The 228910-nt window shown below is 71.6% G+C and carries 207 protein-coding genes, 5 tRNA genes, 6 pseudogenes and 2 riboswitches (2 of these 220 only partly in view); of the genes and pseudogenes, 149 read left to right on the top strand and 69 right to left on the bottom strand.

The features are described from left to right. From IE248_RS01315 to IE248_RS01285, 7 genes are all read left to right on the top strand, one after another. Window positions 1-849 carry the final stretch of a choice-of-anchor A family protein gene (locus IE248_RS01315; RefSeq protein WP_190029801.1) on the top strand. The gene continues 1725 nt to the left of window position 1, outside the view, so the window shows 849 of its 2574 coding nt (coding positions 1726-2574); the start codon falls outside the window, past its left edge; the stop codon is at window positions 847-849. A 210-nt stretch (window positions 850-1059) separates the two neighbouring features. Further along, window positions 1060-2292 carry a L,D-transpeptidase gene (locus tag IE248_RS01310; protein WP_047960699.1) on the top strand — a complete coding sequence of 411 codons (1233 nt, stop codon included), beginning with the start codon at window positions 1060-1062 and terminating at the stop codon, window positions 2290-2292. 86 nt (window positions 2293-2378) lie between these two features. Next, window positions 2379-3146, top strand: coding sequence for an enoyl-CoA hydratase/isomerase family protein (locus IE248_RS01305; RefSeq protein WP_008743356.1), 768 nt, complete (start codon window positions 2379-2381; stop codon window positions 3144-3146). Between the two features lie 266 nt (window positions 3147-3412). Next, window positions 3413-3916 carry an ATP-binding protein gene (locus IE248_RS01300; RefSeq protein ID WP_073773012.1) on the top strand — a complete coding sequence of 168 codons (504 nt, stop codon included), beginning with the start codon at window positions 3413-3415 and terminating at the stop codon, window positions 3914-3916. Window positions 3917-4294: 378 nt separating this feature from the next. Continuing rightward, window positions 4295-5083, top strand: coding sequence for a polysaccharide deacetylase family protein (locus tag IE248_RS01295; protein WP_073773011.1), 789 nt, complete (start codon window positions 4295-4297; stop codon window positions 5081-5083). Then, window positions 5080-6267, top strand: coding sequence for a YncE family protein (locus tag IE248_RS01290; RefSeq protein ID WP_073798332.1), 1188 nt, complete (start codon window positions 5080-5082; stop codon window positions 6265-6267). The genes IE248_RS01295 and IE248_RS01290 overlap by 4 nt, the downstream gene beginning before the upstream one ends. Window positions 6268-6420: 153 nt before the next feature. Then, on the top strand, window positions 6421-6633 hold the full coding sequence (locus tag IE248_RS01285; protein ID WP_037794959.1) for an EF-hand domain-containing protein: 213 nt from the start codon (window positions 6421-6423) through the stop codon (window positions 6631-6633). Between the two features lie 53 nt (window positions 6634-6686). Here the strand turns inward: IE248_RS01285 and IE248_RS01280 are convergent, their stop codons facing one another. Genes IE248_RS01280 through IE248_RS01260 form a run of 5 tightly spaced genes read right to left on the bottom strand, consistent with a single transcriptional unit; the run spans window position 6687 to window position 9956 of the window. After that, window positions 6687-7256: a PadR family transcriptional regulator gene (locus tag IE248_RS01280; RefSeq protein ID WP_008743361.1), complete on the bottom strand. Its 570-nt coding sequence runs from the start codon at window positions 7254-7256 to the stop codon at window positions 6687-6689. A gap of 50 nt (window positions 7257-7306) precedes the next feature. Next, window positions 7307-8140: an energy-coupling factor ABC transporter ATP-binding protein gene (locus tag IE248_RS01275; RefSeq protein ID WP_008743362.1), complete on the bottom strand. Its 834-nt coding sequence runs from the start codon at window positions 8138-8140 to the stop codon at window positions 7307-7309. Continuing rightward, window positions 8137-8886: a cobalt ECF transporter T component CbiQ gene (cbiQ, locus tag IE248_RS01270; protein WP_073798334.1), complete on the bottom strand. Its 750-nt coding sequence runs from the start codon at window positions 8884-8886 to the stop codon at window positions 8137-8139. Before cbiQ ends, IE248_RS01275 begins: the two co-directional genes overlap by 4 nt. Window positions 8887-8889: 3 nt before the next feature. Further along, window positions 8890-9243, bottom strand: a complete 354-nt coding sequence (locus IE248_RS01265; protein WP_008743364.1) for an energy-coupling factor ABC transporter substrate-binding protein — start codon at window positions 9241-9243, stop codon at window positions 8890-8892. Beyond that, complete coding sequence (locus tag IE248_RS01260; protein ID WP_008743365.1) at window positions 9243-9956, bottom strand: energy-coupling factor ABC transporter permease; 714 nt, start codon at window positions 9954-9956, stop codon at window positions 9243-9245. Before IE248_RS01260 ends, IE248_RS01265 begins: the two co-directional genes overlap by 1 nt. A gap of 29 nt (window positions 9957-9985) precedes the next feature. Beyond that, window positions 9986-10180: riboswitch (cobalamin riboswitch) on the bottom strand. 105 nt (window positions 10181-10285) lie between these two features. Between IE248_RS01260 and IE248_RS01255 the strand changes: the two genes are divergently transcribed. Beyond that, entirely contained in the window at window positions 10286-11026 is a 741-nt protein-coding gene (locus IE248_RS01255) for a flavodoxin family protein (RefSeq protein WP_008743366.1), read from the top strand. 64 nt (window positions 11027-11090) lie between these two features. Here the strand turns inward: IE248_RS01255 and IE248_RS01250 are convergent, their stop codons facing one another. From IE248_RS01250 to gcvT, 5 genes are all read right to left on the bottom strand, one after another. Then, window positions 11091-11606 carry an AMIN-like domain-containing (lipo)protein gene (locus IE248_RS01250; RefSeq protein ID WP_037794961.1) on the bottom strand — a complete coding sequence of 172 codons (516 nt, stop codon included), beginning with the start codon at window positions 11604-11606 and terminating at the stop codon, window positions 11091-11093. A gap of 178 nt (window positions 11607-11784) precedes the next feature. Continuing rightward, window positions 11785-13167: an L-serine ammonia-lyase gene (locus IE248_RS01245; RefSeq protein WP_008743368.1), complete on the bottom strand. Its 1383-nt coding sequence runs from the start codon at window positions 13165-13167 to the stop codon at window positions 11785-11787. A gap of 263 nt (window positions 13168-13430) precedes the next feature. Then, the gene (gene glyA, locus IE248_RS01240) at window positions 13431-14687 is read right to left on the bottom strand and encodes a serine hydroxymethyltransferase (protein WP_037794963.1); all 1257 of its coding nucleotides are present in this window, start codon (window positions 14685-14687) and stop codon (window positions 13431-13433) included. A gap of 15 nt (window positions 14688-14702) precedes the next feature. Beyond that, the gene (gene gcvH / locus IE248_RS01235; protein WP_008743370.1) at window positions 14703-15083 is read right to left on the bottom strand and encodes a glycine cleavage system protein GcvH; all 381 of its coding nucleotides are present in this window, start codon (window positions 15081-15083) and stop codon (window positions 14703-14705) included. A 103-nt stretch (window positions 15084-15186) separates the two neighbouring features. Continuing rightward, window positions 15187-16302 (bottom strand): glycine cleavage system aminomethyltransferase GcvT, encoded by a 1116-nt coding sequence (gcvT, locus tag IE248_RS01230; RefSeq protein ID WP_190029800.1) that lies wholly within the window; start codon window positions 16300-16302, stop codon window positions 15187-15189. A gap of 184 nt (window positions 16303-16486) precedes the next feature. Continuing rightward, window positions 16487-16590, bottom strand: a riboswitch (glycine riboswitch). A 203-nt stretch (window positions 16591-16793) separates the two neighbouring features. On the opposite strand from gcvT, the gene IE248_RS01225 reads away from it, so the two are divergent. The 11 genes from IE248_RS01225 to IE248_RS01175 all read left to right on the top strand — a co-directional run bounded on the left by IE248_RS01225 (window position 16794) and on the right by IE248_RS01175 (window position 29258). After that, entirely contained in the window at window positions 16794-17480 is a 687-nt protein-coding gene (locus IE248_RS01225; protein ID WP_037794966.1) for an AAA family ATPase, read from the top strand. Between the two features lie 85 nt (window positions 17481-17565). Then, window positions 17566-18300 carry an enhanced serine sensitivity protein SseB gene (locus tag IE248_RS01220; RefSeq protein ID WP_008743374.1) on the top strand — a complete coding sequence of 245 codons (735 nt, stop codon included), beginning with the start codon at window positions 17566-17568 and terminating at the stop codon, window positions 18298-18300. A 54-nt stretch (window positions 18301-18354) separates the two neighbouring features. Then, on the top strand, window positions 18355-19095 hold the full coding sequence (locus IE248_RS01215) for an enhanced serine sensitivity protein SseB C-terminal domain-containing protein (RefSeq protein ID WP_037794967.1): 741 nt from the start codon (window positions 18355-18357) through the stop codon (window positions 19093-19095). 463 nt (window positions 19096-19558) lie between these two features. After that, the gene (locus IE248_RS01210; protein WP_008743376.1) at window positions 19559-20554 is read left to right on the top strand and encodes an ABC transporter permease; all 996 of its coding nucleotides are present in this window, start codon (window positions 19559-19561) and stop codon (window positions 20552-20554) included. 102 nt (window positions 20555-20656) lie between these two features. After that, entirely contained in the window at window positions 20657-22435 is a 1779-nt protein-coding gene (locus tag IE248_RS01205; protein ID WP_190029799.1) for an ABC transporter substrate-binding protein, read from the top strand. Between the two features lie 148 nt (window positions 22436-22583). After that, on the top strand, window positions 22584-23582 hold the full coding sequence (locus IE248_RS01200; protein ID WP_008743378.1) for an ABC transporter permease: 999 nt from the start codon (window positions 22584-22586) through the stop codon (window positions 23580-23582). Continuing rightward, window positions 23579-24709, top strand: coding sequence for an ABC transporter ATP-binding protein (locus tag IE248_RS01195; protein WP_037794969.1), 1131 nt, complete (start codon window positions 23579-23581; stop codon window positions 24707-24709). The genes IE248_RS01200 and IE248_RS01195 overlap by 4 nt, the downstream gene beginning before the upstream one ends. 23 nt (window positions 24710-24732) lie before the next feature. Beyond that, the gene (locus tag IE248_RS01190; RefSeq protein WP_073798456.1) at window positions 24733-25845 is read left to right on the top strand and encodes an ABC transporter ATP-binding protein; all 1113 of its coding nucleotides are present in this window, start codon (window positions 24733-24735) and stop codon (window positions 25843-25845) included. A gap of 193 nt (window positions 25846-26038) precedes the next feature. Next, on the top strand, window positions 26039-26695 hold the full coding sequence (locus tag IE248_RS01185; protein ID WP_008743381.1) for a trimeric intracellular cation channel family protein: 657 nt from the start codon (window positions 26039-26041) through the stop codon (window positions 26693-26695). A 46-nt stretch (window positions 26696-26741) separates the two neighbouring features. After that, a complete protein-coding gene (locus IE248_RS01180; RefSeq protein ID WP_037794971.1) occupies window positions 26742-27620 on the top strand; it encodes a thioesterase family protein in 879 nt (292 codons plus the stop codon). A 474-nt stretch (window positions 27621-28094) separates the two neighbouring features. Continuing rightward, window positions 28095-29258: a cysteine desulfurase family protein gene (locus tag IE248_RS01175; RefSeq protein WP_073772997.1), complete on the top strand. Its 1164-nt coding sequence runs from the start codon at window positions 28095-28097 to the stop codon at window positions 29256-29258. Here the strand turns inward: IE248_RS01175 and IE248_RS01170 are convergent. Further along, window positions 29255-29893: an N-acetylmuramoyl-L-alanine amidase gene (locus IE248_RS01170; protein ID WP_100582734.1), complete on the bottom strand. Its 639-nt coding sequence runs from the start codon at window positions 29891-29893 to the stop codon at window positions 29255-29257. The two genes, IE248_RS01175 and IE248_RS01170, sit on opposite strands and share 4 nt — an antisense overlap. A 69-nt stretch (window positions 29894-29962) precedes the next feature. On the opposite strand from IE248_RS01170, the gene mnmA reads away from it, so the two are divergent. Then, window positions 29963-31102 (top strand): tRNA 2-thiouridine(34) synthase MnmA, encoded by a 1140-nt coding sequence (mnmA, locus tag IE248_RS01165; protein ID WP_073798337.1) that lies wholly within the window; start codon window positions 29963-29965, stop codon window positions 31100-31102. A gap of 56 nt (window positions 31103-31158) precedes the next feature. Here mnmA and IE248_RS01160 read toward each other — a convergent pair whose 3' ends face one another. Continuing rightward, on the bottom strand, window positions 31159-32082 hold the full coding sequence (locus IE248_RS01160) for an NADP-dependent oxidoreductase (RefSeq protein ID WP_037798181.1): 924 nt from the start codon (window positions 32080-32082) through the stop codon (window positions 31159-31161). 114 nt (window positions 32083-32196) lie between these two features. Here IE248_RS01160 and IE248_RS01155 point away from each other — a divergent pair, with 114 nt between their 5' ends. From IE248_RS01155 to gatB, 10 genes are all read left to right on the top strand, one after another. Next, window positions 32197-33177 carry a GlxA family transcriptional regulator gene (locus IE248_RS01155; protein ID WP_037798184.1) on the top strand — a complete coding sequence of 327 codons (981 nt, stop codon included), beginning with the start codon at window positions 32197-32199 and terminating at the stop codon, window positions 33175-33177. A gap of 61 nt (window positions 33178-33238) precedes the next feature. After that, complete coding sequence (locus tag IE248_RS01150; protein WP_229895079.1) at window positions 33239-36613, top strand: S8 family peptidase; 3375 nt, start codon at window positions 33239-33241, stop codon at window positions 36611-36613. 162 nt (window positions 36614-36775) lie between these two features. Then, window positions 36776-37465: an SDR family oxidoreductase gene (locus tag IE248_RS01145; RefSeq protein ID WP_008739758.1), complete on the top strand. Its 690-nt coding sequence runs from the start codon at window positions 36776-36778 to the stop codon at window positions 37463-37465. Then, the gene (locus tag IE248_RS01140) at window positions 37462-38445 is read left to right on the top strand and encodes a methionine synthase (RefSeq protein WP_008739759.1); all 984 of its coding nucleotides are present in this window, start codon (window positions 37462-37464) and stop codon (window positions 38443-38445) included. Before IE248_RS01145 ends, IE248_RS01140 begins: the two co-directional genes overlap by 4 nt. A 31-nt stretch (window positions 38446-38476) precedes the next feature. After that, window positions 38477-40687 (top strand): NAD-dependent DNA ligase LigA, encoded by a 2211-nt coding sequence (ligA, locus tag IE248_RS01135; RefSeq protein ID WP_073798339.1) that lies wholly within the window; start codon window positions 38477-38479, stop codon window positions 40685-40687. Between the two features lie 388 nt (window positions 40688-41075). Beyond that, window positions 41076-43265 carry a putative bifunctional diguanylate cyclase/phosphodiesterase gene (locus IE248_RS01130; RefSeq protein WP_280922490.1) on the top strand — a complete coding sequence of 730 codons (2190 nt, stop codon included), beginning with the start codon at window positions 41076-41078 and terminating at the stop codon, window positions 43263-43265. A 105-nt stretch (window positions 43266-43370) separates the two neighbouring features. Then, a complete protein-coding gene (gene gatC, locus IE248_RS01125; protein WP_008739762.1) occupies window positions 43371-43667 on the top strand; it encodes an Asp-tRNA(Asn)/Glu-tRNA(Gln) amidotransferase subunit GatC in 297 nt (98 codons plus the stop codon). 5 nt (window positions 43668-43672) lie between these two features. Continuing rightward, window positions 43673-45169 carry an Asp-tRNA(Asn)/Glu-tRNA(Gln) amidotransferase subunit GatA gene (gene gatA / locus IE248_RS01120; RefSeq protein WP_008739763.1) on the top strand — a complete coding sequence of 499 codons (1497 nt, stop codon included), beginning with the start codon at window positions 43673-43675 and terminating at the stop codon, window positions 45167-45169. After that, window positions 45166-45411 (top strand): hypothetical protein, encoded by a 246-nt coding sequence (locus IE248_RS01115; RefSeq protein WP_008739764.1) that lies wholly within the window; start codon window positions 45166-45168, stop codon window positions 45409-45411. The genes gatA and IE248_RS01115 overlap by 4 nt, the downstream gene beginning before the upstream one ends. A 16-nt stretch (window positions 45412-45427) precedes the next feature. Continuing rightward, window positions 45428-46939: an Asp-tRNA(Asn)/Glu-tRNA(Gln) amidotransferase subunit GatB gene (gene gatB, locus IE248_RS01110; protein WP_008739765.1), complete on the top strand. Its 1512-nt coding sequence runs from the start codon at window positions 45428-45430 to the stop codon at window positions 46937-46939. Between the two features lie 91 nt (window positions 46940-47030). On the opposite strand, the gene IE248_RS01105 is transcribed toward gatB, so the two are convergent. Both IE248_RS01105 and IE248_RS01100 read right to left on the bottom strand, forming a co-directional pair. After that, the gene (locus IE248_RS01105) at window positions 47031-47624 is read right to left on the bottom strand and encodes a GNAT family N-acetyltransferase (RefSeq protein ID WP_190029798.1); all 594 of its coding nucleotides are present in this window, start codon (window positions 47622-47624) and stop codon (window positions 47031-47033) included. Then, the gene (locus IE248_RS01100) at window positions 47621-49711 is read right to left on the bottom strand and encodes a penicillin acylase family protein (RefSeq protein WP_190029797.1); all 2091 of its coding nucleotides are present in this window, start codon (window positions 49709-49711) and stop codon (window positions 47621-47623) included. Before IE248_RS01100 ends, IE248_RS01105 begins: the two co-directional genes overlap by 4 nt. Window positions 49712-49778: 67 nt before the next feature. Here IE248_RS01100 and IE248_RS01095 point away from each other — a divergent pair, with 67 nt between their 5' ends. Further along, window positions 49779-50519 (top strand): siderophore-interacting protein, encoded by a 741-nt coding sequence (locus tag IE248_RS01095; RefSeq protein ID WP_073798343.1) that lies wholly within the window; start codon window positions 49779-49781, stop codon window positions 50517-50519. Between the two features lie 78 nt (window positions 50520-50597). Then, a pseudogene (locus tag IE248_RS01090) lies at window positions 50598-51092 on the top strand (DinB family protein); the annotation flags it as partial. Between the two features lie 18 nt (window positions 51093-51110). Here the strand turns inward: IE248_RS01090 and IE248_RS01085 are convergent. Further along, a complete protein-coding gene (locus IE248_RS01085) occupies window positions 51111-51920 on the bottom strand; it encodes a GNAT family N-acetyltransferase (RefSeq protein WP_373301443.1) in 810 nt (269 codons plus the stop codon). Window positions 51921-51974: 54 nt separating this feature from the next. On the opposite strand from IE248_RS01085, the gene IE248_RS01080 reads away from it, so the two are divergent. The 6 genes from IE248_RS01080 to IE248_RS01055 all read left to right on the top strand — a co-directional run bounded on the left by IE248_RS01080 (window position 51975) and on the right by IE248_RS01055 (window position 59675). Next, the gene (locus tag IE248_RS01080) at window positions 51975-52346 is read left to right on the top strand and encodes a cupin domain-containing protein (protein ID WP_008739771.1); all 372 of its coding nucleotides are present in this window, start codon (window positions 51975-51977) and stop codon (window positions 52344-52346) included. Window positions 52347-52583: 237 nt separating this feature from the next. Continuing rightward, the gene (locus tag IE248_RS01075) at window positions 52584-54833 is read left to right on the top strand and encodes an MMPL family transporter (protein ID WP_190029796.1); all 2250 of its coding nucleotides are present in this window, start codon (window positions 52584-52586) and stop codon (window positions 54831-54833) included. A gap of 39 nt (window positions 54834-54872) precedes the next feature. Then, window positions 54873-55427, top strand: a complete 555-nt coding sequence (locus tag IE248_RS01070) for a GNAT family N-acetyltransferase (RefSeq protein WP_190029795.1) — start codon at window positions 54873-54875, stop codon at window positions 55425-55427. Between the two features lie 115 nt (window positions 55428-55542). Then, window positions 55543-56205, top strand: coding sequence for a hypothetical protein (locus IE248_RS01065; RefSeq protein ID WP_073798347.1), 663 nt, complete (start codon window positions 55543-55545; stop codon window positions 56203-56205). A 198-nt stretch (window positions 56206-56403) separates the two neighbouring features. Next, window positions 56404-56568, top strand: coding sequence for a hypothetical protein (locus IE248_RS01060; RefSeq protein WP_158677331.1), 165 nt, complete (start codon window positions 56404-56406; stop codon window positions 56566-56568). Between the two features lie 80 nt (window positions 56569-56648). After that, window positions 56649-59675 (top strand): helix-turn-helix transcriptional regulator, encoded by a 3027-nt coding sequence (locus IE248_RS01055; RefSeq protein WP_190030047.1) that lies wholly within the window; start codon window positions 56649-56651, stop codon window positions 59673-59675. A gap of 27 nt (window positions 59676-59702) precedes the next feature. Here IE248_RS01055 and IE248_RS01050 read toward each other — a convergent pair whose 3' ends face one another. The 3 genes from IE248_RS01050 to IE248_RS01040 all read right to left on the bottom strand — a co-directional run bounded on the left by IE248_RS01050 (window position 59703) and on the right by IE248_RS01040 (window position 62323). Beyond that, a complete protein-coding gene (locus IE248_RS01050; RefSeq protein ID WP_241845874.1) occupies window positions 59703-59867 on the bottom strand; it encodes a DUF6191 domain-containing protein in 165 nt (54 codons plus the stop codon). 51 nt (window positions 59868-59918) lie between these two features. After that, a complete protein-coding gene (locus IE248_RS01045) occupies window positions 59919-61163 on the bottom strand; it encodes a PQQ-dependent sugar dehydrogenase (protein WP_229895078.1) in 1245 nt (414 codons plus the stop codon). A 140-nt stretch (window positions 61164-61303) separates the two neighbouring features. Next, complete coding sequence (locus IE248_RS01040) at window positions 61304-62323, bottom strand: aldo/keto reductase (RefSeq protein WP_073772979.1); 1020 nt, start codon at window positions 62321-62323, stop codon at window positions 61304-61306. Between the two features lie 89 nt (window positions 62324-62412). On the opposite strand from IE248_RS01040, the gene IE248_RS01035 reads away from it, so the two are divergent. From IE248_RS01035 to serA, 6 genes are all read left to right on the top strand, one after another. Continuing rightward, window positions 62413-63360, top strand: coding sequence for a 2-hydroxyacid dehydrogenase (locus IE248_RS01035; protein WP_073798350.1), 948 nt, complete (start codon window positions 62413-62415; stop codon window positions 63358-63360). 317 nt (window positions 63361-63677) lie between these two features. Beyond that, on the top strand, window positions 63678-66623 hold the full coding sequence (locus tag IE248_RS01030; protein WP_100582743.1) for a putative bifunctional diguanylate cyclase/phosphodiesterase: 2946 nt from the start codon (window positions 63678-63680) through the stop codon (window positions 66621-66623). A 224-nt stretch (window positions 66624-66847) separates the two neighbouring features. Beyond that, window positions 66848-68728 (top strand): acetolactate synthase large subunit, encoded by a 1881-nt coding sequence (locus IE248_RS01025; RefSeq protein ID WP_190029794.1) that lies wholly within the window; start codon window positions 66848-66850, stop codon window positions 68726-68728. 31 nt (window positions 68729-68759) lie between these two features. Beyond that, entirely contained in the window at window positions 68760-69284 is a 525-nt protein-coding gene (gene ilvN / locus IE248_RS01020) for an acetolactate synthase small subunit (RefSeq protein ID WP_008739784.1), read from the top strand. Window positions 69285-69403: 119 nt separating this feature from the next. Further along, entirely contained in the window at window positions 69404-70405 is a 1002-nt protein-coding gene (gene ilvC, locus IE248_RS01015) for a ketol-acid reductoisomerase (protein WP_073798353.1), read from the top strand. A 284-nt stretch (window positions 70406-70689) separates the two neighbouring features. Continuing rightward, window positions 70690-72279 carry a phosphoglycerate dehydrogenase gene (serA, locus tag IE248_RS01010; RefSeq protein ID WP_008739788.1) on the top strand — a complete coding sequence of 530 codons (1590 nt, stop codon included), beginning with the start codon at window positions 70690-70692 and terminating at the stop codon, window positions 72277-72279. Window positions 72280-72350: 71 nt separating this feature from the next. Here the strand turns inward: serA and IE248_RS01005 are convergent, their stop codons facing one another. Then, window positions 72351-73919, bottom strand: a complete 1569-nt coding sequence (locus IE248_RS01005; protein ID WP_190029793.1) for an MFS transporter — start codon at window positions 73917-73919, stop codon at window positions 72351-72353. Window positions 73920-74008: 89 nt separating this feature from the next. On the opposite strand from IE248_RS01005, the gene IE248_RS01000 reads away from it, so the two are divergent. After that, on the top strand, window positions 74009-74593 hold the full coding sequence (locus tag IE248_RS01000; RefSeq protein WP_008739792.1) for a TetR/AcrR family transcriptional regulator: 585 nt from the start codon (window positions 74009-74011) through the stop codon (window positions 74591-74593). A gap of 129 nt (window positions 74594-74722) precedes the next feature. Here the strand turns inward: IE248_RS01000 and IE248_RS00995 are convergent, their stop codons facing one another. Together IE248_RS00995 and IE248_RS00990 are read right to left on the bottom strand one after the other, a co-directional pair. Further along, entirely contained in the window at window positions 74723-75310 is a 588-nt protein-coding gene (locus tag IE248_RS00995) for a GPP34 family phosphoprotein (RefSeq protein ID WP_008739794.1), read from the bottom strand. Window positions 75311-75404: 94 nt separating this feature from the next. Then, window positions 75405-76580 (bottom strand): PucR family transcriptional regulator, encoded by a 1176-nt coding sequence (locus tag IE248_RS00990; RefSeq protein WP_190029792.1) that lies wholly within the window; start codon window positions 76578-76580, stop codon window positions 75405-75407. 202 nt (window positions 76581-76782) lie between these two features. Here IE248_RS00990 and IE248_RS00985 point away from each other — a divergent pair, with 202 nt between their 5' ends. Further along, window positions 76783-77709: a proline dehydrogenase family protein gene (locus IE248_RS00985; RefSeq protein ID WP_073772970.1), complete on the top strand. Its 927-nt coding sequence runs from the start codon at window positions 76783-76785 to the stop codon at window positions 77707-77709. Window positions 77710-77742: 33 nt separating this feature from the next. Further along, entirely contained in the window at window positions 77743-79374 is a 1632-nt protein-coding gene (pruA, locus tag IE248_RS00980) for an L-glutamate gamma-semialdehyde dehydrogenase (protein WP_008739801.1), read from the top strand. Between the two features lie 70 nt (window positions 79375-79444). On the opposite strand, the gene IE248_RS00975 is transcribed toward pruA, so the two are convergent. Beyond that, window positions 79445-80164 (bottom strand): nitroreductase family protein, encoded by a 720-nt coding sequence (locus IE248_RS00975; protein WP_190029791.1) that lies wholly within the window; start codon window positions 80162-80164, stop codon window positions 79445-79447. 88 nt (window positions 80165-80252) lie between these two features. Between IE248_RS00975 and IE248_RS00970 the strand changes: the two genes are divergently transcribed. Further along, complete coding sequence (locus IE248_RS00970; RefSeq protein WP_229895077.1) at window positions 80253-80960, top strand: tyrosine-protein phosphatase; 708 nt, start codon at window positions 80253-80255, stop codon at window positions 80958-80960. Beyond that, window positions 80957-81502: a GNAT family N-acetyltransferase gene (locus IE248_RS00965; protein ID WP_190029789.1), complete on the top strand. Its 546-nt coding sequence runs from the start codon at window positions 80957-80959 to the stop codon at window positions 81500-81502. Before IE248_RS00970 ends, IE248_RS00965 begins: the two co-directional genes overlap by 4 nt. Window positions 81503-81505: 3 nt before the next feature. On the opposite strand, the gene IE248_RS00960 is transcribed toward IE248_RS00965, so the two are convergent. Further along, window positions 81506-83533, bottom strand: coding sequence for a phosphocholine-specific phospholipase C (locus tag IE248_RS00960; protein WP_037792097.1), 2028 nt, complete (start codon window positions 83531-83533; stop codon window positions 81506-81508). 119 nt (window positions 83534-83652) lie between these two features. After that, complete coding sequence (locus tag IE248_RS00955) at window positions 83653-84666, bottom strand: NADP-dependent oxidoreductase (RefSeq protein ID WP_190029788.1); 1014 nt, start codon at window positions 84664-84666, stop codon at window positions 83653-83655. 101 nt (window positions 84667-84767) lie between these two features. Here IE248_RS00955 and IE248_RS00950 point away from each other — a divergent pair, with 101 nt between their 5' ends. The 5 genes from IE248_RS00950 (at window position 84768) to IE248_RS00935 (ending at window position 89144) form a co-directional block, all read left to right on the top strand. Next, entirely contained in the window at window positions 84768-85700 is a 933-nt protein-coding gene (locus tag IE248_RS00950; RefSeq protein WP_190029787.1) for a LysR family transcriptional regulator, read from the top strand. A 261-nt stretch (window positions 85701-85961) separates the two neighbouring features. Beyond that, complete coding sequence (locus IE248_RS38090) at window positions 85962-86090, top strand: hypothetical protein (protein WP_086025386.1); 129 nt, start codon at window positions 85962-85964, stop codon at window positions 86088-86090. Between the two features lie 91 nt (window positions 86091-86181). Further along, the gene (locus IE248_RS00945; RefSeq protein ID WP_073798461.1) at window positions 86182-87222 is read left to right on the top strand and encodes a 3-isopropylmalate dehydrogenase; all 1041 of its coding nucleotides are present in this window, start codon (window positions 86182-86184) and stop codon (window positions 87220-87222) included. A gap of 237 nt (window positions 87223-87459) precedes the next feature. Continuing rightward, window positions 87460-88545, top strand: a complete 1086-nt coding sequence (locus IE248_RS00940) for a branched-chain amino acid aminotransferase (RefSeq protein WP_073798360.1) — start codon at window positions 87460-87462, stop codon at window positions 88543-88545. 167 nt (window positions 88546-88712) lie between these two features. Then, window positions 88713-89144 carry a type IV pili methyl-accepting chemotaxis transducer N-terminal domain-containing protein gene (locus tag IE248_RS00935; RefSeq protein ID WP_229895076.1) on the top strand — a complete coding sequence of 144 codons (432 nt, stop codon included), beginning with the start codon at window positions 88713-88715 and terminating at the stop codon, window positions 89142-89144. Here IE248_RS00935 and IE248_RS00930 read toward each other — a convergent pair. After that, window positions 89110-90567, bottom strand: a complete 1458-nt coding sequence (locus IE248_RS00930) for a cytosine permease (RefSeq protein ID WP_073798362.1) — start codon at window positions 90565-90567, stop codon at window positions 89110-89112. The two genes, IE248_RS00935 and IE248_RS00930, sit on opposite strands and share 35 nt — an antisense overlap. Before the next feature lie 166 nt (window positions 90568-90733). Here IE248_RS00930 and ureA point away from each other — a divergent pair, with 166 nt between their 5' ends. From ureA to cimA, 5 genes are all read left to right on the top strand, one after another. Beyond that, window positions 90734-91495, top strand: coding sequence for an urease subunit gamma (ureA, locus tag IE248_RS00925; protein WP_073798363.1), 762 nt, complete (start codon window positions 90734-90736; stop codon window positions 91493-91495). Further along, window positions 91492-93225 (top strand): urease subunit alpha, encoded by a 1734-nt coding sequence (locus tag IE248_RS00920; RefSeq protein ID WP_100582748.1) that lies wholly within the window; start codon window positions 91492-91494, stop codon window positions 93223-93225. Before ureA ends, IE248_RS00920 begins: the two co-directional genes overlap by 4 nt. A gap of 26 nt (window positions 93226-93251) precedes the next feature. Next, window positions 93252-94286: an agmatine deiminase family protein gene (locus tag IE248_RS00915; protein ID WP_190029786.1), complete on the top strand. Its 1035-nt coding sequence runs from the start codon at window positions 93252-93254 to the stop codon at window positions 94284-94286. Window positions 94287-94314: 28 nt separating this feature from the next. After that, entirely contained in the window at window positions 94315-94920 is a 606-nt protein-coding gene (locus IE248_RS00910; RefSeq protein ID WP_008739828.1) for a TetR/AcrR family transcriptional regulator, read from the top strand. A 342-nt stretch (window positions 94921-95262) separates the two neighbouring features. Then, the gene (gene cimA / locus IE248_RS00905; protein WP_100582750.1) at window positions 95263-96888 is read left to right on the top strand and encodes a citramalate synthase; all 1626 of its coding nucleotides are present in this window, start codon (window positions 95263-95265) and stop codon (window positions 96886-96888) included. Window positions 96889-96898: 10 nt separating this feature from the next. Here the strand turns inward: cimA and IE248_RS00900 are convergent, their stop codons facing one another. Then, a complete protein-coding gene (locus IE248_RS00900) occupies window positions 96899-97381 on the bottom strand; it encodes a hypothetical protein (protein ID WP_190029785.1) in 483 nt (160 codons plus the stop codon). A 109-nt stretch (window positions 97382-97490) separates the two neighbouring features. On the opposite strand from IE248_RS00900, the gene IE248_RS00895 reads away from it, so the two are divergent. Further along, complete coding sequence (locus IE248_RS00895) at window positions 97491-98828, top strand: hypothetical protein (RefSeq protein ID WP_190029784.1); 1338 nt, start codon at window positions 97491-97493, stop codon at window positions 98826-98828. A gap of 22 nt (window positions 98829-98850) precedes the next feature. Here IE248_RS00895 and IE248_RS00890 read toward each other — a convergent pair whose 3' ends face one another. Further along, a complete protein-coding gene (locus IE248_RS00890) occupies window positions 98851-99468 on the bottom strand; it encodes a YceI family protein (protein ID WP_073798369.1) in 618 nt (205 codons plus the stop codon). A gap of 264 nt (window positions 99469-99732) precedes the next feature. Here IE248_RS00890 and IE248_RS00885 point away from each other — a divergent pair, with 264 nt between their 5' ends. Both IE248_RS00885 and IE248_RS00880 read left to right on the top strand, forming a co-directional pair. Beyond that, on the top strand, window positions 99733-101316 hold the full coding sequence (locus tag IE248_RS00885; protein WP_008739845.1) for an acyl-CoA carboxylase subunit beta: 1584 nt from the start codon (window positions 99733-99735) through the stop codon (window positions 101314-101316). Between the two features lie 23 nt (window positions 101317-101339). Beyond that, window positions 101340-101543 carry an acyl-CoA carboxylase subunit epsilon gene (locus tag IE248_RS00880; RefSeq protein WP_073776613.1) on the top strand — a complete coding sequence of 68 codons (204 nt, stop codon included), beginning with the start codon at window positions 101340-101342 and terminating at the stop codon, window positions 101541-101543. A gap of 139 nt (window positions 101544-101682) precedes the next feature. Here IE248_RS00880 and IE248_RS00875 read toward each other — a convergent pair whose 3' ends face one another. The 8 genes from IE248_RS00875 to IE248_RS00840 all read right to left on the bottom strand — a co-directional run bounded on the left by IE248_RS00875 (window position 101683) and on the right by IE248_RS00840 (window position 112213). Then, on the bottom strand, window positions 101683-102264 hold the full coding sequence (locus tag IE248_RS00875) for a GTP-binding protein (RefSeq protein ID WP_037792108.1): 582 nt from the start codon (window positions 102262-102264) through the stop codon (window positions 101683-101685). Next, window positions 102245-102793, bottom strand: coding sequence for a DUF742 domain-containing protein (locus IE248_RS00870; protein WP_073776611.1), 549 nt, complete (start codon window positions 102791-102793; stop codon window positions 102245-102247). The genes IE248_RS00875 and IE248_RS00870 overlap by 20 nt, the downstream gene beginning before the upstream one ends. Window positions 102794-102886: 93 nt before the next feature. Next, a complete protein-coding gene (locus tag IE248_RS00865; RefSeq protein WP_008739857.1) occupies window positions 102887-103300 on the bottom strand; it encodes a roadblock/LC7 domain-containing protein in 414 nt (137 codons plus the stop codon). A 10-nt stretch (window positions 103301-103310) separates the two neighbouring features. Further along, the gene (locus tag IE248_RS00860) at window positions 103311-106517 is read right to left on the bottom strand and encodes a sensor histidine kinase (RefSeq protein ID WP_008739859.1); all 3207 of its coding nucleotides are present in this window, start codon (window positions 106515-106517) and stop codon (window positions 103311-103313) included. Between the two features lie 348 nt (window positions 106518-106865). Next, window positions 106866-107450: a GTP-binding protein gene (locus IE248_RS00855; RefSeq protein ID WP_073776607.1), complete on the bottom strand. Its 585-nt coding sequence runs from the start codon at window positions 107448-107450 to the stop codon at window positions 106866-106868. After that, a complete protein-coding gene (locus tag IE248_RS00850; RefSeq protein ID WP_008739863.1) occupies window positions 107431-107823 on the bottom strand; it encodes a DUF742 domain-containing protein in 393 nt (130 codons plus the stop codon). The genes IE248_RS00855 and IE248_RS00850 overlap by 20 nt, the downstream gene beginning before the upstream one ends. A gap of 151 nt (window positions 107824-107974) precedes the next feature. Next, a complete protein-coding gene (locus tag IE248_RS00845; RefSeq protein ID WP_008739864.1) occupies window positions 107975-108388 on the bottom strand; it encodes a roadblock/LC7 domain-containing protein in 414 nt (137 codons plus the stop codon). Window positions 108389-108397: 9 nt separating this feature from the next. After that, entirely contained in the window at window positions 108398-112213 is a 3816-nt protein-coding gene (locus IE248_RS00840; protein WP_190029783.1) for a nitrate- and nitrite sensing domain-containing protein, read from the bottom strand. 567 nt (window positions 112214-112780) lie between these two features. On the opposite strand from IE248_RS00840, the gene IE248_RS00835 reads away from it, so the two are divergent. The 10 genes from IE248_RS00835 to IE248_RS00790 all read left to right on the top strand — a co-directional run bounded on the left by IE248_RS00835 (window position 112781) and on the right by IE248_RS00790 (window position 117467). Further along, window positions 112781-112966, top strand: coding sequence for a hypothetical protein (locus IE248_RS00835; protein ID WP_008739867.1), 186 nt, complete (start codon window positions 112781-112783; stop codon window positions 112964-112966). Between the two features lie 97 nt (window positions 112967-113063). After that, the gene (locus tag IE248_RS00830) at window positions 113064-113858 is read left to right on the top strand and encodes a fumarylacetoacetate hydrolase family protein (protein WP_008739869.1); all 795 of its coding nucleotides are present in this window, start codon (window positions 113064-113066) and stop codon (window positions 113856-113858) included. Further along, entirely contained in the window at window positions 113851-115326 is a 1476-nt protein-coding gene (gltX, locus tag IE248_RS00825) for a glutamate--tRNA ligase (RefSeq protein WP_008739870.1), read from the top strand. Before IE248_RS00830 ends, gltX begins: the two co-directional genes overlap by 8 nt. A gap of 144 nt (window positions 115327-115470) precedes the next feature. Continuing rightward, on the top strand, window positions 115471-116142 hold the full coding sequence (locus tag IE248_RS00820; RefSeq protein ID WP_190029782.1) for a DUF4241 domain-containing protein: 672 nt from the start codon (window positions 115471-115473) through the stop codon (window positions 116140-116142). A 9-nt stretch (window positions 116143-116151) separates the two neighbouring features. Next, window positions 116152-116880, top strand: coding sequence for an HAD family hydrolase (locus IE248_RS00815; protein WP_190029781.1), 729 nt, complete (start codon window positions 116152-116154; stop codon window positions 116878-116880). Between the two features lie 87 nt (window positions 116881-116967). Next, window positions 116968-117039: transfer RNA gene (locus IE248_RS00810), tRNA-Gln, on the top strand. A 27-nt stretch (window positions 117040-117066) separates the two neighbouring features. Further along, window positions 117067-117139, top strand: a tRNA-Glu gene (locus IE248_RS00805). Window positions 117140-117203: 64 nt separating this feature from the next. Further along, window positions 117204-117276, top strand: a tRNA-Glu gene (locus IE248_RS00800). Window positions 117277-117300: 24 nt separating this feature from the next. Continuing rightward, a tRNA-Gln gene (locus IE248_RS00795) sits at window positions 117301-117372 on the top strand. 22 nt (window positions 117373-117394) lie between these two features. Then, window positions 117395-117467, top strand: a tRNA-Glu gene (locus IE248_RS00790). A gap of 174 nt (window positions 117468-117641) precedes the next feature. Here the strand turns inward: IE248_RS00790 and ndgR are convergent. Beyond that, on the bottom strand, window positions 117642-118358 hold the full coding sequence (ndgR, locus tag IE248_RS00785; RefSeq protein WP_007266782.1) for an IclR family transcriptional regulator NdgR: 717 nt from the start codon (window positions 118356-118358) through the stop codon (window positions 117642-117644). 119 nt (window positions 118359-118477) lie between these two features. Between ndgR and leuC the strand changes: the two genes are divergently transcribed. The 4 genes from leuC to IE248_RS00765 all read left to right on the top strand — a co-directional run bounded on the left by leuC (window position 118478) and on the right by IE248_RS00765 (window position 121683). After that, window positions 118478-119902 (top strand): 3-isopropylmalate dehydratase large subunit, encoded by a 1425-nt coding sequence (gene leuC, locus IE248_RS00780; protein ID WP_008739873.1) that lies wholly within the window; start codon window positions 118478-118480, stop codon window positions 119900-119902. A 3-nt stretch (window positions 119903-119905) separates the two neighbouring features. Further along, on the top strand, window positions 119906-120499 hold the full coding sequence (gene leuD, locus IE248_RS00775; RefSeq protein ID WP_008739874.1) for a 3-isopropylmalate dehydratase small subunit: 594 nt from the start codon (window positions 119906-119908) through the stop codon (window positions 120497-120499). Window positions 120500-120636: 137 nt separating this feature from the next. Continuing rightward, the gene (locus IE248_RS00770) at window positions 120637-120864 is read left to right on the top strand and encodes an SCO5555 family protein (protein ID WP_008739877.1); all 228 of its coding nucleotides are present in this window, start codon (window positions 120637-120639) and stop codon (window positions 120862-120864) included. Window positions 120865-121008: 144 nt separating this feature from the next. Continuing rightward, window positions 121009-121683, top strand: coding sequence for an HU family DNA-binding protein (locus IE248_RS00765; RefSeq protein ID WP_008739879.1), 675 nt, complete (start codon window positions 121009-121011; stop codon window positions 121681-121683). Between the two features lie 305 nt (window positions 121684-121988). Here the strand turns inward: IE248_RS00765 and cofC are convergent. Then, a pseudogene (gene cofC / locus IE248_RS00760) lies at window positions 121989-122588 on the bottom strand (2-phospho-L-lactate guanylyltransferase); the annotation flags it as partial. A gap of 243 nt (window positions 122589-122831) precedes the next feature. Between cofC and IE248_RS00755 the strand changes: the two are divergent. From IE248_RS00755 to IE248_RS00745, 3 genes are read left to right on the top strand one after another with little or no spacing between them, the layout of a single operon-like run. Then, the gene (locus IE248_RS00755; protein WP_008739882.1) at window positions 122832-123584 is read left to right on the top strand and encodes a lysophospholipid acyltransferase family protein; all 753 of its coding nucleotides are present in this window, start codon (window positions 122832-122834) and stop codon (window positions 123582-123584) included. After that, window positions 123581-124591 carry an NAD(P)H-dependent glycerol-3-phosphate dehydrogenase gene (locus IE248_RS00750; RefSeq protein WP_008739884.1) on the top strand — a complete coding sequence of 337 codons (1011 nt, stop codon included), beginning with the start codon at window positions 123581-123583 and terminating at the stop codon, window positions 124589-124591. The genes IE248_RS00755 and IE248_RS00750 overlap by 4 nt, the downstream gene beginning before the upstream one ends. Before the next feature lie 39 nt (window positions 124592-124630). Further along, window positions 124631-125788, top strand: coding sequence for a D-alanine--D-alanine ligase family protein (locus IE248_RS00745; protein WP_073798375.1), 1158 nt, complete (start codon window positions 124631-124633; stop codon window positions 125786-125788). Window positions 125789-125883: 95 nt separating this feature from the next. On the opposite strand, the gene IE248_RS00740 is transcribed toward IE248_RS00745, so the two are convergent. Then, on the bottom strand, window positions 125884-126384 hold the full coding sequence (locus IE248_RS00740; RefSeq protein WP_190029780.1) for a DUF3515 domain-containing protein: 501 nt from the start codon (window positions 126382-126384) through the stop codon (window positions 125884-125886). A gap of 23 nt (window positions 126385-126407) precedes the next feature. After that, complete coding sequence (locus IE248_RS00735; RefSeq protein ID WP_008739890.1) at window positions 126408-126641, bottom strand: Lrp/AsnC family transcriptional regulator; 234 nt, start codon at window positions 126639-126641, stop codon at window positions 126408-126410. Between the two features lie 245 nt (window positions 126642-126886). Between IE248_RS00735 and IE248_RS00730 the strand changes: the two genes are divergently transcribed. Next, window positions 126887-127870, top strand: a complete 984-nt coding sequence (locus IE248_RS00730) for a thiamine-phosphate kinase (RefSeq protein WP_037792123.1) — start codon at window positions 126887-126889, stop codon at window positions 127868-127870. Beyond that, window positions 127867-128670 carry a bifunctional hydroxymethylpyrimidine kinase/phosphomethylpyrimidine kinase gene (gene thiD / locus IE248_RS00725; protein WP_008739893.1) on the top strand — a complete coding sequence of 268 codons (804 nt, stop codon included), beginning with the start codon at window positions 127867-127869 and terminating at the stop codon, window positions 128668-128670. Before IE248_RS00730 ends, thiD begins: the two co-directional genes overlap by 4 nt. 133 nt (window positions 128671-128803) lie before the next feature. Here the strand turns inward: thiD and rpmB are convergent, their stop codons facing one another. After that, window positions 128804-128989 carry a 50S ribosomal protein L28 gene (gene rpmB / locus IE248_RS00720; RefSeq protein ID WP_007266795.1) on the bottom strand — a complete coding sequence of 62 codons (186 nt, stop codon included), beginning with the start codon at window positions 128987-128989 and terminating at the stop codon, window positions 128804-128806. Window positions 128990-129238: 249 nt separating this feature from the next. Here rpmB and fakA point away from each other — a divergent pair, with 249 nt between their 5' ends. The 9 genes from fakA (at window position 129239) to mutM (ending at window position 138249) form a co-directional block, all read left to right on the top strand. Further along, entirely contained in the window at window positions 129239-130912 is a 1674-nt protein-coding gene (fakA, locus tag IE248_RS00715; RefSeq protein WP_190029779.1) for a DAK2 domain-containing protein, read from the top strand. 26 nt (window positions 130913-130938) lie between these two features. After that, window positions 130939-133134, top strand: a complete 2196-nt coding sequence (gene recG, locus IE248_RS00710) for an ATP-dependent DNA helicase RecG (protein WP_073798377.1) — start codon at window positions 130939-130941, stop codon at window positions 133132-133134. A gap of 61 nt (window positions 133135-133195) precedes the next feature. Continuing rightward, on the top strand, window positions 133196-133774 hold the full coding sequence (rsmD, locus tag IE248_RS00705) for a 16S rRNA (guanine(966)-N(2))-methyltransferase RsmD (RefSeq protein WP_100582762.1): 579 nt from the start codon (window positions 133196-133198) through the stop codon (window positions 133772-133774). A gap of 14 nt (window positions 133775-133788) precedes the next feature. Continuing rightward, window positions 133789-134268: a pantetheine-phosphate adenylyltransferase gene (gene coaD / locus IE248_RS00700; RefSeq protein WP_190030044.1), complete on the top strand. Its 480-nt coding sequence runs from the start codon at window positions 133789-133791 to the stop codon at window positions 134266-134268. Window positions 134269-134372: 104 nt separating this feature from the next. Continuing rightward, on the top strand, window positions 134373-135449 hold the full coding sequence (locus tag IE248_RS00695) for an ATP synthase F0 subunit B (protein ID WP_190029778.1): 1077 nt from the start codon (window positions 134373-134375) through the stop codon (window positions 135447-135449). Window positions 135450-135526: 77 nt separating this feature from the next. Beyond that, on the top strand, window positions 135527-136225 hold the full coding sequence (locus tag IE248_RS00690; protein ID WP_229895075.1) for a YceD family protein: 699 nt from the start codon (window positions 135527-135529) through the stop codon (window positions 136223-136225). A gap of 2 nt (window positions 136226-136227) precedes the next feature. Further along, window positions 136228-136401, top strand: coding sequence for a 50S ribosomal protein L32 (gene rpmF / locus IE248_RS00685; RefSeq protein ID WP_003965982.1), 174 nt, complete (start codon window positions 136228-136230; stop codon window positions 136399-136401). Between the two features lie 19 nt (window positions 136402-136420). Next, window positions 136421-137254: a ribonuclease III gene (gene rnc, locus IE248_RS00680; protein WP_073776569.1), complete on the top strand. Its 834-nt coding sequence runs from the start codon at window positions 136421-136423 to the stop codon at window positions 137252-137254. Between the two features lie 134 nt (window positions 137255-137388). Then, window positions 137389-138249, top strand: coding sequence for a bifunctional DNA-formamidopyrimidine glycosylase/DNA-(apurinic or apyrimidinic site) lyase (mutM, locus tag IE248_RS00675; protein ID WP_073798379.1), 861 nt, complete (start codon window positions 137389-137391; stop codon window positions 138247-138249). Here the strand turns inward: mutM and IE248_RS00670 are convergent. Both IE248_RS00670 and IE248_RS00665 read right to left on the bottom strand, forming a co-directional pair. Further along, window positions 138222-138623, bottom strand: a complete 402-nt coding sequence (locus IE248_RS00670; protein WP_073798380.1) for a winged helix-turn-helix transcriptional regulator — start codon at window positions 138621-138623, stop codon at window positions 138222-138224. The genes mutM and IE248_RS00670 overlap by 28 nt on opposite strands. Before the next feature lie 96 nt (window positions 138624-138719). Further along, window positions 138720-139727: a CAP domain-containing protein gene (locus IE248_RS00665; protein ID WP_190029777.1), complete on the bottom strand. Its 1008-nt coding sequence runs from the start codon at window positions 139725-139727 to the stop codon at window positions 138720-138722. Between the two features lie 131 nt (window positions 139728-139858). On the opposite strand from IE248_RS00665, the gene IE248_RS00660 reads away from it, so the two are divergent. The 4 genes from IE248_RS00660 to IE248_RS00645 all read left to right on the top strand — a co-directional run bounded on the left by IE248_RS00660 (window position 139859) and on the right by IE248_RS00645 (window position 146498). Further along, window positions 139859-140140: an acylphosphatase gene (locus IE248_RS00660; protein ID WP_008739932.1), complete on the top strand. Its 282-nt coding sequence runs from the start codon at window positions 139859-139861 to the stop codon at window positions 140138-140140. A 349-nt stretch (window positions 140141-140489) separates the two neighbouring features. Then, window positions 140490-140705 (top strand): hypothetical protein, encoded by a 216-nt coding sequence (locus IE248_RS00655; protein ID WP_008739933.1) that lies wholly within the window; start codon window positions 140490-140492, stop codon window positions 140703-140705. 140 nt (window positions 140706-140845) lie between these two features. Further along, entirely contained in the window at window positions 140846-144850 is a 4005-nt protein-coding gene (locus tag IE248_RS00650) for an AAA family ATPase (RefSeq protein ID WP_190029776.1), read from the top strand. 217 nt (window positions 144851-145067) lie between these two features. Continuing rightward, complete coding sequence (locus IE248_RS00645) at window positions 145068-146498, top strand: sugar porter family MFS transporter (RefSeq protein WP_073798382.1); 1431 nt, start codon at window positions 145068-145070, stop codon at window positions 146496-146498. A 49-nt stretch (window positions 146499-146547) separates the two neighbouring features. Here the strand turns inward: IE248_RS00645 and IE248_RS00640 are convergent, their stop codons facing one another. Further along, window positions 146548-147534 (bottom strand): LLM class flavin-dependent oxidoreductase, encoded by a 987-nt coding sequence (locus IE248_RS00640; RefSeq protein ID WP_190029775.1) that lies wholly within the window; start codon window positions 147532-147534, stop codon window positions 146548-146550. A 63-nt stretch (window positions 147535-147597) separates the two neighbouring features. Next, a complete protein-coding gene (locus IE248_RS00635; RefSeq protein ID WP_190029774.1) occupies window positions 147598-149058 on the bottom strand; it encodes a cytosine permease in 1461 nt (486 codons plus the stop codon). Window positions 149059-149213: 155 nt separating this feature from the next. Between IE248_RS00635 and ftsY the strand changes: the two genes are divergently transcribed. Continuing rightward, entirely contained in the window at window positions 149214-150431 is a 1218-nt protein-coding gene (ftsY, locus tag IE248_RS00630) for a signal recognition particle-docking protein FtsY (protein ID WP_037792132.1), read from the top strand. A gap of 87 nt (window positions 150432-150518) precedes the next feature. Here ftsY and IE248_RS00625 read toward each other — a convergent pair whose 3' ends face one another. Then, window positions 150519-151187 (bottom strand): bifunctional DNA primase/polymerase, encoded by a 669-nt coding sequence (locus tag IE248_RS00625; protein WP_073798463.1) that lies wholly within the window; start codon window positions 151185-151187, stop codon window positions 150519-150521. A gap of 395 nt (window positions 151188-151582) precedes the next feature. On the opposite strand from IE248_RS00625, the gene nsdA reads away from it, so the two are divergent. The 5 genes from nsdA to ffh all read left to right on the top strand — a co-directional run bounded on the left by nsdA (window position 151583) and on the right by ffh (window position 159304). Continuing rightward, window positions 151583-153109, top strand: a complete 1527-nt coding sequence (gene nsdA, locus IE248_RS00620) for a transcriptional repressor NsdA (RefSeq protein WP_373301440.1) — start codon at window positions 151583-151585, stop codon at window positions 153107-153109. A 324-nt stretch (window positions 153110-153433) separates the two neighbouring features. Continuing rightward, on the top strand, window positions 153434-154780 hold the full coding sequence (locus tag IE248_RS00615; RefSeq protein WP_073798385.1) for an ammonium transporter: 1347 nt from the start codon (window positions 153434-153436) through the stop codon (window positions 154778-154780). Then, a complete protein-coding gene (locus IE248_RS00610; RefSeq protein ID WP_008739954.1) occupies window positions 154777-155115 on the top strand; it encodes a P-II family nitrogen regulator in 339 nt (112 codons plus the stop codon). The genes IE248_RS00615 and IE248_RS00610 overlap by 4 nt, the downstream gene beginning before the upstream one ends. Before the next feature lie 17 nt (window positions 155116-155132). Beyond that, window positions 155133-157571 carry a [protein-PII] uridylyltransferase gene (locus tag IE248_RS00605; RefSeq protein WP_190029773.1) on the top strand — a complete coding sequence of 813 codons (2439 nt, stop codon included), beginning with the start codon at window positions 155133-155135 and terminating at the stop codon, window positions 157569-157571. 164 nt (window positions 157572-157735) lie between these two features. After that, complete coding sequence (gene ffh, locus IE248_RS00600) at window positions 157736-159304, top strand: signal recognition particle protein (RefSeq protein ID WP_190029772.1); 1569 nt, start codon at window positions 157736-157738, stop codon at window positions 159302-159304. Here the strand turns inward: ffh and IE248_RS00595 are convergent. From IE248_RS00595 to IE248_RS00570, 6 genes are read right to left on the bottom strand one after another with little or no spacing between them, the layout of a single operon-like run. Continuing rightward, window positions 159294-160517, bottom strand: coding sequence for an alanine racemase (locus tag IE248_RS00595; protein ID WP_190029771.1), 1224 nt, complete (start codon window positions 160515-160517; stop codon window positions 159294-159296). The two genes, ffh and IE248_RS00595, sit on opposite strands and share 11 nt — an antisense overlap. Then, on the bottom strand, window positions 160517-161656 hold the full coding sequence (locus tag IE248_RS00590; RefSeq protein ID WP_373301439.1) for an aminotransferase class V-fold PLP-dependent enzyme: 1140 nt from the start codon (window positions 161654-161656) through the stop codon (window positions 160517-160519). Before IE248_RS00590 ends, IE248_RS00595 begins: the two co-directional genes overlap by 1 nt. Then, on the bottom strand, window positions 161653-162630 hold the full coding sequence (locus IE248_RS00585; protein WP_190029770.1) for a phosphotriesterase family protein: 978 nt from the start codon (window positions 162628-162630) through the stop codon (window positions 161653-161655). Before IE248_RS00585 ends, IE248_RS00590 begins: the two co-directional genes overlap by 4 nt. Further along, a complete protein-coding gene (locus IE248_RS00580; protein WP_190029769.1) occupies window positions 162627-163997 on the bottom strand; it encodes a YhfT family protein in 1371 nt (456 codons plus the stop codon). Before IE248_RS00580 ends, IE248_RS00585 begins: the two co-directional genes overlap by 4 nt. Before the next feature lie 6 nt (window positions 163998-164003). Next, window positions 164004-164363: a DUF2620 family protein gene (locus IE248_RS00575; protein ID WP_073798390.1), complete on the bottom strand. Its 360-nt coding sequence runs from the start codon at window positions 164361-164363 to the stop codon at window positions 164004-164006. 41 nt (window positions 164364-164404) lie between these two features. Continuing rightward, the gene (locus IE248_RS00570) at window positions 164405-164791 is read right to left on the bottom strand and encodes a transcriptional antiterminator (RefSeq protein WP_190029768.1); all 387 of its coding nucleotides are present in this window, start codon (window positions 164789-164791) and stop codon (window positions 164405-164407) included. A 264-nt stretch (window positions 164792-165055) separates the two neighbouring features. Here IE248_RS00570 and ftsH point away from each other — a divergent pair, with 264 nt between their 5' ends. Beyond that, entirely contained in the window at window positions 165056-167014 is a 1959-nt protein-coding gene (gene ftsH / locus IE248_RS00565; RefSeq protein WP_190029767.1) for an ATP-dependent zinc metalloprotease FtsH, read from the top strand. Window positions 167015-167034: 20 nt separating this feature from the next. Here ftsH and IE248_RS00560 read toward each other — a convergent pair whose 3' ends face one another. Further along, the gene (locus IE248_RS00560; protein WP_037791019.1) at window positions 167035-167709 is read right to left on the bottom strand and encodes a class I SAM-dependent methyltransferase; all 675 of its coding nucleotides are present in this window, start codon (window positions 167707-167709) and stop codon (window positions 167035-167037) included. Window positions 167710-167840: 131 nt separating this feature from the next. Between IE248_RS00560 and proS the strand changes: the two genes are divergently transcribed. The 17 genes and pseudogenes from proS (at window position 167841) to IE248_RS00475 (ending at window position 181225) form a co-directional block, all read left to right on the top strand. Continuing rightward, window positions 167841-169253: a proline--tRNA ligase gene (gene proS / locus IE248_RS00555; protein ID WP_190029766.1), complete on the top strand. Its 1413-nt coding sequence runs from the start codon at window positions 167841-167843 to the stop codon at window positions 169251-169253. A gap of 234 nt (window positions 169254-169487) precedes the next feature. After that, window positions 169488-170087 carry a hypothetical protein gene (locus tag IE248_RS00550; RefSeq protein WP_190029765.1) on the top strand — a complete coding sequence of 200 codons (600 nt, stop codon included), beginning with the start codon at window positions 169488-169490 and terminating at the stop codon, window positions 170085-170087. A 277-nt stretch (window positions 170088-170364) separates the two neighbouring features. Then, entirely contained in the window at window positions 170365-170802 is a 438-nt protein-coding gene (rpsP, locus tag IE248_RS00545) for a 30S ribosomal protein S16 (RefSeq protein WP_008737511.1), read from the top strand. Window positions 170803-170804: 2 nt separating this feature from the next. After that, window positions 170805-171044, top strand: a complete 240-nt coding sequence (locus IE248_RS00540) for an RNA-binding protein (RefSeq protein WP_007266827.1) — start codon at window positions 170805-170807, stop codon at window positions 171042-171044. A gap of 81 nt (window positions 171045-171125) precedes the next feature. Continuing rightward, a complete protein-coding gene (gene rimM / locus IE248_RS00535; RefSeq protein ID WP_190029764.1) occupies window positions 171126-171722 on the top strand; it encodes a ribosome maturation factor RimM in 597 nt (198 codons plus the stop codon). Beyond that, the gene (gene trmD / locus IE248_RS00530) at window positions 171722-172543 is read left to right on the top strand and encodes a tRNA (guanosine(37)-N1)-methyltransferase TrmD (protein WP_073798394.1); all 822 of its coding nucleotides are present in this window, start codon (window positions 171722-171724) and stop codon (window positions 172541-172543) included. Before rimM ends, trmD begins: the two co-directional genes overlap by 1 nt. Window positions 172544-172676: 133 nt before the next feature. Then, entirely contained in the window at window positions 172677-173027 is a 351-nt protein-coding gene (gene rplS / locus IE248_RS00525) for a 50S ribosomal protein L19 (protein WP_008737520.1), read from the top strand. 44 nt (window positions 173028-173071) lie between these two features. Continuing rightward, window positions 173072-173857, top strand: a complete 786-nt coding sequence (gene lepB / locus IE248_RS00520; protein WP_190029763.1) for a signal peptidase I — start codon at window positions 173072-173074, stop codon at window positions 173855-173857. A gap of 379 nt (window positions 173858-174236) precedes the next feature. Beyond that, complete coding sequence (gene lepB, locus IE248_RS00515; RefSeq protein WP_373301438.1) at window positions 174237-175028, top strand: signal peptidase I; 792 nt, start codon at window positions 174237-174239, stop codon at window positions 175026-175028. 105 nt (window positions 175029-175133) lie between these two features. Further along, the gene (gene lepB / locus IE248_RS00510; protein ID WP_373301437.1) at window positions 175134-176048 is read left to right on the top strand and encodes a signal peptidase I; all 915 of its coding nucleotides are present in this window, start codon (window positions 175134-175136) and stop codon (window positions 176046-176048) included. A 41-nt stretch (window positions 176049-176089) separates the two neighbouring features. Beyond that, window positions 176090-176953, top strand: coding sequence for a signal peptidase I (gene lepB / locus IE248_RS00505; protein ID WP_190029760.1), 864 nt, complete (start codon window positions 176090-176092; stop codon window positions 176951-176953). Then, complete coding sequence (locus IE248_RS00500; protein ID WP_190029759.1) at window positions 176943-177455, top strand: NUDIX hydrolase; 513 nt, start codon at window positions 176943-176945, stop codon at window positions 177453-177455. The genes lepB (IE248_RS00505) and IE248_RS00500 overlap by 11 nt, the downstream gene beginning before the upstream one ends. Window positions 177456-177510: 55 nt before the next feature. Beyond that, entirely contained in the window at window positions 177511-177819 is a 309-nt protein-coding gene (locus IE248_RS00495; RefSeq protein WP_008737534.1) for a DUF2469 domain-containing protein, read from the top strand. 122 nt (window positions 177820-177941) lie between these two features. After that, entirely contained in the window at window positions 177942-178379 is a 438-nt protein-coding gene (locus IE248_RS00490) for a YraN family protein (RefSeq protein ID WP_008737535.1), read from the top strand. Further along, window positions 178379-180013 (top strand): YifB family Mg chelatase-like AAA ATPase, encoded by a 1635-nt coding sequence (locus IE248_RS00485; protein WP_100582777.1) that lies wholly within the window; start codon window positions 178379-178381, stop codon window positions 180011-180013. The genes IE248_RS00490 and IE248_RS00485 overlap by 1 nt, the downstream gene beginning before the upstream one ends. A gap of 50 nt (window positions 180014-180063) precedes the next feature. Next, window positions 180064-180882, top strand: a pseudogene (locus IE248_RS00480) (DNA-processing protein DprA); the annotation flags it as partial. A gap of 97 nt (window positions 180883-180979) precedes the next feature. After that, entirely contained in the window at window positions 180980-181225 is a 246-nt protein-coding gene (locus IE248_RS00475; RefSeq protein ID WP_190029758.1) for a hypothetical protein, read from the top strand. Window positions 181226-181343: 118 nt separating this feature from the next. Here IE248_RS00475 and IE248_RS00470 read toward each other — a convergent pair whose 3' ends face one another. The 4 genes and pseudogenes from IE248_RS00470 to IE248_RS00460 form a co-directional block, all read right to left on the bottom strand. After that, window positions 181344-181544 carry a hypothetical protein gene (locus IE248_RS00470; RefSeq protein WP_190029757.1) on the bottom strand — a complete coding sequence of 67 codons (201 nt, stop codon included), beginning with the start codon at window positions 181542-181544 and terminating at the stop codon, window positions 181344-181346. Window positions 181545-181931: 387 nt separating this feature from the next. Further along, a pseudogene (locus IE248_RS37110) lies at window positions 181932-182018 on the bottom strand (DUF397 domain-containing protein); the annotation flags it as partial. Window positions 182019-182020: 2 nt separating this feature from the next. Further along, window positions 182021-182767, bottom strand: coding sequence for a DUF5753 domain-containing protein (locus IE248_RS37105; RefSeq protein ID WP_229895073.1), 747 nt, complete (start codon window positions 182765-182767; stop codon window positions 182021-182023). 144 nt (window positions 182768-182911) lie between these two features. Further along, window positions 182912-183430, bottom strand: a complete 519-nt coding sequence (locus IE248_RS00460) for a hypothetical protein (protein ID WP_190029755.1) — start codon at window positions 183428-183430, stop codon at window positions 182912-182914. Between the two features lie 250 nt (window positions 183431-183680). Between IE248_RS00460 and IE248_RS00455 the strand changes: the two genes are divergently transcribed. From IE248_RS00455 to IE248_RS00400, 12 genes are all read left to right on the top strand, one after another. Continuing rightward, window positions 183681-183899 (top strand): helix-turn-helix domain-containing protein, encoded by a 219-nt coding sequence (locus IE248_RS00455; protein WP_190029754.1) that lies wholly within the window; start codon window positions 183681-183683, stop codon window positions 183897-183899. Between the two features lie 156 nt (window positions 183900-184055). Next, window positions 184056-186257: a phage/plasmid primase, P4 family gene (locus IE248_RS00450; protein WP_190029753.1), complete on the top strand. Its 2202-nt coding sequence runs from the start codon at window positions 184056-184058 to the stop codon at window positions 186255-186257. A gap of 726 nt (window positions 186258-186983) precedes the next feature. Continuing rightward, window positions 186984-187169, top strand: a complete 186-nt coding sequence (locus IE248_RS38525; protein WP_350878133.1) for a helix-turn-helix transcriptional regulator — start codon at window positions 186984-186986, stop codon at window positions 187167-187169. Further along, window positions 187166-187486 carry a hypothetical protein gene (locus tag IE248_RS00440; RefSeq protein WP_190029751.1) on the top strand — a complete coding sequence of 107 codons (321 nt, stop codon included), beginning with the start codon at window positions 187166-187168 and terminating at the stop codon, window positions 187484-187486. The genes IE248_RS38525 and IE248_RS00440 overlap by 4 nt, the downstream gene beginning before the upstream one ends. Further along, complete coding sequence (locus IE248_RS00435; RefSeq protein WP_190029750.1) at window positions 187476-188063, top strand: hypothetical protein; 588 nt, start codon at window positions 187476-187478, stop codon at window positions 188061-188063. The genes IE248_RS00440 and IE248_RS00435 overlap by 11 nt, the downstream gene beginning before the upstream one ends. After that, window positions 188050-188433 (top strand): hypothetical protein, encoded by a 384-nt coding sequence (locus tag IE248_RS00430; protein ID WP_190029749.1) that lies wholly within the window; start codon window positions 188050-188052, stop codon window positions 188431-188433. The genes IE248_RS00435 and IE248_RS00430 overlap by 14 nt, the downstream gene beginning before the upstream one ends. Before the next feature lie 256 nt (window positions 188434-188689). Continuing rightward, entirely contained in the window at window positions 188690-189610 is a 921-nt protein-coding gene (locus tag IE248_RS00425) for a protein transporter Sec31 (protein WP_190029748.1), read from the top strand. A gap of 114 nt (window positions 189611-189724) precedes the next feature. Further along, the gene (locus IE248_RS00420) at window positions 189725-190174 is read left to right on the top strand and encodes a hypothetical protein (RefSeq protein WP_190029747.1); all 450 of its coding nucleotides are present in this window, start codon (window positions 189725-189727) and stop codon (window positions 190172-190174) included. Between the two features lie 270 nt (window positions 190175-190444). Further along, window positions 190445-190966 carry a hypothetical protein gene (locus IE248_RS00415; protein ID WP_190029746.1) on the top strand — a complete coding sequence of 174 codons (522 nt, stop codon included), beginning with the start codon at window positions 190445-190447 and terminating at the stop codon, window positions 190964-190966. Between the two features lie 77 nt (window positions 190967-191043). After that, window positions 191044-193428, top strand: coding sequence for a recombinase family protein (locus tag IE248_RS00410; RefSeq protein WP_190029745.1), 2385 nt, complete (start codon window positions 191044-191046; stop codon window positions 193426-193428). A 209-nt stretch (window positions 193429-193637) separates the two neighbouring features. Further along, on the top strand, window positions 193638-194474 hold the full coding sequence (gene whiG / locus IE248_RS00405) for an RNA polymerase sigma factor WhiG (RefSeq protein WP_008737580.1): 837 nt from the start codon (window positions 193638-193640) through the stop codon (window positions 194472-194474). A 61-nt stretch (window positions 194475-194535) separates the two neighbouring features. Then, window positions 194536-195093, top strand: coding sequence for a TetR/AcrR family transcriptional regulator (locus tag IE248_RS00400; protein WP_008737581.1), 558 nt, complete (start codon window positions 194536-194538; stop codon window positions 195091-195093). Window positions 195094-195213: 120 nt separating this feature from the next. Here the strand turns inward: IE248_RS00400 and IE248_RS00395 are convergent. Further along, window positions 195214-195552 (bottom strand): annotated as a pseudogene (locus tag IE248_RS00395) (peptidoglycan DD-metalloendopeptidase family protein); the annotation flags it as partial. A gap of 251 nt (window positions 195553-195803) precedes the next feature. Here IE248_RS00395 and rpsB point away from each other — a divergent pair. The 9 genes from rpsB to IE248_RS00350 all read left to right on the top strand — a co-directional run bounded on the left by rpsB (window position 195804) and on the right by IE248_RS00350 (window position 205633). Beyond that, entirely contained in the window at window positions 195804-196712 is a 909-nt protein-coding gene (gene rpsB / locus IE248_RS00390; RefSeq protein ID WP_073798399.1) for a 30S ribosomal protein S2, read from the top strand. A gap of 135 nt (window positions 196713-196847) precedes the next feature. Next, window positions 196848-197684, top strand: coding sequence for a translation elongation factor Ts (tsf, locus tag IE248_RS00385; RefSeq protein ID WP_008737586.1), 837 nt, complete (start codon window positions 196848-196850; stop codon window positions 197682-197684). Window positions 197685-197846: 162 nt separating this feature from the next. Beyond that, window positions 197847-198626, top strand: a complete 780-nt coding sequence (pyrH, locus tag IE248_RS00380) for a UMP kinase (protein WP_073776623.1) — start codon at window positions 197847-197849, stop codon at window positions 198624-198626. Window positions 198627-198711: 85 nt separating this feature from the next. After that, window positions 198712-199269 (top strand): ribosome recycling factor, encoded by a 558-nt coding sequence (gene frr, locus IE248_RS00375; protein WP_008737589.1) that lies wholly within the window; start codon window positions 198712-198714, stop codon window positions 199267-199269. Then, complete coding sequence (locus tag IE248_RS00370; RefSeq protein WP_008737590.1) at window positions 199269-200342, top strand: phosphatidate cytidylyltransferase; 1074 nt, start codon at window positions 199269-199271, stop codon at window positions 200340-200342. Before frr ends, IE248_RS00370 begins: the two co-directional genes overlap by 1 nt. Window positions 200343-200474: 132 nt before the next feature. Continuing rightward, window positions 200475-201590: a dual-specificity RNA methyltransferase RlmN gene (rlmN, locus tag IE248_RS00365; RefSeq protein WP_008737592.1), complete on the top strand. Its 1116-nt coding sequence runs from the start codon at window positions 200475-200477 to the stop codon at window positions 201588-201590. Between the two features lie 250 nt (window positions 201591-201840). Continuing rightward, a complete protein-coding gene (locus tag IE248_RS00360) occupies window positions 201841-202941 on the top strand; it encodes a thiamine ABC transporter substrate-binding protein (RefSeq protein ID WP_190029744.1) in 1101 nt (366 codons plus the stop codon). 53 nt (window positions 202942-202994) lie between these two features. Beyond that, a complete protein-coding gene (locus tag IE248_RS00355; protein ID WP_100582780.1) occupies window positions 202995-204611 on the top strand; it encodes an ABC transporter permease in 1617 nt (538 codons plus the stop codon). Next, entirely contained in the window at window positions 204611-205633 is a 1023-nt protein-coding gene (locus tag IE248_RS00350; protein WP_190029743.1) for an ABC transporter ATP-binding protein, read from the top strand. The genes IE248_RS00355 and IE248_RS00350 overlap by 1 nt, the downstream gene beginning before the upstream one ends. A gap of 40 nt (window positions 205634-205673) precedes the next feature. On the opposite strand, the gene IE248_RS00345 is transcribed toward IE248_RS00350, so the two are convergent. The 6 genes and pseudogenes from IE248_RS00345 to IE248_RS00320 all read right to left on the bottom strand — a co-directional run bounded on the left by IE248_RS00345 (window position 205674) and on the right by IE248_RS00320 (window position 211724). After that, the gene (locus IE248_RS00345; RefSeq protein WP_008737601.1) at window positions 205674-206579 is read right to left on the bottom strand and encodes a DMT family protein; all 906 of its coding nucleotides are present in this window, start codon (window positions 206577-206579) and stop codon (window positions 205674-205676) included. A 100-nt stretch (window positions 206580-206679) separates the two neighbouring features. Next, a complete protein-coding gene (locus IE248_RS00340; RefSeq protein WP_073798402.1) occupies window positions 206680-207780 on the bottom strand; it encodes an LOG family protein in 1101 nt (366 codons plus the stop codon). A 25-nt stretch (window positions 207781-207805) separates the two neighbouring features. Beyond that, window positions 207806-208879: a hypothetical protein gene (locus IE248_RS00335; RefSeq protein WP_190029742.1), complete on the bottom strand. Its 1074-nt coding sequence runs from the start codon at window positions 208877-208879 to the stop codon at window positions 207806-207808. Next, window positions 208861-209565, bottom strand: a pseudogene (locus tag IE248_RS00330) (ABC transporter ATP-binding protein); the annotation flags it as partial. The pseudogene IE248_RS00330 and the gene IE248_RS00335, both read right to left, overlap by 19 nt. 291 nt (window positions 209566-209856) lie before the next feature. Next, entirely contained in the window at window positions 209857-211236 is a 1380-nt protein-coding gene (locus IE248_RS00325) for an aspartate aminotransferase family protein (RefSeq protein WP_008737612.1), read from the bottom strand. Further along, the gene (locus IE248_RS00320) at window positions 211221-211724 is read right to left on the bottom strand and encodes an Lrp/AsnC family transcriptional regulator (protein WP_037791052.1); all 504 of its coding nucleotides are present in this window, start codon (window positions 211722-211724) and stop codon (window positions 211221-211223) included. Before IE248_RS00320 ends, IE248_RS00325 begins: the two co-directional genes overlap by 16 nt. A 169-nt stretch (window positions 211725-211893) precedes the next feature. Between IE248_RS00320 and IE248_RS00315 the strand changes: the two genes are divergently transcribed. From IE248_RS00315 to IE248_RS00305, 3 genes are all read left to right on the top strand, one after another. After that, entirely contained in the window at window positions 211894-213333 is a 1440-nt protein-coding gene (locus tag IE248_RS00315; protein WP_190029740.1) for a gamma-aminobutyraldehyde dehydrogenase, read from the top strand. A 93-nt stretch (window positions 213334-213426) separates the two neighbouring features. Continuing rightward, complete coding sequence (locus tag IE248_RS00310) at window positions 213427-214605, top strand: ABC transporter substrate-binding protein (RefSeq protein WP_073798406.1); 1179 nt, start codon at window positions 213427-213429, stop codon at window positions 214603-214605. A gap of 100 nt (window positions 214606-214705) precedes the next feature. Beyond that, window positions 214706-215173, top strand: a complete 468-nt coding sequence (locus tag IE248_RS00305) for a hypothetical protein (protein WP_190029739.1) — start codon at window positions 214706-214708, stop codon at window positions 215171-215173. On the opposite strand, the gene IE248_RS00300 is transcribed toward IE248_RS00305, so the two are convergent. The 5 genes from IE248_RS00300 to IE248_RS00280 all read right to left on the bottom strand — a co-directional run bounded on the left by IE248_RS00300 (window position 215142) and on the right by IE248_RS00280 (window position 220141). Then, the gene (locus tag IE248_RS00300) at window positions 215142-216368 is read right to left on the bottom strand and encodes a serine hydrolase domain-containing protein (protein ID WP_190029738.1); all 1227 of its coding nucleotides are present in this window, start codon (window positions 216366-216368) and stop codon (window positions 215142-215144) included. The two genes, IE248_RS00305 and IE248_RS00300, sit on opposite strands and share 32 nt — an antisense overlap. Window positions 216369-216549: 181 nt before the next feature. Continuing rightward, window positions 216550-217218, bottom strand: a complete 669-nt coding sequence (locus tag IE248_RS00295) for a response regulator transcription factor (RefSeq protein ID WP_073798409.1) — start codon at window positions 217216-217218, stop codon at window positions 216550-216552. Beyond that, window positions 217215-218405 carry a sensor histidine kinase gene (locus IE248_RS00290; RefSeq protein ID WP_190030042.1) on the bottom strand — a complete coding sequence of 397 codons (1191 nt, stop codon included), beginning with the start codon at window positions 218403-218405 and terminating at the stop codon, window positions 217215-217217. The genes IE248_RS00295 and IE248_RS00290 overlap by 4 nt, the downstream gene beginning before the upstream one ends. Continuing rightward, window positions 218405-219103 (bottom strand): glycerophosphodiester phosphodiesterase, encoded by a 699-nt coding sequence (locus IE248_RS00285; RefSeq protein WP_190029737.1) that lies wholly within the window; start codon window positions 219101-219103, stop codon window positions 218405-218407. Before IE248_RS00285 ends, IE248_RS00290 begins: the two co-directional genes overlap by 1 nt. Window positions 219104-219115: 12 nt before the next feature. Then, a complete protein-coding gene (locus IE248_RS00280; RefSeq protein WP_008737628.1) occupies window positions 219116-220141 on the bottom strand; it encodes an adenosine deaminase in 1026 nt (341 codons plus the stop codon). 108 nt (window positions 220142-220249) lie between these two features. Here IE248_RS00280 and IE248_RS00275 point away from each other — a divergent pair, with 108 nt between their 5' ends. Beyond that, window positions 220250-220969: a DUF4190 domain-containing protein gene (locus tag IE248_RS00275; RefSeq protein WP_190029736.1), complete on the top strand. Its 720-nt coding sequence runs from the start codon at window positions 220250-220252 to the stop codon at window positions 220967-220969. 87 nt (window positions 220970-221056) lie between these two features. Here the strand turns inward: IE248_RS00275 and ybiA are convergent, their stop codons facing one another. After that, on the bottom strand, window positions 221057-221629 hold the full coding sequence (gene ybiA, locus IE248_RS00270) for a riboflavin biosynthesis intermediates N-glycosidase (RefSeq protein ID WP_100582788.1): 573 nt from the start codon (window positions 221627-221629) through the stop codon (window positions 221057-221059). Window positions 221630-221822: 193 nt separating this feature from the next. Between ybiA and IE248_RS00265 the strand changes: the two genes are divergently transcribed. From IE248_RS00265 to IE248_RS00240, 6 genes are all read left to right on the top strand, one after another. Beyond that, window positions 221823-223340 (top strand): gamma-aminobutyraldehyde dehydrogenase, encoded by a 1518-nt coding sequence (locus IE248_RS00265; RefSeq protein ID WP_073798414.1) that lies wholly within the window; start codon window positions 221823-221825, stop codon window positions 223338-223340. A 78-nt stretch (window positions 223341-223418) separates the two neighbouring features. Next, on the top strand, window positions 223419-224669 hold the full coding sequence (locus IE248_RS00260) for a polyamine ABC transporter substrate-binding protein (RefSeq protein WP_073798415.1): 1251 nt from the start codon (window positions 223419-223421) through the stop codon (window positions 224667-224669). Window positions 224670-224735: 66 nt separating this feature from the next. Further along, a complete protein-coding gene (locus IE248_RS00255) occupies window positions 224736-225887 on the top strand; it encodes an ABC transporter ATP-binding protein (protein WP_008737638.1) in 1152 nt (383 codons plus the stop codon). Further along, window positions 225884-226813, top strand: a complete 930-nt coding sequence (locus IE248_RS00250) for an ABC transporter permease (RefSeq protein ID WP_008737640.1) — start codon at window positions 225884-225886, stop codon at window positions 226811-226813. Before IE248_RS00255 ends, IE248_RS00250 begins: the two co-directional genes overlap by 4 nt. Continuing rightward, entirely contained in the window at window positions 226813-227607 is a 795-nt protein-coding gene (locus IE248_RS00245) for an ABC transporter permease (RefSeq protein WP_008737642.1), read from the top strand. Before IE248_RS00250 ends, IE248_RS00245 begins: the two co-directional genes overlap by 1 nt. 21 nt (window positions 227608-227628) lie before the next feature. Further along, window positions 227629-228910: the 5' portion of an NAD(P)/FAD-dependent oxidoreductase gene (locus IE248_RS00240; protein ID WP_190029735.1), read on the top strand. Its footprint extends 137 nt past the window's final position; 1282 of the gene's 1419 nt are visible here — the first part of the coding sequence; it begins with the start codon at window positions 227629-227631; its stop codon lies beyond the right edge, outside the window.

Raw genomic sequence — 228910 nt, 5'->3', positions numbered from 1 at the left:
GCGGCCGACATCGCCGCGCCCGTCCCGGTGCCCGGCGCCGTGTCGGTGCGCAAGGTCAGCCCCGAGGGCGCCCCGCTCGCCGGCGCGGTCTTCCAGCTGTGGCGGGAGACCAACGGCACCCCCGGCCTCCAGACCGGCGGGAACACGCCGGACACCCGGGTCGGTGACGACTGCGTCACCTCCCTCCCGTCGGCCACCTGTACGCGCACCGTCGACGTGGGCACGTACTACTGGCGCGAGACCACGGCGCCCCCCGGCCACGGGCTCCCGGCGAACCCGGTGTTCGGGCCGCTGGTGCTGACCGCCGACAACGCGGACCAGGGCGTCGCCGTGGACGCCGTCAACACCCCGTTCCGCGGCAGGATCATCGTGGTCAAGAAGGACCCGAAGACCAAGAGAGTGCTGCGCGGCGCGGTGTTCGAGCTCTGGAAGGAGACCAACGGCGTCCGGGGCCTGCAGACCGAGGGGGCCGACCCCGACACGCAGATCGGGCCGGCCTGCGAGACCAACCGGCAGGGCGTCTGCGAGTTCTGGAACCTCGGCGAGGGCTGGTACTACGTCCGCGAGGTGGAGGCCCCCGAGGGCTACCTGCTGCGCGATGACCCGGTGACCGAGCCGCTCCAGCTGGACGTCCGCACGCCCGACCAGGAGCGCGTGGTGGAGCTCTTCAACAGGCCCGCCGAGGAAGGCCACCACGGCAAGGACCACGGTAAGGACCACGGCAAGGGCCACGGCAAGAAGCCCGGCAAGTCCCCCGCCAAGAACAAGAAGGCGGGCAAGGCCAAGAGCCACGCGAAGGGGCACGGCAAGGGTCACGGCAAGGCGCCGGCCAAGTCCCGCCGGCCCTGAACCCCGTGCGCGTGCCCGGCGGTCCCGACCGCCCCCGGCCGCTCCTGACCTGACCCGTTCCACCCGGTGCGCCGGCACGGTGATCCCCTCACCGTGCCGGCGCACTGTCTTACGGTCAGTTGGGACGGAACGGTGACAAGACCGTGGCTCTTCGTGATCCGCCCGTGTGATTACCTTTTTCAAGCGCGCGACTGTCCGCGCGCGGGGGACATGGGGAGAACGAGAGTGAACCTGCAGCCGATACGCGGCCGCGCCCGCACCGGCCTGCCGGCCCTTCTTCTGGGGGCGGCCCTGCTGCTCACCAGCGCGTGCAGTGGCGGGGGCAACAGCGGGGGCAGCGACAACGGTGGGGGCGGCGGCGGCAAGACCGGCACCGAGGCCTCCAAGGCCGTGGTCAGCGTCAAGCCGGACGACGGGGCGAAGGAGGTCGCCACCAGCGGCGTCCTGAAGATAGCGAGCACCGGCGGAAAGCTTTCCGCAGTCAAGGTCGCCGACACCAAGGGCAACGAGGTCGAGGGCAAGGTCGCCGACGACGGCGCGAGCTGGGAGCCGGCCCGGCACCTGGCCTCCGCCACCGAGTACAAGGTGCACGCGGTCGCCAAGGACGAGGCGGGCCGCGAGTCCGCCAAGGACACCACGTTCACCACGCTGACCCCGGTCAACACCTTCGTGGGGCACTACACGCCGGAGGACGGCGAGACCGTCGGCGTGGGCATGCCGGTCTCCATCAACTTCACCCGGGGCATCACCAACCCCGAGGCTGTCGAGAAGGCCATCACCGTCACGGCCGAACCCTCCGTGCCGGTCGAGGGCCACTGGTTCGGCAACGACCGCCTCGACTTCCGCCCCGAGAAGTACTGGGCCGCGGGCACCAAGGTCACCGTGAAGCTCGCCCTCGACGGAGTCGAAGGCCGCCCCGGCGTCTACGGCAAGCAGACCCGTACGGTCAGCTTCACCATCGGCCGCTCCCAGGTCTCCACGGTCGACGCGACCACCAAGCAGATGCAGGTCGTCCGTGACGGCCAGGTGCTGAAGAACCTCCCGATCACCGCGGGCGCCCCGGCCACCACCACGTACAACGGGCAGATGGTCATCAGCGAGAAGTACAAGGTGACCCGGATGAACGGCGCGACCGTCGGCTTCGGCGGCGAGTACGACATCTCCGACGTCCCGCACGCGATGCGCCTGTCGAACTCCGGCACCTTCGTCCACGGCAACTACTGGGCCTCCTCCAGCACCTTCGGCTCGGAGAACGTCAGCCACGGCTGCGTCGGCCTGAAGGACGTCCGCGGCGCCGGTGACGGCGACCAGCCCGCCGCGTGGTTCTTCAACGAGTCCCTGATCGGCGACGTCGTCGTCGTGAAGAACTCCAAGGACAAGGAGATCGCCCCGGACAACGGCCTCAACGGCTGGAACATGTCCTGGGCGGAGTGGACCAAGTAGTCCCTCCCACCCACACTGAGAGTGGCCCGGTGCTGTGACCGACAGCACCGGGCCACCTCTGGTTAACCGGCGCTAACCTTCCCGGTATGACCCTCTCTCTCGAAGTCTCCGAAGGCGTCGGCACCATCCGCCTGGACCGGCCGCCCATGAACGCCCTGGACATCGCCACCCAGGACCGGCTGCGCGAGCTCGCGGTGGAGGCCACCGACCGGGCCGACGTCCGCGCGGTCATCCTCTACGGCGGCGAGAAGGTGTTCGCGGCCGGCGCGGACATCAAGGAGATGCAGCTGATGGACCACGCGGCGATGGTCGCCCGGTCCCGCGCCCTCCAGGACGCCTTCACCGCCGTGGCGCGGATCCCCAAGCCGGTCGTCGCGGCCGTCACCGGCTACGCCCTGGGCGGCGGTTGCGAGCTCGCGCTCTGCGCCGACTACCGGATCGCCGCCGACAACGCGAAGCTCGGCCAGCCCGAGATCCTGCTCGGCCTGATCCCCGGCGCCGGCGGCACCCAGCGGCTCTCCCGGCTGATCGGCCCCTCCAAGGCCAAGGACCTGATCTTCACCGGCCGCATGGTCAAGGCCGACGAGGCGCTCGCGCTCGGGCTGGTGGACCGCGTCGTCCCCGCCGCCGAGGTGTACGAGCAGGCGCACGCCTGGGCCGCGAAGCTGGCCCAGGGTCCGGCGCTCGCGCTGCGCGCCGCCAAGGAGTGCGTGGACGCGGGCCTGGAGGCCGACATCGACACCGGGCTGACCATCGAACGCAACTGGTTCGCGGGCCTGTTCGCCACCGAGGACCGCGAGCGCGGGATGCGCAGCTTCGTCGAGGAGGGCCCGGGCAAGGCGAAGTTCCTCTGAGTCCCCCGGTCGTGTCCGCGCCCGCGCGGATCGGCCCGTCCTCCTTGTGGGTGGATTAGCCAGGCCTTAAGGCAGCCTTAAGGGGAAACGGTGATCCACTCGCTGTGATCGGCATTGAGCGGTGCGTAGTGACAGGTCAGGGCCGTCTCACGGCCCTCCGATTGCCTTGTGCATATGCCAATGCAACCCCCCGGAACGCTTGCTTCCGGGGGGTGTTTTCCTGCGGAACGGCCCGTACGGGCACACCGGCCGTCCATGATGGGTGCATGGCGGGCCTGGAGGGTGTGGAACAGCCGCGGCAGCGCAGCAGCGCTTCGGCCGTGCGGCTCACGGCGGCTCTTGAGGACGAACAGGGCCTCAAGGCGCTGGAGTTGTTCGGGAACCCCGCCGAGGCGGAAGTGACGTTGCCGTCGATGCCCGAGTCCGCGAGCACCGCGCGCCGGCTGACCCAGTGCGTGGTGATCCGGCTCTGGGGCCTCTCGCCGCAGATCGCGGAGCACACCGTCCTGCTGGTCTCCGAACTCGTGGGCAATGCCGTGCGGCACACGGGGGCCCGGTCCTTCGGGTTACGGCTGCTGCGCCGGCGCGGCTGGATCCGCGTGGAGGTGCGCGACCCCTCGCGCGGGCTGCCCTGTCTGATGCCGGTGCACGAGATGGACACCACCGGCCGGGGGCTCTTCCTCGTCGACAAGCTCTCCGACCGCTGGGGCGCGGACCTGCTGCCGCGCGGCAAGATCACCTGGTTCGAGATGCGGGTCGCGGACCGCTAGTCCCCGGAACGCCAGAAACCCCCTGTCGCCGTGGTGGGCGTCGCGGGGGTTTCAAGGGTGCGCCGAGGATCGAAGGGGGTGTGATCCTCGGCGTGGAGACTTCGCTCGGGTCAACGGGAAGCCGTGGCTCCGACTATGGCAGACGAGGGCCCAAACGCCAAAAGTCTCAACTCGGACATAAGTGTGTATATACCTAGAGTTTCTACCTAAATCCTAGGTGAGGTGAGCCACTCACCTCGTAATCAATGAATAAGTATCGACCAGTCGGTGTAATTCGTTGATCAACTACCCAACATCCCAACATACGGACCACCCCGCCAAAGGCCCCGAAATGGGTCAATCATTACCATCAGCGCCTCCACCCCCTTAAATGGGCAGGTGCTCTGCTACCCGGACCGTCGATCCGCTCTCCGCGCCGGGGCGGCGGTCGCCGCCGGCGCCCTCACCGCGGCCTGCGGCGCGAGCGGCCGCACCGACCCCGCGCCCACCGCCCCCACGAGCGCCGCCGCCCCCTCGCCCGCCAAGGCGCCGGCCGTCGCCCCCGCCCCGCACCGGTTCCCCGGCCAGCCCGTCGAGATCGGCCACGGCCCCCGCGACCGGCCCCGCGTCGCCCTCACCTTCCACGGCAACGGGGACCCCGCCACCGCCCGGGCGATCCTCGCCGAAGCCGAGAAGGGCGGCGCCCGCGTCACCGTCCTGGCCATCGGCAGCTGGCTCGACGCCCACCCGGAGATGGCCCGCCGGATCCTCGACGGCGGCCACGAACTCGGCAACCACACCCAGCGCCACCTCGCCGTCAACGCCATGCCCGAGGCGGAGGCCTACGCCGAGATCACCCAGTGCGCCCAGCGGCTCAAACGGCTCACCGGCTCCATCGGCAGCTGGTTCCGGCCCTCCCAGACCCGGTACGCGACCCCGCTCGTGCGGACCCTCGCCCAGCGGGCCGGCTACCCGCACGTCCTCTCGTACGACGTGGACTCCCTCGACTTCACCTCGCCCGGCGCGGCGGCCGTCATCCGCACCGTCACCGGGACGATCCGCAGCGGATCGGTGGTGAGCCTGCACTTCGGCTACGCGGACACGGTCGCCGCGATGCCGCCCCTCCTCGAAGAACTCGCGCGCCGCAAGCTGCGCGCGGTGACCACCACGGAGCTGCTGACCCCATGACGACCATCCGCCTTCCCCGGAAGGCCACCGCGCTGTTCGCCGGACTGGTCCTCGCCGCCCTCGCCGGCTGCGGAACCGGCGACAAGGACGCGACAGAGGCGCTCGGCTCCAAGGAACCGGCCCGCCCGGTCAAGGCGGTCCCGGCCGTTCCGCCCGGCCTGGCGGGAATGCCGCCGCTCCTCGACCCGAACGACGTCTACGCCGCCGACCGGCCGAACAAGCTCTCCCCGGTGGTCAAGGACTTCCCGTCCCGCGTCTACGTGCCGAACACCGGCTCCAACACGGTGTCCGTCATCGACCCGGCCACGTACACGGTCATCGACACCATCCCGGTCGGCGTCCAGCCCCAGCACGTGGTCCCGTCCTGGGACATGAAGACCCTGTGGGTCAACAACAACCGCGGCCACACGCTCACCCCGATCAACCCGGCCACCGGCGAGGCCGGCGCCCCCGTCGAGGTGCACGACCCGTACAACCTGTACTTCACGCCGAACGGCAAGTACGCGGTCGTGATGGCCTCCATGGACCGCGAGCTGGTCTTCCGCGATCCGCACACCATGAACCGGGTGAAGACCGTTCCGGTGACCTGCGCCGGCGTCAACCACGCCGACTTCTCCGCCGACGGCCGCTACTTCATCGTGAGCTGCGAGTTCTCCGGCGAACTGCTCAAGGTCGACACCGAGAGGATGGAGGTGATCGGCCAGCAGAAGCTGCCGTTCGAGGGGGCGATGCCACAGGACGTCAAGATCTCCCCGGACGGGAAGACCTTCTACGTCGCCGACATGATGGCGCACGGCATGTGGGTGCTCAGCGGCGAGGCGTTCGACGTGCCGAAGCTGCTCCCCACCGGCAAGGGCTGCCACGGCCTGTACATCAGCCGCGACTCCAAGGAGATGTACGTCTCCAACCGCGGCGAGGGCAGCATCTCCGTCTTCGACTTCACCCAGAACAAGCTCACCAAGAAGTGGGAGCTGCCCGACGGCGGCAGCCCCGACATGGGCGGCGTCTCCGCCGACGGCAAGGTGCTGTGGCTGTCCGGCCGCTACAACGGCGAGGTCTACGCCATCGACACGACGTCCGGCCGGCAGCTCGCCAAGATCAAGGTCGGCGGCGGCCCCCACGGCCTGGCCGTCTACCCGCAGCCCGGCCGCTACTCGCTGGGGCACACCGGCATCTTCCGGTAGCCCGGTCCCGCGCGGCGGCCCCTGCCGACCGCCTCCCGGCCCCTGCCGGTCACCGTCGCCGTGTCCGCCGGCCGAGCGGGACCCGCGGCGGGGGCGGGCCGGGGCTGCCGCTACCCTGGGCCGGTCAACAAGCACCAAGAAGGGGTGGACCCAGTGGCGGACATCGAGAGCGCACGGGCGACGTTCAACAAGTTCGACGTGAACGGTGACGGCTTCATCACGGCCGACGAGTACAGCGCGGCCATGAAGGCGATGGGTGACGCCTTCGTCACCGCCTCCGTCGCGGACGCCGTGGTCGCCTCCAAGGACGCCAACCACGACGGCCTGCTGAGCTTCGACGAGTTCTGGGCCTCCCTGAACAAGTAGCCGGCCCCGCGCCGCGCCGCCCCCCGCCCGCCCCTGCCGGGCCGGCGGGGGCGTCAGGCCGCCCCGCCCCCGGCGCCGGGCGCCGGGAGGGCGATCTCCCCGACCTCGGCGAGGGCCTCCTCCAGCCAGGTCAGCCAGAAGGTCTCCAGCGCGATGCCGCCGCGCAGCACCAGCCGGTGCAGCCGGTCCTCGTCGGAGCGCCGCCCCGGCGGGAAGTCCTTCTCCTCGATCGCCTCGTACGTCTCCAACTGCCGCCGGTGCAGACCCACATGGCGCCGCAGCTCCGCTTCCAGGCCCTGCGGTCCCACCACCGCCGCCGCCCGGATCCGCAGCAGCAGCGGATCGCGGACCGTCTTCGGATCCTGCCGCTCGCCGACCCACCGGGCGAGCTCCGCGCTGCCGTCCGGCAGCACCTCGTACTCCTTCTTCTGCCCCCGCACCGGCACCTCGCTGGGCAGCGCCCGGATCAGCCCGGCCTCCTCCAGCCGGCCGAGCTCCCGGTAGATCTGCTGGTGCGTCGCGGACCAGAAGTACCCGATCGACTTGTCGAACCGCCGGGTCAGCTCCAGCCCCGACGAGGGCTTTTCGAGCAGGGCGGTGAGGATGGCGTGCGGGAGCGACATGCGGCCATCCTAGGTTCGCGGGAGGCCCGGCACCCGCGCGCGGGAGCGGGTCAGGGACGACCCGGGGCCCAGGCGGCAAGCGCCTCCGGGGTCCTCGGGCCCGGGGCGTCCCCGGCGAGCAGGTCCCGGGCCCGCAGGAACGCCGCCACCGCCGGGGACCACGCCTGGCGCAGGCCCGCCGAGACCAGCAGCTCCGGATCCGAGAGCAGCGTCCCGGCCGGACCGAACCGGATGCCCGACGGGGTCAGCACCGCCGCGTCGTCGGCCCAGCGGACCGCCAGGTCCACGTCGTGCGTGGCCATCACCACCGTGGTGCCGGCCGCGCGCAGGCCCGCCAGCGCGTCCAGCAGCCGCTCCTGCCCCTCCGGGTCCAGGCCAGCCGTCGGCTCGTCCAGGATCAGCACGCGCGGAGCCATCGCCACCGCGCCCGCGATCGCCGCCCGCTTGCGCTGGCCGTACGAGAGCAGGTGCGTCGGGCGGTCCCGCAGCGCCGTGATGTCCAGCGCGGCCAGGGCGGAGTCCACCCGCGCCCGCACCTCCCCGGCGGGCAGGCCCATGTTCATCGGGCCGAAGGAGACGTCCTGCTCCACCGAGGCCGCGAACAGCTGGTCGTCCGGGTCCTGGACCACCAGCTGCACCGAGGTCCGCAGCCGGGTCAGCCCCGCCCGGTCGTGCGCCACCACCGCGCCGTCGAGCCGCAGCTCGCCCGGACCCGGCTTCAGGCCCCCGCTCAGCAGCCGCATCAGCGTGGTCTTGCCGCTGCCGTTGCGGCCCAGCAGCACCAGCGCGCGGCCCGCCGCGATCCCGAAGTCCACGCCGGACAGCACCGCCGGCCCGTCCTCGTACGCGTAGCCCGCGCCGACCAGCTCCACCAACCGCGTCACAGATACAGCTCCTTCAGTACGAGGGTGGCGGCGATCAGGGTGCCCAGCAGGGCCCCCGACGCCGCGAGGAACCGCCACGACAGCGCCGCCTCCGGTACGAGCACGCGCAGCGCGCCGTCGTAGCCGCGCCCGGCCAGCCCCTCCTGGAGCCGCCCCGCGCGGTCGAAGGCCCGGACGAAGGAGGTCGCCGCGAGCCCGGCCAGCGAACGCCACACCGCGGCCCGGCCGGTCTGCCCGAGGCGGGCCGCCTGGGCGCGCCGGACCTGCGCCATCGAGTCCAGCAGCAGGAACCCGATCCGGTACATCACCAGCGCCACGTCCACCACCGGGGCCGGAACCCCCGCGCGGACCAGCCGGGGCAGTACGTCCGAGACGGGGGTGGTGAACGCGAACAGCAGCACGCCGAGGGAGGCCGCGGAGGTCCGCAGCAGCAGCTCGGTCGCCTGCCGGGGGCCGTCGGGCGCCCAGGAGACCGGCCCGGCCGGGCCGCCGACGGCGAACAGCAGGGGCAGCGCCCCGGTGAAGCAGAACCCGAGCGGGATCCGGAAGGCCCGCCACAGCCGGCGCCCGGGCACCCCGGCGGGGCCGAGCAGCACGGCGAGGGTGGCGCCGGCCACGAGCGGCCCGCCGGGCCACGGCGGCAGGGCCACGGCCGTGACGGTGAGACCGACCCCGAGCAGGCCCTTTTCGAGCGGGTGGCGGCGGCGCCAGCGGCTGCCGTGCGCCGCCACGTCGATCGGCAGCACCGCCTACGCCTCCGGGGCGGTGGCGGCGGCCTGCGCGGCGGCCGGCTGCCGCTCCGCCTGGGCGAGGCCCTGGCGGCGTCCCTTGCGCACGCCGAAGTAGTACGCGAGCACGCCCGCGCCGAGCGCCGCCTGCAACGCGAACAGCGCGGACTCCACCTCCCCGGACGGGGGCTCGTACAGCGGGGAGAACCAGGGCTCGTAGTCCGGCTTGAGCTCGGTGATGGCCGCCTCCGCCTGCGCGTCGGCGCCCGCGAACGGCTCCTCCTTGCCCTCGCCCAGCCCCAGCGCGAGCGGGAGCACGGCCAGCGCCGCCACCAGGAGCAGCAGCAGGGTGTTGATCTTCGCGTTCCGGCTCATCAGACCGCCGCCTCCTGCTGGTTGCCGGTACGGGCGCCGGCGCCGGCGCCCGTGAGCTTCGCGACGCCGAGCCGGACCAGGTCCGACTTGCTCGACTGCATCAGCAGCCGCATCACGAGCACCGTCAGCAGGCCCTCGCTCACGGCCAGCGGGATCTGCGTGACCGCGAAGATGCCGCCGAACTTGGCGAGCGCGCCGAGGAACCCGCTGCCCGGGTCCGGGAAGGCGAGCGCCAGCTGCACCGAGGTCACGCAGTAGGTGACCAGGTCGGCGAAGAAGGCGCCGAAGAACACGGTCACCATCAGCGGGACGTCGAACTTCCGCAGCAGCCGGTAGACGGCGTACCCGGCCCAGGGCCCGGCGATCGCCATGGAGAACACGTTGGCGCCGAGCGTGGTGAGCCCGCCGTGCGCCAGCAGCAGCGCCTGGAACAGCAGGGTGATCGTGCCGAGCACCGCCATGATCGGCGGCCGGAACAGGATCGCGCCGAGCCCCGTCCCGGTGGGGTGCGAGCAGCTGCCCGTCACCGACGGGATCTTGAGCGCGGAGAGCACGAACGTGAACGCGCCGGACGCGCCGAGCAGCAGCGTGCTCTCCGGGTTGGCCTTCACCTCGCGGGTGAGGGCGCGGACGCCGTGGACGACAAAGGGAGCGGACGCGGCGCCCCAGGCGACCGCGTGCAGCGGGGGCAGAAACCCCTCGGCTATATGCATGAGTGGGGAGACCTCTCCAGCACCTCGTGGATGGACAACGCGCCCCGGCCGGTCTCCTGGCTCACGGGTGCTGTTGTCCTGGCTCCGCCTTCCCGGGGTCGTACGGTCTCCCGTGCGAGCCCAGTGGCTTCCTTACGGAGTGGAGCCGGACTTCCCGATCACAGTGGCGAGGGCCGCACCGGTTTCGCACCGATTTCCCGAACACCAAGGCCAGCTGACCCTAGTCGGCCGCACGGACCGGTAACAACCCGCGCCGATCACGCCGGCCGGATGGCCCGGATGGGCTCCGCCCGGTGGCGGGGTGATGCGGCGGCTCGCAGGGTGGGGGAGTGGCCGACACTCCGCAGACCTCCGACACCGCGCAGCCCCCCGACTACGGCGACCTCACCGCCGTCTACGTGAACTGCACGCTCAAACGCTCGCCCGAGACCAGCAACACCGAGGGCCTGATCGACAAGAGCCGCGCCGTCATGGCGGCGGCGGGCGCCCGGACCTCCCTCATCCGTGCCGTCGACCACGACATCGCCACCGGTGTCTGGCCCGACATGACCGAGCACGGCTGGGAGAGCGACCAGTGGCCGGTGCTCTACAGCCAGATCATGGACGCCGACATCCTGGTGCTCTGCGGCCCCGTCTGGCTCGGCGACAACAGCTCGGTGATGAAGCGGGTGATCGAGCGGCTCTACGCCTGCTCCTCGATCCTCAACGACCAGGGCCAGTACGCCTTCTACGGCCGGGTCGGCGGCGCGCTCGTCACGGGCAACGAGGACGGCGTCAAACACTGCGCCATGAACATCCTCTACAGCCTCCAGCACCTCGGCTACGCGATCCCCCCGCAGGCCGACGCGGGCTGGATGGGCGAGGCCGGGCCCGGTCCCTCGTACCTCGACCCGGGCTCCGGCGGCCCCGAGAACGACTTCACCAACCGGAACACCACCTTCATGTCCTGGAACCTCATGCACCTGGCCGCCCTGCTCAAGCGGGGCGGCGGCATCCCGGCCCACGGCAACCAGCGCTCCCTCTGGGACGCGGGCTGCCGCTTCGACTTCCCGAACCCCGAGCATCGCTAGCCGGGCGGGGCGGGCGAGGAGAACGGGGACCCGGCGCCCGCCACGGCGCCGGGTCCCCGCGCGCTCAGCACACGTTCGGGTGCGCGACGTCCAGCACGAACCGCTCCGGCCCGTGCAGGACCGAGGACGTGTAGGAGGGCTTGGTGTCGAAGGCGGCGCCGAAGGTCACGTACCCCTCGTAGTCGCCGGTCAGGGCCATGCCCTTGAGCTTGGGCAGGTAGATCTTGACGAGCTTGGGCCCCTGGTACACGTTCTGCCCGGCGTCGTCGTGGCCCGCCGCGGGATGCAGGCGGACCTCCAGGAAGTACTTCCCGGCGAGCGGTACGGGCTTGCCGGACCCGTCGTAGACGAGGTGGGCGACGGGCGTGACGGTGACCTGGGGGACGTATCCCTTGACGTCGATGACGAGCCGGTCGTACGTGCAGTGCCCGCCCCAGCGGGCATTGACGACGAGCGGGGTCTGCGTGCGGGCGGAGCCGGTCGCGGCGGCGGCCGAGGCCGGCGCGGCGAGCGAGATCCCGGCGGCGAGCAACATGCCCGTGGCCAGGGCGGTGATCTGTCGGCGGCGGAGGTGCTTCATGACGCCCCCTGTTTCTCCAGAGACGGGGACCGATGTCATCGCTAAGGACACCTGAGGCGCCCCGGCGGTTCCACCGGAGCCGCGGCGGCCCTGCGGACGCCGGAGAGCCCCACCGGGCGCACGGCCGCGGTGGGGCTCTCCGAGCAGGTCAGGGGGCCAGCGGGTCAGCCGGCCGGCGTCAGCATTCGATGACGTTGACCGCGAGGCCGCCGCGGGCGGTCTCTTTGTACTTGACCTTCATATCGGCGCCGGTCTCCTTCATGGTCTTGATGACCTTGTCCAGGGACACCTTGTGGCTGCCGTCGCCGCGCATGGCCATCTTGGCCGCCGTGACGGCCTTGACCGCCGCCATGCCGTTGCGCTCGATGCAGGGGATCTGCACCAGGCCGCCGACCGGGTCGCAGGTCAGGCCGAGGTTGTGCTCCATGCCGATCTCGGCCGCGTTCTCGACCTGCTCCGGGGTGCCGCCCAGCACCTCGGCGAGGGCGCCGGCCGCCATCGAGCAGGCCGAGCCGACCTCGCCCTGGCAGCCGACCTCGGCGCCGGAGATCGAGGCGTTCTCCTTGAACAGCATGCCGATCGCGCCCGCCGCGAGGAGGAAGCGGACCACGCCGTCCTCGTCCGCGCCGGGGACGAAGTTCGTGTAGTAGTGCAGGACCGCCGGGAGGACGCCCGCCGCGCCGTTCGTGGGCGCGGTGACGACGCGGCCGCCCGCCGCGTTCTCCTCGTTGACCGCCATCGCGTAGATCGTCGTCCACTCGCTGCGGTGCATCATCGCGTCGCCCTCGGTGCGCAGCTGGCGCGCCGTGGAGGCGGCCCGGCGCTTGACCCGCAGGCCGCCCGGGAGGATGCCCTCGCGGGACATGCCGCGCGCGACGCAGGACTGCATCACGCGCCAGATCTCCAGCAGGCCCTCGCGGATCTCCTCCTCCGTGCGCCAGGCCTTCTCGTTCTCCAGCATCAGGGAGGAGATCGACAGGCCCGTCTCGTTCGCGAGGCGGAGCATCTCGTCGCCGGACCGGAAGGGGTACTTCAGGACGGTGTCGTCGAGCTTGATCCGGTCCTCGCCCACCGCGTCCTCGTCCACGACGAAGCCGCCGCCGACCGAGTAGTACGTCTTCTCCAGCAGCGGGGTCCCGGAGGCGTCGTAGGCGAAGAGCGTCATGCCGTTCGCGTGGTACGGCAGGGACCGGCGGCGGTGCAGGATCAGCTGGTTCGGCTCGTCGAAGGCGATCTCGTGCGCGTTGCCTATCTCCGTGCCGAGGAGGCGCAGGCGGCCGCTCTGGCGGATGCGCTCCACCTCGTCGTCCGCGGTCTCCACGTTCACCGTGCGGGGGGAGTGGCCCTCCAGGCCGAGGAGCACCGCCTTGGGGGTGCCGTGGCCGTGGCCGGTGGCGCCCAGCGAGCCGAAGAGCTCCGCGCGGACGGACGCGGTCTCGGCGAGGACCCCGTCCTTCTTCAGGCGGGTCACGAACATGCGTGCGGCCCGCATCGGACCGACCGTGTGGGAGGACGACGGGCCGATGCCGATGGAGAAGAGGTCAAAGACGGAGATGGCCACTGGCGGACTCCCTTGTCTGCTCGTGGGGCGGGAGGGGCGGTTCGTACGGGGGGAGGTCGATTGTTCGGATTTTGTCCGACAGGCGAGCTTAACGCGGCGAGGTGAACGGTTCGTCCGCCCGAGGGGTCGCGCGGGGGGCGCCGGGAGGTCGGCCACGGGCCCGCGAGGCCCGTGAGGCCCGCGGGGCAAGGGTCCGGGCCGGTACGAGAAGGGCCCGGTCCCTGTGGAGACAGGAACCGGGCCCGACCCTTGACCTGTCGACGTTACAGCGTCGGGTACAGCGGGAACTTCGCGGCGAGCGCCGAGACGCGCGCCTTGAGGTCCTCGGCGTCGTACGCGGGCTTGAGCGCCTGCGCGATGATCTCCGCGACCTCGGTGAAGGCCTCGGTGTCGAAACCGCGGGTGGCCAGCGCCGGCGTGCCGATCCGCAGGCCCGAGGTCACCATCGGCGGCCGCGGGTCGTTCGGGATGGCGTTGCGGTTGACCGTGATGCCGACCTCGTGGAGGCGGTCCTCGGCCTGCTGGCCGTCCAGCTCGGAGTTGCGCAGGTCGACCAGGACCAGGTGCACGTCGGTGCCGCCGGTGAGGACGTCCACGCCCACGGCCTTGACGTCGTCCTGGACGAGGCGGGCGGCGAGGATCTTCGCGCCCTCCAGGGTGCGCTCCTGGCGCTCCTTGAACTCGGGCGAGGCCGCGACCTTGAAGGAGACGGCCTTGGCCGCGATCACGTGCTCCAGCGGACCGCCCTGCTGGCCCGGGAAGACCGCGGAGTTGATCTTCTTGGCCAGTTCCTGCGTCGACAGGATGACACCGCCGCGCGGACCGCCGAGGGTCTTGTGCGTGGTGGTGGTCACGACGTGGGCGTGCGGCACCGGGTTCGGGTGCAGACCCGCGGCGACCAGGCCGGCGAAGTGCGCCATGTCGACCATTAGGTACGCGCCGACCTCGTCCGCGATGCGGCGGAAGGCGGCGAAGTCCAGCTGGCGCGGGTAGGCGGACCAGCCGGCGACGATCAGCTGCGGCTTGGACTCCTTGGCGAGGCGCTCGACCTCGGCCATGTCCACCTGGCCCGACTCGTCGACGTGGTACGGGACCACGTTGTAGAGCTTGCCGGAGAAGTTGATCTTCATGCCGTGGGTCAGGTGACCGCCGTGGGCCAGGTTCAGGCCCATGATCGTGTCGCCCGGCTTCAGCAGCGCGAACATCGCCGCCGCGTTGGCCTGCGCGCCCGAGTGGGGCTGCACGTTCGCGGCCTCGGCGCCGAACAGCGCCTTGATGCGGTCGATCGCGATCTGCTCGACGACGTCGACGTGCTCGCAGCCGCCGTAGTAGCGGCGGCCGGGGTAGCCCTCGGCGTACTTGTTGGTCAGGACCGAGCCCTGGGCCTCCATGACGGCGACCGGAGCGAAGTTCTCCGACGCGATCATTTCCAGGGTGGACTGCTGGCGCACGAGCTCGGCGTCGACGGCGGCGGCGACATCGGGGTCGAGCTCGTGGAGAGGGGTGTTCAGTACGGACATCAGGATCCCCTGGGGTCAGTTACCGGCGGTGAGCTTGGCGTACTCGTCGGCGGAGAGCAGATCGGCCGGCTCCTCCGCGACGCGGACCTTGAACAGCCAGCCGCCCTCGAAGGGGGCCGTGTTGACGAGCGCCGGGTCGTCCACGACGTCCTGGTTGGCCTCGACGACCTCGCCGGTGACGGGGGAGTACAGGTCGCTGACCGACTTGGTCGACTCCAGCTCGCCGCAGGTCTCGCCCGCGGTCACCGTGTCGCCGACCTCGGGGAGCTGGGCGTAGACGACGTCACCGAGCGCGGTGGCCGCGAACTCCGTGATGCCGACCGTCGCGACGCCGTCCTCGGCGGTCGACAGCCACTCGTGCTCCTTGCTGTAACGCAGCTGCTGGGGGTTGCTCATGACCTGATTCTCCTGGATGCGGGGGAGTGCGAACGAACAGGGCGTCTCGACTGGCGAGACGGGTCTGCCGGGATTGCTGCCGGGGCCCGGTACGGGACCGGGGCTACTTCTGCCGCTTGTAGAACGGCAGAGCCACAACCTCGTAGGGCTCATGCGTACCGCGAATGTCGACGCCGACGCCGGAGGTGCCGGGCGCGGCGTGCGCCGCGTCCACGTACGCCATCGCGATCGGCTTGCCCAGCGTCGGGGACGGGGCGCCGGAGGTGACCTCGCCGATGACCTCGCCGCCGGCCACGACCGGGAACCCGGCGCGCGGGACGCGGCGGCCCTCGGCGATCAGACCGACCAGCTTGCGCGGCGGGTTGCCGGCGGCGCGCTCGGCGGCGGCCTCCAGCGCGGCGCGGCCCACGAAGTCGCCCTCCTTCTCGAACTTCACGACCCGGCCCAGACCCGCGTCGAACGGGGTGAGGGAGGTGGTCAGCTCGTGCCCGTACAGCGGCATGCCCGCCTCCAGGCGCAGGGTGTCGCGGCAGGACAGGCCGGCCGGGACCAGGCCGACGCCCTCGCCGGCCTTGGTCAGCGCCTGCCACAGCTCCACCGCGTGCTCGGGGGAGACGAACAGCTCGAAGCCGTCCTCGCCGGTGTAGCCGGTACGGGCGATCAGCGCGGGCACGCCCGCGACGGTGCCCGGCAGGCCGGCGTAGTACTTCAGGCCGTCCAGGTCGGCGTCGGTCAGCGAGGCGAGGATGCCGGGGGACTCCGGGCCCTGCACGGCGAGCAGCGCGTACGCGTCGCGGTCGTCGCGGACCACGGTGTCGAAGCCGGCGGCGCGCTCGGTCAGCGCGTCCAGCACGACCTGCGCGTTGGAGGCGTTCGCGACGACCATGAACTCGGTCTCGCCGAGGCGGTAGACGATCAGGTCGTCGACGATCCCGCCGTCCTCCTGACAGATGTGCGTGTAGCGGGCCCGGCCGACGCCGACGGTGGAGATGTTGCCGACCAGCGCGTAGTCCAGGGCCTTGACGGCCTCCGGGCCGGTCAGGGTGATCTCACCCATGTGGGAGAGGTCGAACAGGCCGGCCTTGGTGCGCACGGCGTTGTGCTCGTCGCGCTCACTGGCGTACCGCAGCGGCATGTCCCAGCCCGCGAAGTCGGTCATGGTCGCACCGAGCGAGCGGTGCAGCGTGTCGAGGGCGGTCAGGCGGGGGGCAGTGCTCATGGGTGTGGCTCCCGGGTCCCAGGGCATGACATGACGAGGACGATCCTCCCCATCTGTCATCGGAACCTGAGAGGTTCGCCGAGAGTTCCCGGTCGGACCCGGGGAACCTCGACTTGCACCTTGGGTGGAGCACACGCGGATGCCGTCGTGAGGGACGGCGGCGCGGCTCGCTTTTCAGATCTGCCTCATCCACGCGGTACGGGGCCTGAGAGATTCAAGGGAGGTACTTGCTCCTTCGGCGCCCGGACACGGCCTTGCGGCGTGCCGGGACTCTCCCGCGCGGATTCAAGCGGCCGGTATGCAGTTGGTGTCCAGATGGCGCACATCATTGCACGCGGGTGCCGGGTGTGGGCGTACGGGGCCCGAAAGCGTGTGCTGATCGAAATATGTGGCCGATCGACGCCGGGCCCGGCCGGAACCGGGACCCCGGGATTACCGTCTCTTTACACTTGGTGGGCACGGGGCCCTGAGGGCCCGATTCGGGGGAGGCGATCACTGTGCGGAGATTCGGAGTACTGGCGACGACGGGGACCGTGGAAGGGGTACCGGCGCAGCGGAAGCCCTTCGCGGCCCCCGCCGCCGCTTCCGCCGTGCCCGTACGTGACCTGCGCGGGCCGGGGCCGGGCGGCGGCCGGCCCCCGCGCCGGCTCGGGTTCGCCGCGGGCGACATCGTGGTGGTGTCCGGCCTCCCCGGCGGCGGCAAGAGCACCCTGATCAAGCGGGCCGCGGCCGACGGCGGCATCGACTCCCAGGACGCCCGCGAGCGCTGGGAGGGGCGGATGCCCGGCGCCTTGCCGTACGCCGTGTACCGGCCGCTCGTCCGGGTCGCGCACTACTGGGGGCTGTGGCGGACCCTGCGCTCCGGCGCCTCCGCCGTCGTCCACGACTGCGGCACCCAGAGCTGGGTCCGCGCGCTGCTCTCCGCGGCCGCGCGGAGACGGGGGCGGGCCCTGCACCTGGTCCTGCTGGACACCAGCGCCGAGGAGGCCCTGTCCGGGCAGGCGGCCCGGGGCCGCGGCGTCTCCCCGTACGCCTTCGCCCGCCACCAGGGCGCGGTGGCCCGCCTGCTGCGCGCCGCCGAATCGGGCCGCCCCCCGGCCGGCTGCGCCTCGGCCACCCTCCTCGACCGCGCCTCCGCCGCCGCCATCACCCACATCGACTTCACCGCCCCGTCCTGACCGGCGCCCCGGCGGGGGCCGGACGGGGGCGGGCCACTAATCTCGGCGGGACACGGCAGCGAGAACAACGACAGGCGGAGGCGGAATGCACGGCGGCGGCTGGCCGGAGAACGAGCTGGAGCAGGTGCTCGGGGCGGCGCTCGGGCAGCCGGAGGCCGGGGCGCGGATCCTGGAGGTGCTCGGCCGGAGCCCCCTGTGGGTCCCGCTGCCCGGCGGCGGCGGACCCGACCACGACAGCCTCAGCCTGCCGACGATGGAGATCGGCGGGGCGGCGTACGTCCCGGTCTACAGCTCCGAGAGCCAGTTCCGCGCCTGCGTCGGCCCCGGCATGGACTTCGCCGTGGCCCCCGCCGTCGAGTTCGCCCGCGGCCTGCCCCCGCAGCTCGGGATCGCCGTGAACCCCGAGGGCGCCGTCGGCGTGCCGCTGCCCCCGCCCGCCGTCGCGGAGCTGTGCCGTACCGGCCGCACCCCCCTCGACGGCCCCGCCACCGGCGGCCGCGTGCGGCTGTTCGAGCCCGACTGGCAGGACGACCCCGTCGACTTCCTGGCCGCCACCGCCGAGGAGTTCCGCGCCACCGGCGTGGTCCTCGCCGCGTACCGCTGCCTCGGCAGCGTCGAGGGCGGCGAGCCCGAGCTGTTCGTCGGCGTCCGGCTGACGGGCTGGGAGCCCGGCACCCGCGACGCCGCGATGGCGGCGCTCGGCCGGGGCCTGGCCCGCGTACCCGTGCCGTGGCCTGTGCAGTTGATCCTCCTCGACGCCGCCCAGGATCCGGTAACGGACTGGATTCGTGAGCGCGTGCGCCCCTTCTACCTCCCCTAGGGCCGCATAAGCTGGGGGGAGGTGTGGACGACGGGTGGAGAAGAGGGGTACCGGGTGAGTGCGTCAGGCACGGCCGCGGCCGGGCAGGTCGAGCACATGCTGCGCCAGGTGACTCCCGGGCGCTACGAGAGTTACGAGGCGCTCCTGCGCGCCCTCGCCGAGGGCCGCCTGTGGATGCTGCTCTGGCAGGGACAACCGGGTTCCCCGGACGCCCAGTACGGCGGCATGGAGGTCGAGGGCCTCGGGTACGCGCCGTGCGTCACCTCCCCGCAGGAGCTGGCCGCCAGCGGCTGGAACCGCGGGTACGAGGTCGTCACCGGCCGCGACATCGCCCGCGCCCTCTACCCGGACCGCTGGGGGCTGTGGCTCAACCCGCACGCCCAGGGCGGCGGCGTGGGCATCCCGTGGGCCGACCTGCGCCGGATCGCCACCGGGCTGGACCGGATGCCGGCCGGGCCGCTGCGGCTGTCCGAGCCCGCCCTGGAGCTCCCGCAGTTCTACGGGCTGCTGACCCGGCACGCGCACCGCACCCCCGCCGTACGGTCGCTGCGCCGCGCGTGGGTGCAGCCCGCGCTCGGATCCCCGTACCTCGCCGTCGGTCTCGACCTGTACGACGCCTCCGCGCCCGCGCTGGAATCCGTCCGGGAGATGATGCGCCAGTCGGTCGGCGCCGTCCCCGAGGGCGTCCCGGTGTGCACCGTCGCGCTCGCCGACGAGCACGACCCCGTCGCGATGTGGCTGCGCGCGCAGACCCGGCCGTTCTACGACCGCGAGGGCCAGTCCCCGGCGTTCTGACAACGGTGCCATGGCCGTGATCCGGCCATGCCCGCCCCTGCGCATAACGAGACATCCCTCCCGAAGGCCGCACCGGTCCGCCCGGTGCGGCCTTCGCCGTACCCCCGGCATATCCCCCCAATGGCGCCAATAACCGCGTCGGAAATGGCAGTTGGGCCGGATGTCCGTTCCGCACCGAACGCGACGCAGTTGCACCGCTCACCCGCCCCCGCGGTCCGCATAACGGAAGGTGTCGCAGCAGATCACGGTTGCGCATCACATACCCGGCAGGTCTGGCGGGCGATCACGGGCGCGTTGAAGACTCCCCCCACCGAAGGCCGGTCAATCCCACAACCACCAGCTCTTCACGTGCACTTCAGGCGCAATTCGCGCCATTCGCACCATCAGCGACGCCGAAAGAACCAAGCCGCCACAGCGGCGGGCATGGGCCGGCCACAGTCGGCCGAGAGGGGTCCCCACCACGATGACGGCACCACTGCACGACACCAGCGCGGCCGAGCCCGCGGCCGTGGCCGCCCCCGAGACTCCGCAGAAGGCGATCGAGGGGCGCTCGCCCTGGAAGATCGCCTGGTCCCGGCTCAAGCGCGACAAGGTCGCCCTGGCCGGCGGTGTCATCGTGCTCCTGCTGATCCTCGTCGCGCTGTTCGCGCCGTTGATCGTCAAGGCCTTCGGCCACCCGCCGGAGGAGCTGCACGAGGACCTGCTGGACCCGCTGCTCGGCCTCCCGGCCGGCGACTGGGGCGGCATGAACGGGGACTTCCTGCTGGGCATCGAGCCGGTCAACGGCCGCGACGTCTTCAGCCGGATCGTCTACGGCGCCCGCATCTCGCTGCTGGTGGCCTTCCTGTCCGCCTTCGTGGCGGTTTCGCTCGGCACCGTCTTCGGCATCATCGCCGGATACTTCGGCGGCTGGGTCGACGCCGCGATCAGTCGGGTCATGGACCTCCTGCTGGCCTTCCCCCAGCTGCTGTTCATCATCGCGCTGATCTCCGTCATCCCCAGCAAGCTGTGGGGCTTCGAGGGCTCGGGCCTGCGCATCGCCGTCCTGGTCCTGGTCATCGGCTTCTTCGGATGGCCGTACATCGGACGCATCGTCCGGGGCCAGACCCTGTCGCTGCGCGAACGGGAGTACGTCGAGGCGGCCCGCAGCCTGGGCGCCGGCCGGACGTACATCCTCTTCCGCGAGCTCCTTCCGAACCTGGTGGCGCCGATCACCGTCTACACGACGCTGATGATCCCCACCAACGTGCTCACCGAGGCCGCGCTGAGCTTCCTCGGCGTGGGCGTCAAGCCGCCCACTCCGTCCTGGGGCGAGACGCTCTCGACGGCCGTGCGGACCTACGAGGACGATCCGCTCTTCATGATCTTCCCCGGCGTGGCGATCTTCATCACCGTGCTGGCCTTCAACCTCTTCGGCGACGGCGTCCGCGACGCCCTCGACCCGAAGGGCTCCCGCTAGCCACAGGCGCCTGCCGCACGGCACGGCGAATCCGCAGGGAACACCGCAGGTAACCGGAACTCGGCATCGAAGCCGGAACTACAACGGAGGGTTGCGAGCATCGTGACTACCCATCGCACGTCGAAGCGCAGACTGGCCGCCGGTACGGCCGTCGTGCTCGCGGCCATGCTGACCGCGACCGCCTGTGGCGGCAGCGACACCAAGAAGGACGAGGGCAAGGCCGGCGCCAGCGGCTTCAACGCGGGTATCGGCAAGGTCTCCAACGCGTCGGACAAGAAGGGCGGCGAGCTGAAGTTCGTCGCCACTCAGGAAGCCGACTCGTGGGACCCGCAGCGCGGTTACTACGGCTTCATGTGGGACTTCGCCCGCTACTACACCCGCCAGCTCGTCAGCTTCAAGCCCGCCCCCGGTGGCGAGAGCACGGAGCTCGTTCCCGACCTCGCCGCCGGCAAGGCCGAGATCAGCGACGGCGGCAAGACCTACAAGTACACCCTGAAGGACAACGTGAGCTGGGAGGACGGCTCGCCCGTCACCGCCCAGGACATCAAGTACGGCATCGAGCGCACCTGGGCCCAGGACGTCATCTCCGGCGGCCCGGTCTACCTGATGCAGGTCCTCGACCCGAAGACCGAGTACAAGGGTCCGTACAAGGACGAGAGCGCGGACAAGCTCGGCCTCAAGGCGATCGAGACCCCGGACGCGAAGACCATCATCTTCAAGCTCCCGCAGCCCAACGGCGACTTCGAGCAGATGCTCGCCATGCCGGCCGCGAGCCCGGTCAAGCAGGACAAGGACACCGCGGCCAAGTACGGCCTCAAGCCCTTCTCCAACGGCCCGTACAAGATCGACTCGTACGAGCCCAACAAGAGCATGAAGCTCTCGCGCAACGACAAGTGGAAGCCCGAGTCGGACACCATCCGCAAGGCGCTCCCGGACTCCATCTCGGTCACGTTCATGGCGAACGCGGACGACATGGACAAGCGCCTGATGAACGGCGAGTTCGACCTCGACCTCAACGCGACCGGCATCGGCCAGGCGGCCCGCGCCACCGCGCTGAAGGACCACAAGGCGAACCTGGACAACGGCCAGACGGGCTTCATCCGCTACGCGGTCTTCCCGCAGACGGTCGCCCCGTTCGACAACATCGAGTGCCGCAAGGCCGTCATCTACGCGGCCGACCACAAGTCGCTGCAGACCGCCCGCGGCGGCCCGCAGGCCGGCGGTGACATCGCCCCCAACATGCTGCCGCTGGGCATCAAGGGCTCCGACGGCAAGTACGACCCGTACGAGGTCCTCAAGAACGACGGCAAGCCGAACGTCGAGAAGGCCAAGGAGGCCCTCAAGGCCTGTGGCAAGCCCGAGGGCTTCAAGACCACCATCGCGGTCCGCAACAACAAGCCGGTCGAGGTCGCCACGGCCGTCTCGCTGCAGAACGCCCTGAAGCAGGTCGGCATCGACGCCCAGGTCGACCAGTTCGACGGCGCCCAGACCTCCGGGATCATCGGTTCGCCGAAGGTCGTCAAGGAGAAGGGCTACGGCATCATCATCATGGGCTGGGGCGCCGACTTCCCGACCGGTCAGGGCTTCTCCCAGCCGCTGGTCGACGGCCGCTTCATCCTCCAGAGCGGCAACAACAACTTCTCCGAGCTGAACGACCCGGCGATCAACGGCCTCTTCGACCAGGCGATCGCGGAGACGGACCCGGCCAAGGCCGGCGACATCTACAAGCAGATGAACCAGAAGGTCTCCGAGGCCGCGGTCTACCTGCCCTTCGTCTACGACAAGACGATCACCTGGCGCAGCACCCGGCTGACGAACGCCTACACCTCCGACGCCTACAACGGCCGGTACGACTACGCCTCCCTGGGCGTCCTCAAGTAGTCGAGTCGTCAGACCAGTCAGTTCAGTTCGTCAATATCAGTTCCAGTGCCACACCCGCTAGGCACGAAGGGCAGGTGATGGCCGCGGTTCCGGCTTGGGGGCGCTCTCCAGAAGAGGGCGCCCCCGGGTCGCAGCCAGGCCGAGCGCAGTGCTTGCATATCTCATCCGGCGGTTCTTCGCCGTCATCGTCATGCTGTTGGTCATCACGCTGGTGACCTTCGGAATCTTCTTCCTCTTCCCGAAGATGATCGGGACGGATCCGGCGCTCTACTTCGTCGGAAAGCAGTCCGACCCCGCCGCCATCGAGGGCATCCGGCAGAAGATGGGTCTCGACGACCCGATCCTCGTCCAGTTCGGCAAGTTCGTCGTCGGTCTGGTGGCGGGTCGCACGTACGCCAACGGCTCCGACGTCACGCAATGCGCCGCGCCCTGCTTCGGATACTCCTTCAAGACCGAGCAGGAGGTGTGGCCGCTGCTGACCGACTGGCTGCCCGTCACCCTCTCGCTCGCCGCCGGCGCCGTCGTACTGTGGGTCATCGGCGGTGTCGCCACCGGCGTCATCTCCGCCCTCAAGCGCGGCACCGTGCTGGACCGTTCGGCGATGGGCATCGCCCTCGCCGGCGTCTCCCTCCCCATCTACTTCACGGGCATGCTCGCCATCGCCCTCTTCTCCGACCAGCTCGGCTGGTTCGGGCGGCCCGAGGCGAGCTTCGCCGCGGACCCGGGCAGCTGGTTCAACGGCATGATCCTGCCGTGGATCTCGCTGGCCTTCCTGTACGCGGCGATGTACGCGCGGCTCACCCGCGCCACGATGCTCGAAGTGCTCAACGAGGACTACATCCGCACCGCGCGCGCCAAGGGCCTGACGGAACCCGTCGTCATCGGCAAGCACGCGATGCGCTCGACCATGACGCCGATCCTGACCGTCCTGGGCCTGGACCTCGGCGCCCTGATGGGCGGCGCCGTCCTGACCGAGTACACGTTCTCGCTGCACGGGCTCGGCTACAGCGCGGTCCGCGCGATCAGCGACCACGACCTGCCGGTCATCCTGGGCATCACCCTGATCTCCGCCTTCTTCGTGGTCGCGGCGAACCTCGTCGTGGACCTCTTGTACGCGGTGATCGACCCCCGAGTGAGGCTGTCATGACCGATATGACCAAAGGCGCCACGACGGGCGCGACGGGTGCGACGGGCGCCCTGAACGAGCCCGTCCCCGGCGGCGCCCCGGCCCCGGGCCGCGCCTTCCTGGAGGTCCGCGACCTCAAGGTGCACTTCCCGACCGAGGACGGCCTGGTCAAGTCCGTCGACGGACTCACCTTCAGCCTGGAGAAGGGCAAGACCCTCGGCATCGTGGGCGAGTCCGGCTCCGGCAAGTCGGTGACCTCGCTGGGCATCATGGGCCTGCACCGGGTCGGCCAGTACGGCCGCCAGCGGGCCCGGATCTCGGGCGAGATCTGGCTGGACGGCAAGGAGCTGCTCTCCGCCGACGAGGACGAGGTGCGCAGGCTGCGCGGCCGGAACATCGCGATGATCTTCCAGGACCCGCTGTCCGCGATGCACCCGTACTTCACCGTCGGCAAGCAGATCGCCGAGGCCTACCGGGTCCACAACAAGGTCGACAAGAAGGCCGCCCGCAAGCGGGCGGTCGACCTCCTCGACCGCGTCGGCATCCCGGAGCCGCACAAGCGGGTCGACAGCTACCCGCACGAGTTCTCCGGCGGCATGCGCCAGCGCGCGATGATCGCGATGGCGCTGGTCAACAACCCCGAGCTGCTCATCGCGGACGAGCCGACCACCGCCCTGGACGTCACCGTCCAGGCGCAGATCCTGGACCTGATCCGCGACCTCCAGCAGGAGTTCGGCTCCGCGGTCATCATGATCACGCACGACCTGGGCGTGGTCGCCGAGATGGCCGACGAACTCCTCGTGATGTACGGCGGCCGGTGCGTCGAGCGCGGCAGCGCGGAGAAGGTGTTCTACGAGCCCCGGCACCCGTACACCTGGGGTCTGCTCGGCTCGATGCCGCGCATCGACCGCGACCAGACCGAGCGCCTGATCCCGGTCAAGGGTTCGCCGCCCAGCCTCATCAACATCCCGAGCGGCTGTGCGTTCAATCCGCGCTGCCCGTACGCCGACGTGCCCAAGGGCAACGTCACGCGGACGGTGCGGCCGGAGCTGGCGGCCGAGGACGGCGGCCACCACTGGTCCGCCTGCCACATGTCGCATGAGGAGCGGACCCGGATCTGGACCGAAGAGATTGCGCCGAAGCTGTGACCGAGAAGCCCGAGAAGCCCGAGATGGACAAGAAGGCCGCTGCCGCGGCCACCGCCACCGCCACCATTCCCGCGCAGGCCGTGGACTCGCCCGAGCCGCTGCTCAAGGTGACCGGGCTGGTCAAGCACTTCCCGATCCACAAGGGGCTGCTGCGCCGGCAGGCCGGCGCGGTCAAGGCCGTGGACGGCATCGACTTCGACGTCCGGCGAGGTGAGACCCTCGGCATCGTCGGCGAGTCCGGCTGCGGCAAGTCGACCATGGGCCGGCTGATCACCCGCCTGCTGGAGCCGACCGGCGGCACGATCGAGTTCGAGGGCAAGGACATCACGCACCTGGGGGTGGCGGGCATGCGCCCGCTGCGCCGTGACGTGCAGATGATCTTCCAGGACCCGTACGGCTCGCTGAACCCGCGCCACACGGTCGGCACCATCGTCAGCGCCCCCTTCAAACTCCAGGGGGTCACCCCCGAGGGCGGCCTGAAGGCGGAGGTCCAGCGGCTGCTGTCGCTGGTGGGCCTGAACCCGGAGCACTACAACCGCTACCCGCACGAGTTCTCGGGCGGCCAGCGGCAGCGCATCGGCATCGCCCGGGCGCTGGCCCTGAAGCCGAAGCTGGTGGTGGCCGACGAGCCCGTCTCCGCGCTCGACGTGTCGATCCAGGCCCAGGTGGTCAACCTGCTGGACGACCTCCAGCAGGAGCTCGGCCTCACGTACGTGATCATCGCGCACGACCTGTCGGTCATCCGGCACGTGTCGGACCGGATCGCGGTGATGTACCTCGGCAAGATCGTCGAGCTGGCGGACCGCCAGTCGCTGTACGGGGCGCCGATGCACCCCTACACGAACGCGCTGATGTCGGCGGTGCCGGTGCCGGACCCGCGGCGGCGCGGCGTGAAGAGCGGCCGCATCCTGCTCAAGGGCGACGTGCCCTCGCCGATCTCGCCGCCGAGCGGCTGCCGCTTCCACACCCGGTGCTGGAAGGCGACGGAGATCTGCAAGACGCAGGACCCGCCGCTGCTGGCGCTGAAGACGGGCCACCAGGTGGCGTGCCACCACCCGGAGAACGCGCCGGACCTGGTCCCGGACGACAAGGCCCTCCCGGGCGCCTCCGACGCGCTGGACACGCCGACGCCGTAGCGGGGCGGGAGCGGGTCACGAGCGCCGAGCGTGGGCGTACGGGTTGCAGGGCGTACGGCCCCGGGGGATGCCCCCGGGGCCGTACGCGCGCCCGGCCGGGCGTCCGGCCGTGGGGCGGATGTGGCTGGTGTACGGGTGTGTGGGCGCCGTACGTGTGTGTGGCGCGGGGGCGGGCGTACCGGACAATGGGGCCGTGCCTCACGATCTCTTCCCGCCGGGCATCCAGCACGCCCTGGACCTCGCGGGCATTTTTGTCTTCGCCACCGCGGGTGCGCTGCTCGCCGTCCGCAAGAACTTCGATGTCTTCGGCATCTGCGTCCTCGCCCTGGTCACCGCCCTCGGCGGCGGCCTCTTCCGCGACCTCGTCATCGGCGCGGTACCGCCCGCCGCCTTCGGTGAGCTCAGCTTCTTCGTGACCCCGCTGGTCGCGGCGGCGATCGTCTTCTTCCTCCACCCCGAGGTGCAGCGGATCAACCGGGCGATCAACGTGTTCGACGCGGCCGGCCTCGCGCTGTTCTGCGTCACCGGCACCACCAAGGCGTACGAGTTCGGCCTCGGCCTCACCGCCTCCGCCTCGCTCGGGCTCGCGACGGCGGTCGGCGGCGGCGTGCTGCGCGACATGCTGGTCAACGAGGTGCCGTCGCTGCTGCGCGACCGGGAGATGTACGCCGTGCCCGCGATCGTGGGCGCGTCGATGGTGGCCGTGTTCATCGGCGTGGGGATGCTGAACCCGCTCACCACCGGGCTCGCGATCATCACGACCTTCGTGCTGCGGCTCCTCGCGATCCGCTACCACTGGCGGGCGCCGCTGGCCTGGAACCGGCGGTCCGCGGTGGCCGAGGAACCGTAGTTTTAGAAAGCTACCGCTTAGTAGCTTCGCGGTGTACGGTCTTTTCATGTCACACGCAGCAGCCGCATCGGCATCGGCCCCGGCCACCGCAACCGCCACCATCGGAGACAGTGAGTTCGACCGCGACACCGCCCTGTCCGCGCGCGCGGACGAGCCCGGGGTGTACGACGCGGAGCTCTCCGCCGGCTGGACGATCATCACCGCCGTCAACGGCGGATACCTGCTGGCCATGGTCGGGCGGGCCCTCTCGCAGGCCCTGCCGCACGCGGACCCGTTCACGGTCTCGGCGCACTACCTGAGCGCGTCGGCGCCCGGGCCCGCGGTGATCCGCACGCAGCTGGTGCGCGCCGGGCGCACGCTGTCGACCGGGCAGGCGTCGCTGTTCCAGTTCGACGAGAACGGCGCCGAGGTCGAGCGCATCCGGGTGCTCGCGTCGTACGGCGACCTCGACGCGCTGCCGGACGATGTCCGGACGACGGCGCTGCCGCCGGTCATCCCGGCGTACGAGGACTGCCTCGGGGCCGAGGCGGGGCCGGCCCCGATCCCCGGGAGTTCCGCGATCGTGGACCGGCTCCGGCTGCGGCTGGACCCGGCGACGGCGGGCTGGGCGGTGGGTGCGCCCTCGGGGAAGGGCGAGATGCGGTCCTGGTTCGAGCTGGCGGACGGGCGGGACGCGGATGCGCTGTCGCTGCTGCTGGTGGTGGACGCGTTGCCGCCGACCGCGTTCGATCTGGGGCTGGTCGGGTGGGCCCCGACCGTGGAGCTGACGACCCACATCCGCCGCCGGCCGGCGGCGGGGCCGCTGCGGGTCGCGATCACCACGCGGAACCTGGCGGGCGGGTTCCTGGAGGAGGACGCCGAGGTCTGGGACTCGGAGGACCGCCTGGTGGCGCAGTCGCGCCAGCTGGCTCGCGCCCCGAGGTAGGCCGGCCAAGATCCAGCCCGTCCGGCGTTTGCCGGCCGGGGTCCGGGAGCCCCATTGAGCCCGTCCGGCGTCTGTGGACCGGGTCCGGGGCCCCATTCAGCCCGTCCGGCGCTTGAGGACCGGGTCCGGGCGGAGCCCGGGAAACGGCGAAAGGGCGGGGTGGGGGAGCCTTCCCCGGGGCGGAGCCCCGGACGGTGTGCCGCCGGGCCGGGCTGGGGCCGGGTTGGGGCCGGCGTCGGGGGCGGGGCGGGGTGTTGTCCGGGACTGCATGATTTATGGCGCCTGGTCGGACGCTTCCGCCGTGCGGCACCCTTCCGCGCCACAAATCACGTTTTACGTCCCGGACAACACCCCGCCCCACCCCCGCCGCCGGCCGGTACGTTCAGCCCCGCCGGTGTTTGGGGCGCGGGTGCGGGCGGCCGTGGGGGCACCCGGGGGTGGGGGGTGGTGGGGGGCTCGTAGAATCGGGGGATCATGGCCTACCTCGACCACGCCGCCACCACTCCGATGCTGCCGGAGGCCGCCGCGGCGATGACCGCGCAGTTCGCCGCCACGGGTAACGCGTCCTCACTCCACGCCGCCGGCCGCCGCGCCCGCCGCACCGTCGAGGAGTCCCGCGAGGCCCTCGCAGAAGCGCTCGGCGCGCGCCCGAGCGAGGTGGTGTTCACCGCCGGCGGCACGGAGGCCGACAACCTCGCCGTCAAGGGGCTGTACTGGGCCCGCCGCGACGCCGACCCCGCCCGGATCCGGGTGCTCGCCAGCCCCGTCGAGCACCACGCCGTCCTCGACGCCGTCCACTGGCTCGCCGAGCACGAAGGCGCCCGGGTCGAGTACCTGCCCGTCGACCGGTACGGCAGAGTGCACCCCGCCGACTTCCGCGAGGCGATCGCGCGCGACCCGGGCGATGTCGCGCTCGCCACCGTGATGTGGGCCAACAACGAGATCGGCACGGTCATGCCGGTGCGGGAACTGGCCGCCATCGCGGCCGAGTTCGGCATCCCGCTGCACTCCGACGCCGTCCAGGCCCTCGGTCAGCTCGACGTCCGCTTCGGGGACAGCGGGCTCGCCGCGATGACCGTCAGCGGCCACAAGGTCGGCGGCCCCTACGGCATCGGCGCGCTGCTGCTCGGCCGCGACCAGACCCCCGTCCCCGTCCTGCACGGCGGCGGGCAGGAGCGCCACGTCCGCTCCGGGACCCTCGACGTGCCCGCCATCGCCGCCTTCGCGGTGGCCGCCGTCCTCGCCGCCGAGCGGCGCGAGCGGTTCGCCGCCGAGATCGGGGCCCTGCGCGACGAGCTCGTCGCCGCCGTGCTGCGGGAGGTGCCCGACGCCGTCCTCGGCGGAGACCCCGTGGACCGGCTCCCGGCCAACGCCCACTTCAGCTTCCCCGGCTGCGAGGGCGACTCCCTGCTGCTCCTCCTGGACGCGCAGGGCATCGAGTGCTCCACCGGTTCCGCCTGCACCGCGGGCGTGGCCCAGCCGAGCCACGTCCTGCTCGCCGCCGGCACCGACCCGCAGCTCGCGCGCGGCACCCTGCGGTTCTCGCTCGGGCACACCTCCACCCGGGAGGACGTCGCGGCCGTGGCCGCCGCCATCGGCCCCGCCGTCGAGCGGGCCCGGACGGCAGGTCTCAGCTAGGCGGCCGTCGCCGCCAGCGCCTCGCCGACCATGCGGATGTAGCGGTCCCAGTCCCAGTGGCTGCCCGGGTCCGTGTGGTCGGCGCCCGGCACCTCGGAGTGGCCGAGTATGTGTCTTCGGTCCACCGGTATGCCGTACCGGTGGCAGACGTCGGCCGCGAGCCGCGCCGAAGCCGCGTACATCTCGTCCGTGAAGTCCTTCGGCCGGTCCACGAACCCCTCGTGCTCGATGCCGACGCTGCGCTCGTTCATCGAGCGGTTGCCCGCGTGGAAGGCGATGTCCAGCTCGCGCACCATCTGCTCGACGTGGCCGTCCTGGCGGACTATGTAGTGCGCCGACGCCTTGTGCCACGGGTTCTTGAAGGCGTCCACCGACGATTCGAAGCTGCCCTGTGTGACATGCACGACGATCCGGTCCACCCGGTAGTCGTCGGGCCGGTCCGCCATCCGCCAGTTCGCCGGCGACGCCGACGTCCAGCTCGCGCCCGCGTGGTCCAGCTCGCCCTCCTTGCGGGGCTTGGACACCCCCGGCAGCAGCCACCACGCGCGCTCGATCTCATCCCGCGCGGCGATCCCCGCCACCGCGAGCACCCCGAGCCCTCCGAACAACACCGCCCTGCGACCCATCCGCACCATGCGATCCACCCCCCGAACCCGATAACGCGCTGTGACCCCGCTCGGTTCCCCCGTACTCTGGAAGGCGCTATGACTGAGAACCTGCCGCGCACCGCCCGCCCCCTTCGCGTCCTGGCCGCCATGTCCGGCGGCGTGGACTCCGCCGTCGCCGCCGCCCGCGCGGCCGAAGCCGGGCACGACGTGACCGGCGTCCACCTGGCGCTCTCCGCGAACCCGCAATCGTTCCGGACCGGCGCGCGCGGCTGCTGCACGATCGAGGACTCCCGCGACGCCCGCCGCGCCGCCGACGTCATCGGCATCCCCTTCTACGTCTGGGACCTCGCCGAGCGCTTCCGCGAGGACGTCGTCGAGGACTTCATCTCCGAGTACGAGGCCGGGCGCACCCCGAACCCCTGCCTGCGCTGCAACGAGAAGATCAAGTTCGCGGCGCTGCTCGACAAGGCGCTCGCCCTCGGCTTCGACGCGGTCTGCACCGGCCACTACGCCACCGTCGTCCTGAACGAGGACGGCTCGCGCGAGCTGCACCGGGCCTCCGACATGGCCAAGGACCAGTCCTACGTCCTCGGCGTCCTCGACGAGAAGCAGCTCGCGCACGCGCTGTTCCCGCTCGGCGACACCCTGACGACGAAGGAAGAGATCCGCGCGGAGGCCGAGCGGCGCGGTCTGGCCGTCGCGAAGAAGCCCGACAGCCACGACATCTGCTTCATCGCCGACGGCGACACCCAGGGCTTCCTCGCGAAGCGCCTCGGCAAGGCCGAGGGCGACATCGTCGACGAGTCCGGCGAAAAGGTGGGCACCCACGAGGGCGCCTTCGGCTTCACCATCGGCCAGCGCAAGGGCCTGCGCATCGGGCACCCCGCGGCGGACGGCAAGCCGCGCTACGTCCTGGACATCTCCCCGGTGAACAACACGGTCACGGTCGGCCCCGTCGAGGCCCTGGACGTCACCGCGCTCACCGCGATCCGCCCGCGCTGGTGCGGCTCCACCGCCGCCGCGCCCGGCACCTACACCGCGCAGCTGCGCGCCCACGGCGGGGAGACCGAGGTCTTCGCGGAGCTGGTGGAGGAGGAGCTGCGGGTCCGCTTCTCCGAGCCGGTCCGCGGCGTCGCCCCCGGCCAGGCCATCGTGCTGTACGACGGCACCCGGGTCGTCGGCTCCGCCACCATCGCGACGACCACCCGCGCCGAGACCGCCCCCGCCGCCGTCTGACCCACCGCCGTCCGGCCCGCCGCCGCTGCCGGGGGCGGGTCAGGCGGCGCGGCCGGTCAGACGACCGTCAGGACGATCTTGCCCGTGGTGCGGCCCTGCTCGCCGATCTCGTGCGCCTTCGCCGCCTGCGCGAGGGGGAGGACCGTGTCGATCACCGGGCGCAGGGAGCCGGCCTCGACCAGCGCCGCGATCTCCACCAGGCCGCGGTAGTCCGGCTCCACCAGCGTCCAGCCGGTGCGGACGCCCGGCGCCTCGGCCGGGACGCCGTCCGGCCCCGGCAGGGTCACCAGGTGGCCGCCCGCCTTGAGGACCTTCAGCGAGCGCTCGCCGTACTCCCCGCCGATCGCGTCGATCACGATGTCCACGTCGGACACCGCGTCCTCGAAGGCCGTGGAGCGGTAGTCGATCACCTCGTCCGCGCCCAGCTCGCGCAGCAGCTCGTGCTTCCCGGCGCTGGCCGTGCCGATCACGTACGCGCCGCGCGCCTTGGCGATCTGCACCGCGAAGTGGCCGACCCCGCCCGCCGCCGCGTGCACCAGCACCCGCTGTCCGGCCCGCAGGCCGGCCGTGTCCACCAGCGCCTGCCACGCGGTCAGCGCGGCCAGCGGCAGCGCCGCCGCGCCGACGTGGTCGATGCCCCCGGGCTTGCGCGCGAAGTGCCGCGCGGGCGCCGTCACGTACTCCGCGTACGCCCCGGCCTGCTGCGGGAAGCGCGGCATTCCGAAGACCTCGTCGCCCGGCTGGAACAGGGTCACCCCGCCGCCTACCGCCTCGACCGTGCCGGACACGTCCCAGCCGACCGCGGGGACCGGGCCCCAGGGGATCAGGCCGCCGCTCTCGCGGGTCTTCCAGTCCACCGGGTTCACCCCGGCCGCGTGGACCCGCACCAGGATCTCGCCCATGCCCGGCTCCGGCCGGTCGGTCTCGGTCTCGGTGAGCACCTCGGGTCCGCCCCACTGGCTGACGACTACGGCACGCATGATGTGTCTCCTTCGGGTTGTTCCGTCCGGATTTCCCCGGCGGTGTGACCAGCTTCGCCGCCTTTTCCTCCGCGTGGTGCTGACCGGACGGCCACCATGTGACAGGATCTGGCCATGCACAAAATCGCCGTACTCGCCCTCGAAGGTGTCCCTCCGTTCGAGCTCGGGATGCCGTCCCGGGTCTTCGGCAACGCCCGCGGCGAGGACGGCGGCCCGCTCTACGAGGTGACCGTCTGCACCGTCGACGGCCTGCCCGTGACCAGTGACGCGGGCTTCACCGTCGGCGTCTCGGCGGGTCCGGAGGCCCTCGCGGCCGCCGACACGGTGATCATCCCGCCGACCAACGTGATGATGACCCTGGAGCAGGGCGTCCCGCTGCCCGGGCCGCTCGCCGGCGCCCTCGCCGCGATCCGCCCCGGCACCCGGCTGGTGTCGATCTGCACCGGCACCTACGTGCTCGCCGCCGCCGGGCTGCTCGACGGCCGGCCCGCCACCACGCACTGGATCAAGGCGCCCGCCTTCCAGCGCGCCTTCCCGCGCGTCAAGCTCGACGAGGACGTCCTCTTCGTCGACGACGGGGACATCCTCACCTCCGCCGGGGTCGCCGCCGGCGTGGACCTCTGCCTCTACATGGTCCGCCAGGACCACGGCACCGCCGCCGCCAACCGCGCCGCCCGGCTGTGCGTCGTACCGCCGTGGCGCGACGGCGGCCAGGCCCAGTACATCGACCGGCCCGTCCCCGAACCCACCGTGGCCACGACCACCGCCACCCGCGCCTGGGCCCTGGAACGCCTCGCCGAGCCGATCACCCTCGCCGAGCTCGCCGAGCACGCCCGGATGAGCCTGCGCACCTTCACCCGGCGCTTCCGCGACGAGGTCGGCATGACCCCGGTGCAGTGGCTCACCGGCCAACGCCTGGAGATCGCGCGCCAGTTGCTGGAGTCCAGTGACCTGCCGGTCGACCTGGTCGCGCACCGGGCCGGATTCGGCTCCGCCAACTCCCTGCGCCAGCACATGCGCGCCGGCCTCGGGATCTCACCGATCGCCTACCGCCGCACCTTCCAGCCCAACTCCGCCGTTCTGACGCCCCATTGATGCCCCGTCACTCCCTCGGCATACTGCGTGGTTCCTGCACCCTTCTCCCAGGGGGAACCACGTGCGCAACCATCACGGCAGGGCGGGGGCGGCGGCCTCGGCCGCCGCGGCCGCCGCTCTCGCGCTCGCGGCGGGGCTGACCACCCCGGCCACGGCCGCGCCCGCACCGCGCTCCTCAGACGACCCGGCCGCCGCGCAACCCGCGGCGGCCGCCGGCTCGAAGACCAGCCGCATCACCCTCGTCACCGGCGACCGCGTCGTCCTCGACGCCGCCGGCAGACCGATCGGCCTCGAACGCGCCAAGGGCCGCGAGCACATACCCGTCTCGCTGCGCCGCGCGGGCGGCCACACCAGCGTCCTGCCCTACGACGCCCAGTCCCTGATCCGCGCCGGAAAGCTCGACCCCCGGCTCTTCGACGTCACCGAGCTGAGCCGCCCCGAGTACCGGGACCGCCGCTCCGGCCGGCTCCAGCTGATCGTCGGCTACGAGGGCGGGGCCGCCCCCGCCGCCCGGTCCGCCCTGCGCGCCGCCGACGGCCTCAAGGTGACCCGTACGTACTCCACCCTCGGCGCCGAAGCCGTCAGCGCGGCCCCCGAGGACGCCGCCGGAGTCTGGGAGGCGCTGACCGACCCCCAGCAGGGCACCGGCCGCCGCGCCGCCGCCCCCGGCATCGCCACCGTCTGGCTCGACGCCGTGCGCACCGCCACCCTCGACAAGAGCACCCGGCAGATCGGCGCCGACAAGGCGTGGGCCGCCGGATACGACGGCGCAGGCGTCAAGATCGCCGTCCTCGACACCGGCGTCGACGCCACCCACGCCGACCTCGCCGGCCAGGTCGTCGCCGAACAGAACTTCTCCACCGCCGCGGACGCCCGGGACCACTTCGGCCACGGCACGCACGTCGCCTCCATCGCCGCCGGTACGGGCGCCCGCTCGGCCGGCGCCTTCAAGGGCGTCGCGCCCGGCGCGAAACTCCTGAACGGCAAGGTCCTCGACGACAACGGCTCCGGCGACGACTCCGGCATCCTCGCCGGCATGGAATGGGCCGTCGCCCAGGGCGCCGACATCGTCAACCTCAGCCTCGGCGGCCCCGACACCGCCCAAGTCGACCCGCTCGAAGCGGCCGTCGGCAAACTCAGCGCCGACAAGGGCGTGCTCTTCGCCATCGCCGCCGGCAACAGCGGCCGCGGCGGACCCGGCACCGTCAACTCCCCGGGCAGCGCCGACGCCGCCCTCACCGTCGGCGCCGTCGACGACGCCGACGCCCTCGCCGACTTCTCCAGCACCGGCCCCCGCACCGGCGACGGCGCCGTCAAGCCGGACGTCACCGCCCCCGGCGTCGACATCACCGCGGCCGCCGCCCCCGGCAGCGTCATCGACCGCGAGACAGGCCAGAACCCGCCCGGGTACCTGACCATCTCCGGAACCTCCATGGCCACCCCGCACGTCGCGGGAGCCGCCGCCCTGCTCAAGCAGCAGCACCCCGCCTGGAAGGGCGCGGAGCTCAAGGGCGCGCTGACCGCCTCCGCCAAGGGCGCGGCGTACACCCCGTTCCAGCAGGGCACCGGCCGGATCGCCGTCGACGCCGCGCTGCGCCAGAGCGTGGTCGCCCAGGAAGCGGCGCTGAGCTTCGGCACGCAGCGCTGGCCGCACGCCGACGACACCCCGCAGTCGCGGAAGATCACGTACCGCAACCTCGGCGGCACGCCCGTCACCCTCGACCTCGCCGTCACCGGCAGCGGCCCCGACGGCAAGCCCGCGCCCGAGGGCTTCTTCACCCTCGGCGCCCGGCGGCTCACCGTCCCGGCGGGCGGGACCGCCGAGACCACGCTGAGCGCCGACACCCGCCTCGGCGGGACCCTGGACGGCACCTACAGCGCGTACGCGGTCGCGACGGCGGCGGGCGGCGAGCAGAGCGTCCGTACCGGCGCCGTGGTCGAACGCGAGCCCGAGTCCTATGATGTGACGCTGCGTCACCTCGGGCGGGACGGGAAGCCGACGAAGAACTACGGCACCACCCTCCAGGGCGTCAAGGGCGGTGCGAGCGCCCTGCGCTTCGAGGCGTACGACGCCTCCGGCACCGTCAAACTGCGCGTCCCCAAGGGCGGGTACCTGCTCGACGCGTCCCTCGCCGTCGACCCGCTCGACCTGACCAAGGGCGCCGACTGGATCGTCCAGCCCCGGCTCGACATCACCGGTGACACCACGGTGACGCTCGACGCGCGCACCACCAGGCCCGTGGACATCACGGTCCCCGCCACCTCGGCGGTCGCCCAGTTCGCGATGCCCTCGTACACCCTGCGCGAGGGCGACGCCGAGTACGGTTTCGGCTTCTGGCTCGACTCGCTCACCGGGTTCCGCACCCGCCAGCTCGGCCCGGCGCCCGCGGCGGGCACGCTCAGCCAGCAGTGGGACGTGCACTGGCGGGACGGCGCCTCGGCGGAGTACCACGCCGTCCTCGGCGGCCCCGTACGCGCCCTCGCCACCGGCTACACCCGCCACCTGAAGGCACGCGACCTGGCGGTCCTCACCGTCGAACAGGGCGGCTCGGCCCCGGGCAAGGAGGGCGCGCTCACCGCGCTCGGCAACCTCCCGGGCAGCAGTTCCTCGACCTCCCTGTCGATCCGGCGGCCGCTGCCGACCACGGCCACGGTCTACGTGTCGACGCTCGACCAGGTGAAGTGGGACCTCTCCTTCACCCAGAGCGGCGGCCAGGACGAGAACGGCTTCCCGATCGAGGACGCCTGGTACGCCGCCGAGAGCGGGCGCACCCTCACCGGCGGCCGCACCTACCACGAGCGCCTGGGCACGGCCGTCCTCGCACCCCGCGTGGACGCCGGCCACGGAGTCTCCCGGAAGGGCAACGAGATCACCGGCTCCGTGCCGCTGCTGGCGGACGGCGCCGGCCACCCGGGCGACTGGTTCGCGGCCACCGGCAGCACGGTCCTCTACCGCGACGGCGTCGTCGCGGGCCGCAGCCAGGCCCCGCTGGCGTCGAGCGGGCCCTTCACGGTCCCGGCGGGCGACGCGGCGTACAAGCTGACCACGACCACGCAGCTGCGGCCCGAGCTCTCCGGGACCTCGTCCAAGGTGACGGCGACCTGGTGGTTCCGCTCGAAGGAGACGGCCGCGCCCACCGCGCTCCCCGTCTCCTCCGTCCGCTTCGACGCCCGCCCCGCGCCGGACGGCACCCTGCCCGCGGGCCGCACGGCGACGTTCCCGGTCACCGCCGAGGGCCCGGCGGCCGCGGCCCCGGTCACCGCCCAGGTCTCCTACGACGAGGGCTACACCTGGCAGCCGCTCCCCGTGAAGGCCGGCAAGGTCAGCGTGAAGACCCCGGCGAAGGGCGCCTCGGTCTCCCTGCGCGCCACCGTCACCGACGGCTCGGGCAACAAGGCGGAGGTGACCGTCATCCGCGCCTACCTCGCGGGCTGATCCGCACGCCCGCAGGCGACCCCGCAGGCGACCCCGCAGGCGGCCCCGGAGGCGATCGCCCCCGGGGCCGCCCGCGGCCTCGGCGCCCGGGCCGGGGCCGCGGGAACGGGCCCCGGCCCCGCGCGTGAATCGGGGGGCGGGCCGGGGTGCGAGCATGGCGGCATGGCTACTCACCTGATCACCGGCGCCGGCTCCGGCATCGGCGCCGCCGTCGCGGCCCGCCTGCACGCCCGCGGCGACGACCTCGTCCTGCTCGCCCGCGACGCCGCCCGCGGCAAGCAGCTCGTCGACCGGTACCCCGGCTCGCGCGCGCTCGTCGGAGACCTCGCCGACCCCGACCGGCTGTCATGGGCGTTCTCCAAGCAGGCCGTCCCCGAGCGGATCGACTCCCTCCTGCACATCGCCGGCATCGTCGACCTCGGCCCCGTCGGCGAGCTGCGCCCCAAGACCTGGCACCAGCAGCTCAACGTCAACCTGATCGCCCCCGCCGAGGTGACCCGGCTGCTGCTGCCCACCCTGCGGGCCTCGCAGGCCACCGTCGTCTTCGTGAACTCCGGCGCCGGCCTCACCGCCCACGCCGAATGGGGCGCGTACGGCGCCTCCAAGCACGGCCTCAAGGCCCTCGCCGACGCCCTGCGCGCCGAGGAGAAGCCGAACGGCATCCGCGTGACCTCCGTCTACCCGGGCCGCACCGCCAGCCCCATGCAGGCCAAGGTGCATTCGCAGGAGGGCAAGGAGTACGACCCCGAGCGCTGGATCGACCCCGAGTCGGTGGCGACCACGGTCCTCATGGCCGTGGACCTGCCCCGCGACGCCGAGATCGCCGACCTGTCCGTGAGGCCGGGCCGATGACCGCCGGCGCCACCGGAGTCGGCTCCCTGCCCGGCGGCGACGCCCGCGAGGCCGCCAAGACCGTCACCGGCTCCTTCGAGGAGTTCCCCCACCTCGCGGAACTGCCCGCGCGCGGCCCCGGCGCCGACATGATCGGCCGCTCCCTCGGGCTGCTCGTCGACATGTACGCCCACGTCGAGCCCAGCGGCTGGCGGATCAGCGACCGCCCCGGCCGCGACAGCAAGCGCGCCCGCTCCTGGCTCGGCGAGGACCTCGACGCCCTGGAGGAGTTCACCCAGGGCTACGAGGGCAGGCTGAAGGTCCAGGCCGTCGGGCCCTGGACGCTGGCCGGCTCCCTGGAACTGCACGGCGGCGAGGCCATGCTCCAGGACCCCGGCGCCTGCCGTGACCTGGCCGCCTCCCTCGCCGAGGGAGTCCGCGAGCACCTCGCCGACGTGCGCAAGCGGATCCCCGGCGCCGAGATCGTGCTCCAGTACGACGAACCGTCGCTGACCGCCGTCCTGCTCGGCCGGATCCGCTCCGCCAGCGGCTACCGGACGTACCGGGCCGTCGACCGGCAGGTCGTCGAGGCCACCCTGCGCGAGCTGTTCGCCGTCCACGACGGCGAGGTCATCGTCCACTCCTGCGCGCCCGAGGTCCCCTTCGGACTGCTGCGCCGGGCCGGGGCCGCGGGCGTGTCGTTCGATTTCTCCTTGCTCACCGAGCGCGAGGACGAGGCCATCGGTGAGGCCGTCGAAGGCGGCACGAAGCTGTTCGCCGGAGTGGTGCCCGGCGTGGACGGCCCGTTGTCGGACCCGGGCGGTAGCGTCATGGGTGTCAGGAAGCTTTGGCGCAGGCTGGGGCTGGCCCCGGGGACCCTCGCGGAGTCCGTCGTGGTCACTCCGTCGTGCGGTCTGGCGGGCGCTTCGCCCGCCTACGCCCGCGCGGTGCAGGCGCACTGCGTCAGGGCGGCGAGGTCGCTCGCCGACAACCCTGAGTGATGGACTGAGACGGGCCACGGGAGGACACGGCATGGCAGCCGAACAGAAGCAGGCCGGCGACGCGGCGGTACCGGCGGCGGTGCGCGAACAGCACGCGCTGCTCGCCGAACAGGTCGAGGAGCACCGCTTCCGGTACTACGTGAACGACCAGCCGGTCGTCAGCGACGCCGAGTTCGACCAGCTGCTGCGCTCCCTTGAGGCGCTGGAGGAGCAGTACCCGCAGCTGCGCACGCCCGACTCGCCCACCCAGAAGGTGGCCGGGGCGTACGAGACGGACTTCGCCTCCGTCCAGCACCGCGAGCGGATGCTCTCCCTCGACAACGCCTTCGACGACGAGGAACTGGCGGCCTGGGCCGAGCGGGTGGCCCGGGACGCCAACACCTCGGACTACCACTACCTGTGCGAGCTGAAGGTCGACGGCCTCGCCGTGAACCTCACCTACGAGCACGGCCGCCTCACCCGGGCCGCCACCCGCGGCGACGGCCGCACCGGCGAGGACATCACGCCCAACGTCCGCACCATCGCGGAGATCCCGGACCGCCTGGCGGGCGACCGGATCCCGGCCCTCGTGGAGATCCGCGGCGAGGTCTTCTTCCCGATGGAGAAGTTCGAGGAGCTCAACGCGCGCCTCGTGGAGACGGAGGGCAAGCCCTTCGCCAACCCGCGCAACGCGGCGGCCGGTTCGCTGCGCCAGAAGGACCCGAAGATCACCGCGAGCCGCCCGCTGCACATGGTGGTGCACGGCATCGGCGCGCGCGAGGGCTTCGACATCGACAAGCTGTCGCACGCGTACGAGCTGCTGAGGGAGTGGGGCCTGCCCACCGCGAGACACAACAGAGTCGTCTCCTCGCTCGCCGAGGTCCGCGAGTTCATCGCGCACTTCGGCGAGAACCGGCACTCCGTGGAACACGAGATCGACGGCGTCGTCGTCAAGCTCGACGAGATCCCGCTCCAGGGCCGCCTCGGCTCCACCGCACGCGCACCGCGCTGGGCCATCGCCTGGAAGTACGCCCCCGAAGAGGTCAACACCAAGCTGGTGGACATCAAGGTCGGCGTCGGCCGCACCGGCCGCGTCACCCCGTACGCCCAGGTCGAGCCGGTGACCGTGGCCGGCTCGGAGGTCGAGTTCGCCACCCTGCACAACCAGGAGGTCGTCAAGGCCAAGGGCGTGCTCATCGGCGACACCGTCGTCCTGCGCAAGGCCGGCGACGTGATCCCCGAGATCCTCGGCCCCGTCGTGGACCTGCGGGACGGCAGCGAGCGCGAGTTCGTGATGCCGGCCGAGTGCCCCGAGTGCGGGACGCCGCTGCGGCCGATGAAGGAGGGCGACATCGACCTCCGCTGCCCCAACGGGCAGACCTGCCCCGCCCAGTTGCGCGAGCGGCTCTTCTACCTCGGCGGCCGGCAGTGCCTGGACATCGAGAACTTCGGCGCGGTGGCCGCGGCCGCCCTCACCAACCCGCTGGAGCCGGCCGAACCGCCGCTGCGCGACGAGGGCGACCTCTTCGGCCTCACCATCGAGGACCTGCTGCCCATCAAGGCGTACGTGCTCGACGGTGACAGCGGCCTGCCCAAGCGGGATCCGAAGACGGGCGAGGAGAAGATCGTCACCGTCTTCGCCAACCAGAAGGGCGAGCCGAAGAAGAACGCCCTGGCGATGCTGGAGAACATCGCGGCCGCCAAGGAGCGCCCGCTGGCCCGCGTCATCAACGGCCTGTCGATCCGTCACGTCGGGCCGGTCGCGGCCGAGGCCCTCGCCCGCGAGTTCCGCTCCATCGAGCGCATCGAGCAGGCGACGGAGGAGGAACTGGCCGCCACCGACGGGGTCGGCGCCATCATCGCCGCCTCCCTCAAGGAATGGTTCGCCGTCGACTGGCACCAGGAGATCCTGCGCAAGTGGCGGGAAGCCGGCGTCCGGATGGAGGAGGAAGGTTCCGGCGAGGAGGAGGGCCCGCGCCCCCTGGAAGGCCTGACCGTCGTCGTCACCGGCACCCTGGAGAGCCACACCCGGGACGGCGCCAAGGAGGCCCTGCAGAGCCGCGGCGCCAAGGTGACCGGTTCCGTCTCCAAGAAGACCTCGTTCGTCGTGGTCGGCGACAACCCGGGCTCCAAGTACGACAAGGCCGTGCAGCTGAAGCTGGCCATCCTCGACGACGCGGGCTTCGCGGTGCTGCTGGAACAGGGCCCGGACGCGGCCCGCGAGGCCGCCCTCCCGGTGGACGGCGGCGCCGCGGCGGAGTAGCGGCCCCGACGCGCGCCGCCCCGAGGGAGTAACGGAGGCGAACGGATGCGTGGCGTGCGGCCGTACGGGCGGGCGCACGCCGGGCGCGGCGGCCGGTGGTAAACGGCTGGTACAGGGCTGGTGGCAGGGCGGTGAGCTGTCGGATCATCGGATGGGTGGCCCGAGGGGCCTGGTCCAAACTCACCCGTTCGGCGGATACCGTACTGATGAGGATGGCTGGGTCGCATTCGGGCAACCGCCGCCGACCGCTGCCCCTGGGAGCCTCTCGCGTCCTACTGTTGAGGGGGGCGCCTGTCGTGCACGGCTGCGTGAGGCGATTCCAGCCGTGATGGCATGACATCGGCGCCATCGCGTGGCATCGGCATCGCCGGCTGTGAGAGGGACGGGCATGAAACCCACCGATAGCGCCGACCCGTCACCTGATTTCGGCGGGGAACTCCCTTCCATGCGGACGGGACGGCTCGGATTCCTGGGTCCCAGGACGCCGGACCGCCGCTCGCCCGAAACCCGTACGGGCGGCTCCGGACAGCGCGCCGTGCTGCCCTACGCCGTCGTGGGCCTCGCCGCCACACTGCTCCTCACCGGCGTCGTCATCGCGCTGACCGACCGTCAAGCCCTGTTCCCCGGCGGGACGGTGGGCTGGGCCCTCGCGCTGCTCACCGGCATCATCGTCGGCCACCTCGTCGCCCTCGGCCGGGACCGCTGGTGGGGCGGCACCGGATCGGGAGCCGCCCTCACCCTCGGCTCCCTCCTCCTCTACGGATGGGTCCCGGCCGGACTCGTCTCGCTGGCGGTGGTCACCCTGGTCGGTGCCGCGCGCCGGCACCGCTGGCGCCTCGGGCTGCTGCACGGCTCCGTCGACATCCTCGGCATCGGCGCCGGCGCCCTCGTCCTGGCCGCGTTCGGCGACCTGGCCAGCGTGGCCGCGCCCTGGCGCCCCGACACCTGGGGGATCGGCGCGGTCCCCGAGGTGATCCTGACCGCCGTCGCGTACCTGGTCGTCACCCGCATCGTGCTGTGGCTGGCGCTGAACCAGCCCGGCGGCGGGCTGCCCACGGTCGCCCGCACCGCCCTGCTCCGCCAGGCCCTGGTGGCCGTCGCGCTGCTCGGCATCGCCCCGCTGATCTGCGTCGTCGCCCTCAGCCTGCCGGTGCTGCTGCCGCTGTTCGCCGTACCGCTGATCGCGCTGGACTCCACGCTGTGGATCGCCCGGGCGCGCGCCGAGGAACAGCTGCGGGACCCGCTGACCGGGCTGCCGAACCGGCAGTGGCTGCTGGAGCGGGCCTGGACCGCGCTGGACGAGGCTGAACGTTTGGGCACCCGGTCGGCCCTCGTGCTGATCGACCTGGACAGGTTCCGGGCCGTCAACGACACGCTCGGGCACCTGGCCGGTGACCGGCTGCTCCTCCAGATCGCGGACCGGCTGCGGCAGGCGCTGCCGCCGGACGCGGAGGCGGCGCGGCTGGGCGGCGACGAGTTCGCGGTGCTGCTGCCCGTCGCCGACTCCACGACGAGCGCGCAGCGGGTCGCCCGCCACCTGGTCGCGGAGCTCAGCTCGCCGCTGGACCTGGACGGGCTGACGCTGGTGCTGGAGGCGAGCGCGGGCCTGGCCGTCTTCCCGGACCACGCGCTGGACGCGGAGGGGCTGCTGCGGCGGGCCGACGTCGCGATGTACCAGGCGAAGCGGGACCGGACGGGCGTGGAGGTGTACGAGTCCAAGCGGGACAGCAACACGCCCGACCGGCTCGGCCTGCTGGGTGACCTCCGCCGGGCCCTGGACGCGGGTGAAGTGGAACTCCACTACCAGCCGAAGGTCCGCTTCGACGGGCACGTCGCGGGGTTGGAGGCACTGGTCCGCTGGGTGCACCCGGAGCGCGGCCGGGTCCCTCCGGACGAGTTCATCGCCATCGCCGAGACCTCGGGCCTGATGCCGCACCTGACGGAGTACGTCCTGGAGACGGCCCTGGCGCAGGTCGCGCGCTGGCGGGCGCAGGGCCTGAAGGTCCCGGTGGCCGTGAACGTGTCGCCGCGCGACGTCCACACCCCGGGGTTCGCGGGGGCGGTCGCCGCCCGGCTGGCGCGGCACGGGGTCCCTGCCAGCGGTCTCCAGCTGGAGATAACGGAACACGTCCTGCTGGAAGACCCCCAGCGGGCGGCCGACACCATGGCGGGCCTGACGGGCCACGGCGTGAAGATGTCCCTGGACGACTTCGGCACGGGCTACTCCTCGCTGGTCCACCTGCGCCGCCTCCCGGTGAGCGAGCTGAAGATCGACCGCTCCTTCGTGGCCAGGCTGGCGGTGGACGCCCAGGACGCGGAGATCGTCCGCTGCACGGTCGACCTGGCGCATTCGCTGGGCCTGCTGGTCGTCGCCGAGGGCGTCGAGGACGACGAGACGTGGGAGCGCCTGCGCGATCTGGGCTGCGACGCCGTCCAGGGCTGGCTGGTCGCGGCCGCGATGCCGCCGCAGGAGGCGACGGCGTGGCTACTGGCCCGGGGCGAGCGCGGCTGGCGCCGCCCGGCGGACATCACGGCCGAGCTCACGGCCGCCGCCGCGGCGGAAACCCCCACCGCGTAACGAGGCCGCGGGGACCGGTGGGGTAACCGTTTCGTGGGTCGGGGGGCTGGCCCCATAGGATTGGGGCCGAAACCTACACACTCACCACCCCCAGAGGATCGCTGCATGCCTGGCATCACGCGCGAGGAGGTCGTCCACCTCGCTCGGCTGGCACGTCTGGAGCTGTCCGGCGAAGAGCTCGACCACTTCGCCGGACAGCTCGACGACATCATCGGCGCGGTCGCCCGCGTTTCCGAGGTCGCCGACCAAGACGTCCCGCCGACCTCCCACCCGCTGCCGCTGACGAACGTCATGCGCGCGGACGAGGTCCGTCCGTCGCTCACCCCCGCGCAGGCGCTTTCCGGCGCTCCCGCCCAGGAGCAGCAGCGTTTCAAGGTGCCGCAGATCCTGGGGGAGGACTAATCATCATGGCTGACCAGATCATCAAGCTCACGGCCGCCGAGACCGCCGAGAAGATCGCTTCCGGCGAGCTCACGGCCGTCGAGGTCACCGAGGCCCACCTGGCCCGGATCGACGCCACCGACGAGAAGGTGCACGCCTTCCTCCACGTGGACCGCGAGGGCGCCCTCGCCCAGGCGCGCGCCGTCGACGCCAAGCGCGCGAACGGCGAGAAGCTGGGCCCGCTCGCCGGTGTCCCGCTCGCCCTCAAGGACATCTTCACCACCGTCGGGGTCCCGACCACCGTCGGTTCGAAGATCCTCGAAGGCTGGATCCCGCCCTACGACGCCACCCTGACGCGCAAGCTGAAGGAAGCCGACGTCGTCATCCTCGGCAAGACCAACATGGACGAGTTCGCCATGGGGTCCTCCACCGAGAACAGCGCCTACGGCCCCACCGGCAACCCCTGGGACCTCACCCGGATCCCCGGCGGCTCCGGCGGCGGTTCCGCGGCCGCGCTCGCCGCCTTCCAGGCGCCCCTGGCCATCGGCACGGACACCGGCGGCTCCATCCGCCAGCCCGCCGCCGTGACCGGCACCGTCGGCGTCAAGCCGACCTACGGCGGCGTCTCCCGCTACGGCATGGTCGCGTTCTCGTCCTCCCTCGACCAGGGCGGGCCCTGCGCCCGTACGGTCCTGGACGCCGCGCTCCTGCACGAGGTCATCGCCGGCCACGACCCGCTGGACTCCACCTCCATCGACGCCCCGGTCCCGCCGGTCGTCGAGGCGGCCCGCAACGGCTCCGTCGCCGGCATGCGCGTCGGCGTGGTCAAGCAGTTCGCCGGCGAGGGCTACCAGGCCGGTGTCGTCCAGCGCTTCAACGAGTCCGTCGAGCTCCTCAAGGAGCTGGGCGCCGAGATCGTCGAGCTGGACTGCCCCTCCTTCGACCTCGCGATGGCCGCGTACTACCTGATCGCGCCGTCCGAGTGCTCCTCCAACCTGGCCCGCTTCGACGCCATGCGCTACGGCCTGCGCGTCGGCGACGACGGCACCAGGTCCGCCGAGGACGTCACCGCGCTCACCCGCGAAGCCGGATTCGGCGACGAGGTCAAGCGCCGCGTCATCCTCGGCACGTACGCGCTCAGCTCCGGCTACTACGACGCGTACTACGGCTCGGCCCAGAAGGTCCGCACGCTCATCACGAAGGACTTCGAGAAGTCCTTCGAGCAGGTCGACGTGATCGTCTCCCCGACCACGCCCACCACCGCCTTCGCGATCGGTGAGCGCACCGACGACCCGCTCGCGATGTACCTCGCGGACCTGTGCACCATCCCGACCAACCTGGCCGGCAACTCCGCCATGTCGCTCCCCTGCGGCCTGGCCCCGGAGGACGGTCTCCCGGTCGGCCTGCAGATCATCGCCCCCGCCATGAAGGACGACCGCCTGTACAAGGTCGGCGCCGCCGTCGAGGCCGCCTTCGTCGCGCGCTGGGGTCACCCGCTGCTTGAGGAGGCTCCGTCGCTGTGAGTTCGAGTGCGCTGTCCAAGGCCAAGGGCTTCAAGAAGTCCAAGTCCGGTACGTACCTGTCGATCGGCACCACCGCCTTCGGTGCCATCAGCGTGATCAAGCAGGCCCGCAGGGCCCGCACCGACCACGACATGCTGAAGCTGGTCGACGCCGTTGTGTCCGCCGCCGCCATCGCTACCGGCCTCGCGATCCTGTACCGCGAGCTGAAGCGCCTCGGCGACGACGACGTCCTGCTGGGCTGAGAGGGAAAGTTTCACCGTGAGCACCTACACCGAACTGCTCTCGTACGAGGAAGCTCTCGCCTCGTACGACCCCGTCATGGGCCTTGAGGTCCATGTCGAGCTCGGCACCAAGACCAAGATGTTCTGCGGCTGTTCGACCGAGCTGGGCGCCGAGCCCAACTCGCAGACCTGCCCCACCTGCCTCGGTCTGCCCGGCTCGCTGCCCGTCGTCAACGCGATCGGCGTCGAGTCGGCCATCAAGATCGGTCTCGCGCTGAACTGCGAGATCGCCGAGTGGTGCCGCTTCGCCCGGAAGAACTACTTCTATCCGGACATGCCGAAGAACTTCCAGACCTCCCAGTACGACGAGCCCATCGCCTTCAACGGCTTCCTGGACGTCCAGCTGGAGGACGGCGAGATCTTCCGCGTGGAGATCGAGCGCGCCCACATGGAGGAGGACACCGGCAAGTCGCTGCACGTCGGCGGTGCCACCGGCCGTATCCACGGCGCGTCCCACTCCCTGCTGGACTACAACCGCGCCGGCATCCCCCTCATCGAGATCGTCACCAAGCCGATCGAGGGCGCCGGCGAGCGGGCCCCCGAGGTCGCCAAGGCGTACGTCGCCGAGCTGCGCGAGGTCATCAAGGCGCTCGGCGTGTCCGAGGCCCGGATGGACAAGGGCCAGATGCGCTGCGACGTGAACCTGTCGCTGCGCCCCAGCCCCGAGGCACCGTTCGGTACCCGCTCGGAGACGAAGAACGTCAACTCGCTGCGCTCCGTGGAGCGGGCGGCGCGCTTCGAGATCCAGCGCCACGCGGCCGTGCTCAGCGGCGGCGGCTCGATCGTGCAGGAGACCCGGCACTTCCACGAGGAGGACGGCTCCACCACGGCCGGCCGCATCAAGGACAACGCCGAGGACTACCGCTACTTCCCGGAGCCCGACCTGGTTCCCGTGGCCCCGGCCCGCGACTGGGTCGAGGAGCTGCGCGCCGGCCTCCCCGAGATGCCGCGCGTGCGCCGCAACCGGCTCCTGCAGGAGTGGGGCGTCACCGAGCACGACATGCAGTCGATCCTCAACGCGGGCGCGGTGGACTCCATCGTCGCCACGATCGAGGCGGGTGCCGACTCGGCCGCCGCGCGCAAGTGGTGGATGGGCGAGCTCGCCCGCAACGCCAACGAGCAGGGCGTCGTCGTCGACGAGCTGCCGATCACCCCGGTCCAGGTGGCCCGGGTGGCGGAGCTGGTCGCGGCCGGCGACCTGAACGACAAGCTGGCCCGTCAGGTCATCGAGGGCGTCCTCGCGGGCGAGGGCACCCCGGACGAGGTCGTCGAGAAGCGCGGCCTGAAGGTCGTCTCGGACGAGGGCGCGCTCGGCGCGGCCGTGGACGAGGCCATCGCGGGCAACGCGGCCATCGCGGACAAGATCCGCGGCGGCAAGGTCGCGGCCGTCGGCGCCCTGGTCGGCGCGGTCATGAAGACCACCCGCGGCCAGGCCGACGCGGCCCGCGTCAAGGAGCTCATCCTGGAGCGCCTGGGCGTCTCGGAGTAATCCGGAGCCCGTGTACGCACGTACGGCGGCCCCGCACCGGTCTTCCACGGTGCGGGGCCGCCGTACGTCCAGCGCCTGAGCCGGTGTGACGTCAGCCGGTCACCGGGGCGCTGAGGAAGGCCAGCCGGGCCCGCTTCGCCGGGAGGTAGACCTCGGGGAGGTCGATCTCGGGGAGCTCCACCTCCGCGTCCATCACGAAGCCGGTGCGCTCCAGGCGGGCGATGGCCTTCTCGTTGCGGGCGTCCGGCTCGGCGACGACCCGGCGGGTGCGGCCGTCGGACCAGACGAACGACATGAACGCCGTCAGCAGGGCCGCGCTGAAGCCGTGCTCGGCCGAACCCCGGGCGGGGCTGATGAGCAGGTGCACGCCGATGTCGCCGGGCTGGACCTCGTAGCACTCGCTGACGCGGTCCTCGGCGCAGTCGTACGTCTGGAAGAGCCCGACCGGCTCGCCGTCGCGGCTGACGATGAACGCGTGGTGCGTGGTGCGGCGGTCGATGTCCTCGTAGATCTCCTGGACCAGCTCGCGGCCGGCCCCGCCCATGCCCCAGAAGCGGGCGCGCTCCTGGGTGACCCAGCCGTGGACCAGCTCCGAGTCGGCGGCGGGGTCGACGGGGGCGATGGTGACCGTGCCGAAGCCCTCGATGGGGTGGGTGTGCACGGGCCGGCGGGTGGAGGTGGTCATCGGGGGGTCTCCTTCGTGAGCCGGTCCCAGTCGGTGACGACCGGGATGAGTTCGCAGCGCGCCCACAGGGGGAGCTGGTCCCGGTGGTGGGGCGCGCCGGTGACGCCGTCGGCGCCCAGCGGGACGGCCCAGAGGCTGTCCTCGCGGCGGGCGAGGTCCCAGACGTAACGGGCCGCCGACGCACGCGCGGTGAGGTCGGTGAAGCCGGGGACGGTGGAGGTGGCGTTCACACAGTCATGGTCGCCGCCGAGGCCGGGCCACTCGGCGTCGGGGTCCGGGAGCGCCGACCACGGGGTCAGCCGGTGGACCTGGGACCAGGGGGTGTCGGGGCGGGCGGCCGCGGCCGTCTCCTCCAGGGCGGCGCGGACGTGGGCCGCGCGGTCGAGACCGGGGAGGAGGCCGGTGGTGAGCAGGCCTTCGAGGGCGTAGCCGATCTTGGGGACCAGGTACAGCCAGGGGTGGAACACCTCCGGGCCCGAGGGGGCGCCGGTCAGCCCGGCGAAGACGGGGTCGGCGGCGAAGTGCCGTACGGTCGCGGTCCGGAAGGCCGAGAAGACGGTCGCGTCCGTGCTCCCGGCCGCCATGTGCCGGTCCCAGGCGAGCAGCCGCTCGCGCAGCGCGGCCGCCTCGGGGGAGAGGCCGTCGAGCCCGGGCAGCAGGGCGAGCAGCGCTCCGGCGGAGCCCAGGTAGGTGTCCTGGTGTACGTCGGCCATCGCCTTCGGGGTCCAGTCCGCGGAGCCGCTCAGCAGCTCGCGGATGCGGTCGGCGCGGTGCGGGGGCGCGAACTCCACGCCGAGCGGGGAGGCGATGCCGCGCGCGTTCGCCATGACGGCGAAGCCCTGGACGGGCTCGGCGGGGGTCCGCGCCCAGCCCTGCCACTCGTGGCGGGGCTCCCACGCGGGCACCGGGCGCAGCCGGTTGGCGGGGTCGCGCAGGGGCACGGCTCCGGCGACGCGGTGCAGCAGGCCGCCCTCGGAGTCGGCGGCGTGGACGACGTTGACGGGCTCGGCCCAGCCGTCGAGGGCGCGGTCGATGTCGGCGACGGTACGGGCGCGCAGCAGGGCGGGGAGGGTGGCGAAACCGAGGTCGCGGCGGACCCGGGGCGGGTAGCGCAGGGCGAGGGTCTGGCCGCCGCCGTCCACGTCGTCCCGGATGATCACGGGGCCGCGCGCGGTCTCCAGGACCTCGATCTCGACCGGGTCGGCGCCGAGGACGCCGATGGTCTCGGTGTGCCGGTGGACGGGCTCCCAGACGCCGTCGGGGCCGAGGGCCTCGATGCCGGCGCCGTCGGCGGTGGGGCGCAACTGCTCGGCGTAGAGGTCCTGGTAGTCGGACATCGCGTTGGTGATCGCCCAGGCGGCGCTGCCGGTGTGGCCGAAGTGGCCGAGGCCGGGGATGCCGGGGACGGCGATGCCGACGACGTCGAACTCGGGGCAGGCGAGACGTATCTGCTGGTAGACGCCCGGGTCCTCGATGAAGCGGTGCGGGTCGCCCGCGATGATCGCCGCGCCGGTCGCGGTGCGGTCGCCGGGGACGAGCCAGCCGTTGCTGCCGACGGTGCCGGGGCCGTCGGTGGCGAAGAGGGTGACGGCTTCGTCGCCGAGGGCGCGGGCCACGCGCTCGCGCCACAGCTTGGTGGCGAAGCCGGCGAAGAGGATGTGGGTGGCGATCCAGATGGCCAGCGGGACCCAGGGATCCCACGGGGCGGGGGTGTGGCCCGTGCGGGCGAACCGCTCGTCGCGGGCGGCGCCTTCGCTGAGGCCGTCGTTGACGCCGTCCACGTAGGCGCGGACCCAGGCGGCGGTCTCCGGGTCGAGGGCCTCGTAACAGGTGCGGGCCGTGTCGGCGAGGCGGCTCTGGCGGGCGAAGCGGTCCCAGGTGACGGATTCGGCGCCGAGGAACGCGGCGCTGGAGCCCTGGGCGCGGTGGCGTTCGACCTCCAGCTGCCAGGCGCGGTCGAGGGCCGTGGTGCGGCCCTGGGCGTAGGAGAGGCCGAGGGCGTCGGAGGCGCGAAGATGGGGGATGCCCCATGCGTCGCGGTACACCTCGTAGGCTTGGCCGGTCGCGCTGCTGCTCACACTGCTCACACTCTTCCCCGAGGTGTCTTAGGTTAGGCTGACCTAACTATAGGGCTGGATTAAGGGGTGGGTGGCGATGGCGGTCGGCAAGGGCTGGGAGGGCGTGGTCCTCAAGCTGATGCGGGGCAGGGACTTCACGTTCACGGTGACCGGCGCGGAAGACGTGACGGAGCACTACCGGCGGGTCCGGCTCTCGGACGGCGGACTGCTCGCCGAGGCCGGCGACTCCCTGCACCCCACCATGTGGGTGCGGCTGTGGTTCCAGAGCGAGGGCAAGCCGCACCAGCGCGCGTACACGCTGGTCGACCCGGATCCGGCCGGGGGGACGTTCTCGCTCGAATTCGCCCTCCACGACGGCGTGGCCAGCTCCTGGGCGCGCGCCGCGAAGCCGGGCGACACCATCGAGGCCACCGTCCAGGGCACGGGCTTCACCGCCCCGGCGCCGGAGCCGCAGCGGCTGCTCGTCATCGGCGACCCGGCGTCCCTCCCGGCGATCAACTCCCTGCTGGACTCCTTCCCGGACACCCCGGCGACGCTCTGGTTCGAGACGCAGCACGACTCGGACGCGGAACTCCCGATACGGCTCGACGCGGACCGGCACGAGATCCGGCGCGTCGGACGCGGCACGGGCTCCGGCGCGGCGCTGGTGGAGCGGGTGAAGTCCGAACTCCCCGGGCTGGTGACGGACCCGGACTCGGCCTACGTCTGGCTGGCCTGCGACACGGCGACCACCCGCGCCCTGACGGGCTACCTCCGCAAGGACCTGGGCCTGCCCAAGCAGCGGGTGAACTCGCTGGGTTACTGGCGTCCCGTCTAGGTCCTCCCTGGCCGGATCCCGCCCCGCCCGCCCGCCGGGGGCTTCCGGCGGGCGGGCGGGGCGGGCAAGATCACCGGCATGGAACGCATCGGACCTCCGCTGGCCGGAGGCGAACGAGAGACCCTGCGGGCATACCTCGACTTCCATCGCGCCACCCTCGCGATGAAGTGCGAGGGCCTCGGCGACGAGGAGTTGCGCCGGAAGTCCTCCCCGCCGTCCACCCTGTCGCTGATGGGGCTGGTCCGGCACATGGCCGAGGTGGAACGGCAATGGTTCCGGCGGACCGTGGGCGGGGCCGACGTCCCGCACGTGTGGTCCGACCGGCACGACTTCCAGGAGGCCTACGACGCGACCGGCGCCAGCGGCGCGGAGGCCTTCGCGGCGTGGGAGGCGGAGGTCGCGCACGCGCGGCGCGTCGAGGCCGGGGCGGAATCCCTGGAGGTGACGGCGTACGTGCCGAAGTGGGAGGCGGAGGTCTCGCTGCGGGTCGTGATGCTGCACATGATCCACGAGTACGCGCGCCACAACGGCCACGCCGACCTGCTGCGCGAGGCGATCGACGGGGTGCCGGGGCCTGACCGCCCCCGCCCGTCAGGCCCCGGTGGTGTGCAGGTACGGGGTCGTCACCCCGAGGACGCCGAAGCCCAGGCGCTCCAGGATCGGGCGGCTGTCGTCCGAGGCGTCCACCTGGAGATACGGGATCCCGAGACCGGCGGCGATCCGGGCGCGGTGCGCGACCAGCAGACGGTAGATGCCGCGCCCGCGCCATCCCGGGATCGTGCCGCCTCCCCACAGGCCCGCGAACGGCGTGCCCGGCCGCATCTCCATCCGGGCCGCGCTCACCGGGGTGTCGCCGGCCATCGCCACCACGGCCGCGATGGTCTCCGGCTCCTCGCGCAGCAGGGTCAGCATCAGGTGCCGGATGCGCGGGCGCTCGACGCCGAAGGCCCCCGCGTGGACCGCCATCATGAGGTCCACGCCCGCCTCGTCGGTGACCGCCCGCAAGGTGATCCCCTCCGGCGGCTCCACCGACAGCCCCGCCAGGTCCGCCGTCCGCCCCACCATCAGCGTCTCGGGCGGCTCCGCGACGAAGCCCGCCGCCCGCAGCCGCTCCCCGAGGTCCGCCGGCCGGTCGTGGTCGTACAGCTTCCACTCGAACTCGCCGACGCCCCGCTCGCGGTAGTGCGCCACCTGGGCGGCGATCTCCGCGTCGGCGTCCGTCCCGTCGAGGTCCGACCAGAGCACGCAGTTCCAGCCGTCGGCGGCCGCCGTCTGCCGGACCACCGCACCCGCCCGCTCCACGCGGGCCCCGGCCGAGTCGGCGCGCGCGCCACGGCGCATCCGCGCGTCGTACTCGGCCCGTACCCTGATCAGTTCGTCGCGATCCATCGTCATCGTCATCGGGGCAGCTCACCAGCCGTCCGCCCCCCGGCACAACTGCATTAGCCTCACCCCGTGAACGACGAAGCGCTCATCTACACCGGCAAGGCCACCCCCGACGCGGCCGCCGACCGCGGCTGGCTCCTCGGCCACTTCAAGCGGCCCGGCGACGTCCGCCACAGCGAGGACGTGGAGATCAAGTGGGGGGTCCATCCCCGGGGCGAGGAGCGCGCCCAGTGGGTGACCGGCGAGGAGCGCACCGCGCTCCAGGTGCTGATCAGCGGCCGGTTCCGGCTGGAGTTCCCCGGCCGCACCGTGGTCCTCGCCGAACAGGGCGACTACGTGGTCTGGGGCCGCGGAGTCGACCACTCCTGGTACGCCGAGGAGGACGCGGTCGTCCTCACCGTCCGCTGGCCCTCGATCCCCGGCTACCGCGCCGACGCGTAACCGGGCCCGGGCGTACCGCCACACACCTGTGACGATGCACACGAAACGGACCAACGATCTCCCATCGCTGCGATCGTGGACCGAATCGAGGTGTGGTCCGGCGGCGGATCGGCCGATCGCCTGCGGGTCCGGCGGTTGATCATCTAGGTTCACCAGAGTTCAAGCGTTCAAGCGTTCAAGCGTTCTTGCGTCGGGCGTTCTCCCGGTGAAGATCCGAACCACCAGGGAGCACGTTCGTTGGCAGCAATCGCACGGTGGTGCATGCGGCACCGCCTCGTGACCGTCCTGCTCTGGCTCCTCGCGTTCGGCGCGACCGCCGCTGCCGCGGGTGTCGCCGGACCGGCGTTCTCCAACGACTACGAGGTCCCCGGGACCGAGTCGAGCAAGGCCCACGCCCTGCTCCGCGAAGGCTTCTCCGGCCGGGGCGGCGACACCGACACCATCGTGTGGCGCACCCCGGACGGCCAGAGCGCCCGCACGCCCGCCGTCGAGCAGCGGATGACCAGCGCCCTCGACACCATCGCCGCGCTCCCCGGCGTCGGATCCGTCGCCGGCCCCTACGGCCCCAACCCCGAGGCCGCCGCGCGGATCAGCCCCGACGGGCGCACCGCCTACGCCGTCGTGACCTTCGACGAACAGGCCGACTCCGTCCCCAAGGCCCAGGCGCGGGCGGTCGTCGACGCCGCGAAGAACGACCGGACCGAACAAGACGGCCTCCAGGTCGAACTCGGCGGCCGCGCCATCGGTCTCACCGAGGCCCCCACCGCACACCTCGCCGAGGTCATCGGCGTGGGCATCGCGGCCCTGGTCCTCTTCCTCGCCTTCGGCTCCCTCGCCGCGAGCCTGCTGCCCATCGCGACCGCCCTGGTCAGCGTCGGCACCGCCTACTTCGGCATCACCCTGCTCGGGCACGCCATGCCCGTCGCCGACTTCGCCCCGATGCTCGGCACCCTCGTCGGACTCGGCGTCGGCATCGACTACGCGCTGTTCATCGTCACCCGGCACCGCAAGGGCCTGCAACGCGGCCTGCCCGTCGCCGAGGCGGCCGAGAACGCCGTCGCCACCACCGGGCGGGCCGTGGTCTTCGCCGGGGCGACCGTCTGCATCGCGCTGCTCGGCATGCTCGTGCTCCGGCTGAACTTCCTCGACGGCGTCGCCCTCGCGGCCTCCCTCACCGTGGTCCTCACGGTGGCCGCCTCGGTGACCCTGCTCCCCGCCCTCCTCTCCTACATCGGGACCCGCGCCCTCTCGCGCCGCGAACGCCGCAAGCTCGCCGCCGAGGGCCCGGGGTCCGATACGCCCACCGGCTTCGCCGCCCGCTGGTCGGCCTTCGTGGAACGCCACCCCAAACCGCTCGGCCTCCTCGCCGCCGCGGTCATGACCGTCCTGGCGCTGCCCATGCTCTCGCTGCACCTGGGCACCTCCGACCAGGGCAACAACCCGGCCACCTCCACCACGCGCAAGGCCTACGACCTGCTCGGAGAGGGCTTCGGCCCCGGCATGAACGGCCCGCTCACCGTCGTCGCCCGCCTCGACGGAGCCGGCGACCGGATCGCCGTGACCCGGCTGGCCGACGAACTGCGCACCACCGAGGGCGTGGCCTCCGCCGGGCCGGTCGTCCTCAACCGGGACGGGGACACCGCCGTCGTCACCGTCGTACCGGAGTCCGCCCCGCAGTCCCGGGCCACGAGCGACCTCGTCGACACCCTCCGCCGGGAGGTCATCCCCGGAGCCGGCGACCGCGCCGCGATGGACATCCATGTCGGCGGCGTGACGGCCGGCTACGACGACTTCGCCGAGGTCATCGTCGGCAAACTGCCGCTCTTCGTCGGGGTGGTCATCGCCCTCGGCTGCGTCCTGCTGCTGCTCGCCTTCCGGTCCATAGGCATACCCCTCAAGGCGGCCGCGATGAACGTCGCCGCCGTCGCCTCCTCCTTCGGCGTCGTGGTCGCGGTCTTCCAGTGGGGCTGGGGGAGCGAGCCGCTGGGCCTGGGCAGCGCCGGCCCGATCGAACCCTTCCTTCCCGTGATCATGGTGTCGGTCCTCTTCGGACTGTCCATGGACTACCAGGTGTTCCTGGTCAGCCGGATGTACGAGGAGTGGCTGGAGACCGGTGACAACCGGCGGGCCGTCCGCGTCGGCCTCGCCGAGACCAGCCGGGTGATCAACTCGGCGGCCGTGATCATGATCTCCGTCTTCCTGGCCTTCGTGCTCAGCGGCGACCGGATCATCGCGATGTTCGGCATCGCGCTGGCGGCCGCCGTGGCCCTGGACGCCTTCGTGCTGCGCACGCTGCTCGTGCCGGCGCTCATGCACCTGCTCGGCGGCGCGAACTGGTGGCTGCCGGCCTGGCTCGACCGCAGGCTGCCCCGCATCAGCATCGAACCTCCGGAACGCCACCCACATGCGACAATTCCGGCGCAGCGGACCGGCGCGGACCCCGCCACGAACGAGGACGACGCCGCACCCGCCACAGCATCCCGGTGACGCGGCCGACCGCCGCGGAAGACCCCTGGAAAGGGCCGCATGTTCTCGATAGACCTCACCGACGAGGCCCAGCTGTTCCCGCTGGAGGTCCGGCACGCCGAGGAGTTCCTGGCGCACATCGACCGCGGCCGGGAGTACATCGGTGAGCACATCGCCCTCGCCGACGTCGTGCCCGACCTCGACGCGTCGCGCGCCTTCCTCGCCTCCTACGCGCAGAAGGCCGCCAGCGACACCGGCCGCCTCTACGGCATCCGCCTCGGCGGCACCCTCGTCGGCGGCGTCCTCTTCCGGACCTTCGACGCCGCCACCGGCACCTGCGAGGCCGGCTGCTGGCTGGAGCCCCCCGCGGCCGGCCGCGGCCTGATCACCCGCGCCTGCCGGGTCCTGATCGACTGGGCCTTCCACGAGCGCGGCATGCACCGCGTGGAGTGGCACGTCTCCTCCGCCAACAAGAAGAGCCTTGCCGTCGCCGAGCGCCTCGGGATGACCCGCGAGGGCGTCCTGCGCCAGACCCACCCGCACCGCGGAGTCCGCCAGGACACCGAGATCTGGGCGGTGCTCGCCGACGAGTGGCCCCCGGTCCGCCCCGCCTGATCCCTCCCGCCGCGGAGCCGCTTCCGGCCCCGCGGCGGGGCGGTTTCCGGGCAGGTCCGGGCGGCGCCCGAGCACTCTAAGAAACCTCTCAGAAACGCCGCCTACGGTGCCCAGCATGGACACCACGAAGACCTCTGCCCCCCTGACTCCCGAGGCGGACCCCGCCGAGCCCAAGACCCCCGCGCAGGCGGACCGGGCGGACGGGAGCACGCCGGCCGCGACCAAGGCCGACACCACCAAGGCCGAGACCGACGTGAGCACCTCCGACACCGAGACCCCCGCCGAAGCGGCGGCCGGCCCCACCGGCGAAGCCGACGACCTGGACGACCCGGACGGGCTCGACGACCCGGACGGCCTCGACGAGCCGCAGGAGCGGATCGTCGGCGGCGTCGGCGCCGCAGCCTCCGCCATCGTCGCAGCCGGCCTCGGCCTCGTCGCCCTCAGCGGCACCTGGGTCTCCCGCGTCATCGCCGAGCGCCAGACCCTCATCGGCCAGATCGAATCGGTCAACGCCACCAGCACCGAAGCCAAGATCGACGCCCTGTACGGCGACGCCTGGCACCTGACCGCCCTCGTCAACGGCGTCGTCTCCACCCTCGCCCTCCTCCTCGCCGTCTTCGTCCTCGCCCGGCCCGCCTTCGGCGTCCCCGACCGCGTCCTGCCCGTCTGGATCCGCTCCGTCGCCTGGGCCGCCGTCGCCCTCGGCGCCCTCGGCGTCCTGCTCTTCGGCTCCATGTACTTCGACCTCCTGCTCCCCATGCCCAAGGCCGCCGGCTAAGCCCCCGCGAGGGCCCGCCGGCACCCCCGGGTGCGACATAGGCACGTCCTTGGTCCGCCTCAGGCGCCCCCGGCCCCGGACTAAGGCCCCCCGGCCCGCACAGATGCGGCATGCGCCCGATGTGCCGGCACCCCCTGGGAGGCGAATCTTGGATCACACCGAACGAGGTGCCCGAGAAACACCACCAGGGAGAACGAGATGTTCGAGTACGAGATGGCCCACGCCCGCCACACCGACCTGATCCGCGAGGCGGCCGAGTTCCGCCGGGCCCGCGAGGCGCGCAAGGCGCACCGCTCCTCGCGCGACAAGGACCCCGAGGGGCCGGTGAGAGGATCCCGGAGCCGCTTCGCCCGCGCCGCGTGACCCGCGCCGCGACCCGCGCGGACGGGCACGTGACGAGAAGCGCACCGAAACCCGGTGCCGCGCACCCGGACCCCTGTGCGATGCTCGGCGGCGTGGAGACCAGATCCGTCAGCCCGGTGTTCGTCGGCCGAGCCGACGAACTGGCCGTACTCACCGACGCCCTGACCCGCGCCGCCGGCCAGGAGCCGCAGGCGCTGCTCATCGGGGGAGAGGCGGGCGTCGGCAAGACCCGGCTCACGGAGGAATTCCTCAGCGAGGCGACCCGCCGAGGCGCGGTCGTCGCCGTCGGAGGCTGTGTGGAGATAGGGGCGGAGGGACTTCCCTTCGCCCCCTTCTCCACGGCCCTGCGCGGTCTGCACCGCCTGCTCCCCGAGGAACTGGCCGCCGCGGCCGCCGGCCAGGAGGACGAACTCGCCCGGATCCTGCCCGAACTCGGCGAGACCGCCCGGGGACCGCACGACGAGGAGAGCACCGCCCGGCTCTTCGAGCTGACGGCCCGGATGCTGGAGCGGCTCGCGGCCGACCGCACCCTCGTGCTCGTCCTGGAGGACCTGCACTGGGCGGACGCCTCCACCCGGCACCTGCTCGCCTACCTCTTCCGCGCCCTGGGCAGCGGCCGGCTCGTCGTCGTCGCCACCTACCGCGCGGACGACGTCCACCGCCGCCACCCCCTGCGCCCGCTCCTCGCCGAACTGGACCGGCTCCGCACCGTCGTACGGATCGAACTGCCCCGCTTCAACCGGGCCGAGGTCCGCCGCCAGCTCGCCGGGATCCTCGCCTCCCGGCCCGACGAGGAGTTCGTCGACTCCGTCTTCGAACGCTCCGACGGCAACGCCTTCTTCGTCGAGGAACTCGTCGCCTGCCGCGAGAACGACTGCCGCGCCGGACTCACCGAATCCCTGCGCGATCTGCTGCTCGTCCGCGTAGAGGTCCTCCCGGACGCCGCCCAGCGCGTGGTGCGGATCGTCGCCGAAGGCGGATCCACCGTCGAGTACCCGCTGCTGCGCGCCGTCGCCGGACTCACCGAGGACGAGCTCATCGAGGCCCTGCGGGCCGCCGTCGGCGCCAACATCCTCCTCGCCACCCCCGAGGGCGACGGCTACCGCTTCCGCCACTCCCTCGTCCGCGAGGCCGTCAGCGACGACCTGCTGCCCGGCGAGCGCGCCCGCGTCAACCGCCGTTACGCCGAGGCCGTGGAGGCCGACGAATCCCTCCTCCGCGCCGAGGAACGGACCATCCGGCTGGCCAGCTACTGGTACTGCGCCAACGACCCCGCCAAGGCGCTGCCCGCCGTGCTCGCCGCCTCCGTCACCGCCCGCTGCCGGCACGCCTACTCCGAGCAGCTGCGCCTGCTGGAGCGGGCGCTGGACCTGTGGGACAGCGCCCCCGAGGAGGTCCGGAGCCGGCTGCGCCCGGCGGACTACACCGAGGTGTACCCGCCCTGCGGCTGTGACCCCGCCGCCACCCCGCTCCACCGGCTCGACCTGGTCGCCGAGGCCACCGTCGCCGCCCGGTTCGGCGGGGAGCGGGAACGCGCCCTGAAGATGACCAAGACGGCGCTGCGGATGCTGGAGGACGGTCACGACCCGCTGCGCGAGGCCTGGTTCTGGACCGAGCGCTCCCGGCTGGTCGCCAGCCTCGGCCGGGGCGACGGCTGGGAGGAACTGGCCAGGGCCCAGGAACTCGTCAAGGGGCTGCCCCCGTCCCAGGTGCACGCCGACGTCCTCGTCCGGGCCGCGGGCTGGGGCATGCTCCACAACCCCGGCCCCGACAACCTCGCCGCCGCCGAACGGGCCGTGGCGTACGCCCGGATGGTCGGCGCCGAGGAGACCGAGCTCAACGCCCGGATCACGGTCGCCAGCATGCTCACCGACGCCGGGGAGCCGGAAGCGGGCTTCGCCGAACTGCACGCGGTACTGGAACGGGCCACCGAACTCGGCCTCACGGTGATCGCGGGACGGGTACACATCAACCTCAGCTCTCAACTCGAAGCGATGGGCCGGTCCCGGGAAGCGGTGGAACTAGCCGAACAGGGGGTCGAACTCGTCAGCAGGTCCCGGCTGTTGGACACCGAGGCCTGGGTCTGCGGCAACATGGCGGAGAGCCTCTACAACCTCGGCCGCTGGGACGAGGCCACCGAGGCCGCCGGGCGCACCCTGCGGGTGGGCCAGAGCGCCGCCCCGCGCGGCTCCGCCTCCGCACGGCTGGGCTACCTGGCGCTGGCCCGAGGTGAACTCACCGAGGCCGCCACCCAACTCGCCTCCGCACACGCCCACTTCGGCACCCACGACACCCAGCCCCAGCACCGGATCCCGCTCTACCGGCTGGCCATCGGCATCGCCGAGGGAGCGGGCCGCATCGCCGACGTCCGCGCCGAGACGACCGACGCCATAGCCGCCGGGTTCCCCCTCGGCCAGCACCGCTATGCCTGGCCCCTGCTGCTGGCCTCCGCCTCCGCCGAGGCGGACGCCCGGGGCCTGCCCGCCGCCGAAGCCGGCCGGACCGCCGCCCTGCGGATGCTGCGCGACGCCGCCCGGAGGCTGGCCACGCCCGCGCCCGTCTGGACGGCCCACGCCGACTACCTCAGGGCCGAACTGCTCCGGGCCGAAGGCCTGGACACCGTCGCCGACTGGACCGCCGTCGAGGCGGCCATCCGCCCGCTGGAGCGCCCGTACCTGCTGGCCCGGGCCGGACACCGGCTCGCGGAGGCCCGGCTGGCCGCCGGGTGCGACCGCGAGGACGCCGCCGACCTGCTCCGCGAGGCCCACGCCACCGCCGACCGGCTCGGCTCGCGCAGGCTGCGCGAGGACCTCGCCCTGCTCGCCCGGCGCGCCCGGATCCCGCTCGCCCCCGACCTCCCCCGGGCCGCGCCCGCCCCGGACAGCGACCCGGTCGAGGCCCTGGGCCTGACCAGCAGGGAACGGGACGTCCTGCGCCTGGTCGCGGCGGGCAACACCAACCGTCAGATCGCCGAGGAACTCTTCATCTCCCCGAAGACGGCCAGCGTCCACGTCTCGAACATCCTGGCCAAGCTGGGTGTGCACGGCCGGGGCGAGGCGGCCGCCCTCGCCCACCGGCTGAGGCTGTTCGTCCCGGTCGCCGGCTAGCTAGGCATCCACGCCTCGGACAAGCCGCTATTCCTCCGGCGGCTTGTCCACACGTATGAGCACCTTGCCGGACTCCAGGTCTATCGGGCCGCGCCCCGGATCGCCGTCATTCACATCGATCCGGGACAGCTCCAGCCGCTTCTTCTCCTCGTCCGTGTGCTTGCGGCCCGGATTGAACAGCTCCTCGATCATGTTGAACACCGCGCCCACCGTGCCTTCCGTCCCCCGCCGGGGCCCCGTCCGTTACCGCACCGTCAGTGTCAGAATCCTGTCGTCGCCCGACTCCGGCGACCCGCGCCCGTCCGTCTCGCTCGTGACCAGCAGCAATCTGTCGCCGCCGAGTGCCATCACGGTGCGCAGCCGGCCGTACTTCCCCGTGAGGAAGGCCTCCGGCTCCGCCACCGGAACCGCTCCGGCCAGCGGGATCCGCCACAGCCGCTCACCCTTCAGCCCGGCCATCCACACCGAACCCTGCGCCCAGGCGATCCCGCTCGGCGAGGCCTCGCCGGTCTTCCACACCGCGACCGGGTCCCGCAGGCCGGGTCTGCCGGCCTTCCCCTCGGCCTCCGGCCAGCCGTAGTTGCCGCCGGGCTCGATCAGGTTGAGCTCGTCCCAGGTGTTCTGGCCGAACTCCGCCGCCCACAGCCGCTTGTCCTTGTCCCAGGCGAGCCCCTGCACATTGCGGTGCCCGTACGAATAGACGACGGAATCCGCCTCCGGGTTGCCGTGCACCGGCTCCCCGTCCGGGGTCATCCGCAGGATCTTGCCGCCCAGCGACTTCTTGTCCTGCGCCAGCCCGGTGTCGCCCGTCTCGCCCGTTCCCGCGTACAGCATCTTGTCCGGGCCGAACGCGATCCGGCCGCCGTTGTGGATCAGGCCCTTGGGGATGCCCCGGAACACCGTGTCGGGAGCGCCCAGCTGCTGGCCCGGGTCGCGCTGCTCGTCGTAGCGCATCCGGGCGATGCGGTTGTCGGACTCCGTCGTGAAGTACGCGTACACCATCCGGTCCGAGGCGAAGCCGGGGGACAGGGCCAGGCCCAGCAGCCCGCCCTCGCCGCCCGGAGCCACCCCGGACACCCTGCCGATCGGGGTCACCTCGCCCGTGGACACCCGGACCCTGCTGATCGTGCCCTTGTCCCGGGAGGCGACCAGCAGGTCCCCGTCGGGCAGGGGAGCCACTCCCCACGGGGACTCCAGGCCCTTGGCGATCTCGCCCGACACCGTCACCGAACCCCTGGCCGGCGGCGCGGAGGCCGGCGGTGACCCGGAGGCCCCCGGCGAGGGCGCCCCCGCCGTGGGTGGTGGAGAGCTGCCGGCCGCCGGGCCCGCGCCACCGGTGGCCGGACCGCATCCCGCCGCCAGCAGGGCGCCACACCCCGCCAGCGCCGCCGCGGCCAGCACGCCCCGGCCCCGCGCGCCCCGCCCCTCGTACCGCCCCGGCCCGTACGACCCTCCGTACGCCTTCTGCCGCGTCCGTCCGTATCGCATCGCCTTGCTCCCCTCCGGTCCTGACGATCCTGCCCTTCATCCCTCTCAACAGCTCCGGCAGTTCACGAAGTTCCGTCACTCGTACACCCGATCGAGTGGTTGCCGGCCCGGCTCCGGCCCGACCGCGGCCCGGCCCGGGCTCAGTCCCAGGCTCCCACCGCCGCCGGCAGGGACGCGATCTCGGCCAGGTCCCCCGCCGTCAGCCGCACCTCCGCCGCCCGCGCGTTCTCCGCCGCCCAGTGCGCCCGCTCGGCCCCCGGCACCGGCACCACGTGCGGCCCCTGCGCCAGCACCCACGCCAGCGCCACCTGCGCCGCCGTCACCGGCACCCCGGCCACCTCGCCGTGCCGCAGCGCCACCCGCCGCAGCCCCGCCACCAGCTGCTGGTTCGCCGCCATCGCGTACGCCGTGAAGCGCGGGTGCCGGGCCCGCACGTCCGCCGACTCGAAACCCTCCCCGGGCGTCAGCGTCCCGGTCAGGAACCCGCTGCCCAGCGGCATCGCCGCCAGCACCCCCACCCCCCGCGCCGCACACCACGGCAGCAACTGCCACGCCGCCTCGGGCGACCACACCGACAGCTCCGCCTGCACCGCGGTCACCGGGAACACCTGCTGCGCCCGTTCCAGGTGCCGCAGCGTCGCCCCGTACGCCCGGTCCCCGCGCCGCCCGGCCCCCGGTCCGGCCCCCGCGCCGAGCGTGCAGAACCCCAGCGCCCGCACCTTCCCCGCGCTCACCAGCTCCGCCATGGCCCCCCAGGTCTCCTCCACCGGAACGTCCGGATCCACCCGGTGCAGCTGGTACAGGTCGATCACATCCGTGCGCAGCCGCCGCAGCGAGGCGTCGCACGCCCGCCGCACATAACCCGGCCGCCCGTCGGCCACCACGTGCTGTTCCCCGGCCCGCAGCCCCACCTTGGCCGACACGAAGGCATCGGCCCGGCGCTCCCGCAGCGCCCGCCCCACCACCAGCTCGTTGGTGTAAGGCCCGTACACATCGGCCGTGTCCAGCAGGTTCGCCCCCAGGTCCAGCGCGGCGTGCACCGTGCGCAGCGACTCCTCGCCCCGCCGCCGCGAAGGCGCGTACGCCCAGCTCATCGGCATGCACCCGAGCCCTATGGCACCCACTCTCAGCGGCCCCGACCCGATCGACCTGCGCTCCACCCGTGCGTCCCCCTCTCGGCCCCCGTGAACACGGCCCCGGCGAACAAACTAACGGCTTGATCCACATCCCTTCGCATAGCCTCCGGGTCATGACCACCGCGACCGGGGACGTCTGGCTCCCCTTCCCCGCCGACGAGATCGACGGCCTCCCCGACACGTTCCGCTACCGCCAGTGGGACGGCGAGGACGAGTTCCCCGCCGACCCGGCGCCCTGCGTCTTCTACGTCACCCCGTACATGAAGTCCTCCGAGGTCACCCTGCGCCCGCTGGCCGCGATGCCCGCCCTGCGGATCGTCCAGACGCTGACCGCCGGCGTCGACCACGTCCTCGGCGGCCTCGGCGCGCTGCGGCCCGGCGTACGGCTGTGCAACGCGCGCGGCGTCCACGACGCCAGCACCGCCGAGCTCGCCCTCACCCTGGTCCTCGCCTCGCTGCGCGGCCTCCCCGGCATGGTCCGCGGCCAGGACCGCGAGGAGTGGCGCGGCGGTTTCTACGAGGCCCTCGCCGACAAGTCCGTCCTGATCGTCGGCTACGGGTCGGTCGGCGCGGCCGTCGAGGACCGGCTGCTGGCCTTCGAGTGCGGGCGGATCACCCGCGTCGCCCGGTCGGCGCGGGACAGCGCCCACGGGCCGGTGCACGCCCTCGCCGACCTGCCGCGGCTGCTCCCGGACGCCGACGTGGTGATCCTCTCCACCCCGCTGACCGACGCCACCCGGGGTCTCGCGGGCGCCGGGTTCCTCGGCCGCATGAAGGACGGCGCCCTGCTGGTGAACGTCGCGCGCGGGCCCGTCGTCGACACCAAGTCACTGCTCGCGGAACTGGAGTCGGGGCGGCTGCGCGCGGCCCTCGACGTCACCGACCCGGAACCGCTGCCGGCGGGCCACCCGCTCTGGCATGCTCCGAATGTCCTGATCACGCCCCATGTGGGCGGCAGCAGCACCGCGTTCGAGCCACGGGCGAAGCGGCTGATCGCCCGGCAGCTCACCCGGTTCGCCGCGGGCGAGCCCGTCGAGAACACGGTGCTCGTCACGGAGTGACGGCCCGCCGGCGGCCGGCTGACGCCCGAGTGGCGGCGGAGCGACGGGAGATGCGCACGCTCCGCGTCCGCTCGCGTGCGCCCCGTGTTCACAACTCCCTTCGTGGTGACGGAGCGTAGAGAACCTATGTCCCTGAGTGACGAAAGTGGTGTATCGTCCGGAACAGGGGGCTGCGCCGCGAACGTCTGGCGCTGGGGAGTGATCGGACATTTTGGGGGGCGACGGGCGATGCACGGCCAATGGGCGAAGGATCCGATGCGGCAGAGCCGCCGGAGGCGACGATGGAGTGCGCCGAAACAAGCCAGCGAGGGGGGCCGGTGAGCGCCCCGGGGGCCGCGCTCCTGACCCGGCCGCCCGCCGAGAGCGGCGGCCGGAGCCTGGCGGCGCAACTGCTCCTCGCACTCATCTGCGGCGGATACGCCGTCGGAGCCGCCCTCGGCTGGGGCTCCAGTGAAATCGCCGAGATCATGGGCGACTTCGGGCTCAGCGCGGCCGGGATACTCGCAGCCGTCTCCTGCTACTCCTACGCCCGGTCCATCGACCGGCGTGAGCGCCCCGCCTGGCTGCTCTTCGCGTTCTCCTCCCTCATGGGCGCCTGCGGCAACGCCGTCTGGGGCTGGTACGAGGTGGTCCTCGGCGAACCGGTGCCCAAGCCCTCGCTCGCCGACTTCGCCTTCCTCTGCTTCGCGCCGCCCGCCATCGTCGGCCTGCTCGTCCTCGCCAAACGCCCCGTGACGCGCGCCGGGTGGGTGTGCCTCGGCCTCGACTCCTGGCTCATCGGCGGCTCCCTGCTCACCCTCTCCTGGAGCCTGGCCCTCGCCAACGCGGCGCGGACCGCCCAGTCCGGCGCCACCGGCAGCGTCCCGAGCGCCGCGATCTCCCTCGCGTACCCGCTCCTGGACATCGCGCTCGTCTCGATGGTCCTGGTGCTGCACTTCCGGCGCTCCGAGGGCAACCGCTCCGCCGTCAACACCGCCATCGCGGCCCTCGCCCTGACCGTGCTCAGCGACGCCCTGTTCACCTCGCCGCTGCTCAGCGACGGCTACCAGTCCGGACAGCTGCTCGACGCCGGCTGGTTCGCCGGCTCGCTGCTGCTCGCGTACGCGCCGTGGGGCGCCCGGCGGCTGCACCCGCTCCCGCCCGCCGCCCCGCACCCGCCCGCGGAGCGCCCGCACAGCCGCCCCATCACCGGCTCGCTGCCCGCCCTCACCCCGTACCTCGCGGCCGCCGTCTGCACCCTCGGGATCCTCTACAACGTCGTGGACGGCCGCAAGGTCGACCGGATGGTCGTCTTCACGGGGTGCACGGTCGTGCTCGCACTCGTCATCCGGCAGGGCATCATGCTGCTCGACAACATCGCGCTGACCCAGGAACTGGCCCAGAAGGAGAACCACTTCCGCTCCCTGGTCCAGGGCTCCAGCGATGTCATCATGATCGCCGCGCCCACCGGAACGCTGCACTACGTCAGCCCCGCCGCCGCCGGGGTCTACGGCCGCGAGGCGGAGGAGCTGGTCGGCAGCGAGCTCGCCTCCCTGATCCACCCGGAGGACCTCGGCCGCGTGGTCCACGAGGTACGCCGCTTCCTCGCCGCCCCGCCCACCGAGGAGCCCACCACCCGCATCGAGTGCCGGTTCAAGTCCGGCGGCGGCGAGTGGCTGAACGTGGAGTCCACCGTCAACCGCCACCAGGGCGGCCTCATCCTCAACAGCCGGGACGTCACCGAGCGCGTCCGCCTCCAGGCGCAGCTCCAGCACAGCGCCGAGCACGACCCGCTGACCGACCTGCCCAACCGGGCGCTGTTCACCCGCCGCGTCCGCCAGGCCCTGACCGGCCGCCGGGCCGGGGACCACAGCACCGCCGTCCTCTTCATCGACCTCGACGGGTTCAAGGCGGTCAACGACACCATCGGCCACCAGGCGGGGGACGAGCTGCTCGTCGAGGCCGCGCGCCGCCTCCAGGACTCCGTCCGGGCCGGGGACACCGCCGCCCGCCTCGGCGGGGACGAGTTCGCCGCCCTGATCCTCGGCGACGGCAGCCGCGACCGCAGCGCCCGCGAGTACCAGGTCCACGAGATCGCCGACCGGCTGCGCACCACCCTGTCCCAGCCGTACCGGATCGCGGGCAGTGAGGTCCGGGTCGCCGCCAGCATCGGCGTCGCCTTCGCGGACCCCGGCATCACCCCTTCGGACCTGATGCGCAACGCGGATCTCGCGATGTACCGGGCCAAGGCGGGCGGCAAGGACCGCGTCGAGCTGTACGCGCCGCAGATGCAGGCCGAGGTCGCCCGCAAGGCCGAGCTGGCGGGGCGCCTGCGCACCGCGCTCCATGAGGGGGAGTTCGCCCTGCTGCACCAGCCCGTGGTCTCGCTGGCCACCGGGGAGGTGACGGCGGTGGCCGCGCAGGCCCGGTGGCGCTCGGCGCAGGGGATCCTGTTCACCCCGGCGGAATTCCTCCGGGTGGCCGAACACAGCGAGGCCTCCTTCGCGCACGGCCGCGAGCAGGCCCCGGGCCGCGATGCGCGCGGCGGCGCGGGCCCGGGCGCGGGCGGCGCCGGTGGCGGCCCGGACACCGCGCGCGCCGCCGAGCTGGGGCGCTGGATCCTGGAGGAGGCCGTCGGCCATGCCGCCGAGCGGCACCGGGTCGGGCACGACGTCCCGGTCGCCGTCCGGATGACCGCCCAGCGGCTGCTGGACCGGGCCGTTCCGACGGCCTCCGTGGAAGCCCTGCTGAACCGGCACGGGCTGCCCTCCGGGGCCCTGGTGATCGAGCTGGCGGACAGCGACCCCAGAGTCCCCTTCGACGAGCTGGAGCGCCGTCTGGCGGCCTTGCGCCGGCTCGGCGTCCGGATCGCCCTGGACGGCTTCGGCAGCGGCTACGCGGCCATCAGCGCCCTGCGCCGGCTCCCCGTGGACATCCTCAAGCTGGACCGTGGCCTGGTCGAAGGCGTGGTCGAATCCGCCCGGCTCCACAAGATCACGGCCGGATTGTTGCGCATCGCAAACGACCTCGGCATGCAGTCCGTGGCCGACGGGGTGGATCTCCCCGAACAGGTGATGGCGCTCCGCGCGATGGGGTGCACCCACGGACAGGGGCTGGCCTTCTCCGGACCTCTCGACGAGTACAGGCTGCGCCGCGCGCTCGTGAGGAGTACGTTCCCAGTACCGGGCGGAGCGGCCCAACCCGCCTTGGCCGGTGGTTCCCCCGGGGGATCGATGGCCATCCGCAGAGGCTCACATAATGAGACGCCCGTCCCACCCACTTGACATCCACCTCCCGCCGGAGGGAGGGTCAGTGCCATGCGCACCCGAATTCTCGTACTTGGAAAGCGCGTCGGCTGAAGCTGGGTCCTGCACGGCCCCGCTCCACAACACCGACGCGCTCCCCTCGCTTGCCTCCTGGCACGAGGGGTTTTTTGTTGCACTGGCACACCGCAGAAACCTCGCAAAACCCTCAGCATCACACCTTCAGCTTCGAGAAGAGAATGCAGATGACCGAGCAGGCCACCGGGGCCCACCATCCGCAGCCGCGGCCCCGTTCCGGCGGAGCCCAGGCCGCCGCAGTTGAGCACGTCACGGGCGCGCAGTCCCTCATCCGCTCTCTCGAAGAGGTGGGGTGCGACACCGTCTTCGGCATTCCGGGCGGCGCCATCCTCCCCGCGTACGACCCGATGATGGACAGCAAGAAGGTCCGTCACATCCTGGTCCGCCACGAGCAGGGCGCGGGCCACGCGGCCACCGGATACGCCCAGGCCACCGGCAAGGTCGGCGTCTGCATGGCCACCTCGGGCCCCGGCGCCACCAACCTGGTCACCCCGATCGCCGACGCGCACATGGACTCCGTCCCGCTGGTCGCGATCACCGGTCAGGTCTCCTCCAAGGCGATCGGCACCGACGCCTTCCAGGAGGCGGACATCGTCGGCATCACCATGCCGATCACCAAGCACAACTTCCTGGTCACCAAGGCCGAGGACATCCCGCGGACGATCGCCGAGGCCTTCCACATCGCCTCGACCGGCCGCCCCGGCCCGGTCCTGGTCGACATCGCCAAGGACGCCCTCCAGGCGAAGACCGTCTTCAGCTGGCCGCCGACGCAGGACCTCCCCGGCTACCGGCCGGTCACCAAGCCGCACGCCAAGCAGATCCGCGAGGCCGCCAAGCTCATCAGCCAGGCCAAGCGCCCCGTCCTGTACGTCGGCGGCGGCGTCATGAAGTCCGGCGCGACCGCCGAGCTCAAGGTCCTCGCCGAGCTGACCGGCGTCCCGGTCACCACCACCCTGATGGCGCTCGGCTCCTTCCCCGACAGCCACCCGCTGCACGTGGGCATGCCCGGCATGCACGGCGCGGTCACCGCCGTGACCGCCCTGCAGAAGTCGGACCTGCTGATCGCGCTCGGCACCCGCTTCGACGACCGCGTCACCGGCAAGCTCGACAGCTTCGCCCCCTTCGCGAAGATCATCCACGCGGACATCGACCCGGCCGAGATCGGCAAGAACCGCGCGGTCGACGTCCCGATCGTCGGCGACGCCCGCGAGGTCATCGCCGACCTGATCCAGGCCGTCCAGGCGGAGCACACCGAGGGCAACGCCGGCGACTACTCCGCCTGGTGGAGGGACCTCACCCGCTGGCGCGACACGTACCCGCTGGGCTACGACCTGCCCGACGACGGCATGCTCTCGCCCCAGCAGGTCATCGAGCGCATCGGACAGCTGGCGCCCGAGGGCACCGTCTACGCGGCCGGCGTCGGCCAGCACCAGATGTGGGCCTCGCACTTCGTCAACTACGAAGAGCCGCGCACCTGGCTGAACTCCGGCGGCGCCGGAACCATGGGCTACGCGGTCCCGGCCGCGATGGGCGCCAAGGTCGGCCGGCCGGACCGCACGGTCTGGGCGATCGACGGCGACGGCTGTTTCCAGATGACCAATCAGGAACTGGTCACCTGCGCGCTGAACAACATCCCGATCAAGGTCGCGATCATCAACAACGGCGCCCTGGGCATGGTCCGCCAGTGGCAGACCCTGTTCTACAACCAGCGGTACTCCAACACCGTGCTGCACGCGGACGAGACCGGCCACGACACCGTCGGCTCCCAGCTCGGCGAGTCCGCCTCCCCCCGCAAGGGCACCCGCGTCCCCGACTTCGTCAAGCTGGCCGAGGCCATGGGCTGCGTCGCGCTGCGCTGCGAGGACCCGGCCGACCTGGACAAGGTCATCGCCGAGGCCAACGCCATCAACGACCGTACGGTGGTCGTCGACTTCATCGTCCACGAGGACGCCATGGTGTGGCCGATGGTCGCCGCCGGCACCTCCAACGACGAGGTCATGGCAGCCCGGGGCGTCCGTCCCGACTTCGGCGACAACGAAGACGACTGAGCCGAGAGAGCCGAGAGAGAGAACGCCCCACATGTCCAAGCACACGCTCTCCGTCCTGGTCCAGAACACGCCCGGCATCCTCGCCCGGATCGCCGCGCTGTTCTCCCGCCGCGGGTTCAACATCGACTCCCTCGCGGTGGGCGTCACCGAGCACCCCGACATCTCCCGCATCACCATCGTCGTGAACGTCGAGGACCTCCCGCTGGAGCAGGTGACCAAGCAGCTCAACAAGCTGGTCAACGTCCTCAAGATCGTCGAGCTGGAGCCGCACAACGCGATCGAGCGCGAACTCGTTCTGGTGAAGGTCCGCGCCGACAACGAGACCCGCTCGCAGGTCATCGAGATCGTCCAGCTGTTCCGCGCCAAGACGGTCGACGTCTCCCCGGAGGCCGTCACCATCGAGGCCACCGGCGGCGCCGACAAGCTCGGCGCGATGCTCAAGATGCTGGAGCCCTTCGGCATCAAGGAACTCGTGCAGTCCGGCACGATCGCCATAGGGCGTGGCGGCCGGTCCATCACGGACCGCAGCCTGCGCGCGCTCGACCGCACCGCCTGACCGGACTTCACGCCCCCCGCACCACCCGCTTCACCTCTCGCATGGCGAGACCAGGAAACCTCGATTCCGTTCCCCGCCGTACGGTGGGAGCAACACCAGCGCACCAAGGAGATATCCCAGTGGCCGAGCTGTTCTACGAGAACGACGCCGACCTGTCCATCATCCAGGGCCGCAAGGTCGCGGTCATCGGTTACGGCAGCCAGGGCCACGCCCACGCGCTGTCGCTCCGTGACTCCGGCGTCGACGTCGTCGTCGGCCTGAAGGAGGGCTCGAAGTCCAAGGCCAAGGCCGAGGAGCAGGGCCTGAAGGTCGTCTCGGTGTCCGAGGCCGCCGCCTGGGCGAACGTCATCATGATCCTCGCCCCGGACCCGCTCCAGGCCGAGATCTACGAGGAGTCCGTCAAGCAGCACCTGGAGGAGGGCGACGCGCTCTTCTTCGGCCACGGCTTCAACGTCCGGTACGGCTTCATCAAGCCCCCGGCCAACGTGGACGTCGCCCTGGTCGCCCCCAAGGGCCCGGGCCACCTGGTCCGCCGCCAGTACGAGGAAGGCCGCGGCGTGCCCTGCATCGCCGCCGTCGAGCAGGACTTCTCGGGCGACGCCTTCGCCCTCGCGCTCTCGTACGCGGCCGGCATCGGCGGCACCCGCGCCGGCGTCATCAAGACCACCTTCACCGAGGAGACCGAGACCGACCTGTTCGGTGAGCAGGCCGTCCTCTGCGGTGGCGCCTCCGCCCTGGTCAAGGCCGGTTTCGAGACCCTGACCGAGGCCGGCTACCAGCCGGAGATCGCGTACTTCGAGTGCCTGCACGAGCTGAAGCTCATCGTCGACCTCATGTACGAGGGCGGCCTGGAGAAGATGCGCTGGTCGGTCTCCGAGACCGCCGAGTGGGGCGACTACATCACCGGTCCCCGCATCATCACCGACGCCACCAAGGCCGAGATGAAGCAGGTCCTCGCGGAGATCCAGAGCGGCGAGTTCGCCAACACCTGGATGGCCGAGTACAAGGCCGGTCTGCCGAAGTACAACGAGTACAAGAAGGCCGACGAGGCGCACCTGCTGGAGACCACCGGCAAGAAGCTGCGCAAGCTGATGAGCTGGGTCGACAACGACGAGAGCTGATCGACCGCGACGGGGCCGGGACGGCGAGTCCCGGCCCCGCCGCGCATCGGCCAGCCAGGCCTGACCGGCCGGATCGGCGAGCTCCGAAAGCGCGGCTTGTCCACCCCGGCCAACCCCGGACGGGTGATCCTTCCGGACAGGCGGAATTCCGCACGGAATCCGCTACTACACTGCTCAACACAAACGCGTCAGGCCCACAGTGTCGTGCGTCTTCCACGCGGCTACCCCCTCCACCGCCTGCGGCCGTCGGGACGGCCGTCCGCACTGGACTTGTGAGGACCCACGTGAGCTCGAAACCTGTCGTACTCATCGCCGAAGAGCTGTCGCCCGCCACCGTCGAGGCGCTCGGGCCGGACTTCGAGATCCGGCACTGCAACGGCGCCGACCGCGCCGAACTGCTCCCCGCGATCGTGGACGTCGACGCGATCCTGGTCCGCTCCGCGACCAAGGTCGACGCCGAGGCCATCGCCGCCGCCAAGAAGCTGAAGGTCGTCGCCCGCGCCGGTGTCGGTCTGGACAACGTCGACGTCTCGTCCGCCACCAAGGCCGGCGTGATGGTCGTGAACGCTCCGACCTCCAACATCGTCACGGCCGCCGAGCTCGCCTGCGGCCTGCTCGTCGCCACCGCCCGCAACATCCCGCAGGCCAACACCGCCCTGAAGAACGGTGAGTGGAAGCGGAACAAGTACACGGGTGTCGAGCTCAGCGAGAAGACCCTCGGCGTCGTCGGACTCGGCCGCATCGGCGTCCTGGTCGCCCAGCGCATGTCGGCCTTCGGCATGAAGGTCGTCGCCTACGACCCCTACGTACAGCCCGCGCGCGCCGCCCAGATGGGCGTCAAGATGCTGACGCTGGACGAGCTGCTGGAGGTCGCCGACTTCATCACCGTGCACCTGCCCAAGACCCCCGAGACCCTCGGTCTCATCGGGGACGAGGCGCTGCACAAGGTGAAGCCGTCCGTCCGCATCGTCAACGCCGCCCGCGGCGGGATCGTGGACGAGGCCGCGCTGTACACGGCCATCAAGGAGGGCCGGGTCGCCGGCGCCGGTCTGGACGTATACGCGAAGGAGCCCTGCACGGACTCCCCGCTCTTCGAGCTCGACCAGGTCGTCTGCACCCCGCACCTCGGCGCGTCCACGGACGAGGCCCAGGAGAAGGCCGGTGTCTCGGTCGCCAAGTCGGTGCGCCTCGCCCTCGCCGGTGAGCTCGTGCCCGACGCGGTCAACGTCCAGGGCGGCGTCATCGCCGAGGACGTCCGTCCGGGCCTGCCGCTCGCCGAGAAGCTCGGCCGCATCTTCACCGCCCTCGCGGGCGAGGTCGCGGTCCGCCTCGACGTCGAGGTCTACGGCGAGATCACCCAGCACGACGTGAAGGTGCTCGAACTCTCCGCGCTCAAGGGTGTCTTCGAGGACGTCGTCGACGAGACGGTCTCCTACGTCAACGCCCCGCTGTTCGCGCAGGAGCGCGGTGTCGAGGTGCGCCTGACGACCAGCTCGGAGTCCCCGGACCACCGCAACGTGGTGACCGTCCGCGGCACCCTGTCGGACGGCCAGGAGGTCTCGGTCTCCGGTACGCTCGCGGGCCCGAAGCACCTTCAGAAGATCGTGGGCATCGGCGAGTACGACCTCGACCTCGCGCTCGCCGAGCAGATGATCGTGCTGCGCTACGCCGACCGGCCGGGTGTCGTCGGCACCGTCGGCCGCTTCCTCGGCGAGGCCGGCCTGAACATCGCGGGCATGCAGGTCGCCCGCGCCGAGGAGGGCGGCGAGGCGCTCGGCGTCCTCACCGTCGACGCCGAGGTCCCGGCGGGTGTCCTCGCGGACATCGCGGCCGAGATCGGCGCCGTCTCGGCGCGCAGCGTCAGCCTCGGCTGACCGGTCGCGAACACGGCGAAGGGCCCGGGGGAAACCCCGGGCCCTTTCGTCTTGGGTGCGGCGTACGCCGATCAGCCGGCCAGGGCCGAAGGGGTGGGGGCCGGTTCCGGTTCCCCCGCGAGCGGAGCCGGGCTCCCGGCGCCGCGCAGCGCCGACGCGGCGAGCAGAGCCGCTCCGAGCAGCAGGACCGTTCCGCCCCAGGCGGCGTACTGCATTCCGTGGACGAAGGCCTCGCGGGCCAGGTCCAGCACCCGCTCGCCCGTCTCCCCGCCGAGCCCCCGGGCCGTGGCGACCGCGCCGCCCAGGGTCTCCCGTACCGCCGGCTCCTGCCCCGCCAGGTCGCTCCGGTAGACCGCGGTGCCGAGGCTGCCGAGGAGCGCCATGCCGAGGGCGCCGCCGAACTCCTGCCCCGTCTCCAGCAGGGAGGCCGCCGAGCCGGCCTTCTCGGCGGGGGCCGAGCCCAGGGCCATGTCGCCGACCAGGGACATCACGGTGACGATCCCGGAGGCGAGCACTCCCGCGCCGGTCAGCAGGAGCCAGAGGGAATCCGTACCGACCAGGCCGATCAGGGCGAACCCGGCCGCGGCGAGGGCGAAGCCGCCGGCGATGACGTAGGCCCGGTCGACCTTCTGGGCCAGGGCCGCGCCGGCGGGGGCGGCGGCGCCGATGACGAGGGACGGGGCCAGGCTCCACAGGGCGGCTTCCAGGGTGCCCATGGCGAGGACCGACTGCAGGTACTGGGTGGTGAAGTAGGCCGAGCCCATCATGGCGAAGGCGGCGACCGTGTTCAGCGCGATGCCGGACCCGAAACCGCGGCCCTGGAACAGGGCCCGGCTGACCATGGCGTCCTCACGGGTGCGCTGGCGGCGGACGAAGAGGTACCCGAAGGCCAGGCCGACGGCGAGGCAGCCCAGGTAGAGCGGCTCGAAGCCCTCGGCGGCGATCTCCTTGAGCCCGTAGACGAGGGGCAGCACGGCGGCCGTGGACAGCGGGACGCTCAGCAGGTCGAAGCGGCCGGGGGCCGGGTCCTTGAACTCCGGGACCAGGACCGGGACCAGGACGAGCAGGAGCAGCATCGCGGGGACGTTGATCAGGAAGACGGAACCCCACCAGAAGTGGTTCAGCATCAGTCCGCTCATGACCGAGCCGAGGGCGATGCCGCCGGTCATGGCGCCGGACCAGAGGGCGATGGCCTTGCCGCGCTGGCGGGCGTCCTGGAAGAGGTTGCGCACCAGGGCGAGGGTGGAGGGCATCAGGGTCGCGCCGCCGATGCCGAGCAGGACGCGGGCCGCGATGAGCATCTCGGCGCTGGTGGCGTAGGCGGCGCCGACGGAGGCGAGCCCGAACGCGGCGGCGCCGGCCAGCAGGAGCCTGCGGCGGCCGATCCGGTCGCCGAGGGAACCCATCGTGATCAGCAGGCCGGAGAGGGCGAAGGCGTAGCTGTCGAAGATCCAGAGCTGCTGGGTGGCGCTGGGGTCGAGCTCCCCGGTGATGGCGGGGATGGCGAAGTAGAGGACGGAGACGTCCATCGAGACCAGGAGCAGGGGCAGCAGGAGGACGGTGAAGGCGGTCCATTCCCGGCGGCCGGCGAGGCGCGTGGCGGGGTTCCCGGAGTTCGCGGAGTTCGCGGGGTTCGTCATGAGCAGCAATGTACAAGCGTCATAAACGTCTGTCTAGTACGAGCGTATGGAACGTGCGTCTGTGACGCTTGTCTTGCTAGGCTGCGGACATGGGACACCGAGAAGATCTGCTCGAAGGCGCGAAGAAGTGCCTGGTCGAGAAGGGGTTCGTGCGCACGACGGCGCGCGACATCGTCAAGGCCTCCGGCGCCAATCTGGCGTCCATCGGCTACCACTACGGCTCGAAGGACGCGCTGCTCACGCAGGCGTTCACCGAGCTCATGGAGGAGTGGGGGGAGGTCTTCAAGACCGGCGTCGACGGCGAGGGCGGCTCGCTGGAGCGGTTCCGCCAGGTCTGGGACGGCGTGCTCTCCCAGCACGCCGCCGGGGCCGGGCCGGTCTGGGCGGCGAGCATGGAGGTCGCGCTGAGCGGCGACCGGCTGCCGGAGCTGCGGACGCTGCTGGCCGGCTCGCAGGGGGAGGGGCGGCGGGGGCTGATCGCCATGTTCACCGGGCGGCCGGAGGAGGGGATCACGGAGCGGGAGGTCCGCACCCTCGGCGCGTTCTACCAGGCGCTGCTGAACGGGCTGGTCATCCAGTGGCTCTTCGACCCCGAGTCGGCGGCGACGGCCGAGGAACTCACGGACGGCATGCGCCAGGCCGCCGAAGCCATGACACCCGCCACCCCGTCCTGACGCACGGCCGCCCCGGCCCGCGCGCCCGGCGAGGAGGCCCCGTCGAGGCGGACAGGCCCTACGGCCCGGGCCCGCCGCCCGTACGCCGCCCCGGTCCGCGCGCGCCCGGCGCTGCGCGGCCCGGCGGGGTTAGTTGCCGCGCCAGATGTTGTCGAAGGCGGCGTCTTCGATGGCGCGGCGCTGGCGGACGGCTTCGAGTTCCATCAGGGCGTCGTTGACGGCGGCCAGCACCGTGGCCGTCGTGTCGTCCGGCACGGCCGGAGGTTCCTCGGCGGTGCCGATCCCGACGGCCTCCGCGAGCGAGGCCAGGACCGGTTCGGCCGCGGTCCAGCGGTCCGCCGCCCGGCGGCGGTCGGGGGAGTCCGCCAGCGTCGGCTGTCCGCGGCGGCGTTGCCGGACGAGCTGGCCCTCGGCCTCCAGGGCGGCCAGATACGCCGACGGCAGGTCCTGGCCCCGGCGCCACAGCCAGTCCGCGACCGACTCGTACGGCGCCTCGCGCACCAGCGCCGCCGCGGCCGCTTCCAGCAGCGGGTCGGCCGCCGGCGGCCGGTGGCCCGGCTCCGGCACGATGCGGTCGTCGGCCAGGGTGGCCGTCCGGTCCGCCAGGAGGTCCAGCAGCTCGGCCCCCGCGAGGGCGAGCGCGAGGTCGCCCCGCCCCACGGGGCGCTCGGGCGCCACGTCCAAGGCGATGATCATCAGGTCCCGCGGTGTGGTCATGGAGGCTCCCCGTCACGGCCGCCGGCGCGGCCGCCGGAACCAGCAGAGCAGCTCCGGCCCGATCGCGCACCCCGAACGGCGCAGCCCGCCCACATCAGCTGTGCAGACGCGCCGACTTGAGGGCCATGTGGAGCAGCAGCCGGTCCTCGCCCTCGTCCAGGTCGAGCCCGGTCAGCTGCTCGACGCGGGACAGCCGGTAGTACAGCGTCTGGCGGTGGATGCCCAGGGCCGCCGCGGCCCGCCCCGCCTGGCCCGCGGAGTCGAGGAACACCTCGGCGGTGCGGGCGAGTTCCCGGTGCGCGGGGGCCAGCAGGGCCCGGGTCGCGGGATCGTCCACCGGGTCCGCCGCCAGCGCGGCCAGCATCCGGTACGGGCCGATGGCCGACCACTGCGCCACCGGACCGAGCCGGGGCTGGGCCGCCGCCGCCCGGGCGCCCGCCGAGGCCTCGGTCCAGGCGTCGGCGAGGGTCGCAAGTCCCCGCCGGGGTTCCCCGATCCCGGCGGTCGGCGTCCCCGGCTGCCCGGCGCCCGCGGCCAGCCGCGTCGCCAGCGTCACGGCCGGGGTCGCGACGTCCGCCGAGCGGAGCCGGACCAGCAGCGCGAGGGCCTGCTCCGCCGGGCCGTCCTCCTCGCGCCCCCGCCACGGCACCAGGCACACCGCCGCCGCTCCCGGCACCGAGGCCGGTACCTCCCCGGCCCACGGCGCCACGCACACCGCCGCGTGCAGCCCGTCGGCCCCCGGCCCCAGGGCCTCCCGCAGCGCCGCCACCGCCATGTCCTGCTGCCAGCCCCGCCCCGCCGTGAGCACCGCCAGGAACTCCCGGGACAGGTCCGCCCCCGCCTTCGCCTCCTCGGCGAGCAGGACCCCGATCCGCTGCGCCACCTCCATCGCGGCGTCCAGGGCCGCCGGCCCCGGGCCGGGGTCCTGGCCGCCGGCGTCCTGGTCGAGGAGCCACACGTAGCCCTGGACGATGCCCCGGTACCGCACCGGCAGGCAGATCCGCCCCCGGAAGACCCCCGCGTCCGGTGCCGCCGGGATCCGCACCGGTCCGGTGGCGCGGGCGATGCCGAAGCCCTCGAACCAGGACCGGACGGCCGCGGTCGACTGGCGGGTCAGGATCGAGCGGGTGCGCACGGGATCCATGGCGAGATCGTCGTCGCTGTCGTGCGCGCCGAAGGCGATCAGCCGGAAGTCCCGGTTCTCCAGCGTCGCGGGGGCCCCGAGCAGCGCCGAAATCTCGTCCACCAGGTCCTGGTAATCGCCCTTCACCCGGACATTCTCCCACCCCGCAAGGAGGTCTTCAGACAGATGTATGAGATCGCGGCCACGGATGCGTGACAGCTGTCGATGGCAGACGATCGACGCGATCCCTAGGTTTCACGGTGGTTTCACTTGAGTTTTCCTGTACGTCCGCAGCCCATCCCCCGCGGCGGGCCGTATGACTGCTTCTGCCACCCGTTGGAGGTGCCCCGTGCTGGGTCCCGCGATCCTCGCCGCCTCGCGCAGCGACAAGATGCGCCGAATCGTCTCTGCCGCCCCGGTGACCAAGCCCGTGGTGAACCGCTTCATCCCCGGCGAGACGGTCGACCAGGTCATCCCGATCGTCGAGGACCTGACCCGCAAGGGCCTGGAGGTCACCCTCGACGTCGTCGGCGAGGACATCACGACCGTCGAGCAGTCCTACGCCGCGCGTGACGCCTACCTGGAGCTCATCGCGCGCCTCGCCGGCCTGGGCCTCGGCGAGAAGGCCGAGATGTCGGTCAAGCTGTCGATGTTCGGCCAGGCGCTGGAGGGCGGCCACGAGCTCGCCCTCGCCAACGTCCGCCCGGTCGTCGAGGCCGCCGCCGCCATCGGCACCACCGTCACGCTGGACGCCGAGGACCACACCACCCTCGACTCGATGTTCGCCATCCACGAGGAGCTGCGCCGGGACTTCCCGCAGACCGGCTGCGTGATCCAGGCGTACCTGTTCCGCACCGAGGCCGACGCCCGCCGCCTGGCCGCCGCCGGCAGCCGCGTCCGGATCGTGAAGGGCGCCTACAAGGAGCCCGCCGAGGTCGCGTACCTGGACAAGGCCGAGATCGACAAGGCGTACGTCCGCATCCTGAAGATCCTGATGGAGGGCGAGGGCTACCCGATGATCGGGTCCCACGACCCGCGGCTCATCGCCATCAGCCAGGAGCTCGCCCGCACCGCGGGGCGCAAACTGGACGAGTACGAGTTCCAGATGCTGTACGGGATCCGCAGCGAGGAGCACCTGCGGCTCGCCGCCGAGGGCCACCGCATGCGCGTCTACACCGCGTACGGGACCGACTGGTACGGCTACTTCATGCGCCGCCTCGCCGAGAAGCCGGCCAACCTGCTCTTCTTCGTCCGCTCGATGATCACCAAGAACTAGGTCCTAGAACAAGGTCAAGGAGTTACCAGACCCATGGATGCTGTGACCCAGGTCCCCGCGCCGGTCAACGAGCCGGTCCACTCGTACGCCCCCGGCAGCGCCGAGCGCGTGCGTCTCGAAGAGCAGCTCAAGCAGCTGTCCGAGAACCCCATCGAACTTCCCATGACGATCGACGGCGTCAAGCGCATGGGCGGCGGTGAGCGCTTCGACGTGGTCCAGCCCCACGACCACAAGTCCGTCATCGGCACCTACGCCAACGCCACCGAGGCCGACGCCCAGGAAGCCGTGGACGCCGCCCTGGCCGCCGCCCCGGCGTGGCGCGCGATGTCCTTCGACGACCGCGCCGCGATCATCCTGCGCGCCGCCGAGCTGCTGGCCGGCCCGTGGCGCGAGAAGCTGGCCGCCTCCACCATGCTGGGCCAGTCGAAGACCGCGCAGCAGGCCGAGATCGACACCCCCTGCGAGCTCGTCGACTTCTGGCGCTTCAACGTCCACTTCGCCCGCCAGATCCTGGCCGAGCAGCCCGCCGCGAACAGCGCCGGCGTGTGGAACCGCAGCGACCACCGCCCGCTGGAGGGCTTCGTCTACGCGATCACGCCGTTCAACTTCACGGCCATCGCGGGCAACCTGCCGACCGCCCCGGCCCTGATGGGCAACGTGGTCGTGTGGAAGCCGTCCCCGACGCAGACGCACTCCGCGGTCCTGCTGATGGAGCTCCTGGAGGCGGCCGGTCTGCCCAAGGGCGTCATCAACCTGGTGACCGGCGACGGCATCGCCGTCTCCGAGGTGGCCCTGAACCACCCCGAGCTGGCCGGCATCCACTTCACCGGCTCGACCAAGACCTTCCAGTACCTGTGGAAGACGGTCGGCAACAACATCGAGAAGTACCGCTCCTACCCGCGCCTGGTCGGCGAGACCGGCGGCAAGGACTTCGTCGTCGCCCACCCGAGCGCCGACCGCGGCATCCTGAAGACCGCCCTGACCCGCGGCTCCTTCGAGTTCCAGGGCCAGAAGTGCTCGGCGTCCTCGCGCGCCTACGTCCCGGCCTCGATCTGGAACGACGGCTTCAAGGAGGCCTTCGCGGCCGAGGTCGACGGCATCGCCATGGGTGACGTCCGCGACCTGACGAACTTCATCGGCGCCGTCATCGACGAGCGCTCGTTCGCCAAGAACAAGGCCGCGATCGACCGCGCCAAGGCCGACCCGACCTGCACCGTCGTCGCCGGTGGCACGTACGACGACACGGAGGGCTACTTCGTCCGCCCGACCGTCATCGAGTGCACCGACCCGGAGAACGAGGTCTTCACGACCGAGTACTTCGGCCCGATCCTCGCGATCCACGTCTACGAGGACGACAAGTACGACGAGATGCTCGCCCAGATGGAGAACGTCTCGGCGTACGCCCTCACCGGCGCCGTCATCGCGCAGGACCGCTACGCGGCCGCCGACACGATGGAGAAGCTCCGCTTCGCGGCGGGCAACTTCTACATCAACGACAAGTCGACCGGCGCCGTCGTCGGCCAGCAGCCCTTCGGCGGCGGCCGAGCCTCGGGTACGAACGACAAGGCGGGCGCGGCGTCGAACCTGCTGCGCTGGACCTCGACCCGCTCCATCAAGGAGACCCTGGTCCCGCCGACCGAGTACGGCTACCCCCACATGGGCTGATCCCGCCCACCGCTGAACCCCGCCCCCGCTCCGGTACCCCCAAGTCCGGTGCGGGGGCGGTTCCAGTTCCTCAGACCTCGACGACGACCTGGTCCAGGGACTTGCGCAGCAGGTCCGGGACCTCGCAGTCGTCGGCGGGGTAGCCGACCGGGATGACCGCGAAGGCCTTCTCGTTCTCCGGGCGCTCCAGGACGTGGGCCAGGAAGCGCATCGGGCTCGGGGTGTGGACCAGGGCGGCGAGGCCGCTGAGGTGGAGGGCGGAGAGCAGCATGCCGACCGCGATGCCGACCGACTCGTCGACGTAGTAGTGCTTGCGCTTGGTGCCGTCGGGGCCGAGCCAGTAGCGCTGCTGGAAGACCACGATCAGCGCCGGGGCGTCGGTGAGGTGCGTCTTGACGGCGTCCGTGCCGATGGGGCGCAGGGCGGCGAGCCATTCGTCGCCGAGGCGGCCGTCGTAGGAGAGCTCCTCCTCCTGCTCGGCGGCGGCGCGGATCTGCTGCCGGACGACCGGGTCCTTGACCAGGACGAAGGTCCACGGCTGCTGGTGCGCCCCGGACGGCGCGGTCGCGGCGCAGGCGACGGCGTCCAGGACGGCCTGTGCGGGGACGGGGTCGCGGGAGAAGTGCCGTACGGTGCGGCGCTCTTCCATGCGGGCTCGCAGCTCGGCGGCACGCGCGAGGGACTCCCCGCCCGGCATCCGCGCGGGGCGGTAGGGCGTGGGACGGTACGGCTCACCGTGCGTGGGCGCCCAGCGCTCGCGCTCGGCCCCGGGTGTGGTGTCAGGCGGCATGCACCGATCTTCACGCGGGGGAACCGGGCGCCGCCAGGGCGGCGTCATGACCCACTGTCCGTTGTGTACTGACAGGGGGGCTATGGGTATGGCGACCACCAGTCGATTCCTCGCGTGGGACGGCTGCTTCAACGCGCGCGATCTCGGCGGCCCGGGACGCCTCGCCCCGGGAGCACTGGTCCGCGCCGACCGGCTCGACGCACTCACCGGGCGCGGCTGGACCGCGCTGGCCGGGCACGGCGTGCGGACCGTGGTCGACCTGCGCAATGACGACGAGCCCGGAGTGGACCACGCACCCCGCCCGGCCTGGCTGAAGACGGTCCGAGTCCCACTCGACGGCATCGAGCACCGGGACTTCTGGGACACCTGGTGGGACACCCCGGGCTTTGGGACCCCCGCCTATTTCCGGCCTTTCCTGGAGCGCTTCCCGGACCGCGTCGCCGCGGTCGCCCGGGCGGTCGCCGAGGCGCCGCCCGGGGGAGTCGTGTTCCACTGCGGCCTGGGCCGCGACCGCACCGGGATCATCGCGCTCGTGCTGCTGCGGCTCATGGGCGCCGGCCCGGAGGAGATCGCCGCCGACCACGGGCTGAGCGAGCCGCGGGTACGGGCGATGCACGCTGCGCGGGGACTTCCGTACGAGGACACCGAGATCGGGGAGTACGTCGCCTCCCTCGGTACCACCGTCCATGCCCTGGCCCGCGACACCGCCGCGTGGCTGGACGCGGAGGGGTGCCTGCGGGAGGGCGGGCTGAGGACGGGGGAGCTGGCGCGGCCGCGCGGCAGACTGGGGGCATGAGCGATACGTACGTCCGCCTCGTGCACACCGGGCAGCTGGGACCGGAGGATCTGGCCGCGGTGCGGGCGCTGCTGGACGGTGCCTTCGAGGGGGACTTCGGGGACGAGGACTTCGAGCACGCCCTCGGCGGCATGCACGCGCTGGTGTACGAGGAGGGGGAGCCGGTCGCGCACGGGAGCGTGGTCCAGCGGCGGGTGCTGCACGGCGGGCGGGCGCTGCGCGCCGGGTACGTCGAGGCCGTCGCCGTCCGCGCCGACCGGCGCCGGCTCGGGCTGGGCGGGGAGGTGATGGCCGCCCTGGAGACGGTGATCGGGCGGGCCTACGTGCTGGGCGCGCTCTCGGCGTCCGAGGCCGGGGCGGCCCTGTACACGGGCCGGGGCTGGCGGCCGTACCCCGGGCGGATCGGGGTGCTGGGCCCGGACGGGCCGGTGCGGCTGGCCGAGGAGGAGGGCTCCACCTTCGTGTGGACACCGCCCGGCGGGATCCCGCCGGATCCCGCCGGGCGGCTCGACTTCGACTGGCGCGACGGCGACGTCCTGTAGACGTCAGCCGGAGACGCTGGGCGCGCCCGTCTCGATGTGGCCGGTGTAGCGGCGCGACCAGGTGCCGTCGGAGTCCGCGAGGACGGTGAAGTCGTACCAGCCCTTGCTGTAGTGCACCGCGTTGAAGAAGTCCTCGCGCGAGGAGCCCGCCGGGACCGTGTACGTCCACGGGCCGTCCGTGCGGTAGGCGTTCGAGCGGATGGTGAAGGTGACCGGGGAGGCCGAGGTGTTGGTCATCTTGAAGTAGACGGCCGTCTTGCCCGTGCCCGGCTCGACCGCGAAGCGGGACGCGACCTCGATCGCCTTGCCCGCCTTCGACGCGTCGCCGATGAACCGCCGCAGGAACCGGTTCGGGCCGTACATCGAGATGTCGTACTTCCCGGAGCCGCTGCCGAGCCCGATGCTGAACCAGTCGGTCGACGTGGCGCCCGGATCCACCGTGTACTGCCAGGCCGCCGTGTCCCGGTGCTGGTGCGGGTGGATCGAGAAGTGCGCCGGCCGTTTGGCCTGCGCCCCCTGGTTGCTCATCGAGAACCAGGCCAGGATCTGCCCGGCCGCCCCGAACTCGAAGCGGTCCAGGTTGCCGTTGACCTGGTACGGGAGCGCCCGCGCCGGCCGGGTGCCGGACTCCTGCGCCGGCAGGGCGTTGTCCTGCGGCGCCGGGTTGGGCAGCGGGCCGCAGGTCGACTGGCCGATGACCTTCGCCGTGGACGGCAGGCCGGCGGGGACCCCGTAGACGGGACGGGCGAAGTCGAAGACGCCCGTCAGGTCGCCCACCGCCTTGCGGCGCCACGCGCTGATGTTCGCGCAGGCCGCCGGGGTGCCGAGGGCGGACGACCAGGTCTCCATGAACCGCAGCACCGAGGTGTGGTCGAAGACCTCCGAGCTCACCCAGCCGCCCCGGGTCCACGGCGACATCACGATCATCGGGACGCGGAAGCCGAGGCCGATCGGGAGGCCGTCGATGTACTCGTCCGCGGTGCCGGGCGGGGCGACCGGCGGCGCCACGTGGTCGAAGAAGCCGTCGTTCTCGTCGTAGTTCAGGAAGAGGACCGTGGAGTCGAAGACCTCGGGGTTCGCCGACAGCGCCCGGTAGACCAGGTCCACGAAGTGGGCGCCGTCGCCGGGAGGGGCGTACGGGTGCTCCGAGAAGGCCTCGTTCGCCACGACCCAGGACACCTGCGGCAGCGTGCCCGCGACCACGTCGGCGCGGATCGCGGCCGCGATGTCGTCCGGGGTGGAGCCGGTGACCCTCGGGACGGAGGCCATGCCGCGGTCCCACAGCGGGTTGCCGGGGGCGGCGTCCGTGAACTTCTTGAAGTAGGCCAGACCGTTGTCCCCGTAGTTGTCCTGGGCGTTCTGGTAGACCTTCCAGCTCATGCCGGCCCGCTGGAGGGCCTCCGCGTACGTCTCCCAGGTCAGCCCCGACTCGTCGCCGCCGTCCTTGCTGCCCGCGTCGACCTTCCCGCTCCACAGGAACGTGCGGTTGGGGCCGGTGGCGCTGAGGGCGGAGCAGAAGTACGCGTCACAGATCGTGTAGTTGTCGGCGAGGCCGTAGTGGAACGGTATGTCGCCCCGGTCCAGGTGGCCGAGGGTGCGGGTGTTGCCGACGCCGATGACCCAGTTGTCCATCCGGCCCTTGTTCCAGGCGGCGTGCTGCGAGGTCCAGCTGTGGGGGAGGTCTCCGGTGCACTGGGCCAGGGTCTCGCTGTCGGCCCCGCCGGCCGGCGGGGTGGCGGACAGTTTCCACGGGTACTGGCGGCCGCCCCAGTTCGGCTGGTTGAAGGTGCCCCAGCCGCCCGGGATGTTGCCGGCGGCGCGGTCGCCGAAGCCGCGGACGCCCTTCAGCCTGCCGAAGTAGTGGTCGAAGCTGCGGTTCTCCTGCATCAGGATCACCACGTGCTTCACGTCGGTGATCGTGCCGGACGCGGTGGCGGCCGCCGTCGAGGTCGGCGTGATCGCGGGCAGGGTCGCCCCCGCCACCAGCCCGGCGCCGATTCCCACGAAACCCCTGCGGCTGATCGGTGTCACTGGTTGCTCGCCTCCAACTCGGATGCCCCGCTGGCACAATGACGGCAAGGGTGGCCGGAGCCGGCCCAAAGGTCTACCTCCGCGCGGTAAGAAAACGGTGAACATCCGGTTGGCCGGATTCAGCTGGTGAGACGGACCAGCATCTTGCCCAGATTGTCCCCCCGCAGCATGCCCAGGAAAGCCTCCACCATGTGATCGATTCCCTGGACAACGGTGGTGTCGGTGCCCACGCGGCCGCTGCGCAGATGCGGCACGAGGAAGTCCTCCAGCTCGTCCTGGAGATTGGTGTGGTTGCGAACCAATACCCCTTCCAGGCGGAGCGACTTGTGTACGACCTCGAAGAGGTTGCGGGGGGCCGCCGGGGAACGGTCCCCGTTGTACATCGAGATCGCGCCGACCCAGGCCACCCGCCCGTACTCGCGCAGCGAGTCGATCGCCCCCTCCAGGTGGTCCCCGCCGACGTTGTCCACGTAGACGTCGATGCCGTCCGGCGCCGCCTGCGCGAGCTGCTCGCCGACCGGGCCGTCGTGGTAGTCGAAGGCCGCGTCGAAGCCGAGCGTGCCGGTCAGGTGACGGACCTTGGCCGCCGAGCCCGCGCTGCCGATGATCCGGCGGGCGCCGAGCAGCCGGGCGATGTGGCCGGTGGCGGTGCCGACCCCGCCCGCGGCGGCGGAGACGAACAGGTCCTCGCCCGCGCGCAGCCCGGCCGTCCGGGTGAGCGCGGCGTACGCGGTCAGGCCGGTGCCGCCGAGGATCGAGAGGTACGCCTCCAGGGGGACGCCCTCGTGGCCGCGCAGCCTGCGGGTGCCGTCCACGCCGAGGGTGACCAGGGCGTGGGTCCGCCAGCCGGAGCGGTGGAAGACCAGGTCGCCCTCGCTCAGCCCCGGATCGCGGGAGGCGATCACCCGCCCCACCGCGCGTCCCTCCAGCGGGGCGTCCAGCTCGAAGCCGCCCTCGCCGCCGTCCATCAGGCCGCGGTGGTAAGGGTCGACCGAGAGCAGGAGGTTCTCCACGAGCGCGGTGCCGGGGGCGGGGTCGGGGACCGGGGTGCGGACGAGGGTGAAGTCGGACGCGGCGGGGAAGCCGCTGGGGCGGGCGATCTGGTGAACGGCGTACGCCGTGCTCGTGGTCATGGGGAGGACGCTAGGAAGGAATCCCGGGCCCGGGCAGGGGGTTGCGTTCATGGAAGCCGCACATCCATGAACGCCGCTCATAGAACGAGGTGAGAGCCCCCGTGGCCGATCTGTCGCCGCAGGAACTCCGGGTCCTGGCCGCCGTCGCCGACTCCGGCGGCTTCTCCGCCGCCGGAGCCTTGCTGGGGCTCAGCCAGTCGGCCGTGTCGCACTCCGTGCGCGGCAGCGAGGCCAAGGTGGGCGCGGTGCTCTTCGAGCGCGGCCGGGGCGGGGCGAGCCCCACCCCGGCGGGGGAGCGGGCCGTCGCCCTCGCCCGCCGGATCCTTCGGATGTACGAGGTCCTCGGCGCGGAAGCCCGCGGCGCGGGCCGCGACACCGTGGCCGGGGTGCTCCGGATCGCCGCCTTCCGCAGCGCGGCCCTGCACCTGCTGCCGCCCGCGCTGGAACGGCTCACGGCCCGTCACCCCGGCATCCGGCCCGAGGTCCGGGTGGTCCGCGAACTCGGCGCCGGCACCGCGGGCGAGGTGGCCGCGGGCCGCGCCGACCTCGCGATCGCGACGCTGAACGCGGGCGGCGGCGGCGCGGGCGGCGGCGTGGGCGGCGCGACCGGCGCGACCGGGTCCGTACCCGCCGGGGCCGCGGCGCCGGGGCGGCTGCTGACCGGGGTGCTCCGGGAGGAGGCGTACGCCCTGGTCCACCCGGCCGGGCACCCGGACCCGAGGTCGCTGCCCCTGCTGGACTGGGACGAGAACTGCGGCTCGTACACCCGGGACTGGTGGCGGGCCCAGGACTGGATCCCCCGGGCCACCGTCAAGGCGGAGGACGACGGGATGGTGCTGACGATGGTCGGCCGGGGCCTCGGGATGGCGATCCTGCCCGAGCTGTCGCTGCGCGAGGCCACGGACGCCGTGGACATCACCGGTCTGGGCCCTTCGGGGCCGGTGAGACACGTGGGGTACGTCACTGCGCCGGAATCCGCCTCCACCCTGGCCGTAAGGGCTCTGATCAGGGAACTTCGCTCCGAAGCGGGCTGAATCGGAGGGCTGGGGAGGGGGTTTCCGGGGGGTCGGCCGTCTCAGATAGTAGGAAGCCCGAGTAATTGCGGAGACATACAACGCGAGCTGGCCTAGCTTTGTAGAAGCCGAACGTCTCGCTGATCCAGCGAATGGCGGTCGTGAGCGCGCGCCCCTTGGCAGGCAACCCCTGCGGCGCACCGCTCCCCGCCTCTTCCGGCGCCTTGAAGGAACCCCTCATCCGTGGCCCCGCCACGCCGTGATCTCAAGGAGTCGATCACCATGAACGCAACCACCGCCGTCCGCCGCGTCCGCCACTCCTCCACCGCCGACGCCGACCGCAAGAACGCCGCCGCCGCCCTGCAGCGCGCCCTGGACCGCCGTGACAACGGCGGCTCGACCGGCCACTGACCCAGCAGACGGACGTCCCGCCCCGGGCACGGCTGGTCCACATGGTGGACTGGATATGCCCGAGGGCTGGGACCGGGAGTACGGTTCCGACATGTCGACCAGCATCAATCTCGCAGTGATCCCCGGTGATGGCATCGGCCAGGAAGTCGTGGCTCAGGGACTCAAGGTCCTTACCGCGGTCCTGCCCCAGGACGTGAAGCTGGAGACCAGGGAATACGACCTCGGCGCCCAGCGCTGGCACCGCACCGGCGAGACCCTGCCGGACGCCGATCTCGAAGCCCTGAGGCACCACGACGCGATCCTGCTGGGCGCCATCGGGGACCCGTCGGTCCCGTCCGGAGTGCTGGAGCGCGGGCTGCTGCTCAAGCTCCGCTTCGCCTTCGACCACTTCATCAACCTGCGCCCGTCGAAGCTGTTCCCGAACACGGCCACCCCGCTCGCCGGCCGTCCGGAGATCGACTTCGTCGTGGTCCGCGAGGGCACCGAAGGCCCGTACACCGGCAACGGCGGCAGCCTGCGCACCGGCACCCCGGCCGAGGTGGCCACCGAGGTCAGCCTCAACACCGCGTACGGCGTCGAGCGCGTGGTGCGGGACGCGTACGAGCGGGCCAGCGCCCGCCCGCGCAAGAAGCTGACGCTGGTCCACAAGAACAACGTCCTCGTGTACGCGGGCCACCTGTGGAAGAACACCTTCGACCGGGTCGGCCGCGAGTACCCCGAGGTCACCACCGACTACCTGCACGTCGACGCCGCGACGATCTTCTTCGTCACCCAGCCCGAGCGCTTCGACGTCATCGTCACGGACAACCTCTTCGGTGACATCCTCACCGACCTGGCCGCCGCCGTGACCGGCGGAATCGGCCTGGCCGCCTCCGGGAACATCAACCCGACCGGCGCCTTCCCGTCCATGTTCGAGCCCGTCCACGGCTCGGCCCCGGACATCGCCGGCACCGGCAAGGCCGACCCGACCGCGACGATCCTCTCCGTCGCCCTCCTGCTGCGCCACCTCGGCTACGAGGAGCAGGCCGCCCGGATCGAGGAGGCCGTCTCCGCCGACCTCGCGGAGCGCGACGGCACCTTCCGCTCCACCGACGCGATCGGCGACGCCCTCGCCGCACGCGTAGCCGGCTGACCCGGCAGCTCCACCTCAGGAAGCCGCCGGGTCGCGATCACCGCACCCGGCGGCTTTTCCTGCGCGGCCCCGGGTGCCACCATCTCCCCTGGGCCGCATCACCCCCGTTTCACCGAAGCCTGCTCCCGTGCGATACGCGATAATCGAACGCGAGGCCGCGGAATACGGGGAAGCTCGGACGTCCTAGTACGCCGTGAGCGCGGTCCGCCCTACAAAACCGGTGAAGGACAAGCACTCATGACGACGCCCACGATCGAGCTGAAGCCCTCCTCGAACCCCCTGTCCGACGCGGAGCGCGAGGCGATCCTGGCCAGCCCCGGCTTCGGCCGCCACTTCACCGATCACATGGTGACGATCAAGTGGACCGAGGGCCGCGGCTGGCACGATGCCGAGCTGGTCCCGTACGCGCCGCTGTCGATGGACCCGGCGAACATGACGCTTCACTACGCGCAGACGATCTTCGAGGGCCTCAAGGCCTACAAGCAGCCCGACGGCACCGTCGCCACCTTCCGTCCGCAGGCCAACGCCGAGCGCTTCCAGGCCTCCGCCCGCCGTATGGCCATGCCGGAGCTGCCGGCCGAGCTGTTCATCGAGGCCTGCGACGCCCTGATCAAGCAGGACCGCGCCTGGGTTCCGGACTCCGGCGAGGCCTCCCTGTACCTGCGGCCGTTCATGTTCGCCTCCGAGGTCGGCCTGGGCGTCCGCCCGGCCAACGAGTTCCTCTTCATCGTGATCGCCTCGCCCGCCGGCGCCTACTTCCCCGGTGGCGTCCAGCCCGTCTCCGTCTGGCTCTCCGAGGACTACGTCCGCGCCGTCAAGGGCGGCACCGGCGCCGCCAAGACCGGCGGCAACTACGCCGCCTCCCTCGTCGCCCAGGCGCAGGCCGCCTCGCACGGCTGCGACCAGGTGGTCTGGCTCGACGCGGTCGAGCACCGCTGGATCGAGGAGATGGGCGGCATGAACCTGTACTTCGTGTACGGCGACCGCATCGTCACCCCCGAGCTCACCGGCTCGCTGCTCCCGGGCATCACCCGGGACTCCCTCCTCACCATCGCCCGCGACCTCGGCTACACCGCCGAGGAGGGCCGGATCACCACCGAGGACTGGAAGCGCGACAACGAGAACGGCACCCTGACCGAGGTCTTCGCCTGCGGCACCGCCGCCGTGATCACCCCCGTCGGCTCGGTCAAGTCCGAGCGCGCGAACTGGACCCAGGGCGACGGCCTCCCCGGCGAGGTCACCATGAAGCTCCGCAAGGCGCTGCTCGACCTCCAGACCGGACACACCGCCGACGCCCACGGCTGGATGCACCCGCTCGGCTAGAGCGACGGCGTACGGAAGAAGGCCCGCGCCCCGGGATCCCGGGGCGCGGGCCTTCTTCCGTACTCACCCGGCCGGCCCACGGTCGGCCCGCCAGGGAATGCGGGGGCGCAGAGGGCGTGCGAGGTTGGCGGTGTGCCGGCGCAGGGCCGGCGGAAAGGCGGACCCCCATGAAGCGCTTCGTTGCCTCCGGCCTGCTCTGTGCCGCCGTGGTACTCGGCGCCACGGCATGCTCCAGCGACGACACGACTCCGGAGGAAGAGGCCACGAAGGCCGCCGCCGAGCTGTGTACCAGCCTGACCCAGCTGAAGTCCGACAACGCCGCGCTCAAGGCACTGAGCCCGGCGACGGCCACCAAGGACCAGATGAAGTCGGCCTACGACGCGGTCCAGACGGACTGGCAGAACGTCAAGAAGAACACCACGACCCTGAAGTCGGCCGAGAAGAGCGCCGTCACGACCGCTGCGGAGAACCTCAAGAAGGCCTACGAGGGACTGTCCGGCGACACCACGGGCAAGGACGCGCTGACCCAGCTCCAGCCGCAGATCCAGGCGCTGGACACCGCGGTCACGGAGGCGGCGACGACGCAGAAGTGCGGCTAGCGCCTGACGGTACGGCGACGCGGGCCCCGGGGAACGCCTCCCGGGGCCCGCGTCGTGCTCCCGTCGCCGCGTAGGTCAGGCCGCCGGCCAGGCCGGAGAGGACGAAGGAGCAGTCCACGCCGCCGGTGAGGGCGAGCAGCGGGCCCTCGTAGAAGGGGGTGGTCACCGCGAGCAGGCCGACGCCCGCGCCGATCGCCCAGGAGGCGGTGGCCGCCGGGTTCCAGCCGCCGCGGTACCAGTAGACGCCGCCGACCGAGCGGCGGTTGAAGACCTGGAGCGCATCGGCGTCGTAGCGGCCCCGGCAGCGGACGTAACCGATCAGGGTGATCACGGCCCACGGGGTGCCGATCGCGGTCAGCACCAGGACGAACGAGGTCATCGCGGACTGGACGTCCCACTCGAACGAGCCGATGAACACGAAGGCGGTGGCGACGCCCGCGGCGACCAGGGTGGCGGTGGTCCGGGTGGCCTTCGGGACGATCGCGTCGAGGTCGAGGCCCATGGAGTAGAGCATCAGCCCCGCGTTGCCGACCGAGCCGGCCGCGGCGGCGGCGAGCAGGGGGACCAGGTACCAGAAGGGCGCGGCCGCGACCAGCGGTCCGGCGTAGTCGGCGCCGGCCCTGGCGGCGAGCGCGGTGTAGGTGCCGAACAGCTGCGGTACGAGCAGGCCGATCAGCAGGCCCAGGCCGGTGGCCCGCAGGACCTTGCGGGAGCCGTGCCGGACGGGGGAGATGTAGCGGGTGTAGTCGCCGAGCAGGGTGATGAAGGCGACGGGACCGCTCAGTCCGGCGGCGACGGCCGCGAGCAGCCAGGTCGGCCAGAAGGAGCCGAGGAGGTACGGGGTCTGCGGCGGGGCGGCGGCGGTGAAGTCGCCGGAGTACGCGAAGACGCCGATGGCCAGCAGGACCACCATGCCGATGGACAGGATCTTGCTCATGCGCAGCAGCAGCCGGTAGCCGAAGACGGCCCCGACGACGGTACAGACGGCCAGCAGGCCGTACATCACGGCCCGCGAGAGACCGGTGTCCGGCAGTCCGGTGAGCCGGGACAGGACGCCGGCCATCACGTCGCCGCCGATCCACAGGGTCAGCGCCGTGTAGCCGAGGGAGAGCAGCAGGCCGACCACCGATCCGACGAGCCGCCCGCGGACGCCGAACTGGGCCCCGCTGGAGGTGGAGAGGTTCGTCGCCGTGCGCAGGGACACCAGTGCGAGCGGCGCGGTGAAGGCGATTCCGACGAGGGTGCCGGTCACGATGGCGGTGACCGAGGGCCACAGGCCCAGCCCGAAGGACGGGGGCAGCCAGCCGAAGACGATGACCCCGAGGCAGAGGTTGGAGCCGAGGAGGATCGAGACCAGGTCTCGGGGACCGCTCGTCCGCTCCTCTTCGGGGATGGTGTCGACGCCGCGCTGTTCGATGGGCATGGGGGACTCCCTTGGCCGGGCGGGGGGTGGCCTAGCGGTGGATGCGCAATGTTTGAGCGGCACTCAATGTGACTCAGGCCCTGGCCCCAGGTCAATGATTCCCAACGGGAAAATGAAGAGTTAGAGTGATGCTCTAACCCGTTGACTCAAAAGGTGGTGGATCGGCGTGCGGCTGACCCCTACGGAGCGCGACCGCCTGCTGCTGCGCGGCGCCGCGGAACTGGCCAGGGCCCGGCGGGCCCGCGGACTCAAGCTCAACGTCCCCGAGGCCACGGCGCTCGTCGCGGACACGGTCTGCGAGGCCGCGCGCGACGGCAAGCGGCTGGCGGAGGCCATCGAGGAGGCCCGCTCCGTGCTGGGCCCGGACGACGTCCTGCCGGGCGTGGCCGACGTGGTCACCGAGGTGCACGTGGAGGCCGTCTTCGACGACGGATCCCGCCTCGCGGTGGTCTCCTCCCCGATCCGGGGCGCGGCCGGCCTCGGCGATGACGCCCCGGGCGCCGTCGTGCCCGGCCCCGGCGCCCCCCAGCCGGAGCCGGTGCTGCACCTGCGGGTGCGCAACACCGCCCCCGTGCCGGTGAGCGTCACCTCCCACTTCCACTTCTTCGAGGCGAACCCCCGCCTCGACTTCGACCGGGCCGCCGCCTACGGCATGCGGCTCTGCGTCCCCGCGGGCTCCTCCGTACGGTTCGACCCGCACGGCGAGGGCGAGGTCGGCCTGGTCCCGATCGGCGGTGCCCGCATCGCCATCGGCTTCGCCGGGCTGGTGGACGGTCCGCTGGACGCCCCCGGCGCGAAGGCGCAGGCGCTGGCGAGGGCGGCGGCGTGCGGCTACCTGGGCACCGGCGAGCCCCCCGGCCCCGACGCCCCGGCCACCGACGAGACCCCCGGCGCCGACCTCCCGCGACCCGAAGGGAACCCGGCATGAGCCGCCAGACCCCCCACAGCGACCACTGCGCGCCGGGCAGCCGGCACATCGACCCGTACGAGTACGCCTCCGTCTTCGGCCCGCGCGCCGGGGACCGGGTCCGCCTCGGCGACTCCGGGCTGACCGTCCGGGTCGAGCACGACGCCCAGAAGCCCGGGGACGAATTCCTGGCCGGCTTCGGCAAGACCGCCCGCGACGGCCTGCACCTGAAGGCCGCCGCCGTCCGCGAGACCTGCGACGTGGTGATCAGCAACGTGCTGGTGATCGACGCCGTCCTCGGCATCCGCAAGGTCTCCATCGGCATCCGCGAGGGCCGCATCCACGCGATCGGCCGGGCCGGGAACCCCGACACCCTCGACGGCGTGGACGTCGTCGTCGGCACCGGCACCTCGATCGTCTCCGGCGAGGGGCTGATCGCCACCGCCGGCGCCGTGGACACCCACGTCCACCTGCTCTCCCCCCGGATCATGGAGGCCTCGCTCGCCGCAGGCGTCACCACCGTCATCGGCCAGGAGTTCGGCCCGGTCTGGGGCGTCGGCGTCAACTCCCCCTGGGCCCTCCGGCACGCCTTCAACGCCTTCGACGCCTGGCCCGTCAACATCGGCTTCCTCGCCCGCGGTTCCTCCTCCGACGCCGCCCCGCTGGTGGAGGCGCTGGCCGAGGGCGGCGCCTCGGGATTCAAGGTGCACGAGGACATGGGGGCCCACACCCGCGCCCTGGACACCGCCCTGCGAGTGGCCGAGGAACACGACGTACAGGTCGCCCTGCACAGCGACGGACTCAACGAATGCCTCTCCGTCGAGGACACCCTCCGCGTCCTGGACGGCCGCACCATCCACGCCTTCCACATCGAGGGCTGCGGCGGCGGGCACGTCCCCAACGTCCTCAAGATGGCCGGCGTGCCCAACGTCATCGGCTCCTCCACCAACCCCACCCTGCCCTTCGGCCGCGACGCGGTCGCCGAGCACTACGGCATGATCGTCTCCGTCCACGACCTCAAGCCGGACCTCCCCGGCGACGCCGCCATGGCCCGCGACCGGATCCGGGCCGGCACGATGGGCGCCGAGGACGTCCTGCACGACCTCGGAGCGATCGGCATCACCTCCTCCGACGCCCAGGGCATGGGCCGCGCGGGCGAGACCATCCGCCGCACCTTCGCCATGGCCGCCAAGATGAAGGGCGAACTCGGCCCGCTGGCTGGCGACGGCGAGGGCGACGACAACGCCCGCGTCCTGCGCTACATGGCCAAGCTGACCATCAACCCGGCCATCGCCCACGGCCTGGCCCACGAGATCGGCTCCATCGAGGTCGGCAAGCTCGCCGACATCGTGCTGTGGCGCCCGCAGTTCTTCGGCGCCAAGCCGCAGCTGGTCCTCAAGTCCGGCTTCCCGGCCTACGGGGTCACCGGTGACCCCAACGCCGCCACCGACACCTGCGAGCCGCTCGTCCTCGGCCCGCAGTTCGGCTCCTACGGGGCCACCGCCGCCGACATCTCCGTCGCCTTCGTCTCCGCCGCGGCCGCCGCGCTGGGCTCCGACGCGATGCCGACCCGCCGCCGCCGCGTCGCCGTCCGCGGCACCCGCGGGATCGGTCCGGGCGACCTCCTCCTGAACTCCCGGGTGGGCGCGGTCGATGTGGACGCGCGCAGCGGTCTCGTCACCCTCGACGGCGACCCGCTGCGCTCCGAGGCGGCCGATTCGGTCTCCCTCAACCGCCTGTACTTCCTGTGATCCGGAACATCCACTAAGGACCTGCCATGACCAAGCCCGCCGCCAACGGATTCCGGATGCCCGCCGAGTGGACGCCCCACGAGCGCACCTGGATGGCCTGGCCGAGCCCCAACCCGACCTTCACCGACGAGCGGGAGCTCGCCGAGGCCCGCGAGGCCTGGGGCGCCGTCGCCCGCGCGGTCCGCGCGTACGAGCCCGTGACCCTCGTGGTCTCGCCCGGTGACGCCGAGGGCGCCCGCGCGATCGTCGGCGAGGACGTGGCCTTGGTCGAGCGGGAGCTCGACGACGCCTGGATGCGCGACATCGGCCCCACCTTCGTCACCAACGGAGCCGGCGAGCTGGCCGCCGTGGACTGGACCTTCAACGGCTGGGGCGCCCAGGAGTGGGCCCGCTGGGACCACGACGCGAAGATCGCCCGGCACGTCAGCGACCTCGCCGGCACCCGCACCTTCAGCACCCCGCTCGTCAACGAGGGCGGCGCCATCCACGTCGACGGCGAGGGCACCGTGCTCCTCACCGACACCGTGCAGCTGGGCCAGGGCCGCAACCCCGGCTGGACGCGCGAGGAGGTCGAGGCCGAGATCCACGCCCACCTCGGCACCACCAAGGCGATCTGGCTCCCGTACGGCCTGGCCGGCGACTACGGCACCTACGGCACCCAGGGCCACGTGGACATCGTCGCCGCGTTCGCCCGGCCCGGCGTGGTCATGGTGCACAGCCAGCCCGACCCCGCCCACCCGGACCACGAGCGCTGCAAGACCATCGCCGCCGTCCTGCGCGCGTCCACCGACGCCCACGGCCGGCTGCTGGAGGTCGTGGAGATCCCCGCGCCGACCGTCCTGGAAGCGGACGGGGAGTGGGTGGACTACTCGTACATCAACCACTACCTCTGCAACGACGGCGTGGTGCTCTGCGCCTTCGACGACCCGCGCGACGAGGAGGCCGCCGAGATCTTCCGCGGACTCTTCCCCGAGCGGACCGTGACCCTGGTCGACGCACGTACGATTTTCGCCGGGGGTGGCGGTATCCACTGCATCACCCAGCAGCAGCCCAAGGTCTGACCCCGGGCGGACGACGCGAGGAGAGGCCATGACGGCGGGTGGAGTACGGGCGGCGCGGAAGAACGCGCCGCCGCGCGAGGACGTACTCGTCGCCGCCATGGCCACGATCGCCGAACGCGGCCTCGACGGCCTGACCATGGCCGGCCTCGGCCGCCAGGTCGGCATGAGCAGCGGCCACCTCCTCTACTACTTCGGCAGCAAGGACGAGCTCCTGCTCCAGACCCTGGAGTGGAGCGAGGCCGCCCTCGGGGCCCGGCGGCGCGCCCTGCTCTCCCGCCGCGGCCCGGCGCGCGAGCGGCTGAACGCGTACGTGGACCTCTACGTGCCGGACGCGGCCCGGGATCCGCACTGGACCCTGTGGCTGGAGGTCTGGAACCGCTCGCAGAACGCCGGCCCGCAGGAACGCGAGCGGCAGGCCGCCATCGAGGGCGCCTGGCACCGCGACCTGGTGGCGCTGCTCGCCGAGGGCATCTCGCGCGGGGAGTTCCGGGCGGTCGACCCCGACCGCTTCGCCGCCCGGCTGCGGGCGCTGCTCGACGGGTTCAGCATCCAGGTCGCCGTCGGCCTGCCCGGCCTGTCCCGGCAGGACATCCTGGACCACGTCGGCGAGTTCCTCTCCGAGGCCCTGACCTGACCTCGCAGGGCGGGCCGAACCGGCCCCGCCCGCATGCTGAGATGTCTGTCCACCGGCGGCGCACGGTATGGCACACTGCGCACGTGCCTGCTCAGCTCGTGATTATGGACAGCAGCGCGCCGGTCCCCAGCCTCAGTGACCGCTGACCCGTGGAAAACCTTCGCGGAAGCGGCCACCGCGCCCCGGACCCGCGCGCAGACCTCTCGCACCCGCGAGGGGTCTTTTCGTTTCCCGGCCCCATCCCTGCCGGGAGCACGCTGCGCGCGATGATGGGGGCAGTGACGGCGGCCCACCCCTTCGGCGGGAACCCGGAACCACTCATCCGACAGGAGTCAGATCAGCATGACGACGACACCAGAGGCGACAGAGGCGGCAGCGGCCCTCGACGACAGCTTCCACGTCTTCGACACCACCCTGCGCGACGGCGCCCAGCGTGAGGGCATCAACCTCACGGTCGCGGACAAGCTGACGATCGCCCGGCACCTGGACGACTTCGGGGTGGGCTTCATCGAGGGCGGCTGGCCCGGCGCCAACCCCCGCGACACCGAGTTCTTCGCCCGGGCGCGGGCCGAGATCTCCTTCAAGCACGCGAAACTCGTCGCCTTCGGCGCGACCCGGCGCGCTGGCGGCTCGGCCGCCGAGGACCCGCAGGTCCGGGCCCTGCTGGCGTCCGGCGCCCCGGTGATCACGCTGGTGGCCAAGTCCCACGACCGCCACGTCGAGCTCGCGCTGCGCACCACCTTGGACGAGAACCTGGAGATGGTCCGGGACACCGTCTCCCACCTCGTCGCCGAGGGCCGCCGCGTCTTCGTCGACTGCGAGCACTTCTTCGACGGCTACCGCGCCAACCCCGAGTACGCGAAGTCCGTCGTGCGCACCGCCCACGAGGCCGGGGCCGACGTGGTCATCCTCTGCGACACCAACGGCGGCATGCTGCCCGCGCAGGTGACCGCCGTCGTCGCGACCGTCCTCGCCGACACCGGCGCCCGGCTCGGCATCCACGCCCAGGACGACACCGGCTGCGCGGTCGCCAACACCCTCGCCGCCGTCGACGCCGGGGCCACCCACGTCCAGTGCACCGCGAACGGCTACGGCGAGCGCGTCGGCAACGCCAACCTGTTCCCGGTCGTCGCCGCGCTGGAGATCAAGTACGGGCGCCGGGTCCTCCCCGAGGGGGCGCTGGCCGAGATGACCCGGATCTCGCACGCCATCGCCGAGGTCGTGAACCTGACCCCCTCCACGCACCAGCCGTACGTGGGCGTCTCGGCCTTCGCGCACAAGGCCGGCCTGCACGCCTCGGCCATCAAGGTCGACCCGGACCTGTACCAGCACATCGACCCCGAGCGGGTCGGCAACACCATGCGGATGCTGGTCTCCGACATGGCCGGCCGGGCCTCCATCGAGCTCAAGGGCAAGGAGCTCGGCGTCGACCTCGGCGGGGACCGGGCCCTGGTGTCGCGGGTCGTCGAGCGGGTCAAGGAGCGGGAGCTCCAGGGCTATACGTACGAGGCCGCCGACGCCTCCTTCGAGCTGCTGCTGCGCGCCGAGGTCGAGGGCCGGGCGCGCAAGTACTTCCGTACCGAGTCCTGGCGGGCGATCGTCGAGGACCGCCCGGACGGCACGCACGCCAACGAGGCCACGGTGAAGCTGTGGGCCAAGGGGGAGCGGATCGTCGCGACGGCGGAGGGCAACGGCCCGGTCAACGCGCTGGACCGGGCGCTGCGGGTCGCGCTGGAGCGGTTCTACCCGCAGCTGGCCAAGTTCGAGCTGGTGGACTACAAGGTCCGCATCCTGGAGGGCAAGCACGGCACGGAGTCCACGACCCGCGTGCTGATCTCCACGACCGACGGCAGCCGCGACTGGTCCACCGTGGGCGTCGCCCCGAACGTGATCGCGGCGTCCTGGCAGGCCCTGGAAGACGCCTTCACCTACGGCCTCCTCCGCGCGGGCGTGGAACCGCCCGAGTAACCCCGCGGGGTCAGCACTCGTCCTTTACGTACTCCCGGTAGCGCTTCCGGCTCATCGCCCTGCCGTGCGCCCACACCTGGTCCGGGCCGAGGGCCTCGATGTCCTCGGCCCGGAAGTGGCTCATCACCTCGTACTTGACCGACGTGCCGTCGACGGCATGGTACGAGACCCAGTAGTTGTACCCGGGCAGGAGCGACTGGGGTCCCTCCCGGTTGACCTCCCAGTCCGGCGGCGGTGAGAACAGCGGGAACGGCCCCGGTCTGCCATGGTTTCCTCCGATTCCGCTGTTCCACCCGGACTCGGGCGGGCCGTCGGCGTGGAGCATGACGAATGCGCCGACTGCGGCCTCGCCCTTGCACAAGGTCAGCTCCACCTGCGGCTGGCCCCGCGCGTCCTTGGACACGGCGGCCAGGTCGTACGTCGCCGGGGTACACCCCGCCAGCAGTCCCAGCGCGGCCAGCGCCATCGTCCCCGTCAGCCATGCGCGTCGCATCGGCCCCACCCCCTGGCGGGAGCGTAGGCGCGGAAGGGTCGCGTCCGGGGCGGGACGGTCTTATGTCCAGCTCACACGGAAAAGTGCCGGTTCCGGTAGCGTCAAGGTCATGAGGACCAGGCTGACATCCATATTCGCGGGTCTGCTGCTGGCCCTGTTCGGGGTCGCCCTCGTGGCCGCCCCGCAGGCGTCGGCGGCCACCGGGGTCGCCGCCGTGGGGGAGGCCCTCAAGGACGGGCCGGTCTATGTCGACCCCCGCGCCGAGGCTCAGCTGCCCAAGGCCGACGCCGACGCGCTCGCGAAGAAGATCAAGGACGCCGGTAAGCCGGTCTTCGTCGCCGTGCTGCCCGCGAACGGCGAGTTCCCCGCGGAGTCGGTGCTGCGCGCCGTGCGGGCCGAGACAGGGATCACCGGGCTCTACGCGATCCGGCTCGGCGACGGCTTCGACGCCGGGGCCGACCGGGCGGTCATGCCGGCCAACGCGGTACGGAACCTCACCGACGCCGTGAAGGTGGGCTCGCCCGACGCGGTGACCCAGCTGAACAACTTCGTCGACCAGGCCCTCACCCAGGTCAAGGGCGGCGCCCCGGCCTCCTGGGGCGGCTCCGGCGCGGACACCGGCGCCCCGGTCGGCGGACTGATCACCCTCGGCGCGGTAGCCGCCGCCGGCGGCACCGGCGCGTACCTGCTGGTCCGCCGGAACCGGCGGCAGAAGGAGGAGACCCGGCGCGAGGCCGTCGAGCGGCTGCGCGTGGTGGTCGACGAGGACATCACGGCCTTCGGCGAGGAGCTCGACCGGCTGGACTTCCACCCCGGTGAGCCCGGCGCGGACGACGCCATGCGCAAGGACTACGAGCAGGGCCTGGACTCGTACGAGAAGGCCAAGCAGATCATGGGCTCGGTGCGGTACCCGGAAGAGGTCAAGGGCGTGACCCAGGCGCTGGAGGACGGCCGGTTCGCCCTGGCCTCCCTCGACGCCCGCCGTAGGGGCGCGCCGTTGCCCGAGCGCCGCTCGCCCTGCTTCTTCGACCCCCGGCACGGGCCGAGCACCGAGGACGCGCAGTGGGCGCCGGCCGGCGGGTCCGCCCGTACGGTCCCGGTCTGCGCGGCGGACGCCGTACGGCTGCGCGACGGCCTGGACCCGGCGGTCCGTACGGTCGACACGGAGCACGGGCCTCGCCCGTACTACGACGCCGGCCCGGCGTACGGTCCCTGGGCCGGCGGCTACTTCGGGGGCGGCATCCTGCCCGGGCTGCTGGTGGGCACGATGCTCGGTTCGATGATGTCCGGCCCCGCCTACGCCTCCGACTTCGGCGGCGGCAACGGCTTCGACGGCGGGGACGTCTCCGGGGCCGACTTCAACCCGTCCGACTTCGGCGGCGGGGACTTCGGCGGCGGTGGCGGCTTCGACGGGGGCGGCGGGTTCGACGGCGGGGGCGGCTTCTAGCGCCGCCCCCGGTCCGCGCCCGTCAGGCCTGCTTGATCGCCGAGATGTCGAAGGTCAGCTTCACCTTGTCGCTGACCATCACGCCGCCGGTCTCCAGCGCGGCGTTCCAGGTCAGGCCCCAGTCGGAGCGCAGGATCTCGGCGGTGCCCTCGAAGCCGACGCGCTCGTTGCCGTAGACGTCGGTGGCGGAGCCGTTGAACTCCAGGTCGATGGAGAGCGGCCGCGTGACGCCCTTGATCGTCAGGTCACCGGTGATGCGGTACGTGTCGCCGCCCAGCTGAGCCGCCCGGGTGGAGCGGAAGCTCATCAGGGGGAAGGCCTCGGCGTCGAAGAAGTCGCCGCCGCGCAGGTGGGCGTCGCGGTCGGCGATGCCGGTGTCCACGGAGGTGATCCGCACGTCGATGGAGGCGGTGGAGCGGGAGGGGTCCGAGCCGTCCAGGTGGAGGGTGCCCTCGTGGTCGGCGAAGCTGCCGCGCACGTTGGTGACCATCGCGTGGCGGACGGTGAAGCCGACGCTGCTGTGGGAGGCGTCGATGACGTAGTCACCGGTGAGCGCGGCCAGGGCCGGGTCCACCTCCAGCGTGGTGACGGCGGTGTTCACGTCGGCGGACTCCTGGCTGCGGCGGGTGAAGATACCCATGACTTCCTCCTCGATAGCGTGCTGCTGATGGGCCGTGCTGTTGTTGAACTTTCAACGAGAACGACGTTAGACCTATTCCGTTCAAATTTCAACATCTGAGCCCGCGTCGTGAGATTTTGTTGGACCCCCACAACGGGCACCCGCCCCGGCTGGTGAAGTCCTTGCATCATTCGGAGTATCTGTCCGGCCCGCACAGCGGAACGCGCCCGAGACTGTGTGGATCCAACGGAGGGTTTTCGGGGACCGGCTTCGTAAGGTCAGTACATGACCGTTGTGGATCAGACTTCGAGCGAGCCGACGGATGCCCGTGGCCGTGTGGCCGAGCTGCACGACCTGCGCGAGCAGGCCCGGCGCGGCCCCAGCGACCGGGCGACCGAGGCGCAGCACGCCAAGGGCAAGCTGACGGCCCGGGAGCGGATCGCGCTGCTCCTTGACGAGGGTTCGTTCCATGAGGTCGAGCAGTTGCGCCGGCACCGGGCGACCGGGTTCGGTCTGGAGGGCAAGAAGCCCTACACCGATGGTGTGATCACGGGGTGGGGGAAGGTCGAGGGCCGGACGGTCTTCGTCTACGCGCACGACTTCCGGATCTTCGGTGGCGCGCTGGGTGAGGCGCACGCGACGAAGATCCACAAGATCATGGACATGGCGATCGCGGCGGGTGCGCCGCTGGTGTCGCTGAACGACGGTGCGGGTGCGCGTATCCAGGAGGGCGTCTCGGCGCTGGCCGGTTACGGCGGGATCTTCCAGCGGAACACGAAGGCCTCGGGTGTGATCCCGCAGATCTCGGTGATGCTGGGCCCGTGCGCGGGCGGTGCGGCGTACTCGCCGGCGCTGACGGACTTCGTGTTCATGGTCCGTGACACCTCGCAGATGTTCATCACCGGTCCGGACGTGGTCCGGGCGGTGACGGGCGAGGAGATCTCGCAGAACGGTCTGGGCGGCGCCGACGTGCACGCGGAGACCTCGGGCGTTGCGCACTTCGCGTACGACGACGAGGAGACCTGCATCTCGGAGGTCCGCTACCTCATCTCGATGCTGCCCTCCAACAACCGTGAGAACCCGCCGGTCCACGACACCGGCGACCCGGCGGAGCGCCGCTCGGACGTCCTGCTGGACCTGGTGCCCGCCGACGGCAACCGCCCGTACGACATGCTCAAGGTCATCGAGGAACTCGTCGACGAGGGCGACGTCCTGGAGATCCACGAGCGCTGGGCCCGCAACATCATCTGCGCGCTGGCGCGTCTGGACGGGCAGGTCGTCGGCATCGTCGCGAACCAGCCCGGTCACCTCGCCGGTGTCCTGGACATCCACGCCTCGGAGAAGGCCGCACGGTTCGTCCAGCTCTGTGACGCCTTCAACATCCCGATCATCACGCTCCTGGACGTCCCCGGCTTCCTGCCCGGTGTCGACCAGGAGCACGGCGGCATCATCCGCCACGGCGCCAAGCTGCTGTACGCGTACTGCAACGCGACCGTGCCGCGGATCTCGCTGATCCTGCGCAAGGCGTACGGCGGTGCGTACATCGTGATGGACTCGCAGTCCATCGGTGCCGACATCACCTACGCGTGGCCGACCAACGAGATCGCCGTGATGGGCGCCGAGGGCGCGGCCAACGTCATCTTCCGCAAGCAGATCGCGGACGCCGAAGACCCCGAGGCGATGCGCGCGCGCATGGTCAAGGAGTACAAGGCCGAGCTGATGCACCCGTACTACGCCGCCGAACGCGGCCTCGTCGACGACGTCATCGACCCCGCCGAGACCCGTTCCACTCTGATCAGCGCACTGGCGATGCTCCGCAACAAGCACGCCGACCTGCCGTCGCGCAAGCACGGCAACCCGCCGCAGTAGCAGCGAAGGAGACCTGCCACCACATGAGCATCACCGCCGACACCCTGCTGAAGGTCGAGAAGGGCAACGCCGCGCCCGAGGAGCTGGCCGCGATCACCGCGATCCTGCTCGCCCGCGCCGCCGCCACCCCCACGGCCGCCCCGGTGCACCGGATCGGCTCCCAGGCCGGCTGGCGCCGCCTGGAGCGCACCCCGGGCTTCCGCGCCCCGCACAGCTGGCAGGGCTAGTACCCCAGCAGCACCACACGAGGAGCGGGTGACGTCGACACGACGTCACCCGCTCTTTCGCGTGCCCGCGGAAAACGACCGTACGAAGGAGGCCCCCGCCGTACCGGCGGGGGCCTCCTTCACGCGTGTGGCGGTCCGACTACCGCAGGCGCGCCATGAGGGCGTGCTCGACGAGCGTGATGAGCGCGCTCTTGGCGTCCGCGCGGTGGCGGGCGTCGGTGGTGATGATCGGAGCGTCCGGGCCGATCTGCAGCGCCTCGCGGACTTCCTCCGGGGTGTACGGCTGGTGTCCGTCGAAGCCGTTGAGGGCGATGACGAACGGCAGGCCGCTGTTCTCGAAGTAGTCGACCGCGGGGAAGCAGTCGGCGAGACGGCGGGTGTCGACGAGGACGACGGCGCCGATGGCGCCGCGGACGAGGTCGTCCCACATGAACCAGAAGCGGTCCTGACCGGGAGTACCGAAGAGGTACAGGATCAGGTCCTGGTCCAGGGTGATGCGGCCGAAGTCCATGGCGACCGTGGTGGTCGTCTTGTCCCCGGTGTGGGTCAGATCGTCGATGCCGGCCGAGGCGCTGGTCATCACGGCTTCGGTGCGCAGCGGGTTGATCTCGGAGACCGCGCCGACGAACGTGGTCTTGCCCACGCCGAAGCCGCCCGCCACCACGATCTTCGCGGAGGTGGTGGAGCGAGCCGCTCCGCCGTTAGAGCTTGCGAAGTCCACTGAGCACCCTTTCGAGCAGTGTCACATCTGGCTGGCCGCCGGCAGACTCGTCGCCGCCGGGCTGATGAATGGCGACAAGGCCCGCCTCCGCCAAGTCGGCGACGAGGATACGGGCGACACCAAGAGGAATGGAGAGAAGTGCCGAGATCTCCGCGACGGATTTGATCTCCTGGCACAGACGGCAGATGCGCTGGTGCTCGGGCAACTGCCCTTGCAGCCGGGCGGGATCGGCCGTGGTACTGACCAGCGCCTCGATGGCGAGCTGGTAGCGCGGCCGGGTACGGCCGCCGGTCATCGCGTACGGACGCACCAGCGGGTTGTGCGCCTTCGGCGCAGGCTGCCGCGAGGCCCGCGGGGGGTGCTGCGGCTGCTGGGGCTGCTGGGGCTGGCCGTACGGCTGCTGCTGGTAGGGGTTGTGCTCCGGCACGGGCCGGCTGGGAGCGGAGGGAAAGTTGAAGCGGTTCTGGTCGTGCTGCCCACCCTGCGGCTGCTGAGCGCCGCCATAAGGATGACCTCCGGGTGTTGTCACGTTTCCTCCTCCGACTCCAAGAACGCAGTACTCCCTGTGGAACCGCGCCACCGCACCCTATGGTGCGATGACGCGAAACGCACTGCCTGTTTGCTAGTTGAGAAGACTTCCCTGCAGCTCCGAGCGCAGTTCCGGAGTCAGAACACTGCCGGCTCGGTCCACAAGAAGGGCCATCTCGTAGCCCACGAGGCCGATGTCGCACTCGGGGTGCGCGAGCACCGCGAGGGACGATCCATCGGAGACGGACATGAGGAAGAGGAACCCGCGGTCCATCTCCACGACTGTCTGGTTGACGGCGCCACCCTCGAAGATGCGGGAGGCTCCGGCGGTCAGCGACGTCAGACCGGAGGCCACGGCCGCCAGCTGATCGGCGCGGTCGCGCGGGAATCCATCGGACATCGCCAGAAGAAGGCCGTCGGCGGAGACCACCACCGTGTGGGACACCCCGGGGGTGTTGTCCACGAAGTTGGTGATCAACCAGTTCAGGTTCTGTGCCGCCTGGCTCATCGGGCTCACACTAACGCTCCTGGTCATAGCTGTTACTTGACTGCTCGGAACCCGCGCTGCGTCCCTGCTGGACACCGCGTCGCAGGTTGCTCAACCTGCCACGGACGTCCTCCGGGGCGCGGGAGACCTGGGGGCCGCCCTGCGGGGTCGTCTCCGCAGCACCCTCGACCAGGTTGGCCTTGGGCACCCGCCGAGGGAGACCGGACGGGGTGACCCCGCCCGCCTTCGGCTCACGGAGCTTGCCGGCCTGCTGCCAGCGCTCGTCGTTGGCCGAACGCCAGGCACTGGTGCCTTCCGTACCCTCCGGGGCCCGCTCCGCCTCAGCGGGCTGCTGCTGACGCTGCGGCCGCTGCTCGAAGAGAGATCCGGAGGACTCCGCTTCCTGCTGCGCCGGCTGCCACTGCTGCTGGCTGCCGCGTCGCGGCAGGCCCGCTCCGGTCATTTCGTGACCGGTGTCGGCAGCGGCGCCCGGACGGTCGAAGCCTACGCGTTCCGGGGCGGCTTCGGGACCGGACTTGGGTTCCGATTCGGTCCCGTAGTCCTGCTGGTAGCCGTCCGGATAGGTGTTCCGCTCGGGCCACTCCGCCTGGTGGGACTGGGCTTCGTAACCACCCTCGTAGGACTGGGCGTCCGGCTGTCCGTCCTGGTAGGAGGCCTCCGGATACTCGTAGCCCTGCTGCGGGTACGGCTGGTAGCCCTGCTGGCCGCCGGGGGCCTGCGAAGCATCGTACGGGGCGTCGAAGCCCTGCTGGGGCTGCTGCTCGTAGCCCTGGTAGCTCTGGTACCCGTGCTCAGGCTGGGGTTCCGGATACTCCTGGGAGGAGGGTCCGGAGTACTCCGCCTGCTGCTCCTCCGGGAAGCCGCTGACCTGGGCCGCCAGCGCCGCCCGGCGCTCCTGCTGGCCCAGGGACCGGCCGACCGGGCCCAGTTCGGTGCCCCCGTCGCCGCCCTCGCGGTCGTAGCGCGAGTCGTCGAAGCCGAGCTCGGCGGCCGTACGCAGCGGAGCGGGCTGCTGGATCTGCTGCTGCGGGATCATCGAGGAGACGGTGAAGTCGTCGTCCGGGATGCCCTCGCCACCGCCACCGTGGGTGATGGCGTCGGGGAGCATGATCAGCGAGGTGGTGCCGGCGGCCTCGCCCGAGGGGCGCAGCTGGACGCGGATGCTGTGGCGGTCCGCCAGCCGGCCGACCACGAACAGACCCATGCGCTGCGAGATCGCGGCGTCCACGGTCGGCGGGTTGGCCAGCTTGTGGTTGATGTCCGCGAAGTCCTCGGCGGTGAGACCGATGCCCTTGTCGTGGATCTCGACCATCACGCGGCCGTCGGGCAGACGCGTGGCGTTGACGCGGACCTTGGTCTGCGGGGAGGAGAACGTGGTGGCGTTCTCCAGGAGCTCGGCGAGCAGGTGCACGAGGTCGGTCACGGCCTGGCCGTGGATCTCTGCCTCGGAGACGCCCGAGAGTTCGATGCGCTCGTACTGCTCCACCTCGGAGGAGGCGGCGCGCAGCACGTCGACGAGGGGAACCGGCTGGTCCCAGCGGCGGCCCGGTTCCTCACCCGCGAGGATGAGGAGGTTTTCGCCGTTGCGGCGCATACGGGTCGCCAGGTGGTCCAGGCGGAAGAGGTTCTCCAGCTGGTCCGGGTCGGCCTCGTTGTTCTCCAGGTCGGTGATGAGGGTCAGCTGGCCCTCGATCAGCGACTGGTTGCGCATGGAGAGGTTGGTGAAGATCGCGTTGACGTTCCCTCGCAGGAGCGCCTGCTCGGCGGCGAGCCGGACCGCTTCCCGGTGGACCTGGTCGAACGCGCGGGCGACCTCGCCGATCTCGTCCTGGGAGTCGATCGGGATCGCGACGACACGGGTGTCCACCTTGCCCGGATCCGTACGCGAGAGCTGGTCGACGAGCATCGGCAGCCGCTGCTCGGCGATGTCGAAGGCGGCGCTGCGCAGGCGGCGCATCGAGCGGCCCATCTGGCGGGCCATCATGCCCGCCATGATGAAGGCGGCGAGCAGGGCGACGACCACGATGGCGCCGGTGACGATGGCGTCGTTGCGGGACTCGTCGGAGACCGCGACCGCGTCCTTGACGGCCTTGGCGAGGAGCTCGGTCTCGACCTCGGCGTAACCGTCGAACTTGGCGGTGGCGGCGGCCTGCCAGGCCTGCGGGGTGGTGCCGTCCACGGCGAGCTTGGTGTTCTTCGCGCCGCCGGCTATCGCCTCGGTCATGCCGGTGAGGGCCGAGCCGTTGACGACGGGCGGGGGAGTGAACTTCGCGCCGGACTGCTCCGCCTGCTGCTTCGCGGCGGCGAGCTTGGCGGCGCCCTCCTCCGACTTCTTGCCCATGACCTCCTTGAGGCGGGCCACGTCCTCGTCGGTGCCGGCGGCGACGTACTCGCCGATGGCTATCTCTTCGAGGTAGGCGTAGGAGGAGAAGGCGACCAGCTGGGCCTTGCGGACCTCGTCGTTGTCCGAGGGGCGCACCAGCAGGTGGGTACCGACGGCGCGCTGCAGCGAGTTCGCGGCCTTGGCCAGCTCGATCGCGTAGACCATGCGGCCGTAGCTGGTGACGTTGCCGGTGCCGAGACCGAGTTCATTGGAGAACTGCATGAGGTAGTGCTGGACCAGCACGTACCCCTCTTCGGTCGGAATGGGACCGAACTGGTTGGCCTGGGCGTTCTTCTTGGCCGTCTCCGGAGCCGCGTACGCCGTCTTGCGGACCTGCTCCAGCTTGGGCTCCTCCTGACGGAAGAGCTCCAGACGGCGCTCCAGTCCCTGCCCCGCGGGCAGGTCCTTCGACGCCGCGGCGAACTTGGCCTTGGCCGCGTCCGTCGTCGCGTACGCCTTCGCGACGGCGTCGTTGTTGCGGTCGCCCTTGAGGAGCGGAGCGGCGGTCAGGTCGCGTTCGTTGAGGAGGGCCTCGCTGTATTCGGAGGCCGCCTCGACGATGCGCGCCGTCTTCTCGGCGTCCTTCGCCTCGTTCCAGCTGTCGACGGAGCCCTTCACCTGGAATCCGCCCATGACCAGTCCGACGAGGACGGGCACGAGCAGAATGGCGTTCAGCTTCGTCGGCACGCGCCAGTTACGGGGCGCGAACCTGCTGCTGCTGCCGCTCGGCGGCAGGTCAGCGGGTACGTCGACGGGTGACGCGGCCGCACGGGGCGGCGGGGTGAAGTTGCCGCGCGCGGGTTCATCCGCGGGGCCCGAGTTGCTTCGCCTCACTCGACCAACAACCTTCCGGCGGTGCTACTAGCTAGTTCGTTGAATTCCAGCACGGCCGACGGCCGTGCTCCAAACAGTTGAAAACGGCGCGTCCCAGAGACTTATGCCTCACATAAATCGGACATAAAGAGCGAGCTGCGGCAAATGCGGGGGGAGTTGTGAGCGCAGTGGCACCACGCGAACGCATCCTGTGCCGAAATCCCGCCAATTCTCTGTCGAAACGTTATGAACGAGAAGGGCGGGCCGTGTCTTAGGACACAGCCCGCCCCTCCCACGTTGTGAAGAACTGGTGCTGCTTGCGTGGTGCCCCTTGAGACACCTGGCTTGAACCGCGTTACTTGAACCGCGTTACTTGAGCCGTGCCATGAGGGCGTGCTCGACGAGCGTGATGAGCGCGCTCTTGGCGTCCGCCCGGTGGCGGGCGTCGGTGGTGATGATCGGAGCATCCGGTCCGATCTGCAGCGCCTCGCGCACCTCCTCCGGGGTGTACGGCTGGTACCCCTCGAAGCCATTGAGGGCCACGACGAAGGGAAGGCCGCTGTTCTCGAAGTAGTCCACCGCCGGGAAACAGTCGGCGAGACGGCGGGTGTCGACGAGGACGATGGCACCGATGGCGCCGCGGACGAGGTCGTCCCACATGAACCAGAAGCGGTCCTGACCGGGAGTACCGAAGAGGTACAGGATCAGGTCCTGGTCCAGGGTGATGCGGCCGAAGTCCATGGCGACCGTGGTGGTCGTCTTGTCCCCGGTGTGCGTCAGATCGTCGATGCCCGCGCTGGCGGACGTCATCACGGCCTCGGTGCGCAGCGGGTTGATCTCGGAGACGGCGCCGACGAACGTGGTCTTGCCCACGCCGAAGCCGCCCGCCACCACGATCTTCGCGGAGGTGGTGGAGCGAGGAGCCGCTCCACCGTTAGAGCTTGCGAAGTCCACTGAGAACCCTTTCGAGCAGCGTCACATCCGGCGTGCCGCCGGCCTCTCCATTGCCCGGCTGGTGGATGGCCACCATTCCGGCCTCCGCCAGGTCGGCGACGAGGATCCGGGCGACACCGAGCGGCATCGACAGCAGTGCGGAGACCTCCGCGACCGACTTCACCTCGCGGCACAGCGTGCAGATCCGCTGGTGCTCCGGCAGCAGGCCGGAGAGGTGCATCGGGTCGGCCGTGGTGCTGACCAGCGCCTCGATGGCGAGCTGGTAGCGCGGACGGGTCCGGCCACCGGTCATCGCGTACGGACGAACCAGCGGCTGGTCGCCTTCCGAGTACGACGAGTCGTACGAATCGGAGTAGGCGGGGGGCGGGGTCATTGATCCTCCGGGCTGGACAGCAGTGGTCAGCGTGCCGTCTGACGGGGCGGCCGGTGGGGGGACGGTATGACGGCCTGGCGGTGGTACTGGGTTCCGGGGTGGTTACCCCGGTCCCCCGGCCGGAAGTACCGTCCGGCCGGGAGATGGGCGGTCAGATGAGCAGGCTTCCCTGGAGTTCCGCGCGCAGGTCCGGGGTGAGGACACTGCCGGCGCGGTCCACGAGGAGGGCCATCTCGTAACCGACGAGGCCGATGTCGCACTCGGGGTGCGCCAGTACGGCCAGGGAGGATCCGTCGGAGACGGACATAAGGAAGAGGAACCCGCGGTCCATCTCCACCACCGTCTGGTTGACGGCGCCGCCCTCGAAGATGCGGGAGGCCCCGGCGGTCAGCGACGTCAGACCGGAGGCCACGGCCGCCAGCTGATCGGCGCGGTCGCGCGGGAACCCTTCCGACATCGCCAGAAGGAGGCCGTCGGCGGAGACCACCACCGTGTGGGACACCCCTGGGGTGTTGTCCACGAAGTTGGTGATCAACCAGTTCAGGTTCTGTGCCGCCTGGCTCATCGAACTCAACTAACGCTCCTGCTGGTAAGTGGGGTCGATGTGGTAACTGCCGGTGGCCGGGCCGTTGTTGCCGGCCTGGCGTCCCTGCTGGATACCGCGTCGGAGGTTGGTCAGACGGCCGCGGACGTCGTCCGGGGCCCGCGAGACCTGCGGACCGGGCTGGGCGTCGGCCTGCTGCTGCGCGGTGCCGGCGACGAGGTTGGCCCGCGGCACGCGCCGGGGCAGACCGGAGGTGGTGATACCGCCGGCGGCGGGCTGGCGCACGCGCTCGGCCTGCCGCATCAGCTCGTCGTTCGGCGAGGAACGCCAGCTTACGGTCGGCATGCTTCCGGTCGCCGCCGGGGCGGGATCGGCCGGAAGTTCCATGCTGCGCGTCGGCAGGGGCTGCTGGATGCGCTGCGGCGCACCCGGGGGCGTGGGGGCCGCCTGGTGCTGCTGCGGCTGCTGGGGTACGGCCGGCGCCTGCTCGGAGGGCTGCTGTTCGCCGCCCTCCTGACGGAACCAGTTCGACTCCAGCGTGTCGAAGATGGGGCTGCGGGCCTCACCGGAGCTCTGGGCCGGCGGCAGCGCCTCCGGTACCCGCGGGGACTCCGGACGCGTGGCCGGTACGGGGGCGTAGCCGCCGGACTGGGGCGCCTGGCCCTGCTGGCGGCCGGGGCCGCCGACACCGGGACCGCCGGGCCGGGTGGCCGGGTAGTCCGGGCGGGCGAACTGGCCGGTCGACGCGGGGTCGGCGGCGCCGCCGCGCGGCTCCGGACGCTCGAACTGCCCGGTGGTGGTGGAGGGGTTCAGGGAACCCCCGCGCACGTCGGGACGCTCGAACTGGCCGGTCGAACCGCTGTCGTACGCGGCCGGGGGCTGCGGGGCGTTGAAGTCCGGGCGGGCGAACTCGGCCGTCGCGCCGGGGCCCGACAGCTCGTCGTGGCCGCGCGGAACCTCCTGGCCGCCCTGGCCGGCACCCCAGCTGGTGGCCTGCGGGATCCCGCCGGGGCCGGCCGTACCCGCACCCGCACCCGGAAGCTCCGGACGCGGGGCGCCGCCGCGCGCCGGCAGCTGCGGCCGGGAGCCGCGCTGGGCCGGAGCGGAGGGAGCCGACTGCTGCTGGGACTGCTGGGGCTGGGAGTGCTGCTGAGCCTGCTGGGACTGCTGGGGCTGAGCCTGCTGAGGAGCCTGGGGCCGCTCGAAGCCGTTGCCCTGCGGGAACCCCGAGGGCCCGCCCGTCTGGGGAGCCGGGGGAGCGGCCGCCGGACGGGGCTGCGGGCCGCGGCCCGCCAGCGGAGCACCGGACCCGAAGGCACTCTGACCGCCCTGACCGCCCTGGCCCTGGCCGGTGGGCGCGCCGGGGCCGCCCTGCGGACGGGCGGAGGGACCGCCCGGCTGCTGGGGCCGGCCGCCGCCCTGCGGACGCTGCTGGCCGGGGCCGCCGTCCCGCGCGGGGAGCGCGGCACGCTGCCCGCCGCCGGCGACCTGGCCGCGCTGCGGGCCACCGCCCACGGGAGGACGTGCGCCCCCGCCGGACACGGCGCCCTGGCCGGGGCCGGAGCCCTGCGGACCGACGGCGCCCTGGCCGCCGGGACCGCCCTGCGGACCCTGGCCCGGCATCGGGCCCGGCTTCTTGCCGCCCTGGGCGACGTCCACGGGGAGCATGACGAGGGCCGTCGTACCGCCGGAGTCGGACGGGCGCAGCTGGATGCGGATGCCGTGTCGCAGGGACAGGCGGCCGACCACGAACAGGCCCATGCGGCGGGAGACGGAGACGTCCACGGTCGGCGGCGACGCGAGCCGCTCGTTGATCGCGGCGAGGTCCTCGGGGGAGAGGCCGATACCGGTGTCGTGGATCTCGACGAGCACGCGGCCGTCGGGGAGCGCGTGACCGGTGACCTTGACCTTGGTCTGCGGGGAGGAGAACGAGGTGGCGTTCTCCAGCAGCTCGGCGAGGAGGTGCACGAGGTCGTTGACGACGCGGCCGGCGACGTCGGTGCCGGGCACCGACGCGAGTTCGATGCGCTCGTACTGCTCCACCTCGGACGCCGCGGCGCGGAGCACGTCGACGAGCGGGACGGGGCGGGTCCACCGGCGGCCCGGCTCCTCGCCCGCGAGGACGAGGAGGTTTTCGCCGTTACGGCGCATGCGGGTCGCGAGGTGGTCGAGCTTGAAGAGCGAGGACAGCTGGTCCGGGTCGGCCTCGCGGGACTCCAGCTCCGAGATGAGCGAGAGCTGACGCTGGATGAGGCCCTGGGAACGGCGCGAGAGGTTGGTGAACATCGCGTTGACGTTGCCCCGGAGGAGGGCCTGCTCGGCGGCGAGGCGGACGGCCTCGCGGTGCACGTCGTCGAAGGCCGCGGCCACCTGGCCGATCTCGTCGCGGGTGTGCACGCCGACCGACTCCACGGACGTGTCCACGTCCTGCGGGTCGGACTCGGAGAGCTGCTTGACGAGCTCGGGCAGACGGTCCTGGGCGACGCGCGTCGCGGTGTCCTGGAGGCGGCGCAGCGAGCGGATCATCGACCGGGCCATGACGAAGGCGCCGACGAGGGAGACACCGAGGACGAGGAGGATCAGGGCACCGTTGATGATGGCGTCCTGCTGGGCCTCGTTCTTCAGCTCACGGGCCTTCTGCTCCATGTCTTCGAGCAGGGTGAGCTCGATGACCTTCATGGCCTGGAGCTTGTTGTCGTCGGCGTCGTACCAGTCGAGCCAGGAGCGGTTCTTCTCCTTGCCGAACTGACCCTGGGTGCTCAGGACGCGGCGGGCGTAGTGGTCGGCGGTGCCGATCTCCGGGTTGCCGTCGCCGAGCGACGCGAGGAGTTCCTCGGGCTTGCCCTGGTAGACGAGTTCGAAGGTCTTCTTGGACTGGCTCTCACCGCGGAGCGCGGAGAGGGCGTACAGGCGGTCGTTCTCCTCCAGCCGGCCGGGCTTGTCCGCGACCGACGGGTCCGGGAGCGAGGCGGCGATGATCGCGCGCTGGATGGAGGCGTACTCCTTGGCGGAGGAGAACGCCGCCAGGGCACGGGTACGCTTGATCATCTCGGGGTTGGAGGTGGCCTGGGCCATGTCCTGCGAGAGGGAGAGCAGCGAGACGATCAGCGCGTTGTACTCGGTGACGGTCTGCTGGGCGCCGTTCTGGTACGCCTTCTTGCGGATGTCCTCGATGCCGGTGAGCTGGCGGCCGATCTGCAGGATGTTGTTGCGGATCGACTTGAGCGTCTCGTCCTTGTCCTCGGCGCCGTCGACCTTGTCGGTCGCGGAGGTGAAGGACTTGGCTGCCGCGTCCGTCTGGTCGCGGACGCCCTGGACGATGCTGTTGACCCTGCCCGACTTGTCGGCCGACAGCGGACCCGCGGAGTTGTCGCGCTCGGTCTGGAGCATGGCGGCCAGGTTGGTGGCCTGCCGGGTCATCGTCGTCAGGAGCTGCATGTGCTCCAGCTGCGCGATGTCGTTGAGCGAGTCGTTGATGCGGAAGCCACCGAGCGTGGTGGCCGCGACGACGGGCAGGGTCAGCAGCGACACCAGTCGCGTGCTGATGCGCCAGTTCTGCATGGCGAGACGGGAACCGGGTCCGCTGGGGACCTTCGGTATCGCCACGTCCAGCTCGGCGGACTGGTCCTTGACCTTGCCCTTGTCGCTGCCCTTGGCCAAGCCCTTGGACTTGGCGCCGGACTTGCCGCGACCCTTGGCCTTCACCGTGGTGGAGGCGTGGGGGCTCGCTCCGTCTGCAGCCGGCCCGCGGTTCTGGGCGTGCTGGGGCGAGGAGCCACGGTCGGTCCCGCCGCGCGGCTCCTGCTCCGCCGCAGCGCTGCCATCCCTCTTGAATCGTCCCTGCACTAGCGTCGCAACCTCTGGACCAGGCGTCTCACCGGGCGACCGGTGGGACGGTGTCGAGTCGTGGGGCACTAACGGCCCCATGGTGGTCGTCGGTGACCGGCGCGTCTCCCTCTCCTTGCCACCGCGCTCGGCGCTGAGTCGCGCCACCTGCGCGCCGGCTGATTCCCGCGGCGGTCCCGCGAATTCCAGCACAGTGGCGGATCTCCAACAAGATGCGCGTGTCGGCCCGTGAAGACGGTCACGGTTCGTGAGGGCGGCACTACGCGACGTGGAAGTCCTTTCGGGCCAAACCGGACTTACGTCATCCAAACACTGCTCCTGGCAAGGTGTCCCAGTCGAGATGATCAGGAGCGGAATGGCTGATTCAGTGGCGCAATGTCCGTTTTTTCGGGCGGAATTGACTGTCCGTTATGACCGGTATGAGTGGTCACGGGTGAGCAAACTCACACGGTCATGGCCATTACTTCCCGGTTCGGTGACGGATTCAGATGTTTAGCCTTGCCCTTTACGAGGTCGGCGAAGCGCTGACCGACACCCCACCGAGCGAGCCGAGGGCCCGAAACTCCGATGAAGACGACGATGATGTTCCGCAACATAGCCAACCCGCGCCGCACCACCCTCGCGCACCTGAAGGACGCCGAGGAGCTGCAGGCGGTGGAGGTCCAGGAACACACCGTCGACCTGCCGGCCCAGACCGCGAACCCGCGCCGCACCACCCTCATGGACGCGCCGGTCGCCGCCGCCGCGCAGTAGCCGCTCCCCTCAAGGACGCGGAGCGCCGCTGCCCGCCGCGTTAGCCTGGAGTCCGCAGACTCCAGCCAGCGGAAATACAGAGGGGCAGACGCAACACGTGCGCATCGCCAGGTTCTCGATCGACGGCAATGTCGCGTTCGGGGCGGTCGAGGGCTCCGGCCCCGACGAGCTCGTCCTCGACATCATCAAGGGCATCCCGTTCGCGGACTTCGAGCTGTCCGGCACGAAGGTCCCGCTGAACAAGGTCCGGCTGCTGCCGCCCGTGCTCCCGAACAAGGTCGTGGCCATCGGCCGCAACTACGCGGAGCACGCGGCGGAGCTGGGCAACGCCATCTTCGACAGCGAAGGCCGTCCGGAAGCCCCCATCACCTTCTTCAAGCCCTCCACCTCGGTGGTCGGCCCGGGCGACCCGATCACGTACCCCTCCTTCTCGCAGGACCTCCACCACGAGGCGGAGCTCGCCGTGGTCATCGGCCGCATGTGCCGCGAGGTCCCCAAGGAGCGCGTCAAGGACGTGATCCTCGGCTACACCTGCGCCAACGACGTCACCGCACGCGACGTGCAGCAGCGCGAGAAGCAGTGGGCCCGCGCCAAGGGCTTCGACAGCTCCTGCCCCCTCGGCCCCTGGATCGAGACCGATCTGGACCCGCGCGACCTGACCATCCAGTGCACCGTGAACGGCGAACAGCGCCAGCTCGGCCGCACCAGCGACATGGTCCGCTCCATCGAGGACCTGATCGTCCACATCACCGAGGCCATGACGCTGCTCCCGGGCGACGTCATCCTCACGGGGACCCCGGCCGGAGTCGGCCCCCTCAACGTCGGCGACGAGGTCGCCGTCACCATCGAAGGCATCGGCACTCTCACCAACAAGGTGATCAAGCGTGGCTAACGCGAACGTCCGCGTACGTTTCTGTCCCTCCCCGACCGGCAACCCCCACGTGGGCCTGGTCCGTACCGCCCTCTTCAACTGGGCGTTCGCCCGGCACCACGGCGGTACGTTCGTCTTCCGCATCGAGGACACCGACGCGGCGCGCGACTCCGAGGAGTCGTACGTCCAGCTGCTGGACTCGCTGCGCTGGCTCGGCTTCACCTGGGACGAGGGTCCCGAGGTGGGCGGCCCGCACGCCCCGTACCGCCAGTCGCAGCGCATGGACCTCTACGCGGACGTCGCGAAGAAGCTCAAGGACGGCGGCTACGCGTACGACTGCTACTGCACCACCGAGGAGCTGGACGCGCGCCGCGCCGCCGCCCGCGCGGCCGGCAAGCCCTCCGGTTACGACGGCCACTGCCGCGAGCTGACCACCGTGCAGCTGGAGGCGTACCAGGGCGAGCACCGCTCCTCGATCGTCCGCTTCCGGATGCCCGACGAGCCGATCACCTTCACCGACCTGGTCCGCGGCGAGCTGACCTTCACCCCGGAGAACGTGCCGGACTTCGGCATCCTGCGGGCCAACGGCGCGCCGCTGTACACGCTGGTCAACCCGGTCGACGACGCGCTGATGGAGATCACGCACGTGCTCCGCGGCGAGGACCTGCTGTCCTCGACCCCGCGCCAGATCGCGCTCTACAAGGCGCTGATCGAGCTGGGCGTCGCCAAGGCGGTCCCGGAGTTCGGCCACCTGCCGTACGTGATGGGCGAGGGCAACAAGAAGCTCTCCAAGCGCGACCCGGAGTCCTCGCTCAACCTGTACCGCGAGCGCGGCTTCCTGCCCGAGGGCCTGCTGAACTACCTGTCGCTGCTCGGCTGGTCCTTCTCCAAGGACCAGGACATCTTCTCGATCGAGGAGATGGTGGCGAAGTTCGACATTCCGGACGTCAACGCCAACCCGGCGCGCTTCGACCTGAAGAAGGCCGAGGCGATCAACGCCGACCACATCCGGCTGCTCGACCCGAAGGCCTTCGCGGACGCCTGCACCCCGTGGCTCCAGGCCCCGCACGCCAACTGGGAGCCGGCCGACTTCGACGCCGAGGCCTGGGCGGCCATCGCGCCGTACGCCCAGACCCGCGTGACCGTCCTGTCGGACATCACCGCCAACGTGGACTTCCTGTTCCGCAAGGAGCCCGTCGAGGACCAGCCGTCCTGGGACAAGGCGATGAAGGGCGAGCCGGCGGCCCTGCTGACCACCGCCCGCGCCAACCTGGACGCGGCCGACTGGAGCGACCCCGAGTCCCTCAAGCAGGCCGTCCTCACCGCCGGCGAGGCCCACGGCCTCAAGCTCGGCAAGGCCCAGGCCCCGGTCCGCGTCGCCGTCACCGGCCGCACGGTCGGCCTGCCGCTGTTCGAGTCCCTGCAGATCCTGGGCAAGGAGCGGTCCCTGGCCCGCATCGACGCGGCGCTGGCGAAGCTCGCCGCGTAAGCGCGCAGCACCTCCCGCGGGGGGCGGCGGCCGGAGTTCCGGCCGCCGCCCCCCGCGGCGTTGTCGGCGTCCGCCGCTAGGGTCTGCGGAAGATCGACTGCCCGTGCGTACGTACCCGTACCGCCCGCCCGCGAAGGACCCGCCATGCCGCTGACCGCCCCCGACTACGCCCGGCACTTCACCCCGGGCCACACCTTCTCGTACGAGGACGGGCCCGTCGGGACCCTCTCGGTGGTCGACGCGGGCGAGCTGCGGCTGCCCTCCGGCAGCGTCGTGGCCTGCGACCCCTTCATCTGCCTCGGCACCGGTGACATACCGCCCTTCACCGCGCGGGTGGCGCCGGGCAGCTACCGGGTGCAGGCCGCCGTGGTCACCATCACCCGGCCCGAGGAGCCCCCGGCGCGGGACCCGCACCTGCGGATCGCCGCCGTCCGCCTGGTGATCGCCGACCGCCCGGCCGTCACCTGGGAGCCCGCCCTGCATGAGGGCCAGGACCCGGCGACCCTCGACGAGGACGAGTTCTTCGGCTACGGGGTCGACGCGGGCACGGGCTGCTTCTACGACGCCGCGGCCGACGACTCGTTCCCGGACTGCGAGGGCGACGAGGGGCCGCTCTGGGACGCCTTCGAGGCCACCGGGCACCAGCCCGGCCCCTACCTGGTCGACGGCGAGGACGGCCACAACCTGGTGGCCTTCGGCTCCGGCTGGGGCGACGGCGCGTACCCGACCTGGGTGGGCCGCGACGCCCAGGGCGAGATCACCTGCTTCGTCACCGATTTCTTCGTCGTGCCCCCGAGCGAGGACCTCCCGGCGTAGCCTCGGCGTATGCCGATCCGCGCCGTGCTCTGGGACATCGACGACACCCTGTTCGACTACACCGGTGCGGACCGGGCCGGACTCGCGCGACACCTGGAGCAGGAGGGGATCGCGGAGCGGTACGGGTCCCCGGCCGAGGCGCTCGCCCGCTGGCGCCGCATCACCGAACTGCACTGGGCGCGCTTCGGCGCCGGCGAGGTCACCTTCGACGGCCAGCGCCGGGACCGGGTGCGGGACTTCCTCGGGGCGCCGCTGCTGACCGACGAGGAGGCCGAGGTCTGGTTCGGGCGGTACGTGGCGCACTACCGGGCGGCCTGGGTGGTGTTCCCCGACGTGGTGCCCGTACTGGACGCCCTCGCGGCCGGGTACCGGCACGGCGTGCTCTCCAACTCCTCCTTGGCCAACCAGGACCCGAAGCTGCGCGCCCTCGGGCTGCGCGAGCGCTTCGAGGTCCTGGTCTGCGCCGCCGAACTGGGCATCAGCAAGCCCGAGGCGCGGGCCTTCCTCGCCGCGTGCGAGGCGCTCGGGCTGCCGCCGCACGAGGTGGCGTACGTGGGCGACCAGCCGGAAATCGATGCGCGCGGCGCCCGCGACGCAGGGCTCACGGCGTTCTGGCTGGACCGCGAGGGAGGGGCCGGACCGACCCCGTCCGGAGTGCACCGGATCGCCGGGCTGGCCCGGCTCCCGGAGCTGCTGGCACGGGATACCCGTTTTGGAGCACGGTCAGGCATCCGGTAATGTTCTTTCTGCGCCGCCGGAGCGGGCCGAAAGGCCGGACACGGGGGCGCTAACCAAACGAAAGTCCCTCAAGGGCTTGAGTTTTGGTGGGCTATAGTGTAATTGGCAACACGAGGGTTTCTGGTTCCCTTATTCTAGGTTCGAGTCCTGGTAGCCCAGCGCAGTGCAGAAGTAACGCAGTGCTTTGCCCCCGTTGTGTAGCGGCCTAGCACGCCGCCCTCTCAAGGCGGTAGCGCCGGTTCGAATCCGGTCGGGGGTACAGATCCTTCCCGCAAGATCTCCATTTGGGTAGCTCCCGGACGTCTTGATGCAGGATCGCTAGGGCCCCCGTTGTGTAGCGGCCTAGCACGCCGCCCTCTCAAGGCGGTAGCGCCGGTTCGAATCCGGTCGGGGGTACTGTGTCTAGCTGGTCTAGACCTTTGGGCTATAGTGTAATTGGCAACACGAGGGTTTCTGGTTCCCTTATTCTAGGTTCGAGTCCTGGTAGCCCAGCGTAGTACCGCAGTAACAGCTAGCCCCCGTTGTGTAGCGGCCTAGCACGCCGCCCTCTCAAGGCGGTAGCGCCGGTTCGAATCCGGTCGGGGGTACGCACGGAAGAGGCCTTTCGCGATCATCGCGGAAGGCCTCTTTGCTTTGCCCCGGCGCGGCCGGGCCCATCGGTACGGGCTCATCAGTACGGGCCCGGAGGCGCGTCGTAGGACGTGTGCGGCGTCGTACGCGCCCCCGGACCCGGGGGGTGTGCAAGGGGAAAGGTGTACGGGTCAGCCGGAGCGGCGCAGGGCCTCCGTCAGACGGGCGGCCGCGTCGATGACGGCCTGGGCGTGCATCCGCCCCGGGTGCCGGGTCAGGCGCTCGATCGGCCCGGAGACCGACACCGAGGCCACCACGCGGTTCGAGGGCCCGCGCACCGGCGCCGAGACGGAGGCCACGCCGGGCTCCCGCTCACCGATCGACTGGGCCCAGCCGCGGCGCCGTACGCCCGAGAGCGCCGTCGCCGTGAACCGCGCGCCCTGCAGGCCCCGGTGGAGCCGCTCGGGCTCCTCCCACGCCATCAGGATCTGCGCCGCCGAACCGGCCTTCATCGGGAGCGTGGAGCCCACCGGGACGGTGTCCCGGAGCCCCGACAGCCGCTCGGCCGCGGCCACGCAGATGCGCATGTCGCCCTGGCGCCGGTAGAGCTGCGCGCTCTCGCCCGTCACATCGCGGAGGTGGGTGAGCACCGGTCCCGCCGTGGCCAGCAGGCGGTCCTCGCCGGCCGCGGCGGCGAGCTCCGCCAGCCGCGGACCGAGGATGAACCGGCCCTGCATGTCCCTCGCCACCATCCGGTGGTGTTCCAAAGCCACGGCAAGGCGATGTGCCGTGGGTCGTGCGAGCCCTGTCGCCGCGACCAGCCCGGCGAGGGTGGCCGGACCGGACTCCAGTGCGCTCAATACCAGAGCTGCCTTGTCGAGAACGCCGACGCCGCTAGAGTTGTCCATGAAACGATATTCACGTCTCACACTGTGAAACGCAAGTTCAATTTTTCCAAGAACCAGCGAGTCTGTATGTACGGGTCCACGAACCACTGGATCCGGGACGGTGAGCCGGAGGGAAAGCGATGGGTAGGACACTCGCGGAGAAGGTCTGGGACGACCACGTCGTCCGGCGCGCCGAGGGCGAGCCCGACCTCCTCTTCATCGATCTGCACCTGCTGCACGAGGTGACCAGCCCCCAGGCCTTCGAGGGCCTGCGGCAGGCCGGCCGCAAGGTCCGCCGCCTGGACCTCACCATCGCGACCGAGGACCACAACACCCCCACCCTCGACATCGACAAGCCGATCGCGGACCCGGTCTCCCGGGCCCAGCTGGAGACGCTGCGGGCGAACTGCGCCGAGTTCGGCGTGCGCCTGCACTCGCTGGGCGACGTCGAGCAGGGCGTCGTCCACGTGGTGGGACCGCAGCTGGGACTGACCCAGCCCGGCACCACCGTGGTCTGCGGCGACTCCCACACCTCCACCCACGGCGCCTTCGGCGCGCTGGCCTTCGGCATCGGCACCAGCCAGGTCGAGCACGTACTGGCCACCCAGACGCTCCCGCTGGCCCGCCCCAAGACGATGGCCATCACCGTCACCGGCGCGCTGGCCGAGGGCGTCACCGCCAAGGACCTGATCCTGGCCATCATCGCCAGGATCGGCACCGGCGGTGGCCAGGGCTACATCCTGGAGTACCGCGGCGAGGCCGTCGAGAAGCTGTCGATGGAAGCCCGCATGACCATCTGCAACATGTCGATCGAGGCCGGCGCCCGCGCGGGCATGATCGCCCCCGACCAGACCACCTTCGACTACCTCCGGGGCCGCGACCACGCCCCCGAGGGCGAGGACTGGGACGCGGCGGTCGCCTACTGGCGGACCCTGCGCACCGACGACGACGCCGTCTTCGACGCGGAGGTCGTCATCGACGGCACCGCGCTGTCCCCGTTCGTCACCTGGGGCACCAACCCGGGCCAGGGCGCGCCGCTGTCGGCCAACGTCCCCGACCCCGCTTCGTACGAGGACGCTTCGGAGCGCCACGCCGCCGAAAAGGCCCTGGAATACATGGGGTTGGAGGCCGGACAGCCGCTGCGCGACATCAACGTCGACACCGTCTTCGTAGGTTCCTGCACCAACGGCCGCATCGAGGACCTGCGCGCCGTCGCCGGCATCATCGAGGGCCGCAAAGTCGCCGACGGCGTACGGATGCTGGTCGTCCCCGGCTCGGTGCGCGTCGCGCTCCAGGCCGTGGAGGAGGGCCTGGACAAGGTCTTCAAGGAGGCCGGCGCCGAATGGCGGCACGCGGGCTGTTCGATGTGCCTGGGCATGAACCCCGACCAACTGGCGCCCGGTGAGCGCTCCGCGTCCACCTCCAACCGCAACTTCGAGGGCCGCCAGGGCAAGGGCGGGCGCACCCACCTGGTCTCCCCGCAGGTGGCCGCGGCCACCGCGGTGCTGGGCCATCTGGCCTCGCCCGCCGATCTGTCCGACGCCACCGCGACCGCCGGAGTCTGAACCATGGAAGCCTTCACCACCCACACCGGCCGGGCCGTCCCGCTGCGCCGCAGCAACGTCGACACCGACCAGATCATCCCGGCCCACTGGCTGAAGAAGATCACCCGCGACGGGTTCGAGGACGGGCTCTTCGAGGCCTGGCGCAAGGACCCCGAGTTCGTCACGAACCGCCCGGAGCGCGCGGGCGCGACCGTGCTGGTCGCGGGCCCCGACTTCGGCACCGGCTCCTCGCGCGAGCACGCCGTGTGGGCCCTTCAGAACTTCGGCTTCAAGACGGTCATCTCCTCCCGGTTCGCCGACATCTTCCGCGGCAACTCGCTGAAGAACGGTCTGCTGACCGTGGTCCTGCCGCAGGAGACCGTCGACCGGCTGTGGCAGCTGAGCGAGGCCGACCCGACCGCCGAGATCACGGTCGACCTGGTCGCCCGCCAGGTCCGAGCGGAAGGCGTCGAGGCCGAGTTCGAGCTCGACGACAACGCCCGCTGGCGGCTGCTGGAGGGGCTGGACGACATCTCGCTCACCCTTCAGAACGAAGCGGACATCGCGACGTACGAAAGCGCCCGGCCCGCACACAAGCCGCGCACCATTCGGGCCTGATTCCGGCCTGATCAGCGCTTATTCGCCCTCGGGTGATCATGAAGACAACACTGTGCCCCCCGCCCTCCGGCGGGGGGCACAGCTGTGTGTTGAGGCCCCGTGAGGCGACAACTCGCCCCAGATGGCACAATCTGTGCATGGAACGCGACAGTCAACTTGAGCTCTACGAACTGGTCGCGGACCGATTGAAAGAAGCACACACAAGGGTGCGCACGCTGCAAGTCCCGGAGGGCGTAAGGATGGCGCTGTCCCGGAAGCTGTTGGTCGTCACGGCCGCGGCGAAGCATGATCTCGCCGATGCGGCAAGGCGCCTGGACAGGTTGATGAAGGACCTCGACGAGGGTCGATTCCCTGAAGGCGACTGATGCGAAGGAACTCCGTAACGGCCTACAACGTTGCGGCACTAGGGTGATTAGCCCGTTTCGTGTTTGATTTGCGGTATATATCCGCCTAACGTGCGAAATAAGCTTGAACACATTCGTTCTGGCGAAGTCTCCGAAGGGGAAGACGTGAACAAGGCGCAGCTCGTAGAAGCGATTGCCGACAAGCTGGGCGGCCGCCAGCAGGCCGCGGACGCCGTCGACGCGGTACTGGACGCCATCGTCCGCGCGACCGTCGCGGGCGACCGGGTCTCGGTCACGGGCTTCGGCTCGTTCGAGAAGGTGGACCGCCCGGCCCGTTACGCCCGCAACCCGCAGACCGGTGAGCGCGTCCGGGTCAAGAAGACCTCCGTGCCCCGTTTCCGTGCGGGCCAGGGGTTCAAGGACCTGGTCAGCGGCACCAAGAAGCTCCCCAAGGGTGGCGAGGTGTCGGTGAAGAAGGCCCCCAAGGGCAGCCTCACCGGAGGTGCTTCCGCGACGGTCAAGAAGGCCGCGGCCAAGAAGGCCACCACCGCCAAGAAGGCGGCGGCGAAGACCGCGGTCGCGAAGAAGACCGTCGCCAAGAAGACCACGGCCACGGCCGTCAAGAAGGCCACCGCGAAGACCGCAGTGGCGAAGAAGGCCACGCCGGCGGCGAAGAAGGCCACCGTCAAGAAGGCGGCCGCCACGGCCAAGAAGACCGCGACCACGGCCAAGAAGACCGCTCCGGCGGCCAAGAAGGCCACCGCGAAGACCACCGCGCCCGCCAAGAAGGCGACGGCGCGCAAGACCACCGCGAAGAAGACCACGGCCCGCAAGAAGTAAGGGCAGCAGTCACACACGCCGGGCCGGCTTCCCCTCAGGTGGGGAAGCCGGCCCGCGGTGCGTTCTTTCGGGGTGTTTCCCCAGGTCGGACGGGGGGCTCAGAAGGTCTGCAGGGTGATCAGGGTGATCCGCAGACCCGCCCCCTCGCCGTCCGTCTCGATCCGGACCCGCTGCCCGGGACGCAGCAGGCGCAGGCCGCCCGCGTCGAACGCCGGGGCCTCGAAGGGCACCGGGGTGCCGTCGTCCAGCAGCACGCTGCCGCTTCGGGTCTGGGAGTCGTACGTGTACGCGGTCGCCTGCATACGGGCACTGTATCGGGCCGTGTGCCGCCCCACGCCGAGGGCGAGTGCGGTCCGCAGATCCGCCGCCGTGTCCACGTCCCGGCGCACGCTGTCGACACCCTCCAGGGTCATTTCCACCGCCCCCGAAGCGGAATGCCGCGCCCGGGACGGGCCGCCGAACGAGGGTGCCAATTCCACGTCCGGAGCAGCGGAAAGCAAGGTCGTCCCGATTCCCGCCGCATCCGCCAGAAATGCCCGGGGAAATACCGAAGCGGTTTCGAGCACGCGTAGCAATTCCGGCGGCCGCAGCGCCGGCAGATCCGCGTTCATCGCGGCCACCGCACAGCCCGGGCGGCCCGCCCGCGCCGCCCGCGCCCCGTGGGCCAGGGCCGCGTTGAGCCCGGCGCCCGGGGCGTCCGCGACGATCCGGGCGCCCAGCCGGGCCAGTTCCGATCCGGCCAGCGAATCGTCCGTGACGACCACCACATCGGCGACCGCCGCGCAGGCCAGGGCCCCCGCCACGGTGTCCTGGGCGAACGCCAGCGCCAGCCCCGGCCGGGACGCTCCCACCGCCACCGCCAGCCGGCTCTTCCCCACGGCCAGCGGCTTCAGCGGGACCACCAGGCTCCATACGCCGCTCGTGGCCGACTCCTTCCCCTGCGACGCGTTCGCGCGCCTCCGTGGACCATGGCCGGGTCATGGCCTGGTCATGCGTCGGCCCATTGTCGCCTTCGCCCGGCCCACCCGGGGGTTCGCGGCCGCGAGCGGGGCGTACGGTGTTCTCGACAGCGACCGGAATCCAGGGCCACACTTGTCCGGCCGACGAGGTGCCCAATCCACGCACCGGTCCTAGAGGAAGGTGTTCGAGTGTCCCGCCGCAGAATCGGCTTCTGGTACCGCCTGGCAGCGGTGATCGCGAAACCGCCGCTGGTAGTGCTCTTCAAGCGGGACTGGCGGGGAATGGAGCACATTCCGGCCGAGGGCGGATTTATCACCGCCGTCAATCACAACTCGTATCTGGACCCGCTGTCGTACGCGCACTTCCAGTACAACAGCGGTCGGGTGCCGCGATTGCTCGCGAAGGCCGCCCTCTTCAAGGTGCCTTTTGTCGGCTCGATCCTGCGCGGGTCCGGCCAGATCCCCGTCTACCGGGAGTCCACGAACGCCCTGGACGCATTCCGGGCCGCCGTGACCGCCATCGAGAGCGGCGAATGCGTGGCCTTTTACCCCGAGGGCACCCTCACCCGGGACCCCGACATGTGGCCGATGGCCGGCAAGACGGGCGCCGCCCGCGTCGCCCTGGTGACCCGGGCCCCCGTCATTCCGGTGGCCCAGTGGGGCGCGAACCTCGCGATGCCGCCCTACGCCAAGGAGAACAAGCTCCGGCTGTTCCCGCGCAAGACCCTCCAGGTGAAGGCCGGACCGCCCGTGGACCTCTCCGGGTTCTACGACCGCGAACCCACGCCGGACGTCCTCAAGGACGCCACCGAGACCATCATGGCGGCCATCACCGAGCTCCTGGAGGAGCTGCGGGGCCAGCAGGCACCCGCGGAGCCGTACGACCATCGCAAGGCCAGGGCGGAACAGCGGCGCAAGGCCGCGGGGGAGGACAGCAAGTGACACGTCCCGTGAAGGCAGCCGTCTACGGAACCGGCTCCTGGGGCACCGCCTTCGGCATGGTGCTCGCCGACGCCGGCTGCGAGGTGACCCTGTGGGGCCGCCGCCAAGAGGTCGTCGACGCCATCAACGGCGGCCGGACCAACCCGGACTACTTCCCCGGCGTCGAACTGCCCGCGAACATGCGCGCCACCTCCGACGCCGCCGAGGCCGCCCGCGGCGCCGACTTCGCCGTCCTGGCCATCCCCTCCCAGACCCTGCGCGGCAACCTCGCCGAATGGGCCCCGCTGCTGCCCGCCGACACCGTGCTCGTCTCCCTGATGAAGGGCATCGAACTCGGCAGCGCCAAGCGGATGAGCGAGGTCATCGAAGAGGTGGCCAAGGTCCCCGCCGGGCGCGTCGCCGTCGTCACCGGCCCCAACCTCGCCCGCGAGATCGTCGCCCGCCAGCCCGCCGCGTCCGTCGTCGCCTGCGTGGACGAGGCCGTCGCCCAGCGGCTCCAGGCCGCCTGCCACACCCCGTACTTCCGCCCGTACACCAGCACCGACGTCATCGGCTGCGAACTCGGCGGCGCCGTCAAGAACGTCATCGGCCTCGCCGTCGGCATCGCGGACGGCATGGGCCTCGGCGACAACACCAAGGGCTCGCTCATCACCCGCGGCCTCGCCGAAGCCACCCGGCTGGGCCTGGCCATGGGCGCCGACCCGCTCACCTTCTCCGGCCTCGCCGGCCTCGGCGACCTCGTCGCCACCTGCTCCTCGCCGCTCTCCCGGAACCACACCTTCGGCACCAACCTGGGCCGCGGGATGACCCTGGAGGAGACCATCGCGGTCACCAAGCAGACCGCCGAGGGGGTCAAGTCCTGCCAGTCGGTGGCCGATCTGGGCCGCCGCCACGGAGTGGACATGCCGATCACCGACACCGTGGTCGACATCGTCCACCACGGCAAGCCCCCGCTGGTCGCGCTCAAGGAACTGATGGGACGCAGCGCCAAACCGGAACGCCACTGACTCCATTCCGGACGTGTGAGCGGGTATCGTCGTGGCGATATGAGCAGCGAGAACCTCCCCCAGACCCCTGAGCAGCAGGGCCGCAAGCCCCGCGTGGCCGTCGTGTTCGGCGGCCGCAGCTCGGAACACGCCATCTCGGTCGTCACCGCGGGCGCCGTGCTGCGCTCCATCGACCGGTCCAAGTACGAGGTGCTGCCCATCGGCATCACCACCGACGGCCGGTGGGCGCTGACCGCCGACGAGCCGTCCCGGATGGCCATCGCCGACCGGAAGCTCCCCAGCGTCGACGACCTCGCCGACTCCGAGGACGGCGCCGTCGTGCTCTCGGTGGACCCCGCCAACCGCGAGGTCGTCTACACCGAGCCGGGCGCCGTCCCCAAGGCCCTGGGCGAGGTCGACGTCGTCTTCCCGGTGCTGCACGGCCCGTACGGCGAGGACGGCACCCTCCAGGGGCTGCTGGAGCTCGCCGGGATCCCGTACGTCGGCTCCGGCGTCCTCGCCTCGGCCGTCGGCCAGGACAAGGACTACATGAAGCGGGTGTTCACGTCCTTCGGACTGAACGTCGGCCCGTACATCACCGTCCGCCCCCGCGAGTGGACGCGCGACGCGGACGCCGCCCGCGGCCGGATCCTGGACTTCGCCGAAGAGCACGGCTGGCCGCTGTTCATCAAGCCCGCCCGGGCCGGCTCCTCGATCGGCATCACCAAGGTCGACGACGTCTCCGGCCTGGACGAAGCGGTCCGCGAGGCCCAGCGCCACGACCCGAAGATCATCGTCGAGGCGCTGCTGCGCGGCCGCGAGATCGAGTGCGGCGTGCTGGAATTCGAGGACGGGCCGCGCGCGAGCGCCCCCGCCGAGATCCCGCCGGTCTCCAGCCACGACTTCTACGACTTCGAGGCGAAGTACATCGACTCCGCCTCCGGAATCGTGCCCGCCCCGCTCACCCCGGAGCAGACCGCCGAGGTGCGGCGGCTCGCGGTCGAGGCCTTCGAGGCCGCGTCCTGCGAGGGCCTGGTGCGCGCCGACTTCTTCCTCACCGAGGACGGCACCTTCGTCATCAACGAGATCAACACCATGCCGGGCTTCACCCCCATCTCCATGTACCCGCGCATGTGGCAGGAGTCCGGGGTCGAGTACCAGGAACTGGTCGACCTCCTGATCCAGGCCGCCCTGCGCCGCCCCACGGGGCTGCGCTAGCCGCGCGCCCACCCGTACGACACAGCGACCGCCCGCCGGGATTCCCGGCGGGCGGTCGGTGTGCGAAGGGGCGCGCGCGGCCCTCGTCAGGACGGTCAGTACGAGGAGACGCCCTCCGGGACGGTCTCGGCGACGGCGGCGGACGGCCCGACGAGCATCCCCGCATCCGTGGCATGCTCCTTGTCGACCCGGACCTCGGTGTACGCGAGGCGCAGCCCGGTGATGAACCGGAACCCCCCGCCGGCACTGTCGGGGACCGGCTCCAGCAGCCACCGGACGCCGTTGACCTCGACGCCCTCCTGCTCCGGATCAGCCATCTCGGGGGGTTTGGGGATACCGCACCGCAGTACGATCGCCGAGCCGCCCCACGCGGCCGTCAGATCCGACGCGGGCCGGGTGGTGGTCCGCGCCAGGCCGGCCACCGTGTCGGGGAGCTTTTCGTGCAGTGCCGCACAGAGCTTCGCGACCTCGGCGGGCGGCGTGGGGGGCGGATCCACCCGGGCCTCGTCATCGCCCGGTGTGCAGCCCGCGAGGGCCAGTACGGCCGCCAGGGCGGGCAGGGCGAGCAGACGGAAGGGCCGGTGGTCGAAGGACATCACCGGCCAAGAGTAGACGGGGGCTACAGATGGACCACCGGGCAGGTCAAGGTGCGGGTGATCCCCTCCACCTGCTGGACTTTGGCGACCACCATGCGGCCGAGTTCGTCCACGGTGTCGGCCTGGGCGCGCACGATCACGTCGTACGGGCCCGTCACGTCCTCGGCCTGGATCACCCCCGGGATCTGGCCGATGGACTCGGCGACGGACGACGCCTTGCCCACCTCGGTCTGGATAAGGATGTACGCCTGTACCACGGAACCTCCAGGGCGGCCACGAGGATCATTTCCCCTAACCTTCGGATGGGCCCAGGCAGATCGGGCGGGCCCGGGGAAGAAGGGACGCCACGGTACCGCGTCGCCGAGCGTCACGGGGAGACCCGCGGGCCCGGCGCCACGCACGGCGGGGCGTACGGAGAGCAGAAGTTGACGTATCTGTTGACGGTACCCAGAGCTGTGACGGCTCGCGACCGCAAGCGGACTGGGCAAGAAGGGGCACAGCGATGAAGGGCACTGTGGGCGAGCTGGGGGAGTTCGGGCTCATTCGGGAGCTCACCTCACGGCTCACCACCACCCCGGCGGTCCGGCTCGGACCCGGCGACGACGCCGCGGTGGTGTCGGCCCCCGACCGGCGGGTCGTGGCGAGCACGGACATCCTGCTGGAAGGCAGGCACTTCCGCCGCGACTGGTCCACCGCCTACGACGTCGGCCGCAAGGCCGCCGCGCAGAACCTCGCCGACATCGCCGCCATGGGCGCCGTGCCGACCGCGCTGCTGCTCGGCCTCGTCGTCCCGGCCGAACTGCCGGTCACCTGGCCCACCGAGCTGATGGACGGCATCCGCGACGAATGCCAGGTCGCCGGCGCCGCCGTCGTCGGCGGGGACGTCGTGCGCGGCGACACCATCACCGTCGCCATCACCGCCCTCGGCGACCTGCGCAACCACGAGCCCGTGCTGCGCTCCGGCGCCCAGCCCGGCGACGTCGTGGCCGTCACGGGCTGGCTCGGCTGGTCCGCCGCCGGCTTCGCGGTGCTCTCGCGCGGCTTCCGCTCCCCGCGGGCCTTCGTCGAGGCGCACCGGCGCCCCGAGCCGCCGTACCACGCCGGCCCCGCCGCCGCCGGACTCGGCGCCACCGCCATGACGGACGTCAGCGACGGCCTGATCGCCGACCTCGGGCACATCGCCGAGGCCAGCAAGGTACGGATCGACCTGCGCTCGGCGGCCGTGGACATCCCGACCCAGATGCACGACATCGGCCAGGCCGTCGGCGTGGACCCGCTCCAGTGGGTGCTCACCGGCGGGGAGGACCACGCCATCGTGGCGACCTTCCCGCCCGACGTGAAGCTCCCCGCCCGCTGGAAGGTCATCGGCGAGGTACTGAACCCCTCCGCGCAGCCCCAGGTGACCGTGGACGGCGCGCCCTGGCACTCCACCGGGGGCTGGGACCACTTCGGAGCCGACCCGGCCGCCGAGGACGCCGCCCGGTGACCGCCGCCCCGCCGCTGTGCCTGACCGTCGCCGGATCCGACTCCGGCGGCGGCGCGGGCATCCAGGCCGACCTCAAGACCATGCTGGCGCTCGGCGTCCACGGCATGAGCGTGGTGACCGCCGTGACCGCGCAGAACTCGCTCGGGGTGAAGGGCGCCTGGGAACTCCCCGCCGAGGCCGTCAGGGCCCAGTACCGGGCCGTGGTGGACGACATCGGGGTGGGGGCGGTGAAGACCGGGATGCTGTCCGGCGCCGTGCTGGTGGAGACGGTGGCCGAACTGCTGGCCGGAACCGCCGCCCCGGCCGTCGTGGACCCGGTGGGCGTCTCCAAGCACGGGGACGCGCTGCTCGCCCCCTCGGCGCTGGAAGCCGTACGCAAGGAGCTGCTGCCGCGGGCCACCGTGGCCACCCCGAACCTGGACGAGGTCGAACAGCTCACCGGGATCGCCGTGACGAGCGAGGACGACATGCGGCGGGCCGCCGACGCCGTCCTCGGGTACGGGCCGCGCTGGGCGCTGATCAAGGGCGGTCATCTCGCGGCGCACGCGGGCGAGGCGGTGGACCTGCTCACGGACGGGGCCGAGGAGTTCTGGCTCCGGGCGCCCCGCCACGACAACCGGCACACGCACGGCACGGGCTGCACCCTGGCGAGCGCGATCGCAGCCGGCCTCGCCAAGGGCCTGGAGGTGCCGGCGGCCGTCACCGGGGCCAAGGAGTACGTCACGGGCGCCATCGCCGCCGGATTCTCCCTCGGCGGCGGCATCGGCCCGGTGGACCACGCCTGGCGGTGGCACCGCTGAACCGGCGCCGCGCGCGACCCGGGTCAGGTCCGGGTCAGGGTCCGGGCAGCGTCCGGGCAAGGCAAAAGGCCGGTCCACCAGGGTGGACCGGCCTTCTTGGCAACCGGAAAGGGCTGCGCTACGACGGGTGGCGTCAGCGCGAGACCTTGCCGGCCTTGATGCACGAGGTGCAGGCGTTGAGGCGCTTCGGCGTCCCATTGACCACGGCACGGACGCGCTGGATGTTCGGGTTCCAGCGACGCGAGGTGCGGCGGTGCGAGTGGGAGATGTTGTTGCCGAAGCTCGGCCCCTTGGCGCAAACGTCGCAGTTGGCAGCCACAGGTCACTCCAAAGACTTCAGATGCACTTACAGTGAAATCCGGCGCACCGGATCAGAAGTCTGCGAAGTCTGAGTGGTTTGCCGGGGGAATGGCCCGACTTTCATCGGGCAACCGGAGCAGCATACAACGACTGCGTCCGTCCTAGAAAACTACCACGGCCGCCGCCGACCCCGCCCCGGGGTCCGGGGGCGGCGGCCGTCCTTCGTTACCCTGCGGTGAACCCTGGCCCGCACGAGGAGGAACGCCCGGTGCCGCACGAGCCCCAGCCGCAGCCCGCCGACGAGCTCGACGCCGAAGCGGTGCGCACCTGGAGCTCGCTCGCCCTGGCAGCACTGGGCCGGGCCCGCGAGGACATCGACGCGATCAACGTCTACCCCGTCGCCGACGCCGACACCGGCACCAACCTCTACCTGACCGCCGAATCCGGCGACCGCGCGCTCGACGCCGTCTTCGGGGCCGGGGGGACCGGACCGGCCGGCGTGAGCGACACCACAGCCCCGCCCTCCCTGCCCGAGGCGGTACGGGCCTACGCGCACGGCGCCCTCATAGGCGCCCGCGGCAACTCCGGGACGATCCTGGCGCAGCTGCTGCGCGGGGTGGCCGACGTACTGGGCACCGAACCCGAGGGCCGCGGCCCCGCCGGGCTGCTCGCCCAGGCGCTGACCCGGGCCGCCGAGGAGGCGTACCGGGCCGTCGCGCACCCCGTCGAGGGCACCATGCTCACCGTCGCGACCGCCGCCGCGCGCGCCGGGGAAGCCGCCCTGACCACCGCCGGGACCGCCGCCGAGGTGGCCCGCGCCGCCTACGACGGGGCCCGGGCGGCCCTCGCGCAGACCCCGGGCCAGCTGGCCGCGCTGGGGCGGGCCGGGGTGGTCGACGCCGGGGGCTGCGGGCTGGTCGCCGTACTCGGGGCGCTCTGGCAGGCGCTCTCCGGGCAGGAACCCGGGCAGGAACCCGTCCGCGGACGGGCCGTGCCCGTACCGCGGACGCCCGAGCCGTGCGCCGAGGAGCAGGGCGGCCCCGCGTACGAGGTGATCTACCTGCTGGAGGCCACCGAGGCGGCGGTCACGGCGCTGCGCGCCCGGCTCGACGGACTCGGCGACTCCCTGGTCGTGGTCGGCGGCGACGGGCTCTGGAACGTCCACGTCCACGTCGACGACCCCGGCGCGGCGGTGGAGGCCGGGGTGGTCGCCGGGCGGCCGTACCGGATCCGCATCACCCATTTCGGCGACGAGCGCCGCCGCGGCCGGGGCGAACGCGCCCAGCGGGCCGTGGTCGCCGTCGTCCCCGGCGAGGGGCTCGCCGGGCTCTGCGCCGAGGCGGGCGCCACCACCGTGCTCACCCGGCCCGGGGAGGAGCCGACCGCCGCCGCGCTGGCCGACGCCATCGCGCGGGCCCACGCCCGCGAGGTGGTGCTGCTGCCGGGCGGCCCCGACGGGCGGGCGGCCGCCGGGGCCGCCGCCGAGCAGGCCCGCGCAGACGGCGTCCGGGTCGCGGTGATCCCCACCCGGTCCGCCGTCCAGGCACTGGCCGCGCTCGCCGTGCACGACCCGGAGGGCAGCTTCGACGAGGACGTGGTCGCCATGACCGCCGCGGCCGGCGCCACCCGCTACGCGGAACTGGCCGTCGCCGAGAGCCGGTCCTTCACCTCCGCGGGCATCTGCCAGGCCGGGGACGTCCTCGGGCTCATCGACGGGGACGTCGCCGTCATCGGCGCCGCCCTGCCGGAGACCGCCGAGGCGGTGCTGGAGCGGATGCTCGGCTCCGGCGGCGAACTCGTCACCCTCGTCCTCGGACCGGAGGTGCCCGACGCCCTCGCCGAGCACCTGGAGGCCTACGTACAGCACGGGCACCTGGCCGTGGACACCGTCACCTACCGCGGCGGACGGTACTCGCCGCCGCTCCTCATCGGGGTCGAATAGCCGGGTTGTCAGCGCCATGGTGTGCAATGGAACACGTGCCCGCGCTCGACGAAGACCTCAAGAAGACGCTCGGCCCCGCCACCGCCAAGGTGCTGGCCGAACAGCTCGGCCTGCACACGGCCCTGGACCTGCTCCACCACTACCCGCGCAAGTACGCGGAGCGCGGCGAGCTGACGGCGCTGACCGAACTCGCCGACCAGCTCGACGAGCACGTGACGGTGGTGGCGCAGGTCGCGGACGCCCGGATCCTCACCTTCAACGGCGGCCGCGGCAAACGCCTCGAAGTCACCATCACCGACGGCAACGGCCGCCTCCAGCTGGTCTTCTTCGGCGCCGGGGTCCACAAACCGCACAAGGAGCTGCTGCCCGGGACCCGCGCCATGTTCGCGGGCAAGGTCGGCATGTTCAACCGCAAGCTCCAGCTCTCCCACCCGGCCTACGAGCCCCTCGGTGCGGACGCCTCCGACCAGGACGCCGCCACCGCCTTCGCCGGCCGGCTCATCCCGATCTACCCGGCCTGCGCCAAGCTGGAGTCCTGGAAGATCGCCAAGTGCGTGGACGCCGTCCTGCCCAGCGCCCGGGAGACTGTGGACCCGCTGCCGCCCGCCCTGCGCGAGGGCCGCGGCCTGGTCCCGCTCACCGAGGCCCTGCTGAAGATCCACCGCCCGGCCACCAAGGCCGATGTCGAGGACGCCCGCCAGCGCCTGAAGTGGGACGAGGCCTTCGTCCTCCAGGTCGCCCTGGCCCGCCGCCGCCGCGCCGACTCCCAGCTCCCGGCCGTCCCCCGCCGCCCCGCCCCCGGCGGCCTGCTCGACGCCTTCGACGCCAAACTCCCCTTCACCCTCACCGAAGGCCAGCAGACCGTCTCGAAGGAGATCTTCGACGACCTCGCCACCGAGCACCCCATGCACCGCCTCCTCCAGGGCGAAGTCGGCAGCGGTAAGACGATGGTGGCGCTGCGGGCCATGCTCGCCGTCGTGGACTGCGGCGGGCAGGCCGCGATGCTCGCGCCCACCGAGGTGCTCGCGCAGCAGCACCACCGGTCCATCACCGAGATGATGGGCGAACTCGCCGAGGGCGGCATGCTCGGGGGCTCGGACCAGGGCACCAAAGTCGTGCTGCTCACCGGGTCCATGGGGATGCCTGCGCGCCGCAAGGCGCTGCTCGACCTGGTCACCGGCGAGGCCGGGATCGTCATCGGCACCCACGCCCTGATCGAGGACAAGGTGCAGTTCCACGACCTCGGCCTGGTCGTGGTGGACGAGCAGCACCGCTTCGGAGTCGAGCAGCGCGACGCGCTGCGGTCCAAGGGGAAGCAGCCCCCGCACCTGCTCGTCATGACCGCGACCCCGATCCCGCGGACCGTCGCCATGACCGTCTTCGGCGACCTGGAGACCTCCGTCCTCGACCAGCTGCCGGCCGGGCGCTCCCCGATCGCCACCCACGTGGTGCCCGCCAAGGACAAGCCGCACTTCCTGGCCCGGGCCTGGGAGCGGGTCCGCGAGGAGGTCGGGAAGGGCCACCAGGCCTATGTGGTCTGCCCGCGGATCGGCGACGAAGAGACCGCCGACCCCAAGAAGAAGTCCGCCGAGGCCGACGGGGACAAGCGGCCGCCGCTCGCCGTCCTGGAGATCGCCGACGAACTGCGCGGCGGGGCGCTGGCCGGGCTGAGCGTCGAGGTGCTCCACGGCCGGATGGACCCCGCCGACAAGGACGACGTCATGCGCCGGTTCGCCGCCGGCGAGGTCAAGGTGCTGGTCGCCACCACCGTCATCGAGGTCGGGGTGAACGTCCCCAACTCCACCGTCATGGTGATCATGGACGCCGACCGGTTCGGCGTCTCCCAGCTCCACCAGCTGCGCGGCCGCGTCGGCCGAGGCTCCGCGCCCGGACTGTGCCTGCTCGTCAGCGAGATGCACGAGGCCAGCCCCGCCCGGGCCCGGCTCGCGGCCGTGGCCGCCACCCTGGACGGCTTCGAGCTCTCCCGGATCGACCTGGAGCAGCGCCGCGAGGGCGACGTGCTCGGGCAGGCCCAGTCCGGGGTCCGCTCCTCGCTGCGGATGCTCGCCGTCATCGACGACGAGGAGGTCATCGCCCAGGCCCGGGAGGAGGCCACCCGCGTCGTCGCCGACGACCCCGAACTGGAGCGGCTGCCGGGCCTGAAGCTCGCGCTGGACGCCCTGCTGGACACCGAGCGCGAGCAGTACCTGGAGAAGGGCTGACCGGCACGACCTATCGTGGAACCCCTGTACGTTTCTCCGCCTCCCCACCGAAGGACCCCAGATGACCCGCGTGATCGCCGGCAGCGCCGGCGGGCGACGGCTCGCCGTGCCGCCCGGCACCGGCACCCGCCCGACCTCGGACCGGATGCGCGAAGGGCTCTTCTCCACCTGGGAGTCCCTGCACGGAGTCGAGGGAGCCCGGGTCCTCGACCTCTACGCCGGCTCCGGCGCGGTCGGCCTGGAGTCCCTCTCGCGCGGCGCCGACCGGGCGCTGCTGGTCGAGCCCGACGCGAAGGCCGCCAAGGCCATCCGGGACAACATCGAGGCGGTCGGCCTGCCGGGCGCCGAGTTCCGGGCCGGGAAGGCCGAGCAGATCGTCGCGGCCGCCGCGCAGGGCGAGCCGTACGACATCGTCTTCCTGGACCCGCCGTACGCCGTGGACCACCAGGAACTCCGCGAGATCCTGATCACACTCCGGTCCAATGGCTGGCTCACCGACGATGCACTGGTCACCGTGGAACGGAGCACCAGGAGCGGGGCCTTCCCGTGGCCCGAGGGGTTCGAGCCGCTCCGTTCGCGGAAGTACGGCGAGGGGACCCTCTGGTACGGCCGCGCCGCTTTCACCAGCGAAGAGTCATGAACGAGGGAGTTCAGTTGCGCCGCGTCGTCTGTCCGGGGTCCTTCGATCCCATCCACAACGGACACCTCGACGTCATCGGACGCGCCTCAAGCCTGTACGACGTCGTGTACATCGCCGTGGGGATCAACGAGTCGAAGCAGGGCCTGTTCACCGTAGAGGAGCGGATCGAGCTGATCCGCGAGGCGACGGCCGACTACGGCAACGTCCAGGTCGAGGCCTTCCGCGGCCTGCTCGTCGACTTCTGCAAGCAGCGGGACATCCCGGCGATCGTCAAGGGCCTGCGCGCGGTCAGTGACTTCGACTACGAGCTCCAGATGGCCCAGATGAACAGGGGCCTGTCGGGCATCGAGACGCTGTTCGTCCCGACCATCCCCACCTACAGCTTCCTGTCCTCCTCCCTGGTCAAGGAGGTCGCGGCCTGGGGCGGGGACGTCGCCCACCTCCTCCCCGCGCACGTGCACGCGGCGCTCGTCGAGCGACTGGGCGAGAAGTGACGGACTGAGGGCACCTCGGCCGGGTGCCGGGCGCCCGCCCGGTGGCCTTAAAGTCGTCCCGTCCGTCTCAGGAACCGCCCGAGGCCGAGAGAGTGCGAGCCCCCATGGACGTGCAGAAGAAGCTCGACGAGATCGTCGCGGCCGTCGGCGGCGCCCGGTCCATGCCCATGTCGGCCTCCTGCGTGATCAACCGCGCGGAGCTGCTCGCCCAGCTCGAAGAAGTGCGCCACGCGCTGCCCGGTTCGCTCGCGCAGGCGCGGGAGCTCATCGGCGACCGCGAACAGATGGTCGAGGAGGCCCGCCGCGAGGCGGACCGGATCATCGAGTCGGCGCACGCCCAGCGCGGTTCGCTGATCTCCGACACCGAGGTCGCGCGGCGCTCCCAGGACGAGGCGGACCGGATCCTGGCGGACGCCCGCCGCGAGGCCGAGGAGATCCGCGCCGAGGCCGACGACTACGTCGACAGCAAGCTCGCGAACTTCGAGGTCGTGCTCAGCAAGACCATCGGGTCGGTGGACCGGGGCCGCGAGAAGCTGCTCGGCCGCGGCCCGGGTCTGGACGACCAGGGCTACCCGGACACCGACGCCCCCGAGCCCAGCGACGACCCGCAGACGCAGCGCCGGCAGGCGGACGCGTACGTGGACACCAAGCTCGCCACCTTCGAGGCGGTGCTCTCGGCGACCCTGGAGGCCGTCGGGCGCGGTCGCCAGAAGCTGCTGGGCCGGGTCCCGACGGACGACCTCGGCGCGCACATGGCCGCCCAGGACGCGGCGGGCGGGCAGCAGTCCCGCTCGGCGAGCGACGCGGACTTCCTGGCGGGCCTCGCGGAGCCGCAGGCGCCCGTCGCCCCGCTGATCCCGGCGCAGTCCCAGCCGGCCCAGCCGGAGCCGGTGTACGACGGGTACGGCTACCAGCAGCCCCAGCAGCCGGCCGCGTACTCCTACCAGGACGCGTACGGCGGCTACCCGCAGCAGGCGCAGCAGCCCGACCCGTACGCCGTGTCCTACGAGCAGCAGCCGGATCCGTACGGCGGCTACGGTCAGCAGGTCCAGCAGCCCGGGGAACAGCCGGCGCAGCAGCAGCCCGAGCACCCGCAGCAGGCCGCGCTCGACGAGACCAGCTTCTTCGACACGAGCATGATCAACCTGGACCAGCTGCGCCAGTACGAACAGGGTCGCTAGCCCGGATTGGGCTCAGAGCGAAGCGCCGGGTATCCTGGCTCTTCGGTCGCGCGTATGCACCGCGGTCCATGCTGCCCTTGAGCGGCAGCATATTTGATCTTCAGCGATCTGTGAAAGCAGGAACGGCCCTGAATACCCGCCTCGACCACCGCAACCCCCTCGTGTTCGACACGCACGAGCTGGGTCGGCGTCCTGGTGCCATGCAGCGGCTGTCCCGTGAGATCGCGGCACCGGCGGACCTCGGTCTCGCCGGCGTCATCGGGGTTCCGGAAGGCGCCCCGCTGAAGCTCAACCTCCGGCTGGAGTCGGTCATGGAAGGGGTGCTTGTCACAGGCACCGTCCGTGCATCGGCGACGGGGGAGTGCGTAAGGTGTCTGGAGTCCGTCGAGCGCGAGCTCAAGGCGGACTTCCAGGAGATGTTCTCGTACCCTGACGCCGACGACCGGGGCCGCGCAGCGGAGCCGGCCGACGACGCCGAGGACGACGAGGACACGCTTCACCTTGAGGACGGCTTGTTCGACCTCGAACCCGTGCTGCGCGACGCGGTGGTGCTCGCACTTCCGCTGCAGCCGGTGTGCCGGGAGGACTGTCTCGGACTGTGCCCCGATTGCGGGCTCAGCCTGAACGACGACCCGGACCACCACCACGACGCCGTCGACATCCGTTGGGCGGCATTGCAGGGACTCGTCGTGACCGATCAGGACGACGAGAAGGACAACATGAGCGGCACTGCCTCTGACGGAGTTCAGGGCGCCGCCGAGAAGCAGGAGAAGTAGCCGTGGCTGTTCCGAAGCGGAAGATGTCGCGCAGCAACACGCGCCACCGCCGGTCGCAGTGGAAGGCTGCGGTCCCCACCCTGGTTTCGTGTGAGCGTTGCCAGGAGCCGAAGCTCCAGCACATCGCGTGCCCGAGCTGCGGCACCTACAACAAGCGCCAGGTCCTCGAGGTCTGAGCGGCTGGTGAGAGGCGCAATGTCTGAGCTGTCCAACGCTGAGAAGCAGGCAGACAGTAACAACGCGGCCTCGTCCCACACGCTTCTGGAAGGGCGGCTCGGGTATCGACTCGAGTCCGCCCTTCTGGTGCGTGCGCTGACCCACCGCTCGTACGCGTACGAGAACGGCGGTCTGCCCACCAACGAACGGCTGGAGTTCCTCGGGGACTCCGTGCTGGGCCTGGTGGTCACGGACACGCTGTACACGACCCACCCGGACCTGCCGGAAGGCCAGCTGGCCAAACTGCGGGCCGCTGTGGTCAACTCGCGCGCACTGGCGGAGGTCGGCCGCGGCCTCGAACTCGGCTCCTTCATCCGGCTCGGCCGGGGCGAAGAGGGCACGGGTGGCCGGGACAAGGCCTCCATCCTCGCCGACACCCTTGAAGCGGTGATCGGCGCGGTCTACCTCGATCAGGGCCTCGACGCGGCCTCGGAGCTGGTGCACCGGCTCTTCGACCCGCTCATCGAGAAGTCCTCGAACCTCGGGGCCGGCCTGGACTGGAAGACCAGTCTCCAGGAGCTGACGGCGGCAGAAGGACTTGGTGTACCGGAATATCTGGTCACCGAGACCGGACCGGACCACGAGAAGACCTTCACCGCTGCCGCCCGCGTCGGTGGTGTCTCGTACGGCACCGGCACCGGCCGCAGCAAGAAGGAAGCGGAACAGCAGGCGGCGGAGTCCGCGTGGCGCGGGATCCGTGCCGCCGCGGACGAGCGGATCGCGGCGGCAGCGGCCGCGGCTTCCGCTGTCGTGCCCGCCAAGGCCGAGGACGACGGGGCGCCGATGCCCGCCGATCCGACGCCGGGCGTCTGACCCTTCCTTCACCCGTCCTCAGGGACATCCGCCCGCCCCCGCACCGCGGGGGCGGGCGGCCCCGTTTGCGGCCCGCGGCGGCCGGTAGGCTCGGGCGGGAGGAAGAGATCCGCGCCACTCCCGGAGGAACCGACGTGCCCGAGCTGCCCGAAGTCGAAGTCGTCCGGCGCGGACTGGAGCGCTGGGTGGCAGGGCGGACCATCGAGGACGTCGAGGTGCTGCACCCGCGGGCCGTGCGCAGGCACCCCGCCGGAGGCGTGGACTTCGCCGCGCGGCTGCGGGGCGAGACCGTCGGAGTGCCCCAGCGGCGCGGGAAGTACCTCTGGCTGCCCCTCGCGGGGCGGGACCTGTCCGTGCTCGGCCACCTGGGCATGAGCGGGCAGCTGCTCGTACAGCCCGCCGACGCCCCCGACGAGAAGCACCTGAGGATCCGGGTCCGCTTCGACGACGCCGCCGGCACCGAGCTCCGCTTCGTCGACCAGCGCACCTTCGGCGGGCTCTCGCTCCACGACAACACCCCCGACGGGCTCCCCGACGTCATCGCCCACATCGCGCGCGACCCCCTGGACCCGCTCTTCGACGAGGCCGCCTACCACCTGGCGCTGCGTGCCAAGCGGAGCACCGTCAAACGGGCCCTGCTGGACCAGTCCCTGATCAGCGGGGTCGGCAACATCTACGCGGACGAGGCGCTGTGGCGCGCCCGGCTGCACTACGAGCGCCCCACCGCCACCCTCACCCGTCCCCGGAGCGCGGAACTCCTCGGGCACGTACGGGACGTGATGAACGCGGCCCTCGCCGTGGGCGGCACCAGTTTCGACAGCCTCTACGTCAACGTGAACGGCGAATCCGGGTACTTCGACCGCTCCCTCGACGCCTACGGGCGGGAGGACGAGCCCTGCCGGCGCTGCGGTACGCCGATGCGCCGGCGGCCGTGGATGAACCGGTCCAGCTACTTCTGCCCGCGCTGTCAGCGGCTGCCGCGCGTGGTGTCGTAGGCCTGGCGGGCGGTCAGCACCTGCTCCATGCTGCCCTCCAGGAGGTGGATCAGCGAGGCCAGCCGGCCGGCGACCTCGCGGCCGAGCGGGGTCAGCTCGTAGTCGACGCGCGGCGGGTTCGTCGGCTGCGCCTCGCGGTGGACGATGCCGTCGCGCTCCAGCGCCTGAAGGGTCTGGGAGAGCATCTTCTCGCTCACGCCGTCGACCCGGCGCCGCAGCTCGTTGAAGCGGCACGGGCCCTCGCGCAGGGCGCCTACGGTGAGGCTGCCCCAGCGGCCGGTGACGTGCTCCAGGGTCTCGCGGGACGGGCAGGCGCGCGCGAAGACGTCGAAGGGCGGGGGCTCGACGGCTTCGGTGCTGACGGGGGTCTCCATGACGAAAGCGTACTCCCGTGGCGCTAACCGGGGGAGTGCGCTTTCCCGTGGTTAGCGATCAAGCGGGCCGAGCGGGCCGAGCGGGCCGAGCGGGCCTCAGAAACCGAAGTCCTGGGTCCACCACGGGCCGCCGTCGGCGAAGTAGGCGCCGACGCCCAGGGTGCGGAACTCGCAGTTGAGGATGTTCGCCTTGTGGCCCGGGCTGTTCATCCACGCCTTCATCACGGACTCGGCGTCACCCTGGCCCCGGGCTATGTTCTCGCCGCCGAGACCGCCGATGCCGGCGTTCTGGGCGCGGGCCCAGGGGGTGTTCCCGTCGGGGTCGGTGTGGTCGAAGAAGCCCCGTACGGCCATGTCCTTGCTGAACGCCGAGGCCAGCGTCGCGAGCGGGGGGTTCGCCCGGACCGGACCGCAGCCGGCCTGCGCCCGCTCTTGGTTCACCAGGGTGACCACGGCGGCCTCCTCGGCGGAGTGGCCGTCGCCGGCCGCCGGGGTGGCGGTGGACGGCGCCGGGGTGGGCGTCGGGGTCGGGGTCGGGGTCGGGGTGGGCGTCGGCGTGGGCTGGGCAGGCGTCGGCTTCGGCTTCGGCGGTATGGGCTTCGGCAGCACCGGCTTGGGCTGTACGGGCTTCGGCGGTACCGGCTTCGGGGCGGCCGGCTTCGCCGGGGCCTCGGTGGGGGCGGCCGGGGAGGGCGTCGCGGTCGCCGGGGCGGCGGGCGCCTCCGAGGCGGTCGCGGAGGCCGAGGGAGACGGGGAGGGGGAGGCCGGCTTCGACGGGGAAGCCGAGCGTGAGGACGGGGCCGACGGAGAGCCGGTGCCCGCGCCGGGACCGGTGGAGGCGCGGCCGGACAGGTTGGCGAGGCCGTTCTGCTGCTGCCCCGCCCCGTCCCGCTCGGGCGTGGTCTTGGCGCCGGCCTCGGTCTTCCCCTCCGCCTTGGTGTCGGTGCCGACGTACGGGAAGGTGCTGCCGACCGGCACCACTCCGGTGGTGATCACGGCCGCGGTGCCGAGGGCCACGGCCACGGAGACACCGAGCAGGCCGCCCCGCACGGCGGCGCGCTTACCGGCGCTGCGCGGCGCGGCGTGGAGTCCGTGGCGTCCCATGGAGGCCGACCTTTCCTTGCAAGTGCGGATGTGCTCACCCAAAAGGGTGAGCACGGGTGGAGCGCGACTTTAGCCCATGGGGCCCGGGGGGCGATGTGACCGGAATTTGTTTGCCCGGTTAGCGTTCACGCATGAATGCAGACGTGCGCATGACCGCGTGGGTACGCGGTCGTGTACAGGGAGTGGGCTTCCGCTGGTTCACCAGGGCCAATGCTCTGGAGATCGGCGGGGTCGTCGGCTTCGCGCTCAATCTGGACGACGGCCGAGTACAGGTGGTGGCCGAAGGTCAACGTGAGAATTGCCACCGGCTGCTGGAGTGGCTCACCTCCGCCGACACGCCCGGGAGGGTGGACGGAGTGACAGAGATCTGGGGCACACCGCGCGGTGGCTACGACGGGTTCGCGATCAGATGACCGATCGACTGATCATGCCCTGATCAGATCTCTCTATGGTTCGCACATGGTCGGATCTGCGCATTCTCCGCCGACGCGTTGCCGCGGCGCGCGAATCGTGGAAGGCTCGGAACCGAGGATGATCTCCACGCCCCTTGCGAGGGCCGGGCTGCCCGCCGATACGGGGCGTGATCGTGTTGACCGTCAAACTTTTTGGTGAGACGCTGGAAGCCCCGCGCACCTGAGCTGTTTGGCAGTAGTGGCAGTAGTAAGCGCAGTGACTGACAGTCGCTGCCGGACATCCGCGGGTGCGATTCCCTCACGACCCACACCGCTTCGGTCGGTCACTCAGTGTGGAGGACCATCCATCATGGCAAAGGCGCTTCTCGGTTACGTCGGCGGCTCCGACCCGCGACTCCTCGCCGAGATGCGACGGCTTCAGCAGCGCGTCCAGGACCTTGAGTCCGAGCTCGTACGGATTCAGTCCGAAAATGACGCGCTGAACGCGGCCGCCGCTCAGCACGGAGACTCGCTGCTGGACAGCATCGGTATCGACGTACCCCAGGCGGAGCCTGCGCTCACCTGACCCGCGCTCAACTCGTCGCTCGACTCCAGCCCCGCATGATCTGCAAGGGACGCCTCGGCGTCCCTTCTTTCTTTCCCGCCTCTCCGGCTCACCGGCGCTTTCATGGGTGAATCCGGGCGCGAAAGGTAGAGTCCGGCGGCGTGCACCTCAAGTCCCTGACCCTGCGCGGCTTCAAATCATTCGCTTCCGCAACGACCTTGCGCTTCGAGCCGGGCATCACCTGCGTGGTGGGCCCGAACGGCTCGGGCAAGTCCAATGTGGTGGACGCGCTGTCCTGGGTCATGGGCGAACAAGGGGCCAAATCCCTGCGCGGCGGGAAGATGGAGGACGTCATCTTCGCCGGCACCACCGGGCGTCCGCCGCTCGGCCGCGCGGAGGTCTCCCTGACCATCGACAATTCCGACGGCGTACTGCCGATCGACTACGCCGAGGTCACCATCACGCGGATCATGTTCCGCGGGGGCAGCAGCGAGTACCAGATCAACGGTGACACCTGCCGACTGCTCGACATCCAGGAGCTGCTCTCCGACTCCGGCATCGGGCGCGAGATGCACGTCATCGTCGGCCAGGGCCAGCTGGACTCCGTACTGCACGCCGATCCGATGGGCCGCCGGGCGTTCATCGAGGAGGCGGCCGGCGTACTGAAGCACCGCAAGCGGAAAGAGAAGGCGCTGCGGAAGCTCGACGCGATGCGGGCCAACCTCGCGCGCGTGCAGGACCTGACGGAGGAGCTGCGCCGGCAGCTCAAGCCGCTGGGGCGGCAGGCGGCCGTGGCCCGGCGGGCGGCGGTGATCCAGGCGGACCTGCGCGACGCGCGGCTGCGGCTGCTCGCCGACGACCTCGTGACGCTGAGGGGCGCGCTGGACGCGGAGATCGCGGACGAGGCGGCGCTGAAGGAACGCAAGGAGTCGGCGGAGGCCGAGCTGGCGGCCGCGCTGCGGCGGGAGGCGGAGCTGGAGGCGTCCGTACGGGAACTCGCGCCACGTCTCGCCCGAGCCCAGCAGACCTGGTACGAGCTGTCGCAGCTGGCCGAGCGGGTACGGGGGACCGAGTCCCTCGCGCAGGCGCGGGTGAAGTCGGCGTCGGCGCCGGTGGAGGACGAGCGGCGGGGCCGCGATCCGCAGGACATGGAGCGGGAGGCCGCGCGGATCCGTGAGCAGGAGGCGGAGCTGACGGCCGCGCTGGAGGCCGCGTCGCGGGCGCTGGAGGACACCGTCGAGCACCGGGCGGAGCTGGAGCGCTCGCTGGCCGAGGAGGAGCGCCGGCTACGGGACGCGGCGCGGGCCATCGCGGACCGGCGCGAGGGGCTGGCGCGGCTGACGGGCCGGCTGGGCGCGGCCAGGTCCCGGGCGGGATCGGCGCAGGCGGAGATCGACCGGCTGGTGGCGGCGCGGGACGAGGCGCGCTCGCGCGCGGCGGCCGCGCAGGCGGAGTACGAGGCGCTGGCGGAGGAGGTCGGGGGACTCGACGACGCGTCGGTGGAGGCGGAGTACGAGGCGGCGCGGGTCGCGCTGGCGGAGGCGGAGACGGAGCTGCTGGCCGCGCGGGACGGGCTGGCCGAGACGGAGCGCTCGCGCGCGGCGGTGGCGGCGCGGCGGGACGCGCTGGCGCTGGGGCTGCGGCGCAAGGACGGCACCGGGGCGGTGCTGGCCGCGCGGGAGCGGCTGGAGGGGCTGCTGGGTCCGGCGGCGGAGCGGGTGTCCGTGGCGGCGGGGTACGAGGTCGCGGTGGCGGCGGCGCTGGGGGCGGCGGCCGACGCGGTCGCCGTTGCCACGGTGAGCGGGGCGGCGGCGGCGATCCGCCACCTCCGCACCACCGACGCGGGCCGAGCCACGTTCCTGATCACCCCGCCACCCCTCCCGAACCAGCCCGCCACCCCGGCGACCCCGACGCATCCAAGCCAGGCCGCCACCCCGGCAGCCCCACCCCTCCCGGACCAGGGCCCCGCCCCGATGAACCCCGCGCTTCCGAGCCAGTCCGCCGGCCCGACGGATCCGTCCCTCTGGGGCCAGGCCCCGCTGCCGACGGGCCCGTCCCTCCCGGGCCAGGGCGCTGGCTCGGCGGCCCCGCCCCTCGGGGGCCACGGTGCCGGCCCGGCGGATTCTGTGCTTCCGGGGCAGGTCCCGTCTCCGGGCGATTCCGTGTCGCCGGGCCGAACCGAGGTGCCGGGTGACGGTGTGCTTCCCCACCCCGCCCCCTCCCGGTACCAGGGCATCGAGACCCGGGCGGGCGCCGCGGTGCCGGGCCACCAAGCCTCGCCGGCGATTGAGGCGCGGGGGTTCGGGGGCGGAGCCCCTGACGGCGGGGCCGCGGGGGTGGCGACGGCCGTCGCCACCGGCGGCGGGGGCGTGGCCGCCGGGGGGTTGGTGGGCGGGGAGGACGGCGCGGTGCGGGCGCTGCGCGCGGTGCTGCGGGACTTCGTCGTCGTCCGGGACCTCGACGAGGCGCAGGCGCTGGTCGCGGCGCGGCCCGACGCGGTGGCCGTGACCACCGAGGGGGACGTCCTCGGGGCGCACCTCGCGCACGGGGGGTCGGCCGGTGCGCCGAGCCTCATCGAGGTGCGGGCCGCCGTGGACGAGGCCGCGGCCGAGCTGGCCCGCCTCGACGCCCGGCGGGAGACGGCCGTCGCCCGGCGGCAGGCCGCGCAGGCGCGGCGGGAGGCGGCCGGCGCGCTCGTCGAGGACCTCGGCCGCCGCCGCCGGGCCGCCGAACAGGCCAGGGCCGGCGTCGCGCAGCAGCTCGGACGGCTCGCCGGGCAGGCGAAGGGCGCGGCCGGTGAGGCCGAGCGCGGGGCGAGCGCCGCCGCCAAGGCGCAGGACGCGCTGGAGCAGGCGCTCGCCGAGGTCGAGGAGTGCGCCGAGCGGCTCGCGATCGCCGAGGAGATGCCCGTAGAGGAGGAGCCGGACACCGCCGCGCGGGACCGGCTCGCCGCCGACGGGGCCAACGCCCGCCAGACGGAGATGGAGGCCCGCCTCCAGCTCCGTACCCACGAGGAACGCGTCAAGGGCCTGGCCGGCCGCGCCGACGGGCTGGACCGCGCGGCGCGGGCCGAACGCGAGGCCCGCCAGCGCGCCGAGCGGCGCCGGGTCCGGTTGCGGCACGAGGCCGAGGTGGCCCGGGCCGTCGCCGACGGCGCCCGGCAGCTGCTCGCGCACATCGAGGTCTCGCTGCGCCGCGCCGAGCGGGAGCGTTCCGCCGCCGAGCACGCCAAGGGCCTGCGCGAGCGGGAGCTCGACGGCGCCCGGGGCCGCGGCCGGGACCTGAAGGGCGAGCTCGACAAGCTCACCGACTCCGTGCACCGCGGCGAGGTGCTCGGCGCCGAGAAGCGGCTGCGGATCGAGCAGGTCGAGGGCCGGGCGCTGGAGGAGTTCGGGGTGGAGGCGGCCGCGCTGGCCGCCGAGTACGGGCCGGACCAGCCGGTCCCGCCGAGCCCGCCCGCCGAGGGGGAGCGGCTGCCGGAGGATCCGGAGCACCCCCGCAACCTGCCCGGCCCCTTCGTGCGCGGCGAGCAGGAGAAGCGGCTCAGGGCGGCCGAGCGGGCGTACCAGCAGCTCGGCAAGGTCAACCCGCTCGCGCTGGAGGAGTTCGCGGCGCTGGAGGAGCGGCACCAGTTCCTGAGCGAGCAGCTCGACGACCTGCGCAGGACGCGGGCCGACCTCCTTCAGGTCGTGAAGGAGGTCGACCAGCGCGTCGAGCAGGTCTTCACCGAGGCCTACCGGGACACCGCCCGGGAGTTCGAGGGCGTGTTCTCGCGGCTGTTCCCCGGTGGCGAGGGCCGGCTGGTCCTGACCGATCCGGACGACATGCTGGCCACCGGGGTGGACGTGGAGGCGCGCCCGCCCGGCAAGAAGGTGAAGCGGCTGTCGCTGCTCTCGGGCGGCGAACGCTCGCTGACGGCCGTGGCGCTGCTGGTGTCGATCTTCAAGGCGCGGCCCAGCCCGTTCTACGTGATGGACGAGGTCGAGGCCGCGCTCGACGACACCAACCTCCAGCGGCTGATCCGGATCATGGAGGAGCTCCAGGAGAGCTCACAGCTGATCGTCATCACGCACCAGAAGCGGACGATGGAGGTCGCTGACGCGCTCTACGGCGTCTCCATGCAGGGCGACGGTGTCTCCAAGGTGATCAGCCAGCGTCTCCGCTGACCTTTATCTCTTCATGTAATGAACGCAAAGCACCTCAGTGCTGTGAACAATCCGGTTCATCTTCACTCTTGACTTCGGAAAGTGAAGCCATAGGCTCTGCTGTGCCGTGTTGACGTTCAGGTGGTGGCGAGCAGTTTGCTGTGCGCCACTAGAGGAACACGAGCAACGACGAAATCCCCACACCGCCCGCCGTCGCCGCCGGGCCCAGGAGCGAACCTTGACCAGCACAGCGAACGCACCCGCGTCGGGCGGTGGAAGTGCGGCCCAGCCCGACCACCTCGGCCACGTCATCTTCATCACCGCGGCCGCTGCCATGGGCGGCTTCCTCTTCGGTTACGACAGCTCCGTCATCAACGGCGCCGTCGTCGCCATCCGCGAGCGCTTCGACGTCGGCTCGGCGGCACTCGCCCAGGTGATCGCCGCCGCCCTGATCGGCTGCGCCTTCGGCGCGGCCACGGCCGGCCGCATCGCCGACCGGATCGGCCGAATCCGCTGCATGCAGATCGCGGCCGCCCTGTTCACCGCGAGCGCCATCGGCTCCGCCCTCCCGTTCGCCCTCTGGGACCTCGCCATGTGGCGGGTCGTCGGCGGCTTCGGCATCGGCATGGCCTCGGTCATCGGCCCCGCCTACATCGCCGAGGTCTCCCCGCCCGCCTACCGCGGCCGGCTGGCCTCCTTCCAGCAGGCGGCCATCGTCATCGGCATCGCCGTCTCCCAGCTGGTCAACTGGGGCATCCTCAACCTCGCCGACGGCGACCAGCGCGGCGAGATCGGCGGCCTGGAAGCCTGGCAGTGGATGCTCGGCGTGATGGTCGTCCCGGCCGTGCTCTACGGCCTGCTGTCCTTCGTCATCCCCGAGTCCCCGCGCTTCCTCGTCTCGGTCGGCCGTACGGACAAGGCCAAGGAGGTCCTGCGCGAGGTCGAGGGCTCGGGCATCGACGCCGACGCCCGCGTCCGCGAGATCGACCGATCCATGCGCTCCGAGCACAAGTCCACCTTCAAGGACCTGCTCGGCGGCCGCTTCGGCTTCCTGCCCATCGTCTGGATCGGCATCGGCCTCTCGGTCTTCCAGCAGCTGGTCGGCATCAACGTGATCTTCTACTACAGCTCCTCGCTGTGGCAGTCGGTCGGCATCGACCCGAGCGCCTCGTTCCTGTACTCCTTCGAGACCTCCGTCGTGAACATCGTCGGCACCGTGATCGCGATGATCTTCGTGGACCGGATCGGCCGCAAGCCGCTCGCCCTCATCGGCTCCGTCGGCATGGCGCTGTCCCTGGGCGCCGCCGCCTGGGCCTTCTCCTTCAAGACCGGGACCGGCGACAACATCTCCCTGCCGGACACCCAGGGCGTCGTCGCCCTGGTCGCGGCCAACCTCTTCGTCCTCTTCTTCGCGCTCTCCTGGGGCGTGGTGGTCTGGGTGCTGCTCGGCGAGATGTTCCCCGGCCGCATCCGCGCCGCCGCCCTCGGTGTGGCCGCCGCCGCCCAGTGGATCGCCAACTGGGTCATCACCGTCTCGTTCCCGTCGCTCTCCGACTGGAACCTCTCGGGCGCCTACATGATCTACACGTTCTTCGCCCTGCTCTCGATCCCCTTCATCCTCAAGTGGGTGCCGGAGACCAAGGGCAAGGCGTTGGAGGAGATGGGGTAACCACCCCCGCCAACACCCCCTCTCCTCTTACGACAGGTGCTGCCCCCGCTCATTCCCTGAGCCGGGGCAGCACCTGTTCGCACAGCAGCTGGAGGCTGCGCCAGCCCTCGTCGACCGGCATCCCGCCGCACAGCGGGTGCAGGACCAGGTTCCCCGCCTCGCCGGCGCCCCGGGCGTACGCGAGGGCCTCCGCCGGGGTCAGCACCCGGTACACGCCCTCCGCGCGCAGCTCCGCTACCGTCCGCGCGCCGGACCGCACCGCGCTGCGGATGTCCTTGGACTGCCAGGAGGCGTACGTCCCGGCCTCGTGCAGGAACCGGTCGCCGTACTCGGCCCAGACCCGGTCCGGGTCCTCCGCGATGTGCAGCAGCGGGGTCTCGGCGGCGGGCATCATGCAGAAGCCCTCCGTCCCGTGCTCCGCGAGCTGCTCCCCGTAGTACGCCTCCAGCTCGGGCAGGTGTGCGCTCGGGAAGAACGGCAGCCCCAGCCGGGCCGCGCGGCGGGCGGCCGCCCGGGAGCTGCCGCCGACCAGCAGCAGCGGGTGCGGGCGGGTGAACGGGACCGGGGTGACCCGTACCGTACGGCCCCGGAACTCGAAGGGCTCGCCGGTCCACGCCTTCAGCAGGGTCTCCAGCAGCTCGTCCTGGAGCCGGCCGCGCCGGCCCCACTCCACGCCGTGCTGCTCGTACTCCTCGGGCCGGTAGCCGATGCCCGCGACCGTGACGAGGCGGCCGCCGCTGAGCAGGTCGAGGACGGCGACGTCCTCGGCGACCTTCAGCGGGTCGTACAGCGGGCTGATGATCGCCGAGACGGTGACGGCGATCCGCCGGGTCGCGCCGAAGACCGCGCCCGCGAAGGCGAACGGCGAGGGCAGCCAGTTGTTGGCGGTGCCGTGGTGCTCCTCGGTCTGGACCGTGTCGACGCCGCGGTCGTCCGCGTAGCGTGCCATCTCCAGCGCGGCCCGGTAGCGGGCGGAGAGCGTCTCGGGGGTGCCGTGCGGGTCGACGAGATTGAACCGGGCCACGGTGATGGGCATGGAGGAGTCCCCCTTCGCCGGATGTGGGTGGACGGGCGAAGGGGGACGTTAGCTGACGTTGCGTCAGTTGCCCAGGGATCCCGTGAGCGCCGGCTCCTCGGACGGGTCCGCGGACCCGGGAGCGGGGACGGTGCGGGGGAGCAGCGCGTAGAGGACGGCGGAGGTGAGGATGCCGGCCGCCCAGCCCAGGCCGTTGCGCCCGATCCAGGTCGAGGCGAGCGGGCCGCCGAACCAGTCGACCTTGGTGAACAGCAGGCCCACCACCAGGGCCATCCCCCAGGCGGTCATGGCCTGCCAGGCGAAGCCGCCCCGGTACCAGTAGGCACTGGAGGGGGTGGTGTCCAGCAGCGCGGCGCCGTCGTAGGCCGTGCGGCGGAGCATGTCCACGCCGAAGACCCCGATCCACGCGGAGAACGCCACCGCCAGCAGGGTCAGGAACGAGATGAACGAGCCGAAGAAGCTGGTCGCCACCACCATCAGCAGGAAACCGAAGACCAGGCTGATGACGGCGTTGACGCTGACCGCCCACGCGCGCGGGACCTTGATGCCCAGGGTCTGCGCCGTGAACCCGGCGGAGTACATCGACATCGAGTTGATCAGCAGCATGCCGACCAGGGCGATCAACAGGTACGGCACCGCGAGCCAGGTCGGCAGCAGCTCGCCGATGAAGGAGACCGGGTCCTGCGCGGTCGCCAGGTCGGGCGTGCCGACGGCCATCACCGCGCCCATCAGCACCATCGGCAGGACGACCACGCTCGCGCCGCCGATCGTCGCGCCGACCACACCCCGGGAGGAGGCGGTGCGCGGCAGGTAGCGGGTGAAGTCCGGACCGGACGGAACCCAGCTGATGCCGCCCGCCGCGATCGTGCCGATGCCCGCGATCATCATCGCCGTGGAGCCGGCCGGCTTGCCGAAGACGTCCGACCAGTCCGTGGTGGCCACCAGATAGCCGAGCACGAGCACGCTGAACCCGCCGAACAGGTACGTCGACCACTTCGAGCAGACGCGCAGCGCGTTGATGCCGAGCCCCGACACCACGAAGGTGCAGGTGACGAAGAACAGCAGCGTGACCACGATCAGCGGGGTGTTCTTCCTGACGCCGAAGAGCAGGTCCAGGACGGTCAGCACCGCGTAGGCGCCGCTGACCGCGTTGATGGTCTCCCAGCCCCAGCGGGCCACCCAGATCAGCGCGCCCGGGAAGAGGTTGCCGCGCTGCCCGAAGACCGCCCGGGAGAGCGCCATGCCGGGCGCGCCGCCGCGCTTGCCGGCAATCGAGATCAGCCCGACGAGCCCGTAGGACACGACGGGCGCGGCGATCGCGACGACCAGCACCTGCCAGATGTTGAGCTTGTTGAAGATCACCAGACCCGCGCCCATGGTGAGCAGCAGCACGCTGATGTTGGCGGCGACCCAGGTGGGTACGAGCTCACGGACCCGGCCGTCGCGCTCGGCGTCCGGTACGGGCTCAAGCCCGCGGGTCTCTATCGCGGCGTCCACCGCTCCGTCGGCGGGCTCGGCAGGCATGCGGTTCTCCGGGGGACGCGGTCAGGGGGAAGTCGCCCATCATCATGGATGTGCCGCTAAAACCACAAATGGCGGCGTACGGCACGATCGCCATCGCCGGGAGCCACCGCCGAGGTCCCTGCTCCGCGGCGGCCGTGGCCGATACTGGACGGGTTATGGACATCCTCATCCTTGCTGTAGTCATCGCCCTGGTCGCGGTCGGCGCGATCAGCGGGCTCGTGGTCAGCAGCCGCAAGAAGAAGCAGCTGCCGCCGACGGCGCCGCCCAGTACGCCGACCATCACTGCCCCGCCCGCCGAACCGCAGGTGGGGGAGGACGCCGCACCGACGGCCCAAGAGCCGCGCCGCACGATCGAGGAGGTCGGACTTCCCGAGGCGGAGGTCGCGGAACCCGCCGCCCCGCCGGTCGCCGAGCCCGAGGCGCCCGCCGCCCCCGAGATCGAGGTGCCCGAGCCCACGGCCGGCCGTCTCGTCCGGCTGCGCGCCCGCCTCGCCCGGTCGCAGAACTCGCTGGGCAAGGGGCTGCTCACGCTGCTCTCCCGCGAGCACCTCGACGAGGACACCTGGGAGGAGATCGAGGAGACCCTCCTCATCGCCGACGTCGGTGTCGTACCGACCCAGGAGCTGGTGGACCGGCTCCGCGACCGGGTCAAGGTGCTCGGCACCCGCACCCCGGCGGACCTGCGGGCCCTGCTGAAGGAGGAGCTGCTGACTCTGGTCGGCACCGACTTCGACCGCGCCGTGAAGACCGAGGGCGGCGCCGACACCCCGGGCGTCGTGATGGTCGTCGGCGTCAACGGCACCGGCAAGACCACCACCACCGGCAAGCTGGCGCGCGTGCTCGTAGCCGACGGTCGCAGCGTGGTGCTCGGCGCGGCCGACACCTTCCGGGCCGCCGCCGCCGACCAGCTCCAGACCTGGGGCGACCGGGTCGGCGCGCGCACCGTACGCGGCCCCGAGGGCGGCGACCCGGCCTCGATCGCCTACGACGCGGTCAAGGAGGGCATCGCCGAGGGAGCCGACGTGGTGCTCATCGACACCGCCGGCCGCCTGCACACCAAGACCGGGCTCATGGACGAGCTCGGCAAGGTCAAGCGCGTCGTCGAGAAGCACGGCCCGCTGGACGAGGTCCTGCTGGTCCTGGACGCCACCACCGGGCAGAACGGCCTGACCCAGGCCCGCGTGTTCGCCGAGGTCGTGGACATCACCGGCATCGTGCTGACCAAGCTCGACGGCACCGCCAAGGGCGGCATCGTCGTGGCCGTCCAGCGCGAGCTCGGCGTCCCGGTGAAGCTGATCGGTCTCGGCGAGGGCGCCGACGACCTGGCCCCGTTCGAGCCGGAGGCGTTCGTGGACGCCCTGATCGGCGACTGAGCGCGCCGTCCCGAAGACGAGTGAGTGCCCCGTGTCCGGCCGGACACGGGGCACTCGTCCGTTACGGGGCGCAGCCGCAGGGACCGGCTAGCGGCGGAAGCGGTGGCAGAGGTACGCCAGGGTGCCGAGCAGCAGCCGGGCCTGCGGGGGGCCGCCCGCCGAGTCGAGCGCCGGCGGCCGCAGCCAGCTGACCGGACCGAGCCCCGCGAAGTCGGAGGGCGGGGCGGTGACGTACGCCCCGGGGCCCAGCGCGCGCAGGTCGAGGTCCGCGTCGTCCCAGCCCATCCGGTACAGCAGCTGCGGCAGCTCGGCCGCGGCGCCGGGGGCCACGAAGAACTGGGCCCGGCCGTCCGGGGTCGCGGTGACCGGCCCCAGCGGCAGGCCCATCCGCTCCAGCCGCACCAGCGCGCGCCGGCCGGCCTCCGCGGAGACCTCGATGACGTCGAAGGCGCGGCCCGCCGGGAGGAGCACCGCCGCGCCGGGGTACTCGCCCCAGGCCTCGGTGACCTCGTCGAGGGTGGCCCCGGCCTTGACGGTCGGAGCGAAGTCCAGCGGATGCGCCCCGGGCGCGCTGCAATTCGTATGACCGCAGGAGCACTGGCGGGCGGGGGCCGCGGCGCGGGCGCCCGGGACCGCGTCCCAGCCCCACAGCCCGGTGTACTCCGCCACCGCCGTGCACTCCGACGTCCGGCCGCGGCGCCGAGCGCCGGAACGGAATTCCCTGGTGCTGCGACTGCCGCCGATCGTGAAGCCCATGCCCATGCCCCCTCCAACGGGTCGGACGCGCCGGTGGTTACGACGTAGGCGCGACCGGATGGGAGCCGGGCGCCGAGCGACCCCCGCCCGGCGCACTCCTCGCCGCGCGCGCCCCGGCGCACTCCTGTCCACCCGATTGATTTCGCCTAGGTGTCAAGTGAATCGCGCCTGGCCGGTGGCTAGTTCATTCGAAGGGGTGGCGAATGGTGGCGTTTCTGGAATCGACCTCGCGGTGGAGGTGATCGTAGGATTACTTTCAGTGCACGAACCCGGAAGGCGTATCGAGCGTGGGTATGCCGGAGGCAATCGGTGGAGGACCTGTGAAGGTCCCAGGCGGCGCGGGCCGCCCCGGCCAGGGTTCCGTGTGAAGAAGCTGAGCGGATGGGGGCGTTCCTGTGGGCGGCAACGGCGCAAGCGGAACGAGTGCGGAGTCCGAAGTGTCGTCCGAGTCGGAAGTGCCGCCGGGGACCGCCGACCGCAACGAACAACTGACGTCGTGGTTCGTGCGCAGCGGCTGGTCCAAGGGCGAACTCGCCCGCCAGGTGAACCGCCGCGCCCGCCAGATGGGCGCCCACCACATCAGCACGGACACCTCCCGGGTGCGCCGCTGGCTCGACGGCGAACAGCCCCGCGAACCCGTCCCGCGGATCCTCTCCGAGCTGTTCTCCGAACGCTTCGGCTCCGTCGTCGCCATCGAACAGCTCGGCCTGCGCACCGCCCACCAGACCCCCTCGGTCTCCGGCGTGGACCTGCCCTGGGCCGGACCCCAGACCGTCGAGCTGCTCGGCGAGTTCTCCCGCAGCGACCTGATGCTGGCCCGGCGCGGGTTCCTCGGGACCTCGCTCGCCCTCTCCGCCGGCCCCGCCCTCATCGAGCCCATGCAGCGCTGGCTCGTCCCGGTCCCGGCCGCCGACCCCGGATCGCGCACCGGGGGCGGGCCGGCGGGCGCCTCCGGGCACCGCCCCCCGCGGCTGTCCGGCCCGGAGCTCGACCTCCTCGAAGCCACCACCGTGATGTTCCGCCAGTGGGACGCCCAGTGCGGCGGCGGACTGCGCCGCAAGGCCGTCGTGGGCCAGCTCCACGAGGTCACCGACCTGCTCCAGGAGAACCACCCGGCCCCGGTCATGAAGCGGCTCTTCAAGGTCGCCGCCGAGCTCTCCGAACTGGCCGGCTGGATGAGCTACGACATCGGCCTGCACCCGACCGCGCAGAAGTACTTCGTCCTCGCCCTGCACGCCGCCAAGGAGGCCGGGGACAAGCCGCTGGGCTCGTACATCCTCTCCAACATGAGCCGCCAGATGATCCACCTCGGCCGCCCCGAGGACGCCCTGGAACTCATCCACCTCGCCCAGTACGGCAGCCGCGACTGCGCGGGCCCCCGCACCCAGGCCATGCTGTATGCGATGGAGGCCCGCGCCTACGCCAACATGGGCCAGCCCAGCCGCTGCAAGCGGGCCGTCCGGATGGCCGAGGACACCTTCGGAGACCTCGCCTTCGGCAGCGAGCCCGAGCCCGACTGGATCCGGTTCTTCTCCGAGGCCGAGCTCAACGGCGAGAACTCCCACTCGTACCGCGATCTGGCCTACGTGGCCGGGCGCAGCCCCACCTACGCCTCCCTCGCAGAACCCGTGATGGCGCGGGCCGTGGAACTCTTCGAGAAGGACGAGGAGCACCAGCGCTCCTACGCCCTCAACCTCATCGGCATGGCCACCGTCCACCTGCTCCAGCGGGAGCCCGAGCAGGCCACCGTCCTCGTCGGACGCGCGCTTGACGTGGCCGGAAAGGTGCGGTCCGAAAGGGTGAACACCCGGCTGCGCAAGACCGTGGACACCGCCGCGCGTGAGTACGGCGACGTCGCCGAGGTGGTCCGGCTGACCGACCACCTCGCCTCCCGGCTCCCCGAGGCCGCGGAGGCCGTCTGACGGCCCTGTGGGCCGCCCCCAAGGCGCCGGCCGCGGCAGTCCACCCCGTGAAGCCCGATCAGGCTCCCCCAGCCAGGTCTCCCAGGGTGCTGCCGCGGCCGGTCCCGTGAACGACCCGTTCATGGACGCGTAACACGTACGTCCTCTTCGTCATCGGCGCGAAACACGCAGCGGCGCCGCCGGAAACCGGCCTGCGCGAATCTCAGGGCCAATAACCGGCCAGTCCCCAGGCGGGGCCACCCCCACCCCCAGGCCCCACGCCTTGCGCCGCTCAGGTTTTCACGCTCGCCCGCACGCGAACGTACCGACGACGAGGAGACGCCGATGGCATCAGCCATCACGACCCTCGCGGCAGACGCCCCGACGCTGTCTGCCGCGAACACCGGGTTCATGCTCATCTGCTCCGCCCTGGTCATGCTGATGACCCCGGGACTCGCCTTCTTCTACGGAGGCATGGTCCGCGTCAAGAGCAGCCTCAACATGCTGATGATGAGCTTCATCAGCCTCGGGATCGTCACGATCCTCTGGGTCCTCTACGGGTTCAGCCTCGCCTTCGGCACCGACTCCGGCTCCCTCATCGGCTGGAACTCCGACTACGTCGGCCTCAGCGGCATCGGCATCACCGAGCTGTGGGACGGCTACACCATCCCGGTGTACGTCTTCGCCGTCTTCCAGCTGATGTTCGCCGTCATCACCCCCGCCCTGATCAGCGGCGCCCTCGCCGACCGCGTCAAATTCAGCGCCTGGGCCCTGTTCACGGCCCTCTGGGTCACCGTCGTCTACTTCCCCGTCGCCCACTGGGTCTGGGGCGCCGGCGGCTGGCTCTTCGAACTCGGCGTGATCGACTTCGCGGGCGGCACCGCCGTCCACATCAACGCGGGCGCGGCGGCCCTCGGCGTCATCCTGGTCATCGGCAAGCGCGTCGGCTTCAAGAAGGACCTGATGCGCCCGCACAGCCTCCCCCTCGTGATGCTGGGCGCCGGACTGCTCTGGTTCGGCTGGTTCGGCTTCAACGCGGGCTCCTGGCTCGGCAACGACGACGGCGTCGGCGCGGTCATGTTCGTCAACACCCAGGTCGCCACCGCCGCCGCCATGCTCGCCTGGCTCGGCTACGAGAAGCTGCGCCACGGCTCCTTCACCACCCTCGGCGCAGCCTCCGGCGCCGTCGCCGGCCTCGTCGCGATCACCCCCTCCGGCGGATCCTGCTCCCCGCTCGGCGCGATCGCCATCGGCGCCATCGCCGGTGTCGTCTGCGCCATGGCCGTCGGCCTCAAGTACAAGTTCAACTTCGACGACTCCCTCGACGTGGTCGGCGTCCACCTCGTCGGTGGTGTCCTCGGCTCCCTCCTCGTCGGCTTCTTCGCCACCGGAGGCGTCCAGTCCGACGCGGCCGGCCTCTTCTACGGCGGCGGCCTGGCACAGCTCGGCAAGCAGGCCATCGGAGTCTTCGCCGTCCTCGCCTACTCTCTGGTCGCGTCCGCGCTGCTCGCCTTCCTCCTCGACAAGACGATCGGGATGCGGGTCACCGAGGACGACGAGGTCTCCGGCATCGACCAGGTCGAGCACGCCGAGACCGCCTACGACTTCAGCGGAGCCGGTGGCGGCGCCTCCTCCCGGAGCACCGCCGTCCCCGTGTCCGTCGCCGCCGCGAGCAAGAAGGTTGACGCATGAAGCTGATCACCGCGATCGTGAAGCCGCACCGCCTGGACGAGATCAAGGACGCCCTCCAGACGTTCGGGGTCCAGGGCCTCACGGTCACCGAGGCCAGCGGCTACGGCCGCCAGCGCGGCCACACCGAGGTCTACCGCGGCGCCGAGTACACCGTGGACCTCGTGCCGAAGATCCGCATCGAGGTGCTCGTCGACGACGACGCGGCCGACGACGTCATGGATGTCATCGTTTCCGCCGCCCACACCGGCAAGATCGGTGACGGCAAGGTGTGGAGCGTCTCCGTGGACTCGGTCGTCCGGGTCCGTACCGGCGAGCGCGGCGCCGAAGCGCTCTAGGCGACGGGAGCCACCGGGTGACGAGCGTCGAGAACACGACCACGGATCCGACCGGTCCGGCCGATCCGACCGGCCCCGGCGGCTACGCCGCGGCCCGGCTGCGACTCCTCCAGGAGGAGTCGCGGTCCGGGCCCTCCCGGCGTTCCGCCCTGGCCGCACTGACCGACGACTGGCTGGGCGCGCTGTTCGCGGCCGCCGTACGGGAAACCGGCGTACGGGGTGCGGCCCTGGTCGCCGTCGGCGGCTACGGGCGGGGCGAGCTCTCCCCGCGCAGCGACCTCGACCTGCTGCTGCTCCACGACGGCAAGGCCGGACCGCGGGCGCTGAGCGCGCTCGCCGACCGGCTCTGGTACCCCGTCTGGGACCTGGGCGTGGCCCTGGACCACTCGGTACGGACCCCCGCCGAGGCGCGCAAGACCGCCTCCGAGGACCTCAAGGTGCACCTCGGGCTGCTCGACGCACGGCCCGTCGCCGGTGACGCGGGGCTCCTCGCCGCCCTGCGGACCTCCGTACTGGCCGACTGGCGCAACCAGGCCGCCAAACGGCTGCCGCAGCTGCACGCCCTGTGCCGGGAGCGGGCCGAGCGGTCCGGGGAGCTGCGGTTCCTGCTGGAACCCGACCTCAAGGAGGCCCGCGGCGGGCTCCGGGACGCCACCGCCCTGCGGGCCGTCGCCGCCTCCTGGCTCGCCGACGCCCCGCGCGAGGGACTGGCCGAGGCCCGGCGCCGGCTCCTGGACACCCGGGACGCGCTGCACCTGGTGACGGGCCGGGCGACCGACCGGCTCTCGCTCCAGGAGCAGGACCAGGTCGCCGCCCGGCTCGGGCTGCTGGACGCCGACGCGCTGCTGCGGGAGGTGTACGAGGCCGCCCGGGTCGTCTCGTACGCCGGTGACGTGACCTGGCGGGAGGTCGGGCGGGTGCTGCGCGCCCGGGCGGCCCGGCCGAGGCTGCGCGGGCTGCTGGGCGCCCGGGGACAGGCGGCGGCCGAGCGGGCGCCGCTCGCCGAGGGGGTCGTGGAGTCCGAGGGGGAGGCCGTGCTGGCCCTGGCGGCCCGGCCCGACCGGGATCCGGTGCTGCCGCTGCGGTTCGGGGCGGCGGCCGCGCAGGCGGGCGTGCCGGTGTCGCTGCACGCCGTACGGCGCCTCGCGGCGCAGGCGAAGCCGCTCCCGGTGCCGTGGCCGGCGGAGGCGCGGGAGCAGCTGGTGACCCTGCTGGGGGCGGGGGAGCCGACGGTCGTGGTGTGGGAGGCGATGGAGGCCGAGGGTCTGATCACGCGGCTGCTGCCCGACTGGGAGCGGGTGCGGTGCCGCCCGCAGCGCAACCCCGTGCACACCTGGACGGTCGACCGGCACCTGGTCGAGACGGCGGTACGGGCCTCCGCGCTGACCCGCCGGGTGAGCCGGCCGGACCTGCTGCTGATGGCGGCCCTGCTGCACGACATCGGCAAGGGCTGGCCCGGGGACCACGCGGTGGCGGGCGAGACCATCGCGCGCGACGTGGCGCAGCGGATGGGCTTCGACGCGCGGGACGTCACCGTGCTGGGCGTCCTCGTACGGCACCACCTGCTGCTGATCGACACCGCCACCCGGCGCGACCTCGACGACCCGGCGACCGTGCGGTCGGTCGCGGAGGCGGTGGGATCACCGGGGACGCTGGAGATACTGCACGCCCTGACGGAGGCGGACGCGCTGGCCACCGGCCCGGCGGCGTGGAGCGCGTGGCGCGGCTCGCTGGTGGCGGACCTGGTGGCGCGGGTGGCGTCGGTCCTGCGGGGCGCGGCCCCGCCGGCCTCGGAGGCCGAGATCCCCTCGACGGAGCAGGAACGCCTGGCGGTGGAGGCGCTGCGCACCGGGGAGCCGGTGCTGGCGCTGCACGCCCGCCAGGAGGAGGACGTGGTCGGGGTCGAGCTGGTCGTCGCCGTCCCCGACCAGCCGGGGGTCCTCCCGGCGGTCGCGGGCGTCCTGGCGCTGCACCGGCTCACCGTCCGCGCCGCCGACCTGCGCTCGCTGGAGCTCCCGGACCGGCTGGGCGAGGTGCTGGTGCTGCGGTGGCGGGTGGCCGCCGAGTACGGGGCGCTGCCGGAGGGGGCCCGGCTGCGGACGGACCTGATCCGGGCGCTGGACGGCTCGCTGGACGTCCCGGCGAAGCTGGCGGACCGGGAGGCGGCCTACCCGCGCCGGCGGGGCGTCGTCCCGCCGCCGCCGCGGGTGACGGTGGTCCCGGACGTGTCCTCGCTGGCCACGGTCCTGGAGGTGCGCGCCCCGGACGCGGTGGGGCTGCTGCACCGGATCGGGCGGGCGCTGGAATCCGCCCGGGTCCGCGTGCGCAGCGCGCACGTCTCGACCCTCGGCGCCAACGCGGTCGACTCCCTGTACGTCGTCGACCCGGACGGCAAACCCCTCACCGCCCCGGCGGCCACCGCGCTGGCCGCGACCCTGGAAGCCGCCCTCCGCTGACCCGGGGCCCGGCCCCGCGCGGCGGCGGCCGTCGCGCGGGGGCCGGGGGCGGGCCGGGCGCGGGCCGGGCTCAGGTCCGGGAACGGGCGGGTCCCCGGACAGGGGAAGGGCCCGATACCCTGGGGGGCGACCACACGCCCCCGACCCGAGGAATCGCGACCACCGTGTTCGATACGCTTTCCGACCGCCTCAGCGCGACCTTCAAGTCCCTCCGGGGCAAAGGTCGCCTCTCCGAGCAGGACATCGACGCTGCGGCGCGGGAAATCCGTATCGCCCTCCTTGAGGCCGACGTCGCCCTCCCGGTCGTCCGCTCCTTCATCGCGAACGTCAAGGAGCGCGCCCGCGGCGAAGAGGTCTCCAAGGCCCTGAACCCGGGCCAGCAGGTCCTCAAGATCGTCAACGACGAGCTCGTCTCGATCCTCGGCGGCGAGACCCGCCGCCTGCGCTTCGCGAAGACCGCGCCCACCGTGATCATGCTCGCGGGTCTCCAGGGTGCCGGTAAGACCACCCTCGCCGGCAAGCTCGGCCTGTGGCTGAAGGGGCAGGGCCACGCCCCGCTCCTCGTCGCCTGCGACCTCCAGCGCCCCAACGCCGTGAACCAGCTCAGCGTCGTCGCCGAGCGCGCCGGCGTGGCCGTCTACGCGCCCGCCCCCGGCAACGGCGTCGGTGACCCGGTCCAGGTCGCCAAGGACTCCATCGAGTACGCGCGCACCAAGCAGTACGACATCGTCATCGTCGACACCGCCGGCCGCCTCGGCATCGACCAGGAGCTGATGCGGCAGGCCGCGGACATCCGCGACGCCGTCAGCCCGGACGAGATCCTCTTCGTCGTCGACGCCATGATCGGCCAGGACGCGGTCAACACCGCCGAGGCCTTCCGCGACGGCGTCGGCTTCGACGGCGTCGTGCTCTCCAAGCTCGACGGCGACGCCCGGGGCGGTGCCGCGCTCTCCATCGCGCACGTCACCGGCAAGCAGATCATGTTCGCCTCGAACGGCGAGAAGCTCGACGAGTTCGACGCGTTCCACCCCGACCGCATGGCGGGCCGGATCCTCGACATGGGTGACATGCTCACCCTCATCGAGCAGGCCGAGAAGACCTTCAGCCAGGCCGAAGCCGAGAAGATGGCGGCCAAGCTGGCGAAGGGTCCCAAGGAGTTCACGCTCGACGACTTCCTGGCCCAGATGGAGCAGGTCCGCAAGATGGGCTCCATCTCCAAGCTCCTCGGCATGCTGCCGGGCATGGGTCAGATCAAGGACCAGATCAACAACATCGACGAGCGCGACGTGGACCGCATGGCGGCGATCATCAAGTCGATGACCCCGGCCGAGCGCCAGGACCCGCACCTCATCAACGGCTCGCGCCGCGCCCGTATCGCCAAGGGTTCCGGCGCCGAGGTCAGCGCCGTGAAGTCGCTCGTCGAGCGCTTCTTCGAGGCCCGCAAGATGATGTCCCGCATGGCTCAGGGCGGCGGGATGCCCGGCATGCCCGGCATCCCGGGCATGGGTGGCGGCCCCGGCCGGCAGAAGAAGCAGGTCAAGCAGGCCAAGGGCAAGCGCAAGAGCGGCAACCCGATGAAGCGCAAGGAAGAAGAGGCCGCTGCCGCCGCCCGGCGCGAGCAGGGCCCGCAGGCCGTGGAGCCCGCCGCCGGCAACCCGTTCGGGCTGCCCGCCGGCGGCCAGGGCGGCCAGGACTTCGACCTCCCGGACGAGTTCAAGAAGTTCATGAAGTAACCCGTGCGCGGGAAGGGCCCCGGTCGTCGTGACGGCCGGGGCCCTTCCCGTACGCCCGGCCGAGCGCGTCGTACTGCCCCACCAGCCGCGCCGACCCGCCGGACAGCCCGGAGACGACCGCGACGCGGCTACGGGTGACGAAGATCTGGGTGCGGAAGGCCAGGACCACCGTGTCCCCGGCCCGCACCCGCCCGGCGCCGGCCGCCGGGGCCGCGAGCAGGCGGTAGTAGTCGATGTTCCCGGGCGGGGCCTCCTCGACCGCGAGGCGGGCGCCGGTCCGCGCGAGCAGCGCGCCCCGGATCACCGCGCGCGGGTAGAACCCGCCCCCGTACACCGCCGGACGGCCGTCGGCGAGGGTGTGCGCCACCTCGGTCACGTACACGTACGCGGGCCGCTCCGGCTGCCGCAGGTCCACGGCGTGCAGCGGGGTCGTGCCCGTCAGGGCGTGCCCCGGCTCCCCGTGGGTGGCGCCGTGCTCCGCCAGCAGCGGCAGCGCGGCCACCGAGGTGGCGCCCGGCGCGCTCAGCTTCAGCCCCGTGTGCCCGCGCGCCGCCAGCGCCGCCCGCGCCGCGACCGCCCGCGCCAGGTTCGAGGTCGGCCCGGGCCGCCCCGAGACGGGGTCGCACACCACGCACGGGAACGCGGTCACCCCCGCGATCCGGATCCCCGGCAGCCGCTCCAGCCGCTCGGCACACCCCTCCAGCGCCTGCGGCGGTACGCCGCCCTCCTGCCCGGCGAACCCCGTCCCCGCGGCCGCCTCCAGCCGTACCAGCACGTCCTGTACGAAGCCCAGCGCGCGCGCCGCTTCGGAGACGGCCCGCGCGTTGTCGAGGTCGAACACCGTCACCGCCTCCGGGCGCCAGGCCAGCAGCTCCGGCAGTGCCCGGCGCGGGATCTGCACGAGGTGCCCCAGGTTCCCGGCCCGGACCCCGGCGGCCCGCAGCGCCCGCGCCTCGGCGGGGTCGATCGCGGCGAAGGCCGGCAGGTGCCGGGCGACGGCCCTGACCAGCTCGGGGCTGCGCCCGAACTGCTTGGCCACGCACCACAGTCCCAGCCCGTACCGCTGCGCCCCGGCGGCGAGCGCGGCCGCGTTGGCCTCGACGGCGTCCAGGTCCAGCACGTACGTGTCGGGCGGGATCACCCCCGCGCCGTGCAGGGCGGAGGCCGCCTCGACCAGCGCCGGATTGCGCCCGAGCACCGCGTCCAGGAACATCAGCGGCCGCCTTCCCGGTCCCGGCCCCGGCCGAGCCCGCCCCGGTCCAGCTCCACGAGCGAGCGGCGCAGGATCCCCAGGACCAGATCCGCCCCGGCCCGCATCGGGTTGATCCGCACCGCCCGGTCGGCGAGCTCGGGGGAGTCCTCCAGCGAGGAGGCCGACAACCGGTAGAACAGCGGGGCGATCTCGTACCGGGAATTGCACCCCACCGGATACGGCGCCGCCCCGAAACGGGCCGCGACGGCCGGCAGCTCCCGCGCCACCGGCCGCTCCAGGCGCACCAGCACGCACCGGTCCTGCGCGTTCGCGATCCGCACCTCCGCGACCCCCGGCACCTCCCCGGCCGCCAGCCGGGCGGCCACCTCCCACGTCACCTGGGACTGGAGCGCCCACATGACCGGGACGTGGGTGAGCGCCCGCAGCGCGTCCAGTGCCTGCTGCCCCTGGACCTGCCCGCCGCCGGAGTAGTTGTCGCGGCGGACCCGCCCGACCAGATCGCGGGCCCCGGCGACGACCCCGACCCCCTCGGGCCCGTGCAGCTTGAACAGGGAGAAGCAGGAGGCGTCGGCGCCCAGCTCCACCCCGCACGCCGGGACCCGCAGCACGGCGTAGTTGTCGTCCACGACCGTCCGCACCCCGGCGGCCGCGCAAGCGGCGAGCACCTCCCCCGGATCGTAGGAGTCCCCGAGCCGCTGGCGGGTGTGCTGCACGTAGGCGAAGCGGAACCGCCCGCCCGCCAGTGCCTCCTTGAGGTCGCGGGGCCGGTTGAAGTCGGCCTCCACGCACTGCACGCCCAGCCCCCGCAGGGTGACGGCCGTGCTCCGGTACACCGGCGCCCGGTGGATCAGCAGCGGTTCCCCGGCGCTCACCGCGGCGCCCAGGGCGGCCCGGATGGCGCCGGTCCCGGCGCCCTGCACCAGCGCGGCGTCCTCGGCCCCCAGGAACTCGGCGAGCACCGCCTCGACCCGGGCGGTCGTCCGGGGCCGCCCCAGCCCCGGGACCACCCCGGCGTCCGCCTCGAAGAGCTGCGGACCCTCGAAACGGGCGGCGACGCACTCCAGCAGCCGGAACTGGCGGGCCACCGCGTCCGTGAGCGGGATCGTGGCCAGCGGGAACGTCTCGGGAAGCCGTGTCACCGGCACTCCTCCTCCACGAGGCCGGCGTCGGCCTCGGCGCCGGTCAGGAACCGGAGCACATTGCGCCGGGTCATCAGGTCGATCAGGTCCTCGCCCACCCCCGCCGCCCGCAGCCGGGGCAGGAACGAGCGGAACAGGTGCCCGTACCCCTGCCCGCCGCGCGCCGACAGGTACGCGCGCCGGGAGACGTCGCAGCTCAGCAGCGCCCGGTCGGCGTACCCAGCCTCCAGCAGGGCGAGCAGCAGCCGCAGCCGTACGGCGTCGCTGCGGTAGTGCTCCTTGCCCACCGTGTCGAAGGCGACGTACGCCCCCGCCGCCGCCAGCTCCCGGTGCGCCGCGCGGTCGTCCAGCAGGTCCTGGTGCCCCACGCAGATCCGGTGCGGCGCCAGCCCGGCCCCGGTCAGCAGCTCCAGCTGGGCCCGGCCGCCCCGCCCCAGCCCGGCGTGCGTGGCCACCGAGAGCCCCGTCGCCGTGGCGGCCCGCGCGGCGGCCAGCAGCGAGCGGGCCTCGGGCTCGCTGGGCCGGTCGCCGTGGCTGCCGACCTCGCCGATGACCCCGGGGAGGATGCCGGTGGCGCCGATTCCGCCCTCGATCTCGGCGATCAGCGTCGCGGCGAGCTCCGCCACCTCCGCGCACCCGACCTCCGCCGGGTGGAACCCCTCGTGGTACCAGCCCGTGCCCGCCACCACCGGCACCGCGCAAGCCTGCGAGATCCGGGCCAGCGCCGCGGCGTCGCGGCCCATGCCCCGGCAGGTCAGCTCCACCACGAGGGAGAGCCCGAACTCCTCGCGCAGCGCGGTGAGCTCCGCGGTGACGGCGGGCCCGTCGGCCGCCGGGTCCAGGGCGGCGGCCCCGTCCCCCGCCCGGCGCAGGTCCAGGGCGAGGTGCTCGTGGGCCAGCGCGGGTCCCCGTACGGCCGTGGCCGCCAGCGGCCCCAGTACGGTCCGCAGCGTGCGCACGGCGACGGCCGTCATGCCGGACCTCCCGCCACCGGGGTGAACAGGCCCAGCCAGTACAGCCCGTTGAGCGCCACACCGCCGGCGAGGACGGCGGCCGGGGCGGCGGCCATCCTTACCACCGGCCGGCCCATCGCCTCGTTGAGCAGGTACAGCCCGCCGCAGATCAGGATGCCGAGCCCGCCGCCCATCGCGTTGGCGGCCATCAGCGAGCCGAAGAGGATGGCGAGCCCGAGCGCGTCCCCGATGGCCGCGCGCAGGTGCTCCGAACAGTCGCGGACGCTCGGCAGCCGGCCCAGCGCCCTGCCGATGGAGGACAGCGCGAGGACTTCGAGGGCGAAGACGAGGGCGCCGACGGCGGCCGCCACGAAGGGGTTCGGCAGCAGGTACCCGATCGGGTACACGAGGGTGAAGCCCGCGATCCCGTACGCGCCGGAGGCCAGGGCGGTCGTCGCGATCAGCGGGAGGAAGCCGAACACCCGGTAGAAGTCGACCTGCGCGGCCTCGGCGTACTGGCCCTTCGCGATGAGGAAGCTGGTCGCCTCGCCCCCGCCGAACACCTTCATCTGGGCGAGTGCGCAGACGCCCGCGCCGAGCGCCATGAACAGCGGCAGGTGACGCCGGAGCCGGGCCGCCCCGGAGCTGAACAGCGAGGCCATCGGATCCTCGGCGCCCGGGCCCATACCCACGCCCCCGGCCCCTTCCGCTGCCACGGTCCCCGGGGCCCGTGCGGTCCGCACGTCGGCGGCCACGGCGAAGCCGATCAGCATCAGCACGCCCACCGCCATGGCGGGCGCGCCCGCGAACACCCCCGGCCACACCCGCATCGTCAGGACCACCAGCCCCAGCGTCACGGCGCCCGTCAGAGCGCCCCGCAGCCGCCCGAACTGCTTGGTCACCGCGAGCGCCGGGAACAGCGCGAACAGGAACAGGATCGGCGTGGACATCTGGCGCATGGCCGTCAGGAAGTCGACCGGCAGCCCGTGCGCCAGCTCGTTCGCACCGCCCAGGCCGTAGACGACGACGGCGCCCCAGGCCGCGCCGAGCAGCGGGGCCAGCCAGCGGCGCGGGGCGAGGATGCCGAGCACGTCGGTCGGCAGGAACAGCAGCCAGGGGTTGAGCACCCCGGTGGACAGCGCCATCGGCGCCCCGAGCCCGAACACGAACCCGGCCGAGAGCCCGAAGGACACGGCGCCGGTCGCGTTGCGGGTGGCGCGCCCGTGGATGAAGTCGAGCATGAACGGGCGTACGCCGTCGTTGAAGACGGCCAGCGCCATGTGCGCGGCCCCCGCGGTCAGCGCGCACACCCCGACGACCAGCAGTTTCTGGGCCGGTGAGAAGTCCAGGCCGGCGGCGTCCGCGGCGGCGGCGAGGGCGGTGCCCACCAGGGGTCAGACGGTCCGGGCGGCGATGGCGCGGGCCATCAGCGGGGCGACCGTGTCGATCCGGTCGAGGGAGAAGCCGAACACCCGCTTGCCCTCCGCCAGCAGGGCCGTGACATCCGCCTCGGTGGGGACCGACCGGCCGAAGGTGTGGCAGTCGGCGCGGCCCAGCAGACCGACGAGCACCCCGAGGGAGGCGCCGGCGCCGGTGTGGCAGGTCCCGAGGAAGTAGTCGGCCCGGCCCGCGCTGAGCGCCGCCGCCGCGTCCATGTCGCTGGAGACGGCGATCTCGATGCCGGCGATGCCGAGGCCGGTGACGGCGGTGGCCACTTCGGCCTTGCCGACGCCACCGGTGAGGATCTTCGCCATGGTCGTGCTCCTTGCTCTGCGCGCCGGGTCGGCGGGACGGGTCAGCGGGACGGGTTCTCAAGGGGAGGCGCGGCGAGCGCGGCGAGGTGCAGGCCCAGGAAGCCGATCTCGGCGGCGGGCAGCAGGGCGCCGAGGGAGCCCGCCGCGCGCCCGGAGATGGCGCGGGCCCGCTCCACGGCCTCGGGGTGACCGGCCAGTTCGGCGGCCACCCGCCCGTCGGCTTCGCCGGGCTCGACGGGCTCCCCGTCCAGCACCCGGGTCAGGGCCAGCAGCAGATGGCTCGTCAGCATCCCGGCCGTGGCCTCGGTGACGGTCCGGCCCTCGGCCGCGAGCGCGCGAAGCTCGGCGGTGACGAACGCGGCGACCTCGGGGCGGACCCGGCCGCTGTCCCGGAAGAGCCGGATGCGGAGTGCGAGCTGATCGTCCACGGCCGTCCTCGGTCGTCTGCGCGGTCTTCCGGGGCGGTGCGCGGGCCGGTACCCGTGGTCATCCGGGTGGCCGGATCTCGCCCGGGGCCAGAATGGTCGATCCGCGCCCCGGCACCCGCCCCGACGCCCCGGGGACCCGGCGCGGACCCGTCCGGCGGCGCCGGGTCTCACCCGGTCGGCGGCGCGCGCGGACGGAAGTCCTGCGAGCGCGATGCCCCGGTACGTCCCTTATCGTCGGCCGGGAGGACGGCAGAAGGAGGCCCCGTGCCCACGCCTACCCCCGTGCCCCCGCGCGACCGGGCCGATACGCCCTGGCGCTCGGAGGGCGCCCCGCCCGGTCCGCCGCCGAAGAGGCGGATGCCCGGCGGCTGGCGGGGACTGATCCTGGCCGCCCTGATCGTCTACCTGGTGACCAACCTGGTCCTGTCCTTCTTCAACGAGGGCGACGAGCCGGTCATCTCGTACACGGAGTTCAGCAAGCAGGTGGCCGACGGCAACGTCTCGAAGATCTACTCCAAGGGCGACGCCATCCAGGGCCAGCTGAAGGCCGAGCGGCCGCTGCCGGACGGCGACAAGGGGGACTACACCAAGTTCGTCACCCAGCGCCCGGCCTTCGCCGACGACCAGCTCTGGGCCAGCCTCACCAAGCAGAACGTCACCGTCACGGCCTCCCCGGTCGTCGTCCAGCGCAGCTTCCTGGCCAACCTGCTGCTCTCACTGGCCCCCATGCTGCTGCTGGTCCTGCTCTGGGTGCTCGTCGCCCGGCGGATGTCCGGCATGGGCGGCATGGGCGGGCTGGGCCGCAAGGCACCGCCCAAGCCCGTCGAACTCGCGGGTGCCAAACGGACCACCTTCGAGGACGTCGCCGGCATCGACGAGGTCAAGGGCGAGCTGGGCGACGTCGTGGACTTCCTCAGGAACCCGCAGCGGTACCAGCGGCTGGGCGCCCGGATGCCCGGCGGGGTCCTGCTGGCCGGAGCGCCCGGCACCGGCAAGACCCTGCTGGCGCGGGCCGTCGCCGGCGAGGCCGGAGTGCCGTTCTTCTCCGCCTCCGCCTCCGAGTTCATCGAGATGATCGTCGGCGTGGGCGCCTCCCGGGTCCGCGAACTCTTCGCCGAGGCGCGCAAGGTGGCCCCCGCGATCGTCTTCATCGACGAGATCGACACCATCGGCCGGGTCCGCGGCGGGGGCGCCGCCATGGGCGGCCACGACGAGCGCGAACAGACCCTCAACCAGATCCTCACCGAGATGGACGGGTTCTCCGGCTCGGAGGGCGTGGTCGTCCTGGCCGCCACCAACCGGCCGGACGTCCTGGACCCGGCGCTCATCCGGCCCGGCCGCTTCGACCGCACGGTGGCGGTCTCCCCGCCGGACCGGTCCGGCCGCGAGGCCATCCTGCGCATCCACACCCGGGACATCCCGCTGGCCCCGGACGCGGACCTGGAGCAGGTGGCCCGCACCACGCCGGGCATGACGGGCGCGGACCTGGCCAACCTCGCCAACGAGGCCGCCCTCCTCGCCGTGAGGCGGGGGCAGGACCGGGTCACCCAGGCGGACTTCATGGACGCCCTGGAGAAGGTCCAGCTGGGCGCGGCGCGTTCGCTCGTCATGCCGGAGGAGGAGCGCCGCCGCACCGCGTACCACGAGAGCGGGCACGCCCTGCTGGGCATGCTCCAGCCGGGCGCCGACCCCGTCCGCAAGATCACCATCGTCCCGCGCGGCCGGGCGCTCGGCGTCACCCTCTCGACACCGGACGCGGACCGGTACGCGTACACCGAGGACTACCTGCGCGGCCGCATCATCGGCGCCCTCGGCGGCATGGCCGCCGAGCAGCTCGTCTTCGACGTCATCACCACGGGCGCGGAGAACGACCTCGAACAGGTCACCAACCTCGTGCGCGGCATGGTCGGACGCTGGGGGATGAGCGAGCGCGTCGGCCGCCTGACGGCGATCCCGGCGGACGCCCAGAGCCCGTACGGGCTGCTGGCCGCCCCGGCCACCCTCGACGTGGTCGACCACGAGATGCGGCGCATCGTGGACGAGTGCCACGCGGAGGCCCTCCGCCTGCTGCGCGAGCACCGCCCGAAGCTGGACGCCCTGGCGCGGGCGCTCCTGGCCAGCGAGACCCTCGACGAACCGGCCGCCTACGCCGCCGCCGGGATCCCGCGCCCGGCCAGGAACACCGACTCCGACGGCGCCGGCCCGCGAGCCGCCGACTCCTAGGCCCTGTCGTCAAAGTGGCGTCAGGCCACCCGGGCGATCACGTACCGAAAGATGTTCGGCAGCCACACGGCTCCGTCGCCGCGCTCGTACGGGTGAAGGGCCTCGGCCAGCTCCTTCTCCGCGAGCGCGGGATCGGCGCACTGGTAGAGCCCCGTCGACAGCAGCCCCCGTACCGCGCTGTCCACGTCCGCGTACCCGAACGGGCAGAACACCCGCCCCGAGCCGTCCGGCACCAGCCCCGCCGCCTCCACCGCCGCGTCCAGGTCCCGCGCCACCGGCCCGCCGCCCAGCACCTGCGGCACCGTGCACCGCTCCGCCGGGCCCCAGTCGGCCAGCACCACCGCCCCGCCCCGCCGGACCGCCGGCAGGGCCCGCGCCAGCTCGGCCGGGCGCGGCGAGAAGGCCAGCAGCACGTCGTACGGCACCCGGGGTGCGGGAGGGGCCGCCATCACCTCCAGCAGCCGCTCGCGGGCCAGCGCCCGGCGGGCCGGATCGGGCTCCACCCCCGTGGCCAGGGCTCCCCGCCCCGCGGCCAGCAGGAGGGCCAGCCCGGCCCCGCAGTCGAGGCCGAGCAGCCGGCTGCCCGGCCCGACCTCCAGCCGGTCGTAGACCGCCTCGTACAGCGGTACCAGCATCCGTTCCTGGATCTCCGCCCAGTCCCGGGCGACGAGCGTCGCCGTCGGCGTCGGTGTCATCGAAAGAGCGCTCCTGATTCCGTGTCGCCCCCTTGCCCCCGTTGCCAGGGAACTCCCCATTCGCCCCCGCGTCCAGAGGAGTGCGCCACCCGATTCACGCTCGGTGCGCCGGGCGCCGTACCATTCGCGCCATGGCAAAGGCACCCGTTCTCACCCCCCAGGCGGAGGATTTCCCCCGCTGGTACCAGGATCTGATCAACAAGGCCGAGCTGGCCGACAACGGTCCGGTCCGCGGCACCATGGTCATCCGACCGTACGGCTACGGGCTGTGGGAGCGGATGCAGCAGGAGATGGACGCGCGCATCAAGGACGCGGGCGCCCAGAACGCCTACTTCCCGCTGTTCATCCCGCAGTCGTACCTGACGAAGGAAGCGGAGCACGTCGAGGGCTTCGCCCCCGAGCTCGCGGTCGTCACGCACGGCGGCGGCAAGGAGCTCGAAGAGCCGGTCGTCGTCCGGCCCACCTCCGAGACGATCATCAACGACTACTTCTCCAAGTGGGTCCAGAGCTACCGGGACCTGCCGCTGCTCATCAACCAGTGGGCCAACGTCGTCCGCTGGGAGATGCGCCCGCGCGTCTTCCTCCGTACGAGCGAGTTCCTGTGGCAGGAGGGCCACACGGCACACGCCACGTACGAGGACGCCCGCGACTACGCCGCCCGCATCCACACGGACGTGTACGGCGACTTCATGACGAACGTGCTCGGCATCGACGTCGTGCTCGGCCGCAAGACCGCCAAGGAGCGCTTCGCCGGCGCCATCAACACCCTCACCCTCGAGGGCATGATGGGCGACGGCAAGGCCCTCCAGCTGGGCACGAGCCACGAGCTCGGCACCAACTTCGCCAAGGCCTTCAACACGCAGTACCTGTCGAAGGAAGGCAAGCAGGAGCTCGTCTGGCAGACCTCGTGGGGCGTCTCGACCCGCATGGTCGGCGGCCTGATCATGTCCCACGGTGACGACAACGGCCTCCGCGTCCCGCCGCGCCTCGCGCACGTCCAGGTCGTCGTCATGGCGATCAAGGGCGACGCGGCCGTGGCCAAGGTCCGCGAGCTGGGCGCCCAGCTGAAGGCCGCCGGACTGCGCGTCCAGGTCGACGACCGCGTCGACACCCCGTTCGGCCGCCGCGCCGTGGACTGGGAGCTCAAGGGCGTACCGGTGCGCATCGAGATCGGCCCGCGCGACCTGGAGAACGGCACCGCGATGCTGGCCCGCCGCATCCCGGGCGGCAAGGAGGCGGTGCAGATCTCCGCGCTGCTCGACCTGCTGCCCAAGGTGCTGGACGAGGACCAGGCGCAGCTGCTGCGCGAGTCCCGCGAGCGCCGTGAGGCCCGTACCTCCGACGTCTCGACCATCGAGGAGGCCGCCGAGGCCGCCATCGCCGGTGGCTGGGCGCGGATCCCGTGGGCCGACCTCGGCCCCGAGGGCGAGGCCAAGCTGGCCGAGCAGGCCGTCTCCGTACGCTGCCTGATCGCGGCGGACGGATCGGTCCCGGAGACGGACGACGCTCCCGGTACGCTCGCGATCGTCGCGCGCTCGTACTGAGCGGGCGGGCGGCCAGTCGGCACCCGACGCCACCGCAGTCTTCCCACGCCCCGGCGTGCGGCCCGCGCCGCACGCCGGGGCTGGTCTCTTTGGTCGACGTTACGTACCGACTCCTCCTGACTTCTACGCACCCGTCCTCGTCAGGACACATGAGACTGAACTGACTGGTACGTGCAAAAAATTTGGAATGGCCCGGAATCGGAACACCTGGGCACTCCGGCTCGTTGTTACGACGTGAGCACGACACCACCTGTTCTCGCCGCAGAGCTGGCGCAGGCGTGGGCCGACATTCAGCGGTACCACCCCGAGCTGCCTGACCTTGCCGCGCCCGAGTCCCTGATCGGAGAGTCCTCGTCCGCCTGTGGCGCCGAGCTCTCCTTCGAGCGACTGCTGCACGAGGCAGTCCACGGCATCGCCGCAGCCCGCGGTGTCCGTGACACCTCGCGCGCCGGCCGCTACCACAACCGCAGATTCCTCGCGATCGCCGAGGAGATGGGCCTGGACCACTCGGAAGAGCCGCACGCCAGCAGCGGCTTCTCGCTGGTCTCGCTCAGTCCCGAGGCGAAGAAGCGCTACCGCCCGACGATGGAACGGCTCCAGCGCGCCCTCAAGGCGCACACGGTCGCCACCGCCGCCGACACCAAGCGCAGCTTCCGCGGTCCGGCCGCCCGGCACGGCTCCTCCGGCGGCGGGGTGCGCGTCAAGGCGGTTTGCGACTGCGGGCGCAACGTGCGGGTCGTCCCCTCCGTACTGGCCCAGGCGCCGATCGTGTGCGGCGGCTGCATGAAGCCCTTCCGCATCCCCGAGGCGGCCGTCGCGGTCGCCGCCTCCTGAGCCCGGCGCCCCCCGGCACCCGGCCGTGAGGGGCGGGCGGGGTGGTCCCGCGCGCTTCCGCGGGGCGGGGCGGAGCTCAGTCGCGCGCCCGCGCGCCGCTGATGGCCACTCGCCGTGAGAAGCGCCGCAGGCATGTGGCACAATGGCTAGCTGTACTCGACAGTCGCATAGGACCCCTCTCTCCTCCGGCTGACGCGTCCATCGGGCACCCGAGTACCGCAACCCCACGTGGCATCTCATGTGCCCAACCACGTCAAGTTCAGGAGACACCACTCCAGTGGCAGTCAAGATCAAGCTCAAGCGCCTCGGCAAGATTCGCCAGCCGCACTACCGCATCGTCGTCGCCGACGCCCGCACCCGCCGGGATGGTCGCGCGATCGAGGAGATCGGTATCTACCACCCGACCTACAACCCGTCGCGCATCGAGGTCAACGCCGAGCGTGCGCAGTACTGGCTGTCCGTCGGCGCCCAGCCCACCGAGGCTGTGCTCGCCATCCTGAAGCTGACCGGTGACTGGCAGGCCCACAAGGGCCTTCCCGCCCCCGCGCCGCTCCTGCAGCCGGAGACGAAGGAGAGCAAGCGTCGCTCCTTCGACGAGTTCGCCAAGGCCCTTGAGGGCATCGGCGAGGGCAAGGGCGAGGCCATCACGCAGAAGAAGAAGGCCGACAAGAAGGCGGACGAGGCTGAGGCCACCGCCGAGTCGACCGAGGCCTGATCATGCTCGAGGAGGCTCTTGAGCACCTCGTGAAGGGCATTGTGGACAACCCCGACGACGTGCAGGTCGCCTCGCGCAACCTGCGCCGCGGGCAGGTGCTGGAGGTCCGGGTCCACCCCGATGACCTCGGCAAGGTGATCGGCCGCAACGGCCGCACCGCACGTGCTCTGCGTACCGTCGTGGGCGCCATCGGCGGCCGGGGGATCCGCGTCGACCTCGTCGACGTGGACCAGGTCCGCTGAGCAGTTGAATCACCGGCACGGGCCGGGGAGGGCATACGTGCCCGCCCCGGCCCGTCGTCGTCTGAACAGGAGAGACACACAGTGCAGCTGGTAGTCGCGCGGATCGGCCGCGCCCACGGGATCAAGGGTGAGGTCACCGTCGAGGTGCGCACCGACGAGCCGGAGCTGCGGCTCGGGCCCGGTGCCGTCCTTGAGACCGAGCCGGCGTCGGCGGGTCCGCTGACCATCGAGACGGGCCGCGTGCACAGCGGAAGGCTGCTGCTCCGCTTCGAAGGCGTCAAGGACCGCACGGGCGCCGAGGCGCTGCGCAACATCCTGCTGATCGCCGAGGTGGATCCGACGGAGCTGCCGGAGGAAGAGGACGAGTACTACGACCACCAGCTGATGGACCTGGACGTGGTGCTGGAGGACGGGACCGAGATCGGCCGGATCACCGAGATCTCCCACCTCCCCTCGCAGGACCTCTTCATCGTCGAGCGGCCGGACGGCACCGAGGTGATGATCCCCTTCGTCGAGGAGATCGTCGCCGAGATCGACCTGGAGGAGCAGCGCTGCGTCATCACGCCGCCGCCCGGGCTGATCGACGACCGCGCCGAGATCGCCTCGGCGCGTGACGCGGAGGCCGGGACCGACGCCGACGCCGAGGCCGGGGCCGAGGCCGGGGCCGAGGAAGCCTGATGCGTCTCGACGTCGTCACGATCTTCCCCGAGTACCTGGAGCCGCTGAACGTCTCCCTCGTCGGCAAGGCGCGGGCCCGCGGCCAGCTCGACGTACACGTCCACGACCTGCGGGAATGGACGTACGACCGGCACAACACGGTCGACGACACCCCCTACGGCGGCGGCCCCGGCATGGTCATGAAGACCGAGCCCTGGGGCGAGGCCCTCGACGCGGCCCTCGCCGACGGCTACGAGTCCGGCGCCCACGGGCCCGTCATGGTCGTCCCCACGCCCAGCGGCCGCCCGTTCACCCAGGAACTCGCCGTCGAGCTCTCCGAGCGGCCCTGGCTGATCTTCACCCCGGCGCGCTACGAGGGCATCGACCGCCGCGTCATGGACGAGTACGCGACGCGGATGCCGGTGTACGAGGTCTCCATCGGCGACTACGTCCTGGCCGGCGGCGAGGCGGCCGTCCTGGTCGTCACCGAGGCCGTGGCCCGGCTGCTGCCCGGGGTCCTCGGCAACGCCGAATCGCACCGGGACGACTCCTTCGCCCCCGGCGAGATGGCGAACCTGCTGGAGGGGCCGGTCTTCACCAAGCCCCCGCAGTGGCGCGGCCGCGGCATCCCGGACGTGCTGCTCAGCGGCCACCACGGGAAGATCGCCCGGTGGCGCCGGGACGAGGCCTTCCGCCGGACGGCCGCGAACCGGCCCGACCTGATCGAGCGCTGCGAGGCCTCCGCCTTCGACAAGAAGGACCGGGAGGCCCTGAGCATCCTCGGCTGGAAGCCCACGCCCGACGGCCGATTTTGGCGCAGGCCGCAGAGCGTGGAAGAATAGGCGGCTGCTGTGTGCTCGCGTGCGCCCCTGCCACAGGGGGACCGTCGCCCGCCGAGTGTCCCGGCTCCCGAATTCTCTCCGGAAACCCGCACCGGCGACCTGTGGCGTCGTGCGAAGAAAGCAGACGAACAACATGTCTCACCTGCTCGATGGCGTCAACGCCGCCTCGATCCGCTCCGACGTCCCGGCCTTCCGCCCGGGTGACACGATCAACGTGCACGTCCGCGTCATCGAGGGCAACCGCTCCCGTATCCAGCAGTTCAAGGGCGTTGTCATCCGTCGCCAGGGCTCTGGCGTCTCCGAGACCTTCACCGTTCGCAAGGTCTCCTTCAGCGTCGGCGTGGAGCGCACCTTCCCGGTGAACTCCCCGATCTTCGAGAAGATCGAGCTCGTCACCCGCGGTGACGTGCGTCGCGCCAAGCTGTACTTCCTCCGTGAGCTCCGCGGCAAGGCCGCGAAGATCAAGGAGAAGCGCGACCGCTGATCTCCCCTCCGGGTTCCGGGGGCGGCCGGATAGGCTCGCACCCGATGGACACCGAAGCAGAGCTCACACGACGCGGCCACTCCTCTCCCGCACAGGGGGAGGAGCGGCCGCGTTCTGCGTTCCCCGGGCTGCGCGGGATGCGCGGGGTGGGCGGGCTGACCTGGCGGCGGGCCGGACTGCTCGGTGTGGTCTGCACCGTCTTCCTGCTGCTGCTCAGCAATTTCGTCGTACAGCCCTTCCTGATCCCGAGCCGGTCGATGGAGCCGACGCTGAAGGTCGGGGACCGGGTGCTGGTGAACAAGACGGCGTACAGGTTCGGAGACCGGCCGAAGCGCGGGGACGTGGTCGTCTTCGACGGCACCGGCTCCTTCGTGCCGGAGCACGCCGGGGCCGGCGGCAACGCGGTCGGCGAGGCCCTGCACGGCGCCGCCTCGGCGCTGGGGCTCGCGGAGCCCTCCGACACCGACTTCGTGAAGCGGGTCGTGGGAGTGGGAGGCGATGACGTGGTGTGCTGCGACGCGGGCGGCCGGATCAAGGTCAACGGGGTCCCGCTGGACGAGCCGTACCTTTACCCGGGTGACACCCCCTCGAAGGTGCCCTTCCGGATCGCCGTACCGCTGGGGGCCCTGTGGGTCATGGGTGATCATCGTTCCCAGTCCCGGGACTCCCGGGACCACCTGGGCGAGCCGGGCGGGGGGATGGTGCCGGTGGAGAAGGTGATCGGACGGGCCGACTGGATCGGCTGGCCGGTGACGCGCTGGGGCGGGGTGGGTTCGGGTTCCACCGAGGGCGCCGCCCCGGGAGCGGGTACCGGAGGCGGTCATGGGTAGCCGGGGCAGGCCGAGAAGCGGGCGCGAGCCCGAGCCCGGGCCCCGGCGCGAGCCCGTGCCGCCCTTGCGGGAGCCCGCGCCGCCACGGCGGCCGCCCGAGTTCTGGCGCGCGCCCGAATCGCCCGGTGGGCCGGCGCCCCGGCCCGCGCCGGAGCCGCAGCGTGCGCCCCAGCCCCAGCCCCAGCCGCAGCCGCAGCCGCAGCCCCAGCCCCAGCTGCGGCCGGAGCCTCAGCCGCGACCCCGGCCGGAGCCGGAAACCCTGACGCGGTTCGAGACCGTACGGGAGCGCGAGCCCCGGTCCCGGCGTGAGCCCGGGTCCCGGCGCGATCCCGGCACCCGGCGCGACCCCGGCACCCGGCGCAGGTCCGCGTCCGAATCCGTGGGGGCGGAGGCCGGCGGCGGCCGGGCCGACCGGCGGCGGCTGGCGCGCCGGGTCAAGCGGCGGCGCCGTACCCGCCGGGTGGGCGAACTCCCGCTGCTGGTCATCGTGGCGCTGTGCATCGCCCTCGTCCTCAAGACCTTCCTGGTGCAGGCGTTCTTCATCCCCTCCGGTTCGATGGAGCAGACCATCCGGATCGGCGACCGGGTCCTCGTGGACAAGCTGACCCCGTGGTTCGGCTCCAAGGTCGAGCGGGGCGACGTCGTCGTGTTCAAGGACCCCGGCGGCTGGCTCAGGGGCGAGACCGCCCGGTCCGCCCCCGACCCGGTCGTGGTCAAGCAGATCAAGCAGACCCTGACCTTCATCGGACTGCTGCCCTCCGCCGACGAGCAGGACCTGATCAAGCGGGTCATCGGCGTCGGGGGGGACACCGTCGTGTGCTGCGACGCCCAGGGCCGGGTCACCGTCAACGGATCGCCGCTCGATGAGCCTTACGTGAACCCCGGCAATACGCCCTCGGACATCCGCTTCGAGGTGACCGTGCCCAAGGGGCGGCTGTTCGTCATGGGTGACCACCGTGCGAATTCGGCCGATTCCCGCTTCCACCTCGACGAGGCCTACCAAGGCACCATCTCCGAGGAGGGCGTGGTCGGGGAGGCGGTCGTCATCGCCTGGCCGTTCGGACACTGGCGCCGGCTGGAGACACCGGCCACCTTCCGCATGGTGCCGGATCAGGCGCGGACCGGGCGGCGCGGCCCCGGCAGGCGCCGTAGGGGCACACCGTTCGCATAGTGTGTCCTCGGTCTCCCGAGCCCTAGGGAACTCCCGCTCGTTAAGGGAGGGGAGGGCCCGTGTCCGATCCGGCGCGGGCGGCGACTTTGCGATGAAGGAGTGGATGTGGGGGATGTGGCGGTAGGCGCTCGATCCGGACGCGACGAAGGCGAGGAGCGGCCGGACGATGCCGTCAAGCGCGAGGCCGATGAGAAGGAGGGCGAGGAGGACGCGGCGCGTCCGCAGCGCTCCTTCTGGAAGGAGCTCCCGCTCCTCGTCGGTATCGCCCTGCTGCTGGCCCTGCTGATCAAGACCTTCCTGGTCCAGGCGTTCTCGATCCCCTCCGAGTCGATGCAGGACACGCTCCAGAAGGGCGACCGGGTCCTCGTCGACAAGCTGACCCCGTGGTTCGGCTCGGAGCCCGAGCGCGGTGAGGTCGTGGTCTTCCACGACCCGGCCGGCTGGCTGGACGGGGAGCCCACCCCGCAGCCCAACCTCGCGCAGCAGATCCTCAGCAAGATCGGCCTGATGCCGTCGGCCGACGAGAAGGACCTGATCAAGCGGACCATCGCCATCGGCGGGGACACGGTCGAGTGCAAGAAGGGCGGCCCGGTCGTCGTCAACGGCAAGGAGCTGGACGAGCCGTACATCTACCCGGGCAACACCGCGTGCGACGACGCCCCGTTCGGGCCGATCACGGTGCCCAAGGGCAAGATCTGGGTGATGGGCGACCACCGCCAGAACTCGCAGGACTCCCGCTACCACATGCAGGACAAGAACCAGGGCTTCGTGCCGGTCGACAAGGTCGTCGGGCGGGCCGTGGTCGTCGCCTGGCCGCTGACCCGCTGGGCGACCCTGCCGGTGCCGGACACCTTCGACCAGCCGGGCATCGGCAACCAGGCCAAGGCGGGTGCGCTGGGTCTCGGCGCCTCGGGTCTGGCCCCGGTCGGGCTCGGCCCGGCCGCACTCGGAGTCACCGGTGCCGTGCCGCTCGTGATGTGGCGCAAGCGGAGGCTGACCCGGGGTCGTACCGCCGGGTAGGGTGCCGCCCAGGTCAACGGTCCGGGTATGGGGGCGCTGCAATGGGCGGAACACAGGTAATACGCGGACAGAAAGATGGCCGCGGCGGTCTCGGCAACGTGTTGTCGGGAATCGCCGTGGCCATCGGCTTTGTGCTCTTCCTGGGCGGGTTCATCTGGGGTGCGGTCGTCTACCAGCCCTACACGGTGCCGACCGACTCGATGATGCCGACGGTGAACCCCGGGGACCGGGTGCTGGCGCAGCGCATCGACGGCGCCGAGGTGCGCCGGGGCGACGTCGTCATCTTCAACGACTCCGTGTGGAGCGACTCGCCCATGCTCAAGCGGGTCGTCGGCATCGGCGGCGACACCGTCAAGTGCTGTGGGCAGGGCGGCCGGCTCACGGTCAACGGCAAGGAGCTCGACGAGCCGTACATCGACCAGCCCAAGCCGGAAGGGGTAGGCGCCTTCGGGGAGTCGGGCACGCCGAGTACGGGGGGCGCCTCGGGCGGCGCGGGCGCGTCGAGTGCGCCGGGCGCTCCCGACACGGCGGGCGCGCTGCCGGTCGTGGCCTCCAACACGCCGTTCGAGGTGACGGTGCCGGAGGGCAAGCTGTTCCTGCTCGGTGACCGGCGGTCCGTCTCGATCGACTCCCGGGCGCACCTCCAGGAGGCGGGCCAGGGGACGGTGCCCCGGTCCGAGGTCAGTGCCCGCGTCGACGCCCTGGCCTGGCCCACGCTGCGGATGGTGGAGCGCCCGAAGACGTACGAACCGCTGCCCGGCGGCACCTCGAAGGCCGGGCCGCTGCGGTTCCAGGCGGCAGCGGTGCTGGGCGGCGCCCTCCTGGTGGTGATCGGGGCCGCGTACGGGCCGCTGGTGCGGGTTCTCGGGCGCGGGCGGCGGCGGGAGCCGGTCGGTGTCGGCTGAGCCGGCCGCTGGCGGCGGCCCCCGCAAGGTGTCGCGGGTGATCCTGCTGGATCCCGAGGACCGCATCCTGCTGCTGCACGGCTTCGAGCCGGGGGACCCGTCGGACGACTGGTGGTTCACCCCGGGCGGCGGGCTGGAGGGCGCGGAGACCCGTGAAGAGGCCGCGCTGCGGGAGCTCGCGGAGGAGACCGGGATCGAGGACGTGGAGCTCGGGCCGGTGCTGTGGCACCGGTACTGCTCCTTCCCCTTCGACGGGCGGCGCTGGGAGCAGGACGAGTGGTACTTCCTCGCCCGCACCCGGACGGTCCGCGCGGAGACCGCGATGGGCGGGCTGACCGAGCTGGAGCGGCGCAGCGTCAGCGGTGCCAGGTGGTGGACCTCCGAGGAACTTCTCGCGGCCCATGAGACGGTGTACCCGACCAAACTCGCCGGGCTGCTCCGGACGCTGCTCGACGTCGGTCCTCCGGGTGTGCCGGTGGTCCTCGCCCCGGAAATCGTTTAGGGGCGCGGAGGCCTGGCGCACAATAGGGGGACGCACGGCTGAAGGGGAACATGCCATGAGTGCCGAGGACCTCGAAAAGTACGAGACCGAGATGGAGCTGAAGCTCTATCGCGAGTACCGCGACGTCGTCGGGCTGTTCAAGTATGTGATCGAGACCGAACGCCGTTTCTACCTCACCAACGACTACGAGATGCAGGTGCACTCGGTTCAGGGAGAGGTGTTCTTCGAGGTCTCGATGGCCGACGCGTGGGTCTGGGACATGTACCGGCCGGCCCGGTTCGTGAAGCAGGTACGGGTGCTGACCTTCAAGGACGTGAACATCGAGGAGCTCAACAAGACCGATCTCGAACTGCCCGGCAGCTGAGGCGGCCCGCGCGTTCGCGTCCGTCGTGTGGGTGACGCGGTTGTCCACAACGGTCCCGCTGTCCACCAAGATCCACAGGATCGGTGGGGAAGCGGGACCGTCGGCGTCGGAGGTGGTGCCGGATGGACGCGAAGCGCGTGGCACAAGAGGCGTTGGCGGGGCGGGCGCCGGGACAGCGGGGTCCGGATCCGGCGGGGCGGGCATCGCAGCAGCGGGCCCTGGGCCGGTACGGCGAGGAGCTCGCGGCGCGCAGGCTGACCGAGGCGGGGATGACCGTCCTCGCGCGGAACTGGCGGTGCCGGAGCGGCGAGATCGACATCGTCGCGCGGGACGGGGACGCCCTCGTCGTCTGCGAGGTGAAGACCCGTAGGGCGGGGGAGTTCGAGCACCCCATGGCCGCCGTCCGGCCCGGCAAGGCCGAGCGGTTGCGCCGGCTCGCCGGGCGCTGGCTCGCCGACCACGGGGGACCGCCGGCGGGCGGCGTGCGCATCGACCTGGTCGGCGTCGTACTGCCGCGGCGCGGTGCGCCCGTGGTGGAACACGTCAGGGGGGTGGCCTGATGGGGTTCGCGCGAGCCTGCTCGGTCGCCCTCGTCGGCGTCGACGGCGTGGTGGTGGAGGTCCAGGCCGACCTGGAGCCCGGGGTCGCCGCCTTCACCCTGGTCGGGCTGCCCGACAAGACCCTCGTCGAGAGCCGGGACCGGGTGCGGGCGGCCGTGGTGAACTCCGGAGCCGCCTGGCCGCAGAAGAAGCTCACGGTCGGGCTCAGCCCCGCCTCCGTACCCAAGGGCGGCGCGGGCTTCGACCTGGCGGTGGCGGCCGCCGTGCTGGGCGCCGCCGAGGTGGTCGACCCCGGAGCCATCGCCGACCTCGTGCTCATCGGGGAGCTCGGCCTGGACGGCCGGGTGCGTCCCGTGCGCGGCATCCTCCCGGCGGTCCTCGCCGCCGCCGAAGCGGGGTACCGGCAGGTGGTGGTCCCGCAGCAGTGCGCCGCCGAGGCCGCGCTGGTCCCCGACGTGTCGGTGCTCGGGGTGCGCAGCCTGCGGCAGTTGATCGCCGTGCTGACCGACGGGGTGGTGCCCGAGGAGGAACCCCCGGATCCGCCGGGGCGACCGGATCCGATGCTGGCCGGCCTGTTCGTCCCCGGCGCCGGACTCGGCACGGGCCTGGCGCGGGGCGCGGGGAGCGGGGGCGAGGCCCCGGACCACCCCGACCTGTCCGATGTCGCCGGACAGCACGCCGCGCGCCGGGCCCTGGAGGTGGCCGCCGCCGGGGGACACCACCTCTTCCTCAGCGGGCCACCGGGCGCGGGCAAGACGATGCTGGCCGAACGGCTCCCGTGGATCCTGCCGCCGCTCACCCGGCAGGACTCGCTGGAGGTCACCGCCGTCCACTCGGTCGCGGGCATCCTCCCGCCCGGCGAACCGCTGGTCACCAAGCCCCCGTACTGCGCCCCGCACCACTCGGCGACCATGCAGTCGCTGGTCGGGGGCGGAGCCGGGGTCCCCAGGCCCGGGGCGGTCTCCCTGGCCCATCGCGGCGTCCTCTTCCTGGACGAGGCGGCCGAGTTCAGCGCGAAGGCCCTGGACGCGCTGCGCCAGCCCCTGGAGTCGGGGCACGTGGTGATCGCCCGGGCCGCCGGGGTGGTACGGCTGCCGGCCAGGTTCCTGATGCTGCTCGCGGCCAACCCCTGTCCGTGCGGGAGGCACAACCTGCAAGGGGCCGGCTGCGAATGCCCGGCCTCCGTGGTGCGGCGCTACCAGGCGCGGCTGTCCGGCCCGCTGCTGGACCGGGTGGACCTGCGGGTGGAGGTCGAACCGGTCACCCGGTCCGACCTGCTGGGCCGGGGCGGCCGCGGGGAGGACACGGCGACGGTCGCCGACCGGGTGCGGGAAGCCAGGGCCCGGGCCGCGGCGCGGCTCGCCGACACCCCGTGGCGGCTCAACTCCGAGGTGCCCGGGCACGAACTGCGGACCCGCTGGCCGGCCGCCCCCGGAGCGCTGGCCCAGGCCGAACGGGACCTGGAGCGGGGGCTGCTCACCGCGCGCGGGCTGGACCGGGTGTTGCGGGTCGCCTGGACCGTGGCCGACCTCCGGGGCCGCGACCGCCCCGACGCGCTCGACGTGGCGGTGGCCCTGGAGCTGCGCACCGGCATCGCCCGCGGCGCGACCCTCCCCCCGGGAGGCGGATCGTGACCCCGCCCGAGGAACAGGACCGCACACCGCTCCAGGAGCCCGGCCCCGCGGTGGACGCGGGGGAGGGAGAGGAGGCCGAGGAGCTGGCCCGGGCCGCGTTGACCCGGGTGCTGGAACCGGGGGAGGAACACGGCGGCCGGTGGCTGCGGGAGTTCGGGGCCGTCGGGCTGATGAGGCTGCTGACCGGGCCCGCTCCCCCGCCCGGCACGCTGACCGGGGTGGGGCCCGAGCGGCTCGCCGGCTACCGCGGCCGGGCCGCGCTCGCCGACCCCCGGCGGGACCTCGCGGCGGCCGCCGGATCGGGGGCCCGGTTCATCTGCCCGGGCTCGGCGGAATGGCCGACCCAGCTGGACGACCTGGGCGACGCGCGGCCCGTCGGGCTGTGGCTGCGGGGCCGGCCCAACCTGCGGACCTGGGCGCTGCGCTCCGTCGCCGTGGTCGGCGCGCGGGCCTGCACGCCGTACGGGGCGCACATGGCGCAGACCCTGGCCACCGGGCTCGCCGAGCGCGGCTGGGTGGTGGTCTCCGGCGCGGCGTACGGGATCGACGGCGCCGCGCACCGGGGCGCCCTCGCCTCCGCGGGGGCCACCGCCGCCGTACTGGCCTGCGGGGTGGATGTGGCCTACCCGCGCGGACACGCCGGGCTGCTCGGCCGGATCGCCGGACAGGGCCTGGTGATGGGGGAGCTGCCACCGGGGAGCCACCCCACGCCCAGCCGGTTCGTGCTCCGCAACCGCGTCATCGCCGCCCTCACCCGGGGAACGGTGGTGGTGGAGGCGGCCCACCGCAGCGGCTCGCTGGTCACCGCCCGCCGGGCCCAGCGGCTCGGCCGGCTCACCATGGGCGTGCCCACACCTATTTCCGGAGGTGCCGCTCTGGCTCCCATCCGGTTCCGGCTGGACCACGCCGCCTGATCGGCCAGAGGCCCGGTTCCCGGATTGGCCGGGAACCAGGACGCTGTACGCCATGAAGTTGTTGCAGATCGAGATCTGTGTCGGTGCCGAGTGGCAGCGTGTCCGCCGGTTGCAGGGCGAGACCGCGTACGAGCCGCCCGAGCGGGGAAGCTGGGACGACGACCTGACACAGGGCCTTGAAAGATTCCTTGCGGACCATGCGGGGCGGGCCGTGTGGGTCGAGACCGACCGGGAGCCTGACGGGGTTCTCTTCGGCCCCGGGGCGGCCGGTCCGTTCCGGCTTCGCCCCATCAAGTAGCCCTGACAGCACCGAGGCCCGGGACGATACCTCCCCGGGCCTCTCGTGTGCCTGCCGGGCACAGGGGGCCGGGGCGTGGTCTCGTGCGCTCCGTGGGGCCACCGGAGCCCGCGCGTGGCTATGCGGCGGCGGGTGGCTCCTGGTCCTGCTGCGGGGGAGCCGTGGCGCCGGGTTTCTTGAAGCGGTCCCAGGCATCTCGGGCCCGACCGGCTGAATCGATCACGTCAGGGACCTGATCCAGCAGCCCCTTGACCGCGAACAGAAGCACAGAGGCCACGCCAGCGATGGCGAGGATGACGATGATGGCGGTGCCGTCCACCGATCCGACCTTCCCTAGTTATGGGTCGGATCGCGGGCGTAGGCAGCCTCGATCCGAACCTTCGATTCGGGTCGAGACACCTACGCAGATGTGCGACGTAGCTGTTCTCGTTTGGGCCGTTGCTCTCAGCCCGGGTGGTACATGTCATAAAGGTGGTGTTTAGCCACCGCCGCCCTTGTTGACCCACATCGTTAGGCGACGTCGACTTACCCGTCGCCTAGCCAACTGGAGCGATTTTCCTGACTTCCTCGTTCGCCAGAACGAACGGGTAAGGGACCCACCCTTGGATCCATTGGCGGCGATGTTACCGCAACTGATGGCGACCGGGCATGCAACAGCGCCCCACCACAACCGAGTTGGCCGGGTGGGGCGCTGTGGAAGTTCGGGTCAGCTGGCGACCCAGTTCAGGAACGGCTGCCACGCGCCGCCGCTGACCTCGACTATCGGGCCGTCGACGTGCTTGGAGTCGAGGACGGCTACACCTCCGGATGCGGGGGCGGCAACTCCAAGGCAGTCGTCCTGTGTGTAGCTGGAGAACTCGAACGGGGCTCCAGCGTGGGTTCGGGTGACGTTCGGCTTTGTACTGCGCGCCATGAGTTGAGCACCTCTCGGATGAAGGTCCGGGAGTCCTCGGGCGACATGGCTTCCCGGATCATGTCGGAGAACCCGGAGTGCATCCGGGCCATGTCGTCCAGGCGGGTCGAGTACCACCCGCCCATGATCGTCTCAATGTAGCCCATGCGCTGCTTGGGGATCTTGGGCCCGTCCGGGTCCGAGGTCTCCTCTTCAAGGCCCCACAGCAGGAAGTGATCCGACAGGGCGGGCGGGATCTTGTGGCCCGGCAGGACCTGGATCATGACCTTCTCGTGGGCGCTCATCATGAGCAGGTGCCGGAGCTGCATCGCATGGGCGTTCGTGTCTTGGGTCGAGTGAATGATGCCCTCTTCACCGACCAGGAAGCATGCGAGGCGAAGATCGCCGGTCAGCGTGCGACGCATGAACGCCTGGGTGCGAGCCGACTTGAGCAGTGTCCGGCGCCGGACCTCCATCATCGGCAGATGCGGGTTGATCGCCTCGGTGAGCGCCATCGCGTACTCGGGGGTCTGGAGCAGGCCGGGAATGCAGCGGCTGTTCCAAGACCGGATGGTGACGGCGGCGTTGTCGATCCGGGTGAGCCGCTCGACGTTCGGGACGCCGTACTCGGCCTCCTCGATCCGCCCCATCCCGCGCTGGTCGGGTGCCCGAAGTTGCCTGATCAGATCCTCAGTTGAACTCATGCGACGCTCCCGTCGTGGCCTGCTGACTCCCTGTCACAACCAGCGTAGTGGCCTGGGTCACAGCGCATAATCCACTCCGTCATTGCGGTCTCACGCCTTCTTGAACCGCGCCTCCAGCAGGAGCGCCGTTGCTAGTTCCAGATCGGCGGCCTTGGCAAGGTCGGCCGCTTCCTCGAACTCCTGCCACGCTCGGTCGGCGTTGCGGCTCGGCACGAAGGTGTCGAACCCGTCTGGGTGTGCCAACTCGATCCAGGCGTTGATCTTGGCAACCCACTGTTCAAGAGCCTCGAACGTCCGCTCGCTCAGGTGCATGATCTCGGGGGATCCGAACAGGGCCAGCTTCGCGTCCAACAGGGCGTACGCGTCGTCGGTGAAGTCGGGCAGGAAATCCTCGGCGGCCTTCATGTGTCGGCGGATGTACTCCCGGTTCTCGCCGACAATCATGTAGGTCTTGCTCAGTTCGGCGTACGTGTCCATGCGGCGGTCCCACACGCGGTGACGTCGCTCGCGCGCCTGGGTCAGTCGGTGGGTGACCACCACGGCGACCGTCGACACGAGCGAGGTCACGGACGCGGCTATCAGGGTGGCTTCAACGGGTTGCAGCGGCATGGGCTCATGTTGCCAACCCGGAGGGCCCGGCCGGCCTTACTTCCCGTGATCGGCAATCACGACTCGTTAGCTTGCTCCAAACGCAACCGCCGCCACTACTACCGCCGGGCCGAAATGGTGTGGTGGAGTGGTCCTACACCCCGGCAGCCGTGGCTACCAGGTCGGGGTCAGCAGGTAGTAGCCATCGCATGGATGTGACGCCGACTCTGTCGAGCCCAACCCTGGGGCACCCCTTTCGAGTGGGTCATCCATGTCTCTCAAGTTCGATCCTGACGCGCTGCGTCGGCTCCGCGAGGAACGCGGACTCTCCCAAGGCAAGTTGAGCGTTGCTGTGACCGGCGACCGGGTCCGAGTCAACGCCTTCGAGTGCGGACGGAGCACACCGACCCTGGCAACGATCGGCCACATCGCTGACGCCCTCGGCGTCGAGTACACCGCCCTCATCACCCGGGGCGAGGTGGCCGCGTGATCGCCAAGGACGCCCGGCCGATGACCGACGCCGAGCGTCGACGCCTCATCCGCCTGCTGTTCGGCCCTCGGCCGACCCCCACCGACTGACCTCCGGACACAACTCGACCCCGCCGGGGACCAGCCGACGGGGCCGTTCGAGAAAGCGGTACACCCAATGACCAACACCACAATCGAAGCACGGCATTTCCCCGCCCAGCAAGTGGCGGAGCGCCTGGCCGACGCGTGGGCTGATTTCCACGCCCAGGGTCTGACCGTCTTCCCGGTCAAGCGAGGCGACAAGTCCCCCCACGGCATGGGTATCAAGTGGGGTGAGGAATGGGTGAAGAAGGGCCGCCCGACCTTCCCCGACCTCGCCGACCTGTATGACACGCTGACCTTCCGGGGCCACGGTCTGTGGCTGGCCACCGGGCAGGTCTCGAAGCGGGTCGTCCTCGACCTCGACTCGGACAAGGCCGTGACTTACTGGCGGGAGCGGCTCGGAGAGGCCGTCTTCAACTCGGCGCTCAAGGTCTCGTCGGGCCGCGACGGCGGCACCAAGCCGCACCTCCACTTCCGCATCCGGCCGGACGACAACCGGCCCTGGGAATGCCACTCCGACGACGCCCTTGGCTTCGACTTCCGAGGCGACGGGGGCGGGGTCATCATGCCGCCCAGCTTCCACAAGTCAGGCCGCCGGTACGAATGGCTCGACGGCGAGCTGATGGACGCGCCGGAGTGCCTCCGCAAGGAGAACCAGCCTCGTCAGCGGAAGGACGCCCAAGTCAGCGGAGGCGGCGGCAGCAAGATCGCGCAGAAGCTCATGTTGGACCCGGTTCTGGGCGAACGAGGCAACAACTGGCTGGCAAGCATCGCCGGAACCATAGCCAAGCGGTTCGACTCCGAGGACGTCTACCGCGCGGTGCTGTGGAACATCAACCAGGCCAGCGCCGACCCGATCGAGGAAGACGCCTTCACCAAGACGGTCGGATCCATCTGGCGTTCAGAGCAGGAGAGCAACCGGATGCCGAGCCCGGACAGCCCCGTCAAGGTCGCCAGGCAGACTGTCGAACGGATGTGGACCGCCGAGAGCCGTCCGACCCTGCTGCGCTGGCGCGGCTCGTGGATGCGGTGGACCGGAGCCCACTGGCGCGAGGTCGAGAACCAGAGCATCACCGCCAGCATCCAGGCCGCTTTGGAACATGCGCAGTACGAGGGCAAGGACCAGGAGACCGGCGATAGGAAGATGATCCCCTGGAACCCGAACACCCAGAGGGTCAACGACGTCGCCAACGCCGTCAAGAACGTCAGCCTCCTCAGCCAGGACACCGAGTCGGGTAGCTGGCTCGACGGCGGTGACGGCGGACGGGTGGTTGCTTTCCAGAACGGTCTGCTCGACTTTAAGAAGCGGACCATGTCCCCGGCCACCCCCGCCTACTTCAACACCTCGTCGCTCCCGTACGACTACGAGGACACCGACGAGGCGCCGACCGAATGGCTCAAGTTCCTGGCCTCGGTCTGGCCGGACGACGACGAGCCGGTCAAGGCGCTTCAAGAATGGTTCGGATACGTGCTTTCGGGTCAGACCGACCTCCAGAAGGCGTTGATGCTGATAGGTCCGCCCCGGTCTGGAAAGGGCACCATCGCGGCCATTCTCGAAGCATTGGTCGGGTACCAGAACATGGCTGGTCCGACCTTGTCCAGCCTCTCGCAGAATTTCGGCCTTCAGTCGCTCATCGGTAAGTCAATTGCCATCATTGACGACGCGCGGTCGCCGAACCGAGACCGTGACGTCATCCTGGAGCGCCTGCTGTCCGTCATCGGTCAGGGTGTTCTGACGGTGGACCGCAAGAACCGAGAGCCCTGGATCGGCCGGATTTCGGCGCGCGTAATGCTCATGTCGAATGAGCTGCCGTCATTCGCCGACTCGTCAGGTGCGTTCGCTGGCCGGTTCGTAATCCTGGTCATGACGAATTCGTTCCTCAATAAGGAAGACCAGCATTTGCGTGGTCGTCTCCTCAATGAGATTCCGGCCATCCTGCGCTGGTCCCTCGACGGCCTCGACAGGTTGACCGAGCGAGGGCGGTTCATCGAGCCGAAGGCGTCGGCGGGAACGCGTGACGACTTCGAGGACTCAACCGCCAAGGTAAAGGCGTTCGTTGAGCACCTGTGCGAGGTCAGCCCGGAGTACAAGGCCGTGAAGAACATCCTGTTCCAGGTCTGGGTCTCATGGTGCGAGCAGCGGAAGTTTGCGCCCGGCACCGAGTCCACGTTCGCCAAGAACTTGAAGGCGTACAACCCGAAGATCGAGAGCTACAGGTCTCGTTCCAAGGATGACAAGAACTGGTACTTCACCGGTATTCGGCTCGTCACCAATTGACCTCATATGGCACGCCCCCAGCCTCTCGACCGGGGGGCGTGCCATATGGGAACCCTCCGTGCCATATCTCGTGCCATATGACGGGGCCTTGCGCAGCGGGAAAAGCTCGCAGGCCAGAGGGGGTGTGCCATATCTGCCATATGACATGCAGCAGACGGGGTTCTTATGGCACTCGGTACGTACAAGCGCCAGGAAAGACACGTTGTAGCACGCCATATGGCAGATATGGCACGTATGGCGCGGGGTGGCACAGCCCCCAGTAACGACGAGTTTTCAGATCAGTCACGACACGTGACGGTCGGCGAAGGGTTGGCAATGAAATTTCTCAGAGCACACAGCGCAGCTGTTCTTGGTCCGCGACGTGCCAGCATCCGCACGCACGGCCTGTATGACCCGGATTGGTGTCTGGCCTCAATAACCGAGGGGCCTGGATGCGGACAGCTCGACCAGCTCTTGCGTACCGAATTTGCGCGACCCGGGTTCAACTGCATGTGGCACTGGACTGTGATTCCTAAGTCCAACGCGGCGGCGGTGGCCGACCGTTTCGCCGAGATCGGTTACGGGGGACGGGTGGTCTTCAAACTGCTGCCACCTGCTCCCAAATAAGACTTGCGCACACGTCAACTTGTCTCCCTGCTAATTATGGGGATCGCAAAGACCATGATCAGATTGTTCTAGAGATCGAGCAGATCCAGGAGGTGGTTACAGGTGTTTGACGGAACGGCTATGCGACGCATCCGGGAAGGTCGCCAAATGAGTCGTGTGGCGTTGGCTGCGAAAATCGGGCGAACCCCCTTGACGGTCAGGCGTTGGGAAACCGGAAGGGCGAGGCCGAATTCACATTCGGTGGTATTCCTGGCCCAAATCCTCGGGTGCGACGTCGAAGAGATCACGGCGGGGGTGGCCAAGTGAGCGAGTACCTGACGGCCGAGCGCGGATGGGTGGCCATTTCGAGGCACCCGAAATTCGGCACCGACGTCGACATGGTCAAGTGGTGGGAACTCGACGAGGACGGGATCAAGCCGCTCATCAAGGAGCCCGACGGCCTGATGGTCGAACCGGGACCCCACACCAGGGACGTGGTCCGGGCGACCCCGAAGGCCGCGTTCCTGCTGGCCGCCGGATACGAGCTGGAAGCGCTCGTGGAACGGGCCGTCACCGACCGGGAATTCGAGCTGATCGAGCAGGTCCGTGGCCTCCTCAAGCGGGCGTGGACCGATGGCGAATGAGCCGGACCCGGCAGGGGTCGAAGGGGAGTCGGGCGCCGCTGCCCTGGTACAGGGTCGCGCGTGGGAAGTGGTACGCCTCATCGGTCAAGGGCTCGGCCGGAATGAAATCGCCAAACTGACCGGAGTCTCGACGGCGACCGTTTCCAGAATCGCCAAGCGCAACGGAATGACCTTCGACCGGACGCAGACGGAGAAGGCGCTCAAGGCCCGAATCTCCGATCTAAATCTCCGGCAGGCCGGACTTGCCGAGGCTCTGGCCGACCGGGTGGCCGTCGCCATCGCCTACGCCGACGCGGCCACCACCTATCGCGACTGGGCCTTTGCCTGGAAGGCCATTAGCGATGCCACCCAGGCTTACCGGCGCATGAAGCCCGAGCTTACCCAGGACGACGCCATTGAAGAGGGCAAGTCGCTTATGGGTGAGCTGCTGGCGGGTATCAGGAAAGCCGCCGAGGGGATGGAGCAGCTGGAGGAAGCCGAGGCCAGGGGCGAAGAAGTGCCCGGCTGGTGGAACGAACGCAGTAACCGCTATTCAGACCCGATATCCCAGGAGGAAACCCCCAATGACGAATCGTGAATTCAGCGAGGCCAGCCACGGTCCGGCGGACACGGACGGCCCGAGCGTGGACGAACTGCGCCAATCCCTTCGCACCCGACGGATCAACCCCGCCGAGGGCTTCCACTACCGGGAGAAGGCCCGGGTCACCGACCACGAGGTCCACGAGGGCAAGCCGGTCAACGACGGCAGCCGGGGCGAGATCTCCGAGGCCGACATGGCCGAGTGGATCAAGACCGCCAGCACGCGCCAGCTCCGGCAGGCCCCCGACCTCCGCAGCTACGTGGACCAGCGCGACATGGCGACCGGCGAGGTGATCCGCACGTACGCGGACGGGCGGTCCGAAGCCGTGGCGGAAGAGGACCGGGGGCGCCGCAGCCGTCCCGTATAGGTCGTCCCGGCCTCCCGTGGTATCTCCCGCCGCACGAGACCCCCGGCCCGGTACTCGGTGCCGCCCCGGCCGTCCGAGGCCCTCGGAGATACCACGGAGCCAGCCGGTCTTCCCAACCCAGAGCGGCACCCGGAATGGGAATCAGCCCGCCCGTGCCGCCCACCACTCGGGCTGTCACGTCAGGACACAAAGCAAGGGCCGTCCCTCGCGCCAGCAAGCAACCGGGACGGCCCCCACACGGAAAGCAGACCACGCCATGAAGACCAGGAGCAAGCAGCGCACGAGGCTCGTCCCGCACGTCATCAACGGCAAGGAGCACAAGGTCGAGGAGCAGTACGAGGTTGAGTTCCCGGTCTTGCCGAAGGACTGGGATGACCTCGTCCTCAAGGCGGTTCTGGCAACGACCTGCGCGGTCATCCTCGGCGCGGTGGCCTGGTCGACCGTCAGCATCGGCGACCTGCTCAGCCAGGCCGCGCCGACCTGGGTCAGCTACCTGGTCGCCGGAGTCTTCGACCTTGCCTGGATCATCTGCATGGCCACCGAGTGGCTGAGCCGGTACGACCCCCGCAAGGCCACGCTGCCCAAGGTCGCCGGGTGGGTGGCGCTCGCCATCTCGATGGGCGCGATCTTCACTCACGGCAACGTGGCCGGGTCGGTCTGGGTGGGCGTGTTCGGCGCGGTGGTGTCGGCCCTCGCCAAGGGCATGTGGCTGGTCGTCATGAGGCACACGGCCCGAGACCTGGACGGCAAGGCGCGTCAGTGGGTGGAGGCCGAGACCGCCGAGGTGAACGCGCAGCTCGCCATGATCACGGTCACCCGCCAGCTGAACCGGACCCGGGCCCGAGCAGCCGACGAGCTGGCGGCCCTGGGCCAGCCGAGCACCCTCGTGGTGGAGCGAGCAGCCCCGAGCACCGAGCACGAGCACCCCGAGCAGGCTCGTCCGGTGCTCGCCCGGCCCGAGCAACAGGCGAGCACACCCCCTCTCACCGAGCACGAGCACCGAGCAGCTACCCCGAGCATGGCCGAGCTGGCGCGCGAGCAGCTCGCGAGCGGCACGAGCAGGCCGGACGTCGTGGCGAGCATCCTCCAGGCCATGCCGACTGCCAAGCCGGAATCCGTTAAGGCCGAGGTCCGCCGTCAGGCCAAGAAGCTCGACGGCACCGGCCAGTACCTCTAATCACGCATAAGTGTGGGGCCGACTCACTGGTGAAAGTCGGCCCCACAACGCCCCCCGCTAAAAGGGCACCCCCAGGAAAGCACGCATGTTGGGGTGGCCGGAAGGGATGCCCAGATGGGCGCCAAGATATTCCGCCCGGAATTCAAAACTCGCGACGGCAAGAAGGTTTCGTTCGGCGCGAATTACACCCACAACACGAAGGCGAAGCGGCGGGCTGGCCTGACCAAGGCTGGCCGCCCCCGGCCGGTCGCCGGAGCCCCCGGGGCCACCGCGCGGCCGTTCCGGTTCTGGTCCTCGCCCTGGCTCACCGCCGGGTGCACCGTGGCCTGTGGCGGGGCCTACGCCTACGCCCGACTCGGCCCGGTCCTGGGCTCGATGGCCCTGGCTGCTGGGCTGTACGTCGGCTACCGGGTCGCGCGGTGGGTTGTGGGCGAGGTGGCCCACTGGCGGGTGAAGGCCCGGCAGATCCGGGGCGGGCAGGTGGCCCAGTTCGCCAGCGAGGCCCCGCCGCCCGCCGTCCATATCCCGGCTGAAACCGTGAATTACGGCGATCACGGCCGGTAATTGTAGCTGTGACTGTGGCCCGTGCCCGGACACCCCCTCTCGCCGGGGATGTGTCCGGGCACGGGGGGTATGGAGGGGGTGCCACAGAGACAGTTACAGCTACAGTCACAATTACGCGTCGTGACAATTACGTGCCGTGAATTGTGGTGCGCGAAAAGGCTTTGTGACGCCCATTCTCCGCACCAACTTGTGTCCCGCGCAAATCGGCTGATTTAATTTACCTCATAATTCCGGACAGGCCGGAATTCGGGGAATTCAGGGGAGAATGAAATGGCCGCCAACACCACCGCCAAGAAGACCGCCACCGAGCCCACCCGCTGCGAGTGCAGCCGGTACAGCGTCCTGGTCAACCTGCGGGACGTGGACGGCGACCTGGCGTGGGACGAGGAGCTGACGACCGGCTGCACCGCCACGACGGCCCGGGTGTTCGCCCCTGGCCACGACGCCAAGCTCAAGAGCGCGCTGATCCGCTGGGGCGCCGAGGGCCACGACGTGATCCGGGACGGCGACGGCGTGAACACCACCGCCGACGCGGCCACCCACGCCAGCAAGTTCATCTTCGCCAACATGGTCACCGCCGGGATCAAGCGCGCCGAGGACAAGGCCGCCGCCAAGGCCACCCGCGCAGCGGCCCGAGCCGCCAAGAAGGTTGCCGCCAAGGTTGAGCCGCCCGTCGAGGTCACCGCCAAGGTGGGCCGCTGGGACCGGGTCGGCACCGTGCAGGGCGACACCTTCACCTACACCGACGGCATGGGTGCGACCAAGACCACTACCAAGTTCCGGCTCATCTGACCGCAGGCAGCCAGCGGCCCGGCGAGGGGTGGAGCCCTCGCCGGGCCGGATCACCGAAAGAACAGGACTCGATCGGCATGGCCCAGCGAAACACGGACGTTCTCGGCATCGCAATGGGAGTCATCGACCGCGTGGCGCAGCCCGCGCTGCGGGCGGTGGACTACCTCCGCGTAAGTACAGAGGAGCAGGCCAAGGGGTACGGCATTGCCTACTCCGGCAAGAAGACCACCCGGCACATTGCCCGCAAGGGGTGGGACCACGTCGGGACGTACTCCGACGAGGGCGTCAGCGGCTCCCTGGAGGCGGCCGACCGTGGCGACCTCGCGCGGCTGATGGAGGACGCCCACCGGACCCCGCGCCCATTCGACATGGTGGTCGTCAACGAGGGTCGGGCCATCGGGCGCACGGGTCGGGCGTTCTGGCGCTGGGTCTGGGCGCTGGAGGACCTCGGGGTGTACGTCGCCGTTGTAGAGGATGACTACGACAACAGCACCTCCGAGGGTCGCAAGAAGATGCGGGCCGCCGCCGACTACGCCGAGACCGAATACGAGGTCATCCGCAAGCGCACCCAAGGCGGGTTGCAGGAGAAGGCCGAGGAAGGCGGGTGGCCTGGCGGTCAGCCGCCCTACGGGTACAAGATCTGCTGCCAGGGGCAGAAGGGGAAATCACACCTCGTCCAGTGCGAGGCTGAGGTTCTGGTCCTGCGCGCCATGTGGGGGCTGGTTGTCGAAGACGGGATGAACACCAACGAGCTTGCCGAGCGGCTGAACGTCCTTGGCCTCCGTACCCGTGCGGGTGGTCTGTGGTCGGCCGCCAACGCTCGGGCCAAGCTGCTGTCCGAGTCCACGCTGAATGCCCGCGTGATCTTCCGAAACCCCAACCGGACCAAGGCCGGGCATGGCGCCAAGTTCAACCGTGACGGCACCCCCGTCAACGGCCAGACCGTCATCATCAAGCTAGACCCGGTGTTCACCCCGGACGAGGTGGCCGACCTCAACCGAGCCATGGGGCGGCTGGCCAACGGCACGCCCAAGTCCAAGCCGCACGGGTACCCCCTGTCGAAGCGTCTCTTTAATACGTGCGGTGCGCACTCGGTCGGCATGAAGCGGACCAGCCGACCAGGGCGCTGGTACCGGTGCTCCGGCAAGGCGTCGAAGTTCCCCGGCGACCCGAAGTGCACGTGCGACATGGTGGACGCCGACGCAATTGAGGGCGCGGTCTGGCGCGACGTGGTCGAGCTGCTGGGCGACCCCGCCCGGCTCAAGGCGATGGCCGCCGAGTGGGTCGGGATGGCGGCTGGCGACCAGGTGCAGCACGCCGACCGCATCGCCGACTTCGACCGACAGATCGCCAACCTGGACCGGGCTATCACGACCACGGTCAAGGACTACGCCAAGGCAGGCTTGCCCGCGTCGGCCATTGCCGAGGTGACAGCAGCCCTGATCGAGGAGCGGCGACAGCTCGCCGACATTCGCGCCGAGGCTGCCGCCTGGTTGGAGGAGACCGAGGCCACCGAGCGGCGTGCACGGGACCTTGAGGCGCTGGCCACGGTGGCGCGCACCCGGCTGGCGGACATGACCCCGGCGGAGCAGACCGAGGTGCTTGCCCTGCTCGACGTGCGGGTCACCATCACCGGCCCGGTGCCCAAGGCCAAGCTGGGGCTGGCCTGCTCCATGACCGAGTGGTTCAAGGCGAACGGGCGGCTCGTCCCGCCGACCCTGACCGACGAGGCGTGGGCCCTGGTCGAGCCGATCGTCAAGGCGTGGGAGCCGGAGCACCCGAACCGGAGGCTCGTCCCCGGGCGGCTGATGCTCGACGCCATGTTCCACAAGGCGCGGACCGGAGTCCGGTGGGCCGACCTGCCCGAGCGGTTCGGCGGGTGGAACGGCGTCCACACCCGGTACAAGACGTGGGCCAATGGAGGGGTCTGGGATCAGATCATGGCGGCCCTGCCCGACGCGGGCACCGTGGTCCCCGCGCTGGACCTGGTGCCCCCGCTGCGGGTGGAGGGCCGCGTGGACCCCCGTGTCCTGGCGGACGGGGCCGGAGCCGAGCCGGTACCTGCCGGAATGGGCGTGCCCGGCCCGGCCACCAGCGGTCTCTCCGCCGGGGTGCACGAACTGCTGCGCGGCGAGGCGGTGCTCGTCACCGACGCCGCCGAGGTCGTCGAACTGGTCGGCGGCATCGGCGAGCTGGCTGCCGAGCGGCGCGGCCCGGTGCTCGCCCGGGACCTGCTCGACCCGGAAACCGCCCGGGTCCTCGAAGCCCTCCCGGCCGGCCGCCCCGCGCAGGTGGCGGAGGTGGCCCTCGCCGCGGCCACCGGTACCGATGAAGTCATCGGCAGACTGTACGAACTTCACTCTCTGGGGTTCGTCGAACGGCAGGGCGACGGCTGGCAGTTGGCCGGGCAGACACCTGGAAGAGGCACGCAAACGGACACCCCCCGGCGAGGCGGTCGTTGACCTGGGGCGTTCCGGTGAAAGAGTGAAGCCGATGAGAGACGCGGTCTTCCCGGTGGCGGTCACCGGGACCGAGCGCCAGGCGCCGGTCCCGGGTCGCCCGCGCGGGTCCGGACGCCCCAGCACCTCCGCGCGATCCCGTACTCTTCGCGCACCGCGACACTTCCGTCACGCTGCGTTCCCAAGGAATCCCGCTCCGGCAAAGGCGAAGCATGCCCCAGCACACCTCAGGGTCTGACCGCGCTGCGGTGCCCCCCGCTGCCCGTGGCAGCGTGCGGTCCACCGCACCCTCGTCCCTGGAGGCGCTCTGGCGCGCGTACAAGGAGTCGGGTGACGAGCGGCTGCGGCAGCAGCTGATCCTGCACTACTCGCCCCTGGTGAAGTACGTGGCCGGCCGGGTCAGCGTGGGCCTCCCGCCCAACGTGGAGCAGGCCGACTTCGTCTCCTCCGGGGTCTTCGGGCTGATCGACGCCATCGAGAAGTTCGACATCGACCGCTCCATCAAGTTCGAGACGTACGCGATCACCCGGATCCGGGGCGCGATGATCGACGAACTGCGGGCGCTGGACTGGATCCCGCGCTCCGTCCGGCAGAAGGCGCGGGCCGTGGAGCGGGCCTACGCCACGCTGGAGGCCCAGCTGCGGCGCACCCCGACGGAGTGCGAGGTCGCCGACGAGATGGGCATCGCGGTCGAGGAACTCCACACCGTCTTCAGCCAGTTGTCCCTCGCCAACGTGGTCGCGCTGGACGAGCTGCTGCACGTCGGCGGGGAGGGCGGGGACCGCCTGTCGCTGATGGACACCCTGGAGGACACCGCCGCCGACAACCCGGTGGAGGTGGCCGAGGGCCGAGAGCTGCGCCGGCTGCTGGCGCGGGCGATCAACACCCTGCCCGAGCGCGAGAAGACGGTGGTGACCCTCTACTACTACGAGGGGCTCACGCTGGCCGAGATCGGCAACGTGCTCGGCGTCACCGAGAGCCGGGTGAGTCAGATCCACACCAAGTCGGTGCTGCAACTGCGCGCGAAGCTGGCGGATGTCGGGAGATGACGGCGATCGGTCTTGCGCACGTCCGTAGAGTGGACGTGTGCCCAGGATTCGAGCGGCCTCCGTGGCCGAGCACCGGTCGATGCAGCGCGGCGCCCTGTTGGACGCCGCGCGTTCCCTGCTGTCCGAAGGCGGGACGGAGGCGCTGACCTTCCCCGCCCTCGCGGAACGGACGGGCCTCGCCCGGTCGTCCGTGTACGAGTACTTCCGCTCCCGCGCGGCCGTGGTCGAAGAGCTGTGCGCGGTGGACTTCCCCGTCTGGGCCGCCGAGATCGAGGCGGCGATGGAGCAGGCGGAGGCGCCGGAGGCGAAGATCGAGGCCTACGTGCGCAGCCAGCTGGCGCTGGTCGGGGACCGGCGGCACCGGGCCGTGGTGGCGATCTCGGCGAGCGAGCTGGACGCCGGGGCGCGGGAGAAGATCCGCGCGGCGCACGGCGGGCTGGTCGCGATGATCGTCGAGGCGCTGGGGGCGCTGGGGCAGCCGGAGCCCCGCCTCGCCGCGATGCTGCTCCAGGGCGTCGTGGACGCGGCGGTCCGGCGCATCGAGCTGGGCGCGGCCGAGGAGCCCGAGGTCGTCACGCGGACCGCCGTCGCCATGGCCCTGCGCGGCGTCACGGGATGACCCGGCGGGCGGCGGCGCCGCCGGCAGCAGGCGCGGCGTGGGCCGGGGGAGCAGGGTCAGCGGGTTGAGGTAGGTCTCGCCCGCCAGCAGCCCCCAGTGCAGGCAGGGCGCGGAGCAGTGGGCGCCCTCGGTGAGGACCGCGACCACCTGGCCCGCCGCCACCTCCTCGCCCTCCGTGACCAGTGGCCGGACCGGCTCGTACGTCGTCCGCAGCCCGCCGGGAAGGGTCAGGGAGAGGACCCCGCGCCCCGCCACCGGCCCGGCGAAGTGCACCCGCCCAGGGCCTGCCGCGCGGACCTCCGCGCCCACCGGGGCCGCCAGGTCCACGCCGCGGTGCCCGGCCGCGTACGGCCCCGGCGGCGGGTCCCACCACCGGACCACGGCCAGCGGCGCGGGCAGGGGGCGCACCCCGGGGGCGGCGGCCAGGGCCAGGAGCAGGCTGAGCAGCAGTGTCGTCATGCCCCCCAGCGTCCCCGCCGGCCCCCGCGGCCCGCCCGCGCCTGTGGACGGACCGGCCGGTGTGGACAAGTGCGTCACCCGGCATACCGCCGGGTCCCGTACACTTCTTGTGGCGATCCGGGTCACCGGGTCGACTTCGCACGCCCCAGCAGCGGCCGGTCAGGCCGCGTGCCAGCACCTCTCGGTCCCCTCTTCGGGGGCAGGGCGCAACGGGGCGTCAGGAACCAAACCGAGAAAACAAGGAGATGGCCATGGCCGTCGTTACGATGCGGGAGCTGCTGGAAAGCGGCGTCCACTTCGGTCACCAGACCCGCCGTTGGAACCCGAAGATGAAGCGCTTCATCTTCACGGAGCGCAACGGCATCTACATCATCGACCTGCTGCAGTCGCTGTCGTACATCGACCGCGCCTACGAGTTCGTGAAGGAGACCGTCGCGCACGGTGGCTCCATCATGTTCGTCGGTACCAAGAAGCAGGCCCAGGAGGCCATCGCCGAGCAGGCGACGCGCGTTGGTATGCCGTACGTCAACCAGCGGTGGCTGGGTGGCATGCTCACCAACTTCTCCACCGTCTACAAGCGCCTCCAGCGTCTGAAGGAGCTTGAGGCGATCGACTTCGAGGACGTCGCCGCCTCGGGTCTCACCAAGAAGGAGCTCCTGGTCCTCTCCCGCGAGAAGATCAAGCTGGAGAAGACCCTCGGTGGTATCCGCGAGATGTCGAAGGTTCCCAGCGCCGTCTGGATCGTCGACACCAAGAAGGAGCACATCGCGGTCGGTGAGGCGCGCAAGCTGCACATCCCCGTCGTCGCGATCCTCGACACCAACTGCGACCCCGACGAGGTCGACTACAAGATCCCGGGCAACGACGACGCGATCCGCTCCGTCACCCTGCTCACCCGCGTGATCGCCGACGCCGTCGCCGAGGGCCTCATCGCCCGTTCCGGTGCCGCGACCGGTGACTCGAAGCCGGGCGAGAAGGCCGCCGCCGAGCCGCTCGCCGAGTGGGAGCGCGACCTGCTCGAGGGCGAGAAGAAGGCTGACGACGCCGAGGCCCCCGCGGCCGACGCCGCCGCCGAGGCCCCCGCCGCCGAGGCTCCGGCCGCTGAGGCCCCGGCCGCCGAGGCCACCGAGGCCCCGGCCGCCGACGCCGAGCAGGCCTGACCCACTGAGAGCGCCCGGCGTTCACGCGCCGGGCACTCACAGCACGGACGATGACGGCGGGGGAGCCGCGCGACGAGCGCGTCTCCTCCGCCGTTCACCCGTAGATCTACGACTTCGAGAGAGAATCACAGACTCATGGCGAACTACACCGCCGCTGACGTCAAGAAGCTCCGCGAGCTCACCGGCGCCGGCATGATGGACTGCAAGAAGGCCCTGGTCGAGTCCGACGGCGACGTCGACAAGGCTGTCGAGGCCCTGCGCATCAAGGGTCAGAAGGGCGTCGCCAAGCGCGAGGGCCGTTCTGCCGAGAACGGCGCCGTCGTCTCCCAGATCAGCGACGACAACACCTCCGGCGTCCTCGTCGAGCTGAAGTGCGAGACGGACTTCGTCGCCAAGGGCGACAAGTTCCAGGCCGTCGCCAACCAGCTGGCCGCGCACGTCGCCGCCACCTCCCCCGCCGACATCGAGGCGCTCCTGGCGTCCGAGATCGAGGCCGGCAAGACCGTCCAGGCGTTCGTGGACGAGGCCAACGCCAACCTCGGCGAGAAGATCGTCCTGGACCGCTTCGCGCAGTTCACCGGCGGTTACGTCGCGGCGTACATGCACCGCACCATGCCCGACCTGCCGTTCCAGATCGGTGTCCTCGTCGAGCTCGACAAGGAGAACGCCGAGGTCGCCCGCGGCATCGCGCAGCACATCGCCGCGTTCGCGCCGAAGTGGCTCTCCAAGGACGACGTCCCGGCCGAGGTCGTCGAGTCCGAGCGTCGCGTCGCCGAAGAGGTCACCCGCGCCGAGGGCAAGCCCGAGGCCGCGCTCCCGAAGATCGTCGAGGGTCGCGTCAACGGCTTCTTCAAGGACAACACGCTCCTTGGCCAGGCGTACGCCCTGGACGCCAAGAAGTCCGTCCAGAAGGTTCTGGACGAGGCCGGTGTCACCCTGACGCGCTTCTCGCGCATCAAGGTCGGCATCTGAATCCGTCCGTACGCGACGGACACCGGACCCCGGTAGGGTCTGAAGCAGTCGTCCGCGCTCGCGCAGGACGACCGCAGATCTGACGAGGAGGCCATTGCCGTAGAGGGAACCGCAAGGACCCACCGGCAATGGCCTTCTTCGTATGTGCACGAGGAGATCTCCATGAATCAGGGCGTAGACCCCCACACCGCTTCCGACGACAAGAGCGACCACGAGCAGAAGGGCCGCCGCTTCATGCTGAAGCTGTCGGGCGAAGCCTTCTCCGGCGGTGGCGGACTGGGTGTCGACCCCGATGTCGTGCACGCCATCGCCCGCGAGATCGCGGCCGTGGTCCGCGACGGCGCGGAGATCGCGGTCGTCATCGGCGGCGGCAACTTCTTCCGCGGCGCCGAGCTCCAGCAGCGCGGCATGGACCGTGCCCGCTCCGACTACATGGGCATGCTCGGCACCGTCATGAACTGCCTCGCCCTCCAGGACTTCCTGGAGAAGGAGGGCATCGACAGCCGCGTCCAGACCGCCATCACGATGGGCCAGGTCGCGGAGCCGTACATCCCGCTGCGCGCCGTGCGCCACCTGGAGAAGGGCCGCGTCGTGATCTTCGGCGCCGGCATGGGCATGCCCTACTTCTCCACCGACACCACGGCCGCCCAGCGTGCCCTGGAGATCGACGCCGAGGCCCTGCTCATGGGCAAGAACGGCGTCGACGGGGTCTACGACTCCGACCCGAAGAAGAACCCCGAAGCGGTGAAGTTCGACGCGCTGGAGTACAGCGAGGTCCTCTCCCGCGATCTCAAGGTCGCCGACGCCACCGCCATCACGCTGTGCCGGGACAACAAGCTTCCGATCCTCGTCTTCGAGCTGCTCGCCGAGGGCAACATCGCCCGCGCCGTCAAGGGTGAGAAGATCGGCACGCTCGTGAGCGACCAGGGCACCAGGGCCTGAGCAGTCGGCTGCCGGGCCCGGCCCCGTCGGGGCCCGGCCCGCCCGCCCGCCTGAACCATCCATATCTGACATGCAGGAGCACGTGGTGATCGAAGAAATCCTCCTCGAGGCCGAGGAGAAGATGGAGAAGGCCGTCGTCGTTGCGAAGGAGGACTTCGCCGCGATCCGCACCGGTCGTGCGCACCCGGCGATGTTCAACAAGATCGTGGCGGACTACTACGGTGCCATCACGCCCATCAACCAGCTCGCCTCGTTCGCGGTTCCCGAGCCGCGCATGGCGATCGTGACGCCGTTCGACGCGTCCGCGCTGCGCAACATCGAGCAGGCCATCCGCGACTCCGACCTCGGTGTCAACCCGAGCAACGACGGCCGCATCATCCGGGTGACCTTCCCCGAGCTGACGCAGGACCGCCGCAAGGAGTACATCAAGGTCGCGCGCACCAAGGCCGAGGACTCCAAGGTCTCGATCCGCGCCGTCCGCCGCAAGGCCAAGGACGCCCTCGACAAGCTCGTCAAGGACAAGGAAGCCGGCGAGGACGAGGTGCGCCGCGCCGAGAAGGAGCTCGACGACACCACCGCCAAGTACGTGGCGCAGGTCGACGAGCTGCTGAAGCACAAGGAAGCCGAGCTCCTCGAAGTCTGATGAACGACTCTTCCTGGCAGCCGGAGCCGGTTCCGGCGGGTCCCGCATACGATGCGCAGGTGGGCCCGCACACTCGGCCCATGCCCATCGTGCCCGATGCCGCCGGCCGTGACTTCGACGACCGGGAAGCACGCGATCGGGGGGCCGCCCCGCGTGGCGGTCCCCTCTTCCGCGACGAGACGCCGCCGCAGGAGCCCATGCCCAGCCCCCCGCCTCCGTCCTCGCAGGCACCGCAGAACGACTCGCCCCCGCCGAAGAAGCGGGCGGGGCGCGACCTGCGGGCCGCCATAGGGGTCGGCGTCGGCCTCGGCGCGGTGATCTTCGCCTCCCTGTTCATCGTGAAGGCGGTCTTCGTCGGCGTCATCGCCGTCGCCGTCGTCGTCGGTCTGTGGGAGCTCACCTCCCGGCTCCAGGAGCAGAAGGGCATCAAGGCCCCGCTGGTCCCGCTGGCGGTGGGCGGCGCCGCCATGGTCATCGCCGGATACGTGCGCGGGGCCGAGGGCGCCTGGGTCGCGATGGCGCTGACCGCGCTGGCCGTACTCGTGTGGCGGATGACCGAGCCGCCCGAGGACTACCTCAAGGACGTCACGGCGGGCGTCTTCGCGGCGTTCTACGTGCCGTTCCTGGCCACGTTCGTCGCGATGCTGCTCACCGCCGACGACGGTCCGCAGCGGGTGGTCACCTTCCTGGTCCTGACCGTGGTCAGCGACACCGGGGCGTACGCGGTCGGCTGGCGGTTCGGCAAGCACAAGCTGGCGCCGCGCATCAGCCCCGGCAAGACCCGCGAGGGGCTCTTCGGCGCGGTGGCCTTCGCGATGGCGGCCGGCGCCCTGTGCATGGAGTTCCTCATCGACGGCGGCGCCTGGTGGCAGGGCCTGCTGCTGGGCCTCGCGGTCGCGGTCAGCGCCACCCTGGGCGACCTCGGCGAGTCGATGATCAAGCGGGACCTCGGCATCAAGGACATGGGCACGCTGCTGCCGGGTCACGGCGGCATCATGGACCGGCTGGATTCCCTGCTGCCGACCGCCCCCGTGGTCTGGCTGCTGCTGGCCGCTTTCGTCGGCACCGGCTGACCGCACCCGGTCGGGTTATCCTGGAGGGCGCGCCGTGTGCATGCGGCGCGCCCTTTCCGTCCAGCGGCCGAGCCGCGGACCGGCCCTGCACGCGCGGGGTGATCCCCACCTCGTCGCACTGAGGAGTACCGCATGGCCCCCCGTCCCGCTCCGGGTGAGCTCACCTTCGTCGCCCCCCGCGGTGTGAAGAAGCCGCCCCGGCACCTGGCCGACATGACCCCGGCCGAGCGCCGCGAGGCGGTCGCCGCGATCGGTGAGAAGCCGTTCCGGGCCAAGCAGCTCTCGCAGCACTACTTCGCCCGCTACGCGCACGACCCCGCGGAGTGGACCGACATTCCGGCGGCCTCCCGGGAGAAGCTCCAGCAGGAACTGCTGCCGGACCTGATGAACGTCCTGCGGCACATCAGCTGCGACGACGACACCACCCGCAAGACCCTCTGGAAGCTGCACGACGGCACGCTCGTCGAGTCCGTGCTGATGCGCTACCCCGACCGGGTCACCATGTGCATCTCCTCGCAGGCCGGCTGCGGAATGAACTGCCCGTTCTGCGCCACCGGCCAGGCCGGTCTGGACCGCAACCTGTCGACCGCCGAGATCGTGCACCAGATCGTCGACGGCATGCGCGCCCTGCGCGACGGCGAGGTCCCCGGCGGACCGGCCCGGCTGTCGAACATCGTCTTCATGGGCATGGGCGAGCCGCTGGCCAACTACAACCGCGTCGTCGGCGCCATCCGCCGCCTCACCGACCCCGAGCCCGACGGCCTCGGCCTGTCGCAGCGCGGCATCACCGTCTCCACCGTCGGCCTGGTCCCGGCCATGCTGCGCTTCGCCGACGAGGGCTTCAAGTGCCGCCTCGCCGTCTCGCTGCACGCTCCGGACGACGAGCTGCGCGACACCCTGGTGCCGGTGAACACCCGCTGGAACGTCCGCGAGGTGCTGGACGCGGCCTGGGAGTACGCGGAGAAGTCCGGCCGCCGGATCTCCATCGAGTACGCCCTGATCCGGGACATCAACGACCAGGCCTGGCGCGGTGACCTGCTCGGCAAGCTGCTCAAGGGCAAGCGGGTCCACGTCAACCTCATCCCGCTGAACCCGACCCCGGGCTCCAAGTGGACCGCCTCGCGCCCCGAGGACGAGCGGGCCTTCGTCGAGGCCATCGCCCGCCACGGCGTCCCGGTCACCGTGCGTGACACCCGTGGCCAGGAGATCGACGGTGCGTGCGGCCAGCTGGCCGCCTCGGAGCGCTGAATTTCGGCCTGGCCTTGCATATTCGGCCACGGGGTACCCTGTGGCCGAACCAATTGCATATTCCGACAGGGGAGCGCCACAGCGCTGAGAGTGCGGGACCGTCATCCGCAGACCCTCTGAACCTCGCCCCGGTCATTCGGGGTAGGAAGTTCGGTCATCACTCAAGCTGTTGCGCCATGCCCGGCGTCCGCTCGAACAGAGCGCCGGGCATGGCCGCGTCTTCTCCTGGACATCCCAGGAGGAATCACCAGTGAGCACCACCAAGAAGATCGCGGGTGCCGCGCTCGCGGCCGCGATCGGCGTCAGCACGCTCAGCGCCTGCGGCGGCGGCGACGCCAAGGACAAGGCCGCGGGCGCGGGCGACGCCCCGAAGTCCAAGACCGTCACGCTCGTCTCGCACGACTCCTTCAACGTGACCGACACGGTCCTCAAGGAGTTCGAGCAGCAGAGCGGCTACACCGTGAAGGTGCTGAAGTCCGGGGACGCCGGCGCGGCGCTGAACCAGGAGATCCTGACCAAGGGCTCCCCGCGCGGCGACGTCTTCTTCGGCGTCGACAACACCCTCCTCTCCCGCGCCCTCGACAACGGCATCTTCACGCCGTACGAGGTCAAGGGGCTCGGCGAAGTGAAGCCGGAGTACGTCCTCGACAAGGAGCACCGGGTCACCCCGGTCGACTCCGGTGACATCTGCGTCAACTACGACAAGCAGTACTTCGCCGACAAGAAGCTCGCCCCGCCGCAGACGCTGGACGACCTGGTCAAGCCGGAGTACAAGAACCTGCTGGTCACCGAGAACGCCGCGACGTCCTCGCCCGGCCTCGGCTTCCTGCTCGCCTCCGTCGGCAAGTACGGCGAGGACGGCTGGAAGGACTACTGGAGCAAGCTCAAGGCCAACGGCGTCGAGGTCGTCGACGGCTGGGAGCAGGCCTACAACGAGCGCTTCTCCGGCTCCGCGGGCGGCAAGAAGGCCAAGGGCGACCGTCCGCTGGTCGTCTCCTACGCCTCCAGCCCGCCGGTCGAGGTCCTCTACGGCGAGCCGCAGCCGGTCGAGGCCCCGACGGGCGTCTCCACCGGCACCTGCTTCCGTCAGGTCGAGTTCGCGGGCCTGCTCAAGGGCGCGAAGAACGAGGCGGGCGGCAAGGCGCTCCTGGACTTCCTCGTGGGCAAGAAGTTCCAGGAGGACATGCCGCTCCAGATGTTCGTGAACCCGGTCGTCAAGGACGCGAAGCTGCCGGAGCTGTTCACGAAGCACGGCGTGGTCATCGAGAAGCCGGAGAACGTGGCCCCGGAGACCATCGCCAAGAACCGTGACCAGTGGGTCAAGGCATGGTCCGCGCTCGTCGTGAAGTAGTACGGGAGAGCCCGAAGGAGAGCGCGCGGGCCACGCTCGTCAGGCTCGCCCTGATGGCGGTCCCGCTCGTCTTCTTCGGGCTGTTCTTCGCCTACCCCGTCGCAGCGATCGTCGGGCGCGGGCTCAAGACGCAGGACGGCTGGCAGTTCGGCCGGATCGGCGAGGTGCTGGCCCGGCCCGACATCGCCGACGTGCTCTGGTTCACCACCTGGCAGGCGCTCGCGTCGACGGTGCTCACGCTGCTGATCGCGCTCCCCGGCGCGTACGTGTTCGCGCGCTTCGAGTTCCCCGGCAAACAGCTGCTGCGGGCGGTGGTCACCGTTCCGTTCGTACTGCCGACCGTGGTCGTCGGCACCGCGTTCCTCGCGCTCGTCGGGCGGGGCGGGCTGCTGGACGAGATGTGGGGCGTCCGGCTCGACACCACCGTGTGGGCGATCCTGCTCGCGCACGTCTTCTTCAACTACGCCGTGGTGGTCCGGACGGTCGGCGGCCTGTGGGCGCAGCTCGACCCGCGCCAGGAGGAGGCCGCCCGGGTGCTCGGCGCCGGGCGGTTCGGCGCCTGGCGCCGGGTGACGCTGCCCGCGCTCGGGCCGGCGGTCGCCGCTGCCTCGCTGATGGTGTTCCTGTTCACCTTCAGCTCCTTCGGCGTCGTACAGATCCTCGGCGGACCCTCGTACTCCACGCTGGAGGTGGAGGTCTACCGGCAGACCGCGCAGCTGCTGGACCTGCCGACGGCCGCCGTGCTCACCATGGTGCAGTTCGCGGCCATCGCCACGATCCTCGCCGTGCACGCCTGGACCGTGCGCCGGCGGGAGACCGCCCTGCGCCTGGTCGACCCGGGCCGGACCGCGCACCCGCCGCGCGGCCTCGCACAGCGTTCGCTGCTGGGCGGGGTGCTGCTGACGGTGGCCCTGCTGATCGTGGCCCCGCTCCTGGTGCTGGTCGAGCGGTCCCTCGACGCGCCCGGCGGGTACGGGTTCGGCTTCTACCGGGCCCTCCAGGACGCGGGCGCCGGCGGCGGCACGTTCCTGGTGCCCCCGCTGGAGGCGATCTGGAACTCCCTCCAGTACGCGCTGGCCGCCACCGCCATCGCGCTGCTGATCGGGGGGCTCGCGGCGGCCGCCCTGACCCGGCGCGCGGGCCGGTTCGTACGCGGCTTCGACGCGCTGCTGATGCTCCCGCTGGGGGTGTCGGCGGTGACGGTCGGCTTCGGCTTCCTGATCACCCTCGACGAGCCGCCGCTGGACCTGCGGACCTCGTGGATCCTGGTGCCGCTGGCGCAGGCGCTGGTCGGCGTGCCGTTCGTCGTACGGACGATGCTGCCGGTGCTGCGCGCGGTGGACGTCCGGCTGCGGGAGGCGGCGGCGGTGCTCGGCGCGTCGCCGCTGCGGGCGTGGCGCGAGGTGGACCTGCCGTTGGTGCGGCGGGCCCTGCTGATCGCGGCCGGCTTCGCCTTCGCGGTCTCGCTGGGGGAGTTCGGCGCGACGGTCTTCATCGCGCGGCCGGACCGCCCGACGCTGCCGGTGGCCGTGGCGCGGCTGCTGGGGCGGGCGGGGGAGATGAACTACGGGCAGGCGATGGCCCTGAGCACGATTCTGATGCTGGTGTGCGCGGTGTCCCTGCTGGTGCTGGAGCGACTGCGACCCGACAAGACCTCGGGAGAGTTCTGATGTCACTGCTTCGGCTGGAGGGGGTCTCGGTCCGCTTCGGGGAACGCGCGGTCGTGGACGAGGTGGACCTGGAGGTCGCCGAGCACGAGATCGTGTGCGTCCTCGGACCGAGCGGAAGCGGCAAGTCCACGCTGCTGCGGGTGGTGGCCGGGCTCCAGCCGGTCTCGGCCGGCCGGGTGCTGCTGGGCGGCGCCGACCAGGCCGGGGTGCCGGTCCACCGGCGGGGCGTGGGCCTGATGTTCCAGGACCACCAGCTGTTCCCGCACCGGGACGTCGGCGGGAACGTCGCCTTCGGGCTCCGGATGCGGGGCGGGGGCCGGGGATCGTACGGGGCCCAGGTCGCGGAGCTGCTGGAGCTGGTGGGGCTGCCCGGCGCCCAGGGCCGGGCGGTGGCCTCGCTGTCGGGCGGTGAGCAGCAGCGGGTGGCGCTGGCCCGGGCGCTGGCGCCGTCGCCGCGGCTGCTGATGCTGGACGAACCGCTGGGGCAGCTCGACCGGGGGCTGCGGGAGCGGCTGGTCGTGGAACTGCGGGGGCTGTTCTCCCGGCTGGGGACGACGGTCCTGGCGGTCACGCACGACCAGGGGGAGGCGTTCGCGCTGGCCGGCCGGGTCGTGGTGATGCGGGACGGGCGGATCGCGCAGGCCGGGACCCCGCTGGAGGTGTGGCAGCGCCCGGCCTCGGAGTTCGTCGCCCGCTTCCTCGGCTTCGAGAACGTGGTCCCGGCGACGGTGTCCGGCGGGGCGGCGGTGACCGCGTGGGGGAAGGTCCCGGTGCCGGCCGGGTCCCCGGAAGGGGAACGGAGCCTTCTGATCCGGCCGGCCGGGGTGGTGCTCGCGGCGGCGGGGCTGGGCTGCGAGGTGCTCTCGCGGACCTTCCGGGGTACGCACGTGGCGCTGCTGCTGCGGCCGGAGGCGGGTCCCCCGCTGGAGGCGGAGTGCACTCTCGCGGGGGCGCCGGCCGTCGGGGACCGGGTCGCGGTGACCTTCGCCCCGTCCGAGGTGGTCGTCCTCCCGCCGGCGTGACCGCGGCGCGGAACGCCCCGGACGCCGGCGGGGACGGGACCTAGGCGACCGGGGCCGGTTGCGGGGAGTCCGTCGTGGATTCGGCGCCGTCGTGGTTGCCGTACCAGGCCACCGCCACCGCGCCGGTGACGGCGAGGACGAAGCCGAGGACCGCCAGCCACGCCAGGCCCGGACGGGACGCGTCGCCGAGCCAGAGCACGCCGATCGCGCCGGGGAGCACCGTCTCGCCGACGACCAGGGCCGCCGTCGCGCCGTTCACCGAGCCGATCTGGAGGGCGACGGTGTGCAGGTACATGCCGCCGACCCCCGCCAGCACGATGGCGTAGAGCGCCGGGTCGGACAGCAGGCTCCCCAGGCCGAACGGCTCGACACCGTTCAGGATGCGCACGCCGACGCCGAGCGCGCCGAAGGCGAGGCCCGACAGCAGGCCCGCCAGGATCGCCGCCCGGGCGCCCAGGAACCGTACGGCCACCGTTCCGCCCACGATGATCAGCAGCGTCACGCCGAGCAGCCACCAGTGGGTGGACATCGGGGCGTGATGCCCGCCCTCGTGCCCGGCGGCCGTGGCCAGCAGCACCAGCGCCGCGCAGACCACCCCGATCGAGGTCCACTCCTTGCGGGTGAGCCGGATGCCCAGCATCTTCACGCTGAGCACGGCGGTGATCACCAGGTTGGCGCTGATCACCGTCTGGGACAGGAACAGCGGGAGCAGCCGGGCGGCGAGCGCGCCGAGGCCGAAGCCCACGAAGTCCAGGATGGTGCCGACGATGAACTCCCAGGTCATCGCCGCCTTCGCGGTGGAGGACAGGTTCGGTCCGCCGTGCTGGGTCACCCCCGCGGCGGCCGGGGACATCCGGGCCGCGCGCCGGGATCCCACGGCTTGCAGGACGGACCCCGTGCCGTAACAGATGGACGCCGCGATCGCGGTCAGCAGGCCTATGAGCACCGAGGGCTCCGTTCACGTCTGGCAGGTTTTGCGGTTTGATTACCTAAGGCAGACGTGCGATCGGGCCCCGGAGTTGCCTCCCGGGCCCGTCGGGCTCATCTCATTGCGCCCGGCCCATCGCGGCGAGCGCCTCGGGGACCTCCGCCACCGAGTCGACCAGCGCGATCCGGGACTCCATCCCCCGGCCGCGCGCCAGCGCGCGCAGCAGCGGCCAGGCCGGCAGGTGCTCGGTCCAGTGGTGGCGCCCGACCAGCACCATCGGCGTCGGCTCACCCCGCGACGCGTAGTAGTTCGGGGTCGCGTTGTCGAAGATCTCCTGCACCGTCCCCGCCGCGCCCGGCAGGAACACCACGCCCGCGGTGGACCGGGCCAGCAGCCCGTCCTCCCGGGTGGCGTTCGCGAAGTACTTGGCGATGTGGCCCGCGAACGCGTTCGGCGGCTCGTGCCCGTAGAACCAGGTCGGGATGCCCACCGAGTCACCACCGGCCGGCCAGCGCTCCCGCACTGCGAAGGCCGCCCGCGCCCAGTCGGACACCGACGGGGTGAACGACGGGGCCTTGGCCAGCAGTTCCAGCGCCTCCGCGAGGGCCGAGTCCGGAGCCGGGGCCAGGTACGCGCCGAGGTTCGCGGCCTCCATCGCGCCGGGCCCGCCGCCGGTGGCCACGGTCAGCCCCGACCGGGCGAGACAGCGCCCGAGTTCCGCCGCGCCCCGGTACTCGGTACCCCCGCGCTCCATGGCGTGGCCGCCCATCACGCCGACGACCCGGGCACCGCTCAGGTGCTCGTCGAGGGCGTCGGAGACGGCGTCGTCGTGGATGGAGCGCAGCATCGAGGAGAAGACGTCGCCGTCGGCCTTGGTCTCCTGGAACCAGGCGTAGGCCTGGGCGTCAGGGGTGGCCTCGTAGCCGTCGGCGAGCCCCGTGAACAGCTCGTCGGCCGTGTACAGGAGGCCCCGGTACGGGTTGAACGGCAGGTCGGGAACCGGCGGGTAGACCAGCGCGCCGTCCGCGCGGACCTTCGCCGAGGCATCGGGCTCCATCGCGCAGCCCAGGAACACGGCCGCCGAGGTGTCGGCGGCCAGCAGCGCGAAGGTGCGTTCCAGCAGGTTGACCGACTGGATCCGGTAACCGCTGAGCGAGCCGCGGGCCACTACCTGGTCGAATTCGGCGAGCGTCTCGATCTCGATGTCTGCGTTGACCATTCGAGCACCCTAAGGGCTGCTCCCGTCAGCGGGTCAGCGCTAGCGACGTCAGCTGCGCCACACCCCAGCTCAGGGGTACGCACACGATCACCAGCGCCGTCGCCCGCAAGGTGGCGGCCGTACGCAGGACCGGGCCCGGAGCGCCCAGGTCGAGCAGGGTCTCCCGGGTGGCGGAGCGGGCCTGCCTCGCCTCCACCGCGGAGGTGAGGAGCGTCGCCGACGCGCACAGCACCACCAGCAGCGCGGCGGGTCCCGTCAGCGGGCCCAGCGGCAGCGGCGCCGTGCCCCGGTCGGCCAGGGCCGTGGCGGTGAGGGCGCCCGCGCCGACCGCGCACAGTACCCCGAGGGGGCGGCCCAGCCGGGGGGCCTCCTCCTGAAGGGCCCGGCCGGCCAGCAGTCGCAGGGCTCCGGGGCGGACGGCCTGGACCAGTGTTCCGCAGGCGTAGGCCAGGCCCGGCCCGGCGAGGGCGAGTCCGGCCGCGGTCAGGGTCCAGCCGGCCGCCATGCCCGCGGCCCCGCGTCCGAAGCCCGCTTCGACGGCGAGCCCGCACGCGGCCAGGGCGATGCCCCAGGGCAGTCCGGCCTGCGGGGCCGGCGCCGGGTGCGGCCGCAGGGCGACGGCGGTCGCGACGGAGGCGGCCACCGGGACCAGGGTCATCAGGGTGAGGGCGGCCGCCACGGGCAGCGGCCGGTCGGCGTGCAGCAGCCCGGCCCCCGCACCGTCGAAGGGCAGGCCGGCGAGGTCGCCCCGCAGGTGGAGGAAGGCCGCCAGCGCGAGCGCGCTGCCGAGCGCGCAGGCGACGGCGGTGGAGATCGCCCCGGCCAGGGTGAGCCGGACGGGTCCCAGCCCGACGGCGTCGAGCCCCTCCAGGGGCCGGGTCGCCGGGTCGGTACGGGCCACGGCGACGGCGAACTGCACGGTGGCGGCGACCGGCAGCAGGGCCCAGAGCAGCTGCGGGAACGATCCGCCGGGCCGGACGGTCGCCTGCGCGAGGACGTACAGGAGTAGAAATCCGGTGGCGGCCGAAGCGGCGGCGACCAGCAGCCGGCGCAGCTGGACGAGCGGCCGGGAGCCGCGGGCTAGGCGGAGAGCGAGCACGCGGCCTGGTCCTCCGGGGTCTCGGTGGAGCCGGTGGGCGCGGACCCCTCGCCGGCGGCCTCAGCGGCCTCGGCTGTCCCAGTGGCCTCGACGGCCTCCGCGGCCTCGGCGGGCCGGCCGTCGAGCAGGGCGATCCGCCGGTCGGCGGCGGCAGCGCTCTCCTCGTCGTGGGTGGCGAGCAGGACGGTGATCCCGTGGGAGCGGGCGGCGGTGGTGAGGGTGCGCATGAGCAGGGCGCGCTCGGCGCGGTGCAGTGAGGCCGTCGGCTCGTCGGCGAAGATCACCGCGGGCTCGCTGACCAGGGCCCGCGCCAGGGCGACCCGCTGGCACTCGGCCCGGGTCAGCGCGGACGGGCGTTTGCGGGCGAAGCCGCCGATGTCGAGGCGGTCCAGCCATGCGCAGGCGGCCGTCTTGGCGGCGCGGTGCGAGGCGCCGCCGATCAGCAGCGGCAGCGCGGCGTTCTCCCAGACCTTGAGCTCGGGCAGCAGCCGGGGCTCGGGGTCGATCCAGCCGAACCGGTCGCGGCGCAGCCGTTCGCGGACCAGGGCGCCCATGGTGTGCACGGGCACGCCGTTGAACCAGACCTCGCCCTGTTCGGGCACCAACTGCCCCGAGAGGCAGCGCAGCAGAGTGGTCTTGCCGCTGCCGCGCGGTCCCGTCACGGCGAGGATCTCGCCCTGGCGGACGCCGGCCGAGACCCCGATCAGGCCGGGTGAACCGCTGTGGGAGTAGTGAAGGGACCGAGCCCAGAGGACGTCATTGTCGGGTGGGGCAGTGTCCGGTGGAGCCACCATGGCGTACACCTCCGTCCGGGGGAACGAAGCGGAGCCCGTTGAGTCACTGACGCCGCACTGAGATGTAAAGAGACGAACCGCTCGGATGGTGACAGCACACGGCCCGGACCCCCGCGTTCTCACTCGAACGGGGGATCCGGGCCGGGCATCCGGACTGTTGGCAGCCTGGACGGTGGAGCTCGGTTACAGCTTGGTCCACGCCTCGGTGAGCACCGAGCGCAGGATCCCCTCGATCTCGTCGAAGGTGCCCTGGTCCGCGATCAGCGGCGGGGCCAGCTGGATGACCGGGTCGCCGCGGTCGTCGGCCCGGCAGTACAGGCCGTTCTCGAAGAGCGCCTTGGAGAGGAAGCCGTAGAGCACGCGCTCCGTCTCCTCGTCCGTGAAGGACTCCTTCGTGACCTTGTCCTTGACGAGCTCGATGCCGTAGAAGTAGCCGTTGCCGCGGACGTCGCCGACGATCGGCAGGTCGTGCAGCTTCTTCAGCGTCGAGAAGAAGGCGCCCTCGTTGTCCAGCACGTGCTGGTTGAGGCCCTCCTTGTCGAAGATGTCGAGGTTGGCCAGCGCGACGGCCGAGGAGACCGGGTGGCCGCCGAAGGTGTAGCCGTGCAGGAAGGTGTTGTCACCCTTGTAGAACGGCTCCGCGAGGCGGTCCGAGATGATGCAGGCACCGATCGGGGAGTAGCCCGAGGTCATGCCCTTGGCGCAGGTGATCATGTCCGGCACGTAGTCGAACTTGTCACAGGCGAACATCGTGCCGAGGCGGCCGAACGCGCAGATCGTCTCGTCGGAGACGAGCAGGACGTCGTACTCGTCGCAGATCTCGCGGACGCGCTGGAAGTACCCGGGCGGCGGCGGGAAGCAGCCGCCGGCGTTCTGCACCGGCTCCAGGAAGACGGCGGCGACGGTGTCGGCGCCCTCGAAAAGGATCTCCTGCTCGATCTGGTCGGCGCACCAGCGGCCGTAGGCCTCCGGGTCGTCGCCGAAGATCGGGGCGCGGTAGATGTTGGTGTTCGGCACCTTGTGCGCGCCGGGGACCAGCGGCTCGAAGGGGGCCTTCAGGGCCGGCAGACCGGTGATGGACAGGGCGCCCTGCGGGGTGCCGTGGTAGGCCACCGCGCGGGAGATCACCTTGTACTTGGTGTGCTTGCCCTGGAGCTTGAAGTACTGCTTGGCCAGCTTCCAGGCGGTCTCGACGGCCTCGCCGCCACCGGTGGTGAAGAAGACCTTGTTGAGGTCGCCGGGGGCGTAGTGGGCGAGGCGCTCGGCGAGTTCGACGGCCTTGGGGTGCGCGTACGACCAGATGGGGAAGAAGGCGAGTTCCTGCGCCTGCTTGTAGGCGACCTCGGCCAGTTCCTTGCGGCCGTGACCGGCGTTGACCACGAACAGTCCGGCGAGACCGTCGAGGTAGCGCTTGCCCTTGTCGTCCCAGATGTAGGTGCCCTCGCCCCGGACGATGGTGGGGACGGGGGAGTTCTCGTAGGACGACATGCGGGTGAAGTGCATCCACAGGTGGTCGTACGCGGTCTTGGAGAGGTCCTGGCTCACGGTTATCGGGTTCCCCACATGTAGGTCTGCTTCTTCAGCTTCAGATAAACGAAGCTTTCGGTTGATCGCACGCCGGGGAGCGCGCGGATCTTCTTGTTGATCGTGTCGAGCAGGTGGTCGTCGTCCTCGCAGACGATTTCCACCATCAGGTCGAACGAGCCCGCGGTCATGACCACGTACTCGCACTCGGCCATCGCGGTCAACGCGTCCGCCACGGGGTCGAGGTCTCCCTCGACGTTGATGCCGACCATCGCCTGGCGCCGCAGCCCCACGGTGAGCGGGTCGGTGACGGCGACGATCTGCATGACCCCCTGGTCGAGCAGCTTCTGCACGCGCTGGCGCACAGCCGCCTCGGAAAGGCCGACGGCCTTGCCGATCGCGGCGTAGGGACGGCGTCCGTCCTCTTGCAGTTGCTCGATGATCGCCAGGGACACAGCATCGACCGAAGGGGACGGTTGTCTGTTCCTGGAATCTGCGCTTCGACTGACCACGACCTCACTGTGCACGAGGAGTCGTCCGTTCCGCAAGACGGAATCGATGAAATCCGTTGTTTGGAGGTTCGGATCTCACTGATTTCGTAGTTCACCGAGTCTGCCCCTGTCGAAAGCGTCCGCCGAGGGGCTAGGCTTGGGGATCGTCTCAACCATTGGACATGTGATCAGGAGTGTGGCTGTAGTGACCACCGAACTGCGTCGTCTGCGCAACTACATCGGCGGGGAGTTCAAGGACGCCGCCGACGGGCGGACCACCGAGGTGGTCAACCCCGCCACCGGCGAGGCGTACGCCACCGCTCCGCTGTCCGGCCAGGCCGACGTGGACGCGGCCATGGCCGCGGCCGCCGCCGCCTTCCCGGCCTGGCGCGACACCACGCCGTCGGAGCGGCAGAAGGCCCTGCTCAAGATCGCGGACGCCTTCGAGGCGCGCGCGGACGAGCTCGTGGCCGCCGAGTCGGAGAACACCGGCAAGCCGCTGGGCCTCACGGCCAGCGAGGAGCTGCCGCCGATGGTGGACCAGATCCGCTTCTTCGCGGGTGCGGCCCGCATCCTTGAAGGCCGCTCGGCCGGCGAGTACATGGACGGGATGACCTCGATCGTCCGCCGCGAGCCGGTCGGCGTCTGCGCCCAGGTCGCGCCCTGGAACTACCCGATGATGATGGCCGTCTGGAAGTTCGCCCCGGCCCTCGCCGCGGGCAACACGGTCGTCCTGAAGCCCTCGGACACCACCCCGGCCTCCACCGTCCTGATGGCCGAGATCATGGACTCGGTCCTGCCCAAGGGCGTCTTCAACGTCATCTGCGGCGACCGCGAGACCGGCAAGGCCATGGTCGAGCACCCCACCCCGGCGATGGCCTCCATCACCGGCTCGGTGCGCGCCGGCATGCAGGTCGCCGAGAGCGCCTCCAAGGACGTCAAGCGCGTCCACCTGGAGCTCGGCGGCAAGGCCCCGGTCGTGGTCTTCGAGGACGCCGACGTCGCGAAGGCCGTCGAGGACATCGCCGTCGCCGGCTACTTCAACGCCGGCCAGGACTGTACGGCCGCCACCCGCGTGCTCGTGCACGAGTCGATCCACGACGAGTTCGTCTCCGCGCTGGCCAAGGCCGCCTCCGACACCAAGACCGGCCAGCCGGACGACGAGGACGTGCTGTACGGCCCGCTGAACAACCCCAACCAGCTGAAGCAGGTCGCGGGCTTCATCGAGCGCCTCCCGGCGCACGCCAAGGTCGAGGCGGGCGGCCACCGGGTCGGCGAGAAGGGCTTCTTCTACGCCCCGACCGTGGTCTCCGGCCTGAAGCAGGACGACGAGATCATCCAGAACGAGGTCTTCGGCCCCGTCATCACCGTCCAGTCCTTCACGGACGAGTCCCAGGCCCTGGAGTACGCGAACGGCGTCGAGTTCGCCCTCGCCTCCTCCGTGTGGACCAAGGACCACGGCCGCGCGATGCGGATGTCCAAGAACCTCGACTTCGGCTGCGTGTGGATCAACACCCACATCCCGCTCGTCGCCGAGATGCCGCACGGCGGCTTCAAGAAGTCCGGCTACGGCAAGGACCTCTCCGCCTACGGCTTCGAGGACTACACGCGCATCAAGCACGTCATGACCTCGCTCGACGGCTGACAGCGTTGAGCTGACCACAACACAGCTCTGACGGGGCGGGCAGTAGACAACATGTCTATTGTCCGCCCCCTCTCGTTCCCCCAGGCTTTGCCCATGCCTGAACTCCCCTTCTCCCGCCGCGCGGTGCTGCGCGGCCTGGGCGCCGCGGGCCTGGTGGCCGGCCTCGCCGGCTGCGGCGTGCCCGCGGCCTACGTCCCCGAGGACCGCCGGGAAGGCCCGGACCGCTCCGGCCGGGACCAGAGCGTCGCCTTCTCGAACTGGCCGCTCTACATCGACACCGACGAGGAGGACGAGTCGCGCCGGCCCACGCTGGCCGCCTTCACGGAGCGGACCGGCATCGCCGTCCGCTACACCGAGGAGATCAACGACAACGACGAGTTCTTCGGCAAGATCAGCCCGGCCCTCATGAACCACCAGGAGACCGGCCACGACCTCGTGGTGGTCAGCGACTGGATGGCCGCCCGCTTCGTCCACCTGGGCTGGGCCCAGAAGATGGACCGCTCGGCGCAGTCCAACGTCAGCACGCACCTCGACCCGCAGCTCGCCTCCCCCGCCTTCGACGAGGGCCGGCTGCACACCGTCCCCTGGCAGTCGGGGATCACCGGCATCGCCTACAACCGCAAGGCCCTCGGCCGGGAGATCAAGTCCGTCAACGACCTCTGGCACCCGGACCTGGCGGGCAAGGTCACCCTTTTCTCCGGGCTCGACGAGTCCTTCGCGCTGCTGATGCAGGGCGACGGCGTGGACGTCACCCGGTGGACCGAGTCCGACTTCCACCGGATGTGCGACCGGGTCGAGAGCATGGTGAAGAAGAAGCACGTCCGCCGCTTCACCGGCAACGACTACACCTCCGATCTGAGCAAGGGTGACGTACTGGCCTGCCAGGCGTACTCCGGCGACGCCATCCAGCTCCAGGCCGACAACCCGGACATCGAGTTCGTGGTCCCCGAGGAGGGCGCCGAGCTCTGGGCGGAGAGCCTGCTCGTCCCCAACCTCGCCCGGCACAAGGCCAATGCCGAGGCGCTGATCGACTTCTACTACGACCCCGAGGTGGCCGCCGAGCTCGCCGCCTCCGTCAACTACGTCTGCCCCGTGCCGGCCGCCCGCGAGGTCCTGGCCGCAGCCGAGGACAAGGAGACCGCCGAACTGGCCGAGAACCCGCTGATCTTCCCCGACGAGGACATGCGCCGCCGGCTCGTCGTGGCCCGGGACATCTCCTCGGTCGAACGCCGCACCCTCGCCAGGCGCTGGAACGCCATCGTCGGACTCTGACGGCCCCGCCCCGCCCGCTCCGAGCGAGGCCCGGCGCACGGACTGAACATGTTCAGGAATTTTGCTGAACGCGTTCAGAAATGGGCGTAGGCTGTCGATCATGAGCGAGAGAAGCGCCCTCCAACGGCGTATCCGTGCCTGGCTTGTCCTGTTCCTCGTCTGCCTCGTGCTCAGCGGGCTCACGGCCTTCCCCCTGGTCACCGAGCTCCACTGGGCCAACTCCCTGATCTCCCACACCTGGCTGCGCCGGGTGGGCGACGGGCTGGACCGGGCCGACGCGGACTACCCCTTCCTCCTCTACGGGACCGACTGGCTCGCCTTCGCCCACCTGGTGATCGCCGTCTTCTTCTACGGCGTCCACCGGGATCCCGTCCGCAACATATGGATCGTCGAAGCAGGCATGATCGCCTGCGCCGGGATCATCCCGCTCGCCCTGATCTGCGGCCCCATCCGGGGGATCCCCTTCTGGTGGAGCGTGATCGACATGTCCTTCGGGGTCTTCGGGATCATCCCGCTGCTGGTGCTCCGCCGCATGATCAAGCGGCTGGAGACGATGCCGGCTTCGTGAAGGCCGCCATGATGATCCCGAGCGTCACCCCCTTCGTGGCCGGGCCCTTGGCGTCGGTGGAGTTGACCGAGTAGACGAGGGTGCGCGAGAGGTCGCGCGTCCCGCCGATCAGGGTGCTGTACCCGTACCGGGAGCCCGTCTTGCCGTAGGCCACGGTGCCGTCCGGCAGCACGAACCGCTGCATGCCCGCCGTTCGCACGGCGTCCTCCCCGGTTTCGAAGTCCTTCACCGCGGGCACCGTGAACATCTCCTCCAGCTGTGCCTTCGGCACGACCTTGCCGCCGAAGAGCGCGACGGTGAACTTCTCCAGATCCGCGGTGGTCGATATCAGGTCCCCCGCGGCCCAACTGGCCGAAGAGTTCCAGTCCGTGACATCGACCAGCGAGGTGCCCCCGCCGGGCTGCCGCACCGCCTGGTAGCCGTGGTGGTGCGGACCCGGTATCCGGCTCTGCGCCCGCCCCGGAACCGAGGTGTCGCGCAGTCCCAGCGGCCTCAGGATCCGGGCGGACAGCGCCTCCTCGTACGACGTCCCCGTCAGCTTCTCGACCAGTACGGCCAGGACCGTGTAGTCGATGTTGAGGTAGTGCTGCCGACTGCCCGGCCGGAACTCGGGGCCCTTCGCCGCCGCGGCGGCGATCAGCGCATGCGGGTCCACCACATCGAAACGGTGCGCGTACTGCTCCTCGAACGGGGTCTCCCGCCCGTCACCCGCGGGGATGCCGCTCGTGTGGTTCAGCAACTGCCGCACGCTGATGGGCTCGAAGCCCCCGGGGCCGGCCGGCAGCAGCCCCGGCAGGTACCGCTGCACCGGGCCGTCCAGGTCCACCCGGCCCTCGGCGGCCAGTTGCAGCACCACCGCCGCCGTGAAGGTCTTGGTCACCGAACCGGCCCGGAACCGGGCGCCCGCGACGGGCCCCCGCCCCGTACGGACGTCCGCGACGCCGGCGCCGCCCCGCCAGACGCCGCTCGTACCGCCCACCCGGACCAGCGCGGCGGTGGCCTCCTCGCTCCGGGCGCCCACACCGGCCAGTGCCTTCCGCAGCGCCACCGCGTCGGGCGGCGTCGAGAACACGGGCGGCGCCTTCACACCGGAAGATGCCGAGGCCGGAGCCGGGGCGGCCCGGGCGACGGCCGGACCGGACGCGATGCCCAGGACCAGGGCGGCGGCGATGAAAGTGCGCGCGCGAGCGTTCATGACGGGATCCCCCTCGTGATCTCTCGGGGCGGTCCTCCGCCCCGATGACCTCAATGCTCCAGCTCAGAGGGGCCGTTGCGGATCACCAGTGAGAGGGGTCTTCAGCGGTACGACAACTCACCGGCCAGAGGGAGCCGCCCCGCCGCGTCTCACCCGCCGGAGGGAGATACCCCGGAGCCAGTCACGACCCGGCCGAGATCAGCCCCGTCTCATAGGCGCAGATCACCGCCTGGATCCGGTCCCGCAGCCCCAGCTTCGCCAGCACGTTCCCCACATGGGACTTCACCGTGTGCTCGCTCACCGTCAGCTCCGCCGCGATCTCCGCGTTCGACCGCCCCCGCCCCAGATGCAGCAGCGTCTCCCGCTCCCGCGCCGTCAGCACCTCCAGCCGCTCCGCCGACAGCGCCGGGACCCCGGCCGGCCGGGCCGTCGCAGCCGTGTACTCCTCGATCAGCCGCCGCGCCACCGAAGGCGCCAGCAGCGAATCGCCCGCCGCCACCACCCGTACCGCGTGCACCAGATCGTCCCGCCGCACGTCCTTCAGCAGGAACCCGCTCGCCCCCGCGTGCAGCGCCTCGTACACGTACTCGTCGGCATCGAAGGTCGTCAGCATCACCGCCCGGCACGCGCTCCGCGCCGAGATCGCCCGGCACGCCTCGATCCCGTCCAGCACCGGCATCCGGATGTCCAGCAGCACCACGTCCGGCGCGAGCCGGTCCACCGCCTCCACCGCCGCGGCGCCGTCGCCCGCCTCCGCGACGACCTCGATGTCCTCCTGGGCGTCCAGGATCATCGCGAAGCCGCTGCGCACCAGCTCCTGGTCGTCGGCCACCACCACACGGATCGTCAACTCCCCACCTCCAGCGGCGAGGTTACAAGCACCACCCGGACCTCGAACCCGCTGCCGCCCGGCCCCGGGCCGGCCACCGCCGCACCATCGTGCGCGGCCGCCCGCTCCCGGATCCCGATCAGCCCGTGCCCGCCCGGCGCCGCCCCGGAGCCCCGCCCGCCGGATGCGGGGCCCCGCCCGTCGTCCGTGACCGTCACCGTCAGCTCCCGCGCCCCGTACTCCAGCCGGACCGACACCCGCGAGGCCCCGGCGTGCTTCACCACGTTCGTCAGCGCCTCCTGCACCACCCGGTGCACCGTCGCCTCCAGCGCCGCCGGCAGCCCGCGCACCGCGCCCGTCCGCTCGTACGACACCTCCAGCCCGCTGCCCCGCACCCGCTCCAGCAGCCCCGCCAGCTCCTCGACGCCCGGCTGCGGTCCGCGCGGGGCGGCCCGCGCGGCGCCGTCCGCCCGCAGTACCCCCAGCATCGTCCGCAGCTGCGCCATCGCGTCCCGCCCCGTCTCCGCGATCGCGTCGAAGGCCGCCTCCGCCCGCTCGGGGGCCCGGCGCACCGCCACCGGACCGGCCTCCGCCTGCACGATCATGATGCTGACCGCGTGCGAGAGGACGTCGTGCATCTCCCGCGCGATCCGGGCCCGTTCGCGCGCCGCCGCCTGCTCCGCCTCGATCCGGTTCGCCCGCTCCAGCTCCGCCGCCCGCGCCTCCACGGCCGCCGTGTAGGCCTGCCGGGTGTGCTGGAGCCGCCCCAGCGCGTACGCCGCGGCGAAGACGAACAGCGCGAACAGCAGCTCCCGCGCCGTCCCGGTGTTGAGCGCGACCGAAGCCACGACCAGCCCGCTCACCGCCACGCCCATGGCGATCCGCACCCGGGGCGGGCAGAGCAGCGCCATCGTGTACACGCCGACCAGCGGGGCGTACGGCAGCGGCTGCCCGGGGCCGTCCAGCGCCAGCGTGTAGACCGAGTCGGCCACGACCATCCCGAAGATCGCCGCCACGGGCCGCCGCCGCCACATCAGCGGCACGTTGCCCAGCGTCGTCAGCGCGTACGCCGGCCAAGTTGCCGGGGAATCCAGCGGATCGCGCGGCACCACGAACGGGATCGTCGTCGCCACCTGCACCAGCAGCGTCAGCCCCAGGTCCCGCCACCGCGGGTCCGCCCGCCGGATCCGCTCCCCCCAGGCGCGCATCACCGGCCGGACTCGGCCCGTACGCCCTCCAGCGCGTCCAGCCGGTTCGTGGTGACGGAGTCCACCCCGGCCGCGATCAGCCGGCGCATCGTGCGCCGGGTGTCCGCCGTCCAGGCCGAGACCAGCAGCCCTTCCCGGTGCAGGGCGTCCGTGAGCTCCCGGCTGACCAGCCCGAAGCGGTAGTTGAGCCAGGCCGGGGCCAGCGCGTCGATCAGCGCCCGGCGCGGCGGGGACAGGGAGGTCCAGGTCAGCGCGATCTCCGCATCCGGATCCGCGGCGCGCACCGCCAGCATGGTGCGCGCGCCCGCGCAGTAGTACGTACGCTCGCGGGCCCCGCAGTCACGGACCAGCCCGACCACCGTCCGCACCCCCTCGGGCGAGGCGCCCGGCAGGTCGATCATCAGCCGGCCCGCGTCGGCGGCCGTCAGGGCGTCGTGCAGGGTCGGGATCCCGCCCCCGGTCAGCTCCTTGAGCTGTGGGGCCGTGACGGCGTCGAGCCGCACGTCATGACCCCACAGCCGCTGGAGCGTCTCGTCGTGGAGGAGGACGGGCACCCCGTCGCGGGTCAGCCGTACGTCGATCTCGACCGCGTCCGCCCCGCGGGCGAACGCGGAGCCGATCGAGGGCAGGGTGTTCTCACGGACACGGTACGGATCGCCGCGGTGGCCGACGGCAGTCAGGGTGCGCATGCACCCCATTCTCCCGGGGCGTCAGCGCGCCAGCCAGGCCGCCGTGTAGGTGTCGATCTCCTCGCTGATCCTGGCCTTGCCGGCCTCGTCCAGGAAGGAGGCCTCGACTGCGTTCTTCGCCAGCTGCGCGAGTCCCCGCTCGTCGAGGTCGAGGAGGCGGGCGGCCACCGCGTACTCGTTGTTGAGGTCGGAGCCGAACATCGGCGGGTCGTCGCTGTTGATGGTGACGAGCACGCCCGCCGCGACCATCTCCTTGACGGGGTGCCGGTCCAGGTCGGTGACGGCGCGCGTGGCGATGTTCGAGGTCGGGCAGACCTCCAGCGCGATCCGGTGCTCGGCGAGGTAGGCGAGCAGCTCCGGGTCCTGCGTGGCGCTGGTGCCGTGGCCGATGCGCTCGGCGCCCAGGTCGCGGATCGAGTCCCAGATCGTCTCCGGGCCGGTGGTCTCGCCGGCGTGCGGCACGCTGTGCAGGCCGGCGGCGCGGGCGGCGTCGAAGTACGGCTTGAACTGCGGGCGCGGCACACCGATCTCGGGGCCGCCGAGGCCGAAGGAGACCAGGCCCTCGGGGCGCAGGTCGACGGCGAGCCGCGCGGTTTCGGCGGCGGCCTCCAGACCGGCCTCGCCGGGGATGTCGAAGCACCAGCGCAGGATGACGCCGAGCTCGGTCTCGGCGGCCTTGCGGGCGTCCTCGATGGCCTCCATGAAGGCCTTCTCCTCGATGCCGCGGCGGGTCGAGGAGTACGGGGTGATGGTCAGCTCGGCGTAGCGGATGTTCTGCCGGGCCATGTCGCGGGCGACTTCGAAGGTGAGGGTGCGGACGTCGTCCGGGGTGCGGACGAGGTCGACGACCGACAGGTAGACCTCGATGAAGTGCGCGAAGTCGGTGAAGGTGAAGTAGTCGGCGAGGGCCTCGGGGTCGGTGGGGACCTTCGAGTCGGGGTGGCGGGCGGCCAGTTCGGCCACGATGCGCGGGGATGCCGAGCCGACGTGGTGGACGTGGAGTTCGGCCTTGGGCAGCCCCGCGATGAAGGGGTGCAGGTCGGGCATGAGGGGCCTCCGGGGGACGCGGTAAGGACAGGAGCGGCTTCATCGTAGGCAGGACCCGGGAGTGTCGGTGCCAGCGCTTAGCATGGCTGTACGAGAGGGGGGCGCCGTATGACCGACCACAGCCCCGAGCCGCGAGACCCGTGGGCGCCGCCGGAGCGGCAGGCGGCCGATCCGGCCAAGCAGCAGGGCGCGCCGGGCGTGTCGGGTGCGCCGGCCGGGCAGTCCGCGCCGTTCACGCCGCCCGCGCCGTCGGTGCACGATCAGCAGACCATCGCGGGAATGCCGGGGGGCGATTTCCCGCAGGCCGGTCCGCAGCCGCAGCCGCAGGCACCGGGTGCGATACCCGGCCCGATACCCGGGGCCCCGCCGATGGCGCCGGGCTACGGGTACCCGTCGCAGCCCGCCCCGGGCGGCTACGGCTACCCGGTACAGCCGCAGGCCCCGGGCGGTTACGGCTACCCCGGATACCCGGGCGCCGGCGCCTACCCGGCCTACGGGACACCGCAGCCGAACAACAGCTTCGGCGTCACCTCGCTCGTCCTCGGCATCCTCTCGGTCGTCGCCTGCGTCACCAGCGTCTTCTCGGTCGCTCTCGGCATCGGCGCCATCGTCTTCGGCGCCCTGGGCCGGGGCCGGGCCAGCCGCGGCGAGGCCACCAACGGGGGCATGGCGCTGGCCGGTCTGATCCTGGGCGTGATCGGCATGGTGCTGGGCGGCCTCCTGCTGGTGATCATGGGCTTCGGCCTGCTCGCCGACCTCGGGGACATCGACGACGACTCGGGTTACGACAGCCCGTACTCGAACTCGCAGAACCACGAGAAGGTCTGACCTGACGAAGGGGCCGGGCCCGGGCAGTCGCTGCCCGGGCCCGGCCCTTCCGCTCGGTCCCGCCGGCCGGCATTCCGGCCGCCCGGCTCACTCCCGCTCGGCCGCCGCCCGCGCGTCCGTCCGCAGCCGCTCGCGGGCCTCCATCAGGGCGAAGCCCAGCAGGTTCAGCCCGCGCCAGCGGGCCGGGTCCAGCGCGCGCTCGTCATCGGCGCCCAGCCCGATGCCCCAGATCCGGTCCATCGGGCTCGCCTCCACCAGCACCCGCTCCCCGGTGCCCAGCAGGTACGCCCGCAGCGCCGGGTCGGAGCCGAACTTGTGGACGCTGCCCTCCACCACGAGCGCGTACCGCTCCCGCTCCCACAGCGCGTCGTCGAAGCCGCGCACCAGCCGCCCGGCCTTCTTCGCGGCCGCCGGACTCGTCGCCTCCAGGGCGGCGCGCTCGGCCTCGGCGTCCCCGAACAGCCGTGCCTTGCCGGCCATCATCCAGTGTTCCGCCGTTGCGTACCGGACGTCACCCACAGTGAAAGCGGACGGCCACCACTGGCTCAGGCAGCTCGGCCCGAGCGATCCGTCGGGCCTCGGCCGGTGTCCCCAGAACGGCAGGAACTTCACCCGTTCACCACTGCTGACCTGCTTGATCAGGGCGTCGATCATCTCCATGCACGCGAGTGTGGCAGTCGCCACTGACACTTCGTACGGGATTTTCGGTGTGCCTCGACACATGGTCGACCGATTCCGTCGCGTAATCAAAAGGCAACAACGGAATCACTTGGCCGAGGGGGCCACCTCTGTCAGGATCGGCAATCAATTCGAGCTGTAGCTCGAACTGTAGCTAGGAGAGCGTGAGAGCGTGATGGGTAACCGCTTCCAGGTTAAGGACCGCTTCGCAGACGGCGCGCAGTACATCGACGGACAACTCAGGTCCGGCACCTCGGGCCGGTCACACACGGTCATCGACCCGGCCACCGGCGAGGAGGTCCTGACCTACGAACTCGCGAGCACCGCGGACGTGGACGAGGCCGTCGCCGCCGCCAAGCGCGCCTTCCCCGGCTGGTCCGGCGCCACCCCCGGCGAGCGTTCCGACGCCCTGCACCGCTTCGCCGCCGTGCTGGCCGAGCAGGCCGAGGACTTCGCGTACGCCGAGTCCCTCCAGTGCGGCAAGCCGATCAAGCTGTCCACGGAGTTCGACGTCCCGGGGACGATCGACAACACCGCCTTCTTCGCGGGCGCCGCGCGCCACCTCCAGGGGCAGGCCGCCGCCGAGTACTCCGGCGACCACACCTCCTACGTGCGCCGCGAGGCCATCGGGGTCGTCGGCTCCATCGCGCCCTGGAACTATCCGCTCCAGATGGCCGCCTGGAAGATCCTCCCGGCCATCGCCGCGGGCAACACCATCGTCCTCAAGCCCGCCGAGATCACCCCGCTGACCTCCCTGATGTTCGCCCAGGCGGCCAAGGACGCGGGCCTGCCCGACGGCGTGATCAACATCGTCAGCGGCGCCGGCCGGGAGGCGGGCGAGCACCTGGTCGGCCACCCGGACGTGGTCATGACCTCCTTCACCGGCTCCACCGCCGTCGGCAAGCGCGTCGCCGAGATCGCCACCGCCACCGTCAAGCGGCTCCACCTGGAGCTCGGCGGCAAGGCGCCCTTCCTGGTCTTCGACGACGCCGACCTGGAAGCCGCGGCACACGGCGCGGTCGCCGCCTCCCTCATCAACACCGGCCAGGACTGCACCGCCGCCACCCGCGCCTACGTCCAGCGCCCGCTGCACGACGCCTTCGTGGCCCGGGTGGCCGAGCTGATGGAGACCGTCCGCCTCGGCGACCCCTTCGCGGCCACCACCGACCTCGGCCCGCTGGTCTCGCACGCCCAGCGCGACCGCGTCGCCGGCTTCGTCGAGCGCGCCCGCGCGTACGCCACCGTCGTCAGCGGCGGCGAGGTCCCCGGCGGGGAACTCGCCGCAGGCGCCTACTACCGGCCCACCCTGATCGCCGGCGCCGCCCAGGACAGCGAGGTCGTCCAGTCCGAGATCTTCGGCCCGGTCCTCGTCGTGCTGCCCTTCGACACCGACGACGAGGGCATCGCGCTGGCCAACGACACCCCGTACGGGCTCGCCGCCTCCGCCTGGAGCCGGGACCTCTACCGGGCCCACCGCGCCACCCGTGAGATCCAGGCGGGCTGCGTCTGGGTCAACGACCACATCCCGATCATCAGCGAGATGCCCCACGGCGGCTACAAGGCGAGCGGCTTCGGAAAGGACATGAGCGCCTACTCCTTCGAGGAGTACACGCAGGTCAAGCACGTCATGTTCGACAACACCGCGGTCGCCGCGAAGGACTGGCACCGCACGATCTTCGGGGACCGCGCCTAACGAAGACGCGGCCCCCTCCGCCGCGTGGCATCCAGCCGCCGCCCGACCAGCGGCACCCCTCCCGAAAGGGCACAGCCCATGGAGCAGTTCGAGCCCGACCGCCTCTCGGCGGCGCAACTCGCCGCGATGCGGCGCAGCCTCACCGACGGCCGCGGCGCCCTCACCCGCCGTTCGCTGCTGCGCGCCTCCGGAGCCGGCGCGCTCACCCTCGGCGCCCTGGCCTCCCTGACCGCCTGCGGGATCCCGCCCGCCAAGCGGGAGGGCGGCGCGGCGGCGGCCTCCGACGACCGCTCGGCCCAGGAGAAGGAGCTCAACTTCTCCAACTGGACCGAGTACATGGACACCAGCGACGACGAGAAGTCCCGTCCCACGCTGGAGGAGTTCACCAAGCGGACCGGGATCAAGGTCAAGTACACCGAGGACATCAACGACAACGTCGAGTTCTTCGGCAAGATCCGCCCGCAGCTCGCGGCGGGCCAGGACACCGGCCGCGACCTCATCGTGGTCACCGACTGGCTCGCCGCCCGCATCATCCGGCTCGGCTGGGCGCAGAAGCTGGACCCCTCCCGCCTCCCGCACGCCTACGCCAATCTGATCCCGCAGTTCCGCACCCCCGACTGGGACCCGGGCCGCTCGTACAGCTACCCCTGGACCGGCATCGACACCGTCATCGCCTACAACTCCAAGGCCACCGACGGCAAGAAGGTCGACTCCGTCACCCAGCTGCTCGACGACCCCTCCCTCAAGGGCCGGGTCGGCTTCCTCACCGAGATGCGCGACAGCGTCGGGATGACCCTGCTCGACCAGGGCAAGGACCCGGCCACCTTCACCACCGCCGACTTCGACGGAGCCGTCGGCCGGCTCCAGAAGGGCGTGGAGAAGAAGCAGATCCGCCGCTTCACGGGCAACGACTACACCTCCGACCTCGACAAGGGCGACCTCGCCGCCTGCCTGGCCTGGGCCGGCGACATCATCCAGCTCCAGGCCGGCAACCCGGACATCAAGTACTCGATCCCCGCCGCCGGCTACATCAGCTCCAGCGACAACCTGCTGGTGCCCGCCCATGCCCGGCACAAGGGCAACGCCGAGAAGCTCATCGACTACTACTACGAGCCCGCGGTCGCCGCCCAGCTCGCCGCGTACATCAGCTACGTCTGCCCGGTCGAGGGCGTCAAGGACGAGCTGGCCAAGATCGATCCCGCGCTCGCGGACAACCCCCTGATCGTGCCGGACAAGGCGATGGCCGCCAAGGCCCACTCCTTCCGCTCCCTCACCTCCGAGGAAGAGACCGCGTACGAAGAGAAGTTCGCCAAGCTCATCGGAGCCTGACGGGCTCCGTACGCCGCCCGCGCTCCCGCACCCTTCCGACGACACCACCACCGAAGGCCGCGACCCATGACTGACAAGACCGCGGGCGGCGACGTCCGCCTCGCCGGGATCAGCAAGCACTACGGCTCGTTCACCGCCGTGCACCCGCTCGATCTCACCATCCCCCAGGGCTCCTTCTTCGCCCTGCTCGGCGCCTCAGGCTGCGGAAAGACCACCACCCTGCGGATGATCGCCGGCCTGGAGGAGCCCTCCACCGGCACGGTCAGTCTCGGCGACCGCGAGGTCACCCAGCTGCCGCCGTACAAGCGGCCCGTCAACACGGTCTTCCAGAGCTACGCGCTCTTCCCGCACCTGAACATCTACGAGAACGTCGCCTTCGGACTGCGCCGCCGCGGCATCAAGTCCGTCAAGAAGCAGGTCGAGGACATGCTGGAGCTGGTCGAGCTCGGCCAGTTCGCGCAGCGCAAGCCGCACCAGCTCTCCGGCGGCCAGCAGCAGCGCGTGGCCGTCGCCCGCGCGCTCATCAACCACCCGCAGGTGCTGCTCCTCGACGAACCGCTCGGCGCCCTCGACCTCAAGCTGCGCCGCCAGATGCAGCTGGAGCTCAAGCGGATCCAGACCGAGGTCGGCATCACCTTCGTCCACGTCACGCACGACCAGGAAGAGGCCATGACCATGGCCGACACGGTCGCCGTGATGAACGGCGGGCGCGTCGAACAGCTCGGCGCCCCCGCCGATCTCTACGAGAACCCGAAGACCACCTTCGTCGCCAACTTCCTCGGCACCTCCAACCTCATCGAGGCCGAGGTCCTGGAGGCCGGCGCCGCCGACGTCACGGTCGGCTCGGCGGGCGCCACGCTGCGGCTGCCCGCGGCCCGATGTTCGACCACGCCCAAGGCCGGCGGAAAGCTGCTGGTCGGGGTGCGTCCCGAGAAGATATCCCTGGTCCACGCGGACGAGGAGGACACCGTCGCGGCCGGCCGCAACAAGATCCGCGGCACGATAGCCGCCTCCTCCTTCATCGGCGTCTCCACCCAGTTCGTCATCGACAGCCCCGTCTGCCCGGAGCTGGAGGTGTACGTCCAGAACATCGAGCGCGACGCACGCCTCGCCCCCGGCGCCGAGGTGGTCCTGCACTGGAACCCGGAGCACACCTTCGGCCTCGATGCCGCTCAGGACATAGACGCCGGCATCGAGACGGTCGAGGAGGGCGCATGACCGCCACCGCCGCGCCGCCGCAGGCCGTGGCCCCCGCCGAACCCCCGGTCCACAAGGCGTCCCTGCGCAAGCGGCTCGTCCCGTACTGGCTGCTGCTCCCCGGCATCCTGTGGCTGCTGGTGTTCTTCGTCCTGCCGATGCTCTACCAGGCCTCCACCTCGGTGCAGACCGGCTCCCTCGAAGAGGGCTTCAAGGTCACCTGGCACTTCCAGACGTACTGGGACGCCCTGACCGAGTACTACCCGCAGTTCCTGCGCTCCCTGCTGTACGCCGCCACCGCGACCGTGCTGTGCCTGCTGCTCGGCTACCCGCTGGCCTACCTGATCGCCTTCAAGGCGGGCCGCTGGCGCAACCTGCTGCTGGTGCTGGTCATCGCCCCCTTCTTCACCAGCTTCCTGATCCGCACGCTCGCCTGGAAGACGATCCTGGCCGACGGCGGCCCGGTGGTGGACGTCCTCAACACCCTGCACGTCCTGGACGTCACCAGCTGGCTCGGGATGACCGAGGGGGAGCGGGTGCTCGCCACGCCCCTCGCCGTCGTCTGCGGTCTGACGTACAACTTCCTCCCCTTCATGATCCTGCCGCTCTACACCTCGCTGGAGCGCATCGACACCCGCCTCCACGAGGCGGCCGGGGACCTGTACGCCCGCCCCTCCACGACCTTCCGGAAGGTGACCTTCCCGCTGTCGATGCCGGGCGTGGTCTCCGGAACGCTGCTGACCTTCATCCCCGCGAGCGGCGACTACGTCAACGCGGAGCTGCTCGGATCCACGGACACCCGGATGATCGGAAACGTCATCCAGTCGCAGTACCTGCGGATCCTCGACTACCCGACGGCGGCCGCGCTGTCGTTCATCCTCATGGCCATCGTGCTGATCATGGTCACCGTCTACATCCGCCGAGCGGGAACGGAGGACCTGGTCTGATGCGTTGGCTTCGCCGCAATCTCGTCGTGATCGCGGGTCTCGGCACGCTCGCCTACATGATCCTGCCGAACCTCGTCGTCACGGTCTTCTCCTTCAACAACCCCACCGGGCGCTTCAACTACGCCTGGCAGGAGTTCTCGCTCGACGCCTGGAAGGACCCCTGCGGGGTCGCCGACATGTGCGGCTCCCTGGCCCTGTCGCTCCAGCTCGCCCTGTGGGCCACCATCGGCGCCACCGTGCTCGGCACGGCGATCGCCTTCGCGCTCGTCCGCTACCGGTTCCGGGCGCGCGGCGCGGTCAACTCTCTGATCTTCCTGCCCATGGCCATGCCCGAGATCGTGATGGCGGCCTCGCTGCTCGCGCTCTTCCTCAACATGGGCATCCAGCTGGGCTTCTGGACGATCCTGATCGCCCACGTCATGTTCTGCCTCAGCTTCGTCGTCGCCGCCGTCAAGGCGCGCGTCCTGTCGATGGACCCACGGCTGGAGGAGGCCGCCCGCGACCTCTACGCGGGGCCGGTGCAGACCTTCGTACGGGTCACCCTGCCGATCGCCGCGCCCGGTATCGCGGCCGGTGCGCTGCTCTCCTTCGCGCTCTCCTTCGACGACTTCATCATCACCAACTTCAACTCGGGCAACACCGTCACCTTCCCCATGTTCGTGTGGGGATCGGCCCAGCGCGGTACGCCCGTGCAGATCAACGTCATCGGTACGGCGATGTTCGTCATCGCGGTGCTGGTGGTCCTCGCCGGCCAGATGGTCGGGAACCGCCGCAAGAACGCGCAGCCCAAGTAACTCTGTAGGGAGTTGGAAGCCATGGCCCCAGTCGCCATGCGAAGTGTCGCCCAATCGCTTTCCGGAGCACTGCCGGTCCCGTACTGGCTGGACGACCCCGGCAAGCCCGCCGCGGAGCCGGCGCTGACCTCCGACGAGGCCTGCGACCTGCTCGTCATCGGCGGTGGGTACAGCGGGCTGTGGACCGCGCTGATCGCCAAGGAGCGCGATCCCGCGCGGGACGTCGTCCTGATCGAGTCCAAGGAGGCGGGCTGGGCCGCCTCCGGCCGCAACGGCGGCTTCTGCGCGGCCTCGCTCACGCACGGCCTCTCGAACGGCCTCGCCCGCTGGCCCGGCGAACTCGCCAAGCTGGAGGAGCTGGGCGCCCGCAACCTCGACGAGATCGAGGCCGCCATCGCCCGCTTCGGCATCGACTGCGACTTCGAGCGCACCGGCGAGATCGACGTCGCCACCGAGCCCCACCAGGTCGAGGAGCTGCGCGAGCTGTACGAGGAGGCCGAGAAGCTGGGCCTGGCCGGCGGCTCGCGCTGGCTCGACCGGGACGAACTGCGCGCCGAGATCGACTCGCCGACCTTCCTCGCGGGCCTGTGGGACACCGACGGCGTCGCCATGCTCAACCCCGCCAAGCTCGCCTGGGGCCTCAAGCGGGCCTGCCTCTCGCTGGGCGTACGGATCTACGAGAACACCCGCGGGCTGTCCCTGGCCGCCTCGGGCTCCGGTATGGCCGTCCGCACCCCGTACGGCCGGATCTTCGCCCGCCGGGTGGCGCTGGGCACGAACATCTTCCCCTCGCTGGTCAAGCGGATCCGCCCGTTCACGGTGCCGGTGTACGACTACGCGCTGATGACCGAGCCCCTCACCGCCGAGCAGCTGAAGGCCATCGGCTGGCAGAACCGCCAGGGCCTCGGCGACAGCGCCAACCAGTTCCACTACTTCCGGATCACCCCGGAGAACCGCATCCTGTGGGGCGGCTACGACGCCATCTACCCCTACCGCGGCAAGCTGGACTCGGAGTACGACCACCGCCCCGAGACCTACCTGCTGCTCGCCCAGCACTTCTTCGCCGCGTTCCCGCAGCTGGAGGGCATCAAGTTCAGCCACGCCTGGGGCGGCGCCATCGACACCTGCTCGCGCTTCTCCGCGTTCTTCGGCACCGCGCACGGCGGCAAGGTCGCCTACGCGGCCGGCTACACCGGGCTCGGCGTCGGGGCCACCCGCTTCGGGGCGGACGTGATGCTGGACCTGCTGGACGGGGCCCGCACCGAGCGCACGGAGCTGGAGATGGTCAAGTCCCGGCCCATGC

The sequence above is a fragment of the Streptomyces goshikiensis genome, assembly GCF_014650555.1.
GTDB lineage: Bacteria > Actinomycetota > Actinomycetes > Streptomycetales > Streptomycetaceae > Streptomyces > Streptomyces goshikiensis.
Note: the sequence above shows the minus strand (reverse complement) of the source record. Positions and strands in the feature narration are given on the sequence as shown.

Bases quoted from the DNA above. Each gene is read 5' to 3' on its own strand.
- IE248_RS01105 (WP_190029798.1), bottom strand. From the start codon at position 47,624: ATGACCACCTCCACCCGCCGGCCCGTGCACACCCACCCCATCGAGGGC.
- IE248_RS01025 (WP_190029794.1), top strand. From the start codon at position 66,848: ATGACCGAGCAGGCCACCGGGGCCCACCATCCGCAGCCGCGGCCCCGT.
- ybiA (WP_100582788.1), bottom strand. From the start codon at position 221,629: ATGGAGATGATCGACGCCCTGATCAAGCAGGTCAGCAGTGGTGAACGG.
- IE248_RS00430 (WP_190029749.1), top strand. From the start codon at position 188,050: ATGACGAATCGTGAATTCAGCGAGGCCAGCCACGGTCCGGCGGACACG.
- IE248_RS01000 (WP_008739792.1), top strand. From the start codon at position 74,009: ATGGGACACCGAGAAGATCTGCTCGAAGGCGCGAAGAAGTGCCTGGTC.
- IE248_RS00490 (WP_008737535.1), top strand. From the start codon at position 177,942: ATGGACGCGAAGCGCGTGGCACAAGAGGCGTTGGCGGGGCGGGCGCCG.
- IE248_RS01060 (WP_158677331.1), top strand. From the start codon at position 56,404: ATGTTCGAGTACGAGATGGCCCACGCCCGCCACACCGACCTGATCCGC.
- IE248_RS00290 (WP_190030042.1), bottom strand. From the start codon at position 218,405: ATGCGCGCCTGGGGGGAGCGGATCCGGCGGGCGGACCCGCGGTGGCGG.
- IE248_RS00560 (WP_037791019.1), bottom strand. From the start codon at position 167,709: ATGACACCGACGCCGACGGCGACGCTCGTCGCCCGGGACTGGGCGGAG.
- gcvT (WP_190029800.1), bottom strand. From the start codon at position 16,302: ATGAGCACTGCCCCCCGCCTGACCGCCCTCGACACGCTGCACCGCTCG.
- IE248_RS00940 (WP_073798360.1), top strand. From the start codon at position 87,460: ATGACGACGCCCACGATCGAGCTGAAGCCCTCCTCGAACCCCCTGTCC.
- IE248_RS00475 (WP_190029758.1), top strand. From the start codon at position 180,980: ATGAAGTTGTTGCAGATCGAGATCTGTGTCGGTGCCGAGTGGCAGCGT.
- IE248_RS00895 (WP_190029784.1), top strand. From the start codon at position 97,491: ATGAGGACCAGGCTGACATCCATATTCGCGGGTCTGCTGCTGGCCCTG.
- IE248_RS00915 (WP_190029786.1), top strand. From the start codon at position 93,252: ATGACCAAGCCCGCCGCCAACGGATTCCGGATGCCCGCCGAGTGGACG.
- IE248_RS00745 (WP_073798375.1), top strand. From the start codon at position 124,631: ATGAGCAGCGAGAACCTCCCCCAGACCCCTGAGCAGCAGGGCCGCAAG.
- IE248_RS01155 (WP_037798184.1), top strand. From the start codon at position 32,197: ATGCACAAAATCGCCGTACTCGCCCTCGAAGGTGTCCCTCCGTTCGAG.
- IE248_RS01035 (WP_073798350.1), top strand. From the start codon at position 62,413: ATGACCACCGCGACCGGGGACGTCTGGCTCCCCTTCCCCGCCGACGAG.
- IE248_RS00495 (WP_008737534.1), top strand. From the start codon at position 177,511: ATGAGTGCCGAGGACCTCGAAAAGTACGAGACCGAGATGGAGCTGAAG.
- IE248_RS01050 (WP_241845874.1), bottom strand. From the start codon at position 59,867: ATGATCGAGGAGCTGTTCAATCCGGGCCGCAAGCACACGGACGAGGAG.
- IE248_RS00955 (WP_190029788.1), bottom strand. From the start codon at position 84,666: ATGACCACGAGCACGGCGTACGCCGTTCACCAGATCGCCCGCCCCAGC.
- IE248_RS01170 (WP_100582734.1), bottom strand. From the start codon at position 29,893: ATGGTGCGGATGGGTCGCAGGGCGGTGTTGTTCGGAGGGCTCGGGGTG.
- whiG (WP_008737580.1), top strand. From the start codon at position 193,638: ATGCCCCAGCACACCTCAGGGTCTGACCGCGCTGCGGTGCCCCCCGCT.
- IE248_RS00660 (WP_008739932.1), top strand. From the start codon at position 139,859: ATGAATGCAGACGTGCGCATGACCGCGTGGGTACGCGGTCGTGTACAG.
- rlmN (WP_008737592.1), top strand. From the start codon at position 200,475: ATGGCCCCCCGTCCCGCTCCGGGTGAGCTCACCTTCGTCGCCCCCCGC.
- IE248_RS01300 (WP_073773012.1), top strand. From the start codon at position 3,413: ATGGCGGGCCTGGAGGGTGTGGAACAGCCGCGGCAGCGCAGCAGCGCT.
- IE248_RS00890 (WP_073798369.1), bottom strand. From the start codon at position 99,468: ATGGGTATCTTCACCCGCCGCAGCCAGGAGTCCGCCGACGTGAACACC.
- ilvN (WP_008739784.1), top strand. From the start codon at position 68,760: ATGTCCAAGCACACGCTCTCCGTCCTGGTCCAGAACACGCCCGGCATC.
- gcvH (WP_008743370.1), bottom strand. From the start codon at position 15,083: ATGAGCAACCCCCAGCAGCTGCGTTACAGCAAGGAGCACGAGTGGCTG.
- IE248_RS01190 (WP_073798456.1), top strand. From the start codon at position 24,733: ATGGACAAGAAGGCCGCTGCCGCGGCCACCGCCACCGCCACCATTCCC.
- IE248_RS00310 (WP_073798406.1), top strand. From the start codon at position 213,427: ATGCCTGAACTCCCCTTCTCCCGCCGCGCGGTGCTGCGCGGCCTGGGC.
- IE248_RS00920 (WP_100582748.1), top strand. From the start codon at position 91,492: ATGAGCCGCCAGACCCCCCACAGCGACCACTGCGCGCCGGGCAGCCGG.
- IE248_RS01280 (WP_008743361.1), bottom strand. From the start codon at position 7,256: ATGTCGCTCCCGCACGCCATCCTCACCGCCCTGCTCGAAAAGCCCTCG.
- proS (WP_190029766.1), top strand. From the start codon at position 167,841: ATGGCAAAGGCACCCGTTCTCACCCCCCAGGCGGAGGATTTCCCCCGC.
- IE248_RS01145 (WP_008739758.1), top strand. From the start codon at position 36,776: ATGGCTACTCACCTGATCACCGGCGCCGGCTCCGGCATCGGCGCCGCC.
- IE248_RS00575 (WP_073798390.1), bottom strand. From the start codon at position 164,363: ATGGCGAAGATCCTCACCGGTGGCGTCGGCAAGGCCGAAGTGGCCACC.
- IE248_RS00935 (WP_229895076.1), top strand. From the start codon at position 88,713: ATGAAGCGCTTCGTTGCCTCCGGCCTGCTCTGTGCCGCCGTGGTACTC.
- IE248_RS01005 (WP_190029793.1), bottom strand. From the start codon at position 73,919: ATGACGAACCCCGCGAACTCCGCGAACTCCGGGAACCCCGCCACGCGC.
- IE248_RS00770 (WP_008739877.1), top strand. From the start codon at position 120,637: ATGGAACGCGACAGTCAACTTGAGCTCTACGAACTGGTCGCGGACCGA.
- IE248_RS00485 (WP_100582777.1), top strand. From the start codon at position 178,379: ATGGGGTTCGCGCGAGCCTGCTCGGTCGCCCTCGTCGGCGTCGACGGC.
- leuD (WP_008739874.1), top strand. From the start codon at position 119,906: ATGGAAGCCTTCACCACCCACACCGGCCGGGCCGTCCCGCTGCGCCGC.
- IE248_RS01180 (WP_037794971.1), top strand. From the start codon at position 26,742: ATGTCACACGCAGCAGCCGCATCGGCATCGGCCCCGGCCACCGCAACC.
- IE248_RS00450 (WP_190029753.1), top strand. From the start codon at position 184,056: ATGACCAACACCACAATCGAAGCACGGCATTTCCCCGCCCAGCAAGTG.
- IE248_RS00640 (WP_190029775.1), bottom strand. From the start codon at position 147,534: ATGCCCATCACCGTGGCCCGGTTCAATCTCGTCGACCCGCACGGCACC.
- IE248_RS00625 (WP_073798463.1), bottom strand. From the start codon at position 151,187: ATGGGCTTCACGATCGGCGGCAGTCGCAGCACCAGGGAATTCCGTTCC.
- IE248_RS01195 (WP_037794969.1), top strand. From the start codon at position 23,579: ATGACCGATATGACCAAAGGCGCCACGACGGGCGCGACGGGTGCGACG.
- IE248_RS00300 (WP_190029738.1), bottom strand. From the start codon at position 216,368: ATGAACGCTCGCGCGCGCACTTTCATCGCCGCCGCCCTGGTCCTGGGC.
- IE248_RS01095 (WP_073798343.1), top strand. From the start codon at position 49,779: ATGGCGGTCGGCAAGGGCTGGGAGGGCGTGGTCCTCAAGCTGATGCGG.
- IE248_RS00350 (WP_190029743.1), top strand. From the start codon at position 204,611: ATGTCACTGCTTCGGCTGGAGGGGGTCTCGGTCCGCTTCGGGGAACGC.
- IE248_RS00975 (WP_190029791.1), bottom strand. From the start codon at position 80,164: ATGCCGCCTGACACCACACCCGGGGCCGAGCGCGAGCGCTGGGCGCCC.
- IE248_RS01265 (WP_008743364.1), bottom strand. From the start codon at position 9,243: ATGAGCCGGAACGCGAAGATCAACACCCTGCTGCTGCTCCTGGTGGCG.
- rsmD (WP_100582762.1), top strand. From the start codon at position 133,196: ATGACCCGCGTGATCGCCGGCAGCGCCGGCGGGCGACGGCTCGCCGTG.
- IE248_RS00995 (WP_008739794.1), bottom strand. From the start codon at position 75,310: ATGACCACACCGCGGGACCTGATGATCATCGCCTTGGACGTGGCGCCC.
- IE248_RS00415 (WP_190029746.1), top strand. From the start codon at position 190,445: ATGGCCGCCAACACCACCGCCAAGAAGACCGCCACCGAGCCCACCCGC.
- IE248_RS00435 (WP_190029750.1), top strand. From the start codon at position 187,476: ATGGCGAATGAGCCGGACCCGGCAGGGGTCGAAGGGGAGTCGGGCGCC.
- IE248_RS00815 (WP_190029781.1), top strand. From the start codon at position 116,152: ATGCCGATCCGCGCCGTGCTCTGGGACATCGACGACACCCTGTTCGAC.
- IE248_RS00635 (WP_190029774.1), bottom strand. From the start codon at position 149,058: ATGCCTGCCGAGCCCGCCGACGGAGCGGTGGACGCCGCGATAGAGACC.
- IE248_RS00265 (WP_073798414.1), top strand. From the start codon at position 221,823: ATGGGTAACCGCTTCCAGGTTAAGGACCGCTTCGCAGACGGCGCGCAG.
- IE248_RS00900 (WP_190029785.1), bottom strand. From the start codon at position 97,381: ATGCGACGCGCATGGCTGACGGGGACGATGGCGCTGGCCGCGCTGGGA.
- IE248_RS00970 (WP_229895077.1), top strand. From the start codon at position 80,253: ATGGCGACCACCAGTCGATTCCTCGCGTGGGACGGCTGCTTCAACGCG.
- IE248_RS00945 (WP_073798461.1), top strand. From the start codon at position 86,182: ATGTCGACCAGCATCAATCTCGCAGTGATCCCCGGTGATGGCATCGGC.
- IE248_RS01250 (WP_037794961.1), bottom strand. From the start codon at position 11,606: ATGAAGCACCTCCGCCGCCGACAGATCACCGCCCTGGCCACGGGCATG.
- IE248_RS01045 (WP_229895078.1), bottom strand. From the start codon at position 61,163: ATGCGATACGGACGGACGCGGCAGAAGGCGTACGGAGGGTCGTACGGG.
- IE248_RS00965 (WP_190029789.1), top strand. From the start codon at position 80,957: ATGAGCGATACGTACGTCCGCCTCGTGCACACCGGGCAGCTGGGACCG.
- IE248_RS00865 (WP_008739857.1), bottom strand. From the start codon at position 103,300: ATGAGCCAGGCGGCACAGAACCTGAACTGGTTGATCACCAACTTCGTG.
- IE248_RS00910 (WP_008739828.1), top strand. From the start codon at position 94,315: ATGACGGCGGGTGGAGTACGGGCGGCGCGGAAGAACGCGCCGCCGCGC.
- IE248_RS00455 (WP_190029754.1), top strand. From the start codon at position 183,681: ATGTCTCTCAAGTTCGATCCTGACGCGCTGCGTCGGCTCCGCGAGGAA.
- IE248_RS01070 (WP_190029795.1), top strand. From the start codon at position 54,873: ATGTTCTCGATAGACCTCACCGACGAGGCCCAGCTGTTCCCGCTGGAG.
- IE248_RS00370 (WP_008737590.1), top strand. From the start codon at position 199,269: ATGAACGACTCTTCCTGGCAGCCGGAGCCGGTTCCGGCGGGTCCCGCA.
- gatA (WP_008739763.1), top strand. From the start codon at position 43,673: ATGGCTGACCAGATCATCAAGCTCACGGCCGCCGAGACCGCCGAGAAG.
- rplS (WP_008737520.1), top strand. From the start codon at position 172,677: ATGTCTCACCTGCTCGATGGCGTCAACGCCGCCTCGATCCGCTCCGAC.
- IE248_RS00460 (WP_190029755.1), bottom strand. From the start codon at position 183,430: ATGCCGCTGCAACCCGTTGAAGCCACCCTGATAGCCGCGTCCGTGACC.
- IE248_RS00410 (WP_190029745.1), top strand. From the start codon at position 191,044: ATGGCCCAGCGAAACACGGACGTTCTCGGCATCGCAATGGGAGTCATC.
- IE248_RS01305 (WP_008743356.1), top strand. From the start codon at position 2,379: ATGACCCTCTCTCTCGAAGTCTCCGAAGGCGTCGGCACCATCCGCCTG.
- IE248_RS37105 (WP_229895073.1), bottom strand. From the start codon at position 182,767: ATGGGGCGGATCGAGGAGGCCGAGTACGGCGTCCCGAACGTCGAGCGG.
- IE248_RS00850 (WP_008739863.1), bottom strand. From the start codon at position 107,823: ATGACCCCGCCCCCCGCCTACTCCGATTCGTACGACTCGTCGTACTCG.
- IE248_RS00260 (WP_073798415.1), top strand. From the start codon at position 223,419: ATGGAGCAGTTCGAGCCCGACCGCCTCTCGGCGGCGCAACTCGCCGCG.
- ligA (WP_073798339.1), top strand. From the start codon at position 38,477: ATGGCAGCCGAACAGAAGCAGGCCGGCGACGCGGCGGTACCGGCGGCG.
- trmD (WP_073798394.1), top strand. From the start codon at position 171,722: ATGCGTCTCGACGTCGTCACGATCTTCCCCGAGTACCTGGAGCCGCTG.
- IE248_RS00245 (WP_008737642.1), top strand. From the start codon at position 226,813: ATGCGTTGGCTTCGCCGCAATCTCGTCGTGATCGCGGGTCTCGGCACG.
- IE248_RS01310 (WP_047960699.1), top strand. From the start codon at position 1,060: ATGGGGAGAACGAGAGTGAACCTGCAGCCGATACGCGGCCGCGCCCGC.
- IE248_RS01220 (WP_008743374.1), top strand. From the start codon at position 17,566: ATGCACGGCGGCGGCTGGCCGGAGAACGAGCTGGAGCAGGTGCTCGGG.
- IE248_RS01085 (WP_373301443.1), bottom strand. From the start codon at position 51,920: ATGACGATGACGATGGATCGCGACGAACTGATCAGGGTACGGGCCGAG.
- pyrH (WP_073776623.1), top strand. From the start codon at position 197,847: ATGAATCAGGGCGTAGACCCCCACACCGCTTCCGACGACAAGAGCGAC.
- IE248_RS00670 (WP_073798380.1), bottom strand. From the start codon at position 138,623: ATGGAGACCCCCGTCAGCACCGAAGCCGTCGAGCCCCCGCCCTTCGAC.
- cimA (WP_100582750.1), top strand. From the start codon at position 95,263: ATGACGACGACACCAGAGGCGACAGAGGCGGCAGCGGCCCTCGACGAC.
- pruA (WP_008739801.1), top strand. From the start codon at position 77,743: ATGGATGCTGTGACCCAGGTCCCCGCGCCGGTCAACGAGCCGGTCCAC.
- IE248_RS00695 (WP_190029778.1), top strand. From the start codon at position 134,373: ATGGACGTGCAGAAGAAGCTCGACGAGATCGTCGCGGCCGTCGGCGGC.
- IE248_RS00250 (WP_008737640.1), top strand. From the start codon at position 225,884: ATGACCGCCACCGCCGCGCCGCCGCAGGCCGTGGCCCCCGCCGAACCC.
- IE248_RS00885 (WP_008739845.1), top strand. From the start codon at position 99,733: ATGACCGTTGTGGATCAGACTTCGAGCGAGCCGACGGATGCCCGTGGC.
- IE248_RS00835 (WP_008739867.1), top strand. From the start codon at position 112,781: ATGAAGACGACGATGATGTTCCGCAACATAGCCAACCCGCGCCGCACC.
- gatC (WP_008739762.1), top strand. From the start codon at position 43,371: ATGCCTGGCATCACGCGCGAGGAGGTCGTCCACCTCGCTCGGCTGGCA.
- rnc (WP_073776569.1), top strand. From the start codon at position 136,421: ATGTCTGAGCTGTCCAACGCTGAGAAGCAGGCAGACAGTAACAACGCG.
- IE248_RS00880 (WP_073776613.1), top strand. From the start codon at position 101,340: ATGAGCATCACCGCCGACACCCTGCTGAAGGTCGAGAAGGGCAACGCC.
- IE248_RS00540 (WP_007266827.1), top strand. From the start codon at position 170,805: ATGCTCGAGGAGGCTCTTGAGCACCTCGTGAAGGGCATTGTGGACAAC.
- IE248_RS00285 (WP_190029737.1), bottom strand. From the start codon at position 219,103: ATGGGGTGCATGCGCACCCTGACTGCCGTCGGCCACCGCGGCGATCCG.
- IE248_RS01160 (WP_037798181.1), bottom strand. From the start codon at position 32,082: ATGCGTGCCGTAGTCGTCAGCCAGTGGGGCGGACCCGAGGTGCTCACC.
- IE248_RS00740 (WP_190029780.1), bottom strand. From the start codon at position 126,384: ATGTCCTTCGACCACCGGCCCTTCCGTCTGCTCGCCCTGCCCGCCCTG.
- IE248_RS00930 (WP_073798362.1), bottom strand. From the start codon at position 90,567: ATGCCCATCGAACAGCGCGGCGTCGACACCATCCCCGAAGAGGAGCGG.
- rpsB (WP_073798399.1), top strand. From the start codon at position 195,804: ATGGCCGTCGTTACGATGCGGGAGCTGCTGGAAAGCGGCGTCCACTTC.
- ndgR (WP_007266782.1), bottom strand. From the start codon at position 118,358: ATGGACAACTCTAGCGGCGTCGGCGTTCTCGACAAGGCAGCTCTGGTA.
- IE248_RS00585 (WP_190029770.1), bottom strand. From the start codon at position 162,630: ATGACGGCCGTCGCCGTGCGCACGCTGCGGACCGTACTGGGGCCGCTG.
- IE248_RS00275 (WP_190029736.1), top strand. From the start codon at position 220,250: ATGACCGACCACAGCCCCGAGCCGCGAGACCCGTGGGCGCCGCCGGAG.
- IE248_RS01130 (WP_280922490.1), top strand. From the start codon at position 41,076: ATGAAACCCACCGATAGCGCCGACCCGTCACCTGATTTCGGCGGGGAA.
- IE248_RS00255 (WP_008737638.1), top strand. From the start codon at position 224,736: ATGACTGACAAGACCGCGGGCGGCGACGTCCGCCTCGCCGGGATCAGC.
- tsf (WP_008737586.1), top strand. From the start codon at position 196,848: ATGGCGAACTACACCGCCGCTGACGTCAAGAAGCTCCGCGAGCTCACC.
- IE248_RS00595 (WP_190029771.1), bottom strand. From the start codon at position 160,517: ATGTTCCTGGACGCGGTGCTCGGGCGCAATCCGGCGCTGGTCGAGGCG.
- IE248_RS00665 (WP_190029777.1), bottom strand. From the start codon at position 139,727: ATGGGACGCCACGGACTCCACGCCGCGCCGCGCAGCGCCGGTAAGCGC.
- IE248_RS00615 (WP_073798385.1), top strand. From the start codon at position 153,434: ATGGCATCAGCCATCACGACCCTCGCGGCAGACGCCCCGACGCTGTCT.
- IE248_RS00655 (WP_008739933.1), top strand. From the start codon at position 140,490: ATGGCAAAGGCGCTTCTCGGTTACGTCGGCGGCTCCGACCCGCGACTC.
- IE248_RS00425 (WP_190029748.1), top strand. From the start codon at position 188,690: ATGAAGACCAGGAGCAAGCAGCGCACGAGGCTCGTCCCGCACGTCATC.
- IE248_RS00355 (WP_100582780.1), top strand. From the start codon at position 202,995: ATGGCGGTCCCGCTCGTCTTCTTCGGGCTGTTCTTCGCCTACCCCGTC.
- IE248_RS00820 (WP_190029782.1), top strand. From the start codon at position 115,471: ATGCCGCTGACCGCCCCCGACTACGCCCGGCACTTCACCCCGGGCCAC.
- IE248_RS01290 (WP_073798332.1), top strand. From the start codon at position 5,080: ATGACGACCATCCGCCTTCCCCGGAAGGCCACCGCGCTGTTCGCCGGA.
- IE248_RS00280 (WP_008737628.1), bottom strand. From the start codon at position 220,141: ATGCCCGACCTGCACCCCTTCATCGCGGGGCTGCCCAAGGCCGAACTC.
- IE248_RS01065 (WP_073798347.1), top strand. From the start codon at position 55,543: ATGGACACCACGAAGACCTCTGCCCCCCTGACTCCCGAGGCGGACCCC.
- leuC (WP_008739873.1), top strand. From the start codon at position 118,478: ATGGGTAGGACACTCGCGGAGAAGGTCTGGGACGACCACGTCGTCCGG.
- glyA (WP_037794963.1), bottom strand. From the start codon at position 14,687: ATGTCCGTACTGAACACCCCTCTCCACGAGCTCGACCCCGATGTCGCC.
- IE248_RS00845 (WP_008739864.1), bottom strand. From the start codon at position 108,388: ATGAGCCAGGCGGCACAGAACCTGAACTGGTTGATCACCAACTTCGTG.
- IE248_RS00610 (WP_008739954.1), top strand. From the start codon at position 154,777: ATGAAGCTGATCACCGCGATCGTGAAGCCGCACCGCCTGGACGAGATC.
- IE248_RS01175 (WP_073772997.1), top strand. From the start codon at position 28,095: ATGGCCTACCTCGACCACGCCGCCACCACTCCGATGCTGCCGGAGGCC.
- mnmA (WP_073798337.1), top strand. From the start codon at position 29,963: ATGACTGAGAACCTGCCGCGCACCGCCCGCCCCCTTCGCGTCCTGGCC.
- IE248_RS00340 (WP_073798402.1), bottom strand. From the start codon at position 207,780: ATGGTCAACGCAGACATCGAGATCGAGACGCTCGCCGAATTCGACCAG.
- ftsY (WP_037792132.1), top strand. From the start codon at position 149,214: ATGGACATCCTCATCCTTGCTGTAGTCATCGCCCTGGTCGCGGTCGGC.
- IE248_RS38525 (WP_350878133.1), top strand. From the start codon at position 186,984: ATGCGACGCATCCGGGAAGGTCGCCAAATGAGTCGTGTGGCGTTGGCT.
- recG (WP_073798377.1), top strand. From the start codon at position 130,939: ATGGAACACGTGCCCGCGCTCGACGAAGACCTCAAGAAGACGCTCGGC.
- IE248_RS00420 (WP_190029747.1), top strand. From the start codon at position 189,725: ATGGGCGCCAAGATATTCCGCCCGGAATTCAAAACTCGCGACGGCAAG.
- IE248_RS01210 (WP_008743376.1), top strand. From the start codon at position 19,559: ATGACGGCACCACTGCACGACACCAGCGCGGCCGAGCCCGCGGCCGTG.
- IE248_RS00305 (WP_190029739.1), top strand. From the start codon at position 214,706: ATGAGCGAGAGAAGCGCCCTCCAACGGCGTATCCGTGCCTGGCTTGTC.
- IE248_RS01140 (WP_008739759.1), top strand. From the start codon at position 37,462: ATGACCGCCGGCGCCACCGGAGTCGGCTCCCTGCCCGGCGGCGACGCC.
- lepB (WP_190029760.1), top strand. From the start codon at position 176,090: ATGGGCGGAACACAGGTAATACGCGGACAGAAAGATGGCCGCGGCGGT.
- IE248_RS01055 (WP_190030047.1), top strand. From the start codon at position 56,649: ATGCTCGGCGGCGTGGAGACCAGATCCGTCAGCCCGGTGTTCGTCGGC.
- IE248_RS00730 (WP_037792123.1), top strand. From the start codon at position 126,887: ATGAAGGGCACTGTGGGCGAGCTGGGGGAGTTCGGGCTCATTCGGGAG.
- IE248_RS38090 (WP_086025386.1), top strand. From the start codon at position 85,962: ATGAACGCAACCACCGCCGTCCGCCGCGTCCGCCACTCCTCCACCGCC.
- lepB (WP_190029763.1), top strand. From the start codon at position 173,072: ATGGACACCGAAGCAGAGCTCACACGACGCGGCCACTCCTCTCCCGCA.
- IE248_RS01260 (WP_008743365.1), bottom strand. From the start codon at position 9,956: ATGCATATAGCCGAGGGGTTTCTGCCCCCGCTGCACGCGGTCGCCTGG.